Below are 162906 nucleotides of genomic sequence, written 5' to 3' on the forward strand. Positions count from 1 at the left end.
CGACCGATACCCAGCGGGAAGGTGTACACCACGTTCCGGCCTTTCGGGTAGTAGTAGAGACGGTATTCGGCGAGGTTGATCACGATGCCTTCGCGCGGACCCGGCGGCAGGATGAACCGCGTCGGCAGGACGATTTCCGTGCCGGCGCCCGGCAGCCAGGCATCGACGCCCGGGTTGGCCGCGACCATTTCCGAATAGCCCAGATCGTATTTTGTCCCCAGGTCAGCGAAGGTATCTTCGTACTTGGCCTTGATCACCTGCACCTGGCCGATGATGTCCTCACCGGGTGGTGGCAAGGGAAACTCCAATGCAGCAACGGGACCGGCCATACACAGGGCGGCAAGTGACAGGCAGCGGGTGACGGCAGGAAAGCGCGGCAACATCCGGAAAATCCTTCGCATGATCAACAAGGGTATAAGAGAGCGATTGTACACCGCGCCTCGGGAATTCGGGGAGATGCGCCGATGGGCAGACACAACTCTTCATGCAGGAGCTGCCGCAAGCTGCGATCTTTTGATCCTAGAGTTCGAAACGCAACTCGGGCCAGATCGGCGAGGTGCCGCGCTTTTGCGATTCGAGAATCGCCCGGCACAACGAACACAGGCGCTGATCCTGGAACACCCGCCGATCGACACTCGACCAGCGCGGTTGCGCCGGCAGCAGGCTGCCGCACAACGTCCGGTCTGCAGAGCCACCGAGTTCGAGCTGACGGGTCACCAGATGCACCCGCACTTCCTGGCAGGCGAACAGATCCAGCTGTTCGTCAGGCTCGATCAGTTGGTAGGCAAACAGGGACCAGGCAGGACGCGGCATCGGGGGCTCCAAATAAGGGGGCGCCACATTAGCCGAAAGCCTGCCGCTAGAAAAGCCTCATAACAGCGGTTTTAGCGTCGGCCAGACATTTTCCAGCAACTTGCCCTGAGCCCCGGCGGCCGGGTGCAGACCATCGGCCTGCATCAGCTCGGGATGACCGCCCACGCCGTCGAGGAAAAACGGTACCAGCGGGATCTTTTTATCGTCGGCGAGTTTGCCGTAGACCTCGGCAAAGGCATCGGTGTAACGCTTGCCGTAGTTGGGCGGCAGTTGCATGCCGAGCAACAGCACCTTGGCGCCGCTCTGGCGGGAGCTGTCGATCATCGCCGCAAGGTTTTGTTGCAATTGCGTTGGCGGCATTCCGCGCAAGCCGTCATTGCCGCCCAATTCGAGGATCACCAGTTCCGGCCTGTGCTCTGCAAGCAGCGCCGGCAGGCGCGCCTGGCCTCCGGCACTGGTATCGCCGCTGATGGAAGCGTTGACCACTTTGTCGTCAAAACCCTCCTGCTTGAGCCGTTGCTCGAGCAGCGATACCCACCCCAGGCGGGTATCCAGTCCGAAACCGGCGCTGATACTATCGCCAACGATCAGGACAGTACCCGCCGCTGCGTTCTGGGCCATGCACATCAAGGCCAGGCCAGCACTCAAAAACCACACACGCATCGGATTCTCCATGGGCGCAAGCATTCTCACCGCGAAGAACCTTAGCAAAGTGGTTCCCAGCGCGGAAGGTGAACTGACCATCCTGCACGAACTCAGCCTGGAACTGAACAAGGGCGACAGCCTGGCCATCGTCGGCGCGTCCGGTTCCGGCAAATCCACCCTGCTCGGCCTGCTGGCCGGCCTTGACTTGCCGAGCAGCGGCGAAGTCATTCTCGCCGGGCAGGGTCTGAGCAATCTCGACGAAGACCAGCGTGCGCGCATTCGCGCCGAACACGTGGGTTTCGTCTTTCAATCCTTCCAGTTGCTCGACAGCCTCAACGCACTGGAAAACGTCATGCTGCCGCTGGAACTCGATGGCCGCAAAGACGCCCGCGAACGCGCCACCGAATTGCTGCAACGGGTCGGCCTTGGTCAGCGCCTGACACACTCGCCGCGCCAGCTCTCCGGCGGCGAACAACAGCGCGTGGCGATTGCCCGGGCCTTCGCTGCCGAGCCGGACGTGCTGTTCGCCGACGAACCTACCGGCAACCTCGACAGCCACACCGGCGAGCGCATCAGCGACTTGCTGTTTGAACTGAACAAGGAACGCGGCACCACTCTGGTGCTGGTGACCCACGACGAACGCCTGGCCCATCGCTGCCGGCGCCTGATCCGTCTTGAAGCCGGGCTGCTGGTCGCCCCTCTGGAGCCTTGATGGCACGTCTGCCGCTGTTGCGTCTGTTCAGTCTCGCTATTCGCCAATTGTTGCGCGATGCCCGCGCCGGTGAATTGCGCGTGCTGTTCTTCGCCCTGGTCGTCGCGGTGGCGGCCAGTACCGCCATCGGCTATTTCGGCGCCCGCCTCAACGGCGCCATGATGCTGCGCGCCACCGAGTTCCTTGGCGCCGACCTGGTGCTTGAAGGTAGCTCGCCGGCACGCGACGAACAGATCCGCAGCGGCACCGAGCTGCGCTTGAATCATGCGCAGGTGGTGGAGTTTTCCAGCGTCATCGCCACCGACAACGGCATTCAGTTATCGAGCATCAAAGCGGTTGATCGCGCCTACCCGCTGCGCGGTGAACTGAAAAGCGCCCCTGCCCCGTTTTCCACTGAAACCTCTGGCGGCGAGCCGCAACCCGGCGAAGCCTGGGTCGAAGCCCGTCTGCTGACTGCACTGGATCTGAAGATCGGCGACAGCGTCGACGTCGGCATGAAGACCCTGAAGCTGACCCGCGTGCTGACCTATGAGCCGGATCGCGCCGGCAACTTCTACAGCCTCACGCCTCGGGTGATGATCAACCTCGACGACCTCGCCGCCACCGGCGTGGTGCAGCCCGGCAGCCGGGTCAGCTACCGCGAACTGTGGCGCGGCGAACCGCAGGCACTGGAAACCTATCGGCAACTGATCAAACCGGGACTGGCAGCGAATCAGCGCATTCAGGACGCCCGTGATGGCAACCGGCAAATTGGCGGCGCGCTGGGCAAGGCCGAGCGCTACCTGAACATGGCCAGTCTGGTCGCGGTGCTGTTGGCCGGCGTGGCCGTGGCGCTGTCGGCCAACCGCTTCGCCAGTCGCCGCTTCGACGCCAGTGCCCTTCTGCGCTGTCTCGGCTTGTCGCGCCGGGAAACCCTGCTGTTGTTCAGTATTCAATTGACCGTACTGGGTCTGTTCGCCGCCCTCAGCGGTGCCGTGATCGGCTGGTTGGCGCAACTGGGGCTGTTTGCCCTGCTGCATGATCTGTTGCCGACGGATGTTCCACCGGGCGGGCTGTTTCCGGCGCTGGCCGGGATCGGTACGGGGCTGGTGGCGCTCGCCGGGTTCGCCCTGCCACCGCTTGCCGCACTGGGTCGGGTGCCTCCGCTGCGGGTGCTGCGTCGCGACATGCTGCCGATTCCGTCGAGCACCTGGATGGTCTATGGCGCGGCGCTGGGTGCGCTGGGCCTGATCATGTGGCGCCTGAGTCTCGACCTGCTGTTGACCTTTGCCTTGCTCGGTGGCGGCGTCGTAGCGGCGCTCATCCTTGGCGGGCTGCTGCTGTTGCTGCTGAACAGCCTGCGTCGTCTGTTGGCGCGAGCCTCGCTGCCGTGGCGCCTGGGACTGGGTCAGTTGTTGCGCCATCCACTGGCCGCCGCCGGGCAATCACTGGCGTTCGGTTTGATCCTGCTGTCGATGGCGTTGATCGCCCTGCTGCGCGGTGAACTGCTCGACACCTGGCAAAACCAGTTGCCGAAAAACGCGCCGAACTATTTCGCCCTGAACATCCTGCCGGCGGACAAACAGGCCTTCACCGATCATTTGGTCAACGTGTCCGCGCAAGCAGCGCCCCTGTACCCGGTGGTGCCGGGGCGCCTGATCAGCATCAATGGCGAACCGGTGCAACTGATCGTCAGCAAGGATTCGGCCGGTGACCGGGCGGTTCAGCGTGACCTGAGCCTGACCTGGGCTGCCGACCTGCCGGCCGGCAACAAGCTCACGGCCGGCTCGTGGTGGACCGAACAGCCCTCGGACGATGTTCCGGGCGTGTCGGTGGAAGGCAAAGTCGCCGAAAGCCTCAAGCTCAAACTGGGCGATCACATGGTGTTCAGCGTCGGCGGGGTCAATCGTGAAGCGAAAGTCACCAGCCTGCGCGAGATCAATTGGGACAATTTTCAGCCGAATTTCTTCATGATCTTCCAGCCCGGCACCCTGAAGGATCTGCCGGCGACCTACCTGACCAGTTTTTATCTGGCACCGGGTCACGATCAGCAGATCGTCGAGTTGTCGCGGGCCTTTCCGGCCGTGACCATTCTTCAGGTCGAAGCGCTGCTGGAACAACTGCGCAGTATCCTCGCCCAGGTCACCCTGGCGGTGGAGTATGTGTTGTTGTTTGTGTTGGCCGCAGGAATGGCGGTGCTGTTCTCTGGCTTGCAGGCAACGCTGGATGAACGCATTCGCCAAGGCGCGCTGTTGCGCGCGCTGGGTGCGGAGCGGCAGCTACTGGTCAAGGCCCGGCGCATCGAGTTCGGCTTGCTCGGGGCGGTCAGCGGCTTGCTCGCAGCCATTGGTTCGGAGGTGGTGAGCCTGGTGTTGTATCGCTTTGCCTTCGACCTGCCGTGGCATCCGCATCCGTGGCTGCTGGTGCTGCCTCTGATCGGTGCGGCGCTGATTGGCGGCGCGGGTGTCTTCGGTACGCGGCGAGCGCTCAATGCAAGTCCGCTGACAGTCTTGCGCGAGGGTTGATAGACTCAAGCGGTCTTTATCACAAGAAGTTGCCATGAGCCGTTATCGCCCTCCCCGCACCGCCGGTACCGCGCTGATCACCCCGGAAGGTGAAGCGCGGATGCGCGCTGAATTCCATGAGCTGTGGCATGTACGCCGCCCGCAGGTGACGCAATCGGTCAGCGAGGCGGCGGCTCAGGGGGATCGCTCGGAAAACGCCGAGTACACCTACGGCAAAAAGATGCTGCGCGAGATCGACAGCCGCGTGCGTTTTCTCACCAAGCGCCTCGAAGCCTTGAAGGTCGTCAGCGAAAAACCCAGTGACCCGAACAAGGTCTACTTCGGTGCCTGGGTGACCATCGAAGACGAAGACGGCAAGCAATCGCGCTACCGCATCGTTGGCCCGGATGAACTGGATCTCAAACTGGGTTTGATCAGCATCGACTCGCCGCTGGCCCGCGCCTTGATCGGCAAGGCGCTGGACGCCGAAGTACGGGTGCAGACGCCGACCGGTGAGCAGTTTGTCTATATCGTGGCGATCAACTACCCGTAAACCTCAACGACGGGTGATCAGTCCCTGACGCGCAACGCGGGTCAGTTGTCTGATCATTTCCGGAGCGTCTTCAGCGCTCGGCGCCTGAATCACCGCCAGATCGAAACTGTCGCTGGCAAAGCGTGCCAGGGACTCGCCGTCTTCGACAAACTGGATCAGGAACGCGGCAGGACCGCCGCTACGACGTGGCCAACCATCGAGATAACGCAACAGCGTCGGCTGATGTTTGCCGCCAAGCAGGATTTTCGGGTTGCGCTGGGTGATATGTGCCGTGATCGGCGCGGGACGTGCTGGAGGGCGTAGTGCATTCATCGTGTCGTGTCTCTGCCTCAAAAGTCTGCATGGCAGGTGAGAGGCAACACCGAACCAGCGCTTTAGCGGTATTTCGAAGCCCTGTTCCGGCTTCTGACGGCAACTGTCTGAGTTACCTGGCGCCCCGCAAGTAGCTGTTTAAATCGGCGCATGAGCAACATCCTAGATAACGTGACCGATGAGTGTCAAGAATCAGCCACAACAAAAAAGGCCCGCACAATGCGGGCCTTTTGCTTGATCCAGAGCGCTCAACCGGCGATGGCGCGGTCCACCGACAGCTTGCCGGCGCCTTCGATCATCACCGCGAGACTGCCACCGAGCAGCGCCAGGGCGAACTCGTAACCGTTGTTGGCCATGAACAGACCGTTGCTGATGTGCACGGTGAAGATCGCCACCAGCGACAGGAAGGTCAGACCCAGCGCTGCCGGACGCACCAGCAGGCCGATGATCAACGCCAGACCGGCAAAGAACTCGGTACCGCCGGCCAGTGTCGCCATCAGGTAACCCGGGTGCAGGCCAATGCTGTCCATGTACTGCGCAGTGCCGGCCAGACCGTAACCACCGAACAGACCGAAAAGCTTCTGCGAACCGTGGGCGGCGAAGATCACGCCGACGGCGATGCGCAGAATGGTCAGGCCGTAACCGGCGCGGGTGAACAGAACCTTGTTGATCAGAGAGCTCATGGGGCATTCCTTGTTTAGCGAGAAGTGTGTTGGGATTGGTCGCTATATTAATCAGTTAAATTCATGTTAAAAGCGCAATTATTTCGCCATAACAATCAGTTTATTAGATCATTTCCGTGAGGCAACTTTCTGTCCCCGGGGCTCCAGTGACTCCCGCTCCCGGTCGAACGCCAAGTAGTACTTGTTCACGCTATTAACATAGCTGACGGCACCCATGCCCACCTGCTCCATGGCGATGCGCTCGACCTGGAAGAACCACTGGTTCGGATTCAGGCCACGTCGCCGCGCCTCGGCACGCATGCCTTGAACGCGCTCCGGACCGATGTTGTAGGCCGCCAGGGTGAACGCCATGCGCTCGCGCTCATTGAGCTTCGGACTGTTGAAAAACTTGCGGCGGATCATCGCCAGGTACTTGGCCCCGGCCTGCACATTCGCATCGAGATTCTGGATATTGTTCACGCCGACCCGCTGCGCCGCGGACGGGGTGATCTGCATCAGCCCGGTCGGGCCACTGCCGCTGCGGGCGTCAGGTTGCAGGGCCGACTCCTTGAATGCCAGCGCTGCCAGATTCAACCAGTCCATGTTTTGCGCGTCAGCGTGTTTTTGCAGGGTCGGGCGCAGTTTTTCCAGACGCTGGCGGTTAGCCTTGGCCAACGGATAATGCACTTGGTAGAGGCGCCGATAGATCCGCAGAAATTCCGCATCCTCGTTCGCCGGTTTTTTGTAGCCGACCAGAAAGCGATCGATGCTCGCCCGCAGCATCGAGGCATCGCGGCGCACAAACCAGTATTCCTCACCCGGCTCGCTGATCATCAACTGCCGGTCAGAACGCAGCTTGGGCAGGATCTTGCTCCAGCGCTCGGCGATGGGTTGCTCGACGATGGTCAGGTGAAATATCCCGCCCTGCACCATCTCCAGCACGTCTTCGACGGCCAGGGTGGGATCGACCCACTCGATCTTGATCGGCGCCAGTTTGTGCAACGCAAGTTTCTGATTGAGCTGGCTGACCGCCTCACCAGCAGCGCTGCCGGTGGGCAGCGCCAAGGTCTTGCCGGACAGCTGTTCGACCTTGGTGTAGCGGCGCTCGCCCTTGATGCCGACCAGCACCAGCGGCACGTTGCGGGCAATCGGTTCACTGCTGGCCACCGCATGGCCCGGCTGCAGATCGAGCAGCTCTCCAGGCGCTACCAGATCGCCTTCGCCGCGCTGCAAGGCGCCGAGCAGTTGATCCTTGGCTTTGGGAATTATTTTGAGGGTGACTTCCTGGCCATCGCGGGCGTGACCGTTGAGGTATTGCTCGAAGGCGCGCAGGCGGTGGTATTCGACACCGATGGCCTGGCCCTGGACTTCCCCGGAGCTGTTGCGACTCTGGTTGACCAGCACTCGCAGCACGCGGCTGCTGCGTATTTCCGACAGGTCGCGAACCTTGGCGGCCGGCACGGCTTGCAGTGGCCCGGGCAGGCGCGCAACCGCCGTTATCGGCAGCAGCAGCGACGCACACAACAGGAGCAAAACCGAGGGACGATGCATCCACTCTCCGGAAAGAATACGGGGTGTTTTTTTACCGCTGAACGGTCGCAAACACCGACGAAAACAGAGCGCCTGGAGCGCTGGCAAAGTGCGAGAGACTGGCACAGTGATGGCATTTATGCCAACCCGGGCTGCGTCACGGCATCAAGAGACAGCTATAACTCTTTGTAGTTCTTGGCTTTTCTTATAAATCTACAGCTCTGATATGCTTTCCGGCCCTTCGGCCCGAGGTAGAACCATGCAACTCATCGATATCGGCGTCAACCTGACCAACCCAAGTTTCGCCGAAAAACATCAGGCCGTGCTCGACCGCGCCTACGCCGCCGGGGTCTGCCAACTGGTGCTCACCGGCACCAGCGTCGAGGGTAGCGAGCAGGCGCTGGAACTGTGCCAGCAACTGGATGAAAGCGGGCAACGGCTGTTCGCCACTGCCGGCCTTCACCCGCATTCGGCCAGCGACTGGAACGCCGACAGCGCACGTCGTTTGCGCAGCCTGCTGCAAGAGAAAAACGTGGTCGCCGTGGGTGAATGCGGGCTGGACTTCAACCGCGATTTCTCGCCACGCCCGCAACAGGAAAAGGTCCTGGAAGAACATCTGGCGCTGGCCGCAGAGCTGCAACTGCCGGTGTTCCTGCACGAGCGTGACGCCAGCCAGCGTCTGCTGGAAATTCTCCGGGACTTCCGTGATCAATTGCCCGCCGCGGTGGTGCACTGTTTTACCGGCGAGCAGAAAGCCTTGTTCAGTTATCTGGATCTGGACCTGCACATCGGCATCACCGGCTGGATCTGCGACGAGCGCCGGGGCACGCATCTGCACCCGCTGGTCAAGGAGATCAAGCGCGGACGGCTGATGCTCGAAAGCGACGCGCCGTACCTGCTGCCGCGCACCCTGCGGCCAAAGCCGAAAAACGGTCGCAACGAGCCGGCCTACCTGACTGAAGTACTGCGCGAAGTGGCGCTGCACCGGAGCGAGAGCGAGGACGATCTGGCGGCGCACACCACCGCATGTGCCCGTGCGTTCTTCACTCTGCCGACGTTGGTGTAAGCCGCAAAAGATCGCAGCCTTCGGCAGCTCCTACAGGGTGCACAGCATCTCAATGCAGGAGCTGCCGAAGGCTGCGATCTTTTGATCTGTTGACCCACATCAAACCCGGCTTCCGACATAGCGGCACAATGCTGGCACCTTGCCAAAACTGTTTCCGCTATCAGAGAAGACCTCCATGGGTGCCTGGCTTAGCAATATCTCGCTGAAATACAAATTCTGGGCGGTCAACGCGGTCGCCTTCGTCACCACCCTGCTGCTGGTGCTGTACGCCGTGCAACTCGAGCAGCAGGCCCGCAGCCAGGCGTCCAAAACCTCCGCTCAGGCCCAGGCGCAATTGCTCAAGGCCTGGCCGACCGGGCAGGCGCTGCCCAAGGCCGACCAGGTGTTGAGCTTCAAACGCGGGGAAGCACCGCGCCTCAACGATCAACCCGTGCTGGAAATCAGCGACAGCAACGGCTGGAACGAGATCAATCACCTGCCATTGTTCGGCAACAACCCGCTGATGGGCGCCGAAGTGTTCAGCCGTGCCAACGGCGAGCAAGTCGCAGTCATCGCCTATGGCCCAAGCCTGGCGCAAGTGTTCAGCGAGCGTTTTGCCAACTACGCCGTTGCCGTGTTCATCCTGATGCTGGCAATGCTCGGCGCTTCGCAACTGCTGATCCGCTTCCTGCTCAGCCAGCTCAATACATTGAAAGACGTAATGCTGCATGTCGAGAAAAGCGGCGACCTCTCGGCCCGTGTGCCGCTGGCCTGCAAGGATGAAGTCGGGCAGATGGCCAACGCGTTCAATGCGATGCAGGCCGGTTATCAACGGGTGGTCACGACCGTTGCCAACACCGCGCGACAACTCGACGTTGGCGCTGCACGCCTGGCGGCGAGCATGAACGAGGTGCGCCACGGCATGCTCGGCCAACAGAGCGAGACCGATCAGGCCGCGACGGCGATCAATGAAATGACCGCCACGGTTTACCACATCGCCCAGCACGCCGGCGCCACCCGTGATCTGTCGCAGACCGCCGATGGCCTGGCTGGCAGCGGTCAGCAAGTGGTCAGCCGCGTGCAGCAGTCGATTGCCGGACTCTCCAGCGGTGTGCAGCAGACCGCTGAGATGATCCAGCGCCTGGCCGAAGACAGCCAGAAGATCAATGGCGTGGTCAGTGTGATTCACAGCATCGCCGAGCAAACCAACCTGCTGGCCCTCAACGCGGCCATCGAAGCCGCCCGGGCCGGTGAGATGGGCCGTGGGTTTGCCGTGGTCGCCGATGAGGTACGCAACCTGGCGAAACGCGTGCAGACCTCCACCGATGAAATCACCACCATGGTGTCGGCATTGCAGGCCGGCACCCGCGATGCGGTGGACTTCATGCAGGAGAGTTCCTACAAGGCCGACGACTGCGTGCAACAGGCGCAGGAGGCTGGCGAGGCGCTGGCGGAAATCACCGGTGCCGTGGCGCAGATGCGCGAGAGCAACACGCAGATCGCGGTGGCGGCGGAGCAGCAGAGTCAGGTGGCCGAGGAGATGAATCGGGCGGTGGTTAGTATTCGTGATGTAACCGAGAACACTGTGCAGCAGACGGTGGATTCGGCGACCACCAGTAATGAGCTGGCGACACTGGCCGGGGAGCTGAGCAAGGCCATCGGGCAGTTGAAGCTCTGAAGATCAAAAGATCAAAAGATCAAAAGATCGCAGCCTTCGGCAGCTCCTACATTGGAATGCAGGTTCCTGTAGGAGCTGCCGAAGGCTGCGATCTTTTTTGTCCATCATTACTATGATGCCAATAGCCAACCTTGATTCGCCGCCCCACCCGCCCCGGCCTATTCTTCAATCATGTGTTCAACATGGATCGAGGAGTAGCAAACATGGGCAAACGTCACCCCAATCTTCCCGCGTGGCAATGGCGCGCGTACCCGAACAATCACCAGCACCCGACCAATCTGGTGTTGCACCTGATTGCCGTGCCGTTGTTCATCGTCGCGTTTCTGCTGATCGTGTCCGGGGTGTTCAGCCTGAGCCTGGCGAGTGTCGCCATCGGCGTGATCGGGATCGTCGCGGCGCTGGGTCTGCAGCGCCACGGCCACAGCCTGGAGGCGCAAGCCTCCGAGCCGTTCAGTGATCGCCAGGATGCCGTGTCACGCCTGCTGGTCGAACAGTTTCTGACCTTTCCACGGTTTTTCCTCAGCGGCGGCTGGTGGCGCGCCTGGCGTGAGCGCCACCGTCGGCATTGATTCAGGCAAAAATCGTCACGGTCTGCCGGCTCATGGCGATCAATTCCCCTTCCGCGCTCCACAGCTTGGCGGCGACATGGCCGTAGCCGTCGGCGGCGTACTCGATGTCAGCCAGGTATTTGCACCAGTCCAGCGTGCTCAAGTCGCGTAGTGGCTGAACGAACTCAATGGTCCAGGTCAATGTGCTGCCCGGTGCCGGTTTCTTCAGGTACGGCAACAAGGCCGGCGGCCACGCATCCACCAGTGCCAGCAGATGCGCCTCATTGACCGGCTCTTCCTTGACGTCCCCACGCAAACGCACCCAGCCGCCCATCTGCCGCGAGGTGTTGCCGGTGAACGGCATGCCGCCGACACTCCAGCGCATCGACAGATGACGCATGAACTCCGGGGTCACGCCCTTGATATAAGGCAGCTCCTGGCATTCATCCCAGTGCTTCATTTCGGCTGCTGGATAGGCGGCAACTGCCACTTCCGAAGGTCGCGAGGCACCAAAGCTGCCTTGCACGATCGTCACCACCTGACCATTCTGCATCGCACGCCCCAGCACCTGGCTGACCGCTTTGCCTTCGCGCAACACATCGACTTCGAAACTCACCGGCACTTGCGGCTCGACCGGGCCGACAAAGGTGATCGCCAGCGATCGCACCGGGCGATCCGCGGGCACTTTCGCGCGCATGGCTTCGTATTGCAGCGCCGCCACCAGACCGCCAAAACTGGCCCGGCCCTGACCCCACTCGGCGGGAATGGTCAGTTCTGGTTGGCGACGGACCGCTTCGAGCAGATCGGAAAAACGCATGACAACCTCGTAAAGCCAAAGTGAATGCAGCGATCTTAACCAGCATGGCAGAGCGCCGCAGCGTCTATTCCGGTCAAATGGACTGACAGAAAGGCCTTATCCGGTTTCCTGCTCAATGAAAAACCCCTGTAGGAGCTGCCGAAGACTGCGATCTTTTGACCTTCAAAAGCCAAGATCGCAGCCTTCGCAGCTCCTACAGGGGTTCAGGTGATATCAGGATTTTTTGAAGCAGCTTGAACTGAGTTTTTCCAGCACCCGGTCCGCCTTGGCTTCAGCCTTGATCAGGCCCGCCTGCCAGGTCGCAACGCACGGTTGCAGATCGCTTTCCTGCTCGGCCCGCGCCAGCCACTGCCAGCAATCGTGCCAGTCACCCAGAGCGCCCTGCGCTGACTTCAGCCGGGCCAGCGCCGCTTCAGGCAGACGATCCAGCTCCGGGTAGGCTTCGATGCCATAGCGCACGCGCTTGATCAGCAAGCGCAGACGATGCCGGTCGTGGGCTGGATCGTGCAGCGCTTCGTCGAGTTTTTTCCATTGCTTGTGCAGGCGTTTCTCGATGCGTTTGCCCAGGCCCTTGAGCAGGCCCTGACGCTGGGAGGCGCGCAAGAATCGCGGAAAGGCGTCGAGAATGATCAGCAGCGACGCCACTTCGGCACTCGCGGCCAGTGCCGGATAGGCGTCGGCCATTTGCGCCATGCGTCGCTGCGCCGCTTGTGGCTGATCGTGCTGGAGCAGATACGCCGCCAGCACCTCGCGGTCACGCCACGGCGTGGTCAACTGCCCCACCGCCGATGCAGCCCCCTCCAATTGCTCGACACCAGGCAAGCCGCGCAATGGCCGTAGCAGGCTGCGCAAGCGTCGCACCGTGGTGCGCAAGTCGTGCAGTGCCTCGGGGTCGGTACGCGCGGTCAAGCGCGCCTGACAGGCCAGCAGCCGCACTTCCAGGCTCAGGACATGAGCCACCAACCGATCCACCAACGCCGACATCACTCGCTCCAGACTCAAATGGCTTGAAAGACAAGTCTGCCGTTGGATGGCAGGCGCATCCTTGCGTTATGTCAGCAGCTTAGCGTCCGGCGCGGGATTCGCGAATGTAGAACCGGGCTTTCTCGGCCTTTTTGCTGCAGCCCTCGAAGCCTTCGAATTGCTGTTGGGTCTTGGCGGCGGTCAGCAACGACAGCGCTTTGGAATAGCTGACCGTGCCGGCGAACCCTTCGGCCTTGGCCAGATCCAGTTCGTGCCACGCCGCATCGAGCTGACTGCCACAGCTGTCACGATAAGCAGTCTTGCCAGCGCAACCGGCCAATGCCAGCGCGATCAACGGCACACAGATCCAGGCTTTCATCACTTACACCTCAAAATAGGTCAACAGTCGTGCAGGTAAGACGCTGCGGCAAGGAAAAAGTGCCTTGGCGCCCATCAATCTACGGTGATCAAAGGATAGCGCTGCGCGGGCATCGCGTATCGAAAAAACGACGCCGTAGCCGCCCTGAACGACCCTGCCGATTGTCGCCCGCCCCCGGATGGGTGCATTGTGGAACCTTGTCGGGAGGAAGTTTGATGAAAAAGCGTGTCGCACTGGTGCTGGGCTCCGGTGGCGCCCGGGGCTATGCCCATATCGGGGTCATTGAGGAGATCGAAAGACGCGGTTACGACATTGCCTGCATTGCCGGTTGTTCGATGGGCGCGGTCGTCGGCGGGATCTATGCGGCGGGCAAGCTCGAGGAGTACCGCAACTGGATCGAAACCCTCGATTATCTGGACGTGCTGCGGCTGGTGGACGTGAGCTTCCGCCTCGGGGCAATCCGTGGCGAGAAAGTCTTCGGGCAGATCCGCAAGATCGTCGGCGAGATCAACATCGAAGACTTGCGCATCCCCTACACCGCCGTCGCCGCCGACCTCACCAATCAGCAGGAAATCTGGTTCCAGGAAGGCTGCCTGCATCAGGCGATGCGCGCCTCGGCGGCGATTCCCAGCCTGTTCACCCCGGTGATGCAAGGCAACCGGATGCTGGTGGACGGCGGCATTCTCAACCCGTTGCCGATCGTGCCGGTGGTGTCGAGCCACTGTGATCTGATCATTGCGGTCAATCTCAACGCGACCAACCAGCGGCATTACAAACTGCCGGTGATTCAGCGCCCGCCAGCCTTTCGTTCGCGCTTCGACAGCTTGCTCAGGTCGCTGGGTTCGAAGATGCCGTTCCGCCGCAAGCAGGCCGAGCAGTTGCTGTTGCTCGAGCAGGAAGCCCTGCGCACACAGGCAGCGGACATCAACCCGTGGCTGGAAGGCAGCGAACCGGAAAGCCAGCAACCGGCAGCCGCCCCCGAGCGCGAAGGCGCACCGAAATCCGCCACCGGTTCGTTCATCATCGATAACGTCGGGCCGGCGTCACTGCTGGACCTGATCAACCAGAGTTTCGAGGTGATGCAGACGTCGCTGGCGCAATACAAGATCGCCGGGTATCCGCCGGACATCCTGATCAACGTGCCGAAGCGCGTGTGCCGGTTTTTCGAGTTCTACAAGGCGCCGGAATTGATCGCGCTGGGGCGGGAGATTGCTCGGGATACGCTGGATCGGTATGAGAGTGAGCAGGGTTGAGTGCCTGAAAGGTCTCTATTGAATGCAATGCCCTCATCGCGAGCAGGCTCACTCCTACATTGAATCTGCGTCGATCACAAAACCCTTGCAGGAGCGAGCCTGCTCGCGAAGGGGGCTGAACAGACACCACAAAAACTACAGGCTGTTCTCATTCAGCAGCCGATACCCGACCCCCGCCTCCGTCACAATAAACCGGGGCCGCGTCGGGTCATCCGCCAGCTTCTGCCGCAAATGCCCGACGACGATCCGCAAATAATGACTGTCCTCGGTGTGCGTCGGGCCCCAGATGTCCTTGAGCAACTGCTGCTGGGTGATGACCCGTCCCGGATGCCGTGCCAGTTGCGCCAGCACCGCGTACTCCTTGCGGGTCAGCGCCACTTCGACACCGTCGAGCAACACCCGCCGATAAGCCAGATCCACAGTCAGCGGGCCAAACGTCAACGCCGCCTGCTGCGCCTCGCCGACCGGCGCCTGACGCAATAACGCGCGAACCCGGGCAAGAAATTCCTGGATGCCGAACGGCTTGGTCACGTAGTCATTGGCGCCGCCATCCAGCGCCTGGACTTTCTGCCCTTCGCTGGCCCGCACCGAGAGCACCAGCACCGGTGCGGTGGCCCATTCGCGAAACTCGCGCAGCACCTGCTGGCCGTCCATGTCCGGCAGGCCGAGGTCGAGCACCAGCAAGTCCGGCTTGTTCAGCGCGGCCTGGGCCAGGCCCTCGGTGCCGGTGCCGGCCTCCAGCACTTTGTAGCCTTGTGAGGCGAGGCTGATGCGCAGGAATTTGCGGATTTGCGGTTCGTCATCGATGACCAAAATGGTCGCGGTCTGGCTCATGAATTCACATCAACACAAAAGATTGGCAAGAGAGTAGCGCACCCGGACTCAGGCTTCATTGTCCATTCCCGGTTGCGTCTGCAACGGCAGGTGCAGGGTGATGCAGGTGCCGCGTCCATCGATACCGTCAGCGACGCTGATCCGCCCGCCATGCGCACCGACCATGCCCTGACAGATCGCCAGCCCCAGACCGGTGCCCTGCCCGCCGCGATCACCGCGGGCGGCGGTGTAGAACATGTCGAAAATCTTCGCCCGCTCGTCTGCGGGAATCCCCGGCCCCTCATCGCTGACCGAGAAAAAAATCTCCTCGTCATTCGCCCCGGCGCTCAGTTGCAAACGACCATGCGGCGGTGAGAACCGCGCAGCGTTTTCCAGCACATTGACCAGCGCCTGCTCGATCAGCGCCGCATGCACGAACAGCAGCGGCAATTCTTCCGGCACATCGGTGCTCACCTGCAACGGCGCCAGCACCGCACGCAGGCGATTGAGCGAACTGCCGACAATGTCGGCCGGCGCCACCCAGTCGCGCGCCAGCTTCAACGCACCGTGACCGAGGCGGGTCATGTCCAGCAGGTTCTGGATGTAGCGGTCGAGGCGTTCGGCTTCATCGCGGGTGCCTTCGAGCAACTCGCGGCGATCTTCCAGCGGGATGGCTTCGCCGAGGGCCAGCAGGCTGTCGATACTGCCGCGCATGGCGGTCAGCGGCGTGCGCAGATCGTGGGACACCGAGGCGAGCAATGCACTGCGCAATTGCTCGGTTTCACCGTGCAGGCGCGCAGCTTCCAGATCGTCCGCCAATTGCGCCCGGGCCAGTGCCTGAGCCAGTGGCTGACTCAACGCGGTGAGCAGGCGCCGACGCTGGCCACTCAAGGTCTGGCCTTCTTTGGCACAGACCCCGAGCAACGCCAGCGGCCCGTCCTCCACCGACAGCGGCCACCACCACCAGCGACCGAACGGCAGCGTGCCGGTGCCCATGCCTGCCGGTTGATCGTGCTGCCAGGCCCAGTCGGCGGCGGCACGTTCGGATTCGGTGAACTCCAGCGGCCCGCCGGTCTCGACTTTCCAGCCGCCCTGCCCGTCCCGATTGAGCAGGCACAACTGCAGATCGCTCCAGCCATTGAGGTGCTGCGCGGCGGCGCTGACCACCGCCTGACGGTCCGTCGCGGCGGTAAGTTTGCGCGACAGATCGAGCAGTTCAGTGGTCTCCTCCTGAGTGTCGCGCAGGGCCTGCAACTGGCGCCGCTGGCGGGCGGCGAGGTTGCCGGTGAGCGCCGCCATCAGCAGGAAGAACAGCAAGGTCAGGACGTCTTCTTCGCGCTGGATGGCGAAGGAAAAATTCGGCGGAATGAACAGAAAATCGTACGTCAGGAACGACAACGCCGCACAGGCCAACGCCGGCCCCAAGCTGCTGCGCACCGCCACCAGCAACACCGCCGCGAGGAATACCAGCGAGATGTTCGGCAGCGGCAACACACTCGACACCGCCCACGCCAGAGCGCTGGCCAGCACCGTGGCAACCAGCGCCAACAGATAGTCGAACCAGACCAGCGTTGGCGTCACCCGCGGGCGCGGTTGAAGGTCCTCATGGTCGTTGTCGAGGACGTTGATTTCCAGCCCGTGAGCCTGGCGCAGCAAACGTGCTGCAAGCCCGCCACCGAACAGGCGACGACGCAGACTCGGCCGCGACTGGCCGACCAGCACCAGACTCGCGCGGCGCTCAGCGGCATGCTGAATCAGGGTTTTCACCACTTCACCGGCACGCAGCAACACCACTTCGCCGCCCAGACGTTCAGCCAATTGCTGGGCATTTTGCAGGCGCAGGCGCGATTGCTCATCGCGCACCGTGCCGTTGTCGACGTGTACCAGACTCCACGGCAAATGCCGACGCTGGGCGACGCGACTGGCGTGACGCACCAGGCGTTCAGCCTGTGCATCACCGTCGATCCCCACCAGCAAACGCCCGCGCACCGCCGGGGCCGCCTGACCGAGTTGACGATAGCCTTGGGCCAGATCGTTATCGACCTGCGCAGCCGCCGTTTGCATCGCCAGTTCGCGCAGCGCGGTGAGGTTGGTCTGGGTGAAAAACGCATCGATCGCCGCCCGCGCCTGCTCCGGTACGTAGACCTTGCCTTCGCGCAGACGCTCCAGCAGTTCGCGCGATGGCAGGTCGATCAGCAGCAGTTCGTAAGCCTCCTGCAGCACCCAGTCCGGCAGGGTTTCGCGCACCTGCACGCCGGTGATGCCGCGTACCTGGTCGTTGAGGCTTTCCAGGTGCTGGACGTTGACCGTGGTGTAGACGTCGATGCCGGCGGCGAGCAGCTCCTGAATGTCCTGCCAACGTTTGGCGTGGCGACTGCCGGGGGCGTTGGTGTGCGCCAGTTCGTCCACCAGCACCAGTTTCGGTTTGGCCGCGAGCAGGCCGTCGAGGTCCATTTCTTCGAGCGTCACGCCCCGGTATTCCAAGCGCACCAGCGGTTGCTGCGGCAAGCCGCCGAGCAGCGCCTCGGTTTCGGCCCGGCCGTGGGTTTCAACGACGCCGGCAATGATTTTCACGCCTTGGCGCAATTGCGTGTGCGCGGCCTGAAGCATGGCGTAGGTCTTGCCGACACCGGGGGCGGCGCCGAGGAAGACTTTCAGCCGGCCACGGCCGTCACGGGGCAGGTCTGCTAACAGCGCGTCGGCGCGGCCGGAGTCACTCATCGGAGATTGCCTTGTTCGGTTTGAAATGAGGGTGAAATGTTAAAAGATCGCAGCCTGCGCCAGCGCCTGCAGGCCGATCCAGTGTAGGCGTAGCCGCAGGCTGCGATCTTTTGATCTACAGCTTTTCCAGCGCCATGTTCAGCTCCAGCACATTCACCACCGGCGGTCCCACCAACGGCTGTTCGATGTGCGCATCGAGCAGTTGCTGCAAGGTCGACACCGGCAGGTTACGGGCTGCCGCGACACGCGCCAGTTGATAGGCAATTGCCGCCGGTGGCAAGTGCGGATCCAGACCACTGCCGGAGGTGGTCAGCAACGCCAATGGCACCGGCCCCTGGCTTGGCACCTGCAGCTTGTTGGCGTCGTCGATCACGCGTGTGGCCAGCGCCGGATTGCTCGGTGCCAGGTTGCTGGCGCTGCTGGAAACAGTCGCAAAGGCGCCCGCCGAAGGACGCGGATGGAACCACGCATCACCGACGAAATCCTGGGCGATCAGCGACGAACCACGCACCTTGCCGTCGGCGTCGCGCACCAGGCTGCCGTTGGCTTGCTCAGGGAAGGCGACCTGCGCGACACCGGTCACCACCAGTGGATAGGCCACGCCGGTGATCAGGGTCATCAGCACCAACAGGCTCAGGGCCGGACGTATCATTGTGGACATTGCAAAATCCTCTTCCAAATATTCAACGCTGCGACATCTGTGGCGAGGGAGCTTGCTCCCGCTCGGCTGCGCAGCAGTCGTAAACCGGTAATCGCCGTGTATCTGATAAGACAGGTGACCGGGTTTGGGGCCGCTTCGCAGCCCAGCGGGAGCAAGCTCCCTCGCCACAAAAAGCCCCAAGCCCCAATAACTCCGTCAAACCAGATGCAGCGCCGTCAGCAGCATGTCGATCGCCTTGATCCCCACGAACGGCACCAGAATTCCGCCCAGTCCATAGATCAACAGGTTGCGGCGCAGCAACGCCGCAGCGCTCGCTGCCTGCACCCGCACGCCACGCAGTGCCAGCGGGATCAGCACCACGATGATCAGGGCGTTGAAGACGATGGCCGACAGGATCGCGCTCTGCGGACTGGTCAGGTGCATGATGTTCAGCACGCCCAGTTGCGGGTAGATCGCAGCGAACAGTGCCGGCAGAATCGCGAAGTATTTGGCGATGTCGTTGGCGATGGAAAAGGTCGTCAGCGCGCCACGGGTTACCAGCAACTCCTTGCCGACCTGCACCACGTCCAGCAGCTTGGTCGGGTCGCTGTCGAGGTCGACCATGTTCGCCGCTTCGCGTGCCGCCTGGGTGCCGTCGTTCATCGCCATGCCGACGTCAGCCTGGGCCAGCGCCGGGGCGTCGTTGGCGCCGTCACCGCACATGGCGACCAGACGACCGTCGTTCTGTTCGTGACGGATACGCGCCAGTTTTTTCTCCGGGGTGGCTTCGGCGAGCACGTCATCGACGCCCGCTTCAGCGGCGATGGCCGCAGCAGTCAACGGGTTGTCGCCGGTGACCATCACCGTGCGAATCCCCAGCTTGCGCAGCTCGGCAAAACGCTCGCGAATGCCTGGCTTGACCACGTCCTTGAGGTGGATCGCGCCGAGCAGTTTGCCGTCGGCACAGACCAGCAACGGAGTACCGCCGCTCTGGGCGATCTTGTCGATTTCCCGCGACAGTGCCGACGGCAGCTCGGCACGTTGTTGACCGAGGAAGGCCAGCAGCGAATCCACTGCGCCCTTGCGGTAAACACGGCCCTGATAGTCGACACCGGACAAGCGGGTTTCAGCGCTGAATGGCACGGCGGTCAGAGTGTCCAGCGCCGGCTCAGGCTGCGGGTGCAGACCGCGCAGGTATTCGACGATGGATTTGCCTTCAGCGGTTTCGTCGGCCAAGGATGCGAACAACGCGCCTTCGGCCAGTTCACGACCATTCACACCCGGAGCGGCATACACCGCGCTGCAACGACGGTTGCCGAAGGTGATGGTGCCGGTCTTGTCCAGCAGCAACACGTGCACGTCACCGGCCGCCTCTACGGCACGGCCAGACTTGGCGATGACGTTCAGACGCACCAGACGATCCATCCCGGCGATACCAATGGCCGAGAGCAGACCGCCAATGGTGGTCGGAATCAGCGTCACCAGCAGCGCCACCAGGAACACCAGAGGCAAGCTGCCGTTGGCGAAATGAGCGAACGGTTGCAGGGTCACCACCACCAGCAGGAAGATCAGGGTCAGACCGATCAGCAGAATGTCCAGGGCAACTTCGTTCGGGGTCTTCTGGCGTTTGGCGCCTTCGACCAGCGCGATCATGCGGTCGAGGGTCGATTCACCGGGGTTGGCGGTGATCTTCACCAGCAGCCAGTCAGACACCAGGCGCGTGTTGCCGGTGACCGCCGAACGATCACCGCCAGACTCGCGAATCACCGGTGCCGATTCGCCAGTGATCGCCGCTTCGTTGACCGCCGCGATACCTTCAATGACCTCGCCGTCACCGGGGATCATCTCCCCGGCTTCGACGCGCACCACATCACCTTTGCGCAGATTCGCAGCGGGCACTACCTGGAAGCTGCCATTGGCCATTTTGCGCCGCGCGCTGAGGCCTTCGCTGCCCGCCTTGAGGCTGTCGGCGCGGGCCTTGCCACGACCTTCGGCCAGGGCCTCGGCGAAGTTGGCGAACAGCACGGTGAACCACAGCCACAGGGCAATCTGCGCGGCGACGAAGGTCGGCACGACGTTGTCCGGGATGAAGCACAGCACGGTGGTGAAGATCGCGGTCAGTTCGACCACCAGCATCACGGGCGAGCGCACCAACTGACGCGGGTCGAGCTTGACGAAGGCTTGCACCAGCGCTGGCCGCCACAGGGCCGAGATCGCGGTTTTCGCTTGCTCCGGCGCCTTGGCGGCGGCGGGTTTGATTGCGGGCATATTCATCATCAGCTCCTTAGAAGCCCATGCTCAGGTGTTCGGCGATTGGGCCGAGCGCCAGGGTTGGCAGGAAGGTCAGGCCGCCCACCAGCAAAATGGTCACGGTCAACAGGGTCACGAACAGCGGGCCGTGGGTCGGAAAGCTGTTCTGGCCGATCGGTGCGGTTTTCTTCATCGCCAGACTGCCGGCCAGTGCCAGCACCGGCAGGATGTAACCGAAGCGACCGATCAACATGCCCAGACCCAGCATCAGGTTGTGGAACGGCGTGTTGGCGCTCAGGCCACCGAACGCCGAACCATTGTTGGCACTGGCCGAGGTGTAGGCGTACAGCAACTGGCTGAAACCGTGCGGGCCGGGGTTGCTGATGGTCGCCGCCGGACCTGGCAGGACAGCCGCGATCGCGCCGAGTACCAGCACGCCCACCGGCATCACCAACAGCGTGACCACCAGCAATTGCACTTCCCGCGCCTGCAGTTTCTTGCCGAGGTATTCCGGGGTGCGGCCAATCATCAGGCCGGCGAGAAACACCGCGATCAGCACGTTGAGCAACATGCCGTAGAGGCCGGCCCCGACGCCGCCGAAGATCACTTCGCCGACCATCATGTTGACCAGCGCAACCATGCCGCTGAGCGGGTTGAGGCTGTCGTGCATGCCGTTGACCGAACCGTTCGACGCCGCCGTGGTGGTCACCGACCACAGCACCGTGGCGGTGGTGCCGAAGCGTGCTTCCTTGCCTTCCAGCGGTGCGGTCTGTTCGACGGCAACGTTGTTCAGCGCCGGGTTAGGCTGATATTCGGCCCACAGCGAAGTCGCGCCACCGATCAGGAACAGCGCGAGCATGCAGGCGATAATCGCGCGGCTCTGACGCAGATCCTTGACGTAGTGGCCGAAGGTGAACACCAGCGCCGCCGGAATCAGAATGATCGAAGACACCTCGAACAGGTTGCTCCAGGCCGTCGGGTTTTCGAATGGATGCGCCGAGTTGACACCGAAGAAGCCACCGCCGTTGGTGCCCAGTTGCTTGATCGCAATCTGGCTGGCCGCCGGGCCGAGCGGGATCACTTGATCAACACCCTGCATCGTCAGCGCATTCACGTATTGCGCGAAGGTCTGTGGCACGCCCTGCCACACCAGGTACAGCGCCAGCAGCAGGCACAGTGGCAGCAAGCCGTAGAGGGTGGCGCGAGTCATGTCGACCCAGAAGTTACCGAGGGTTTTCGTCGATTTACGGCCGATGCCACGGCACAGCGCAACCAGCACGGCGAGGCCGGTGGCGGCGCTGACAAAGTTCTGCACGGTGAGGCCGACCATCTGGCTCAGGTAGCTGAGGGTCGCTTCACCGCTGTAGGACTGCCAGTTGGTGTTGGTCATGAAACTGACCGCGGTGTTGAACGCCTGGGTCCATTCCTGGCCCGGCAGGTTTTGCGGGTTCAGCGGCAGGTGATCCTGGAACAACAGGATCGTGAACAGCAGCAGGAAACCGGCGAGGTTGAACGCCAGCAAGGCCAGCGTGTATTTCTGCCAGCTCTGTTCAGCCTGCGGATCGACCCCGGCGATGCGATAGCAGCCGCGCTCGACCGGGCCGAGAACCGGCGTCAGCCAGGTGCGCTGGCCTTCCATCACTTTGTAGTAGAAGCGCCCGAGGAACGGCGCCGGCAGCAAGACCACCGCAAAAAACGCGAGGATCAGCCAATAGTCATAACTGTGCATAGCCGCTCCTAGTTCCGATCCGCGCGCAACAGCGCAACCAACAGATAAATGAACAGCCCGGCTGCCAACAGCAGGGACACCCCGTCCAGAACGCTCATGGAAGATCTCCGTGTTACGGCGTATTGCCGCGTGTGGAGGCATTGTCGGAAAGGAGGCTGTAAAGGAACGAGACCGAGGGGTGCAGCGGGGCATAAAGAAAGCGTAAAGAGTGGGTTTATGCTGGCGTTACAGCAGGATTTAGCGGCGCTTGTTCAGACCCCATCGCGAGCAGGCTCACTCCTACAGTTGGAATGCATTCAACTGTAGGAGTGAGCCTGCTCGCGATAGCGCCATAACTGGCGACAACGCACCCAACTGGCGCACAAAAAGCAGCTATCCCACCCCGAACATCCCCGATACGACAGCATTCAACTCATTACGACTTGTTTCTCGGTAATGGCACGCCCACTGCAAACGCCTTCCCCCGAGCTTTCCAAACCGTTCAGGGAGCATGCGCATGAACACACAACTCAAACCCACGCTGGGCACCTTGCACTTGTGGGGTATCGCCGTCGGGCTGGTGATTTCCGGTGAGTATTTCGGCTGGAGCTACGGCTGGGGCGTGGCCGGCACACTGGGCTTTCTGGTGACCTCATTCATGGTTGCCACCATGTACACCTGCTTCATCTTCAGCTTCACCGAACTGACCACTGCGATTCCCCATGCAGGCGGGCCGTTTGCCTACAGTCGGCGGGCGTTCGGCGAAAAAGGTGGGCTGATCGCCGGGCTGGCGACGCTGATCGAATTCGTCTTTGCACCGCCGGCAATCGCGCTGGCCATTGGCGCTTATCTGAATGTGCAGTTTCCGGCGCTCGATCCGAAACACGCCGCGGTCGGTGCGTACATCGTGTTCATGACCCTGAACATCCTCGGGGTGAAACTGGCTGCCACGTTCGAACTGATTGTCTGCGTACTGGCGGTGATCGAATTGCTGGTGTTCATGGGCGTGGTCGCGCCGGCGTTCAGCTTCAGCAGTTTTGCCCTGAATGGCTGGGCCGGGTCAGACGTTTTCGGTGCGCCGGCGATTGCCGGGATGTTCGCCGCGATTCCGTTCGCAATCTGGTTTTTCCTCGCCATCGAAGGCGCGGCGATGGCCGCCGAAGAAGCCAAGGATCCGAAACGCACAATCCCAAAGGCGTACATCAGCGGCATCCTGACCTTGGTACTGCTGGCGATGGGCGTGATGTTTTTTGCCGGCGGCGTCGGCGACTGGCGCACCCTGGCGAACATCAACGATCCCCTGCCGCAGGCGATGAAGACTGTGGTCGGTGACAACTCCGGCTGGCTGCACATGCTGGTGTGGATCGGCCTGTTCGGCCTGGTGGCGAGTTTCCACGGGATCATCCTCGGCTACTCACGTCAGTTCTTCGCCCTGGCCCGCGCCGGTTACCTGCCGGCCTCGCTGGCGAAACTGTCGCGCTTCCAGACGCCGCACCGGGCGATCATCGCCGGCGGCATCATCGGCATTGCTGCGATCTACAGCGACGGCCTGATCAACCTCGGCGGCATGACTCTCACCGCCGCGATGATCACCATGGCCGTATTCGGCGCCATCGTGATGTACATCATGAGCATGCTCAGCCTGTTCAAACTGCGTAAGTCGGAGCCGAATCTTGAGCGTACTTTCCGTGCACCGTGCTATCCGCTGGTGCCGATGATTGCGCTGGTGCTGGCCGTGGTGTGTCTGATCGCCATGGCCTGGTTCAACGCACTGATCGGGCTGATTTTCCTGGGCTTCATGGCGGTCGGCTTCGGCTACTTCCTGCTCACCGGGCAGTTGCGCGCCGACGCCCCGGCCGATGCGATGCTGACCGGTCTGTAATCCCCGCTACCTTGTAGGAGCTGTCGAGTGAAACGAGGTTGCGATCTTCGATTTTTAAAGATCAAAAGATCGCAGCCTGCGGCAGCTCCTACAGGGATTTCGGGTACACCGGGTATAACCGGCCTAGAATGGAACCACTGCGAACTCACTTCGCTCAAAGTGGTATGCAGCGTCGCTGGCGAAATCCTCGTCCGTCGAACTGCCATTAAGGAGAGCCGTTATGCCCTGGTATGCCTGGTTGATTCTGGTCGTTGCAATCGGCTCGATCGTTGGCGGATTGATGATGCTGCGCGACACCGCCAACAAGGTCGAACTGACCGATGAAGAACGCAAGCGCGTTGCACAGCGCAATGCCGAAGCGGATATCAAGGACGCGCAGGATCGCTGAACAGAAAACCCCGCCGGAACAGGCGGGGTTTGTTTTTAATGCACGGTTCGCAGCCGTTACTCGCACATAAGGATCATGTTGGACTCAGCAGCACGTTTTTAAGAAGTAGAAGTACAGTCACCCTGTCATTTACCTTGGTTAAGATGGCGGTCTTGTTGCGGAGAGTTCCTCATGCGTTACTCGCAAGATCATAAAGCTCAGACCCATCAGCGCATCATCAAGGAAGCCTCGGCACGGTTTCGCAGGGACGGCATCGGTGGCACCGGCCTGCAACCCTTGATGAAGGCACTCGGGCTGACCCATGGCGGCTTTTACTCACACTTCAAATCCAAGGACGAACTGGTCGAAAAAGCCCTGCAAGCAGCCAGCGATCAAGTCGACGGCTTGTGCGCCGAAATCTTTGCCCAGGAAAATCCGCTGCACGCCTTTATCGACACCTACCTGTCCCAATGGCATCAGACCTCCCCGCACGAAGGCTGCCCGCTGCTGACCATCTCTTCAGAACTGGGCCTGCGCGGCCAGCCAAGCCCGACCAGTGATCAGGTACTCAACAACCGACTGGCTCAGATCGCAAACACTCTGCAAGGCGACAACCGCGCCGATCAGGCCATCGTCATCATGTCGACGCTGGTCGGCGCGCTGCTGCTGTCACGCAGTGTCGCCGACGCCGAGTGTGCCCAACACCTCCTCGACGTCACCCGCAATCACCTCAAGCAGTCACAGGACTAAGCCTGCCAACGCTTGAACAGCACGCTGGCGTTCACCCCGCCAAAGCCGAAACCGTTGGACAAGGCATATTCGATCGGCATTGAACGCGCCTGGCCATGGACAATATCTACACCCGCGCTCGCTGGATCCGGGTTCTCGAAATTGAGCGTCGGCGGCACGATCTGATCGCGAATGGCCAATAGGGTGAAGATCGCTTCCAGCCCGCCCGCGGCCCCCAGCAAATGCCCCGTGGCCGACTTGGTCGACGTCACGGCGATCTTGTTCTCCGTGCCGAACAACGTCTTGATGGCGGCCAATTCGCCGAGATCACCGACCGGCGTGGAAGTCGCATGTGCATTGAGATGCTGCACCTGGTCCGGCGTGATACCACCCTGAGCCAACGCCAGTGCCATCGCCCGACGAGCACCGCTGCCATCTTCCGGCCCGGCAGTGAGGTGATACGCATCGGCAGTGGTGCCGTAACCGACCAGTTCGGCCAAGGGCTTCGCCCCCCGGGCCAGCGCATGCTCCAGTGACTCGATCACCAGCAGGCCGGCACCCTCGCCCATCACGAAACCATCGCGACCACTATCAAACGGTCGCGAAGCGCGCTCGGGGGTATCGTTGTAACCACTGGACAATGCTCGCGCCGCGGCAAAACCGGCCAGACTGACCCGATCGATGCAAGCTTCTGCCCCGCCGCAAACAGCGATATCCGCTTCACCGGCACGAATCATCCGTGCCGCATCGCCGATCGCTTGAACCCCGGCGGCGCAGGCGGTCACCGGTGCGCCCAACGGACCTTTCAACGCGTGCTGAATCGACACGTGTCCAGCCGCCAGATTGACCAGAAACGATGGAATGGTGAACGGCGACAGACGACGCGGGCCGCGACTGTCGGTGGTGCGTACCGCATCGGCTATCGCACCGAACCCGCCCACACCGGAGCCGATGATCGTCGCGGTGCGCTCCTGATCCCGCTCCTGGGACGGATGCCACCCGGCCTGCGCCAACGCCTGCCGCGCGGCCTCCATGGCGAACAGAATGAAGCGATCCATTTTCTTCTGCTCTTTGGGTGGCGTGGCAAGGTCCGGATCGAAACCGGCCTCGGCGTCCTCCGCCACGGTCGGCACGATACCGCCGACCCGGGTTGGCAGATCGGCGCTCACTGCGTCCGGCAAATTGCGCAGACCGGAGCGTCCGGCCAGCAAACGCTGCCAGACAATGTCGAGATCACTCCCCAAAGGGGAAACCAGACCCATACCCGTGACAACAATTCGACGCTGACTCATACCGCAGTTACCTCTGATCAATTTTTGTAACGTTGGGCCGCCGCGCTGCGCGACAGATTCGGTGCCATGACATGCCGTGCACGCACAAACGCCTGCCATTCGTTTTCGTCAGGCAGTGACGGGATGGTAATCAACTCGCCCTGATCCAGACCGGCCAGCGCCGCGTCGACCATTTCGCCGGCCTCCATCACCATCTCCGCCGGAATGCCGCTGGCGTCGATGCCGGAGCGCTCCCAGATTTCGGTGCGGGTAATGCCGGGCAATACCGCTTGTACCTTGACGCCGGTGCCTTCGAGCTCCGCATTCAGCGTTTGAGTAAGGCTCAGTACATAAGCCTTGCTGGCACTGTAGGCGGCATTGAAACGCTCCGGAAACAATGCGACCACGGAAGCGATGTTGATGATCGTGCCACGACCGGCCTTCGTGAAACTGGCGGCAGCCGCCGACGCCAGAAGGGTTACGGCGGTGACATTCAACTGGATCAGCCGCTCCAGTTGCTCGGCGTCGGAATTGGCCAGCAGACCATCGGCCCCCACTCCGGCGTTGTTCAGCAACAGGCTGATGCTCGAATCACTGCGCAGGCGCTGCTGGAGTTTCAGCAGATCATCCTTTTGTGTCAGATCGGCTTTGAGCACTTCAACCTGGACGCCATGGGCCTCGCGCAGCTGGCTTGCGGCGCTTTCCAGACGTTGCTGGTCACGGGCGACCAACAACAAATCAAAACCTCGCGCTGCCAACCGCTGCGCGTAAACGGCACCGATACCGGATGAAGCGCCGGTGACGAGGGCTGTACCTTGAGACTGAACCGAACTCATGAGGGCGCTCCTGAAACACATCGGGATATTGGCCTCCAACGCTCACTGACCTGGAGGCAACGGAAATTATTATAGGCATAATCCAAAGGTAATATGACACCCATAATTTTCAGCTTGCCGACAAACGCAACAAGGCTCCCTTCGCCTAATCTCTGGCACCCGAAAACAGAAAAGCCGGTCAATGACCGGCCCCTGAGTGTTGAATAATCAGCTTAGTTCACTTCCAGCTTCTCGCGATTGCGATCCAGGATCGCCTTGCCGATGCCCTTGACTTCCAGCAACTCATCCACCGAGGCAAATGGCCCATTAGCATCACGATACGCAACAATCGCTTTGGCCTTCGCCTCGCCTACTCCGGATAATTGCTTTTGCAGAGTCGCGGCATCGGCACCGTTCAGATCGACTTTTTCACTCGGAGACGTCGCCATAGCGTCGCTCACCATCGTTGCGCTCTCCGTATGAGGGACAACGGAAGGTGCCGCAATTACAGCAATTGAAGCACTGGTGAGCAGAGCAAAAACCAGAGAGTAGAAAAAACCGTTACGCATAAATGACGCTCCATGACATCGATTGAGAAAGCAGCTTTTCCAAAGCTGCTCTCCAAACTTAGGCCATGGTTGGCTGGTGTCAAAAATGCGTCTATTACAGGATGTGAAACAATCAGGGTTCGAGGCGGCGCTGCTGGTAGATCCAGTCGACGATATCGCCGTCAGGTGTGTAACCGCTGACGGTTTCGCGCAGGAGCTGGCGGACGCGGGCATAATCATCCTGCTCGACGGCAACCAGCAAATCCGTCAAACGAAGCTTGAGCAAGTCCCACGGCAAATGATCTTCGCTAGCACTCATGATCATCGGGTGCGGTGTGGCAGCCACGTTATCACCGATCAGCAACTCTTCGTACAGCTTCTCTCCCGGACGAAGCCCCGTAAAATCAATGGAGATGTCTCCTTGTGGATTACGCTCAGAACGAATGCTCAATCCCGACAGGTGAATCATTTTCTCCGCCAATTCGACGATTTTTACCGGCTCGCCCATGTCCAGGACAAATACATCCCCGCCCTGCCCCATCGAGCCTGCCTGGATGACCAGTTGCGCAGCCTCGGGAATGGTCATGAAATAGCGGGTGATCCGGGGATGAGTGACTGTCAGCGGGCCACCGGATTTGATCTGACTGTGAAACAACGGAATCACTGAGCCCGACGATCCTAGAACATTACCGAACCGAACCATGGTGAAGCGGGTTTTATTGACCCGGGAAACGTTGGCCTTGTCACCGAACATCACTGGGGCAACCTCCCGACTCAGCGCCTGGAGGATCAACTCGGCCAGACGTTTGGTGCTGCCCATGACATTCGTCGGCCGCACAGCCTTGTCTGTAGAAATCAGGACAAAATTCGAGACCCCGGACTGAAGCGCCGCCTGAGCGGTATTGAGGGTTCCGAATACGTTATTGAGGACACCCTCGGCAATGTTGTGCTCCACCATCGGCACATGCTTGTAAGCTGCCGCATGGTAGACGGTGTCAATTTTCCAGGTCTTCATCACATCGAGCAGCTTGTCCTGATGACGAATGGAGCCCAGGATCGGCAACAACCGCACAGAAACCGACTGCCGAGACCCACGCTGCTCCAACTCGGTCAAAATGCTGTAAAGGTTGAATTCGCTGTGCTCAAACAACAGTAGCGTCTTCGGTTCCAGTGAGAAAATCTGTCGGCACAACTCCGAACCGATTGAACCACCGGCACCGGTGACCATTACTGTTTTGCCTTTGATACAACGCTCCAGCAGGTCTGGCTGTGCTGGCACCGAATCTCGTCCAAGCAGATCGGCAATGTCCACTTCCTGAATATCTTCAACCTTTACTCGACCGCTAGCCAGATCCGTGAAATTGGGAACGCTGCGGATATGAAGGGGGAAGACTTCCAGCAGATTCAGAATCTCCCTGCGTCGAGCACGCGTCGAGGACGGGAGCGCGAGAAGGATTTCCTGCGCCCCGGTGGCGTCGATCATCTGCTGAATATGCTTGGGTTTGTAAACCTGCAGACCTGAAATTGAACGATCGGCAATGCTGGAGTCGTCATCTATGAACGCTACAGGGCGCATGGTGCGCCCCATGCGCAACGCGGCGACCAGTTGGTTACCCGCAACGCCGGCACCGTAGATAGCTACCTTCGTCAGACCGTCATCCCGGGACGTAAAGGGTACGTGTTGGGCCGCCGTGAACCAGTCCCCCATGAAGTACTGACGCATGCACAGGCGTAAACCACCGATGATGACAAGACTAAGCCACCAATAGTTGAAAACGATAGACCGGGGAACTACAGCCTCGTGGTTGCTATACCAATAAACCACCAGAGCCAGAAACAGAGAGGAAAGACTTACGGCCTTGATGATCGCGATGAGCGCATCGTTGCCGAAATATCGCATGACAGCACGGTACATGCCAAAACGGATAAAAAGCGGGATGGCGATGATCGGTGCGCAAGCGAAGAGCCAGAAATGAACTTTCAAGGGGTTGTACATGTCGTCTATGCCCAGACGAACGATGAACGCGAGCCAGAGCGCGCCCCACACAAGAACGACGTCGGTGGCAACCTGTATCAGGCGTTTCTTGCGCCGCGGCAACCCCAACAAAAAAGATCGAATTTTATCCATTAGCATAATGGCTTAGTGCCCACTCCTTTCACCAAGGTCAGCGTTTCACATTGTAACCGTCTACCAGGACTCTAGGTGAACTCAAATTGGTTGCCAGCCCACCACGACCGAAGACGCTCGCACCAATATTCCGCAACTCTGACAACTGAAATGTAACCTTTGATGCACAGAATGTCATATTTTGACAGGAATCAGGGCGTAAAAAAACGGAAATGAAATTGAGACACAGAGGGACATCAGCTACACTTGAGGTCATTCGAAATGCTATTCAGAATAAATGTAAGCTTTCTACAAAACATTAGTAATACATACTGTTTGATTATCAAATAAATCCGCCGCTTGTAACCAATTCGTTGTAAAAGAGATATCATGATCAGAAATCTTACCTCACCGCCTCAAGTGGTAACATCTGAAAATCGAACAGCCCTTAAAGGGCAGAGGCCTATCGTTATATGGCTGACAGGCTTGAGTGGTGCAGGCAAATCAACCATTGCCAACGCTTTGGAGCTGGCCCTATTAAACGCCGGACGACACACTTATCTTCTTGACGGAGATAACGTTAGGCTAGGTCTATGCAGTGATCTTGGATTTTCCGATCAAGACCGTGAAGAGAACATTCGAAGAATCTCGGAAGTTTCAAAACTATTTCTAGATGCCGGACTTATCGTAATAACTGCATTCATTTCACCCTTCCGGCGTGATAGAGACTTGGCCCGTAGCGTCATTGGCGATCAAAACTTCATTGAAGTCCATATCGATACACCTTTGACCGAGTGTGAGCGACGCGACCCGAAAGGCTTGTACGGAAAAGCAAGACAGGGACTGATCAAGAACTTCACTGGAATTGATTCAGCCTATGAAACTCCTCTTGCGCCCAAGATAAGAATCAACACACTTGAAGAGGACCTCGAAAATTCAGTTCAGCGCATTCTCGCTGTCCTTCAAGAAAACCTGGAAGCATGAACACATACGTCGTTGTTGGAGCAGGCTTCAGCGGAACCGTCGCTGCTATCGAATTTTTGAATCGAGTACAACACGAAGCTCAACTGCTCATCATCAACCGGTCTGGACTGATTGCTCGCGGGCTCGCTTATGGCACCAATAGTCCACTGCATCTTTTAAATGTACCAGCCGGCAATATGACAGCCCTTGCAGACGAGCCAGATTCCTTCCTGAAGTATTGCATCGAGCGCAACATGGAAGTGACGGCAGGCTCGTTTGTTTCGCGGAAAGTGTATGGCGACTATCTCGAACACTTGCTCAATCGGGCGATTGAACGTTCGTCTCCTCGCGTCAAAACAACTCAGATCAGTGCCGAAGTTGTCAGCCTGACGCCTAACGGTCAAGGGGCCACCATTGAATTAGACTCGGGAGAGATATTCAAAGCTGATCAAGTCACGTTGGCTTTCGGACATTTCCCTCCCAGCAACCCATCGGGCCTCGGGTCCGTGAGCGAAACGCACTACTATCAGCAGGATCCCTGGGAGCAGCGAGCTGACTCAAAAATCCAGAAGGATGAGCCAATACTCTTGATCGGAGGCGGACTCACGGCAATAGATGTCATCAGCAACTTGATGAAGTCAAAGCATACCGGCAAAGTCTACATGCTTTCGCGACGTGGCTTATTACCCAAATCTCATCGTGTCGCGAGAGGTCAACATACGGATCACACGCACACGCGTAATCGCCTTCTTGAGTCAAAGCCATCAATACTTGGCTATCTGAAAATCATCCGAAATGCGATAAAAACCGGACTGAATGAACAGATTGACTGGCGAGATATCATCGCATCGATTCGCCCCGTGACAGCAGAGCTCTGGAGACGTCTTCCCGACACCGAACGTCGGCGATTCCTGCGCCATCTCCAAAGCTATTGGGACGTACATCGCCACAGGGTCGCGCCGGACACGTTCCAGATATTTGAAGATGCGCTGAATCGTGGCCAACTAATCCCACTGGCCGGACGCATTGTCTCGATGGATGTCGTGAACGGTTCTGTGACTGCAGTGATAAAGGAACGACGCAAGGCATCAAATCGATTACTGACAGTCAACCTGGTTGTGAACTGCACAGGTCCCACTTCCAACCCAGAAAAAACGAAAAGCCCGCTTATCAAAAAGCTATTGAAGAAGGGATTGGTCGTTTCGGACACCTTGGGATTGGGCGTTTGTGTAAATGAGCATTACTATCTGAAGAACACTCATGGGGAGCCTAATGACTGGCTAAGCTATGTCGGCCCTATGTTAAAAGCCGATCACTGGGAGCTTACTGCGGTTCCCGAATTGCGTGTGGCTGCACGTTCGGTAGCATTGAATGTATGTCAGAAGTTTGAAAGGTAGTGCACTGGCAATAGTGCCAGCGTAGAAAAACCAGAAAAAAAGGGTGATCAGTGGATCACCCTTCATTCATATCAGACGATTTCAGGCTTGAGCGCCATCATCAATCCACTTGCAAAGGATGTGTACACCCTCTTCAACCATAATCTTTGGCGACCAGTTCAGAACTTCCTTGGTCTCCTCAATGGTGCAAGAAGCGTGACGCACATCACCATGACGATACTTGCCATTGATGTGATGCTCAGGAGCTTTGTAGTAGCGAGAAATGATATCCGCCAACTGGGCTACGCTAGTCGCTTCGCCCGAACCTACGTCATAAGGCTTGGTGGTACCGTCGGAGTGGATGGTCGCAGCAAAAATTGCGTTAGCCACATCGTCGATAAAAACGAAGTCTCGAATAATGACGCCATCTTCATAGACCGGAATGCTCTTCCCTTCCTTCGCCATACGCGCGAACAGGGAAACAATACCGGTATAAGAGTTGATCAGCGACTGACCCGGGCCGTAAACGTTTTGCAGACGCAACATTACAGGCGTCACACCCAGTGCAAGGCACCAGGAGCTGAGGATATGCTCTTGAGCAAGCTTGGTTGCACCATAAACACTTGTTGGATCAGGTGTTGTGGTATGAGAGTTAAATGGCAAAGCCTTGAGACTTGGGAAATCCCACTCAGCGCGCTCTAGCTGCTCGCGGGAACGCTGGCCCGGGTAAACGATTGCACCGTTGGCATCTTTCCATGCGCCTTCACCATAAACGGCACGGCTGGAAGTCAGAACGATGCGTTCAGGCAACGCTTCCGGATTGTTGCGCACGAGCGCATCCAGCATTTGGGTCGTACCGGTGACGTTGACATGAGCGTGGCGGCTCGCCTCCATCAACGATTGGCCGGTACCTGTTTCTGCTGCCAAATGAATAACAACGTCGGGAGCAAAGTCTTTCAAGACCCGATCCCAGTCCTCAGGACAGGTGACATCGCCCTTCACAAACTCAACACGCGAATCCAGTGCCGCCGGACGCTCTGCGCTTGGATGCACCTGAGGGTGGAGATTGTCGAAAGCAACAACTCGGCTGAATTGCCCGGCCAACAAAGGAGACAAAGCACAGCCAATAAAGCCTGCGCCACCGGTAACTAGACATGTCTTGCTCATTAACCACTCCTGATCTTGATTCAAAAAAATTACTTCGCGTCCTGCACAACCATGGAAACCTTGCCCAAGCTCACCTGAACAGAAGGATCCATATTTTCAAAACTGACTTGAGCCCCCTCAACCTCGGAGGTCAGGCTCAAAAAGAGTTCATTATCTCCCTGCGCGTAGCGCTCGGCAAACTCCACCGGTCGCCCGTCCTTCACCCCTTGAATCTTGAGTATGCCTGAGGCGCTTGCCTTCAGGGAAACCCGCACAGTGCGCAACCCTTTCGACGAATCCGCCCACGTAAGAGCGAAGGGCCCCTTCAGATCCAAATTACCGCTCGTGGTGAGGGCTGGGGATTCATTGGCCACGTTGACACGGGCGCCCTGGCTCACAGCAAGATCATAGTTATTAGCGGATAACCACAAGTAACTCTCGCTCAAAACGTTATCGAGATGACGCTCAGTCATCACGTAGAGCACAACATCCGGTTTGTACTTTTCAATCAGAGCCGGAACATTGGGAGCGAGCGACTGATTGTCGATGTTATGCCGAACTTGAATCGTTTCATAAAAAGCCGCTTGCAAATATGGCGACAGTGAGTCACCCATCGAATCCCGCAATACCAACGCTCTCAAGCGTTTTTTCGCCGATTCATTGCGAGTATTTCTCGGTAGATCCAATAGACCTGTGTGCGTACTGCCAGGCACGACCTGAGCCGAGCCGTCATCAGCCACAATCGCAAATTCAGGCAAAGGAGAAGCCAGCTTGGGCATCGTCCAAGGATTGGGTTCCGGCAGGCTGATCATTGCCTTGAATTCACTACCGTAATTAGGATTGACGACAGCACCATCAGCTGGAGGAACGTACAGATCCATAAATTTCGGATTGAGGGTGGCCAGCTTTTTGCTGATTTCCTTCCAGCCTACCCAAGCGCCAAAATCCGTCCAATGACTATTGAATGGGGAATAGGTATCTCCAATTGAGCGAGCCTGTTGCAGACTTGGACGCAGATCAATCAACGGCAGATGCTGCGGCGAACTTAGTAACTGATCGAATATGTGAGTGCCAATGCGTCCTTCGGACCACTGAGGGAGCTTGTCCGGATAAATAGACCACTTGGCTGGCGCGACAACAAACAACATCGGGATATTGCGATGAGCCAACCATTGTTCTTGGCCCCCAACCGTGCCGTTCCAGGCGCTCAGCTCAACTTCATTATAGTGACGACGTCCGAGAGCCTGTGACATGTTTTTGTTGAAGAAGTCCCCAAGAAAAACCCAACCGTCACGCCCCACAACAGCAATAGCCTTGTCATTAGTCGTCCCGAGAGCGTAAAGAAAACTCGAGTAGCCCTCGACGGCGTTGTTCCAAAGCGGTGTGGTTCTGCGAATTCCATCCCTCAGATTTGCCCATTCACCAGGATGCTTGATGATGGATTTGATCGCAGGAGCGAATTGGGGAGAAAACATCACCGCAATGCCGGGCACGCACAGGGCGAGCATGAACAACCCAATGATGACCCGTGGGGTAAATATTGATCTCATATATTAAAACCGGAAGTAGAGAAAAGGGCTGTATGCACCGGAAAGAACTTTCATGCTTGCAAGCAGGAAGAGTGAACCGAGTCCAAATACGCCAACAACAAGTCGTTGACTGGATGATAGACGATCACACAGCCATCTATAGACCGGGAAGCTGAGAATTGCCCCGGCAACCAAGGCCAATAACAATCCGTTGCTCATATACTCGGCGACTACGTAATTTTCCGGGCCGCTTCGGAGGTTCAACATCAAGGCACTCATGTGGAACGCATGCTCGAATGTTTCAGAGCGGAACAGTACCCAGCCGAAAACCACCACTGCAAGGGTATATAACCAACGCAGCACGAAAGGTATTCCGCGGCCCTCCATATTGGTGAAGCGCTCGATAACAAGGAAAAGACCATGCCATAGGCCCCAGGCAACGAAAGTCCATGAAGCGCCGTGCCATAACCCTGTCAGAATGAAAACCGCCATAAGATTTACGTAAGTTCGAGCAGCGCCAGTTCGGTTCCCGCCCAAAGGCACATAGACGTAATCGCGAAACCACCCGGACAAGGTCATATGCCAGCGGCGCCAGAAGTCGCGAATAGACGCTGCCTTATAAGGGTAGTTGAAGTTTTCCGGAAACCGGAACCCCATCATCAAACCTAATCCGATAGCCATGTCGGAATAAGCGGAAAAGTCGAAGTATATTTGCAACGTATAACTGGCAGCGCCCAACCACGCCGTGCCGAAATTCAGTTCGGACGAGGGCAGTGCGAATATCGCGTCAGCGGTAATTGCGAAGGTATCAGCCAACAACACTTTTTTTGCAAAGCCGATAACAAATCGGGTGATCCCTTCAACGACCATATCGGGGTTGACAGATCGATCCGGAAGCTCTGCTGCGATATCACGGTAACGGACAATAGGCCCGGCAATAAGTTGCGGAAACAACGACTTGAATGTACCGAAAATCAATAGACTTTTGGTTGCCTGAATGGTGCCACGGTACACATCGACCAAATAGCTGATGCCTTGAAAAACAAAAAAACTGATGCCTAGGGGGAGAAGGACGGATATGACCGGAACCGCTGACGGATGCCCAAACTTTTCAGCGATGATATTGATATTCTGGGTAATAAAACCAATGTACTTGAAGTATCCTAATACCGACAAGTTGAAAAACAGACCAAGAATAAGAAAAATCCTGGCAAGTTTATTGGCCCCTTCACTGCCACCCGGTTGTCGATATATCGCAATCAAGTAACCGAAAGCGTAGTTCCCGACAATGGCAGCCAAGAGAATCCAGACCCCTTTTGCGTCGCCCAGGTAGTAAAAAAACAGACTTGCAACCAGAATCAGAATATTTCTGAGTCGATGCCCGACTAGCTTGTAAGCTATTAAAAATGCGGGCAAAAACAGAAAAATGAATAGGTAAGAACTAAAAACCATAATCTACTTTCCAGTTGGTAACGATGGCACTGTTGCCTACGCAAGAGAGTGGCGAGATCGACACCTTCTCAGCATTATTATTTTTTCAACGCCCAACGGTAGCCACTACGTAGAAGTGGTGCAAGCCGTGGAAATCTGAACATTATAGAACGTTTCAAAGAAACTATTACTCCCCCTGCAAAGCGTGCCGTTCTGGCGATTTGCATTTGCTCACGTAGGTCTCCAGAAGGAAAGCAACTAGATAGCGCCTGCACTTTATATTCTAGCTTGACGTAATTCTTCGATGCCTGTGCGGGCGTCATTATACACCGACTTATAAAACCAGCATCTTGAGCACAATACGTAATCAGCCGCTCAAGCACATGAGGAAGATCTCCATCTCCATAGCGCTCTTCATCAAAGTCACTCCACTTCCACTCATGCTCAAACAGCTTTCTCAACGCAACCGGCCTGAACCAATACATCGAGCCATACGTTGCGATGGGTGTCTCGATGTCTAAAGGGACGTTCAAGCCAATTTTGCTGGCGACGTCCACAGCTCGTTCTCTATTGAGAAACCATCCGTGACCTAAGGTGGGATAACCAATATGCACTGCAGGCGGCATCGCAACCCCCACCCATGGCTCTGCTTCAAACATCTCAAGCACATTGGTTACATATTCATTACTGGAAAGAAGGTTCTCGAACAGATGGCGTTTGAACATTGACGCTTTGGCCCAGCCATCTTGCGGAGACTTCTTGCTATGAAGCCTGCAAATATAATCAAATCCACCTTGGAGCACGACATCGCGGCAAGTAATAAATAATGCAGATGTATCCCTGCCAAAATTGGAAGCGCAAACCAATACCGAAAAATCACAAAAACTCAAACCGGCGAGCGTATTGATGATCTGCGTTTTCTTTTCTTCGGAATCAGTAGTGATAAATAATGAACAGACCAACGGAATATTTTTTACCAAGTCCATTATCTCATCCAGCATATCGACATAATAAATATGCGCGATAACAGCGACCCTCTTCAGGGAGAGTCCAGGACTAATGGAGTTAGCATGAGAGTCCGAAAGAATGCTCAACTGCTCGATATTTGTATAAATCGTACGCAAGGGCGTGGTACGGATCAGGTTTTTCCAGATCAACCCTTCATCATAATCTGATTTCTCCCGTACAAAATCCAAGGCACGTTTGACATCAATTGCCTGGGATTCGAGAAAGACAGGATCGTGAAAAAAAGGCCGTCGCTTTAAAATCGGCGAACGTCGCTCGATGGTTAAATCAATTTCAGAAAAAACCGGATGATCGGTATTGTAGGTCGCTGGATCTAAATAAACAGCACATTGAAAACCCAAGTCTTTGAAATACTGGGTAAAACGCCCCTCATGCTTTAAAATAGACTCCTCATAAGAGTTTATCATTGGCATTTCATGCCAATATTTATAAAAGCTATCAGAGCAAAGCATTTTATTACGAACAGCGATGAAGTGCGATTGGATATGAAACGGCAAATCGCCTTTACCGGTAAATGGATTTGGCGAAATCTGATTGTGAGCAGATACCCCCCAAAAATCCACGTTCGCTTCATTCATCGAATCAAACAGTTCCGAAAAAGGAAAAATCGGAGCGTAGAATGTATAGTTTAGAAACAGCGCCTCGTCGTACTGACGCAGCTCTTCCCAGCCAAACTTCTCTATCGACTCTTTATAAGCCCAAACATCAAAACCAGTATTTTCCCGGCAGTAAACAGTATCGACTAATTGCTCAACTTTCTCTAAAGAACCCGTAGCAATTTTAGAGTTAGAAACAAAAAATATGGTATCGACGTGCGCACGAAGCTTACGAAGCTTATAGACTATATAGTCATCCACAACTCCGTCATTATCATAAAAAAGATAAAAAGCAACTCTACGCATATTCAATCTGATTCCATTAAGCTCTCAAATAAACCATATGCACTCATCACGCAAAAGCACATGCATAGACTTATGATAAATGGCGAACCGTCAGATTCGCCATTTATCATTGCTGCTTACTTACCTCTGAACAACGATGCGAGTCGATTCAATACTCGTCGTTGAACAGACAGCTTCGCTCGATCTACCCAACGCAGGCGAGTCAAAATATCCGAATCGCCCATGAAAGAGTTCAATTTATCGTTCAAGATTCGAGCCTGATCCAAAGCTCCCATCTTTTCACGAAACGTCCCACCTGGCAAGAATGTTACCAGTTTCTCATGCAGCTCTCTCGCTTGATCCAGCCACTCGACAGGAGGCACGTAAGTATTGTTCGCTGTAGAATAATGGTCTACGCGATTACAAACATCCTTGGCTTTATCCAACCATTGAATTTGATACTGTATGTTTCCGTTAGGCAACATAGAACCAAGCCGTTGAAGCTTGTATTCCAGCTTCGTATAGTTGATCGATGCCTGATATGTGTTAAGGACACATCTCAAGTGATAGCCATCACTCATCACTGAATAACCTAGCAACCTCTCTAGTACGTGAGCCAGGCCGCCGTCCATATGATTCGGCTCAGGAGCAAAGTCGGACCATTTGAACGGATAGGTTGAAATTTTCTTGATAGCCTCTGGCCGGAACCAAAACATCGTTCCATACGGCGCCATTGGTGTTGAGTCATCAAATGCAGTGGTAATGCCTAACTTTTTCGCCCACTCCGTCGCTGGCTTGCGGTTCTCGAACCAAGCGTGCCCCAATGTAGGGTAGGCAATATGAACAACAGGAGGAAAAATCATCCCCAAACTTTCATTTTTTTCAAACAACCCAAGAACGCGCTTTACATATCCTGGACTGTGCAAGAGGTTGTCAAACATATGCTGTTTGAACAGCAACGCCATATTATGACCATTTTGCGGGGATTTTTTTGAATGAACCCGGCACAGATAGTCATATTCACCTGACAACAGAACATCGCGAAGCGTCATGAACAGGGAGCCCATGTCCCTTCCACGATTCTCCTCGGTAACGCGCACCTCAAATTTATTCACATTATATTTCAGTAGAGCAAGCTCGATATTCTTTTTCTTCTGCTCATCACTAGTAGTAATATAAAGATCATATGCGTATGGAATATTAGTAATATACGACATAGCCTCTTCAAGCATGTCATCATAATACAAGTGAGCCAGCACCGCGATACGGCGCGGCTTACTATCCAATTCTTCAAAGTCCTCACCCGGAAGAACCTCGAGCAAATCCATATTGGTATGAAGCGTTCGCGGCTGGGTACTGCGGACAACATTCTTCCAAATAAGAGAAGTGTCGTAATCACTTTCCTCTTCTATTTTTTTCATTACCCCTTTCAGGGTCATCGCGTTTTGTTCTAGAAATATCGGATCATGAAAAAACGGGCGCCGCTTTAGAATTGGGCTGCGATTCTCAAACATCAACTCAATACTCTGGAACGCGGAGTATTCGGTTGGATAATCTTCTACAGGAAAGGTTACCTCGAAGCTGAATCCGCAATCACTAAAATGCTTAGTAAAGCGAGACTCATGCTGAAGAATAGAGTCCACATAGGAGTTAATCATCGGCATCTCACGCCAATATTGCTTGAACTCCGGAGATGTGAACATTTTCTTACGCACTGCAATCCAGTGCGAGTTCAAATGAAGCGGAAGCTCATCACGCCCAGTGAACGGGTTAGGCACCATAGCCTTATGCGCAGTGATCCCCCAAAAATCGCAATCCATCGCGTCCATTTTTTCAAACGTTTCAGAGAACGGAAAAATCGGACCGAAGAATGTGTAATTCATCAGAATCAGTTCATCATATTCTTCTAACTTATCGAGACCAAAGGTCTCCATCGCTTCTTTATATCCCCAAACATCAAAACCGATATTCTCACGGACATAAACGACATCAACAACATCTTCAAGCTTCTTTCTTGACTCGACTGTCAGCGCAGAGTTTGACACGACAAAAATTGTATCAATACTTTCCTTCAGCGATTTCAATTTATGAGTAACATAGTCATCAACCTGACCCTGCTCATCATAAAAAAGATAAAATAGTACGCGCTTCATATAACCACCAATTCAAATAAGGCTTATTTTTTTTCAATCGAAAATAGTTTTTTTGCCAGCCACGTCCGGCTACTTGTAAGCGCAAGGAGCTCCGTATAACTCGCTTGGGCATCACGCAACTGCTGCTGACAGCTTTCTTCTCGCGCAGCCACGATCCCAAGCTCATATGAAACTTCATTGAGTGAATTTATCAATTTAGATATCTCCACCTTGCTCTCGGAGAGCGCTTCCTCCATTTTTTTTTGCGAGTTTTTCAGCTCGATCAACTCGGCATGTTGCTTAAAAAAAACATCGTTATGATGCTGCCTCAGCCCATCGAGCTCAGCCTGCTGCAAGAATTTCTCTTCATCTCGCTGTTCAAGAGCTCTATTAACTGCCTCGCGCATTGGAGAAGAAAAAAGAGCCAGCATTTCTGAAAACTCGATCTGCGCGTTTTCGATAACCTGCCAATAATCACTCTGCATTTCATTGCACACAGAATACACACGCTCTGCAAACGTTCTCCCTTTGCGTTGTGGATCTGCGTTTGAGTTGTGATCATGATGACGATTCTCAACCCCCAGGTAAGCATCAACTTCTTGCTTCGAGTCTGCAATCGAAACGGGCCACTCAAGCTTCAGTTCGGCTGCAACCCGCTCCACACTGGCAGCCCAATCCGCCAACAATTGATCATAAGTAATTATCGATCGGGGAATTTCACGTGTGGCTTTTTCAGCTTCAAAAAAGTATTCAAGCCACAAAATTTCAGTATGTCTGGGCCCCCACTGTTCCTCACCGACCATTCGAGCGACAGAACTCGCAACCTCATCAGGATGACGGGTAACCAGTAACGCACGAGGCGCAATGTTCAGCGAACGAAGGACTCTGAGCCATAGAGGAACAATACGACACATTCTCGGCTCTTTGATAATCCAAAGCGTTTGGTCGCTATATTCACGTCGAACCAGCTCGACCAGCTCTTCATGTGCCTTCTGGGTCGCTGGATGCTCAAGCCACCCCTCAGGCATTTCACTGACATCAAACCAGGTACGCCCTAAAGCCGTTAGTAGCCGCTCATGAATGGCCAACGCATCCGCGCTTTCAAAAAAGCCTTTAGGGTTCGGTTTGGCTGCAGGCAACAAGTTTCCCGACAACGCCGCCCCGCGTAAATTGAGCACACGGGTTACTGCCGAGGTACCGCTACGTGGCATTCCCAACACCAAAATCGCTGTAGGGTTATTCATGATGAGTTACCGCCAAATCTATAGAGGAGAACCATAAATCGGGCGATTCAACCAAATCTGTCAAACCGGTAGAAAGGCGCGATGGATTAGGCAGCACCCGAAACATTCCGACATCAATTTTTCGATCCAAGAACTGCTCTTGTCCATCTAGAACAGCCAACACCCCGGCGTTCAAAAAATACATTGCAGGCATTAACTGGCAGACAAAAGGAAAAACAGCCTTGACTCGAGTACCCTTTTCTACTACATCTATCGCGTTTTGGATCGTGGAACTAACTGCACCGCTCAGTTCCAGTCCGGATGTAGTACGAATCATCATACCGAATCTTACCTTCTCGGCAGACTCTGCAAACTCTGCTTCGTACACAAAATTATAGGCCTCACCTTCCTGAATCACATTGACTCGGCGACCGTCAAGAGTTTCAATCTGAGAATTATTTATGGACACACCGTTGGACTTATAGCTTAGTGTGCTTTGCGGGACCATGCCCTCATCATAATAAGCGCCTTCTTTAGTCTCAGCATCTTTCTTAGCACTGATTACCAACTTTGAGTCGACTCTATCGGCGACCGAAACAAACTTGTCAGAATCTTGCAAGTCATCATTCACTTGCAATTTTATCTCTGCCCTCAGCGCTTCCACAGAGTCAGCAGGAGAATAGATTAATTTGTGATACTTAGAGACAACCGACTTTGGACCGCCTAGGGCGAGTAACTCCCCTTTGTCCAGAAGAACAGCTCGGTCACAAAGCTCGGTTACAATCCCGGCAGAATGAGATACGAACAGGATAGTAGAACCTTCATCCCTTAGACGCTGAATACGTGCAAAACACTTACGCTGAAAAGCTTCGTCACCAACGGCCAGCGCCTCATCTACAATGAGTAAATCCGGGCTCACATTGATAGCTACGGAGAAAGCCAAACGGACATACATTCCGCTTGAATAACTCTTTACCGGTTGCTCTATAAAATCACCGATATCGGCAAATGCTGCGATTGCCTCAAATCGTGAATCGATCTCTTCCTTGGAAAGACCAAGTACAGAACCATTCAAGTAAACATTCTCACGCCCGGTAAAGTCTGGATTGAAACCAGCACCCAACTCAAGTAATGCAGCGATTCGCCCGTTAACCTTTATCGCACCTTGACTAGGAAATAGCGTACCGCAAATTAGCTGCAGTAAAGTTGACTTACCGGAGCCGTTACGACCGACAATCCCAAACGTTTCTCCACGCTTGACTTCAAAACTGATGTTTTTTAAAGCATGAAACTCCCTGAACCAAATCTTTTTCTTACTTGCTGGAGAAAGCATCTGCAGAAGTCGATGGTGGGGTTTGTCATACACAGGAAAGCTTTTACTTAAATTGCTCACAATTACCGCAGCGTCAGAGCACATCACCAAACCCCCTTCTTGTCGCCGAAAACCACGTATATCCGACCAATGCAAACAGCGAACTGGCCAAGGCATACAGCCCTAATCCGGCCCAATCAGGCATCCCCCCCCAAAGAGAAACCTCTCGAGCCTGATCGATAATAAAGGTCAATGGATTGAGCGAAAATACAAATCGATATTGTTCTGGAATAGCATTAACCGGAACGACAGCTGAAGAAGTGAACAATAGTGCAGTGGACAACACTCCCGTAACCTGACTGATATCCCGAATATAAACACCCAGAGCTGAAAGAAACCAGCCAACCCCCAACATCAATATGACCAAGGGCAAAAACACCACCGGCAAAAGGACAATAGTCCAGGAAAATTGATGATCGACTGCCAGCCTCAGCACGATTAGGACTACAACGTTCATAAAGGTATGAAACAACGCCGAGACCACCATCGGCCAAGGAAGTATCTCAATAGGAAAAATAACTTTCTTAACGTAACTTACATTGCTGGTAATCAGCATTGGGGCACGAGTGAAACACTCCGCAAAAAAGCCATGAACGATAAGGCCAACAAAAAGAATTATCGCAAAACTGTTGACCGAACCGGCTGGTTGAGGCCAGCGGCTATTAAGAATGCTGCCGAATGCAAAAGCGTAAACACACAGCATCAAAAAAGGGCTTAATATCGACCACAACAGGCCAAAACTAGCGCCCCGATATCGCCCAAGCACTTCACGCTTGCTCAATGCAAGTATCAACGAACGATTACGCACAACCGAAATGGCCGGTGCAAGAACACTTGTTTTTAAACTTCCAACAAAACTGGCCATAGCCACTCCAAGAAGTATCGCACTATCTAATAAACAAAATAATCTCAATAATCAAAAAAACAAACTACTGACATAAATTGTAAACACCACAAACTGATACACCAGAAAAAACCTCTATATTTCCTTGAGAAACTTTTAGCCTTTCCGCTAAAAATTTAAATCTATTCACCTGCATACATAATCCTATTCAAATTCTGTTGAGCAACACGGCTACCCAAAGAGCCAAATTCCCCTGCAGTGTTTGCCTATAGACACCTGAACGCATTAAAAAAATACACCGTTTCAATAACGGCGAGCATCTAGCCCGCTCAAAATTTTCCAGGACCATCAGATTTGAGGGAGGCATACGCTCTTTTAATAAACCAACCGCTTTAAGGTTACGTCTATTCCACTCGATAAAACGACCACCAAGCATTTTCTTTAAACGCGCCAAGCCGGATATAACACCTGCATTGGCACCGATAACATTATCTGAATGTTGTCTATAGCTGACGTGCGATTCGAAATCGTAATAAACTCGACCGCCACAGGCCGTCACAAGTATGTAAAACCACCAATCATGTGAAATGACTTCTGAATTGGCAGTAGCGCTGGCTATTGCTTTCAACGCATGGTTGAACACCATCGTATTTCCGCCGGCAAGACTTTGCACCAACGCATTCTTAAAACTCGGCGGATATTTAAAGAGAGGTGAGTTACCAACTTTCACTCCCAACTCATTGACCAGCGCTGTTCGCCCACAATAAAGTGAAGGGGTCTCTACCGCGTGTTTTTTTAGCCACTGAATAGAAACGTAGAGTTTATCCTCTGACCATATATCGTCCTGATCACAGAACGCGTAATAATCCGCAACGATACTCTGATTTTTGACCAAAGAAAAAAAGTTGTTCACGTAACCTTGCTGCGGACCTGGGAGTACAAAAAATCGCTCTGTGCCTAGTTTTTTTTGATAGGCACGCAGAATCTCCAAGGTATGATCTTGCGATCCGTCATCAGACGCATATATAACCCAATTATCATAAGTTTGACTAATAATAGAGTCGATTTGCTCAGCGAGATAGCGCTCCCCCTGGTAGGTGCAAAGTAATATCGCGACCTTCCCAATCGTCTCGTTACTAACGGTCACCGCATTGCTTTCCTTGACTAAAAAAGAGTCACTCACCGTATGCAGACCGTTTTTCCGAGGTGCAACACATTTTTCGGGGGAGCATGTTCGATACCTTCGCGGCTTTGGCCAAAAACGGAGGCCACTGTCAGAAATCATTGGCTCTGAGGTCAGCAGCTTGAGGATCCTGAAATCGAAGGGGATACGAATATCAGGGTGTCTGATCTTATCAAACCCACGCAGGGATCTCAAAATATCACCGCTGGACCGTCATTCTGAGAAATCTTCTGGCCAAGGTTGCCCACCTTCACGGTAGATATCCCTCAAAAGTCATGAAAGCAAACTCCTATTGAGGTGAAGCCGATCCCGCCCCAAACCTCCAAGCGAGAACAGCGATTGGCGAATAGGCCAGCAAAATCCCTACCACGCCGTCCAGAACGTTGACGGCGACCAGTACAGCAATGGGTAGAAGCCAGAGTAGGTTAATTGCGAGCACAGCCAACGTAACAAATCTATGGCTCTTAAAGTACCTTGAAGCATTTTGATAGGCGTGACTGCAGTGAGCCTGATAAATTTTTTCGCCTCGGGCGACTCGGCGGAAAAGTGTAAATGTAGCGTCTACCACAAAGACGCCAAGCAATATCAACCAACACCATAGAAAATGAGGTGAATGCCAAGCTGAAACAAGAGAAAGTCCACCTATCGCAATCCCAAGAAAGCCGCTACCTGCATCACCCATAAATATTTTCGCAGGAGGGAAGTTCCAAAATAGAAAACCCATGACCGCCGCAGACAGTAACAACGGCGCACCGAAAAGTTCTGGCGCTCCCGCAACGTAGTAAATGATACACATGCCCAAACAAACGCAAATAGCTTCTACACTTGCAAGACCATCGATACCATCCATAAAGTTATACAGATTGAGAAGCCAGACTAGATACATCGCTCCGAATACCGGGCCAGCCCACCCTAAATCTAATACATGGGAAAAAAGCAAAATAGGCGCAAAACCGTTTAACCAGAACAAAAGCCAGGCTGCAGCGATAAAGTGCCCCAGAAGACGCCATACAGCAGCGATGTGTCCATGATCATCGGCAAAGCCTAATATGGCTACAAATAAGCCTGCGCCGCCAACGGCTGCCGCCTCAGACAGCGTTAAAGAGTCAAATCCGACAAGTATCGGAAGCACCGCAATGAAAGAGACGACAATTGCAACGCCCCCGCCTCTAGGGGTAGGTACCGTGTGGGAACTTCGCTCGTTCGGGACATCCAACATGCTTGCATTGAGCGCGTAATGGCGCAAAGCCCACGTCAAAGCGAGGGAGATGCACAGAACAACTATTGATAGCCAACAGAAAATCATACCTTCCGATTATCCTGAAAGTGGAGCGCACTACGGCGAAATGCTAAATCCCTTGTAATCGGAGGAAACCACCCCAGCAAACTACAAGTATCACTAATATCAACTTGCAGTGAACTACAAAGACGTTGAGTCACGTCCCTGCGTCCCGTCAAAAAACCAGCCAATTTCAACAGAGCTACCGGAACGGAAAGCAAGCGACTTTTTTTCCCTAAAGCTTTCGCCATTAATCCAAGCAACTGCGATGTGGATATATCTGCACCGTCACTGACCATCAATACACGCCCACTGGCGGAAGGATGGCTGATACAGGTGACAATCAAATCCACCAGATTCTCGATAAACACCAGGCTTCGCTGATTATGAATAGCACCAAGCGGAAGAGGAACTTCCTTGTCCAGCCAGTTCATCATATTAAGAAAATTTGCCTTGACGCCCGGCCCATAAACCAGCGGAGGTCGAATGACCACCAACTCCATACCCGTTTCTAAACTTATTTTTCCTAGCCCCTCTTCTGCTTCAAATTTCGATAGCCCATAAGGATCTTTCGGCACTGAGTTCAGAACAGATGTGAACGGATGACCTGGAAGAGTAGTCTCACCATTAACTTTAATTGAGCTTATATATATAAAGCGCTTTACGCCCGAGTTAGCGGCTTTTCGCGCCAGATTCAAAGTGCTGTTGACATTGATTTTCCGGAATTCCGCGATAGCATCCGGTGCAGTTTCGTCCATCACATGAACCCTGGCAGCACAGTGAACGATTGCGTGAATACCATCAAGAGCAAAACCGATATCAGGTGAATTCATATCCCAATAAACAGTTTTACACAGCCCACTGATTCTTGACTGGGAACGCACAGTAGCTAGGGGTGTAAATGCTTTATCAATAAGCAGCCTAAAAACCACTGCCTCACCTACGAACCCTGTTGCCCCCGTAACCAACACCAGCGGCTGACTCATCGTTTCTTCGTCCCTGACAGCGCTGCAATCCAGCATAAAATAAAGAAAAGCGCTTTATCGCGCTTACGTCGCCGGCACTGATATGAACTCAATGACAGAAATATTAATTCTCTGCGACTAAAGCCAATCCATTGACGAACAAATCGTTCATCAACCAGACCAACCAACTCTACAATTATTCGAACCTGTTTGAACCACCAACCGTCACGCACTGTTTTGTAGCGTGCAATTAATGTCTTGACCCCGGTATTGGCACCGACTTGATTATGTTCATGTTGTCTGTATTGCATCGTGGGCACAGGATCAATCACCCACTTGAACCCACGACTACGAGCAAACGCATAACAATACCAATCGTGCAGATCAACACACTGCAGCGCCGGCCAATTAGTAAGAAGTGAGGCTTTAAGAGCGTCTGCCAGTTTACGCCCGAACACGTAGGTACAGCCCGGCCCTGCGGCCTCGAACAAGTAGTCCCACTCGACTTGAGGTTGAGCCTTATTTAACAAGCGACACTTTCCGCCTGCCCAAAACGCAGTAACATTGCTCGAATATGCGTCAGACTGTTCATCAACCAGCGTACGGGTCGCCCGAACAAGCTTCTCTTCGTGCCAAATATCATCTTGATCGGCAAAGGCAACAAAGTCATGCCTGGAAAAGTCGACATCCCGAATCAGGCGAAAGAAATTTCGTGATGCCCCACCAAACTTGCCTTGCGGTGGCAGAACAACCACATTGGAATGACGTGCTGCATAGGCAGCACACCAAGCCTCAGTGCCATCGGTAGACGAATCGACACTGATGTAGATCGATACATCGGTCATGGATTGTGCTTGAATCGAGTCAAGTTGTTGCTCGATCCAGAGCATACCGTTGTAGGCAGCCAGCAAAACTGCAACGCTCTGATTTTCTACTGGCATGCGAATCCTGCATAGACGGTACTGGATTTACTAATCCAGAGTGTGCTTCGCTCGATTTACAGCGAGCCATGATCCAATAGTTTTTGTAGATATTGGCCGTACCCGGTTTTCTTCAGGCGTTCTGCCTGAGACCCAAGTTGCTCCGCGTCAATCCACCCATTGGTGTAGGCAATTTCTTCAAGACACGCAATCTTGAATCCTTGACGATGCTCAATGGTGTGCACAAAGTGGCTGGCTTCGAGCAAAGAATCATGAGTCCCTGTATCAAGCCATGCAAAACCACGTCCAAGCATTTGAACGCTGAGCGACTTTTGCTCAAGATAAACTCGGTTGACGTCAGTAATTTCCAACTCGCCTCGTTCCGACGGCTTGATGCTTTTGGCGATATCCACAACCTGATTGTCGTAGAAGTACAAGCCAGTTACTGCATAGCTGGATTTTGGCTGATCAGGCTTTTCCTCAATACTCAAGGCACGGCCAGAACTATCAAACTCGACGACACCAAAACGCTCTGGGTCAGAAACATGATAGCCAAAAACTGTGGCTCCACTTTCCTGATTGCTGGCAGCGCGCAGGTTGTCCGAGAAATGATGCCCGTGGAAAATATTGTCGCCAAGAATCAAACAGCAAGGGTCTTTGCCAATAAATTCCTCACCGATAATAAATGCCTGAGCCAAGCCATCAGGACTTGGTTGCTCCGCATAGGTCAACTTTATGCCATACAGGCTGCCATCACCCAGCAGCTTGCGGAAACAAGGCAGATCCTCAGGTGTAGAAATAATGAGGATCTCCCGCATGCCCGCAAGCATTAGCACCGACAGCGGATAGAAGATCATCGGCTTGTCGTAGATAGGCAGCATTTGCTTGGATACGCCAAGGGTGAGCGGGTGTAGACGCGTACCCGAACCGCCAGCGAGAATGATGCCTTTACGATTTGTAGTGATCATTTATTTAAAACTTCCATAAGCATTCGGGTGACACCACCTTGCCAATCCGGCAAGTGCAGAGAGAAATTGTCACGGATTTTTTGAGTATTCAAACGCGAATTCAATGGCCGGCGTGCAGGGGTAGGATAGGCCGTCGTTTCAATCGGATTCACCTCCTTGACTGCCAGTTCTTCACCAACCGCTCGCGCAAAGTCAATAACGTGAACCGCATAACCGTGCCAAGAAACCTCACCACCGGCAGCCAAGTGATACAGGCCGCCCAGTTCAGGCGCTTGCAGCACTTTCTGAATAGCTAAGACAGTAACATCAGCAATGAGATCTGCACCTGTCGGAGCACCAATTTGGTCAGCGATGACATTGAGACTTTCCCGGTCTTTTGCCAGACGCAACATCGTTTTGGCGAAGTTGTTACCACGCGCGCCATACACCCAGCTGGTACGGAAGATCAGGTGCTTGCAGCCGGACTCCAGAATCCCCTGCTCACCCGCAAGCTTGCTGGCTCCGTAATGATTCACCGGAGCCACGTCGTCTGCCTCCTGCCAAGGATTCACACCGAGACCGCTGAATACGTAATCGGTTGAATAGTGGACTAGCCAAGCGTCCAGAAGCGCTGCTTCTTCCGCCATCACGCGGGTCGCTTCACCGTTGACCCGATCAGCCAGTTCCTTATCCGACTCGGCCTTATCTACTGCGGTGTAAGCCGCGGCATTAACAATCACATCGGGCTTGACCTGGCGAATAGTCAAGCGCAGCGCGTCAAGGTTTGCCAAGTCACCGCACAATTCACCAACCGCATTACGGTCCAGTGCAATCAAATCACCAAGGGGTGCGAGAGCGCGTTGAAGCTCCCAGCCAACCTGGCCATTTTTGCCGAGCAACAAGATTTTCATTTTTTCACCGAACGGTCGCTGTAGTTGGCATCGATCCACTGCTGGTAGCTGCCGCTTTTCACGTGCTCCACCCATTCGGTATTAGTCAGATACCACTCGACAGTTTTACGAATTCCCGACTCGAACGTTTCTTCCGGGGTCCAGCCCAACTCTTTCTGGATCTTGCTGGCATCAATTGCATAACGCTGATCGTGGCCCGGGCGGTCCTGAACGTAAGTGATCAGGCTGGCATGCGGTCGATGGGCTGAATCAGGGCGCAACTCATCAAGCAAAGCACAAAGTGTGTGAACCACCTCGATGTTCTGCTTTTCGTTGTGTCCGCCAATGTTGTAAGTCTCGCCGATCACACCTTCAGTGACGACTTTATACAATGCGCGAGCGTGATCTTCGACATACAACCAGTCTCGAACTTGATTGCCTTTGCCGTAAACCGGCAGCGGCTTGCCTTCCAGTGCATTGAGAATGATCAACGGAATCAATTTCTCAGGGAAGTGGCAAGGACCATAGTTGTTCGAGCAATTTGTAACCAGTGTCGGCAGGCCATAAGTACGGGCCCAGGCGCGAACCAGGTGATCGGAGCTGGCCTTGCTGGCCGAATAAGGCGAACTTGGCTGATAGGGAGTGGTTTCGGTAAAGAGATCTTCTGGCCCTTCAAGATCACCGTAAACTTCGTCGGTCGAAATATGATGGAAACGGAAGTTGGCTTTACGCGCATCATCCAGTGCAGCCCAATACTGGCGTGCAGCTTCCAGCAGTGTGTAAGTTCCGATGATGTTGGTCTGGATAAATTCGGATGGGCCGGTAATCGAGCGATCAACGTGGGACTCAGCGGCCAAGTGCATGATGGCATCGGGTTGGTGTTCACGCAGGACACGGTCGATCTGATCACGATCACATATGTCGACACGCTCAAACACGTAGCGCGAATCACCGCTAACGTCTGCCAGGGACTCAAGATTACCGGCATACGTCAGTTTATCGACGTTGATCACTGCGTCGCTGGTATTGGAAATGATGTGACGGATAACTGCCGAGCCGATGAACCCGGCGCCGCCGGTAACTAGAATTTTCACGCGAAACCATACCCTTGAGCTGCGGACAGGCCACCAACGAGCACTGTCTAATCCATGAATACAAAAGCCTCAGAAGATCAGGCTTCCATCAAAGTCAGTCTGAATCGATGTGGATATGTTTCCACAATCGAACAAGGGCTGCATTTTACAGCTTAATGAACGTTTTACTAATGGATATGGACAAGCGACGTTGCAAATTCGACAGAAGTCTCGCGCCTACCGACCTCAGACAAGACGCTTGCGTGCAATCCTGGACGAGCGCCCCAGAAACCAGCCCAGAACCGGACCAATCAGCATGCCGACGAGCAATGCCATGACCACTACCAACGACACTGGCAGCTGCGGCCCAGCCAAACCCAGGAACACCAACGAAATGGATTGCTGATTCTCCAGCACAAAAGCCAGGATCACTAACACAAGCAATAAAATGAAAACGCCAAGAAGTATGCGCTTGAGGTTACGCATGAGTAACTCCTTGAGAAATAGCGACTGTCAAATCCCCTCCTCCTCTTCGTTCACCCGATCGCGCAATTCCTTGCCCGGTTTGAAATGCGGAACGAACTTGCCATCCAGGCTGACCGACTGGCCGGTCTTGGGATTGCGACCGACACGCGGCGCACGGTAGTGCAGGGAGAAGCTGCCAAATCCACGGATCTCGATGCGATCACCTGTGGCCAGACATTGGGACATTTGTTCAAGCATGGTCTTGATGGCCAGCTCCACATCCTTGGATGAGAGTAGCCCTTGATGGGTGACAATTCGTTCGATCAACTCCGACTTCGTCATATTTTTCCCTTCTTTTTCAAGCAGCTAGATCAGCGCTTGAAAGGTTTTAGCACGCCCGGAAGATTTTGAACAGCCCAGGGATTGACATATCTTCCTCGGCGTCGAAACGCCCGTTTTCAGGACACAAAAGCACCGAACCGGATCAGTGCGCACTCAGCGACACATCACCAGCATGGTTCGGGTGACGTAGCCTGCGGGATTGAAGCCAAACGGAAACTCATCCTCATCCTTTGCATCATCAGACCGGGTGATCACCCTGTAACCCGCCCCCTTGCACTCCTTCGCCGCACGCTTTTGGCACTTCTCCCACCCTGAACCCAGGCCGGAACAGTCGATCTCGATACCGCTGACACCACGCACCGCATGCGTCTTGGCACTCGTGGTACAGCCGGCCAACAGCAGCACCACCATGAAGACTATAAATCTGTTCATCCACTTCCTTATGCCAGGCAACGCCCGACTACTGCACGACTAATACCCAGCTTAGTCGCGAATAGGCGATTGATCCGATTAAAGAAACAGACAACCAGTTGAAGGGATTGGTTTCACCGCGATCCCGACACAGGCTAACCGCGCCCCATCTCACCAAATCGCAGGCACAAAAAAGGGCGACCGAAGTCGCCCTTTTTCATGATCAATCAGAACTTAGTTCTGCTTGGCCATTGCTTGCTTCAGCAGAGCAGCCATAGTGGTATCGGCTGGAGCTTCCTGAACAGAGTTCAGGCTCTGGATAGCTTCTTTCTCTTCAGCGTCGTCTTTCGACTTGATCGAGAGCTGGATTACGCGGCTCTTGCGGTCAACGCTGATGATCTTGGCTTCAACTTCCTGGCCTTCTTTCAGAACGTTGCGCGCGTCTTCAACGCGGTCACGGCTGATTTCGGAGGCTTTCAGGGTCGCTTCGATGTCGTCAGCCAGAACGATGATGGCGCCTTTGGCGTCAACTTCTTTCACGGTGCCTTTAACGATAGCGCCTTTGTCGTTAACCGAGACGTACTCGGAGAACGGATCGCTTTCCAGTTGCTTGATGCCCAGGGAGATGCGCTCGCGCTCTGGGTCAACCGACAGGATGACGGTGTCCAGCTCGTCGCCCTTCTTGAAACGACGTACGGCTTCTTCGCCCACTTCGTTCCAGGAGATGTCGGACAGGTGAACCAGACCGTCGATGCCGCCGTCCAGACCAATGAAGATACCGAAATCGGTGATCGACTTGATGGTGCCGGAGATCTTGTCGCCCTTGTTGAACTGGCCAGAGAAGTCTTCCCATGGGTTCGACTTGCACTGCTTGATGCCCAAGGAGATACGACGACGCTCTTCGTCGATGTCCAGAACCATAACTTCCACTTCGTCGCCGACTTGTACGACTTTCGAAGGGTGGATGTTCTTGTTGGTCCAGTCCATTTCCGAAACGTGTACCAGACCTTCAACGCCTTCTTCCAGCTCAGCGAAGCAGCCGTAGTCGGTCAGGTTGGTTACACGAGCGGTAACGCGAGTGCTTTCTGGGTAACGGGCTTTGATAGCAACCCATGGATCTTCGCCCAGTTGCTTCAGGCCCAGGGAAACACGGTTGCGTTCGCGATCGTATTTCAGAACCTTGACGTCGATTTCGTCACCAACGTTGACGATTTCGGAAGGATGCTTGATACGCTTCCACGCCATGTCGGTGATGTGCAGCAGGCCGTCCACGCCACCCAGATCGACGAATGCGCCGTAATCGGTGAGGTTTTTGACGATACCTTTGACTTGCTGGCCTTCCTGCAGGGATTCCAGCAGAGCTTCACGCTCGGCGGAGTTCTCGGCTTCCAGGACGCTACGACGGGAAACGACAACGTTGTTGCGCTTCTGGTCCAGCTTGATGACCTTGAATTCCAGCTCTTTGCCTTCCAGGTGCGTGGTGTCGCGCACTGGACGGACGTCAACCAGGGAACCTGGCAGGAACGCACGGATGCCGTTAACGTCGACAGTGAAGCCGCCTTTAACCTTACCGTTGATAACGCCCTTGACCACTTCCTCAGCTGCGAAGGCTGCTTCCAGAACGATCCAGCATTCAGCGCGCTTGGCTTTTTCACGGGACAGCTTGGTTTCACCGAAACCGTCTTCAACCGAATCCAGAGCAACGTGAACTTCGTCACCGACATTGATAGTCAGGTCACCAGCGTCGTTGTAGAACTGTTCCAGCGGGATGAGTGCTTCAGACTTCAGACCAGCGTGAACGGTTACCCAGCGAGCCTGGTAATCGATATCAACGATAACACCGGTGATGATGGAGCCTGCCTGAAGGTTCAGGGTCTTTAGGCTTTCTTCAAAGAGTTCCGCAAAGCTTTCGCTCATTTTAATTCCTGTAGATGAGGGCGAAGAATACGCCCATCTCCACACCCCAGACGGTGTGGGTTAGTTTCATTTAAAAGAAGCGCTGCAGGACTATGACTGGTCCCCTGCGGCCTTCTTGGTCACCCGGCGATATCGCGAATGGCGATCTCGCTCATGATGCGTTCAAGCACCTGATCGATGGACAACTCCGTGGAATCCAGCTGTATCGCGTCAGCCGCCGGCTTTAGCGGGGCTACTGCGCGCTGGGTATCACGCTCGTCGCGTGCACGGATCTCATCTAGCAGACTCGACAGACTAACACCCTCGACTTTGCCCTTCAACTGCAAATATCGGCGGCGCGCCCGTTCCTCGGCACTGGCGGTGAGGAAAATCTTCAGCGGTGCATCGGGAAACACCACCGTACCCATGTCGCGACCGTCGGCCACCAGGCCCGGCGCTTCCTGAAAAGCACGCTGGCGCTGCAGCAGCGCCTCGCGTACCGCCGGCAATGCCGCCACCTGAGAAGCGCCGGAACCGACGCTTTCAGTACGAATGACATCACTGACTTCATCACCCTCAAGAATGATGCGCTGCAGCTGACCTTCGGTCGCCGCGATGAACTGCACATCCAGATGAGCGGCCAGTTTTTTCAGCAGCTCTTCATTGGTCAGGTCGACACCATGGTTGTGCGCCGCAAACGCCAGCAGGCGATACAGCGCACCGGAATCCAGCAGATTCCAGCCCAGACGCTTGGCCAGAATCCCGGCTACCGTGCCTTTGCCTGAACCGCTTGGCCCATCGATGGTGATGACCGGTGCAATGTTCTTCACGACTGAGCCTCTTGAGCAACACGAATACCCACCTGCGCGCACAACGCGAGGAAGTTCGGGAACGACGTCGCGACGTTGGCGCAATCATGGATGCGGATCGGTGCCGTGGCGCGCAGCGACGCCACGCTGAAAGCCATGGCGATACGGTGATCACCGTGACCATGCACTTCGCCGCCACCAATCTGGCCGCCATCGATGATGATGCCGTCCGGGGTCGGCTGGCATTTGACGCCCAGCGCCAGCAAGCCGTCCGCCATGACCTGAATGCGATCCGATTCCTTGACGCGCAACTCTTCGGCGCCGGTCAGCACGGTGCGCCCTTCGGCACAGGCGGCTGCCACGAACAGCACCGGGAATTCGTCGATGGCCAGTGGCACCAGCGCTTCCGGAATCTCGATACCCTTGAGTTTAGCTGCCCGCACGCGCAAATCAGCCACTGGCTCACCACCGACTTCACGCTGGTTCTCCAGGGTGATATCCGCACCCATCAGGCGCAGGATGTCGATGACGCCGGTACGGGTCGGGTTGATGCCGACATGCTCCAGCACCAGCTCGGAACCTTCGGCAATCGACGCCGCCACGAGGAAGAACGCCGACGACGAGATATCGCCCGGCACTTCGATGTGAGTCGCGGTCAGCTTGCCACCGGACTCGACCGATGCCGTGGCGCCATCGACGCTCACCGGGTAGCCGAAACCACGCAGCATGCGCTCGGTGTGGTCACGGGTCGGCGCCGGCTCGGTCACGGTGGTTTTGCCTTCAGCGTACAGACCCGCCAGCAGCAGGCAGGACTTCACCTGCGCACTGGCCATCGGCATGGTGTAGGTCAGGCCTTTGAGCTTGTGACCGCCACGAATGGTCATCGGTGGACGACCTTCGGCAGCGGTTTCGATCACCGCGCCCATTTCACGCAGCGGATTGGCCACACGATTCATCGGCCGCTTGGACAGCGAAGCATCGCCCGTCAGGGTGCTGTCGAAACTCTGCGCAGCCAGCAGGCCGGACAGCAGACGCATCGAGGTACCGGAGTTGCCCAGATAGATCGGGCCCGGCGCAGGCTTCAGACCGTGCAGGCCGACGCCGTGAATGGTCACGCGACCGTGGTGCGGGCCTTCAATGACCACACCCATGTCACGGAACGCCTGCAAGGTCGCCAAGGCATCTTCGCCTTCAAGGAAACCTTCGACTTCGGTCACGCCTTCGGCCAGCGAGCCAAGCATGATCGAACGGTGGGAAATCGATTTGTCACCTGGTACGCGAATCCGACCGGACAGGCGGCCACCAGGTTGAGCCAGGAAAATCAGATCGTTGGAATTCATAGCGTCCACATAGGCCCTGCGGGCCAGGATTTTACTGAAATGCTCGCGGGCAACCCGGGCGCGCGTGAAGACGCCCAACAATTGGTGCCCATCCCCTGCATCGACCGCGTCGCGCAAGGCGTCGAGGTCGCTGCGAAATGTATCGAGTGTGCGCAGGACAGCCTCGCGGTTGGCGAGAAAGATGTCGTGCCACATCACCGGGTCGCTTCCGGCGATTCTTGTGAAATCGCGAAAACCGCCCGCAGCGTAACGGAAGATCTCAAGGTTTTCATTGCGTTTGGCCAACGAGTCGACCAGACCGAAGGCCAGCAAGTGCGGCAGATGACTGGTCGCAGCCAGCACTTCATCGTGACGCTCGACCTGCATGTGCTCGACGTCAGCGCCCAATTCGCGCCACAAGCGATCGACAACGGCCAGCGCTGCCGGATCGGTTTGCTCGAGCGGAGTCAGAATCACCTTGTGCCGACGGAACAGCTCGGCATTGGAAGCTTCCACCCCGCTCTGCTCGGAACCGGCAATCGGATGGCCCGGCACGAAACGCGCCGGCATGCCGCCGAACGCCTCGGTCGCCGCCCGCACCACATTGCCTTTGGCACTGCCGACATCGGTCAGAATCGCCTGCCCCAGATCAACGCTCGCCAGACGGGCCAGCACTTTCTCCATGGCCAGAATCGGCACCGCCAGTTGAATCACGTCGGCGCCCTGACAGGCAGCGACCAGGTCGTCTTCACAACGATCCACCACACCCAACTCGACCGCCAGCTTGCGCGATTGCGGGTCGAGATCGACCCCGACCACTTCGCGGCAGATACCGCTTTCACGCAAGCCTTTGGCAAACGAACCACCGATCAACCCCAGACCGACCACCACAAGGCGACCGATCATAGGTGCAGCAGATTGCAGAGCAGTGACATCACCCACGAGCCAGAACCTTACGCAGCGCTTCGAGGAAGCGACTGTTTTCCGCTGGCAGACCGATGGTCACCCGCAGGTGGTTCGGCATGCCGTAGTTGGCTACCGGACGCACGATTACGCCTTCACGCAGCAAGCCCTGGAAAATCGGCGCCGCCACCTGACCAAGATCGACACAGATGAAGTTGCCCTTGGACTCGATCCAGTTCAGGCCCAGCTCACGGAAACCTGCTTGCAGCTGCTGCATGCCGGATTCGTTGAGCTGACGGCTTTGCGCCAGATACTCTTCGTCCTTCAACGCCGCACAGGCAGCGGCCAGCGCCAGGCTGTTGACGTTGAACGGCTGGCGCACGCGGTTCAGCACGTCCGCCACGACAGCGGTGGACAGGCCATAACCCACGCGCAGCGCCGCCAGACCGTAGGCCTTGGAAAAGGTGCGCGACACCAGCAGGTTCGGATAGGCCGCGAGGAAATCCAGACCATCCGGCAGATCACTGCCTTCGGCGTACTCGATGTACGCCTCGTCCAGCACCACCAGCACGTGCTCCGGCACATCCTGCAGGAATTCGTCCAGCGCTTCGGCGCCGAACCAGGTACCGGTCGGGTTGTTCGGGTTGGCGATGAACACCACGCGGGTGTTGGCGTCGATGGCTGCAAGCATGGCCGGCAGGTCATGCCCCCAATCCTTGGCCGGAACCACTTTGGCTTCGGCGCCAACCGCCTGAGTGGCAATCGGATAGACAGCGAAAGCGTGTTCGCTGAACACCGCGTTCAGACCCGGCGCCAGATAGGCACGCGCCACCAACTCGAGAATGTCGTTGGAGCCGTTGCCCAGGGTGACCTGGTTCAGCTCGACGCGGCACTGCTCGGCCAGCAGGGATTTCAGCGCAAAGCCGTTGCCGTCCGGATAACGGGTCAGCTCGGCCAGCTCTTCGCGGATCGCGGCCAGCGCTTTCGGGCTGGCGCCCAGCGGGTTTTCGTTGCTCGCCAGCTTGACGATTTTCGCAGGATCCAGGTCCAGCTCACGCGCCAGTTCGTCCACAGGCTTGCCCGGGACGTACGGCGAAAGTTGTTGCACGCCCGGCTGTGCCAGAGCGAGGAAGTTGCCACTCATTTGCTACCGCCCTTAGAGAACTGCTTTCGGGTAGGAACCCAGCACCTTGAGTGCTACTGCTTCCTGACTGATCTTTTCCAGCACACCCTTGATCAACGGATCACGGTGGTGGCCGACGAAGTCGATGAAGAACACGTAGGTCCATTTGCCGCTGCGCGACGGACGGGTTTCGATCCGGGTCAGGTCGATCCCGTTGTCATGGAACGGCACCAGCAGCTCGTGGAGCGCGCCAGGCTTGTTGCTCATCGAAACGATGATCGAGGTCTTGTCGTCGCCGGTCGGCGGCACTTCCTGGTTACCGATCATCAGGAAGCGCGTCGAGTTGTCCGGACGGTCTTCGATCTTCTCGGCCAGACGCGTCAGCCCATACAACCCTGCCGCCATGTCGCCGGCAATCGCTGCCGAGTTCCACTCACCCTTGACCCGCTTGGCGGCTTCGGCGTTGCTCGACACCGCCACGCGCTCGACATTCGGGTAGTGTGCATCCAGCCACTTGCGGCACTGGGCCAGCGACTGGGCGTGGGAGTAGATGCGGCTGATGCTGTCGGTCTTGGTGTTTTCACCGACCAGCAGGTGATGGTGAATGCGTAGCTCGACTTCGCCGCAAATCACCATGTCGTGCTCGAGGAAGCTGTCGAGCGTGTGGTTGACCGCGCCTTCGGTAGAGTTCTCCACCGGCACCACGCCAAAATTCACTGCACCCGCCGCCACTTCACGGAACACTTCGTCGATCGCCGCCATCGGCTTGCTGATCACCGCATGACCGAAGTGCTTCATGGCCGCCGCTTGGGTGAAGGTGCCCTCAGGGCCGAGGTACGCCACTTTCAGCGGCTGCTCGAGCGCCAGGCACGAGGACATGATTTCGCGGAACAGCCGCGCCATCTCTTCGTTGCCCAACGGCCCCTGATTGCGCTCCATCACCCGCTTGAGCACCTGAGCTTCACGCTCGGGACGATAGAACACCGGCACTTCGCCTTCGGCCAGCGAGGCCATCTTTACTCGCGCGACTTCCTGGGCGCAGCGCGCACGCTCACTGATCAGCTCCAGGACTTTCTCGTCCAGAGCATCAATGCGAACGCGCAGTGCCTTGAGTTCTTGCTCGGACATCAGCCGTGTTCCTTCTCGAATTCAGCCATGTACGCCACCAGCGCGTTGACGGCGTTGATGTCGACGGCGTTGTAGATGGAGGCGCGCATGCCGCCCACGGAGCGGTGGCCCTTGAGGTTGAGCAGACCGCGCGCGTCAGCACCGGTCAGGAACGGCTTGTCCAGACGATCGTCAGCCAGACGGAACGGCACGTTCATCCACGAGCGATCCGACTTGTTGATCGGGTTGCTGTAGAGACCGCTGGCGTCGATGAAGTCGTATAGCGTGCGCTGCTTGACGTCATTGAGTCTGGCGATGGCTTCGACGCCACCCTGCTCTTTCAGCCACTGGAACACCAGACCGGACAGGTACCAGGCCAGGGTCGGCGGCGTGTTGTACATCGAGCCGTTGTCGGCCGCGACCTTGTAGTCGAGCATGGTCGGGCACAGCGCGCGGGCCTTGCCCAGCAGGTCTTCGCGGATGATGTTGACCACGATGCCGCTCGGGCCGATGTTTTTCTGCGCACCGGCGTAGATCATGCCGAAACGCGAGACATCCACCGGGCGCGAAAGAATGTCCGAGGACATGTCGGCCACCAGCGGCACATCACCGGTTTCCGGGATCCACTGGAACTCCAGACCGCCAATGGTTTCGTTCGGCGCGTAGTGAACGTAGGCGGCGTCTTTCGACAGGCTCCACTCGTTCTGGCCCGGGATGGCGAAATAGTCGTAAGGCTTGGCGGTAGCGGCAACGTTGACGTGGCCGTAACGCGAGGCTTCTTCGATGGCTTTCTGCGACCAGATACCGGTGTCGATATAGTCGGCACTGCCGCCTTCAGGCAACAGGTTCAACGGGATCTGCGCGAACTGCTGGCTCGCGCCACCCTGCAGAAACAGCACTTTATAGTTCGACGGGATATTCAGCAGGTCACGCAGATCCTGCTCGGCCTGGGTGGCAATGGACACGAACTCATCGCTGCGATGGCTCATTTCCATGACCGACAGACCTTTGCCGTGCCAATCAAGGAGTTCACCCTGGGCACGTTGCAGGACAGCTTCAGGAAGCGCCGCAGGACCGGCACAGAAGTTATAGGCTCGCTTGCTCACATCCAATCTCGCTCTGATTTGATATCACGCATTAAATCGCATTAATCGTCGACACCGGAACGGCACTGAAGCGCATCCCCTTGTAGGAGTGAGCCTGCTCGCGATTGCATCACTGCGGTATTTCAGATGCACCGCGGCGCCTGCATCGCGAGCAGGCTCACTCCTACAAGAGATCTCCGATGTTTCATACCGGACAAATAACAAGGGGGCGAATTTTCATCCGCCCCCTCGCTTGTCCGCTTATTCCTGCGGCTCTTCGTCAGCAGCGGCGTCGAGTTGCTGGTCCTCGGCAACGTCGTCGATCACGACCTCACCCTCGAACTCGGCACCCTCTTCACCTTCAAACTCGTCGCCCTCGACTTCCGATGGCTCCTGAACCCGCTCCAGACCGACCAGGGTTTCATCCTTGGCCAGCTTGATCAGGGTTACACCTTGCGTGTTACGACCCAGGCTCGACACTTCGTCGACACGGGTACGCACCAGGGTGCCCTGATCGGAAATCAGCATGATTTCTTCGCCATCGAGCACCTGAACCGCACCGACCAGACGGCCGTTACGCTCGTTGCTGACCATGGCAATAACGCCCTGGCCGCCACGCTTGTACTCAGGGAACTCGGTGATCGCGGTGCGCTTGCCATAACCACGCTCGGAAGCGGTGAGGATCTGGCTGCCTTCTTCCGGGATCAGCATCGAAATCAGCTTCTGACCTTCCGGCAGACGCATGCCGCGCACACCGCGGGCGGTACGGCCCATGGCACGAACGTCGGACTCTTTGAAGCGCGTGACCTTGCCGCCGTCGGAGAACAGCATCACTTCACGCTCGCCATCGGTGATGGCAGCGGAAATCAGCACGTCGCCTTCGTCCAGCTCCAGCGCGATCAGACCGACGCTGCGCTGACGACTGAAGGATTCCAGCGGGGTCTTCTTGACGGTGCCGTTGGCGGTCGCCATGAAGATGTAGTGACCTTCGGTGTATTCCTCGACCGGCAGCATGGTGGTGATGTATTCACCGTCATCCAGCGGCAGCAGGTTGACCAGCGGACGACCACGGGCGGCGCGGGATGCTTCCGGAATCTCGTAAGTCTTGAGCCAGTACACCTTGCCCTTGCTGGAGAACAACAGCAACGTGGTGTGACTGTTGGCAACCAGCAGGTGAGCGATGTAGTCCTCATCCTTGACGCCGGTCGCCGACTTGCCTTTGCCGCCACGACGCTGAGCCTGGTACGCAGCCAATGGCTGGGTCTTGGCGTAGCCACCGTGGGAAATGGTCACGACGCGCTCTTCTTCCGGGATCATGTCACCCAGGGTCAGGTCGAGACGCGCATCGAGAATTTCGGTGCGGCGCACGTCGCCGTATTCGGCGCGGATCACTTCCAGCTCTTCGCGGATCACTTCCATCAGGCGCACGGCGCTGTTGAGGATGCGGATCAGCTCACCAATCTGGTTGAGGATCTCTTGGTACTCGGCCAGCAGCTTCTCGTGCTCCAGACCGGTCAGACGGTGCAGACGCAGTTCCAGAATGGCTTGCGCCTGCTCTGGCGACAGGAAGTACTTGCCTTCGCGCAGACCGTATTGCGGATCGAGGTTTTCCGGGCGGCACGAATCGGCGCCGGCACGCTCAACCATCGCCACGACTGCGCTGGATTCCCAAGGGGTGCTGACCAGCGCTTCTTTCGCTTCCGACGGGGTCGGCGAAGCCTTGATCAGGGCGATCACCGGGTCGATGTTCGACAGGGCGACGGCCTGGCCTTCGAGGATGTGACCACGCTCGCGGGCCTTGCGCAGTTCGAACACGGTACGGCGGGTGACCACTTCGCGACGGTGACGAACGAAGGCTTCCAGCAGATCCTTGAGGTTAAGGATCCGCGGACGACCGTCGATCAGCGCCACGATGTTGATGCCGAATACCGATTGCAGCTGGGTCTGGGCGTAGAGATTGTTGAGGATCACCTCAGGCACTTCACCGCGACGCAGCTCGATCACGACGCGCATACCGTCCTTGTCGGACTCGTCGCGCAGTTCGGTGATGCCTTCGAGCTTCTTCTCTTTTACCAGCTCGGCGATCTTTTCGATCAGACGCGCCTTGTTCAGCTGGTAAGGCAGTTCGGTGATGACGATCTGCTGACGGCCACCGACCTTGTCGATGTCCTCGATGATCGAGCGCGCACGCATGTAAATGCGGCCGCGACCGGTACGGTAGGCTTCGATGATGCCGGCACGACCGTTGATGATCGCGGCGGTCGGGAAGTCCGGACCCGGGATGTATTGCATCAGCTCATCGACGGTCAGCTCAGGGTTGTCGATGAGGGCCAGGCAACCGTCGATGACTTCACCGAGGTTGTGCGGCGGAATGTTGGTCGCCATGCCCACGGCGATACCGCTGGAGCCGTTGACCAGCAGGTTCGGCACGCGCGTCGGCATGACCGCCGGGATCAGTTCGGTGCCGTCGTAGTTCGGCACCCAGTCCACGGTTTCCTTGTGCAGGTCGGCCAGCAGCTCGTGCGCCAGCTTGGTCATGCGCACTTCGGTGTATCGCATGGCCGCGGCGTTGTCGCCGTCGACCGAACCGAAGTTGCCCTGACCATCAACCAGCAGGTAGCGCAGGGAGAAAGGCTGAGCCATGCGGACGATGGTGTCGTACACCGCGGTATCACCGTGCGGGTGATACTTACCGATTACGTCACCGACAACACGGGCAGATTTCTTGTACGGCTTGTTGAAGTCGTTGCCCAGCTCGCTCATCGCGAACAGTACGCGACGGTGCACGGGCTTGAGGCCATCGCGCGCATCCGGCAGTGCACGGCCGACGATTACGCTCATCGCGTAGTCGAGGTAGGACTGTTTCAGCTCGTCTTCGATATTGACCGGGAGGATTTCTTTGGCCAGTTCGCCCATGAGAAGCCTGATTCCTTTTTCTGGTGAAACTTCGTCATATCCATATGGGATGAACGAAGCTCGTCGGGGCAGGCTGAGTGCCATGCGCCGACTTACGACAAATCAACAAGTTGGACCGTGGATTTGCGCAGTAAAGACAGCTCCGTGAAGCTGCCTCGGAAAACGCCGGATGTTATCACAAGAGCCGCCACGCACCTATCCCCCAGATGCGCATGGAGCATAGTTAGTTGACCGATGACAGGCGTAAAGGGGACGAGAGAGGCTCAGAGCCGCTGCGAATGCAGAATTGGGGGCTGAATTACCGATGTTTATTGACTTTTAGGGCCTCATCGCGAGCAGGCTCACTCCTACAGGGTTTGCGTTCGACACAAGACCTTGTAGGAGTGAGCCTGCTCGCGATGGCGCCCTTCCAGGCACCACAGCCAATCAATGCAGGCGTTTACGGCACATCAACTGGGCCATTTTCGCCGTATCCGGACGCTCGACGATGCCTTTCTCGGTGACAATCGCATCGATCAGATCCGCCGGGGTCACGTCAAACACCGGGTTGAACGCCTCGACATCCGCACCCACGCGCTTGCCACCCACCTCCAGCAGCTCGGCACCGTCACGCTCCTCGATCGGGATGTCGTCGCCGCTGGCCAGATTCATGTCGATGGTCGAACTCGGCGCCACCACCATGAAACGCACGCCGTGATGCATGGCGTTGACCGCCAGTTGATAGGTGCCGATCTTGTTCGCCACGTCGCCATTGGCGGTGATGCGGTCAGCGCCGACGATCACCCAGGTCACGCCTTTGGTTTTCATGATGTGCGCGGCGGCGGAATCGGCATTGAGGGTCACCGGGATGCCCTCGTTCGCCAGCTCCCACGCGGTCAGACGCGAGCCCTGCAGCCATGGCCGGGTCTCGTCGGCATAAACGCGCTCGACCATACCTTCAAGGTAAGCCGCACGAATCACCCCCAGCGCCGTACCGAAACCGCCGGTGGCCAGCGCCCCGGTGTTGCAGTGGGTCAGGATCGCCTGGGCGTTGCCCTGATGCTTGCGGATCAGATCGACACCGAGCTGGGCCATGGTCAGGTTGGCTTCGCGATCGCTTTCATGAATGGCGATGGCCTCGGCTTCCAGCGCCGCCAGCGGATCGGCATTGTCCTTCAGGCGATCGAGGCGATCGTGCATGCGGTTCAGCGCCCAGAACAGGTTGACCGCAGTCGGGCGGGAATCCGCCAACAGCGCGAAATCCTCTTCCAGCGCCGCATACCAGTCGCCGCCCTCCGCCACGCGGGCACGCGCCGCCAGTACAATGCCATAGGCCGCGCTGATACCGATGGCCGGCGCACCGCGCACCACCATCGAACGAATCGCCTCAGCCACGCCGGCGGCGCTGGTGTAGGCGATCCAGGTTTCCTCGAACGGCAAAATACGCTGATCCAGCAGGTGGAGCGCGCCATCTCGCCAATCGATGGCCTTTACTTTCTCCGCAGCCAACAGTCGATCGCGCATCCCTCACCCCGCACTCATGAACAAAAGCCGCCGATTATAGCGATCCCCCCGCGAAGACGCTCGGGTATACTTCGCCATCCTTTACAAAAGCACTGGAACCGACCCTCGATGCCGAAACCTGCCATTGCGCTCGACTTATTATTGCTGCCGACCTGGCTGGTACCCGTCGAACCTGCAGGCGTTGTGCTCAAGGAGCACGGCCTGGGCATCCGCGATGGTCGCATCGTGTTTATCGGCCCACGCGCCGAAGCACTGAAGTGTAACGCCACGCAAATCCGCGAATTACCGGACGTACTGCTCGCCCCGGGCCTGATCAACGCCCACGGCCACGCAGCGATGACGCTGTTCCGCGGCCTGGCCGATGATCTGCCGCTGATGACCTGGCTGGAAAACCACATCTGGCCGGCCGAGGCCAAATGGGTCGATGAAGATTTCGTGCGTGATGGCACCGATCTGGCCATTGCCGAGCAGATCAAAGGTGGCATCACCTGCTTCTCGGACATGTATTTCTTTCCGAAAGTCGCCAGCGAACGCGTGCACAACAGCGGCATCCGTGCGCAGATCGCGATCCCGATCCTCGATTTCCCGATTCCCGGCGCCGCCAGTGCCGATGAGGCCATTCGCCAGGGCGTCGAGCTGTTCGGCGATCTGAAACATCACGAACGGATCAAGATCACCTTCGGCCCTCATGCACCCTACACCGTGGGCGACGAGAACCTGGAAAAAATCCGCGTGATCGCTGAAGAGCTGGATGCGTCGATTCACATGCACGTCCACGAAACCGCTTTCGAAGTCCAGCAATCGCTGGAACATCGCGGCGAGCGGCCATTGGCCCGCCTCGGCCGGCTGGGCCTGCTCGGCCCGCGCTTCCAGGCCGTGCACATGACCCAGATCAGCGATGACGATCTCGCATTGCTGGTAGAAAGCAACAGCAGCGTGATCCACTGCCCGGAATCGAACCTGAAGCTGGCCAGCGGTTTCTGCCCGGTGGAGCGTCTGTGGCAGGCTGGCGTGAACGTCGCCGTCGGTACCGATGGCGCGGCAAGCAACAACGATCTCGACCTGCTGGGCGAAACCCGTACCGCCGCGTTGCTGGCCAAAGCCGTCGCCGGTTCGGCCACTGCGCTGGACGCCCATCGCGCGCTGCGCATGGCCACACTCAATGGCGCGCGAGCACTGGGGATCGAAGCGCAGGTCGGCTCGCTGGAAATTGGCAAGGCCGCCGACATCGTCGCCTTCGACCTGTCCGGCCTGGCCCAGCAACCGGTCTACGACCCGGTGTCGCAGCTTATCTATGCCACCGGTCGCGATTGCGTGAAACACCTGTGGGTCGCCGGCAAACAGTTACTCGACGACCGGTGCCTGACCCGTCTGGATGAACAACAGCTGGGCGCTACCGCCCGGGCCTGGGGCCTGCGCATCAGCGGCCACACCGAATCGTAAACACCCCGGACCAGACTCCGGGGCTACAGCCTTTTTCAAGTTTTTCGAGGAATTGATCATGAGCAACGTCGACCACGCCGAAATCGCCAAATTCGAAGCCCTGGCCCATCGCTGGTGGGACCGCGAAAGCGAGTTCAAACCGCTGCACGACATCAACCCGCTGCGCGTCAACTGGATTGACGAGCGGGTCAATCTGGCCGGCAAGAAAGTCCTCGACGTCGGTTGCGGCGGCGGCATCCTCAGCGAAGCCATGGCCCAGCGCGGCGCCACCGTGATGGGCATCGACATGGGCGAAGCGCCGCTGGCGGTCGCGCAACTGCACCAGTTGGAGTCCGGCGTCAGCGTCGAATACCGCCAGATCACCGCCGAAGCCCTGGCCGAAGAAATGCCCGAGCAGTTCGACGTCGTCACTTGCCTGGAAATGCTGGAACACGTGCCGGACCCGTCGTCGGTGATCCGCGCCTGCTACCGCATGGTCAAGCCCGGCGGCCAGGTGTTCTTCTCGACCATCAACCGCAACCCGAAGGCGTACCTGTTCGCCATCGTCGGCGCCGAATACATCATGAAGCTGCTGCCGCGCGGCACCCACGACTTCAAGAAATTCATCCGCCCGTCCGAGCTCGGCGCCTGGAGCCGCATCGCCGGCCTGACCGTCAAGGACATCATCGGCCTGACCTACAACCCGCTGACCAAGCACTACAAGCTGGCCAACGACGTTGACGTCAACTACATGATCCAGACCCTGCGCGAGGAGTAAGCCGATGGCCATCAGAGCAGTTCTTTTCGACATGGACGGCACCCTGCTCGACACCGCGCCGGACTTCATCGCCATTTGTCAGGCGATGCGCGCGGATCGTGGCTTGCCGCCGATGAATGACAAGCACATCCGCGACGAAATCTCCGGCGGCGCCAAAGCCATGGTCGCCGTGACCTTTTCAATGGACCCGGAATCGCCGGGTTTCGAGGAACTGCGCCTGGAGTTTCTGGAGCGCTATCTGGTTGGCTGCGCAGTGCATAGCAAACTGTTCGACGGCATGGGCGAACTGTTGGCAGATATCGAAAAGGCCAATCTGCTCTGGGGCGTGGTGACCAACAAGCCGCTGCGCTTTGCCGAACCGATCATGCAACAACTGGGGCTGGCCGAGCGTTCGGCGCTGCTGATCTGCCCGGATCACGTGAAAAACAGCAAGCCCGATCCGGAGCCACTGATCCTCGCGTGCAAGATGCTTGATCTGGATCCATCGACCGTTCTGTTTGTCGGCGATGATCTGCGCGATATCGAGTCAGGGCGCGATGCCGGTACGAAAACGGCTGCTGTGACATTTGGCTACATCCACCCCGACGACAACCCGCGGCACTGGGGCGCGGACGTGGTGGTGGATCATCCGCTGGAATTGCGCAAGGTGCTCGACAGCGCGCTCTGCAGCTGCTGATCAAAGTCAAAAGATCGTCCGAACACGGCCCGAACCTGCGGCAGGTCCTACAAGATTGCGATGATCTGTAGGAGCTGCCGAAGGCTGCGATCTTTTAGCGTTTAAATGGATTGTGAGGTTTTTATGTTTGATTACTCCGCTCGTCCCGAATTGCTCAAGGATCGGGTCATTCTGGTCACCGGTGCCGGCCGTGGCATTGGTGCGGCTGCCGCGAAAACCTATGCCGCCCATGGCGCCACCGTGTTGCTGCTGGGCAAGACCGAAGCCAATCTGACGCAGGTCTACGACGAGATCGAAGCGGCGGGCCATCCGCAACCGGCGGTGATCCCGTTCAACCTCGAGACCGCCCTGCCCCATCAGTACGATGAGCTGGCGGCGATGATCGAGACCGAGTTCGGCCATCTCGACGGCCTGCTGCACAACGCCTCGATCATTGGTCCGCGCACGCCGATCGAACAGCTGTCGGGCGAAAACTTCATGCGCGTCATGCAAGTCAACGTCAACGCCATGTTCATGCTGACCAGCACCCTGCTGCCGCTGCTCAAACTGTCGCAGGATGCCTCGGTGGTGTTCACCTCCAGCAGCGTCGGGCGCAAGGGCCGGGCCTACTGGGGCGCCTACGGCGTATCGAAGTTCGCTACCGAAGGCCTGATGCAAACCCTGGCCGATGAAGTCGATGGCGTGGCGCCGGTACGCTCCAACAGCATCAACCCGGGGGGCACCCGCACCAGCATGCGCGCCCAGGCTTACCCGGGAGAAAACCCGCTGAACAACCCGACCCCGGAAGAGATCATGCCGGTGTACCTGTACCTGATGGGCCCGGACAGCACCGGCATCAATGGCCAGGCCTTCAACGCGCAATAACTGCCATACGTCGCTTTTGTGGCCGTGGCGGATTACCGTCGCGGCACACATTTGCCGCTTCCCGATATCACACTCCAGTCAAATATCCGCCACTGACCCTCAAAGCAAAAAGCCATCCTGTTGATTCATAACGGTTTTAATAAACATGAACCGAATGGCATGACTTTCGCTCTAATTTTCCTCAAAGCATGCCGTGTGAAGGCACTGGGGCAAGGCCGATTTCGATAGCTGACTAATCGTCATCAGGCAGACTAAACTTACGCCAAATGTCCTACGGGACTGATGGATCAGTATGACGCGCAGCCCATAGCCGCTCTCACCCAGCCTGTAAGACAGACTTACTGCTTAGGGGCTCACGCCATATGAAATCACCCTCCCAGACCAATGCAATTGACTTTGACAGTGCCAAATTGCAACGCCTGGGCTTTGGTCAGCTGCCTCCGCTGCTGGAACGCCCGGCCAACCTGGCGCAACTGCGCCAGCAAATGAGCCTGCAACTGCAAACCAGTCTTGAGCCGCAACGAATCCTTGGTCTGTTTTTCCGCGAAGTTCAGCGCCTGGTGCCGCTGGACGCTTTGAGTTACGTGCATTCGGCCAGCGACCTGCGCCTGGAGTTCGGCGCACGCGGTCACCATTCGGTCAGCTACAGCCTCAGCCACGAAGGCGAGCATCTGGGTGAGCTGGTGTTCCGCCGCAATCAACGCTTCAGCGAGCAAGACCAGGGCAACCTCGAATCGCTGCTGTCGTCGCTGTTGTTCCCCATGCGCAACGCCCTGCTCTACCGCGCCGCAACGCAAAGCGCGCTGCGCGACCCGTTGACCGGGACCGGCAACCGGATCGCCATGGAGCAGACCCTGCAACGCGAGATCGACATGTCACGGCGGCATCTGCAACCGTTGTCGGTGCTGATGCTCGACATCGACCATTTCAAACGGGTCAACGACAGCCACGGACACAGCGCCGGGGATGACGTACTCAAAGCGGTGGCGGCGTCGATCAAGGGCCAACTGCGCAATGTCGACATGGTGTTTCGCTATGGCGGAGAAGAGTTTCTGATCCTGCTGTGCAACACCGGCCGGGAAGCGGCGGCGATGGTCGGCGAACGCCTGCGCCATGCCGCGCAGGCTGCGCAATACTTCGCTGACGGCCAGTTGATCGACCTGACCGTGAGCCTCGGCTGCTCGAGTCTGCTGCCGGGGGAATCGGCCGACAGCCTGCTGCGCCGCGCTGACAGCGCGCTGTATGTGGCCAAGCGCGAGGGGCGTAATCGCCTGGCGATGGCTGGCTGATACTTTTTTGATACCCCCAAAATCACTGTAGGAGTGAGCCTGCTCGCGATAACGGTGTGTCAGTCACCCTCTATGTTGACTGGCACACCGTTATCGCGAGCAGGCTCACTCCTACACTTTTTGCGGTGTTATGGGATATCAGCTCTCTACCAGCGCCAGACGCTCACGCCCATGGATCGCCCGCTCGGCGTTTTCCAGTTGCATGCAGCGCTCGAGGAACAGGTACATGTAGTCATAGCTCTTGCAGACTGCCTGGCGCAGCTCGGTCTGCAACGCCTTGCTCGGGTTCATCCCGGCCAGCGTGCAGATGATTTCCAGCGCCTCCCACGGATGCGCGTCGTCATACTGGGCGTGCATCTTCAGCCACTTCATGGCGCGCTTGCGCTCCTCTTCGGGGAACGCCGCGGCGTACACCCCCGTAGAGCAGACCAGCGCCGACCACTCCCCGGTCGCACCCTCGATGGCATAGTTGGTGGCGGCGATGGCGACGATCAGCGAATCCGCCGAGCTGGTGTGCCAGCACCAGTGACTCAAGGCATGCAGTTCGGGCGGCACTTGCTGGGCCTGAAGATCCTCAAGGCTGACGCCATGCGCGCGGCTCCAGTTCAGCCAGTAGTCGGCATGGTTGAGTTCGACGCGAATGTTGCGCATCAGCCAGCGGCGCGCCATGTCCTCCCCAGGATGGCGGGCAAACCTGGTCTTTGTCAGGTTCTGCGCCATATACAACGCAAACTGTTCAACGACCGGCCAGCCCCCGATCAGGTACTGGCGCATGGTCTTGGCGCTGAGCTTGTTATCGCGCAGGCGCAGGTACAGTTCATGTTCGACAACCCGGCGCTTGCTCTCGCTGCAGTCCACAATGAGCTGTTGTGCCCAGGCTGGATAACTTGCAGCTTCCATGAGTGGTCCGGTTCGGTTGAATGTGTCGATCACTGTTCGGCTCCTTTTGATTTGTGATTGTAAGGATCGGCAAGAGCTTTCAACGGAACGTGCCAGGCGCTTTGAACAACAACGGCTGCGGTCTGGCGGGCCGACTTTGCAAACTGTCGCAGGTAAACAATTGCGGGCGTTCGATGACATAACCCTGAGCGTAATCCACCCCGATTTCAAGCAGTGCCTGCTCGATCTGGGTTGTTTCAACAAACTCGGCAATTGTCTGCTTACCCATGACATGCCCGATGTGATTGATCACTTCGACCATTGCGCGGTTAATCGGGTCGTCCAGCATATCCTTTACGAAACTCCCGTCGATCTTCAGGAAGTCTACAGGCAAATGTTTCAGATAAGCGAATGAAGACATTCCGGCACAAAAGTCATCGAGGGAGAAGTAACAACCTAAGCCTTTGAGTTCATTAATAAATCTAATTGCACTACCGAGATTGGCAATTGCACTGGTTTCGGTAATTTCAAAACAAATCATTTCAGGTGGTATGGAGTAACTAACAAACTGTTCCCGCAGAAAGTGCAAGAACGCGTCATCTCCGATAGTAATGCCTGAAAGATTAATCGCACACATTGCCAACGGGCCTTCATGTTGTTCGGCAATACATTGGGCAATGACTTTAAAAACATTCTCGACTACCCAGCGGTCGAGTTGACTCATCAGGCCATAACGTTCGGCTGCCGGAATGAAACTGTCCGGCAGGATCATCCGTCCGGCCTCGTCATGCAGGCGCAAAAGGATTTCGATGTGCCCGCCACCGCCGACCGTGGTACCCAGCGGGGCAATTTCCTGGGCATACAGGCAGAAGCGGTTTTCTTCCAGCGCCATGTGCAAACGCTGCACCCAGGCCATTTCACCGAAGCGCAACGACAGCTCGGAGTCATCGGCGTGGTAGACCTGCACCCGGTTACGCCCCTTCTCCTTGGCCATGTAGCACGCCATGTCGGCTGCACGCAGCGACGCTTCAAGGGTCGTCGGGGTCTGGGCGATATGCACCAGGCCGATACTCACGGTGGTCAAAAATGGCCGGCCCTTCCACACGAAGTGCAGACTCTGCACGGTCTGGCGCAGGCTTTCGGCGATTTTCTCCGCAGCCTCCGGTGCGCAGTTCTCCAGCAGAATGCCGAACTCATCCCCGCCCAGCCGCGCCAAGGTATCGCTCTCGCGCAAGCCCGACTGCAACAGCGCGCAGATGTGGCGCAGCAGCTCGTCGCCGGCTGCGTGACCGCAGGTGTCGTTGACCAGTTTGAACTGGTCCAGATCCAGGAACATCAGCGCATGTCGACCGGACTGGCGCGTCAAATTGTGCAGCGCCTGTTCCAGGCGGTATTCGAACTCACGGCGATTGGCCAGACCGGTCAGGGCATCGTGGGTCGCTTGCCACGACAGGTTGGCGATGTACTGCCGCTCTTGAGTCATGTCATGCAATACCAGCACCGTGCCACTGATCTTTTCGGCATTGCGGATCGGCGCGCCGACCAGTGTCACCGACACCGTACTGCCGTCCAGGCGCTGAATCAGTTTGGAGTGCTCGCTGCCGCCGACCAGTTTGCCGCTGAGAATATGCTCGATCAGTGTCAGCCCTTCAGTCTGGGCGTTGTCATCCAGCAAGTTGAACAGTGCGGCCAGCGGCAGACCCGCCGCGTGCTCGGCCTTCCAGTGGGTCATGGCCTCGGCCGCCGGGTTCATGTAATCGATGGCCCCATCGACATCGGTGGTGATGACGCCGTCGCCGATCGATTGCAGGGTGATGTGCGCCCGGTCCTTCTCCAACTGCAGTGCCTGGGCAAAGGCATGGCGCTGCTTGAGCAGCTTGTGCGTACGCAGCAAGGCCAGCGCAATCAGCCCCAGCGCCGTGGCCAGGTTGGTGAACAGCAGCAGGCGCAGGATCATCCGCGAGCCCTCGCCCAAGGCATCGCTGAAGGCCTTGGCTGCCGGGGTCACGCCGTCATTGATTGCGAAAATCTGCGTTTTCCAGCGTTGAATATCAGCCGGCGTCGCAACGTTTTCACTGATGCCCTGATGCATCTCGCGCGCGACTTTGTCCAGCTGGACCAGATAGGCGTCGCCGATCGTCCAGCGGTCGATGGCGGTTTCCAGATAACTGAAATGACGAAAATTGAGGTACAGCCAGATCAGACTCGGGACGTCATCGGGGTGGTTGCCACCCTTGAGGATGCCTTCTCGTGCCGCTTGCAGATCCGGTGGCTGTCGATCCAGAGCCAGACGCAACTCGTGACCGCCCTGCGGCACGGCAATCGCGTCCTTGTACTTGAGGAAGATCGCCTCGTCGCGGCTGTCGGCGTAGAGGTTCAGATAATAGATGGCGTCCTTCTGGCCCTTGGACCAAAGACTCTCGCCGGCCACATAGCCGCGAACGGCCGACAGGACGTAAAGACTCACGCCCCCCAATAACGCCTGAAATAACACGACGGCAATAAATGGCCAGACGATGCCCAACAACCGTGGCGTTCCGAGAGTCCTTTTTTGCTTCATGAGGTCCCTTGCACAAGCACTGCCAGATGAACACCGGAAGATACCGCTTCTGACAGCTCAGCCTAGGCTATTTTCGACACATCGAAGGCAGCGCTGTGCCGTCTTGCGGGTCGATCGTACTACCGACTGGTCTGTCGCAGGGTTTCAGGTGGTTTTACTCAAAGCAATTCAAGCACTAAGCACAGAAAGTGCGACGAAACTCAAGTGCGTTGTATCTGCTGCAGATGGCCATACAGCTTGGCGTACAGGCCACCATCCGCGATCAGTTGCTGGTGATCGCCGTCCTCGGCCACTCGCCCGCCATCGAACACCAGCACGCGGTCCGCCTGCTTCACCGCTGACAGGCGATGCGCAATGATCAACGTGGTGCGGCCATTGAGGAAACGCGCCATGGCCTGATGCAGGTTGTACTCGGTGGCGGCATCGAGGGCCGAAGTGGCTTCATCGAGGATCACCACTTTCGGCTCGGCGAGGATCATCCGGGCAATCGCCAGGCGCTGACGCTGACCGCCGGACAGGCGCACGCCAGAGCGTCCGACAATGCTGTCGAGACCATCCGGCAGCGCGCGAATGCTCGCCTCCAGCTGGGCGATTTCCAGCGCCTGCCAGCAGGCTTCATCGCTGCGGGTGCGACCCATGGTCAGGTTGGCGCGTACCGTGTCGTTGAACAGCGCCGGATGCTGCAGCACCACCGCGACGTTTTCGCGAATCAGCTCCAGGCCGATTTCCTGCTGGGTCGAACCGCCGAAACGGATCGTACCGGCCAACGGCGTGTACAGCCCGAGCAGCAACTGCACCAGGGTACTCTTGCCGCCGCCACTGGCACCGACAATTGCGACTTTTTCACCGGGGGCGATGGACAGGTTCATCTGATCCACCACCAACTCATCGCCGTAACCGAAGCTCAGCCCCTGCACCTCGATGCCCACGGTTTCACGACCCTTGAACGGATCGACGCCGCCCGGGTATTGCGGTTCGTCAGCCCGAGCCAGCAGTTCGTTGATCCGCGACAGCGCGCCGCCCGCCGCGTAGTAGGCGTATTGCAGATTAAGCAGTTGTTCGACCGGGCCGATCATGAACCACAGGTAACTGAACACCGCGAGCATCTGGCCGATCGACAGGTCGGAGAACAGCACCGTAAGCATGGCCGCGGCGCGAAAGATATCGATGCCGAACTGGAACAGCAGACCGCTGGCGCGGTTCGACGCATCGGTCTTCCACTGCGAATTGACCGCGTAATTGCGCACTTCCTGCGCGCGCAATCCGAGCCGTCCGAGGAAGAAGCCCTGACGGTTGCCGGCGCGCACTTCCTGGATCGCATCGAGGGTTTCGCTCAGGGCCTGAGTGAAACGCGAGGTGCTGTCGTTCTCCAGTTTCTTCAGGTGCTTGACCCGCTTGCCCAACTGCACCGTGGCGTAGATCACCAGCGGGTTGAACAGCAGGATCAGCAGCGCCAGTTTCCAGTGCATCCACATCAGGATGCTGGCGGTGCCGACCAGGGTCAGCATCGCCACCAGAAAACGGCTGAGGGTTTCGCCGACGAACTTGTCGAGGGTGTCCAGATCAGTGACCAGGTGCGTGGTCACGGTGCCGCTGCCGAGGCTTTCGTACTCGCCGAGGGAGATACGTTTGAGGCGCTCGATCAGGCGCACGCGAATGCGGTAGACGATGTCCTTGGCCAGCCGCGCAAACAACCGCGCCTGCAGCACACCAAAGCACAGGGCGCTGCAACGCAGGGTCAGGGTGACCACCAGCATCAGGCCGATGTAACCCGCCGCCTGCTGCCACATCGACGGCAGCACGTGGTTCATGATTTTCAGCGCGGCATCGCCATGGCCGAGCAGGACTTCATCCACCAGCAACGGCAACAGCAATGGAATCGGCACGCTGCACAGCGTCGCCAGTACGGCCACGCCGTTAGCGATCCACAGGGATTTTTTGTGATGAAGCGCCAGACGCCGGACTTCTGCCCAGCTCAGCCGGTCGACACGCTTTACGGCTGGCGTGTCATCGGCCCGGTCAGGCACAGGCTGCGCGCTCCAGCCAGCGGCCGAGCAATGGCGACAGCTCACTGAGCGGTTGATAGCCGTTGGTCAGCAACGCCAGTTGGCCGTTGCGTTCGGCGAGCAGGGTCGGGAAACCGGCGATGCCCAGATCCTGCACCCAACTGAAATCGGCCTGAGTCGCCTTGTGTTGATCGGCATGATCGAACAGCGCGGCAAATTCGATACGCGGCACGCCGGCCTGTTCAGCCAGTTCCACCAGCACACTGGCCTGGGTGACATCGCGACCTTCAGCGTAAAACGCCTGCTGGATCAGGCCGACCAGTTTCCACGCGCAATCCGGCGCCAGGCTGCGCGCGGTGACGATCGCGCGGCAGGCCGGCTCGGTGTCGTAGACAAAACCGTCGGGCAACGCGCCGTCGAACTTGAACGGCTGGCCGGTGGCCTCGGTGACCGCCTGCCAGTGCTCAAGAATGTAGCGCCGCGTGGTCGGTTCCAGTGCCGCACCGCTGCCGGTGCGCAAGCCGCCGACCACCAGATGCAGTTCCACCCCCGCTGCCTGCGCCTGCTCGACCAATGCCTTGGCAACCGGAGCGAACCCCCAGCACCAGGAACACATCGGATCCATCACATAGAGCAGGCGCGCAGACATGATTAAGCCTCGGTGGATGCTTGTTTATAGTTGTAGCCGATCGGGTGCGGCATGTTGCGCGCCTTGGCCAGTTCGATCTGCTTCTGCCGATCGATGGCGCTGCGACGGGTTTTCTCGCTCAGCTTGTCCCAGCAATGCGGGCAACTGATGCCGGCCACGTAATGCTCGGAGGCACGATCTTCAACGCTGACCGGTGTGCGGCAGGCATGACATTGATCGTAGTCGCCTTCGCTGAGGTCGTGACGCACGGTCACGCGGTTGTCGAACACGAAGCAGTCGCCCTGCCATTTGGTTTCTTCCTGCGGCACCTCTTCGAGGTATTTCAGGATGCCGCCCTTGAGGTGGTAAACCTCTTCGAAACCCTCGCCCAGCATGTAGCTCGAGGCTTTCTCGCAGCGAATGCCACCGGTGCAGAACATCGCGACCTTCTTGTGCACGGCCGGGTCGAAGTGCTCTTTGATGTAATCGGGAAATTCGCGAAAACTGGTGGTTTTCGGATCGATGGCGCCTTCGAAGGTACCGATCGACACTTCGTAGTCGTTGCGGGTGTCGATCAGCAGCACTTCCGGATCGCTGATCAGCGCGTTCCAGTCTTGCGGCTCGACGTAGGTGCCGACCTTTTTGTTCGGGTCCACGCCTTCGACGCCGAGGGTGACGATCTCTTTTTTCAGTTTGACTTTGGTGCGGTAGAACGGCTGCTCGTCGCAGTACGACTCTTTGTGGTCGATGTCGATCATGCGCGGGTCGTTCTTCAGCCAGGCGAGCAGGCCATCGATGCCTTCGCGGCTGCCGGACACGGTGCCGTTGATGCCTTCTTCGGCGATCAACAGGGTGCCTTTGATGCCATTGTCGACCATCGCTTGCAGCAGTGGCTCGCGCAGGTTGACGTAATCTTCGAGGGTGACGAACTTATACAGTGCCGCCACGACAATCGGTTGTGTCATGGGTATTTCTCCAGGTGGCTACCCTCGCAAAGGGTGAACCGGATTCAAAAAAAACGCGCCGGGTGAGCGGCGCGTTGCGGATTCTAGCAAAAACATCACCCTCTGCGGCAGCCACCTGTAGGAGCTGCCGCAGGCTGCGATCTTTTGATCTTAATGTTTGCTACCGCCGGCACAGGTCGGCGACGCCGGAGCGGCGCCCACCTCTGCCCATTCCTGCGGGGTGTAGGTGTGCAGCGCCAACGCATGGAACTCGCCCATCAGCTCGCCGAGCGTGCCGTAGACTTTCTGGTGGCGCTTGACCCGGTTCAGGCCTTCGAACTGTGCGCTGACCACCACAGCCTTGAAGTGGGTCTGTAACCCGCGACTGTGCATGTGGCTTTCGTCCAGCACCTGCAGATGCTCAGGCTGAAGCAGGCTCAGCGTCGATTCGATGCGTTGTTGCATGGTCATCACGAACTCCGCTTACTTCTTCTTGGCCGGCGCAGCGCCTTTCGGTGCCAGCTCGTTGGTCATGTCGTCGAGCAGTTTGTTGACGACAGGGACGGCGCTTTCCAGCTTGGCCTGGGTCATCTGGGCCGATTGCTGGGTCAGCTGCGGCATTTTTTCCAGGACTTTCTTGCCCAGTGGCGACTGGTAGAACGCGACCAGGTCTTTCAGCTCGGATTCGCTGAAGTTGCTGGTGTAGAGCTTGACCATGTCAGGCTTGAGCTTGTTCCAGCCGATGGCCTGGTCCAGGGCAGCGTTGGCCTTGGCCTGGTAGGTTTCCAGTACGGCTTTCTTGGATTCCGGGGCTTTGGTCTGTTCAAAGCGCTGAGCAAACATTTGCTGCACTTGCATGTACACCGGAGTACCCAGTTTGTCAGCGTGCGCCAGGGTCAGGAAAGCTTCGGCACTGGCGTTGTGGCTGGCGGTATCGGCAAGCACCTGGCCGCTGGCGCAAACCAGTGCAACCGCGGTACAGATGGCACGAAGACGAGTCATCGAGTTTCCTTTTCTAGCTAGCGAGGTAAAACCCCAAGGGCGACCATTCTGCGCCTAAAAAACCTCGTGGCTCAACCCCCGGCCCTTGCCGTGCTTGATTGGCCGGGTTTTACCGGTCAACAATCGGTTCGAGGGAACCACCTGGGCCTGACCGGGCCTAAACTGCGCAAACAGACCAACAGGAGTGTGCACCATGAGCCGTATCGAAACCGACAGCCTGGGCCAGATCGAAGTCCCGGACGACGCTTACTGGGGTGCTCAGACGCAACGCTCGCTGATCAACTTCGCCATCGGTCAGGAACGCATGCCGTTGCCGGTACTGCACGCCCTGGCCCTGATCAAGAAAGCCGCCGCCCGGGTCAACGACCGCAACGGCGACCTGCCCGCCGACATCGCCCGCCTGATCGAACAAGCCGCCGACGAAGTGCTCGACGGCCAGCACGACGACCAGTTCCCGCTGGTGGTCTGGCAGACCGGCAGCGGCACCCAGAGCAACATGAACGTCAACGAAGTGATCGCCGGTCGCGCCAACGAACTGGCCGGTAACCCGCGCGGCGGCAAGACGCCGGTGCACCCCAACGATCACGTCAACCGCTCGCAAAGCTCCAACGACTGCTTCCCCACCGCCATGAGCATCGCCACCGCCAAAGCCGTGCAGGAACAACTGCTGCCGGCCATCGCCGAGCTGTCCGGCGGTCTGGCCGAATTGGCGGCACGCCATATGAAACTGGTGAAGACCGGCCGCACGCACATGATGGATGCGACGCCGATCACCTTCGGTCAGGAGCTGTCTGGATTTATAGCGCAACTGGATTACGCCGAACGAGCGCTCCGCTCAGCGCTGCCAGCCGTGTGTGAACTGGCGCAGGGCGGCACCGCGGTCGGCACCGGCCTGAATTCGCCGCACGGCTTCGGCGAAGCGATAGCCGCAGAACTCGCCGCGCTGTCCGGCCTGCCGTTCGTCACCGCGCCGAACAAGTTTGCCGCACTGGCCGGGCATGAACCGCTGACCAGCCTGTCCGGTGCCCTGAAAACCCTCGCCGTGGCGCTGATGAAAATCGCCAACGACCTGCGCCTGCTCGGCTCTGGTCCACGCGCGGGGTTTGCCGAAGTGAAGCTGCCGGCCAACGAGCCGGGCAGCTCGATCATGCCCGGCAAGGTCAACCCGACCCAGTGCGAAGCGCTGTCGATGCTCGCCTGCCAGGTGTTGGGCAATGACGTCACCATCGGCATCGCGGCCAGTCAGGGCCACCTGCAACTGAACGTGTTCAAACCGGTGATCATCCACAACCTGCTGCAATCGATCCGCCTGCTCGCCGACGGTTGCAGCAACTTCCAGCAGCACTGCATCGCAGGTCTTGAGCCGGACGCCGACGTCATGGCCAAACACCTGGAGCGCGGACTGATGCTGGTGACGGCGCTGAACCCGCACATCGGTTATGACAAGTCGGCAGAAATCGCCAAGAAGGCTTACAGCGAAGGCCTGACCTTGCGCGAGGCGGCGCTGCAGCTGGGGTATCTGACCGATGAAGAGTTCGATGCCTGGGTGCGGCCGGAGAACATGATCGAGGCTGGCGCCAAGGGCTAACAGCAAAAAAGATCGCAGCCTTCGGCAGCTCCTACAAGGGAATGCATTCCAACCTGTAGGAGCTGCCGCAGGCTGCGATCTTTTGATTTTCAGGCCATACGCATTCGCCGCGCCTTCAACCCGGCCATCAACGACGGCCCCAACGCCACCAGCACCGAACCCAGCACCACCAGCACTGCCCCGCCATAACCCAGGCCATTGATCTGCTCGGCGTGCACGTATTCCGGCCACATCCACGCCGCCAGCGCCACCGCACCAAAGGTCACCAACGGGGTGATCGCCAACGTCGCACTGACCCGCGACGCCTCCCAATGCGCCAGCGCTTCGGCAAATGCGCCATAGGCAATCAACGTATTCATGCAGCACGCCAGCAGCAGCCAGCCCTGCAACGGGCTCAGCTCCAATGCCTCGAGCGGATGCACCCACGGCGTCAGCAACAGCGCGCAGAACAGGTAGATCACCATCATCACCTGCAGCGAATTCCACACCGTGAGCAATTGCTTCTGGCCCAGCGCGTAAAAGGTCCAGACCGTCGAGGCCAACAGCACCAGCAACACGCCAGCGGTGTAGTCCGACAACGAGGTGAGCAGTTCGGCCAGACGCTGATTGAAGAACAGCACAAAGCCGATCAGCAGCACCGCCAGGCCAATGCCCTGGCCGATGCTGAAGCGCTCCTTGAACACGAACAGGCTGGCGATCAGCAACATGATCGGTCCCATCTGCACCACCAGTTGCGCGGTGCCGGGGCTGAGCAGGTTGAGGCCCATCAGGTACAGCACGTAGTTGCCGACCAGCCCGAGCACCGCCATCAACACCAGCCAGCCGCCCCGGGGTCCGAGCGCTTTACGGCTCGGCAGACGCTTGACCGACGCCAGATAAATGAACAGGCAACCGCCGGAGACCAACAGGCGAAACCAGGTCACCGTGATCGGGTCCATCACCTGCAACACCTGCTTGAGCTTGATCGGCAGGATGCCCCACAGGAAGGCCGTCAGCAGCGCCAGGAACAGACCGTAAACCCAGCGACCGGATGAAATGTGCATGCGAACCCCAATGCCTGCTGACAAGAGCAGTCATTCTAGGCGCGCACGCAGGTGCAACACAGGGACAGTTCGGGCCAGGCCGCAAATGAAACTGCGCAGGTCGCAGCATTAAATTGACGGATCGCCGTTGATCGGCTGGGCGGGCGCGCCAAGTGCTTCAGGCATAAGCTCGTTGGACCCCTTTCAGCGCATCAATCAAGGAGGCCGATCATGTACGGAATGCGCGCCCAGGACAGCGCCCCCGCCACGCACTTTCGCAGCGACCGGTTGTGTCGGGTCAATGGCGAACTGTTTTTCTGCACGCGAGAGAACACCCTTGAAGGGCCGTTCGACAATGCGCAAAAGGCTGAGCAGGAAATAAAGGCGTATATCGCGCGGATGCAGCTTCTGGATTCCAACCGGTAACCGGGTTGATCCAATCGCGAGCAGGCTCACTCCTACAGGGGACGCATTCCAAATGTAGGAGTGAGCCTGCTCGCGATAGCAACCGATCAGCCAACAAATTTATTCCTGATTCAGCGCACCGCCTCAAACAACCCCGTCGCCCCCATCCCGCCACCCACGCACATGGTGACGATGCCGTAACGCAGATCCCGCCGCTGCAACTCGCGCACCAGATGCCCGACCTGTCGTGATCCGGTCATGCCGAACGGGTGGCCAATGGAAATCGAGCCGCCGTTGACGTTGTATTTGTCGTTCTCGATTTCCAGCCGATCCCGCGCATACAGGCACTGCGAAGCGAACGCCTCGTTGAGTTCCCACAGATCGATGTCCGCCACCTGCAAGCCTTTGGCCTTGAGCAGTTTCGGCACCGAGAACACCGGGCCGATGCCCATCTCGTCCGGCTCGCAACCGGCCACGGTGAAACCGCGGAAAAATGCCTTGGGCTTGAGCCCCAGTTGCAGGGCTTTTTCCAGGCTCATCACCAGGGTCATCGATGCACCGTCAGACAACTGCGACGAGTTGCCGGCGGTTACCGAACCGTCCTCGGCAAACACCGGTTTCAATCCGGCGAGGCTTTCGTAGGTGGTGTCCGGGCGGTTGCAGTCGTCACGGTCGACGATGCCGTCGAGAATTTGCACCTCACCGCTGTGCTTGTCCTCGACCCGGTACTTGACCGCCATCGGCACGATTTCATCATCGAACAGTCCGGCGGCCTGCGCCTGGGCCGTGCGCAACTGGCTCTGCAGCGCATAGCGATCCTGCGCCTCGCGGCTGACGGCATAACGGCGCGCTACCACTTCAGCGGTCTGGCCCATCGTGTAATAGATGCCCGGTACCTGCTGCTTGAGCAACGGGTTGATCAGGTGATCGGTGTTGACGCTTTTCAGGGTCAGGCTGATCGACTCGACGCCACCGGCAACAATGATGTCGCTGCAACCGGAAGCGATCTGGTTGGCGGCAATCGCGATCGCCTGCAAACCCGAGGAGCAAAAACGATTGAGGGTCATGCCGGCCACATTGGTGCCCAGGCGCGAGAGCACTGCCACGTTACGACCGATGTTGTAACCCTGCGCGCCCTCGTTGGAGCCGGCGCCGACAATGCAATCCTCGACGCTGGCCGGGTCGATGTCGTTGCGCGACAGCAGCGCGTTGACGCAATGGGCCGCCATGTCGTCGGGACGGGTCTGGTTGAACTTGCCGCGAAAGGACTTGGCCAGGCCGGTCCGCACGCTGTCGACGATCACCACTTCACGCATGGCATACCTCAATTGTTGTTGTCGGAAGAGAGTGAACCGAGCATAAGTCCACCCCGCCGCCGACGGCGACAATCATTCACCCCGCGTATGCGTGTCCATCGGCTCAGTCCTTGTGCTTTTTCGCACGCTTGTCGGACTTTTCGAACGCCTCTTCGAGCGCCCGGTTGATCGTGCGCAGCACCTTGACCCGCGCCCAGCGCTTGTCATTGGCCTCGACCAGGGTCCACGGCGAAATCTCGGTGCTGGTGCGGTCGACCATGTCGCCTACGGCCGCGCGGTAGACGTCCCACTTGTCGCGATTGCGCCAGTCGTCTTCGGTGATCTTGAAGCGCTTGAATGGAATCTGTTCCCGGGACTGGAACCGCTCCATCTGCGTGTCCTTGTCGATCGCCAGCCAGAACTTGACGACGATGACGCCGGCATCGGCGATCTGCTCCTCGAAGTCATTGATCTCGCTGTAGGCGCGCAGCCAGTCGGCCGGGCTGCAAAAGCCCTCGACCCGCTCCACCAGGACCCGACCGTACCAAGAGCGGTCGAACACGGTGAACTTGCCCCGCGCCGGCAGGTGCCGCCAGAAACGCCACAAGTACGGCTGCGCACGCTCCTCCTCGGTCGGTGCGGCAATCGGCACGATGCTGTACTGACGCGGATCGAGCGCCGCCGCCACCCGGCGGATCGCCCCGCCCTTGCCCGCCGCATCGTTGCCTTCGAACACCGCCACCAGGGCGTGGCGGCGCATGCGTTTGTCACGCATCAACCCGGAAAAACGCGCCTGCTCGGTGATCAGTTGTTCTTCGTAGTCTTTCTTTTCCAGCTGCTGATTCAGGTCGAGGCTGTCGAGCAGGTTCAGTTGATCGACCGCCGTGCCCAGCGGTGCGGCGTTGACTTCCTCAGTGTGCACCTGTGGCCGCTTGAGCGCGGTTTGCAGGCCTTCGAGCAGGATCTTGCCGACCGCCAGGCTGCGGTAATTGGCGTCCATGCCTTCGATGACGTGCCAAGGTGAGTAGTCGCGGCTGGTGCGGCGCAGCACGCGTTCGCCGTATTTGACGAACTTGTCGTAGGTCTGCGATTGCTGCCAGTCCAGCGGGCTGATGCGCCAGCTGTGCAGCGGGTCGTCGGCCAGTGCCTTGAGCCGCGCCTTCATCTGTTTCTTGGACAGGTGGAACCAGAACTTGAAGATCAGCGCGCCTTCGTCGCACAGCATCTTTTCCAGACGCTCGGCGGCGTTGATCGCCTGATCCAGACGCGGATCCTTGAACAAACCGTGAACCCGCCCCTGGAGCATCTGGCTGTACCAGTTACCGAAGAACACCCCCATCCGCCCCTTGGCCGGGAGCATCCGCCAGTAACGCCAGGCCGGTGGCCGCGCCAGCTCTTCATCGGTCTGCTGATCGAAGGTGCGCACCTCGATCAGGCGCGGGTCCATCCATTCGTTGAGCAACTTGACGGTTTCGCCCTTGCCGGCGCCTTCGATGCCGTTGATCAAAATGATCACCGGGAAACGCTTCTGCTGCTGCAACTCAAACTGCGCTTCCAGTAATGCTTCACGCAGCGCAGGCACAGCCGCGTCGTAAGTCTCTTTGTCGATGGCGTGACCGATTTCAGCGGATTCAAACATAGGGACGGCTCCTTCCAGGATTCAGCAAGACTAGCGGATTGGGCACGGCGATGGAGGGGAAATTCCCCCACAAAGTTGGGTTAAATGATTGAAACCCTGTGGCGAGGGAGCTTGCTCCCGCTCGGCTGCGCAGCAGTCGCAAAATCTGCAACCACGGTCCTCCAGACAAATAGCGGTCGCAGGTTTTGGGGCTGCTGCGCACCCCGGCGGGAGCAAGCTCCCTCGCCACAAAAGCCGGTGATGATCCTGCATTCGACCCAAGGACCACTTGCCATGGATCAAGCACCCTCCGCGCGATCGGCTAGAATGGCCGCCTTGTCGTTGCCGAGCCTGCCATGAAACCTGTATTGCCCCACGCCCAACTCGACTGGGATGACCAGGGACGCCCGCGTTCGCGGGTGTTCGATGATGTGTATTTTTCCGACCAGTCGGGGCTGGATGAAACCCGTTATGTGTTCCTCGAACAGAACCGTCTGGCCGAGCGTTTTGCGGCGCTGCCGGCGCACGGGCGACTGGTGATCGGCGAAACCGGGTTCGGCACCGGACTGAATTTTCTCTGTGCCTGGCAGTTGTTCGAGCAACACGCGGTGGCCGGGGCGCGGCTGCATTTCGTCAGCGTCGAAAAGTACCCGCTGAGTCCGGCCGATCTGCAACGGGCCTTGGCTTTGTGGCCGGAGCTCAAGCCGCTGGCCGAGCAGTTGCTGACCCATTACGTGGCGATCCATCAGGGTTTTCAGCGGATCATTCTGGGCAATGGCCGGGTGACGCTGACGCTGCTGATCGGCGATGCGCTGGAGCAACTGCCGCAGCTCGATGCGCAGATCGACGCGTGGTTCCTCGACGGTTTCGCCCCGGCAAAAAACCCTGAGATGTGGACCGCCGAACTGTTCATCGAACTGGCACGGCTGGCCGCGCCCGGCTCGACCATCAGCACCTTCACCAGCACCGGTTGGGTGCGGCGCTTGCTCAACGCCGCCGGGTTCAAGATGAAGCGCACGCCGGGCATCGGCCACAAGTGGGAAATCCTGCGCGGCGAGTTTCTCGGCTGGCCGCAGGACGTTGCGCCACCGGCGCCGGACAAACCGTGGTTCGCCCGCCCTGCCCCGGTGACCGGTGAACGTCGAGCGCTGGTGATCGGCGCCGGGTTGGCCGGTTGCGCCAGCGCCGCCAGCCTCGCGGCGCGCGGTTGGCAGGTCAGCCTGCTGGAGCGGCATGCCGACGTGGCGCAGGAAGCGTCGGGCAATCCACAGGGCGTGCTGTACCTGAAGTTGTCGGCCCACGGCACCGCATTGTCGCAACTGATCGTCAGCGGGTTCGGCTACACCCGCCGTCTGCTGGAAACCCTGCAACGCGGCACGGACTGGGACGATTGCGGCGTGCTGCAACTGGCGTTCAATGCCAAAGAGGCCGAGCGTCAGGCGCAATTGGCCGCGGCGTTCCCGGAAGATCTGGTGCACTGGCTCGATCAGCCGCAAGCCGAAATTCAGGCCGGGATCAGTCTGGCCCACGGCGGGCTGTTCTACCCCGAAGGTGGCTGGGTGCATCCGCCGGCGCTGTGCCAGGCGCAAGCCACGCAACCGAACATCCAATTGCTCAAGCATCACCACGCGCTGGAACTGCGCCAGGTCGAGGGCCAGTGGCAGGCCCTCGACGGCGACCGCGTGCTCGCCAGCGCCCCGGTGGTGGTGCTGGCCGGCGCGGCCGAAATCAAACGTTTTGCGCAAAGTGCCGAGCTGCCGCTCAAGCGCATTCGCGGGCAGATCACGCGTCTGCCGCAAACCGTTGAGAGTCAGGCATTGAGCACCGTGGTCTGCGCCGAAGGCTACGTCGCACCGGCACGCCTTGGCGAACACACCCTCGGCGCCAGCTTCGACTTCAACAGCGATGACCTGACCCCGACCACCGCCGAACACCTGGGCAATCTGGCGATGCTCGAAGAGATTTCCGGCGATCTGGTGGCGCGTCTGCACATCCACGAACTGCCCGCGCAAACGCTAGAGGGCCGCGCTGCCTTCCGCTGCACCAGCCCCGATTATCTGCCGATTGTCGGCCCGCTCGCCGACCGCGAAACCTTCGCTCAGGCCTATGCCGCGTTGGCCAAGGATGCGCGGCAAGTGCCGGACGTTGCCTGCCCGTGGCTCGACGGTCTGTACGTCAACAGTGGCCATGGCTCACGGGGGCTGATCACCGCGCCGCTGTCCGGCGAACTGCTGGCCGCGTGGCTGGATAATGAGCCGCTGCCACTGCCCAGAAGTGTTGCCGAGGCCTGCCATCCCAACCGTTTCGCGCTGCGCCAGTTGATTCGCGGCAAGTGAAAAATCGCGACTGGCCGCCGGTCAGTCGCCACCCCTTATAACTCATCGTTCTAAAACTCCCACAACTGCACCGGGTCAGTTTCTGAGTACCGGCCATTTTGGCCGGACGCGGAATCACCTCTCCCCAACGGAAAAACCGGTAAGGACTTTATGTGCGGATTAGCTGGCGAGTTACGTTTTGATCATCAACCTGCAGACCTTGCAGCCATTGAGCGAATCACCCACCACCTGGCCCCTCGCGGCCCCGACGCGTGGGGCTTCCATGCCCAAGGGCCGATTGCCCTGGGCCATCGTCGCCTGAAAATCATGGACCTGTCGGACGGCTCGGCGCAGCCGATGATCGACAGCCAACTGGGTTTGTCCCTGGCCTTCAACGGCGCAATCTACAACTTTCCGCAATTGCGCGCCGAACTCGAAGCGCTCGGTTATGCCTTCTATTCCGGTGGCGACACCGAAGTGCTGCTCAAGGGTTACCACGCCTGGGGCGAAGCACTGCTGCCAAAACTCAACGGCATGTTTGCCTTCGCCATCTGGGAACGTGACGCCCAGCGCCTGTTCATCGCTCGCGACCGTCTCGGCGTGAAGCCTTTGTACCTGTCACGCACCGGCCAGCGTTTGCGCTTTGCCTCGGCCCTGCCGGCGTTGCTCAAGGGTGGCGACATCAACCCGATCCTCGACCCAGTGGCGCTCAATCACTATCTGAATTTCCACGCCGTGGTGCCCGCTCCACGCACCTTGCTCGCGGGCATCGAAAAGCTGCCGCCAGCGTCCTGGATGCGTGTTGAAGCCGATGGCAGCACCGAGCAGAAAACCTGGTGGACCCTGCCCTACGGCCCACACGACGACGAGAAAAACCTGACCCTTGAAGACTGGCGTGACCGCGTGCTCGACAGCACCCGCGAAGCCGTGGCGATCCGTCAACGCGCGGCGGTGGATGTTGGCGTGCTGCTCTCGGGCGGCGTCGATTCGAGCATGCTGGTCGGGCTGTTGCGTGAAGTCGGCGTGGAAAACCTGTCGACCTTTTCCATCGGTTTCCAGGACGCTGGTGGCGAGCGCGGTGACGAGTTCCAGTATTCGGACTTGATCGCCAAGCACTACGGCACTCAGCACCACCAATTGCGCATCGACGAAAAAGAAATCATCGAACAACTGCCCGCTGCGTTCCGTGCGATGAGCGAACCGATGGTCAGCCACGATTGCATCGCCTTCTATCTGTTGTCCCGCGAAGTGGCCAAGCACTGCAAGGTGGTGCAAAGCGGCCAGGGTGCCGACGAGCTGTTTGCCGGGTATCACTGGTATCCGCAGGTCGACGGTGCGGCGGATCCGTACGCGGCCTATCGCGCGGCGTTCTTCGACCGCAGTTACGACGACTACGCCGCCACCGTGCAGCCAAAATGGCTGACCGCGAATGACGCGGCCGGCGACTTCGTGAAGGCACATTTCGCCCAACCCGGCGCCGATGCTGCGGTCGATAAAGCCCTGCGTCTGGACAGTACGGTGATGCTGGTGGACGACCCGGTCAAACGCGTCGACAACATGACCATGGCCTGGGGCCTGGAAGCACGCACGCCGTTTCTCGACTATCGCCTGGTGGAACTCTCGGCGCGGATTCCCGGCCAGTTCAAGCTGCCCGATGGCGGCAAACAGGTACTCAAAGAAGCTGCACGCCTGGTGATTCCAAGCGAAGTGATCGACCGCAAGAAAGGCTACTTCCCGGTACCGGGTCTCAAGCATTTGCAGGGCGACACCCTGAACTGGGTACGTGAACTGCTGCTGGATCCGAGCCAGGATCGCGGCCTGTTCAACCCGGCCATGCTCGACAAACTGCTGACCGATCCGCAAGGCCAATTGACCCCACTGCGCGGCTCGAAACTGTGGCAACTGGCGGCCCTGAACCTGTGGCTCAGTGAACAAGGAATCTGATCGATGAAACCTCACGCCACGGCTATCAGCCAACGCCTGTTGCGCGGTCAGACACCCTCATATGAGCGCTTGCAGGCACGTCTGGCCGAAGACGGCAGCGAACTCGGCGGCGATCCCATCGCCGTGCATTGCGGTTGGGGCCGGCTACTGATCGGCCACACCTTTCCTGACCCGGCGACGCTGGCGCAGGAACTGCTCAACGAGCAGCCGGGCGAGCGCGACATCGCCCTGTACGTCGCCGCGCCGCAGCAAATTCTGGGTCTGGAACCGACTCAGCTGTTTCTCGACCCATCCGATACCTTGCGTCTGTGGTTCAGCGATTACCGCCAGGCTACGCGAGTATTTCGCGGTTTCCGGATTCGCCGGGCGCAAAGCGAAGCGGACTGGCAGGCGATCAATCAGCTGTATCTGGCGCGCGGCATGCTGCCGATCGATGCCACGCGGCTGACCCCGCACCATCAGGGCGGCCCGGTGTACTGGCTGGCCGAAGATGAAGACAGCGGCGCGGTGATCGGCAGCGTCATGGGTCTGAATCATCACAAGGCGTTCAACGACCCGGAAAACGGCAGCAGCCTGTGGTGCCTGGCGGTCGATCCGCAGTGTTCGCGCCCCGGTGTCGGCGAAGTGCTGGTGCGGCATTTGATCGAGCATTTCATGAGTCGCGGCCTGAGTTATCTGGACCTGTCGGTGCTGCACGACAACCGACAGGCGAAGAACCTCTACGCCAAGCTCGGTTTCCGCAACCTCTCGACCTTCGCCATCAAACGCAAGAACGGCATCAATCAGCCGCTGTTTCTCGGCCCGGGACCGGAGGCGCAGTTCAATCCGTATGCGCGGATCATCGTCGAAGAAGCGCATCGGCGTGGCATCGATGTGCAAGTGGATGACGCCGATGCCGGGCTGTTCACCCTCAGCCATGGCGGGCGCCGGGTGCGTTGCCGCGAATCGCTGAGCGACCTGACCAGCGCCATCAGCATGAGCCTGTGCCAGGACAAAAGCCTGACCCACAAGGTGTTGAAAGGCGCCGGCCTGAACCTGCCCTCACAGCAACTGGCAGGCAATGCCGACGACAACCTGGCGTTTCTCGACGAGCATCAGCGGGTGGTGGTCAAGCCGCTCGACGGTGAACAGGGCCAGGGCGTGGCGGTGGATCTGCAGAGCATCGAAGAGGTGCAGCAAGCCATCGACTCCGCCAAGCGTTTTGACAGCCGGGTGCTGCTCGAAAGCTTCCACGAAGGGCTGGACCTGCGGATTCTGGTGATCGGTTTTGAAGTGGTGGCGGCGGCGATTCGTCGTCCGGCAGAAGTGGTCGGTGACGGGCATCACTCGATTGGCGCCTTGATCGAGGCCCAGAGCCGGCGCCGGCAAGCTGCCACCGGCGGCGAGAGCAAGATCCCGCTGGATCACGAAACCCAGCGCACCCTGCACGCGGCCGGTTATGACTACAGCAGCATCCTGCCGGCCGGCAAGCATCTGTTCGTGCGCCGTACTGCCAATCTGCACACCGGCGGCACCCTGGAGGATGTCACCGCGATCCTGCATCCGACCCTGATCGATGCCGCTGTACGCGCGGCGCGAGCGCTGGACATTCCGATGGTCGGCCTTGATCTGATGGTGCCGGCGGCGGATCAACCGGAGTACGTGTTTATCGAAGCCAACGAACGTGCGGGCCTGGCCAATCATGAGCCGCAGCCGACGGCGGAGCGGTTTGTCGATTTGTTGTTTCCGCACAGTCAGCCTGCAGTCTGAAATTGATGTGCTGAACGTACCGCAGCCATCGCGAGCAGGCTCATTCCTACATTTAATCGCGTTCCCCTGTAGGAGTGAGCCTGCTCGCGATGCGGCCCTCAAAGGCACCACAAATCTTCCTCATCGAAACCATCGATGCGCCTCAACTCATCAGGAGTTTCCATGACCACACATATCCCCGAACCGGATCTGAACTACCTGCAAAAAGTCCTGCTGGAAATGCTCGCCATTCCCAGTCCCACCGGGTTCACCGACACCATCGTGCGCTACGTCGCCGAGCGTCTGGAAGAACTCGGCATTCCCTTTGAAATGACCCGTCGCGGCACGATTCGCGCCACCCTCAAGGGCAAGAAGAACAGCCCTGACCGCGCCGTCTCCGCACACCTCGACACCATCGGCGCGGCCGTGCGCGCAGTGAAAGACAACGGGCGTCTGACCCTGGCCCCGGTCGGCTGCTGGTCGAGCCGGTTTGCCGAAGGCAGCCGCGTCAGCCTGTTCACCGACAACGGCGTGATTCGCGGCAGCGTGTTGCCGCTGATGGCGTCCGGGCACGCGTTCAACACCGCCGTGGACGAAATGCCGATCAGTTGGGATCACGTCGAACTGCGCCTGGACGCCTACTGCGCCACCAAGGCCGACTGCGACTCACTGGGTATCAGCGTCGGCGACGTGGTGGCATTCGACCCGCTGCCGGAGTTCACTGACAGCGGCCATATCAGCGCCCGTCACCTGGATGACAAGGCCGGTGTCGCGGCGTTGCTCGCTTCGCTCAAAGCCATCGTCGACAGCGGTCAGGAGTTGATGATCGACTGTCACCCGCTATTCACCATCACCGAAGAAACCGGCAGCGGTGCGGCGGCGGCCTTGCCGTGGGATGTCAGCGAATTCGTCGGCATCGACATCGCACCGGTCGCGCCGGGCCAGCATTCCAGCGAGCACGCGGTGAGCGTGGCGATGCAGGATTCCGGCGGGCCATACGACTATCACCTGTCGCGCCATCTGCTGCGCCTGGCCAGCGAAAACGAACTGCCGGTGCGCCGTGACCTGTTTCGCTATTACTTCAGCGACGCGCATTCGGCGGTCACCGCCGGGCACGATATCCGTACTGCCCTGCTCGCCTTCGGCTGCGATGCCACGCATGGTTACGAACGCACGCACATCGACAGCCTGGCAGCGCTCAGTCGTTTGCTCGGGGCGTACATCCTGAGTCCACCAGTGTTCGCCAGCGATGCCGCGCCGGCCAATGCATCGCTCGATCGCTTCAGTCATCAGATCGAACATGAGACGCAAATGGAGAGCGATACCCGGGTGCCGTCGGTAGACAGTCTGGTGGGGCAACGTTCCGACAGTTAATTCTTTGTTCTGAACTATGGCTATCGCGAGCAGGCTCACTCCTACAGTTGGAATGCATTTCCCTGTAGGAGTGAGCCTGCTCGCGATGAGGCCGGTACCCACCACACAAAACTGGCAGGCAAACCGCAATCGCCGTAGCATCCCGACATTGATTTAGCCGAGGTGCCCATGCTGATTCCCTACGATGCTCTTGAAGTCGACACCCTCACCCGCCTGATCGAGGATTTCGTCACCCGCGATGGCACCGACAACGGTGATGACACACCGCTGGAAACCCGCGTGTTGCGTGTGCGCCAGGCGCTGACCAAAGGCCAGGCACTGATCGTGTTCGACCCGGAAAGCGAGCAATGCCAGCTGATGCTCAAACACGATGTGCCCAAGCATCTGTTCGACTAGCGGACCTTTTCGGTGGCCTGTTTGCGCTGAATCCGCGCGTAGACTTCAGAGCGGTGCACATTGACCTTCTGCGGTGCCTCGACACCAAAGCGCACACTGGAACCGTTGACTGACAAAACGCGCACGGAAATGTCGTCACCGATGGAAATCAACTCGCCCACAACACGGCTGAGTACAAGCATGGAGTTCGTCCTTCAGGGTTAGCCAGCCCTGAAGATGCGCGGTGAACGCCCGCTCGACAATGCGCGGCGAGCAATTCAGTCTTGCCCTACACCCGCAATCGCTGCGCCCGTCAGACGTTTCCTGCAAATCGCTAAACAGCCTCGTCTCAAGCAGCGGAAAAGCGTGGCCCGAACAGAATCACACTGGCCCCGATCACGCACAGCGCCACGCCGATCCAGTCCGAACCCAACGGGCGCACACGCTCGACCACCGCCAGCCAACCGATCGACGCCACGATATAGATCCCGCCATACGCGGCATAGGCGCGACCGGCGTAAGCCGCTTCGACACGGGTCAGCAACAGGGCGAACAGGGTCAGGCTGAGCAGCGCCGGGATCACCCACAGGGCACTTTTGCCTTGGCGCAACCACATGAAAAAAGCGAAACAACCGGCGATTTCAAACAGCGCCGCCAGAAAGAACCACAGGTAATTGAGCATTGATGCGTCTCGACAGGGTGACCATTGCGGCCACCCTAACGACGCGACACCCGGCGGGCAAGTTCAACCGTTGGTGGGTCTGGCCTTGGCGCGCATTTTATCGGCCATGGTGGTCATTTCGTTGTAGATCAGTTGCGGGTTCTTCTGCTTGATCGCCCAGGCCATGCGCCCCTGTTCGTGCGGCAGGATCATGAACTCGCCGGCGGCCACTTGCTGATAAATGTAGTCGGCGATGTCGGCTGCGCTGATCGGTGAACTTTCCAGCAACTTGCCGACCTGCGCTTTCATCGCCGGGGTCGGGCCACGGAACGAATCGAGCAAGTTGGTCTGGAAGAACGATGGGCAGACCACATGCACCCCGACTTCCTGCTGCGCCAGTTCCACCAGCAGGCTTTCCGACAACGCCACCACACCGGCCTTGGCCACGTTGTAGTTGCTCATCGCCGGGCCCTGCATCAACGCCGCCATCGAGGCGATGTTGATGATCTTGCCTTTGCTCTGCTCCAGCAGCGGCAGGAACGCCTTGCAGCCCTTGACCACACCCATCAGGTTGATTGCGATCTGCCAGTCCCAATCTTCCAGCGACAGTTCGCTGAAGAACCCGCCGGACGCCACACCCGCGTTGTTGACGATGACATCGATGCCGCCCAGCTTCACTTCGCAGGCCTGGGCAAACGCGGTGAGCTGGCTGTAATCGCGCACATCGCAGCGTTGGGTGAAACCGTCGCCACCGGCCTCACGCACAAGCTTCAGGGTTTCCTGCAGGCCGGGCTCGCTGACGTCGGACAAGGCCAGCTGCCAGCCTTCACGCGCCCAGCGCAGCGCGATTTCGCGACCCAAACCTGAGCCCGCACCCGTGATCATCATGCGATTTTGCATAGCAGACAGCCCTGTTGTTCCGTAGGAGATGCGCGGAGTGTAGCGAAGGTTCTGCGTGCGCCCACGCTCCATCAAGTTGCTGAATGGAGGATCAAAAGATCGCAGCCTTCGGCAGCGCCTACATGGATGGATATAGGAGCTATCGAGTGAAACGAGGCTGCGATCTTTTTGCCTTAAAGGAAATAAGCCTGAAATCTAAATACATTAAAAAAACTTTGAATCTTCTGTCATTCGCACCAGTCGGAATTTGTAAGCCGTCTGGATTTAGTTAGCCTCCAGTCGCCCTTGAATACCAAGACTTCTCGAACACTATCAACAAGGAAATCGACATGGGCACAATTCTTATCATTATCCTGATCCTGTTGCTGATCGGTGGTCTGCCGGTCTTCCCGCACTCCAGAAGTTGGGGTTACGGCCCGTCGGGCATTATCGGCGTGGTCTTGGTGGTGCTGTTGGTCTTGCTGTTACTTGGCAAGATATAAAACCCCAAGACAAAAAAAGAGGCCCTCAGGGGCCTCTTTTTTATGCAGCGGTTTTATCAGTCGGGCTTGCCATTGATCACACCGGCGGTGTTATCCATCAGGCTCTTGGTCGCGGTTTGCAGGAACGCTTCAAGCTTGAGTTTCAGTTCGGCGGTACGCGGGGCGTCCGCAATGATCTCGGCAGAAGGGTTCGCGCCCAGTTGGTACTGATAGATCTTCGGCGCCATTTCCTTCTCTTTCGGCAGCACCAGGATCTGGTCGGCGGTGACGATGGCAGTGGTCTGCTCGCTGCCCGACGGCTTGATCACACCGAAACCGGTGTCGCCTGCCGGCAGGTTGAGCAAATCACGCCCCCAGCACTGGTGACGCACTTCGCCACCGAGACGCCCCATGATGGTCGGCACGATGTCGATCTGGGTGCCCACGGTGTGGTCACGGGTACCGAACTTCTCCTGGATGCCCGGTGCGATCATCAGCATCGGCACGTTGAAGCGGCCCAGGTCCATTTCGGTGATCTGACGCTCGTTGCCGAAACCGTGGTCGCCGACGATCACGAACAGGGTTTCCTTGAAGTACGGCTCTTTGCGCGCCTTCTCGAAGAACTGACCCAACGCCCAGTCGGAGTAACGCATGGCGGTCAGGTGTTCGTTGAGCGTGCCGCGATCGGTCACGCGCTCGACCGGCAATGGCGTCGGCAAGGCGTACGGCGTGTGGTTGGACAGGGTTTGCAGCAGCGCATAGAACGGTTTGCCGTTTTCCCGCGCCTTCAGCTCCACCAGACCGCGGTCGAACATGTCCTGGTCGGACACGCCCCAGGTCGGATCGGAGAACACCGGGTTGACGAAGTCGTTGCGGCCAACGAAGTTGGTCATGCCCTGGTTGCTGAAGAAGCCCGACTGGTTGTCCCAGGCGAAGTCACCGTTGTAGACGTAGACGTCGTCATACTTGCGCGCGCTGAGCAGCTGCGGCAAGCCGGAGAGCTTGTGGCTGCCTTCCGGGGTCTGCATCAGGTATTCGAAACCCGGCAGGTTCGGGAAGCACGCCATGGTCGCAAACATGCCCTGGTGGGTATGCGTACCGTTGGAGAAGAAGCGGTCAAACAGCAGGCCTTCCTTCGACAGTTTGTCGAGGTATGGCGTGATGTTGCCCGGCGCGCCCAGGGCGCCCACGGAGTGACCGGCCATGCTTTCCATCAGGATCACGACCACGTTCTTGATCGGCAGGGTCTTGTCGGCCGGCGGCGTGTAGTCACGACGCACGGCGGCGATGTCGGCATCGACCAGTTTGTCGTCCGGCATCACCAGCATCTCGCGCACCACTTTCTGCGCCTGTTCCTGCGGCAGGGTGGCTTTCCAGATGTTGTTGCGATCCTCGCCCATGCGGTCCTTGGCAGCCGCGATCAGCGACAGCGTACCGTTGAGGCCGAGCTGGTTGGCGAAGTTCGATTCGGTGGTGTACACGTCACCCCAACGCAACGGCGGGCCCTGACGCAGGGTGCCACGGGCGGCCACCACGCAGATCAGCAGGCAGACCACGAACACCGCCAGGCGGGTGTACCACGGCGCCACCTGACGGGTGCCGACGTTGCCGCCGCTGAACGGGCCCCGTGGACGGGTTGCACGGTCGGCGCCCTTGAAGGCCAGGGTCAGGATCACGGTACCGACGGCCCACCCCAGCAGGTAGCGCACCACCGGAAAACCGTACCAGAGCATGCTCATCACGGTTTTCGGGTCTTCCTTCACGTACTGGAACACCAGGCCGTTGAGGCGCTGGTGGAACTCGCGGTAGAAGTCCATCTCCATCAGGCCGAGGAACAGCGCGATGCTGGAAGCCACGGTCAGCCACAGACGGAAGAAGCCGCGTGCCGCCATCGCCCGCGCACTGAACAGTGCCAGCAGCAGCGGAACGCAGACGTAGACCACCAGGCGCAGGTCGAAACGCAGGCCGTTGGCGAAAGCTTCGAGGAAGGTCGAAGCCGGGGTGTCGAGGATCATCTCGCGGTTGTAGACCAGCAGCGCGAGGCGCAGCACGGAAAACATCACCATCATGACCAGAGCACACAGCAGTGTGTAGGCCAGATGCGATTTGACGGTCGGTTGCAGCAGGCGAGTGGAAGATCGCTGCTGATTCAGGGCGTCCGGGTTTGCCATGTCGTTTTAGGACCCATTGGAAGTTGAAGTTGCAAAATACAGCGGCGCCATGCCCTCTATTGGCCATTCCAGGCCCCGGGGCGTGCGCGGTGCGCGGTGCGCAAATGTTGCACGATCAACGACAGCATTGCCATTGATTACTACCCCGCTGCCCGACTCTTTCATACAGGCTGCCGCAGGGAGACGAAGTGAATTGCCTGGGTGAATTGTCTGGAACGCTTTGTGAAAATTTCGTGCAGCGCATATCTGGAAACACAATATAACGACAAAACAAAAACGCCCCGAATCGATCGGGGCGTTTTGCGGTAAGCGCGCGGATTACTTCTCGGCGCGTTCTTTCAGGGCTTTAAGGGTGTTGAACGGCGCATCGACCACAAACTTGTTGGCGACCATGGCCGGCACGCTGCCGCCTGGCTCGGTGTGCACCTGATAGGTCACTTCGACCTGATCACCTTTCGGTACGAACTTCCAGAAGCCTTTGACCTGAGCGACGCGGACAAAGCCTTTCTCTTCCGGAACGTACTTCGGCACGCCTTCGAGGTTGCGGGTCAGGCTGCCATCAGCGCCTTCGACGGTGGTGATGTGCAGCACCGAATCACGCGGGGTCACTGGCCACGGCGTATTGAACTGGGTGTAGGTCCAACTCTGATCGCCCTCGTGCTTGAGCAGCTTCTGGGTTTTGCACTCGTGAATCCAGGCGCAGGCACCCGGGACGTCTTCCTGCAAGGCGCGCAGTTTGGCAATGGTGGTCTTCATCAGGGTTACACCCTGATAGGACTTGTAATCGGAGCCCGGCACTTCGGCCAGCGAGACCTTGATCCCGTCCTGCTCCTTGGCGACCTTCCAGTCCTCAGCCTGAGCAACCGAAGTAGCCAGCACGGCCGTCAAACCACACAACACAGCGATACGATGCAGCGAACCCATAGTCTTATTCCTTATTGTTGAAGTTCCGTTCGTTTGACACATCACGCCGCCGTCATCTGCTCCCACCAGCCGATCAACCTGATCGCTTCTTCCGAGCTGCTGCCACAGACTTCGACATCGGCGGCAAATCCTGAACAGACCGCCGGACGCTCCGGCTGGCCGAAAATCTTGCACAGGTTTTCGACCGACAGCTGTACGCAACGTTCGCCGGCAGGTTTGCCGTTGGGCATACCCGGAATGGCAGAACTGATGGAAGGGGCAATACAGCAAGCGCCACAGCCTTCACGGCATTTCATGACGAGCAAGTCCTCGCGACGGGCAATGTGTTAAAGAGACACGGACAGAGTAACCGCTAAAACGGTTGTTTCAAATTCCCTGAACCGGGGTTTTTACCGATAACTGAACGTGACTGACCAGTCTGCGACAAAGCGTCTGGTCTGCGGGTCACGGATCGATTGAATTTACTGTTTGAACTCGAAATCCAGCGCTGCGCCTTCGATATCGCGGCGCTCTTCGTTGCGCAGCTGCAATTGCATTTCGTTGCTGAGCAGGCGGCCGTTGAGCTGGAACCCGCTGTCCTTCTCGCCAAACATCTGCGGCAGGATTCCCTCGTGTTTGGGCATCGGCACGCTACCGGCCGGCTTGAGCTGCTGGACCATTTCCTTGGGCAGGCTCAGATCGAGCTTGGCCGGCGGCAGTCTGGTCTTTACCACCTCACTGGCTGGCTTCGATTTGGAAGCGACCGGGGGCCGTTTCTTCACCGTGGCGGCTTTCTTCTGCCGGACTTGTTTATCCTGAGTTTTTTTATCCTGGGCTTTTTTATCGGCAACGGCTTTTTTGCTGGTGGTCGATTTGCTTGCCGGTGCGGACGTTGCAGGCTTTTCCTGAACGGCGGCTGCCATGACACCGGGCGCGTGGCCCATCGTCAACACACCAAGCAAAACCCAGGCGGCAGGAAAAATCGCTTTCATGAACCCAACAACACTAACGGCAGAGGGCCATATGCTCGCCTGTTGAGCGTCACAAGACAAGCACGACGCGCCGCTCGTTCAGAAACCGCCAGCGGTTTCCTGACACAGTTGCGTCGCCAGCAAACCGAGGGTCATCAGCGCCCTCTCCGCCTCGCGATTCCACGGCGTGCCGCAATTGAGGCGGATACAGTGGTTGAACTGCTCGGTATTACTGAAGATCAGCCCCGGCGCAATACTGATGCCCTGCTGCAATGCGCGGACATGCAGTTCCTGAGTATTGACCCTGCCCGGCAGACTCACCCAGAGGATGAAACCGCCGGTGGGCCGGGTCATTTGTGTACCTTCGGGGAAGTACTGCTGAACCGCCAGCTGGAACGCGCTGAGGTTTTTTCGGTATTCCTGGCGGATGTACCGTAAATGCCGGTCATAACCGCCGTTTTCCAGATAGGCAGCAATCGCCATTTGCGTCACGCTGCACGCCGAATGCGTGGTGAACGTCTGCAGACGCTGGATTTCCTGCTGATACTTGCCGGCAATCATCCAGCCGACACGCACGCCCGGCGATAAGGTCTTGGAGAAGCTCGAACAGTAGATCACCCGATCCAGCCGGTCGTAGGCTTTCAGAGCTTTGGTGCGGCCCTGTTCGAACATCAACTCGCCATAAATGTCGTCCTCGACAATCTGGATATCGAAATCCGAAGCCAGGCGCAGCAACTGTTTCTGCCGCTCTTCCGGCATGGTGCCGCCCAGTGGATTGCTCAGGCGTGTGGTCAGGACCAAGGCCTTGATCGACCATTGGTTGGCCGCCAGTTGCAAGGCTTCAAGACTCATGCCGGTGGCCGGATCGCTGGGGATCTCGATCACTTTCAAACCCAGCAGATCAGCCAGTTGCAAAAGGCCGTAATAGGTCGGCGATTCAGCGGCGATCAGGTCGCCCGGACGGGTCAGCACACGCAGCGACATCTGCAATGCATCGACGCAACCGTGGGTGATCACCACTTCTGAAGGATCGACCACCACTCCGGCGTCGCGCATGCGGATTGCCACTTGCCGGCGCAGCGGTTCGAAACCCGGGCTGAACATATAGCTGAACGCTCGCGGGCTATGGAACCGGGTGACTTTGGCCAATTGCTGATGCAGCGCCCGCACCGGCAAATACTCGACGCTCGGCACCGCCGCGCCAAGAGGGAACACCCCTTCGCGGCGCGATTCGACCAACACTTGCTGAATGATGCTGGCGCGGGTGACCAGCCCAGGCCGTTCGACCCGGGCGATATCCGGCGTCGGTGCGGTCAGTGCCGGGGTCTGGTGCACGTAGTAACCGGACTGCGGCCGCGCGCGAATCAGGCCCTGATCCTCGAGATTGGCGTAAGCCTGCAACACCGTCGCATGGCTGACATTGAGCTGCGAGCTCATCTTGCGTACCGAAGGCACGCGCTCCCCCGGTTGATAGACGCCACGGCGGATGTCTTCAGCCAGTTGTTGAGCAATACGTTGGTAGAGCAAAAGATTGGTCATGACGCAGCACTCGATTTCACGGGCATTTTATTCTTGTGTGAAACAATACCGGAACAGTTTAGAAGTGTACTGGGACAGTTACCACTTTAGTCAACGATACAGTGCTGTGTCAGCTACAACTGTATGGATTTGCGCGCCAATCGACAGACGTAAAAAAACCCGGCGCTGCATGACAGGCCGGGCTTTTGTAGGAGCTGTCGAGTGAAACGAGGCTGCGATCTTTTGATCTTGCTTTTTAAAGATCAAAAGATCGCAGGCTTCGCCAGCTCCTACAGGGTGCGGTGACACTCAGCGGGCGGCGCCGAGCTGGCCTTTTTCGTCGGAGAACACAATTTCCACCCGACGGTTCTGTGCTCGCCCGCGCTCGGAAGCGTTGGCGTCCACCGGGTACTCGTCGCCGTAACCTTCGACCTGAATGCGTTTGTCCTCAATGCCCAGGTCCATCAGCACATCGGCCACCGCTTGGGCGCGATCACGCGACAGTTTGAGGTTTTCCTGTTTGCCACCGGTGCTGTCGGTGTAGCCCTCGATACGCACCACGCGCTTCGGGTTGAGTTGCAGGAACTGCACGATCTTCAACACCACGCGGTTGGCGGAACTCTTCAGCTCCGCTTCTCCGGTGTCGAACAATACGTCGCCGAGGGTCATGACCAGACCGCGATCGGTTTGCGTGGTGGCCAGCGCAACGATCTGTTCTTCTAGCCACTTGCCCTGCTGCTGCACGCTCAGCAGTTTGGACTCGCGCAGGGCCAGTTGCAGACGCTGGCGTTCCAACTCCAGCTTTGCCGCACGCTCTTCGTTAAGCACCAGATTGGTGTGTTCACGGGCGATTTCGCTGTAGCGCTGGCTCAGGTAGGCGTAATGCGCCACGTCCCAGCCGCTGCCCCAATAGGTCGACAGGCGATCGGCACGGGCCAGCGACTCACCGGCGCGAATCACATCCTTCGGCGCGATGCGCAGCACGTTGGAGTCTTCCTTGACCTTCTGGAAGTCGCTGCTGGCCTGCTGCAAGGCGGCTTCGCTGTGTTGACCGGCGCAACCGTAGAGGCTCGCGCAACCCGCCAGAATCAGTCCGCCGAGGGCTTTTGACTTGAGGCTCATTGGGCATCTCCCAGTTGCTTGCGCAGACGGATGATGCGGGTGTTCAGCACATTCAGCTGCTCTTCGCTCTTTTGCGTCAGCACCTTGGCTTCGGCCAGACGCGCATCCAGTTCGGCCTGTTCGGAACGCATGCGCGCGTTCTTGAACGACTCGTCAGCCATGTTGCCCTTGGCCCGGTTGAACTTGTCTTCGGCCAGTTTCATTTCCGGCATTTCATCGGCGGTCGCACCCACAGCCTTGGCCTGGGCGATGGCCTGCTCGGTCAGACGCATTTGTTCATTGGGTGCCGGATCGTTGGCGCAGCCGGCCAGGGCCAGAACGGCCATGGCCGCGAAAAGAGGTCGAATACTCACTAAGAATCCCTACTGTTTTGGGGCACTGACAGATGGCTGCGGCTGTTGCTGCTGCGCCTTCCAGCGCTCGATGTTGCGTTGCAGCGCGGCTTCGGTCAGTCCGGACGCGGGCAATTCTGTCATCTTTTTAGCGAGCTGTCCGCGCAACCACGGATCGTTGCATGCGGAGTTGTGCGAAACCGCGAGGAACAGGCCCGGCCGGTCGATCGGTTGCTCGAAGGCCAGCAGATCATTGACCATGCCCAGCGCCTGCGCGGCCGCCATACCCGAGTAGCGTCCGGCAAGTACATATTCCACTTCACCGAGAAGCAATTTCTGAAAGGCCTGAGTGATGTTGGCTGTCCGGGTCAGGGTCAGATTCTGCTCGGCGAAAGTGCCGAATGCCTGGGTCATGCGAGACTTTTCCGACAGCCCGCCGGTGTGCCCGTGCAGGTCTTTGGCTTCGCTGTAGACCAGCGCCGAGCCTTTGCGCGTCCACACCAGGTAGTCGTTTTCCAGCAACGGCGGATAGATGTAATCGAGGTTTTCCAGCTCGTTGAACATCAGCGGCGTGTCGGCCAGCATGTCCATGCGCCCGCTGCGCACCTCATCGAGGGCCTGCGCGCGTTTGCCGGCGTAAAGCAGCTCGACCTTGATGCCCAGGTCCTTGGCCACTTGCTGCAGCAGGTCAGCACTGGCGCCGATCAATTGCTTGGGATTCTGCGGGTCCTGCCACAGGTACGGCGGTGCGTCCGGGCTGCCGGTGACAACGAGGCGCTCGCACTTGCCGGCAGCCACGGCCAGCCCCGGCAAGAGGACCAATCCCAATAACAACCTGCGGTGCAGATCCATGGCAACACGCTCCACTCAAATGCGAAACAAAAAAAAGCCCGACCAGAAGGCCGGGCTCTTTATAAGTGAAGCCGCCGGATTAGACCAGCTTCTCCAGCTCAGGGACTGCTTCGAACAGATCCGCCACCAGGCCGTAATCGGCCACCTGGAAGATCGGCGCTTCTTCGTCCTTGTTGATCGCAACGATCACTTTGGAGTCTTTCATGCCGGCCAGGTGCTGGATCGCGCCGGAGATACCGACGGCGATGTACAGCTGCGGCGCAACGATCTTGCCGGTCTGACCGACCTGCATGTCGTTGGGTACGAAACCTGCGTCGACCGCGGCGCGCGAAGCACCGACGGCAGCGCCCAGCTTGTCGGCCAGGGCGTACAGGTGTTTGAAGTTGTCGCCGTTCTGCATGCCGCGGCCGCCGGAAACGACGATCTTGGCAGCGGTCAGCTCAGGACGATCGGACTTGGCCAGTTCTTCGCTGACGAAGCTGGAAGTACCGGCGTCGTGCACAGCAGCAACGGCTTCGACAGCCGCCGAACCGCCTTCAGCGGCAACCGGGTCGAAACCGGTGGCACGCACGGTGATCACTTTGATCGCGGCGGTCGATTGCACGGTGGCAATCGCGTTACCGGCGTAGATCGGGCGCTTGAAGGTATCAGCGCTTTCTACCGAGATGATCTCGGAGATCTGGTCAACGTCCAGTGCAGCGGCAACGCGCGGCAGGATGTTTTTACCGTTGGACGTGGCGGCAGCCAGAATGTGGCTGTAACCCTTGCCCAGCTCAGCCACCAGCGGCGCAACGTTTTCCGGCAGCTGATGCGCGTAAGCGGCGTTGTCAGCGTTCAGGACTTTGCTCACGCCAGCGATTTTCGCAGCGGCTTCAGCCACGGCGCCAGCGCCTTGACCTGCAACCAGCACGTGAATGTCGCCGCCGATTTTGGCAGCAGCAGCCACGGTGTTCAGTGTGGCCGGAGCCAGCACTTTGTTGTCGTGTTCGGCGATTACCAAGATAGTCATGATTAGATTACCTTCGCTTCGTTTTTCAGTTTCTCGACCAGTTCAGCCACCGACTTGACCTTGATGCCCGCGCTGCGTGCAGCCGGCGCTTCGACTTTCAGGGTCTTGTTGGTGGAGGCGGTGGAAACGCCCAAAGCGTCCGGAGTCAGCACTTCGAGAGGCTTCTTCTTGGCTTTCATGATGTTTGGCAGGGACGCGTAGCGCGGCTCGTTCAAACGCAGGTCGGTGGTGACGATGGCCGGCAGTTTCAGGGAAACGGTCTGCGCGCCGCCGTCGATTTCGCGGGTCACGGCAACGCTGTCGCCGGAGACTTCGACTTTCGAGGCGAACGTGCCCTGACCGTAGCCGCTCAGTGCAGCGAGCATCTGGCCGGTCTGGTTGTTGTCGCTGTCGATAGCCTGTTTGCCCAGGATCACCAACTGAGGTTGTTCCTTGTCGACCACAGCCTTGAGCAGCTTGGCCACGGCCAGCGAAGTCAGGTCTTCAGCGGATTCGACGAGGATGGCGCGGTCGGCACCCAGAGCCAGTGCGGTACGCAGCTGTTCCTGAGCGGTGGACGGGCCGATGGAGACGACGACGATTTCGGTCGCAACACCTTTCTCTTTCAGGCGTACGGCTTCTTCCACTGCGATTTCGCAGAACGGGTTCATCGACATCTTGACGTTGGCGAGGTCTACGCCGGAATTGTCCGCCTTGACGCGAACCTTGACGTTGTAATCCACAACGCGTTTGACAGCTACAAGAACCTTCATGGATTCCTCGTTACTCTCCGGTGAAAAGAAAGTCGCCTAGGCGAACCTGGCGGTTGATGCTCATCGGGCACAAGGGCACCTCTAAAAACGCCGGCGGGGCGCGATGACCGTTCGTCAGTGGTGACCGAGAAGTCATGCCGCGTGACGGTGTGTAAACTGCGCGCCAGACCTGCGCTGCGCATCACCTTCAACTGCCTGTGCCCTGTCTTTAGAGGTGCTCTTGAAACCGCCAGTCTGCCTACGGCGAGCGCAAAACCGCCCGTATCTTGACCGGAACGCCTATTCCGGTCAATACGGCAAAATGGTCGTTCATAAGCCGCGCTTCTTTGATTTCTCTGGGCTGGAGCCGATTCAAACAAACGTTTGTATTGGACGCTCAGAGTGGTGTAGATATAATGCGCCGCCTAGAGAGAAAGGTGGTTTGCCCATTATTACCCTTGACGTTAACGTAAAGGCAATAACGGATACGACACCGAACCTCCAAATTAGAAAAAAAACTGTTGAGCCTTGAGTAGGAGATAGCCTGTGGAACGCGAATACATGGAATTCGACGTGGTCATCGTCGGTGCCGGCCCCGCTGGCCTGTCCGCCGCCTGCCGTCTGAAGCAGAAGGCCGCCGAAGCCGGTAAGGAAATCAGCGTCTGCGTGGTCGAAAAAGGCTCCGAAGTCGGCGCACATATCCTTTCCGGTGCCGTGTTCGAACCACGCGCTCTGAACGAACTGTTCCCGGACTGGAAAGAACTCGGCGCCCCGCTGAACACCCCGGTCACCCGCGACGATATTTTCGTACTGAAAAACGCCGACAGCGCGCAGAAAGTCCCTGACTTTTTTGTGCCCAAGACCATGCACAACGAAGGCAACTACATTATTTCTCTGGGCAACCTGTGCCGCTGGCTGGCGCAGCAGGCCGAGAACCTGGGCGTGGAAATCTACCCGGGCTTCGCCGCTCAGGAAGCGCTGATCGATGACAACGGCATCGTGCGCGGGATCATCACCGGTGATCTGGGCGTCGACCGTGAAGGCAATCCGAAAGAAGGCCTGTACACCCCGGGCATGGAACTGCGTGGCAAGTACACGCTGTTCGCCGAAGGCTGCCGTGGCCACATCGGCAAGCAACTGATCAAGCGCTACAACCTCGACAGCGATGCCGACGCCCAGCATTACGGCATCGGCCTGAAGGAAATCTGGGAAATCGACCCGGCCAAACATCAGCCAGGCCTGGTAGTCCACACCGCCGGCTGGCCGCTGGACATCATGGGCACCGAAAACACCGGCGGCTCGTTCCTCTATCACCTGGAAAACAACCAGGTGGTGGTCGGTCTGATCGTTGACCTGTCCTACAGCAACACCTACCTGTCGCCGTTCGACGAGTTCCAGCGCCTCAAGCATCACCCGGTGCTGGCCCAGTATCTGGAAGGCGGCAAGCGCGTCAGCTACGGTGCTCGCGCGATCTGCAAAGGTGGCCTGAACTCGCTGCCGAAAATGGTCTTCAAGGGCGGCGCGCTGATCGGTTGCGACCTCGGCACCCTGAACTTCGCCAAAATCAAGGGCAGCCACACGGCGATGAAGTCCGGCATGCTCGCCGCTGAATCGGTGGCCGACGCACTGTTCGCCGAGAAGGATGGCACCGAAGAACTGACCGCCTACGTGGACGCGTTCAAGAAGAGCTGGCTCTACGACGAACTGTTCGCCAGCCGCAACTTCGGCCCAGCGATCCACAAGTTCGGTGCCATCGTCGGCGGTGGTTTCAACTGGCTGGACCAGAACATCTTCGGCGGCAAACTGCCGTTCACCCTGCACGACACCAAGCCGGACTACGCGTGTCTGAAGCTGGCGGCCGACTGCAAGAAGATCGACTATCCGAAGCCGGACGGCAAACTCAGCTTCGACAAACTGAGCTCGGTGTTCATCTCCGGTACCAACCACGAAGAAGAGCAGCCGTGCCACCTGAAGCTGACCGACCCGAGCATCCCGATCAGCAAGAACCTGCCGCTGTACGACGAACCGGCGCAGCGCTACTGCCCGGCCGGCGTCTACGAAGTGATCACCAAGGAAGACGGCGAGAAGCGCTTCCAGATCAACGCCCAGAACTGCGTGCACTGCAAGACCTGTGACATCAAGGACCCTTCGCAGAACATCACCTGGGTCACGCCGGAAGGCGCTGGCGGCCCGACTTACCCGAATATGTAAGTCGTATCGCTGAACAACGAGGCTCCCGAAATGGGGGCCTTTTTGTTGCCCATAATTCCTGCAACACCACAAAACCAATGCAGGAGTGAGCCTGCTCGCGATAGCGGAGTATCAGTCGACACACCTCTATCTGACACACCGCTATCGCGAGCAGGCTCACTCCTACAGGGGATCTGCGCAGGATCAGGCAACGCGTTCCTCGCCCGGGCTGCGCTCGAAGTAGCGCTTGTACTCACGACTGAACTGCGACGTGCTCTGATACCCCACCCGATGCGCCACCTGCGCCACACCCAGCCCCTCGGCGATCAACAACGTCTGCGCCTTGAGCAAACGCAAGCGCTTCAAGTACTGCACCGGCGACAAAAGGGTGCTGCGCTTGAAGTGCTCGTGAAAGGTCGACACGCTCATGTTGGCGCAACTGGCCAGGGTCTCGACGTTCAACGGCTCGGTGTAATGCGCATGCAGATGGCTGATCGACGCCGCGACCCGGGCGAACTGCCCCTGCTGCTCCACCAGCGCGCGCAACACATCGGCCTGCGGCCCGCGCAGCGCGGTGAACAACAATTCGCGCACCCGCGCCGGCCCCAAAATCTGACACGCCAGCGGATCGTGCAGGCAGCGCAGCAAGCGTTCAACACAACCGCGCATGTCATCGTCGAGCACCACCGAGGTCATCGACTCCGGCGTCTGCGCCGGAATGTGCCGCCCCGGCGCCAGCCCCATGGCCAGCACCAGCTCACCGAGCAGCACCCGGTCAATGGCCACCGACACGCCCAGCAACGGCGCATCCGGCAAGGCAAAGGTTTCGCACTCGAACGGCACCGGCAGCGCCTGAATCAGATAGTGCCCGGCGCCATACTCCATGGTGCGCGGGCCGAGAAACGCCAGTTTGCTGCCCTGGGCGATGATCATCAGGCTCGGCTCATAAATGTGCGGGCCGCGCGCGACGTCGCAACTGGCGCGCAAGACCTGCACGCCGGGCAGCCCGGTCTGACTGTAACCGTCGCGGAGCGCCAGCGGCTCGATCAACGAAACCAGCGTGGCATTGGCATCAAGGTGGCGGGTCAACTGCATCGAATGGGTCTTCAAAAAAGTCACGAAAAAAGGCATGCAAGCATCATCGCAGATCCTTTTGCCAATGCGATTGCCCAGACCCGCATGCCGGAGGATTAGGCATGAGACCCGGAGAAATCGTCATGGCCGCCGCAGCGGACGGCGCCCAGAATGCGCCACCTCACCTGTCACTGCTTCTGCGAGGTTCCTCATGTACACCGCAATCGGTTATGCCGCTCAATCGGCCACCACTCCCCTCGCCCCGATGAAATTCGAACGCCGCAGCCCTCGCGCTGACGACGTGGCGATCGAGATCCTGTACTGCGGCGTCTGCCACTCCGACATCCACCAGGCGCGCAACGAATGGGGCATCGCCGTTTATCCGTTGATGCCCGGCCACGAGATCGTCGGAAAAGTCACCGCAGTCGGTGCGAACGTCACCCAACATAAAGTAGGCGATCTGGTCGGTGTTGGCTGCATGGTCGACTCCTGCCGCACCTGCGCCGCCTGCCAGCAGAACCTCGAGCAATACTGCCTCGAAGGTCCGACCATGACCTACGCCACCCCGGACCGGGTCGACGGCAGCAACACCATGGGCGGATACTCGGACAGCATCGTCGTCAGCGAGCACTTCGTGGTGCGCATCCCGGCGAAACTCGACCTGGCCAGCGCCGCGCCGATCCTCTGCGCCGGCATCACCACCTACTCGCCGCTCAAGCACTACGGCGTCAAGGCCGGCGACAAGGTCGGGATTCTCGGCATGGGCGGCCTCGGCCACATGGGCATCAAGTTCGCCAAGGCCCTGGGCGCGCAAGTCACGCTGTTCACCCGTTCGGCGAGCAAGGCCGAGGAAGGTCGTCGTCAGGGCGCCGATCATGTGATCGTCTCCACCGATGCCGAACAGATGGCCGCCGCCGCAGGCCAGTTCGATTTCCTGCTCGACACCATTCCGGTGCAGCACGACCTCAACCCGTACCTGCAAACCCTGCGCTTTGATGGCGTGCATATTCTGGTAGGGCTGATCGAGCCGATCGACCCGCCGGTGCATGCTGCCAACCTGGTACTGGGCCGCCGGGTGCTGGCCGGTTCGTTGATCGGTGGCATCGCCGAAACCCAGGAAGTGCTGGATTTCTGCGCCGAGCACAACATCACCTGCGACATCGAAATGCTCGACATCCGCCAGATCAACGAGGCTTACGCGCGCATGATCGCCGGTGACGTGAAGTACCGCTTCGTGATCGACATGGCGACGCTCAAGGTTTAAGGCCTCAGACCTTCAAGCCAAGCTCCGCCGAGAGCCGGGCTGTGACCCCTTTGATCAGGGGGATCAGCTCGGCCATTTTTTCCAGCGGCATGTACGGCACGGTGCTGGCGATGCTGATCGCCGCCACAATGCGCTTGCTCGCATCGCGAATCGGCGCCGCCACGCAGCGGATCGACGGTTCGTTGTCTTCCAGATCGAACGCGTAGCCACCGGCCACGTACTCGGTCATGCGCTGCTCAAGCTGTTCCCACGACTGCTGGGGATGCTGCGGCCAGAACTGACTTTTCCCACCCGCCGGCAGGCTGATGTCGTACAGCCGCTGCCAATCCTGCGGCGCATCATCGAGCATCAAGGCCTTGCCGATCCCGGTGCGCGCCAGCGGCATCCGATGGCCGACCCGCGAACGCATTTCCGGGCCATTACGCCCCGGATTCTTCAGCAGGTACAGAACCTCGTCACCTTCACGAATACCCAGATGCACGGTGTCGCCGGTCAGCGCCGACAACTCGTCCAGATACGGCCCGGCCAGGCTCACCAGCGGCAACTCTTCGCGCGCCTGAAACCCCAGCTCGATCAACTTGGGCCCCAGCAGATAGCCGATTTGCGGCACCACGCGCAGGTAGCGCTCGTCCACCAGGCAACTGGCCAGCCGATGGGTGGTGCTGCGCGTGGTGCCGATCAGCCGGGCGATCTCTTTCAGATCGCGGGCGCCACTGGCCACCGCCTGCACCACACCCAGTCCGCGAAGCAGCGTCTGCGTGCCGGTGGGTGCGGCGTCCTTGGTTTTTTCCGGGGCGTCTTCCTGCATATCCAGCCTTTACCGTTGAGCGAGGGAACGGGCGGCATTATGGTCGCCCGACGCGGAGCACTACAACTCGATACGCTCGACCTTGCCCACCAGCAACACGTAGGACAATGCACCGACCAGCGCAAGCACCGCGATGTAGGTGATCGCCGGCGCGAACGAGTCACCGCTGGCGAGAAAACCGATGACGATCGGTGTGGCAATCGCCGACAGGTTGCCGATGAAGTTGAACACCCCGCCGGTCAGCCCCAACAACCGCGCCGGCGCCAGTGTCGACACCAGCGACCAGGTGATCGACGCCAGCCCGTTGCCGAAAAACGCCAGCGCCAGGAAGGCAATCACCAGCGGCGTCGACTCAACAAAATTCGCGCCGATGATCGAGGTGGAAATCAGCAGCCCGCCAATGATCGGCAACTTGCGCGCAAAGCCGACGCTGCAACCACGGCGAATCAGCAGGTCGGAAAAGAACCCCGAACACAGCACGCCAATGAACGCGGCAAGGAACGGCAGCGACGCCAGCAGGCCGGACTTGATGAAGTCCATGCCGCGATATTTCACCAGGTAGGTCGGGAACCACGTCAGAAAAAACCACAGCGTCGAGTTCAGGCAGAACTGGCCGAGGTAGATGCCCCACAACTTGCGTTTGGTCAGGACGATACCCAGGTCGGTCCAACTGAACGACGCCTTGGCCGTTTGCGCTTGAATGTCTACCAGCCCGCCACCCTCGCGGATCAGGTCGATCTCCGCATCGTTGGCGCCCTTGAAATCTCGCGGCTCGCGATACACCGCGTACCAGATCGCCGCCCAGACAATGCCCGCCGCGCCAGTGGCGACGAACACCATGTGCCAGCCGAACTCATGTTGCAGCCACGCCAGCACCGGGGTCAGAAACGCCAGCCCGACAAATTGCCCGGAGGTGTAGAAACCAATCGCCGTGGCCCGCTCGCGCTCGGGAAACCAGGTGGTCACCACGCGGCTGTTGATCGGATAGGCTGGGGCTTCCAGCGCGCCGACCGCCATGCGCAGCACGAACAGTGCAATGAAACTCGCGGCAAAACCGAGCATCACCGTGGCCAGCGACCATAGCAGCAGCGCGACGCTGTAGAGAATGCGCGGTGGCACCCGGTCCACCAGCCAGCCGCCGGGGATCTGCATCGCGGCGTAGGTCCAGCCGAACGCGGAGAAAATCAGCCCGACGTGAACCGGATCGATGCCCAGTTCGCTGGTCAGCGCGGGTGCGGCAATCGACAGGTTGCTGCGGTCGAGGTAGTTGATGACCACGGTGATGAACAACAACACCATGATGAAGAACCGCTTGCGGCTGGGCGTGACTAAAGACGCCTGCCCGGTGAGGGTTTGCGGTGGCATGAGAGATACCTCTTCTTATGTTTATTGAGGTCGGCCTGAGGCCTTGCACTAATCCCTGTAGGAGTGAGCCTGCTCGCGATAGCGTCCTGTCAGTCATAGACATGCCGGATGTAAAAACCGAATCGCGAGCAGGCTCACTCCTACATTTGAATTGTGTTGAATCAGTAAGCACTCACCACTCGGCAAAACTGCCATCGGCATGGCGCCAGATCGGGTTGCGCCAGCGGTGGCCGACGGCGGCGCGCTCGATCACGTATTCCTCGTTGATCTCGATACCCAGCCCCGGCCCGTTCGGAATCTTCACGAAGCCCTGGTCGTAGTCGAACACCCGTGGATCCTTCACGTAGTCGAGCAAATCGTTGCTCTCGTTGTAATGGATGCCCAGGCTCTGCTCCTGGATAAACGCGTTGTAACAAGCCGCGTCGAGTTGCAAACACGCCGCCAGCGCAATCGGCCCCAGTGGGCAATGCAGCGCCAGCGCCACGTCGTAGGCTTCGGCCATGTTGGCGATCTTGCGGGTTTCGGTGATGCCGCCGGCGTGGGAGGCATCCGGCTGGATGATGTCGACGTAGCCTTCGCTCAACACGCGTTTAAAGTCCCAACGCGAGAACAGCCGCTCACCGAGGGCAATCGGCGTGCTCGTCAGCGGCGCCAGCTCTTTCAGCGCTTCGTAGTTTTCACTGAGCACCGGTTCTTCGATGAACATCAGTTTGTATGGGTCGAGTTCTTTCATCAGCACCTTGGCCATCGGCTTGTGCACCCGACCATGGAAGTCGACGCCGATACCGACGTTCGGCCCGACCGCATCACGCACCGCAGCCACGTTGGCCAGGGCCAGATCGACTTTCTCAAAGGAGTCGAGGAACTGCAGCTCTTCGGTGCCGTTCATTTTCACCGCGGTAAAACCACGGCTCACCGCCTCTTTCGCCGCCCGTGCCGTATCGGCCGGACGGTCGCCACCGATCCACGAATACACACGGATCTTGTCACGCACCTGACCGCCGAGCAGATCGCTGACCGACACACCGAGGGCCTTGCCCTTGATGTCCCACAGCGCCTGATCGATACCGGCCAGCGCACTCATGTGGATCGCGCCGCCGCGGTAGAAGCCGCCGCGGTACAACACGGTCCAGATGTCCTCGATGTTGCGTGGGTCTTTGCCGATCAGGTAGTCGGACAATTCCTCGACTGCAGCGGCGACGGTGTGGGCGCGGCCTTCGACCACAGGCTCGCCCCAACCGGTGACGCCTTCGTCGGTTTCGACCTTGAGGAAACACCAGCGCGGCGGGACGATGAAGGTGGTGAGTTTGGTGATTTTCATCTCTGCTCTCTTTTTGTAAATGCAGCTCTTATTAGATGCAGCGCACGCGGCGCCAAAAAGTCTTAGCGAAGCGCTTTCCAGGCGGCCACGTAGGCCTTGGCGTTCACCGCCACTTGCTCCGGCGTCATGCCCGGCTTGAACAGACCGGAACCGAGCCCGAAACCTTTGACCCCGGCATCGATGAACACCTGCATGTTGTCCGGGGTGATGCCGCCGACCGGCGCCAGCACCGTCCCCGCTGGCAACACCGCGAGCCAGGCTTTGACGACCGCCGGGCCCATCTGCTCGGCCGGGAACAGCTTGAGAATGTCCGCGCCCTCCTCCAGCGCCGCGAAGGCTTCGGTCGGCGTGGCGACACCCGGCGACAGGTACAGCCCCGCCGCTTTCGCTGCGCGCAGCACTTTGGCGTCGCTGTGCGGCATGACAATCACCTGGCCGCCAGCCGCTTTCACCTGCTCGACCTGTTCCGGGGTCAGCACCGTGCCGGCACCGATCAGACAATCGGCGGGCAAGGTCTGGCGCAGGATGCGGATACTTTCGTACGGTGAAGGGGAATTGAGCGGTACTTCGATGACGCGAAATCCGGCGGCATACAGGACTTCTCCGATAGCGGCGGCTTCCTGCGGATGCAGGCCACGCAGAATCGCGATCAGACCGTTTTGTGCCAGTGCTTGCTTGAGCATGTCAGGCCTCCAGTCAGGGTTAACGGGATGAGGAATCGAGCAGTCCGGCGGCCAGCGCCAGTTGCCACAGGCCACGCTCGGTGGCCTGCTCGGCCAGCGTCACGTTGGCGAAACCACAGGCCTCCAGCGCGCGGCTGTAGCGGGCGCAGAGTTGCGCGTTGCCGATGAGGATGATCGAGGGCAGATGCACGCTGTGGCGCCGACGCCGCTGCACGGTGGCAAGCGCCGCCAGTTCATGGCCGATCATCAGCCCGGACAGGTAATCCGCTTGCGCCGTCGGGGCCAGTTCGCCGGTCAGGCCCAAGGTGCGCGCACTGAACAGCGTGGAAAGCACACCGAGTTCGCCGTCCGTCGACAGCGCCACTTGCACGCCACGGTCAAAGGCCAGGCCATCGAATGCCGCCCCCGGTTGCTGGGTACGCCCGAGAATGCTGTGCTCACTGAGCACGGCGAACACTTCGCCGGTCATGAAGGTATCGAAATGAGTGATGCGGCCATCGACCACTTCCACCCATTTGGAATGGCTGCCCGGCAAGCCGATCAACAGGTCGCCGTCCGTCTCGGCCGGCAGGTTCTGCAGCACGCCGAGGACCTGGGTTTCTTCACCGCGCATCACGTTCGGCAGGCGTGAACGCTGGATCACGCCCGGCACGATATGCACCCGCGTGCCGCGCAGACTGACCAGTGTTTGTAGGGAATTTCCGAGATTGGCGACGTTCGCCGGTGTTTCGCAGTAGGCCGCTTCGCGCCAGCCCTGGGCGCTGCCGACCATGCCGCAGGCGATCACCGGCAGATCCGGCTGCGCATCGAGCCAGTCGCCACACGCGTCTTCGAAGGCCAGTTCAAAACCGTCGGCGCATTCACGACCGTTGATGACTCGCGAGGTCTTGGGCAACTGCATGATCCCGGACGACAGCGCACGCTGCTCCAGCACCACCCCGCCCGCCGCGAGTTTGTAAGCACGTAATGAGGTCGTCCCCCAATCGAGCGCGATCAATTGCGCCTGCATCGCTTCACCTGTTTTGTTTTTGGCAGTGAGTGCGACGGACTATAGACCTCTCAGACCGGAAATCTCAATATGTAATTTTGCATCCCATATTTTGGGATAGAACAATCTCGCCCTACCTCGAACAGGTTCAGCCATCACCGCCATCAGAATGCCTGCTTATGCTGTATCGCCTGGATAAAAGCGCTGGCAGGAACATCCATCGACTCTGAGTAATAAGGACCATAGGAATAAGCGGCAGTCTTGAACTTACAAACGACAACTTTACGCAGCTTCAAAATGGCCAGCACTTGCTCTTTACTGATATATGTACTCAGCGTTCCACCATCCGGTGTGTACACGGCAAACACCTCGGCTGAATAAACGTGCGAGGACGCTGAACCTTCATCTTTCGCCGCTACGACTTCGCCCTCGAAATACCTGACCAGGTCCTGCTTCGTTTCGAAGACACCGGCTTCATCCAATGAACAGATCAAACTGTTACCCACCTGATTCTGACCGGCATGTATTTCAAAAAAACGCAACACGTCAGTCTTTGAACTGAATCGAACATCTAAAAAAGCGTTCTCTCCCTGTCTGGTGACGGAAACAAAATCAATCCCGGATTCCGGCAAGGGCACTCTTTTTGCGCACGAGGCACACAAAACAAGTGAAACAATTGCGAGCAAGATTCTCATCTCAAGACTCCAGATATTTGATCATTCTCTCAGCGATAAGATCACGTGCCGATTGCTCGCCAAGAGCCACTGCCTTGAACATTTTGCCTGCGTCTTCGTGATTGGCATCTACGGACAGGTTGATATCCGGACCGGAACTCATTTTCCATCGTTCGCCCATGTCGGCCACATCATCGGATTGATTGGGTTTCGAGGGAGCCGCCAGTATGTTTATCCAGTACTCCGCCCCAGGTTTAGGGGTGGTAGCGTAAATGTCAGAAATCAGCCAGACCCCCAATCCACCACCAACAGGATCAAGTGTGACCAGCGACTTTACCGTGTAACCCTGTTCCTTGAGTATGGCTGCCAGGTGGGCACCATTCCACCCACCAAGACTATGACCGACGATACTGATGTAAATTGATTTATCGCCTTTCAAGTGGCGATGTACATACTTGTCAATGTCCTTCTTGCCGCGAACATCCTTATAACTCAGATACACCGACTGCAATTTCGTTAATTGGGCGTCGCTGAATTTTTTAGGCAACAGAACCTGCGCGGCGGTCACATTATGGTGAGGCGGCTGGTCTTGGTAGTACTGCTCTTTATCCCCAGCGCCGCCAATAAAAAACACCACTATCTTTTTGACACTCACCGCAACTGTCTTGACGCTCTGATCGGATTTGCAAGTCAATTCATGACTCGCCGCCAGTTTATTGCAAGCCTGAGAAGCAGGACTTTCAGCTTCCATTTCAATCACTCTACAAACAGTTTTATGGATTCGGGTAAGTGGGAGCTGACCGTGTGGGTAAAGCCCTGTTCATTGGTAATGCCGTGCTCAAGACGTCCATCACCTCGTTCGATTGCATAAGGATGGTTCGGGACAGGCTCGCCAGTCGCTTCATTTACCACTTGCAACTTGTCCGTAAAATGCACCGGCATCGGCAACAACCCGCTAAACGCCGCGCCTCCACCACTCTGGCCGATAATCACCGTCCCCGACCCACCGACCACGACATTGCCGTGACCTCCAGTGCTGTCGAGCGTGGCGGCGTTCAGGCCGTTGATGAATACGGTGCCGGAAACGGCGCCGGTGATCGGGCTGCCACAGGCCGATTTATCGGTCATGCGCGCGGCGGCGAGGCCGTCGAAGAAGACGTCGGGCGAGCCGGAAACAATCGGGTTGGTGCCATGCCCTGGCAATGGGCAGTCGGTCGGGTCGGTGACGCGTGCAGCGGGTTTACCACTCAATTCAAAGCTCCTTGCTTCGGGCGTTCCGGGTGTGGCTGATGAATATCGATGTCGGTTGCGGCGAAGCGCCAGCGGTTGTCGACAGGGTCAAACAGGGCGTGGCAATGCTCACGGCTGTCGGGCGATGTGGCGGTTTGCAGGTGTCGCCAGGCTTCGTCGGTTTGCCACGCCAGTTCGGCCGGCGAGGCGTCGTCGAGGTCGTTGAGCCAGGCGTTGTAATTACGCAGGTGATTGCGCTCGTAGGTCGATTGCAGCAGATCGGCCATTTGCACGCCGAGGTCCAGATGATGCTCGGCAGTCCATCGGCCCACCTCGGAATAGACGTACCAGCCCATCGGGATCAGCGCGCCGTCCTTGAGCAACGAATCGCCGGCCGGGGCGACGAAACCGCAGCAGATGTGCAACGTCAGCCAGCCCTGATGCGCGTCGATAAACGCATTCGGCTCAAACTGGCGTAACGGGATCACACGGTAGTCATCAAGGCCGGCGCTGCGCGCCATGAGTTCGGCGTCAAGCCGCGACACAAACGCACGAATGGCTTTGCCGCCCGTGCGATTGACGATGCACAGGATGTCTACCGGTTGCCGCTGAGGGTTGTCAGTGGAGCCTGAGTTTTTCACCAGGCCGTACAGACGCATTGACGCCCGCAGTCCGCTCATCGCCGGTCACTCATTGACGCAGCGAAGGCTCCACGGGCGTGGAGAAATAGTGCCAGAGGCATTGCAGTTGTCGTCCGTGAGCGCGCAAAAATGGCGCGTAGAATGCCGGACTAGAGCGCTGGCGACAATCGAATTAGCATTGGATGGCCATCATTGTGATCAGCCTTCGGCAAACTCGCGTAAAACCTTGCCATCCATGCGATAGCGCACCCACTCTTCCTGCGGCTGCGCGCCGAGGGATTTGTAGAATTCGATGGCCGGGGTGTTCCAGTCCAGCACGCTCCATTCGAAGCGCCCGCAATCATTGTCACAGGCGATTTTCGCCAGATGCCGCAGCAGGGTTTTGCCGGCACCGCCACCGCGTTGCTCGGGGGTGATGTAGAGGTCTTCGAGGTACAGGCAGTTGCTGCCGAGCCATGTCGAATAGCTGAAGAAGAACACCGCAAAACCGATCGGCACACCGTCACGCAAACAGATCAGGCCGTGGGCGGTGGCGCCTTCGCTGAACAGACTGCGCTCGATGTCGGTGACGCTGGCGATAACTTCGTGGCGGGCCTTTTCGAAATCTGCCAGTTCGGTGATGAAGGCGAGGATTTGCGGAGCATCGCTGGGGGTCGCCGGGCGGATGTCGATCGTCATGGACGGGCCTTGTCGGAAAAGGGAAAGCGCCATAGTAAGGCCGGACGCGCCGCTCGTCATATGGCAACACAGAGAATATCCTGCTCCGCTCCCACAGGGAATTTCGACAGCCTGAAAGGACGCTCATGAACACTGAGATTTTTATGCCCATGGAGGCGCTCGCGGTGGTGCTGCTGCCCCACGCCCTCGAACCGTCAGACGACGGCGCTCACGACCTCGCCCACCTGCACCGGGTCTGGCACAACGTGCGCACCTTGCAGGCCGAGGAAGGTGGCGACCTTGAAGTGTTGCTCGCCGCCGTGCTGCTGCACGATTGCGTGGCTGTCGAAAAGAACTCGCCCCTGCGCTCGCAGGCCTCGCGTCTCGCGGCAGAGAAAGCCGCAAACGTGCTGGCTGAATTGGATTGGCCCGAAAGCAAAATCGCCGCCGTCACCCACGCCATCGAAGCCCACAGCTTTTCCGCCAATCTCACCCCGCTGACCCTCGAAGCGAAAATCGTCCAGGACGCCGACCGTCTCGACTCGCTGGGCATGCTCGGTGTTGCCCGCACCTTCTACGTCGCCGGGCGCATGGGCGCGGCGCTGTACGACCCGCAGGATCCCGAAGCGAAACAACGCGAGTACGACGACACACGTTTTTGCCTCGATCATTTCCAGACCAAACTGCTGCACCTCGCCGACGGTTTCCAGACCGTTGCCGGGCAAGGTCTGGCGCAGATCCGCCATCAACGCTTGAAGGGTTTCATGGAGCAGTTCAAGGAAGAAATCGGCATCGCCTGACGTTATTACTCCGGCGCGCAGCGATCCAGGCTTCGACGACGTCGCGCCGTGCAAGCAATCAGAACCGTTCGTCGATCATCAGGCACCAATCCAGTCCGGGGGCAGACCAACGACAGGTAAGGATTCCAATCACTGGAGATGCCCTATGATCCCGTCAAGGTTGACTGCCCTCGTTTTCAGCGCCCTGCTCTGCCCCGCGGTGTTCGCCGCCACCACCACTGCAGCGGGCACAGGCCCCACCGATCCGGTTCCACCGCCACGCGCGCCCGCCATCAATAGTGCGCCTGGCATGAACACCGATGGTTCCGGGGTTCCATTGATCAATCAGCCGCCCGCCACCGGCACTGATCCGCGCACCCAAGGCAGTGATCCCGGTCGCCAGGGTGGCATGAACACGCCTGACTCCCCTGCAACACCCGACAACGCCGGCCCCGGCGTTGGCTCGAAAACCACCACCGGTGGCTCGGGCTCCGAAGGTACCGGTCAGTAGTTCGCCGACGCGAGCGTCCTATTCAACCCAATGAAGAGGTAACCATGAACGTCGATAAAAACCTGGAAAAAGAAGTCCTCACCCGCCTGCTGCACGCCCATCCGAGCGGACTGGGCAAAGAGGTGCTGGACAACTATCGCGGTGAGAAAGTCGTGGCCAGCACCCTCGCCGCCCTGCAGGATCGCGGGCTGATCCACCATGGTCATGTGACCTGCAACGAGGCCGGCGAACACTCGTTGAACCTGCCGATCAAGCTTAGTGCGGCCGGCGTCGAAGCAGCGAGAAAGCTCGATAGCTGACGGTAGATCCGCAAGCAGTTGAGTCCTGTAGGAGCTGCAGCAGGCCGCGATCTTTCAAGATCAAAAGATCGCAGCCTGCGGCAACTCCTACAGGGGTTTTGTAAGCGACGCGATTCCCTTGTGGGACCCAGCCTGCTGGCGATGACGATTGTTCAGTCGCCGCGTATCAATGCATCCACTTCAGCAGCCCCCGGCGATGTCGCCGGCCCCCAGCGCGTCACTGCCAAAGCCGCTGCCGCGTTCGCTCGCCGCGCCGCCTCATGCGCATTCAAACCCTGCGCCAACCCGGCGACAAATACCCCGGCATGCGCATCACCGGCACCATTGCTGTCCACCGCCTTCACGGCAAACCCCGGCACATGCCGACGCTCGCCAGCCTGATGAATCCAGCACCCCTGTGGCCCGTCGCGCACCACGATCAGCGCGTCGTTGCGCAGATGCCCGGCGAGCCGATCCAGCGCCTCAGCGATATCCGCCGCTCCGGTAAAGCGCAACGCCTCGACGCTGTTGCTGGTCCACACATCGATGCGCGGCAGCAGGGCCTGCATCAACGCCGAGTCCGGCGACTCGACCAACGGGCCCGGATCGAACACCACGTTAATCGTATCCGGCAGCGCCAGCGTCCAGTCCAGTAGCGCCTGCGCCTTGCCTTCATGCAACAGGCTGTAACCGCTCACATAGACGTAATCGCCCGCCTCGGCGGCCACGCTGTTCAAGTCCTCCTCGGTCACCTCGCCTTCGGCGCCGATGCAGGAAATGAAACTGCGCTCGGCCGACGCATCGGTCAGCGCCACGCAAATCCCGGTGTCGGGTTGCGCAGGCGTTTTGATGCCGATACGGATGCCTTCAGCGTTCATCGCCTGACGCGCCAGATCGCCGAAGCGCCCGCTGCCGTGGCGACCGAGATAAACCACTGGCAAGCCATTGCGTACGGCAGCGGCCATCACGTTGAAACCGCCGCCGGCCTCGAAAGCGGCAGACTGCGCCAGCACATCGCCGCCGACTTGCGGCAGCTGATCCACAGCCATCACCAGGTCGATGATGACCTGGCCGGTGTGCAACATCTTAGGCATGAGCATTCTCGACTTGCGCGGCACGGCGATCTTTCGCCCCGCCGAGGACGAAGTAAATGCCACCGGCCACCACGAAGGTCACGATCCAGCCCAAACCGTTGTGGCCCAGCCACGAGTCGGACAAAAAGCCCTTGAACCAGACGTTCTCGTCGGTGGTGCCAATGGTGGTGAAACTGAAGCCGAGCACGATGGCAATCGCCCACGCGCCGAACGCGCGCCATTCGATGCCGCCGCGATACCAGTAGGCACTGCTCGGACTGACGTCAAGCAGGTCTTTGGGGCTGTAGTAGTGACGATGAATCAGGTCGACCACGAAGATCCCGACCCACGCGGTGATCGGCACCGCCAGCAGGGAAATGAAGGTGATGAACGGGCCGTAGAAGCTGTCGGCGATCAGCATGAAGTAAATCGAGCCGGCGAAGATCGCGACGATATCCACCACCACCGCGTAGACCCGTTTGACCTTCAGGCCCAAGGTCAGCGTGGTCAAACCGGCGGAGTACACCGAGAGGTTGTTCGACAGCAGCAGGCCGCCGAACGCGGTGATCAGGTAGGGCACGGCCATCCAGGTCGGCAGCATGTCGCGGATCGCCACGATCGGGTCAGTCGCCGACGCCAGATCGTTGTTGCCCACCGACAACAGACCACCGAGGGTGATCAGCAGCACCAGCGGAATCCCCGCGCCGAACGCGGCGGACGCGACCAGGCGCACGGCTTTGACGCTGCGGTGCTGGTAGCGCGACATGTCGGCACCGGCGTTGGCCCAGCCGATCCCGGTGCCGGCGGCCATGGTGCCGATGCCGATGATCATTGCGCTCAGCGGTGCGGGCGTGGCGTTGAACACGGCGCTCCAGTCGATGGTCGCGCAAAGGAAGCCGCCGACCAGAATATTCAGTGCGCCGAACACGTAGGTCGCCCACTTCTGGATCACCAGCAGGGTGGCGTGACCGAGGCCGGAGACCGACAGGGTCAGCAGAACGAAGATCGCGATGAAGATCAGCGTCAGCACCGGTGCGCTTTTCGCTTCAACCGGCGAGCCAAACAGGATCGAGCACAGCGACAGCAGCACGAATGCCGCCGTGGTGGTGTTGACGGTTTCCCAGCCCAGACGTGACATCAGCGAAACCAGGGTCGGGCCGATGTTGCCGCGTACGCCAAAAATTGCGCGCGACAAGGTCAGGCTCGGCGCACGGCCACGGCGGCCGGCAATCGAGATGATCCCCACCACCGCGAACGATCCGGCAGCACCGACAATCGCGACGATGATCGCCTGCCAGATCGCCAATCCGCGAAACGCAACCAGCGTGGCGCCCAGCGGCAGACCGAGAATGGAAATGTTGGCGGCGAACCAGACCCAGAACAGTTGCAGCGGATGACCGTTGCACTCGGCTTCCGGCACCGGCTCGATACCGCGGGTTTCCAACTGCCCGGCGCTTTGCGCGGCGTTTGATGAACTCATGAACAGTGCTCCTGTTTGCCTTTATTGTGTTTGTGGGCAATTCAATAAACTGCGCACCTCCTGTAGGAGCTGCCGCAGGCTGCGATCTTTTGATCTTGATTTTCCGGCTGCCTGAAGACTGCTGAAGATCAAAAGATCGCAGCCTTCGGCAGCTCCTACACAGGTTCCTCAGCGTAAGGTGAGGAGTCCTTTCACGAGGGGCTCAAGCTCCAGATGATTGACCGCTTTGACCGTGGCAATCATCGGCGCCGGCCAGCTCTCAAGACCCAGGCAGGCCCCGAGCATGGCGCCAAGGATGGCCGCGATGGTGTCGGTGTCACCGCCCAGGCTGGCGGCCATGCACAACGCCTCGAACGCACTCATCTCGCCGACGGCCACTTGCTGCGCCAGGGCGAACGACACCACCACCGATTCCTGCGACGCCACCGAAGTGCCGATCACGTCGTACAGCAGATCGGCCAACAGTGCCTTGTCGCTGTCGACGCTGATGCTGCGCGCCCAACTGATGCGCGAAGCGATGCGCCCACCGGCGACCCAGTGCCCGTGCGCTTCAGCCTGTTGCGCTATCTGCTGGCCGAGGTTCAGCGCCTCGCCCAGATCCATGCCATTGACCCCGGCCGAGACCACCGCCGCCACCGCTGCCGCACTGGAAATGCCCAGTGTGGTGTTGTGGGTGACCTGACAGGCCTGAACCACCGCGGCGATGAACCGCTGAGGATCGGCAACATCCGCCGCAATGCCCACCGGGGTGATGCGCATCGCCGCGCCGTTGGTGGTGCCATAACGCCCGGCCTCCTCCGGCGAGTGGCCGGCGAGGATCATCTCAATGGCGCGTTTGGTCGACGGGCCGAGCAGGTCCTGCGAACCCTTGGCCTGCATCTCGGCTTCCCACTCGATCAGCCGTTGGGCGAGCACTGCCGGCTCGATCCGGCCCTTGCCTTCAACCAGCAATTGGCCGACCAGAATTGCCTGTTCAGTGTCGTCGGTGATCGAGCCCTTGGGCATGTTGGCAGCGATCGGTTGCAGGGGACCGGCGTCCTGCAGCTCGGTGATCCGGCCGAAGCGGGTCTTGATCGTTTCGCGGTTCAGCGATTGCGTCGGCATGCCCAGCGCATCACCCAGAGCCAGGCCATAAAACGCACCCAGGGCACGGTTGAGCGCGGTCATTTCGATTCTCCAAATTGCAGGTGCAGGCGGAAATGCACCGGGTCGAGCAGGCTTTCGACCTGCTCCATGAAGCGGTTCTGCCGGTCGTAGGTGGTGCGCAGGGCCTTGAGAAAAACGCTACCCACCGGGCGGCCGAGCAGTTCGGCGTCTACGGCATTCAGCGGCTCGGCGCCGATCCACTGATCGCCGCGCTCGCCGATGTAGCCGTAGGCAGCCAGGGTGATGGTCAGCGAGTTGTCGATCAGACCGACGCGCGGCAGGCTTTCCAGGCCGCCGGTGGCCGGCATCAACGAGCGTTCGAGGGACACCAGCGTGCCGTCGTTGGCGCGCCGGCGACGGTCGAGGGTGATGAATTGGTCGGTGCCGAACCGCGAGAGCAGGTCGGGCCGGGTCACGGCTTCCAGACGCAGCACTTCGGTGTTGATCAGCGCCCCGCTGTCGGCCAGTGCCTGCGCCCAGCCGCTGCGCTGGTCGAGCGCCACGCCGTCGAACGTGACGATCGAGCCGACACCGCTTTGCGTGGCGATGTAATTGCGCCGCTTCAGTTCGGCCAGCGCTTCGCGCAACGTGCCACGGCTGACCTTGAATTCCTGAGCCAACTGATGCTCACCGGGCAACAGAAAGCCGTCCTCCATGAGGCCGCTTTCGATGCGCCGGACGAGTTCGTCGACCACCCGTTGTTTCTTGTCAAATCGTACCTGTCTAATCATGTACAAATTGATACCCGAAACGGGCGTGGGCGGGCAAGGAATATTTGGGGAAGATGACGAGAGGCCGGAGACTGGCGCGGTCTACTGTAGGAGTGAGCCTGCTCGCGATGACGTCGACACATCCAGCATCGATGTGACTGAAAGAACGCTATCGCGAGCAGGCTCACCCCTACAGGGGATGCGGGTTACCGTTGTTTCAGGCGATCGATGACCACCGCCAACAGCAGAATCGAACCACGAATCACATACTGGTAGAACGTATCGATATTCTTCAGGTTCATCGCATTCTCGATGATCGCCAGTATCAACACCCCGGCAATCACGTGCCGGATCATGCCGATCCCGCCGCTCAGCGACACCCCGCCCAGCACACACGCCGAGATCACGGTCAGTTCGAAACCCTGGCCGATCATCGGCTGCCCGGAGGTCATGCGCGAGGCGAGAATCACCCCGGCCAGTGCGCCGATCACGCCATGCACGGCGAAGATGATGATCTTGGTCCGGTCAACGTTGACCCCGGCGAGCAACGCCGCTTCCTGGTTGCCACCGATGGCCATGGTGTTGCGCCCGTAGGTGGTGTAGTTCAGCAGCCAGCCGAAGAACAGGAAACAGACGATGGTGATCAGGATCGGCACCGGCACGCCGAACAACTGGCCATTGCCAAAGACGAAGAACGATTCCTGCGACACGCCCACCGCTTTGCCGTTGGCAAAGATGTAGGCCAGGCCACGGACGATCTGCATCGTCGCCAGCGTGGTGATCAGCGCATTGACCCGCAGCTTGGCGATCACGATGCCGTTGATCAGCCCGACAATCAGGCCCATCACCAGCGCCGCGCTGACGCCGAGGAACACGCTGTTGGTGTCGCGCATCACCACCGCTGCGACCACCCCGGCGCAGGCGATCACCGAGCCCACCGACAAATCGAAATGCCCCGACGCCAGGCAGTACAACATGGTGCACGCGGCAATGCCGGTGGTGGAAATCGCCAGCCCCAACCCGCGCATGTTCAGCGGCGAAAGGAAGTTGTCGATCAGCAAGGTGCAGGCGACGAAGATGCCAATGGCCGCCAGCAGCATGACCCAGTCGTCGAGGAAGCGCCGCAGGTCCAGCGGTTTGCGGGGAGTCGGCAGCGCCTTGTTTTGGATGGTCATCATAGTCACCTCTCAGTTCGCCACGCCGTCAGCGCGATGGCGCGGCAAAGCCAGTTGCAGCAGGTTGGATTCATTGGCCTGGTCGCGGCTGACTTCGCCGCGCAGCGCGCCTTCGCAGAGCACCAGAATGCGGTCGGAAATGCCCATGACCTCCATGAGGTCGCTGGACACCACGATCACCGAAATGCCGTCGGCGGCCAGGTTATGGATGATCTGGTAGATCTCGGCCTTGGCACCGATGTCGATGCCACGGGTGGGTTCGTCGAGCAGCAGGACCTTCATCGGCATCGACAGCCAGCGACCGAGAATGGCCTTCTGCTGGTTGCCGCCGGAAAGGAATTTGATCTGTTGCCCGGCGTGCGGTGTTTTGACTTTCAGCGCCTTGATCTGCTTGTCGGCGTTGCCCTTCTCCCACAGCCCGCGCAGCAGACAACCGAAGCCGGAATGGGCGCCACGGGCACTGATGTTGATGTTTTCGGCGACGCTGGCCAGCGGAATGATCCCCTCCTTTTTGCGGTCCTCGGGGCACAGCAGAATCCCGGCGGCAATCGCGTCACGCGGTGAGCGCAACTTCAGTTCATGGCCACGCAATTCCAGGCGTCCGGCGGTGTTGCGCTCAAGCCCGCTGAGCAGCCGGAACAACTCGGTGCGCCCGGCCCCGACCAGGCCGAACAGGCCGAGAATCTCGCCCTTGTGCGCCTCGAAACTCACCGGCTCGCGCAGGCCCGGGCCGAGCAAACCGTCGACCTTCAGCGCCACCGCGCCACGTGGGCGGCTGCGGTAATCGTAGATGTCCTGGATGTCGCGCCCGACCATGCAGGTCACCAGTTGATCGTGGGTCAGTTGGCTCATGTCGTCGAAGGTGCGCACGTAACGACCATCCTTGAACACCGTCACCGCGTCGCAGATACGGAACACTTCTTCCATGCGATGGGAAACGTAGAGCACCACTTTGCCCTCATCGCGCAAGCGACTGATGATCGCCATCAAGCGGTCGATCTCGCGGGCCGAGAGGCTGCTGGTCGGCTCATCAAAGGCGATCACATGCGCGCCACGAGACAGCGCCTTGGCGATTTCCACCAGTTGCCGCTGGCCGAGTGACAGGCGCCCGACCTTGGTCTGCGGATCGATTTCATCGGCCAGACCCTTGAGGCAAGCCAAGGCGTTCTGGCGCAGGGTGCCGCGATTGATCAGGCCGAAACTGGCCGGCAGATGGCCGAGAAACAGGTTCTCGGCCACGCTCATTTCCGGCACCAGATGCAGCTCCTGGTGAATCACCGCGACGCCGCTGCCGATGCTGTCGGCCGTCGACTTGAAGGCCATGGTCTGCTCGCCGATCTGCAACTCGCCGCTGCTCGGGATGTAGGCCCCGCCAAGGATTTTCAGCAGGGTCGATTTGCCGGCGCCGTTCTCGCCCATCAGGGCGTGGACCTGCCCCGGGTGGGCGACGAAGCTGATGGCGTCCAGCGCCTTCACCCCGGGAAAGGTCTTACCGATCCCGTTGAAGCGCAGGCTGCCGCCGCTGTTTTCATGTGTCTGTACTTGCGCGTGCATCTGAGTCACCTCTTCACACCGATCGAGCAGCCATCAATTCCACAGGCCGATTTTTTCCAGCTCTTGCTTGAAGTTCTCGCGGGTGATCAGGGTGACGTCGTCCATCGCCGTGTACTTCGGCGGCTCTTTGCCGGTAGTGACCCACTCGTACATCATCTCGGCTGTCTTGTAGCCTTCGATGTGCGGGCTCGGCAGCATCGAACCGAAGAAACCGCTGTTGGGCTTTTTCAGCTCGCCGATGGCGTCGGTGCCGTTGATGCCGATGCCGATCACGTTGGCCGCCGCGAACCCGGCGGCTTCAGTGGCGCGTACGCCGCCGAGCACGGTGTTGTCGTTCATGCCGCCGATGATCAGGTTTTTCGCCGCACTCGGCAGCTTGACCAGCGCCGAGTTGGTGGCGTCCATGCTGCCCGGCACGTCCAGGGTTTTCAGTGCAGCGAAGAGGATGTGATCCTTCGGCAGGCCGGCGTCTTCCAGGGATTTGACCGAACCGTCGGTGCGCTTCTTGCCGGTGTCGAGTTCGTTGTAGGTGTTGACCACCGCGTAGGTGTCTTTCCAGTCCCAATTGCGTTTCTTCGCTTCGGCGACCATGGCGTTGCCCTGCTTCTGGCCGACTTCGAACGCAGCCATGCCGAGGTACGGCACGTCTTCCATGAACTTGCCGTTGGCGTCGACAAAGCGGTCGTCCACGGCAATCACTTTGAGGTCATTGAGTTTGGCCTTGGCCATGATGGCCGGGCCGAGGGACACGTCCGGGGGGCAGATCACGAAGCCCTTGGCACCGTTGGCGGCGAGGCTGTCGATGGCCGAGAGGGTTTTCTCCCCGTCCGGCACGGCGATCTTGATCAGTTCGAAGCCTTTGTCCTTGGCGGCTTTTTCAGCGAAAGCCCACTCGGTCTGGAACCACGGCTCTTCAGCCTGTTTGACCAGAAAACCGATTTTCACGGTGTCGGCAGCCAGCAGCGAGCTGCTCAGACTGAACGCGGTGACCGCCAGCGCGGCACTGCACAGGGTACGAATCCCGAAACGACGTTTCATAAGCTGACTCCTTGTTATTTTTCTTGAGCGTTATTTGAAAAGCGTTAAAGCGTGGTCCTGCGATCTGGAGCAAAAATAGTCATATCGTATGATGATTGGATTTCAGGCGAATTCATCCACCGCAAATCTCATCTGCTCAGTCGTGGTACATCACCGAGCGGCCACCATCGATGGTGATGCACGAGGCGTTGATGAACGGCGCTTCATCACTGGCCAGGAACACTGCGGTCATCGCCACTTCGATCGGCTGGCCGATGCGTTTTGGCGGGTGCAGGTCAAACGCGCGCTGGCGCTCGGCGTGCGGGTCGGCAAAGCCGTTCCAGTAATCGACGTTCAGCTGCGTCTCGATGTAGCCCGGAGCGATGGCGTTGACCCGAATGCCCTTGGGCGCGTACTCGATGCCCAGCGCCCGGGTCAGTCCGAGCAGGCCGTGTTTGGCCACCGGATACGGGAAGCAGCCGGGAATGATGTGGCTGGAATGGGTCGAGGCGATGTTGATGATGCTGCCGATACCTTGCTCGATCATCTGCGGCAGCACGGCTTTGCAGCCATACCAGGCGCCGTCCAGGTCGATGGCGAAGCAGCGGCGCCAATCTTCTTCGGTCATTTGCAGCGGGTCGCGGAACACGTTGACCCCCGCGCAGTTGACCAGCACGTCGATCCGCCCGTGCAACTCGATCGCCAGTTTGGCCATGGCGTGCAGGTCTTGTTGACGCGACACGTCGGCCTTGATCGCCTGTACGTCGGCGCCCTGCTCGCGCCAGTGGGCGGCGACCTTCTCGACTTTCTCCGCCTGAATATCGCTGATCACCAATTTGGCCTGCTGCGAGGCGAAGGAGGCGACGATGGCCTCGCCGATGCCCTGGGCGGCGCCGGTCAGCAGCACGACTTTGTTTTTCAGACGCTCGCCCTTCGGCGGTGCGGGCACCGGCGGCAAGGAAAGAGGTTCAGCCATGGGTCAGGACTCCTGTTCGTAAGCACAAAAAAACCGGGCATCTGACGATGTCCGGTCTGGAAGACTGTGAAAGCAAAACAGGCAGGCACGGCGAGCGACGCCGGGCCGTTGCGAGACGCTGACTCCGCTGGGGAGTGCGATAGAGATTCGCTGCATCACTTCACCTGTTTTGTTCTTTTTAAGTGTGAGTGCGTGTTACTGCTGGAGCCGACTATAAACCCGACCGCCAAATAATCTCAATATATAATTTTGCATCCCATATTTTGGGATTCAACCCGCAAACCGAGTGCAGAGCTTGCCCGGCACATCGACCCGCATCGACAGCACCGCACCATCCAGTGGATGGTGGTGCGGACTCTGCGCGCTGGTGATGTACAGGGTTTTCAAATCGTCACCGCCGAACACGCAACTGGTCGGGCGGCTGACTGGCAGATCGATCTTGCGCTCGACCTTGCCGTCCGGTGTCAGACGCAGCAGGCAACTGCCGTCCCAACGGGCGTTCCACACATAACCTTCGGCGTCCATCGCCGAACCATCAGGCCCGCCGTTCTGATCAGGGCCATACCAGGGGCTGCCCACATCAAGGTTGCCGTCGGCGTGAATAAAATAGCGATACAGCGTGTCGTCGAGACTGTCGCCGAACAGGACCGTGGTGCCGTCATCACTCCACAACAGCGTATTGGGAATCCCCAGGCCGCGCAGCAAGGGCGTGACGCGCTGGTCTGGATCAACGCGGAACAAGCCACCGGAACGGCGCACGATCGGCAGGTCTTCGCCGTTGTCGCCGATGTTGTTTTGCATGGTGCCGAGCCACAGTCGCCCTTGGACGTCGCAGCGTGCTTCGTTGGGTCGATTGCCCGGTTGCGGGTCGGCGATGCAGAACAACTTCAAACGTGGCTCAAGGCCCGGGGAATCGAGGTCCAGTCGATAGACGCCGCTGCTCAGAGTCACCAGCGCATCGCCACTGGCGCACGGAATGAACGCGGAAACGTGCTCGGGCATCTGCCAGATCTGCACGTTGTTGCCGATCAGCCGCAGTGCCTGTCTGCCGGCGATATCGACCCAATACAGCGCTTGGGTGGGGGCGTCCCAGAAAGGGCCTTCACCGAGTTTGGCGCGGTGTTGGGTTACGGCGGTCCACGTCATGTTGAATCCTTCATGTTGTTGTTTTAACTGTAGGCGTGAGCTTGCTCGCGATGGCGGTGGTTCAGTCAGCGTTGCTTTTTCCGGTACGACGCCATCGCGAGCAGGCTCACGCCTACAGGGGGATCTGTGTTGTCAGCTGGCTTTCTTGTCGGCCATCACCTGCGGGTAAAAGCGTTTGATTGCCAGGTCGGCATTGTCGATCAGGGTCACGCACGCCCACACCCCACGCGCAGCATCCCGGGCAGCGATGGCGTCGGCCATGTCTTTGTGAATCGGCAAGGTGCGGCGCAATTCGTCGGGGTCGGCGGCGGAGACTTCAAACGACACCGCGAGCAAGGCACCGAGGGCCGGGACCATTTGCTCGATGAACTGATTGTGGCTGGCCGCCAGAATGCATTCGTGGAAGGTCTGGTCGGCGCGGTTGTAATCGATGCCGCTGTCGACGGCCCGCTCCAGCGCGTTGTAGGCCAGCTGCACGGCCTCGATCTGCTCCAGGCTGGCGCGTTCGCAGGCCCAGCGCACGGCCATCGGTTCGATGGTACGCCGCAGGTCGAGCAGGTCGTCGACGAAGTTTTCCGGCAGACCGTTGCGCGACAGCCAGCCCACGACTTGCGGATCGAACAGATTCCAGCGCCGCACTGGCAACACCCGGGTACCGACTTTCGGCCCGACTTCGAGCATGCCTTTGGCGACGAGGGTCTTGATCGCTTCGCGGATCACGGTACGGCTGACGCCGAGCTGCTGGCCCAGATCCGCCTCGACCTTGATCGCCTGCCCCGGCTTGACCTGCCCGGCAGCAATCCAGCTGCCCAGCCAATCGACCGTTGACGCATGAAAGCTGCTGGACATGAAGACCTCAAAGCGGTTCGCGATGGGTGTTCACGCTAATGATCATATGATTAACAGTCAACACAAAATCAATGCAGGAGCGAGCCTGCTCGCGATAGCGGTGTGTCAGTCGACATTAATGCTACTGAACCATCGTGATCACGAGCAGCCTCACTCCTGCAGTTTTTTGTTTTGGATCAGGGTTCGAGGCCGATGCGAAAGAACTCCCCACCACTCCACACACCCAGCCAGCGCTGCCCATCGATTTCGCGGCTGACCGCCAGTTCCACCAGTTGGTAGAACACGTTGCGGTGAATCAGCGCTTCGAGGTTGGTGCGCACGTGCACATAAGGCGCGGGCTCCTGGGTCGTCGGGTCGATCTCGACGCGGATCGGATGTTCCGGCCCGGCCTCGGCCGTCTCCTCGACATTGGTGGTGAAACGCAGCACCTGCGTCTCGCCCTCGCCTTCGACTTCCACGGCAATCGCCACAAACGGCGCGTCGTCGACCTTGATCCCGACCTTTTCGACCGGGGTAATCAGGAAGTAATCATCGCCGTCGCGGCGGATGATGGTGGAGAACAGCTTGACCATCGGCTTGCGCCCGATCGGCGTGCCCAGGTAATACCAGGTGCCGTCGCGGGCGATGCGCATGTCGATATCGCCGCAGAAGTCCGGGTTCCACAAGTGCACCGGCGGCAGGCCTTTGGTTTTGGGGATCTGTCCCAACAGGTCATTGGCTTTTTGCGGGCCACTCATGGCGTACTCCTTGGTTTATTGGTCGCCGACTCCCAGCAGGCTGCGCGCGTATTGCGCCAGTGGCGGGCCGATCAGGTCTTCAGGCTTGTTGTCGTGGAACGTCAGTAAACCGCCACGACTCTTGATCCGTGCAGTATCAATCAAATACTGGGTGCTGGTCTCGATCAACATGATCTGAATCACGCCGCCGTCGATGCCCAAACGATCCACGGCTTCCTGATCGAGCCACTCGTCGGAGTTGCCGATACGGTCGTCAGCCTTGGCGAAACGCGTGTACAGCAGGTAGTGAGCGCCGGCATCGCGGGCTTCGCCCATGGCTTGATCAAGGCCTTCCGGGGCACGGGCACGGCGGACCATCGGGAAGTATTCGACAAACCCCTTGAAGGCTTCTTCGGCGACCACGTTCGGCCGTGGGTAGGAACCACCCGGCGGCGCAAATGCGCCCTGAGCGATGTAGATGAACGAGTCCGGCTGAATGCGGAAGTTGTTCACCCGGCGGCTGTCACTGTGATCCAGCAGCCCCGCGTCGCTCATCTGATCGCGAGTGCCTTCGGCCATATCGCTGACAGTCATACAGCCGCCAAGCGCCAAAACGGCCAGCAGCAAAACCAGGCTACGCATCCTCATCCTCCAGAAGCCGGTGACGGAAAACCGGCGAATGGCCGTTGAATGCAGCTTTTGCGCCAGCTCAGGATCTTTGTCGAATGATGGATTGCTTTCGCGAGCAGGCTCGCTCCCACAGGATTGCGAAAAACCATGTGGGAGCGAGCCTGCTCGCGAAAAAGAGGTATCAGCCGCCGATGATCTTCATGACCGTCGCGCCACCGGAGAACGCCACTTCCTGTTTGTCACCCAAGGCCTTGACCAGCAAGCGCTGCAACGCCGGTAGCGCTTGATGGCGCGGCTTGTCGAGCAGATCGCCGACATAGTGGCGGTTGCTCGACGACAGGCAACCATGCAGCCAACCGGTCGACGACAGGCGCAGGCGCGAGCAGGTTCTGCAGAACGGCACGCTTTCGTTGGCGATCACGCCGAAGTGACCGAGGCCCGGAATCGCATAACGTACGGCCGTGGCGTCCACCGGCGCATCGGCCTGGGCGTACTCGTAGCGCTCGCCGATCAGGCTCAGCAGTTGCTGCAGGCTGACGAACTGTTGCAGGAAGGCGTTGGAGTCGGTGGCGAGGTGGCCCATGCGCATCAGCTCGATGAAGCGCAGCTCATAACCACGCTCCAGGCAGTAATCGAGCAGCGGCATTACCTGATCCAGGTTCTGCCCGCGCAACGGCACCATGTTGACCTTGATCTTCAGCCCCGCCGCTTTCGCCTGGTCCATGCCATCGAGCACAGTCGCCAGATCGCCGCCGCGGGCGATGCTGCGGAACGCACCGGCGTCGAGGGTATCGAGGGACACGTTGATCCGGCGCAGACCGGCGTCCACCAGCAGCGGCAGTTTTTTCGCCAGGAGTTGACCGTTGGTGGTCAGGCTGATGTCGTCCAGGCCCATCTTGCCGACGGCGCTCATGAATGATTCGAGTTTGGGGCTGACCAGCGGCTCACCGCCGGTGATGCGCAAGCGTTCGATGCCAGCGGCTTCAATCAGATAAGCCACGCCGCGTGCCATGGCTTCGGCCGACAGTTCATCCTGCGCAGCCACCAGCCGCTTGCCGTTGGGCACGCAGTAGGTACAGGCGTAATTGCAGGCTGAAGTCAGGCTGATGCGCAAATTGCGAAAACGCCTGCCTTGACGGTCAACGATCATGATCACTCCGGCGATAGAATTTCGAGCCGCTAAAACTTGACTTACAAATCAAGTTTTAGCAAGCCCTATGCCTGAGTATATTCCTGCGGTACTGCGTCATGTAGCGAAATCATGGCGCAATAAAGCCGCTGAATGATTCAGCTGCTCGGAGTTTCCGGATCACGCTTGCGCTTGTTGCCCATGCGCACGCCGATGTCCATCAGGAACTGGAAGAAACCTTCCTGATCTTCCAGCACATTGCTCCAGAACGGCGAGTGATACAGCGCCACCGCGCCGTGTACCAGCGCCCAGGACGCGCAGTAGTGGAAGTACGGCGGCACGTCTTCGAGCTTGCCTTCGCTGATCCGGCCCTTGATGAGCAAGGTCAGGCGTTCGAAGTTCGAGGCACGGATCTTGTGCAGCTCCTCGACCATTTCCGGCACCTGATTGCCTTTAACAACCTTCTCTTCGAGACGGTCGAACAGGCGATAGCGCTGCGGGTCACGCATGCGGAATTCGAAGTAGGCACGGGACAGCGCTTCCTTGTCCTTGTCGACATCGGCCGAATGCAGCAGCTCGTTCAAATCGCGCTCGTAATCGAGCATCAGCCGCAGATAGATCTCGGCCTTGGATTTGAAGTGCTTGTAGATCGTGCCTTTGCCGATACCCACGGCATCAGCAATCATCTCGACGGTGACACTGTCTTCACCTTGTTCGAGGAACAGCTTGAGCGCGGTATCGAGAATTTCTTGCTCGCGGCGACGAAACTCACGGACCTTACGAGGTTCTTTGTGCATAAGAAAAGGTCTGTAGGGGTCAAAATTCGAAGCCGCGTATTATGCCTAACTTGCACAAAAATGCACGGATCATCCGACCATATCTGTGTTTCTTGTTCATTTTGCGAACGCTGGGAGTGTAATGAGAACTCAACTGAAGCGCACGTATTCCAAATTTGTTTAAAAACCCCGACCGCTCAACTGGACTGAACGCCAGACTGATCAATACTTGAACTGTCGGGCGGCATCTCCCCCAAGTGTCGCGCCGATAAAGGTACCAAGGGACCGCGTGCCTTTGTTTTACTCCTAATGGTCTTAACCCGGATTCACCCCCCAGAACCCGGGTTTTTTTTGCCTGCGATTTGACCGGTGCTCGCTGTCCTTTTGCGCACCACACACCTGCAGGAGCTGCCACAGGCTGCGATCCTTTGATTTTGATTCTTAGAAAAACAACATCAAAAGATCACAGCCTGCGGCAGCTCCTACAAGGTCAGGTTTTTACATGGGCCAACGGGAACAGACGCTTGAAGTTTTCCGTGGTCTGCTCGGCAAACCGCTCGTAGTTCTCACCCCGTAGCATCGCCAGGAACTCCGCCACTTCACGCACATATTGCGGCAGGTTCGGCTTGCCGCGATAAGGGATCGGCGCCAGGTACGGCGAGTCGGTCTCCACCAGCAGCCGGTCGGCCGGCACTTTGCTCGCCACATCGCGCAGGGCGTCGGCATTGCGGAAGGTGACGATACCCGACAGAGAAATGTAATAACCCATGTCCAGCGCGGCTTTGGCCATGTCCCAGTCTTCGGTGAAGCAATGCAGCACACCGGCCTGGGGCAGCGCAGCCTCGCGCAGCAGTTCAAGGGTGTCGGCGCGGGCGCCACGGGTATGGATGATCACCGGTTTGCCGGTCTGCTGGGCGGCTTGCAGGTGCAGACGGAACGACGCCTGCTGCAGCTCGGCGGCCTCCGGCTCGTAGTGGTAATCCAGACCGGTTTCACCGATCGCCACCACTTTCGGGTGATTGAGCTCGTGCAGCAACCAGTCCAGCGCAGGCGCGGCGCCCGGCTGCACATCCAGCGGATGCACACCGACCGAGCAATCGACGTCGGCATAACGCTCGGCGAGGGCTTTGACGTCGGCGGCGTTGTCGGCACTGACGCCGATGCACAGGAAGTGCCCTACCCCGCGTTGCCGGGCGGCATCGAGTGCAGCATCCAGCGAGCCGTCATGGGCGGCGAGGTCAAGGCGATCAAGGTGACAATGAGAATCTACGAGCATAAAAGGACTGCAACTTACATCGTATGAGTGGGACGGTCGGACTTCAGGGCTCCGACCAGATGGGTTTCGATGCGACTGCGGGCAGTGTTGTCGCCTTCATTGAATTGCACGCCGACACCGGCGGCACGATTGCCCTGCGCGCCTTTGGGGGTGATCCAGGCGACCTTGCCGGCCACCGGAATCTTCTCCGCCTCGTCCATCAGGTTCAGCAGCATGAACACCTCGTCGCCCAACTTGTAGCTCTTGTTGGTCGGGATGAACAGGCCGCCGTTCTTGATGAATGGCATATAGGCCGCGTACAGCACCGACTTGTCCTTGATGGTCAGGGACAGGATGCCGTTGCGCGGCCCCGGGCTCATGGGTTCATTCATGTTGACCTCCACTGCTGATGTTCAGAGTCTAGGCGCACACAGTCGTTTCGGGGGCAATTACCGTTGGCCCGGCAAACTCACCCATTGCACCAACAACGCCTCCAGCAGCAAGGCCGGATTGAGGTTGGCTTTGCTCAGGACTTTCTGCCGCTGAGCGAGAATCCAGTCCTGAATGTCGAGGACCTTGCCCTGCGCGCTCTTCTGCGCCAGGTATTGCACCACTTTGCGCATGTCGTTCAGACCGAGACCGTTTTCATCCTGGGTCAATTGATAACGCAGGATCAGGCTCGACCAGTCGCAGAACCAGTCGAACAGGCGCAGCATCGGAATGTTTTTCCATTCTTCGGCCAGTTGCGTCGGCGACTGCTGTTGCTTGAGCAGCTTCTTCACCCCTTCGACCACCTGCGCGCGCTGTTCGCGCACGCCCTGGGACTGCAGGCTGACCGCCGCCAGTGGCGAACCGGCCGCCAGCGTCAGCAATTCGACGCGCTCTTCTTCGGAACACTCCGGCAGCGCCTGTGCCAGCCATTGCAGGCTCATGGCCTCACCCGGCAGTGGACACGCCTGCTGCACGCAGCGGCTCTTGATCGTCGGCAGCAAACGACTCGGCTGGTGGCTGACCAGCAACAGCACGGTATCGCCGGAAGGCTCTTCGAGGCTCTTGAGCAAGGCGTTGGCGGCGTTGATGTTCATCGATTCCACCGGCTCGATCAACACCACCTTGCGCCCGCCCAGTTGCGCGGTCTGCACCACGAAACTGACCAGATCGCGCACCTGATCGACCTTGATCGCCTTGTCCGCTTCTTCCGGCTCAAGAATGTAGTTGTCCGGATGGCTGCCGGCCTTGAGCAGCAGACAGGACTTGCACTCGCCGCACGCCTCGGGCGTCGGGCGCTGACACAACAGGCTGGCCATCAACCGCTCGGCCAGCGCACGCTTGCCGATCCCGACCGGGCCGTGCAGCAAATACGCGTGAGCGTGCTGACTACGTCCGGCCAGTTGCTGCCAGAGGCTGTCCTGCCATGGATAGGCCTCAGCCACGGGTCAACTCCAGCAAACGCGGCAGCAATGTATCCAGCGAACGCTGAACGTCGACCAGTGGCTGACCGGCGTCGATCCGCACATAACGTGCAGGCTCGGCTTCAGCACGCTTGAGAAACGCACCGCGCACCGCTTCGAAGAACGCCCGGCCTTCCAGCTCGAAGCGATCCAGTCGTCCGCGAGCGCTGGCGCGGGCCAGGCCGATTTCCACCGGCAGATCGAAAATCAGCGTCAGGTCCGGGCGCAGATCGCCTTGAACGAAAGTCTCCAGCGCGGCGATGCGCTCCAGCGACAAACCGCGACCGCCGCCCTGATAGGCGTACGTCGAGTCGGTGAAGCGATCGCACAGCACCACGGCGCCACGGGCCAGTGCCGGGCGAATGACCTCGGCCAGATGCTGGGCGCGGGCGGCGAACACCAGCAACAGCTCGGTATCGGGGTTCATGACTTCGTCGGCGGGGGCCAGCAGCACATCGCGAATGCGTTCGGCCAGCGGCGTGCCGCCGGGTTCACGGGTCAGCACCACTTCGATACCTTCCGCGCGCAGACGCTCGGCGAGGTACTCGCGGTTGGTGCTCTTGCCGGCGCCTTCCGGGCCTTCCAGGGTAATAAACAAGCCAGTCACAGGCAGTCCTTAATCAAAGTCATTGCGCGTTTTGCGGTGCCGACGGCCCAGGCTCGGCAGCAGGTGCCGGGACCGGCGCAGGGTCCTGAGCTGGAACCTGCGGCAGTGCCTCAGGAGCGGTATCCGGGGATGCTGCGGGGATCGCCTCGTCAGTGACCGGAGCGGCCGGCGCATTCGCCGGGGCCGGGCTGGAGCGGTAATCGGCACGGCGCTTGAGCTGGAACTCACGCACCGCACTGTTGTGCGCCTCCAGGTCATCGGAGAACACATGGCTACCGTCGCCACGGGCGACAAAATACAGGCTGTTGCCTTCTACGGGATTGAGCGCGGCATGAATCGCCTCGCGGCCGACCATGGCAATCGGCGTTGGCGGCAATCCCGGAATCACATAGGTGTTGTACGGCGTCGGCTCTTTGAGATGCGCGCGGGTCAACTTGCCGGTGTAGCGATCACCCAGGCCGTAGATCACGGTCGGGTCGGTCTGCAACTGCATGCCCAGCGCCATGCGGCGCACGAACACGCCGGCAATCTGCCCGCGCTCCTGTGGCACGCCGGTTTCCTTCTCCACCAGCGAAGCCATGATCAGCGCCTGATAAGGCTCACTGTACGGCGCGTCGGCCGAGCGGTTTTCCCACTCTTTGGCCAGCACCTCATCGAGGCGATCGAAGGCTTTCTTCAGCAACTCGACGTCGGAGACGCCACGCACGAAGCGGTAGGTATCGGGAAAGAATCGCCCTTCCGGGAACAGTCCGCGATGGCCGATTTTCTCCATCACTTCGCTGTCGCTCAAGCCCTTGAGGGTCTGCTCGATCTTGTCATCTTTCGCCAGTGCGGCGCGGACCTGATGGAAGTTCCAGCCTTCGACCAGCGTCAGGCTGTACTGCACCACTTCGCCTCGTTTCCACAGGTCGATCAGACCGTTGACGGTCATGCCCGGCTGCATGCGGTATTCGCCGGTATGGATCGGCGTGCCGGCCAGATTGAAGCGCCAATAGATGCGCAACCAGAAGGCATCCTTGATAACCCCATCGGTTTCGAGTTCAAGGAAGGTACGGGTAGGCGTCGAGCCTTTCGGCACATCCAGCAGTTCTTCCTGCGTGATGTTCAGGGGCTGTTCCAGCGCCGAATGAATTTTCCAGGCGCTGGCGCCCATCAGCAGCCCTGCCAGAACCAGTCCGGTTTCCAGCAGCAGCAAGAGTTTACGTCTCACGAATCAGGCATCCAGTAGCGCGCGGGCAATGGTTTGCAGTTTACGGGTGAGCGGGCCAACCGGCCAGCTCAGTGCAGCGTAGGCACGTACCGGCCAGACGCCATACACGCTGTTGCAAATAAAGACTTCATCAGCCCATTGCAGCTGTTCGAGGCTGATGTCGGTGATTTGAGTGGGGATGGCCAATGACTCGGCCTGAAACAATATTTCGGCACGCATCACACCGGCCACGCCGCAGCGCTTCAGATCCGGGGTGATCAGTACCCCGTCGCGCACCAGGAACACATTGCTGAACACGCCTTCGATGACGCGCCCGGCCTGATCGAGCATCAAGCCTTCGGCATGCTCGTTGTCACGCCACTCGGCACGGGCGAGCACTTGCTCCAGACGATTCAGATGCTTGAGCCCGGCCAGCAAGGGCTGGATGGACAGTCGTGTGAGGCAGGGAAACAGGCGCACGCCTTGCTCGCCATGCGCCACAGGATACGCCGCCGCAGGATTGCCTTGCAGAATGCGCCGGCCCTGCGCCGCAGGATCCGGCGCGTAGCCACGTAAACCGTCGCCCCGGGTGAGAATGAGCTTGAGCACACCCTCGCCCATTGCCGCGGCATACGCCAGCAATTCGCTGCGAACCCGTTCGATGTCGGCCGTGATGGCCAGGCGCGCACAGCCCTCGGCCAAACGCGTCAGATGACGATCCAGCAACACGGGCTGGCCGCCGTGCACGGCAATGGTCTCGAACAGACCATCGCCGTAGGCCAGGCCGCGATCTTTCAGCGACAGAGCGTCAGCCGGCTGACCGTCGACCCAGCTGTCCATCAGCCGGCGAACCGGCGGAACGCCAACGTACCGTTGGTGCCGCCAAACCCGAAGGAGTTGGACAGTACGACGTCGATATCCATGTTGCGCGCCGTGTGCGGCACGAAATCGAGATCGCAGCCTTCGTCCGGCTCATCGAGGTTGATGGTCGGCGGTGCCACCTGGCTGTTGATCGCCAGTACGCTGAAGATCGCCTCGACCGCGCCCGCCGCACCCAACAGGTGGCCGGTCATGGACTTGGTGGAGCTGATCGCCAGGTTGTAGGCGTGATCACCGAACACGGTCTTGATCGCGTTGGCTTCGGCGAGGTCACCGGCCGGCGTCGAGGTGCCGTGGGCGTTGATGTACTGCACCTGGTCGATGTTGATTTTCGCATCGCGCAGGGTATTGGTGATGCAGCGAGCTGCACCGGCGCCATCGGCAGGTGGCGAAGTCATGTGGAACGCATCGCCGCTGGTGCCGAAGCCGATCAACTCGGCATAGATGGTCGCGCCGCGAGCCTTGGCGTGCTCGAGCTCTTCGAGTACCAGGGCACCGGCACCGTCGGACAGCACGAAGCCATCACGGCCCTTGTCCCAGGGACGACTGGCGCGGGCTGGCTCGTCGTTGCGGGTCGACAGCGCACGGGACGCGCCGAAGCCGCCCATGCCCAGGCCGCACGCGGCCATTTCAGCACCGCCGGCGATCATCACGTCGGCTTCGTCGTACATGATGTTGCGTGCCGCCATGCCAATGCAGTGCGTACCGGTGGTACAGGCCGTGGCAATGGCGTAGTTCGGTCCCTGTGCACCCAGGTGGATGGACAGAAAACCGGAAATCATATTGATGATCGAGCCTGGCACGAAGAATGGCGAGATTCGACGCGGGCCCGTCTCATGCAGAGTACGGCTGGTTTCTTCGATGTTGGTCAGACCGCCAATCCCCGAACCCATGGCCACGCCAATGCGCTCACGGTTGGCATCGGTGACTTCCAGACCTGCGTTGCGAACAGCCTGAAAACCCGCCGCCAGACCGTACTGAATGAACAGGTCGAGCTTGCGTGCTTCCTTGACCGACAGGTATTCCTCGACATTGAAGCCCTTTACCGAGCCGCCAAAACGGGTGGAATAGGCAGAAAGGTCGGTGTGTTCGATCAGACCAATGCCACTTCGGCCAGCCAGAATGCCCTGCCAACTGCTCGGCACATCCGTGCCCAGTGGCGACAACATACCCATACCGGTGACTACGACGCGTCTACGCGACACAGCACTCTCCTTTTTCAAATGACGACTTTGCATCAGGCCTAAAGAAAAAACCGCACGCCATGATGGCAGTGCGGTTTTTCCATGACAGCAGACAACGATTACAAACTATTACGCCTGGTGGCTAGTAACGTAGTCGATTGCAGCTTGTACAGTAGTGATCTTCTCAGCTTCTTCGTCAGGGATTTCGGTCTCGAATTCCTCTTCCAGAGCCATCACCAGCTCAACGGTGTCAAGGGAGTCGGCACCCAGGTCTTCAACGAAGGAAGCAGTGTTGACCACTTCTTCTTCTTTAACACCCAGTTGCTCGGCAACGATTTTCTTGACGCGCTCTTCGATGGTGCTCATACCTTGTTTTCACTCCTAATGGACAAATTCAGGCAGCTGGCCGGTGGGTAAGTGTATAGAAAGACTTTTCAGCTTTTCAACTGAAAGCTTCACTCCTCGAACCCTGCGACCCTCTGCCTATAAATAGATTGCAGCTTTATAACGGATTTTAGACAGCTCGTATGACATTTTTTTGAAGCAATCCGTCACATTTTACTTACATGTACATCCCACCGTTCACCGGGATTGTAGCCCCAGTGACGTATGCCGCACCGTCGGATGCAAGAAAAGCGACCACGGAGGCGATCTCTTGAGCTTGTCCCAGACGACCCAGCGGAATCTGCGTCTGCAAGGCTTCACGCTGTGCTTCAGGCAGTTCGCGGGTCATATCGGTGTCGATGAACCCTGGGGTTACCGAGTTGACCGTAATCGAACGCGAACCGACTTCACGCGCCATCGCACGGCTGAAACCTTCCAGACCGGCCTTGGCGGCTGCATAGTTTACTTGGCCTGCGTTGCCCATGGCACCCACCACCGAGCCAATACTGATAATTCGACCCCAGCGCGCCTTGGTCATGCCACGCAAAACGCCCTTGGACAGGCGATACAGACTGTTCAGGTTGGTATCGATCACGTCGTACCATTCATCGTCTTTCATGCGCATCATCAGGTTATCGCGGGTGATACCGGCATTATTGACCAGGATCGCCGGTGCACCGAACTGCTCCTGAATGCTCGCCAGCACTGCGCTGACCGATTCGTCGCTGGTAACGTTCAGTTCCAGACCAGTACCCTGAATCCCGTGCTCTTTCAGCGTAGCGGCAATTGCCTCGGCGCCTTTGGCGGAAGTCGCGGTGCCGATAACGATGGCGCCCTGACGACCCAGCTCCAGGGCGATAGCCTGGCCGATGCCACGGCTTGCACCGGTGACCAGTGCAACTTTACCTTGCAGACTCATGCAAGTTTCTCCTGATTCAGGCCAGCGCTGCACGGGCGGCAGCGAAAGCGTCTGGGGTATTGAGGTTGGAAGTCGAAACGCCTTCGGCGCAACGTTTGTTCAGACCGGCCAGCACCTTGCCCGGGCCGCATTCGACCAGACTGGTCGCGCCTTTGGCAGCGAGGGTCTGGACCGATTCAACCCAGCGAACTGGCTTGTACAGTTGTTCGAGCAGATCACGCTTGAGGGTTTCCAGATCGGCCGGCACTTGCGCGCTGACGTTCTGTACCACCGGGATCTGCGGCGCCTGCCAGTTGATGGCGGCGATGGATTCGGCAAAGCGCTCGGCAGCCGGACGCATCAGCTCGCAGTGCGACGGCACGCTCACCGGCAACGGCATGGCGCGCTTGGCACCACGGGCCTTGCAGCCTTCGATGGCGCGCTCGACGGCAGCCTTGGCACCGGCAATGACCACCTGACCTGGCGAGTTGAAGTTGACGGCGCTGACCACTTCGCCCTGCGCCGCTTCAGCACAGGCTGCCAGCACATCAGCGTCTTCCAGACCGAGGATTGCAGCCATGCCGCCCTGCCCGGCCGGAACAGCTTCCTGCATCAGCTGCCCACGGCGCTCGACGAGCTTCACCGCGTCAGCCAGGCTCAGACTGCCAGCAGCAACCAGTGCGCTGTATTCACCCAGGCTGTGACCGGCAACGAATGCCGGACGCGCGCCGCCTTCAGCCAGCCACAGACGCCACAGGGCGATCGAAGCGGTCAGAATGGCCGGTTGAGTCTTGTCGGTTTGATTGAGCAGCTCTTCCGGACCCTGCTGGGTCAGTGCCCACAGGTCGTAGCCCAGAGCCGCGGAGGCTTCTTTGAATGTTTCGAGGATCAGCGGATGTTCCGCGCCCAGCTCGGCCAGCATGCCGAGGGACTGCGAACCCTGTCCTGGAAAGACGAATGCGAGGGAAGCAGACATGTAACAAGCCCCTAATGATCTTGTCGTCGAAAAATGACGCCCCACCAGGGGACGCAAGAAACTGACAGTTGGATGGCCCTTTGAACCGGGCGGTCACATTTAAGCATTGTCCGACGAAAACGCCTAAGACAACAAATCCTCCAGACGACCGTGGAGACGCTCGGGCAGATTCTCCTGAATCTCGATCAGCGCGCGCTGAATCGCACTCTGAAAGCCCTGAACCCCGGCCGAACCGTGACTTTTCACGACAATACCCTGCAAACCGAGAAAGCTTGCGCCGTTATGTCGCGCCGGCGCCAGATCAGCCTGCAAACGCTTCATCAATGGCAACGCCAACGCCCCCACAGCACGGGACGCAAGGTTTTTCTTGAACAAGGCCTCGATGCGCGCCGCGATCATCGTCGCCAGACCTTCGCTGGACTTGAGCAGGATATTGCCGACAAAACCGTCACACACCACCACGTCCGCTTCGCCGCGATACAGACCATCGCCTTCGACGAAGCCGATGTAGTTGATACCGCGCGCCGCCTGCAGCAAGGTCGCCGCCAGCTTGACCTGCTGATTACCCTTGATGTCTTCGGTGCCGATATTGAGCAACGCCACCCGTGGCCGGGCGATGCCCAGCGTCTGTGCGGCCACCGACCCCATCACCGCGAACTGCAACAGATGCTCGGCACTGCAATCGACGTTGGCGCCCAGGTCGAGCAACTGGCAATAGCCCTTCTGCGTCGGGATCGCCGCCACCATTGCCGGCCGATCAATGCCCGGCAACGTCTTGAGCACGAATCGCGACAGCGCCATCAGCGCACCGGTATTGCCGGCACTGACACAGGCCTGGGCCTTGCCGTCACGCACCAGCTCAAGGGCGACACGCATCGACGAATCCGGCTTGCCACGCAAGGCCTGGGTCGGCTTTTCGTCCATGGTGATGACTTCAGACGCCGGGACAATCGTCAGGCGCGCACGATCGGCAGCCGATTGGCCGTTGATCAATTCTTCAAGAAGGGAGGGTTGACCGACGAGGGTCAGGTGCAGCGAGGGCGTAGCAGAAAGGCAAGCAAGGCTGGCCTGAACAATGCTGCGGGGACCGAAGTCCCCGCCCATTGCGTCAATCGCGATGACTTGAGCGGACAAGTGATTACTCGTCAGCGCCCTTGTCGATCACTTTACGGCCACGGTATACGCCTTCTGGCGATACGTGGTGACGCAGGTGAACTTCACCAGTGGTTTTTTCTACAGACAGGGTGCTAGCCTCGAGAGCGTCGTGCGAACGGCGCATGTCACGGGCAGAGCGGGATTTTTTGTTCTGCTGAACAGCCATAATTGATTAACTCCTAAACGTTTGGGTCACGCTTTAACTGCGCCAATACACTGAACGGGTTGGACCGCGTTACCTCGTCCTCGCTCGGTTCGGGTTCATCTGCTCCCGCCGGCTGCTGGCATTCTTCCGGATGATGAGCAGGCACAATGGGCAAGGCGAGCAGAAGCTCCTCCTCGATCAGTGACTGCAGATCCAATGGATCTTCGCCCAGTTCCAGCACGTCATAACCTTTCGGTAACGACTGGGTATTCGCACCCTCCTTCACTACAGCGTAACTGCATTCGCTGTGGATCGGCAGGGTGACCAGCTCAAGACAACGCTGGCAAACCATTTTGACTTCGGTGTCGATAAAGCTGTGGATCACCACAGATTTACGTTCATCTCGTTCAAAAACGAATTTGGCCTGCACCGTACCGACATCGTCGGAAAGCGGGTCGCAGAGTCTCTTCAAATCGGCCAGCAGCAGTTCACCTTGAAGGGTGGTGCCACGGTCAGCCAATTTGCGCGGGTCAACGTGAGGTGGAATCGGGTCATTCAACATAGGCGCAGCATTATAGGGATGCCCCCACCCATGTCAAAGGAAATTGTGCCCTGTCCGTCACTTGCGTGCCTCCGCTAGAATTCGCACCAGCCTCAGGAGACGCCAATGCTGCCTTTATTACTTGCTTCCAGCTCGACTTATCGTCGGGAATTGCTCGCCCGCCTGCACCTGCCGTTCGTCTGCAGCTCGCCGGATATCGACGAAAGCCACCAACCGGGTGAGTCAGCCATCGAACTGGTCAAGCGCCTCGCCGAACAGAAAGCCCGGGCACTGGCCGCCAGCCACCCGGCTCATCTGATTATCGGCTCGGACCAGGTTGCCGTGCTCGGCGAGCGCATCATCGGCAAACCACACACCTTCGACAAGGCCCGCGAGCAGCTGCTGGCCGCCAGCGGCGCCAGTGTGACATTCCTTACCGGCCTGGCGCTGCTCAACAGCCAGACCGGTCACTGTCAGGTCGACTGCGTGCCGTTCACCGTGCACATGCGCCAACTCGACGAGGCGCGCATCGAGCGCTACCTGCGCCTGGAGCAGCCCTACGACTGCGCCGGCAGCTTCAAGGCCGAAGGCTTGGGCGTGAGCCTGTTTCAGTCCACCGAAGGACCTGACGCCACCAGCCTGATCGGCCTGCCGCTGATTCGCCTGATCGACATGCTGCTGGCCGAAGGCGTACAGATCCCTTAAAGCAAAAGATCGCAGCCTGCGGCAACTCCTACACCGATCTCTGTAGGAGCTGCCGCAGGCTGCGATCTTTTGACTTGAAACGAATTAACGCAACGAAGGCCCGTGGAAACCCATCCACATCGCCAACTGCTCAGCCACACTGGCGCCGAGCTTCTTCGAGAAGCGATCAAACGGCGATTCCTGAACGGTGAAGTCCACCAGTTCTTTCTCGCCGATCACATCACGCGCCACCGAACTGGCGTTACCCAGACCATCGATCAGCCCCAGCGGCAGCGCCTGCTCGCCGGACCAGACCAGCCCGGAGTACAGCTCTGGATGCTCCTTGTCCTTCAGGCGATCGCCACGACCCTGCTTGACGCTGTTGATGAACTGCTTGTGCGTGGTGTCCAGCACGGTCTGCCAGAACGCGGTTTCGTCAGGCTTCTGCGGCTGGAACGGATCCAGGAACGACTTGTGCTCACCCGAAGTGTAAGTGCGACGCTCGACACCCAGCTTGTCCATGGTGCCGACAAAACCGTAACCCGCCGCCGTTACACCGATGGAGCCGACCAGACTGGCCTTGTCGGCATAGATCTGATCCGCCGCACTGGCGATGTAATAGGCACCGGACGCGCCGAGATCAGAGATCACTGCGTACACCTTGGTATCCGGATGCAGACCACGCAGACGCTTGATCTCGTCATACACGTAACCCGACTGCACCGGACTGCCGCCCGGGCTGTTGATCCGCAGGATCACGCCCTTGACCTTCTTGTCTTCGAAGGCCGCTCGCAGACTGCCCACAATATTGTCGGCGCTGGCAGGCTCCTTGTCGGCGATCACGCCGGTGACATCGATCAGCGCGGTGTAATTCGGACCCCGGGTGGCGCTCTTTTCCATGTCCATCAACGGAGTGAACAGAATCAGCGCAACAAACAGATAAACAAACGTCAGCAGCTTGAAGAAAATCCCCCAACGCCGCGAGCGACGCTGTTCCTGCACACTGGCCAGCAACGTCTTTTCCAACAGCTTCCAGCTTTTCTCGTCACCGTCGTCGGCACTTGCCTTGGCCGGTGCTTTCCATTCGTCGGTCATGCGCTGTACCCCAGCAAAAACGTATTAAGCCTGCTGTCCCAGCCAGGCATGCAATTCACTAAACCGGTCGATCGACAGGCGCGGCTCGAACTGCTGCAGCGATTCAATGGACTGCGCGCCATAACTGACCGCCACAGACGCCATGCCTGCATTGCGCGCCATCAGCAGATCGAAGGACGAATCCCCCACCATCAACGCCTGCTCGGGCCGAACACCGCAATGCGCGAGAATCTGCTCCAGCATCAGCGGATGCGGCTTGCTCGCGGTCTCGTCGGCGGCGCGAGTGATATCGAAGTAATCTTCCCAGCCATTGGCTTTGAGCACCCGATCCAGTCCGCGACGATTCTTGCCGGTTGCCACCGCCAGGTGATAACCCTGCTCGCGAAAAGACGCCATCGACTCGACTACACCCTCGAACAGCGGCGAAGGTACGGTTTCTGCCGCAATGTAGTGATCGGCGTAATACTCGCGAAACAAGGTCATCTCGGCATCACTGATTTCCGGATACAAAGTGCGGATCGCCTCGGGCAAGCCCAGGCCGATGATGCCTTTGACGGCAAAATCATCACGCAATTCGAAACCGGAACGCCCGGACGCAGAATGCATCGCCTCGACAATCCGACCAATGGAATCGGCGAGGGTGCCGTCCCAATCGAAAATCAGCAGCTTGTAATCAGATGGGCGCACTCAATCGCTCCACGGTCTTGGCCCACATTTCGTCGACCGGCGCCTGCAGCTTGAGCTCACCGCCATCGGGCAGCGGCACGGTCAGCATGTAGGCGTGGAGGAACAGGCGCTTGCCGCCCAGATCACGGATTTCCTTACTGAAACCGTCATCGCCGTACTTGGTGTCGCCGGCAATGCAGTGCCCGGCGTGCAACGTGTGGACGCGGATCTGGTGGGTGCGACCGGTGATCGGCTTGGCTTCGATCAGGGTGGCAAAGTCGCCAAAGCGACGCAGGACCTTGAACACGGTCACAGACTCCTTGCCCTCCTCCTCGTCGACCTCGACCATGCGCTCGCCGGAGCGCAGATTGCTCTTGCCGAGCGCCGCACGGACTTGCTTGATCGAGGTCGCCCAGTTGCCGCGAACCAGCGCCATGTAACGCTTGTCGACACCGTCACCGCGCAATGCGGCGTGCAAGTGACGCAACATGCTGCGCTTCTTGGCGATCATCAGCAGACCGGAGGTATCACGATCGAGACGGTGAACCAGCTCCAGCTCCTTGGTATCGGGACGCAACTGACGAAAGGCTTCGATGACGCCGTAATTCAAGCCGCTGCCACCGTGAACCGCAATGCCGGCGGGCTTGTTGATCACGATCAGGGCTTTGTCTTCGTAGACAATCGAGGCTTCCAGACGCTGCAACAACCCTTGAGCCAGAGGCACAGGTTCGTCGCGCTCAGGCACACGAACGGGCGGCACGCGCACGATATCGCCGGCCTGCAGCTTGTATTCGGGCTTGATCCGCCCCTTGTTCACACGCACTTCGCCTTTACGCAAAATGCGGTAAATCAAGGTCTTGGGCACGCCTTTGAGCCGGGCAAGCAGGAAATTGTCGATTCGTTGGCCGGCATACTCCGGCGAGACTTCAAGCAGTTGAACGCCTGGAGTCGAAGGGGCAGTAGTTGTCATGCCGCGGATGATAACAATTTTTATGGAATTGAAGCACTTAATCATTGCTGCTATAGTCGCGAACGCCGCCAAAAGCGGCCTGGACAGCGGAACCACGGTCAAAAACCGGCCCTGACCAACGCAATTCACCAGGACGCGAGGCCGTCCTACGGGGCTTTCGCTACGTAACGGTGGAGTTTGCAGTTGTAACAAGCGCAGGTGACATGAGGCCTGAATTACACCGTCGAGCAGAGTTTTCACTCGCCTGACAGGCAAATATTCGAGGCCAGTTCACAAAGTGCAGTCAGCTGCAGATGACCCCGAGCGAAAGCTTCGGAAACATCGCCTGAATTAGCCATGATGCGTGACCTCCCCTTTCGGAGCTCACGGTAAATGCCAACCCGCTGCGGATTCTGCGCGCGGCAGCACCCGAATTATCAGGGATACGTGTAGGGTGGAGATGCACAACCGCTGGACTGTGTAGCAATAGGCTTTATCAAGACGCTTCATCTCGTCCACAGCCGCTGGTTGATTCCTCCTCCTGACTGAGTGCTTAAGTAGCCACAGCAAGCAGGACGCGTACGTCGCGATATCGGCCCAATTGGCCTGACATCGCTGGACACGGGAATGGCCAACCACTCCCGACGCACCTGACACCGACCGTGAGAAGTCGTGTGTGCCGAACGCCGTTTCCGGCAGCCCGGAAACCGACGGTACTACATGAAAAGAATGCTGATTAACGCAACTCAACCCGAAGAGTTGCGTGTTGCACTGGTAGATGGCCAACGCCTCTACGACCTGGACATCGAATCCGGTGCACGCGAGCAGAAAAAGGCCAACATCTACAAAGGCCGTATCACTCGCATCGAACCAAGCCTTGAGGCTGCCTTTGTCGATTTCGGCTCCGAGCGCCACGGCTTCCTGCCCCTCAAAGAAATCTCCCGCGAATACTTCAAGAAAGCCCCTGAAGGCCGCGTCAACATCAAGGACGTCCTGAGCGAAGGCCAGGAAGTCATCGTTCAGGTCGAAAAAGAAGAACGTGGCAACAAGGGCGCCGCCCTGACCACCTTCATCAGCCTGGCCGGTCGTTACCTCGTGCTGATGCCGAACAACCCGCGTGCCGGCGGCATCTCCCGTCGCATCGAAGGCGAAGAGCGCAACGAACTGCGTGAAGCGCTGAACGGCCTGGTTGCACCGGCCGACATGGGTCTGATCGTGCGCACTGCCGGCCTGGGCCGCAGCAGCGAAGAAATGCAGTGGGACCTCGACTACCTGCTGCAACTGTGGACCGCCATCAAAGAAGCCTCGCTGGATCGCTCCGCACCCTTCCTGATCTATCAGGAAAGCAACGTGATCATCCGCGCCATCCGCGATTACCTGCGCCAGGACATCGGCGAAGTGCTGATCGACAGCGTTGAAGCCCAGGACGAAGCCCTGACTTTCATCCGCCAGGTGATGCCGCAGTACGCCAGCAAGATCAAGCTGTACGAAGACAGCGTTCCGCTGTTCAACCGTTTCCAGATCGAAAGCCAGATCGAGACCGCTTTCCAGCGCGTCGTTGAACTGCCTTCCGGCGGCTCCATCGTCATCGATCCGACCGAAGCCCTGGTGTCCATCGACATCAACTCGGCGCGCGCCACCAAAGGCAGCGACATCGAAGAAACCGCTCTGCAGACCAACCTTGAAGCTGCCGAAGAAATCGCCCGTCAGTTGCGCCTGCGCGACATCGGCGGCCTGATCGTCATCGACTTCATCGACATGACCCCTGCCAAGAACCAGCGCGCCGTGGAAGAGAAAGTCCGCGAATGCCTGGAAGCCGACCGCGCTCGCGTGCAGATCGGCCGCATCTCGCGCTTCGGCCTGCTGGAAATGTCCCGTCAGCGCCTGCGTCCATCTCTGGGCGAAAGCAGCGGCATCGTCTGCCCACGCTGCAACGGCACCGGCATCATCCGTGACGTTGAATCGCTGTCGCTGGCGATCCTGCGCCTGATCGAAGAAGAAGCCCTGAAAGACCGCACTGCCGAAGTGCGCGCTCAGGTGCCGATCCCGGTCGCCGCGTTCCTGCTCAACGAAAAACGCAACTCGATCACCAAGATCGAACTGCGCACCCGTGCCCGTATCGTCATTCTGCCGAACGATCACCTCGAAACCCCGCATTTCGAAGTTCAGCGTCTGCGTGACGACAGCCCGGAAGCTGCGACCAACCAGTCCAGCTACGAAATCGCTGCTGCCGCTGCCGAAGTCGAAGAAGTCCAGCCAGCCGCCGCGACCCGCACCCTGGTTCGCCAGGAGGCAGCCGTTAAAACTGCACCGGCCCGTGCCAACGCTCCGGTTCCGACCGAAGTCGCCGCGCCTGCCGCTCCAGCACCGGCTCCGGTTGCCGCGCCAGAACCGAGCCTGTTCAAGGGTCTGGTGAAATCGCTGGTCAGCCTGTTCGCCACCAAAGAAGAGCCAGTCGCTCCGGTCGTGGTTGAAAAACCGGCCACCGAGCGCCCAGCCCGCAACGAAGAGCGTCGCAACGGTCGTCAGCAGAGCCGCAACCGTAACGGTCGCCGCGATGAAGAACGCAAGCCGCGCGAAGAACGTGCACCGCGTGAAGAGCGCGCCCCACGCGAGCCGCGTGAAGAGCGTCAGCCACGCGAAGCCCGTGAAGTTCGCGAGCCTCGTGAAGTCCGCACCGAAGCGCCAGCCGCCCGCGAAGAACGCGCTCCACGCGCTCCGCGTGAAGAACGTGCACCGCGTGCTCCACGCGAAGAACGCAAGCCACGTGGCGAGCGCGAAGAGCGTGTACGTGAACTGCGCGAACCTCTGGACGCTGCCCCGGCCGCTCCAGTTGCTGCCGCAGCTGCTGTGGTTGCCGAAGAACGTCCGGCTCGTCAGCCACGCGAAGAACGCGCACCGCGTCCGCCGCGTGAAGAGCGTCAACCGCGCGCCGAACAGGCCGCTGCTGCCGTCGCTGAGGAAGAAGTCAACACTAACGAAGAGCAACTGCCGGAAGACGGTCAGGACAACGCCGAAGGCGATCGTCCACGTCGTCGCTCCCGTGGTCAGCGTCGTCGCAGCAACCGTCGCGAGCGTCAGCGTGATGCCAACGGCAACGTGATCGAAGGTTCGGAAGAATCCGAGTCCGGCGAAAACGCTGCACCGAGCGCTACCGATCTGGCTGCCGGCCTGGCCGTGACCGCCGCTGTTGCCAGCAGCGTGATCAGCGCGCCAGCCGAAGCACAGGCGCACGAGCAAGCCGAACGCGCCACCGCTGCCACCCTGGAAACTACTCCAGTGGAAGCGCCGGTTGTCGAAGCAACTACCCCAGTGGAAGTTGTTGCTGCTCCGGAAGTCGAAGTCGCCCCGGTTCGCGAAGCTCAGCCTCAGGTTGAAGCGGCTGCAGAACCTGTAGTCGAAGCGCCCGTCGTGGCCGCAGAGCCGGTTGTTGAAACCGTCGCTGAAACCGTGACCGAAACCGTGCGTGAAGTTCGCGAAGAACAGACCGCTTTCAACTGGGTTGCCGAGCCTGCCGTCGCTGAAACTCCAGCGCCAGTCGTTGAGGCCCCGGTGGTTGAAGAAGCCAAGGCTGCCGAGCCAGTGGTTGAAGCAGTTGAACCTGCTCCAGCACCAGTGGTTGAAGCACCGGTCGTCGAAGCGCCAGTGGTTGCCGAAGAGCCTGCTCCAGTGGTTGAAGCCACTCCGGTCAGCGCCCTGACGCCAAACGGCCGTGCACCGAACGACCCACGTGAAGTGCGTCGCCGCAAGCGTGAAGCCGAGCGCCTGCAGAAGGAAGCCGAACTGGCTGCCGCTGCTGCTCCGGCGGCTGAAGTGGTCGAGGTTGCTTCCGCGACTGAAGAAGCCGTGGTTGAGTCGGTCATCGCCGAAGCACCACGCTCCGTTCAGGACGCGGTCGAACATCACCAAGAGGCCGAGGAAAAAGAACACGAGCCTAAACCGCTCGTGTAATTCCCGAAGCCGTTAAAAAGCCCCGCCCGGTGAAAACCTGGCGGGGCTTTTTTATTCCATTCAGAAGATCAAAAGATCGCTGCCTGCGGCGATCCCCTGTAGGAGCTGCCGCAGGCTGCGATCTTTTAATTCCCGGTAAACACCAACGCTTCAGGCACATCGATATCCCACACCACCCCGGGATCATCCACCGCCACCTCCACTACCCGCCCCTGCTTGAACAACAGCCTGGCGCCACGATCACCGCTCAAGGCCTGCAGCCCCGGTCCGAACGAACGCCCGAACCCCACCGGATGCCCGAACTCGCCCTCCTGTACCGGCACACTCACGGCGTCCTCAGCCATCGCCGTCACTACCCGTTCAATACTCGACGGCAAGATAAACGGCATATCGCCCAGCACAATCAACCAGCCATCCGCCTCCGGGCACGCCGCAACGCCAGCCGCGATGCTGTCGCCCATCCCGGTCGATTCAATCGACACCACGTCACAGCCATAAGCCTGCGCCATACGCATCACCTGCGGTCGCGCTTCTGTGGTCACCAGCACCCGCTTGTCGAGATTGGCCGGAAGGTTCAGCAACACCTGCTCGATCGCCGAACGCACCGCGCCATCGCGCCCGGTGCAATCGGCCAGCAGCTTATCTTTATCGGCACCGGCAACCTGGCGAAAACGACTGCCCTCGCCCGCCGCCAGTACAATCACTGCGATGGATCGACTCATGCTCCCTCCACGGCTTTCTTCTGTTTCAACTCGACGCCGTTCTTGATCGCGACAATCTCCGCCAACAACGACAGGGCAATCTCCGCCGGCGAATGGCTGCCGATGTGCAAGCCTATCGGCCCGTGCAGACGGTTGATCGCCTCAGGTGACAAGCCTAGCTGAGCCAGATTGTTCCGGCGCTTCTGGCTGTTGACCCGCGACCCGAGCGCACCGACATAGAACGCCGGCGAATCGAGTGCGGTGAGCAACGCCATGTCGTCCAGGCGTGGATCGTGGGTCAGCGCGACGATGGCCGTGCGCTCGTCGGTCTGAATGCTCAACACGGCATCATCCGGCATGCCCGGGACAAAACGGCCGTGGTGCTCTTCCCAGCCGTAAACGAACTCCGTGCGCGGATCGCAGATCAGCACTTCGAAATCCAGCAGCCGGGCCATGTCGGCCACGTAACGCGACAGCTGTCCGGCGCCGATCAACAGCAGACGCCAGCGCGGGCCATAAATGGCGCGCAGGGTTTTGCCGTCGAATGCCAGCGCATCGGATTTGCTCGCCGCCGACAGCAGCACCCCACCGGTTTCGATGTTCAGCTCACGCGCAACAATCTCATGGGCCTCACAACGGGCGAGCAACTCGGCAACCCACGCTGGATCACCGACCCGCTCTTCGGTCAGGCGCAACGTGCCGCCACAGGGCAAGCCGAACCGCGCGGCCTCCTCCCGGGTGACGCCGTAGGTAATCAGCTGCACCGGTGGCCCGTCGCTGGCGATGCGCCCGTCGTGCAGACGCGCGATCAGGTCATCCTCGACGCAGCCGCCCGACACCGAGCCGATCACCACGCCATCCTCGCGCAATGCCAGCATCGCCCCCGGCGCCCGCGGCGCTGTGCCCCAGGTCTGCACCACGCTGAACAGCACCACCCGCTGCCCGGCACGGCGCCATTCGAGCACGCTGCGCAGGACGTTGAGATCGGCGCTGTCCATTACGCCTGCGCCTTCTGCCAGCCCTGCAACTGATAGCGCACCGGCAGGTTGCGGATGCGCTGGCCGGTGGCGGCGAAGATCGCATTGCACAGCGCTGGCGCAATCGGTGGCACGCCCGGCTCACCGACGCCGCCCAACGGCACGTCGCCCGGCGGCGTCACCAGATGCACGGCGACTTCCTTCGGCGCCAGCGACATGCGCGCCACTTCGTACATATGGAAGTTGTCCTGCTGGACCTTGCCATCCTTGAAGCTGATTTCACCCAGTACCGCGTTGCCCAGCCCCATCACACAGGCGCCTTCGAACTGCGAGCGGATGCGCTCAGGGTTGATCTGCGGCCCGCAATCGACGGCGATGTCAGCCTTGTGCACGATCAGCGTGCCGTCGTCCTTGACCTCGACTTCGATCACCGCTGCCACATAAGTGACGAAACTGTAGTGCACCGCCAGCCCCAAGCCTCGACCCTTGGGCAATGTCCGCCCCCAACCGGCAGCCTTGGCTGCGGTTTCCAGCACGGTGCGCATGCGCCCAGTGTCGATCGGATAGCGCTCGGGGGACTCTCCGTAGTTCCACTCCTCGCTCAGGGTGCGCGGATCGATCTGCCGATCGGGGCCGAGCAACTTGATCTGATACTTGAGCGGATCCACACCCGCCTTGTGCGCCAGTTCATCGACGAAGCTCTGGATCGCGAAACCGTGCGGAATGTTCGACACCGAGCGATACCAGCCGACGCGGGTGTGCACCGCGGCTTCAGGGTTTTCCAGACGCACATTGGGAATCGCGTAGGCCATGTTGGTGAAGCCCATGCCCAGTTCGAAGGCTGCTTCATGGTTCATGCCCGGCGCGAACAGCGCGGTGATGCTCGGCGCCACGGTGCGATGCAACCAGCCGGACGGCATGCCGTCCTTGCCGACAGCGGCCTTCAGGTACTCGGCAGACACCGTGTGGAAATACGAGTTGTGGATGTCATCCTCGCGCGTCCATTGCACCCGCACGGCTTTGCCGGGGAACTCCTTGGCGAGGATCGCGGCTTCGACGACGAAATCCGGTTTCGATTTGCGGCCGAAACCACCACCCAGCAGCGTGACGTTGAAGGTAACGTTATCGAACGGCAGCCCCAGGCGTTCGGCGATGCGTTCGCGGGTCACCTGTGGCGCCTGACTCGGCGCCCAGGCCTCACACACGCCGTCGTTGTAGCGGGCGATGGCGACCATCGGCTCCATCGGCGCCTGAGCCAGATGCGGCAAATAGTAGGAGGCTTCGAGGCTGCTGGCGGCGCCGCTCAAGGCCTTGTCGATATCGCCGGTGTTGCGCACCACTTTGCCGGGTTTACGCGACGCGGCTTCCAGTTTCTGGCGGTAAGCGACCGAGTCGTAACTGGCATTCGGGCCGTCGTCCCATTCGATTTTCAGCGCCTCGCGGCCCTTGATCGCCGCCCAGGTATTGCTGGCCACCACCGCCACGCCGCCCAGCGGCTGGAATTCCGAAGGCAGTGGACGGCTTTCGATCTGCAGCACTTTGAGCACGCCCGGAACCTTCAGCGCCGCGCTGTCATCCAGCGACTTGACCTTGCCGCCGTACACCGCCGGACGGGCGATGGTGGCGTAGAGCATGCCGTCAAAATGCACGTCAGCACCGTACACCGCGCGGCCATTGACGATGTCGGCACCGTCGATAGCCTTGGTGCCTTCCTTGCCGATGTAGCGGAATTCCGACGGCTGCTTGAGGCGCAGGCTGTCACGCGCCGGCACCGCCAGCGCACTGGCGGCAGCGGCGAGTTCGCCATAGCCCAGCTCACGGCCGGACGGTTTGTGAATGACCTTGTGCAACTGCGCCTGGCACTCGCCCGCCGGCACCTTCCACTGCGCGGCGGCGGCTTGCTCCAGCATGGTCCGGGCGGCTGCGCCGCAACGGCGCATCGGTTCATACCAGTGGCGCATGCTGCGCGAACCGTCGGTGTCCTGGTTGCCGAACCGCACTTCATCGCCCGGTGCCTGTTGCACTTTGACCTTGGCCCAATCGGCGTCCAGTTCGTCGGCGACCACCATGGTCAGGCTGGTGCGCACACCCTGGCCCATTTCCGAGCGGTTGCAGACCACGGTGACCGTACCGTCCGCGGCAATGCTGACGTAGACCTTCGGATCGTCGATCCAGCCGTTGGGCATGCCGTCGGCGCCAAATTTCTTCGGTGCGTCTTCAGCCAACGCGTCCTGCCAGCCCCAACTGGCAGCCAGCACCAACGCACCGGTCGCGCCGACGCCTTTGAGAAAGCCACGGCGGCTGAGGTTGCTCAGGGCGAAATCATTCGGCAAGCGGCTCATGCCTTGGCCTCCTTGAGGTGAGTGGAGGCCTGGCGGATAGCGGTCTTGATCCGGTTATAGGTACCGCAACGGCAAATGTTGCCGACCATCGCCTCTTCAATCTGCTCGTCGCTCGGATTGGGGTTGGTCTTGAGCAACGCGGTGGCAGACATGATCTGCCCACCCTGACAGAAACCGCACTGCGCCACGGCGCTGTCGAGCCAGGCTTGCTGCACGACCTGGCCAACCGGATCGGCATGCAGGTTGTCGATGGTGCTGACGTTCTGCCCGATCACCGAGCCGATCGGCGTGATGCAGCTACGAGCCGGCAAGCCGTCGATATGAATGGTGCAGGCGCCGCACAGGCCCATGCCGCAGCCGAATTTGGTGCCGTTGTAACCGGCGACATCACGGATAGCCCACAGCAGCGGCATGTCTTCGGTGACATCCAGTTGGTGATCCTGGCCATTGAGTTTCAGGGTAATCATGGGCACGCCCGCATATTTTTGGTGGTTATGGGGTCGAGCAATCTGCCGCCAGAGGCTGGCACTGGTTCACGCAGATCGACTCAGGCTAATCGGCTCTCTTGTGCCGACGCGAACGTCTGCACCGGGCCTTTGGTGAAGCAAATGACGGTTATCGTTAGCTGGCTAAGTTAACCCACCGTTAACAAAAAAGCCCTGCTGAGACAGGGCTTTTCAGTTGCAAGTTTCTAGCTACAAGCTGCAAGCAAAAGCAGGAGCTGGCTCACGATCAAGATTGTAGCTCGCCGCTAAAAACTTGAGGCTCGTAGCTGCATTAATAGCGGTTGGGCTCCATTTCCAGCTCGACATTGAAACGTTCGGCAATATCTTTCTGGATGCGTTGCGCCAGATCCAGCAGTTGTAGGCCGGTGGCCGCGCCGTAGTTGACCAGCACCAGCGCCTGCAATTTATGCACACCGGCATCGGCCTCGCGAAAGCCCTTCCAGCCAGCGCGCTCGATCAGCCAGCCGGCGGCCAGCTTCATCTGCCCGTCCGGCTGCGCATAGGCCACCAGATCCGGGTGCTGCTGCTTGATCTGCGCCACCAGCGCCGCCGAGACCAGCGGGTTCTTGAAGAAGCTGCCGGCATTGCCGAGCACCGCCGGGTCCGGCAGTTTTTCGCTACGGATGCTGCAGATCGCGCGGCTGACGTCGGTAGGCGTCGGTTGCTCGATGCCCTGCTCGGTCAGGCACTGACGCACCGGGCCGTACTCCAGATGCAGGTGGGCGATGCGATCGAGCTTGAAGCGCACACGCAGGATCAGCCAGCGCCCCGGCTGCTGCTTGAACAGGCTGTCGCGGTAGGCGAAGTTGCATTCTTCCAGGCTGAAGTCGCGCAGCTCGCCGGTCTGGCGATCCAGCGCGGTGAGGCCGGCGAACACGTCCTTGATCTCGACACCGTAGGCTCCGATGTTCTGCATCGGCGCAGCGCCCACGGTGCCGGGGATCAGGCTGAGGTTTTCCAGACCGGAAAAACCCTGCGCCAGCGTGTGCTGCACGAACGGATGCCACGGTTCGCCGGCTTCGGCCTCGATCACCACGCGGCTGCCGTCATCGCTGATCAGCCGAATGCCACGGGTGCCCATGCGCAGCACCAGCGCCGGGATATCAGCGGTCAGCAACAGATTGCTGCCGCCACCGATCACCAGCAACGGCAGATCATGGGCAGTCGCATAGGCCAGCGCCTCGCGGACATCGTTGTCGCTGTGGGCCTCGGCAAACAACTGCGCGCGAACGTCCACGCCAAAACTGTTGAACGGTTTCAGCGAAACCTGTGGTTGCAACTGCAAACTCATAACCGGCCCTTCACTTCGATCAACAGTTGGTCACACGCCGCCTCGATCAGATCCAGTACCTGCTCGAAGCCTTGATCGCCGTCGTAATACGGATCCGGCACTTCATCGACCACACCGGCATAACGGCGCAGGAACAGGTCCAGCTCGGCTTTGCCGGTGGACGGTCGCAGCGCCTTGAGGTTGCGCAGGTTGCTGTTGTCCATGGCCAGAATCAGGTCATAACTGGCGAAATCGGCGCGGCTGACCTGCTGCGCGCGCTGCGCCGACAGGTCATACCCACGCACCTTGGCCGCCGCCTGACTGCGCTTGTCCGGCGGGTTGCCGACGTGCCAGTCACCGGTTCCGGCAGAGGCCACTTCGACCTGATCGGCCAGCCCGGCTTCGCGCAGTTTGTGGCGCAACACGCCTTCAGCGGTGGGCGAACGGCAGATGTTCCCCAGGCACACGAACAGAACGCGCATCAGGCCCCCAGCAGGCGACGAACGCGCTCGAGGTCTTCAACGGTGTCGACGCCGGTTGGCGGCGCGATCAGCGCATCGGCCACATGAATCCGCACGCCATGCCACAGCGCACGCAGTTGCTCGAGGGATTCGGTGTTTTCCAGCCAGCACGGGCCCCAGTTCACGAAATCCTGGAGGAACCCGGCGCGGTAGGCATAAATGCCGATGTGCCGACGGTATGGCACGCCTTCAGGCAACTGCTCGCGGCTCTTGGCGAAGGCATCGCGCGCCCACGGCAAGGTTGCGCGACTGAAGGTCAGCGCCAGACCGTTGATGTCGCTGACGACCTTGACCACGTTCGGGTTGAACAAGGTGTCCACGTCTTCGATCGGCTCGGCCAGCGTGGCCATGCGCGCTTCGGTGTGGGCCGCGAGGTTGGCCGCGACCTGATCGATCACGCTCGGCGGGATCAACGGTTCGTCACCCTGCACGTTGACCACGATCGCGTCAGGCGCCAGGCCCAGTTTTGCCGCGACCTCAGCCAGACGGTCGGTCCCGGAATTGTGATCTTCACGGGTCAGCACCACTTCAGCGCCGAACCCCTGGCACGCCTCGACGATGCGCGCATCGTCAGTCGCCACCACCACACGGGTGGCGCTGCTTTTACTCGCCTGTTCCCAGACATGCTGGATCATCGGCTTGCCGGCGATGTCCAGCAGCGGCTTGCCCGGCAGGCGGGTCGAGGCGTAGCGCGACGGGATGACAACGGTGAAAGCAGTGGTCATTTATCCAGACGCTCGTCAGTGGTCAGGGTGCGCGCTTCGCTTTCGAGCATCACCGGGATGCCGTCGCGAATCGGATAGGCCAGACCTGCGCCCTTGCTGATCAGTTCGGTCTTGTCGGCGCTGAGCTTGAGCGGGCCTTTGCAGATCGGGCACGCGAGGATGTCGAGCAATTTGGTGTCCATGAACATTCCCTGGATAAAGAGTTAAGGCAAAAGACGATCGGGCAACAGGCGCATCAGTTGGGTGTCGAACCAGGCCACGAAGGCCGGTGACGGCTCGGCATCGACCGCCAGATACCACCAGTCGTCAGCCGCGAAGGCACGGCACTTCACCGCGTCCTTTTCGGTCATCACCAATGGCAATGACGGTGTGAAATTCAAGGCCTGCACGCTGTATTCGGCGTGGTCGGCAAACGCATGGGGGATTGCCCGCCAGTCTAGCGCTTCGAGGGTATTGAAGAAACGTTGCGGATTGCCGATCCCGGCCACCGCGTGTACAGATTGACCGGGCGCAAAATGATCCAGCGGCTTGCGCTCGCCGCTGCGCAGATTGACCAGCGCTGTCGGTTGCAGGCGAAACGCGAAGCCATCGTCGCGGTCGGCCGTGGCGCCGTTGAACAGCACGCCGTCGACGCTTTGCAGGCGTTCGATCGGCTCGCGCAACGGACCGGCCGGCAGGCAACGCTTGTTACCGAGACCACGGGCGGCATCAATCAGCACCAGTTCCAGATCCCGGGCCAGACGATAATGCTGCATGCCGTCATCGGACAGGATCAGATCCAGCGGTTCACTGGCGAGCAAGGCTTTGACTGCTGCGCTGCGATCGGGGTCGATCATCAGTGGCACGCCGGTACGCTGCACGATCAACAGCGGTTCGTCGCCCGCGATATCGGCGCCTTGATCAGCCTCGACCCGCCACGGCAGCTGCGGCGGTTTGGCGCCATAACCACGGCTGACCACGCCGACGCGCAAACCGCTGCGCCGGCAGTGTTCGATCAGCCACAGGATCATCGGCGTCTTGCCGGTGCCGCCGACGGTGATGTTACCGACCACGATCAGCGGCACCGATGGCTGGTAGATCTGGCCTTCGCCGTCGAGAAAGCGCTGGCGCTTGTTGATCACCACGCGGCGATAGAGCATTTCCAGCGGCCGCAGCAGCGTCAGGGCCGGATGCCCCTGATACCACGCGGCGAGCAAACGATCGGACAGGCTCATCAGGATTTGGGCGCCGCCTCGACCGTGGTCATGCGCAGATGGCTGAAACCGAGCTTGCCGGCCGCGTCCATGGCGGTGATCACCGATTGGTGCTGAGTCTTGCCGTCGGCACTGATCGACAACGGCATGTTGGTGTCACCGTTGGCTTCTTTCTGCATGGCTTCCATCAGCGTCGCCAGGTCGTTCTTCGGCAGAATCTTGTTGTTCACCGAGAACACGCCTTCGGCGCTGATCGCGACATCCAGTTGCTTGAGCTGCTGGTCTTCGGCGGGCGACCCGCTGACTGACTCTGGCAGATCGACACGCAACTGGGTCTCGCGGGTGAAGGTGGTGGTCACAACGAAAAACAGCAGCAGGATGAACACCACGTCAATCAGCGACGCGAGGTTGATGTCCACCGTTTCCCGAGGTTTGCGACGGAATTTCACGCTTTGCCTCCGGCCAGATCGACATCACGGTCGCCCTGCACCACTTCGACCAGTTTGATCGCTTCCTGCTCCATGCCCACCACCAACTCGTCGATGCGGCGTTGCAGGAAACGGTGGAAGAACACCGACGGAATACCGACCATCAGGCCCGCCGCCGTGGTGATCAGCGCCTTGGAAATACCGCCGGCCAGCACCGATGCATTGGTGGTCATACCGGAGCCGGTGAAGGCACTGAAAATGTCGATCATGCCCAGCACCGTACCCAGCAGGCCGAGCAGCGGCGCCATGGCAGCAATGGTGCCCAGCGCGTTGACGTAGCGTTCCAGCTCGTGGATCACCCGCCCGGCGGCTTCTTCGATGCATTCCTTCATGATCTCGCGACCATGTTTGGAATTGGCCAGGCCCGCGGCGAGGATTTCACCCAGCGGCGAATTGGCGCGCAGCTCCTTGAGTTTTTCTTTATTGAGCTGCTTGTCCTTGATCCAGACCCAGACCTGGCCCAGCAGATGCTCGGGGGTGACGCGACTGGCGCGCAGGGTCCACAGGCGCTCGGCGACAATCGCCATGGCCGCGATGGAACTCAGAATGATCGGCAACATCATCCAGCCGCCGGATTTGACCAATTCCCACACAGTGACAGTCCCCTCGAAAAAGTGCGCCACTTTACCATACCGGTTCGCGATTAAGACCCGCTGCCCCGACGACCGTGATGTCGCAACCGTGCCTGTGCCGATCAACGGGCCGACGCGGGTGGATCACGCCAGAAACGCCGCTGCTGGCGCATTGTCCATGGCGCGCTGAAGGTCCCCAGTTGCAGATGAATGGCGCCGTGCTCGGCGCTGTCGTAAATGCGCAGCCGCTGTTTGCGATAACGCGCAAGTACGGTGGGGTGCGGGTGGCCGAATGAATTGCCCTGGCCTCGGGAAATCAGCACCGCCTGGGGCTGCAGCGTTTTGAGCAACGCCATGGACGAGGAACTGCGGCTGCCATGATGCGGCGCCTGCAGCCATTGCGTGGGAACCGCCAGCGGGCTGTCGAGCAGGACCTGCTCGGCGTGGGTGTCGATATCTCCCGTAAGTAGCAGGCGCTCGCCATTGGCCTCGATCTGCAATACACAGGAACGCTGGTTGCTGTCGTGGGCGGCCGACCACTGCCAGAGCTGGAACCGCACGCCGTCCCATTGCCATTGCCGGCCACTGTCACACGTCCCGGCGTTCAGCGCGGCGGGCAATCCCGGCGGGTCGCCGCTGATGACCTGCGCGACCGGCAAGCGACGCGCCACCGCCAAAGCGCCACCGGCATGATCGGCATCGGCATGGCTGAGCAACATCAGATCCAGATGTTCGACGCCGAGCTTGCGCAGCGCCGGCAACACCACCCGCTCGCCGAGATCGAAATCGCCGAAACGCGGCCCGGCGTCGTACAGCACGGCGTGATTGCGGGTGCGGATCAGAATCGCCAGGCCCTGGCCAACATCGAGTTGCCAGATATCGGCCACACGCTCCGGCAGTCGCTCACGGGGTGGCACCACCAGCATCAAAAGCAACGGCCAGCCCAACGGCCGCATCGGCACGCCACGTGGCAACAGCAACAGCAGCGCGCCGAGGCTGCCCAGTGTCCAGACCCACCACGAAACCGCGGCTGGAATCCACGCCGGCCATTGTCCGGCAATCAGCGCCAGCCCGCGAAACAGCGCATCGATCATTCCACCCGCCAGCCACAGCAGACCTTCGCCGACATAGGGCACCGGCAACAACGCAGTGCCGAGCAGCGCCGGTGGCAACACTACGAAGCTGACCCACGGCACCGCCAGCAAATTCGCCAGCGGGCCGCTGAGGCTGATCGGCAGGTTCAGCGCCAGCAACACCGGGCACAGGCCAAGCGCAATCAGCCATTGCGCGCGGGTCCAGGTCTGCCACCAGCGCCACGCGCCGAGGCGGCTGCCGAAGGTGAAAATCAACACCGCCACCGCCGCGAAAGACAGCCAGAAACCCGGGCGCAGACTGGCCAGCGGGTCAAGCAACAGCACCGCATTGAACGCCAGCAACAGCGGCCACCACGCGCCGAGATGACGCAAACGCAGACGCCACAGCAGCACCAGCCCGACCATCACGCAGGCCCGTTGCACCGGCACCTCAAATCCGGCCAGCAACCCGTAACCGACTGCCGCCGCAAACGCCAGACCGCAGGCCCAAGGCAGCCATGGCCAGCGCAACGGCCACAACCCAAAACGCGCCAGCCCGGCGACCAACAGATACATCACCGCCGCCAACAGTCCGATGTGCTGGCCGGAAATCACCAGCAAATGCACGGTGCCGGTGTCCTGCAGCGTCTGCCAATCCTCACGGCTGAGCCCGGAACCGTCACCCAGCACCAGCGCCGCCAATGCACCGCTCCGACCTTGGGCGTCCACCTCAAGCAAGCGCTGACGAATGTGGTCGCGCCATGCCCAACTCGCCTCGGCCAGGCGCTGACCGTCCTTGACCGTGCCGGTCGCGCCGATGCGTTGCGCCAGCAGCCAGGCTTCGTAATCGAAGGCATCGGGATTGAGCAAACCGCCGGGACGCTTGAGCTTCACCGCCAGGCGCCAGCGCTCGCCGCTGTTGACCGGCGGCCCGGCATACCACGCCAGACGCATCAACGACGGCAGTTTCTCGTGCCGCGAGCGGGCATCGGCCAACTCGAAACGCACCACCCCGTCGCTGGACTGCGGCAAGCCCACCACCCGCCCCTCGACCCAGCGTGTTTCGCCATCAAGTTGCCTGGGCAGCCGATCGTTCAGCGCCCACTGCGCGCTGACGCACGCCCAGGTGAAACCGAACAGGCAAAACGCCAGCGGGTAGCTGCGAAACGGCAGCAACATCAGCCCCACCACGGGCAACAACATCAGCAACCCGACCGGTGGTAAAACCGGCAAGAAAACCACCACCAGCAGACCGGCTGCCAGCGCCATCATCCCTGTGCGCATACGCCCGTCCTTGAGAGTCCCTCCTTAGGCGTAGCTGGCGCGGCGCATGCTCGTCGTCAACAATTGTCACAAAGTCTGAATGGGCGCTTCGTAGAATCCAGACATACTTGCCGCCTTAACCGACCGAGAAGCCTTATGCCCCGGCGCTTATTCAAACGTTACATGCCCGATCCGACGAGCATCAGGGAACACAAATCCTTACGCTTTCTCGGCAAGTTGCTGCATGACCCGAACCTCTGGCACCTCAATCGTCACTCGGTGGCCCGGGCGATGGCGGTCGGTCTGTTCGCCGCGTTCCTGCCGATTCCGGCGCAGATGCTGGTGGCGGCCGCGCTGGCGATCACCGTGCGGGGCAACATGCCGATTGCCGTGAGCCTGGTGTGGCTGACCAATCCGATCACCATGCCGGCGGTGTTCTTCTGCACTTATCAGGCCGGGGCCTGGTTGATGGACGTCCCCGCCCGCACCTTGCCTGACTCGTTGACCTGGGAATGGATCAGCGGCGAACTCTCGACGTTGTGGCAGCCGTTCTTGCTCGGTTCGGTGGTGTGCGGCCTGGTGCTCGGCGCCCTCGCCTACTTCGTGGTGATGCTGTACTGGCGCTGGTGGGTGGCCCGGCAATGGGCGCGGCGCAAGAAAAACCGCAAGGCATAAATGCAAAACGGCCTCCGCAAGGGAGGCCGTTTGGCTGTGTGCTGTCTGGTCTGACACGATCGCTTGCAGACAAGCTCCCACAGGAAGATCGGTTTCACCTGTAGG

At 59.2% G+C, this 162906-nt stretch carries 154 protein-coding genes (1 of these 154 cut by a window edge); 33 read left to right on the forward strand and 121 right to left on the reverse strand.

Annotated elements, in window-relative coordinates:
• From NN484_RS16425 to NN484_RS16435, 3 genes are all read right to left on the reverse strand, one after another.
• Positions 1-383, reverse strand: partial view of a L,D-transpeptidase family protein gene (locus NN484_RS16425; protein WP_215501988.1) — the 5' end (the start) only. The gene continues 589 nt to the left of window position 1, outside the view; the window shows 383 of its 972 coding nt (coding positions 1-383); it begins with the start codon at positions 381-383; its stop codon lies beyond the left edge, outside the window.
• A 136-nt stretch (positions 384-519) separates the two neighbouring features.
• Positions 520-813 carry a hypothetical protein gene (locus NN484_RS16430; protein WP_003226812.1) on the reverse strand — a complete coding sequence of 98 codons (294 nt, stop codon included), beginning with the start codon at positions 811-813 and terminating at the stop codon, positions 520-522.
• Positions 814-870: 57 nt separating this feature from the next.
• A complete protein-coding gene (locus NN484_RS16435) occupies positions 871-1476 on the reverse strand; it encodes an arylesterase (RefSeq protein ID WP_215501989.1) in 606 nt (201 codons plus the stop codon).
• Positions 1477-1486: 10 nt separating this feature from the next.
• Here NN484_RS16435 and NN484_RS16440 point away from each other — a divergent pair, with 10 nt between their 5' ends.
• From NN484_RS16440 to greB, 3 genes are read left to right on the forward strand one after another with little or no spacing between them, the layout of a single operon-like run.
• A complete protein-coding gene (locus NN484_RS16440) occupies positions 1487-2170 on the forward strand; it encodes an ABC transporter ATP-binding protein (RefSeq protein ID WP_007908572.1) in 684 nt (227 codons plus the stop codon).
• Positions 2170-4674: an ABC transporter permease gene (locus NN484_RS16445; protein ID WP_274657486.1), complete on the forward strand. Its 2505-nt coding sequence runs from the start codon at positions 2170-2172 to the stop codon at positions 4672-4674. Before NN484_RS16440 ends, NN484_RS16445 begins: the two co-directional genes overlap by 1 nt.
• A 34-nt stretch (positions 4675-4708) precedes the next feature.
• Entirely contained in the window at positions 4709-5206 is a 498-nt protein-coding gene (greB, locus tag NN484_RS16450; RefSeq protein ID WP_274657487.1) for a transcription elongation factor GreB, read from the forward strand.
• A gap of 3 nt (positions 5207-5209) precedes the next feature.
• Here the strand turns inward: greB and NN484_RS16455 are convergent, their stop codons facing one another.
• The 3 genes from NN484_RS16455 to NN484_RS16465 form a co-directional block, all read right to left on the reverse strand.
• On the reverse strand, positions 5210-5518 hold the full coding sequence (locus NN484_RS16455) for a class I SAM-dependent methyltransferase (protein WP_123587445.1): 309 nt from the start codon (positions 5516-5518) through the stop codon (positions 5210-5212).
• Between the two features lie 248 nt (positions 5519-5766).
• Positions 5767-6201, reverse strand: a complete 435-nt coding sequence (locus NN484_RS16460) for a DoxX family protein (protein ID WP_007964771.1) — start codon at positions 6199-6201, stop codon at positions 5767-5769.
• Positions 6202-6309: 108 nt separating this feature from the next.
• Positions 6310-7731: an MltF family protein gene (locus tag NN484_RS16465; protein WP_127648782.1), complete on the reverse strand. Its 1422-nt coding sequence runs from the start codon at positions 7729-7731 to the stop codon at positions 6310-6312.
• 238 nt (positions 7732-7969) lie between these two features.
• Here NN484_RS16465 and NN484_RS16470 point away from each other — a divergent pair, with 238 nt between their 5' ends.
• The 3 genes from NN484_RS16470 (at position 7970) to NN484_RS16480 (ending at position 11002) form a co-directional block, all read left to right on the forward strand.
• The gene (locus NN484_RS16470) at positions 7970-8776 is read left to right on the forward strand and encodes a TatD family hydrolase (protein ID WP_215501992.1); all 807 of its coding nucleotides are present in this window, start codon (positions 7970-7972) and stop codon (positions 8774-8776) included.
• A gap of 175 nt (positions 8777-8951) precedes the next feature.
• On the forward strand, positions 8952-10433 hold the full coding sequence (locus NN484_RS16475) for a methyl-accepting chemotaxis protein (protein ID WP_274657488.1): 1482 nt from the start codon (positions 8952-8954) through the stop codon (positions 10431-10433).
• 203 nt (positions 10434-10636) lie between these two features.
• A complete protein-coding gene (locus tag NN484_RS16480) occupies positions 10637-11002 on the forward strand; it encodes an Mpo1-like protein (protein ID WP_041069479.1) in 366 nt (121 codons plus the stop codon).
• Position 11003: 1 nt separating this feature from the next.
• On the opposite strand, the gene NN484_RS16485 is transcribed toward NN484_RS16480, so the two are convergent.
• The 3 genes from NN484_RS16485 to NN484_RS16495 form a co-directional block, all read right to left on the reverse strand.
• Complete coding sequence (locus tag NN484_RS16485; protein ID WP_127648785.1) at positions 11004-11798, reverse strand: acyl-CoA thioesterase; 795 nt, start codon at positions 11796-11798, stop codon at positions 11004-11006.
• Between the two features lie 213 nt (positions 11799-12011).
• Positions 12012-12782 carry a CHAD domain-containing protein gene (locus tag NN484_RS16490; protein ID WP_215501994.1) on the reverse strand — a complete coding sequence of 257 codons (771 nt, stop codon included), beginning with the start codon at positions 12780-12782 and terminating at the stop codon, positions 12012-12014.
• Between the two features lie 79 nt (positions 12783-12861).
• Complete coding sequence (locus tag NN484_RS16495) at positions 12862-13140, reverse strand: hypothetical protein (RefSeq protein WP_041069470.1); 279 nt, start codon at positions 13138-13140, stop codon at positions 12862-12864.
• Positions 13141-13355: 215 nt separating this feature from the next.
• On the opposite strand from NN484_RS16495, the gene NN484_RS16500 reads away from it, so the two are divergent.
• Positions 13356-14393, forward strand: a complete 1038-nt coding sequence (locus NN484_RS16500) for a patatin-like phospholipase family protein (protein WP_127648787.1) — start codon at positions 13356-13358, stop codon at positions 14391-14393.
• Positions 14394-14528: 135 nt separating this feature from the next.
• On the opposite strand, the gene NN484_RS16505 is transcribed toward NN484_RS16500, so the two are convergent.
• The 6 genes from NN484_RS16505 to kdpF all read right to left on the reverse strand — a co-directional run bounded on the left by NN484_RS16505 (position 14529) and on the right by kdpF (position 22644).
• Positions 14529-15227, reverse strand: coding sequence for a response regulator (locus tag NN484_RS16505; protein ID WP_127648788.1), 699 nt, complete (start codon positions 15225-15227; stop codon positions 14529-14531).
• A gap of 48 nt (positions 15228-15275) precedes the next feature.
• On the reverse strand, positions 15276-17927 hold the full coding sequence (locus NN484_RS16510) for a sensor histidine kinase (RefSeq protein WP_274657489.1): 2652 nt from the start codon (positions 17925-17927) through the stop codon (positions 15276-15278).
• Positions 17928-18042: 115 nt separating this feature from the next.
• Positions 18043-18588: a potassium-transporting ATPase subunit KdpC gene (kdpC, locus tag NN484_RS16515; protein WP_127648790.1), complete on the reverse strand. Its 546-nt coding sequence runs from the start codon at positions 18586-18588 to the stop codon at positions 18043-18045.
• Between the two features lie 195 nt (positions 18589-18783).
• On the reverse strand, positions 18784-20847 hold the full coding sequence (gene kdpB / locus NN484_RS16520) for a potassium-transporting ATPase subunit KdpB (protein ID WP_414892887.1): 2064 nt from the start codon (positions 20845-20847) through the stop codon (positions 18784-18786).
• Between the two features lie 4 nt (positions 20848-20851).
• Positions 20852-22546: a potassium-transporting ATPase subunit KdpA gene (kdpA, locus tag NN484_RS16525; RefSeq protein ID WP_274657490.1), complete on the reverse strand. Its 1695-nt coding sequence runs from the start codon at positions 22544-22546 to the stop codon at positions 20852-20854.
• Between the two features lie 8 nt (positions 22547-22554).
• Positions 22555-22644: a K(+)-transporting ATPase subunit F gene (kdpF, locus tag NN484_RS16530; RefSeq protein WP_007963673.1), complete on the reverse strand. Its 90-nt coding sequence runs from the start codon at positions 22642-22644 to the stop codon at positions 22555-22557.
• 398 nt (positions 22645-23042) lie between these two features.
• Between kdpF and eat the strand changes: the two genes are divergently transcribed.
• The 3 genes from eat (at position 23043) to NN484_RS16545 (ending at position 25524) form a co-directional block, all read left to right on the forward strand.
• Entirely contained in the window at positions 23043-24407 is a 1365-nt protein-coding gene (eat, locus tag NN484_RS16535; protein ID WP_127648792.1) for an ethanolamine permease, read from the forward strand.
• A 220-nt stretch (positions 24408-24627) separates the two neighbouring features.
• Positions 24628-24795, forward strand: coding sequence for a DUF2897 family protein (locus NN484_RS16540; protein WP_003226857.1), 168 nt, complete (start codon positions 24628-24630; stop codon positions 24793-24795).
• A 171-nt stretch (positions 24796-24966) separates the two neighbouring features.
• Positions 24967-25524, forward strand: coding sequence for a TetR/AcrR family transcriptional regulator (locus NN484_RS16545; RefSeq protein WP_274657491.1), 558 nt, complete (start codon positions 24967-24969; stop codon positions 25522-25524).
• Here the strand turns inward: NN484_RS16545 and fabF (NN484_RS16550) are convergent.
• From fabF (NN484_RS16550) to NN484_RS16565, 4 genes are all read right to left on the reverse strand, one after another.
• Positions 25521-26795 carry a beta-ketoacyl-ACP synthase II gene (gene fabF, locus NN484_RS16550; protein WP_274657492.1) on the reverse strand — a complete coding sequence of 425 codons (1275 nt, stop codon included), beginning with the start codon at positions 26793-26795 and terminating at the stop codon, positions 25521-25523. The two genes, NN484_RS16545 and fabF (NN484_RS16550), sit on opposite strands and share 4 nt — an antisense overlap.
• Positions 26796-26812: 17 nt before the next feature.
• A complete protein-coding gene (locus tag NN484_RS16555; RefSeq protein WP_215502001.1) occupies positions 26813-27610 on the reverse strand; it encodes an SDR family NAD(P)-dependent oxidoreductase in 798 nt (265 codons plus the stop codon).
• Between the two features lie 212 nt (positions 27611-27822).
• Positions 27823-28158: a ComEA family DNA-binding protein gene (locus tag NN484_RS16560; RefSeq protein WP_215502002.1), complete on the reverse strand. Its 336-nt coding sequence runs from the start codon at positions 28156-28158 to the stop codon at positions 27823-27825.
• A gap of 112 nt (positions 28159-28270) precedes the next feature.
• Positions 28271-30265, reverse strand: a complete 1995-nt coding sequence (locus NN484_RS16565) for a polysaccharide biosynthesis protein (RefSeq protein ID WP_425518788.1) — start codon at positions 30263-30265, stop codon at positions 28271-28273.
• Positions 30266-30634: 369 nt separating this feature from the next.
• On the opposite strand from NN484_RS16565, the gene cysC reads away from it, so the two are divergent.
• On the forward strand, positions 30635-31228 hold the full coding sequence (gene cysC / locus NN484_RS16570) for an adenylyl-sulfate kinase (RefSeq protein ID WP_215502004.1): 594 nt from the start codon (positions 30635-30637) through the stop codon (positions 31226-31228).
• The gene (locus NN484_RS16575) at positions 31225-32604 is read left to right on the forward strand and encodes an FAD/NAD(P)-binding protein (protein WP_274657493.1); all 1380 of its coding nucleotides are present in this window, start codon (positions 31225-31227) and stop codon (positions 32602-32604) included. Before cysC ends, NN484_RS16575 begins: the two co-directional genes overlap by 4 nt.
• An 81-nt stretch (positions 32605-32685) precedes the next feature.
• Here the strand turns inward: NN484_RS16575 and NN484_RS16580 are convergent, their stop codons facing one another.
• The 26 genes from NN484_RS16580 to mtnA all read right to left on the reverse strand — a co-directional run bounded on the left by NN484_RS16580 (position 32686) and on the right by mtnA (position 65303).
• Entirely contained in the window at positions 32686-33750 is a 1065-nt protein-coding gene (locus NN484_RS16580) for an NAD-dependent epimerase/dehydratase family protein (RefSeq protein ID WP_215502006.1), read from the reverse strand.
• Between the two features lie 29 nt (positions 33751-33779).
• The gene (locus NN484_RS16585) at positions 33780-35237 is read right to left on the reverse strand and encodes an alginate O-acetyltransferase AlgX-related protein (RefSeq protein WP_215502007.1); all 1458 of its coding nucleotides are present in this window, start codon (positions 35235-35237) and stop codon (positions 33780-33782) included.
• Positions 35238-35282: 45 nt separating this feature from the next.
• Positions 35283-36710 carry an MBOAT family O-acyltransferase gene (locus tag NN484_RS16590; protein ID WP_215502008.1) on the reverse strand — a complete coding sequence of 476 codons (1428 nt, stop codon included), beginning with the start codon at positions 36708-36710 and terminating at the stop codon, positions 35283-35285.
• Between the two features lie 77 nt (positions 36711-36787).
• A complete protein-coding gene (locus NN484_RS16595; protein WP_215502114.1) occupies positions 36788-38617 on the reverse strand; it encodes a rhamnan synthesis F family protein in 1830 nt (609 codons plus the stop codon).
• A 116-nt stretch (positions 38618-38733) separates the two neighbouring features.
• Positions 38734-40749 (reverse strand): rhamnan synthesis F family protein, encoded by a 2016-nt coding sequence (locus NN484_RS16600; protein ID WP_215502009.1) that lies wholly within the window; start codon positions 40747-40749, stop codon positions 38734-38736.
• A gap of 23 nt (positions 40750-40772) precedes the next feature.
• Complete coding sequence (locus NN484_RS16605) at positions 40773-41972, reverse strand: sulfotransferase (RefSeq protein ID WP_215502010.1); 1200 nt, start codon at positions 41970-41972, stop codon at positions 40773-40775.
• Positions 41965-43368 carry an ABC transporter ATP-binding protein gene (locus NN484_RS16610; protein ID WP_274657494.1) on the reverse strand — a complete coding sequence of 468 codons (1404 nt, stop codon included), beginning with the start codon at positions 43366-43368 and terminating at the stop codon, positions 41965-41967. The genes NN484_RS16605 and NN484_RS16610 overlap by 8 nt, the downstream gene beginning before the upstream one ends.
• Positions 43358-44188, reverse strand: coding sequence for an ABC transporter permease (locus NN484_RS16615; RefSeq protein ID WP_215502012.1), 831 nt, complete (start codon positions 44186-44188; stop codon positions 43358-43360). Before NN484_RS16615 ends, NN484_RS16610 begins: the two co-directional genes overlap by 11 nt.
• Positions 44189-44375: 187 nt before the next feature.
• A complete protein-coding gene (locus NN484_RS16620; protein WP_274657495.1) occupies positions 44376-45350 on the reverse strand; it encodes a glycosyltransferase family 2 protein in 975 nt (324 codons plus the stop codon).
• A 289-nt stretch (positions 45351-45639) separates the two neighbouring features.
• Complete coding sequence (locus tag NN484_RS16625; RefSeq protein ID WP_274657496.1) at positions 45640-46656, reverse strand: MraY family glycosyltransferase; 1017 nt, start codon at positions 46654-46656, stop codon at positions 45640-45642.
• Positions 46653-47615 carry a UDP-glucose 4-epimerase family protein gene (locus NN484_RS16630; RefSeq protein ID WP_274657497.1) on the reverse strand — a complete coding sequence of 321 codons (963 nt, stop codon included), beginning with the start codon at positions 47613-47615 and terminating at the stop codon, positions 46653-46655. Before NN484_RS16630 ends, NN484_RS16625 begins: the two co-directional genes overlap by 4 nt.
• A complete protein-coding gene (locus NN484_RS16635; protein WP_215502014.1) occupies positions 47612-48535 on the reverse strand; it encodes a glycosyltransferase in 924 nt (307 codons plus the stop codon). The genes NN484_RS16630 and NN484_RS16635 overlap by 4 nt, the downstream gene beginning before the upstream one ends.
• Positions 48536-48591: 56 nt before the next feature.
• Positions 48592-49482 (reverse strand): glucose-1-phosphate thymidylyltransferase RfbA, encoded by an 891-nt coding sequence (gene rfbA / locus NN484_RS16640; RefSeq protein WP_215502015.1) that lies wholly within the window; start codon positions 49480-49482, stop codon positions 48592-48594.
• Positions 49479-50372: a dTDP-4-dehydrorhamnose reductase gene (gene rfbD, locus NN484_RS16645; RefSeq protein ID WP_215502016.1), complete on the reverse strand. Its 894-nt coding sequence runs from the start codon at positions 50370-50372 to the stop codon at positions 49479-49481. Before rfbD ends, rfbA begins: the two co-directional genes overlap by 4 nt.
• Positions 50369-51445: a dTDP-glucose 4,6-dehydratase gene (gene rfbB, locus NN484_RS16650; protein ID WP_215502017.1), complete on the reverse strand. Its 1077-nt coding sequence runs from the start codon at positions 51443-51445 to the stop codon at positions 50369-50371. The genes rfbD and rfbB overlap by 4 nt, the downstream gene beginning before the upstream one ends.
• A 225-nt stretch (positions 51446-51670) precedes the next feature.
• Entirely contained in the window at positions 51671-51910 is a 240-nt protein-coding gene (locus NN484_RS16655; RefSeq protein WP_215502018.1) for a LapA family protein, read from the reverse strand.
• 27 nt (positions 51911-51937) lie between these two features.
• On the reverse strand, positions 51938-52231 hold the full coding sequence (gene ihfB, locus NN484_RS16660; RefSeq protein WP_038858476.1) for an integration host factor subunit beta: 294 nt from the start codon (positions 52229-52231) through the stop codon (positions 51938-51940).
• A 153-nt stretch (positions 52232-52384) separates the two neighbouring features.
• Positions 52385-52663, reverse strand: a complete 279-nt coding sequence (locus NN484_RS16665; protein WP_274657498.1) for a hypothetical protein — start codon at positions 52661-52663, stop codon at positions 52385-52387.
• Positions 52664-52876: 213 nt separating this feature from the next.
• Positions 52877-54559 (reverse strand): 30S ribosomal protein S1, encoded by a 1683-nt coding sequence (rpsA, locus tag NN484_RS16670; protein ID WP_041069380.1) that lies wholly within the window; start codon positions 54557-54559, stop codon positions 52877-52879.
• A 119-nt stretch (positions 54560-54678) separates the two neighbouring features.
• A complete protein-coding gene (cmk, locus tag NN484_RS16675; protein ID WP_064391442.1) occupies positions 54679-55368 on the reverse strand; it encodes a (d)CMP kinase in 690 nt (229 codons plus the stop codon).
• Positions 55365-57572 carry a bifunctional prephenate dehydrogenase/3-phosphoshikimate 1-carboxyvinyltransferase gene (locus NN484_RS16680; protein WP_274657499.1) on the reverse strand — a complete coding sequence of 736 codons (2208 nt, stop codon included), beginning with the start codon at positions 57570-57572 and terminating at the stop codon, positions 55365-55367. Before NN484_RS16680 ends, cmk begins: the two co-directional genes overlap by 4 nt.
• A gap of 28 nt (positions 57573-57600) precedes the next feature.
• Positions 57601-58713 (reverse strand): histidinol-phosphate transaminase, encoded by a 1113-nt coding sequence (hisC, locus tag NN484_RS16685; RefSeq protein ID WP_274657500.1) that lies wholly within the window; start codon positions 58711-58713, stop codon positions 57601-57603.
• A gap of 12 nt (positions 58714-58725) precedes the next feature.
• Positions 58726-59820: a prephenate dehydratase gene (gene pheA, locus NN484_RS16690; protein ID WP_127648817.1), complete on the reverse strand. Its 1095-nt coding sequence runs from the start codon at positions 59818-59820 to the stop codon at positions 58726-58728.
• Positions 59820-60905: a 3-phosphoserine/phosphohydroxythreonine transaminase gene (serC, locus tag NN484_RS16695; RefSeq protein ID WP_274657501.1), complete on the reverse strand. Its 1086-nt coding sequence runs from the start codon at positions 60903-60905 to the stop codon at positions 59820-59822. The genes pheA and serC overlap by 1 nt, the downstream gene beginning before the upstream one ends.
• A gap of 240 nt (positions 60906-61145) precedes the next feature.
• Positions 61146-63800: a DNA gyrase subunit A gene (gene gyrA, locus NN484_RS16700; protein ID WP_274657502.1), complete on the reverse strand. Its 2655-nt coding sequence runs from the start codon at positions 63798-63800 to the stop codon at positions 61146-61148.
• A 426-nt stretch (positions 63801-64226) separates the two neighbouring features.
• Complete coding sequence (gene mtnA / locus NN484_RS16705; RefSeq protein WP_127648821.1) at positions 64227-65303, reverse strand: S-methyl-5-thioribose-1-phosphate isomerase; 1077 nt, start codon at positions 65301-65303, stop codon at positions 64227-64229.
• Positions 65304-65411: 108 nt separating this feature from the next.
• On the opposite strand from mtnA, the gene NN484_RS16710 reads away from it, so the two are divergent.
• From NN484_RS16710 to NN484_RS16730, 5 genes are all read left to right on the forward strand, one after another.
• Positions 65412-66746 (forward strand): TRZ/ATZ family hydrolase, encoded by a 1335-nt coding sequence (locus NN484_RS16710; RefSeq protein ID WP_274657503.1) that lies wholly within the window; start codon positions 65412-65414, stop codon positions 66744-66746.
• A gap of 58 nt (positions 66747-66804) precedes the next feature.
• Positions 66805-67503, forward strand: a complete 699-nt coding sequence (gene ubiG / locus NN484_RS16715) for a bifunctional 2-polyprenyl-6-hydroxyphenol methylase/3-demethylubiquinol 3-O-methyltransferase UbiG (RefSeq protein WP_108183445.1) — start codon at positions 66805-66807, stop codon at positions 67501-67503.
• A gap of 4 nt (positions 67504-67507) precedes the next feature.
• On the forward strand, positions 67508-68179 hold the full coding sequence (mupP, locus tag NN484_RS16720) for an N-acetylmuramic acid 6-phosphate phosphatase MupP (protein WP_215502023.1): 672 nt from the start codon (positions 67508-67510) through the stop codon (positions 68177-68179).
• A 123-nt stretch (positions 68180-68302) separates the two neighbouring features.
• Positions 68303-69043: a YciK family oxidoreductase gene (locus NN484_RS16725; RefSeq protein WP_025113079.1), complete on the forward strand. Its 741-nt coding sequence runs from the start codon at positions 68303-68305 to the stop codon at positions 69041-69043.
• 362 nt (positions 69044-69405) lie between these two features.
• On the forward strand, positions 69406-70332 hold the full coding sequence (locus NN484_RS16730) for a GGDEF domain-containing protein (RefSeq protein WP_127648824.1): 927 nt from the start codon (positions 69406-69408) through the stop codon (positions 70330-70332).
• Between the two features lie 138 nt (positions 70333-70470).
• Here NN484_RS16730 and NN484_RS16735 read toward each other — a convergent pair whose 3' ends face one another.
• The 7 genes from NN484_RS16735 to NN484_RS16765 form a co-directional block, all read right to left on the reverse strand.
• A complete protein-coding gene (locus NN484_RS16735; RefSeq protein WP_252191672.1) occupies positions 70471-71232 on the reverse strand; it encodes an iron-containing redox enzyme family protein in 762 nt (253 codons plus the stop codon).
• 79 nt (positions 71233-71311) lie between these two features.
• Entirely contained in the window at positions 71312-73771 is a 2460-nt protein-coding gene (locus tag NN484_RS16740; RefSeq protein ID WP_274657504.1) for an EAL domain-containing protein, read from the reverse strand.
• Positions 73772-73971: 200 nt separating this feature from the next.
• A complete protein-coding gene (locus NN484_RS16745; protein ID WP_127648827.1) occupies positions 73972-75798 on the reverse strand; it encodes an ABC transporter ATP-binding protein in 1827 nt (608 codons plus the stop codon).
• Positions 75791-76393 carry a DsbA family protein gene (locus tag NN484_RS16750; RefSeq protein WP_174823774.1) on the reverse strand — a complete coding sequence of 201 codons (603 nt, stop codon included), beginning with the start codon at positions 76391-76393 and terminating at the stop codon, positions 75791-75793. Before NN484_RS16750 ends, NN484_RS16745 begins: the two co-directional genes overlap by 8 nt.
• Positions 76394-76428: 35 nt before the next feature.
• Positions 76429-77370: an oxygen-dependent tRNA uridine(34) hydroxylase TrhO gene (trhO, locus tag NN484_RS16755; protein ID WP_108592511.1), complete on the reverse strand. Its 942-nt coding sequence runs from the start codon at positions 77368-77370 to the stop codon at positions 76429-76431.
• Positions 77371-77520: 150 nt separating this feature from the next.
• Positions 77521-77820: a BolA family protein gene (locus NN484_RS16760; protein WP_127648829.1), complete on the reverse strand. Its 300-nt coding sequence runs from the start codon at positions 77818-77820 to the stop codon at positions 77521-77523.
• Between the two features lie 12 nt (positions 77821-77832).
• A complete protein-coding gene (locus NN484_RS16765; RefSeq protein ID WP_003226938.1) occupies positions 77833-78351 on the reverse strand; it encodes a DUF2059 domain-containing protein in 519 nt (172 codons plus the stop codon).
• 193 nt (positions 78352-78544) lie between these two features.
• Here NN484_RS16765 and NN484_RS16770 point away from each other — a divergent pair, with 193 nt between their 5' ends.
• On the forward strand, positions 78545-79939 hold the full coding sequence (locus NN484_RS16770) for a class II fumarate hydratase (RefSeq protein ID WP_127648830.1): 1395 nt from the start codon (positions 78545-78547) through the stop codon (positions 79937-79939).
• Between the two features lie 89 nt (positions 79940-80028).
• Here NN484_RS16770 and NN484_RS16775 read toward each other — a convergent pair whose 3' ends face one another.
• The gene (locus NN484_RS16775; protein ID WP_215502027.1) at positions 80029-80982 is read right to left on the reverse strand and encodes a DMT family transporter; all 954 of its coding nucleotides are present in this window, start codon (positions 80980-80982) and stop codon (positions 80029-80031) included.
• A gap of 210 nt (positions 80983-81192) precedes the next feature.
• Here NN484_RS16775 and NN484_RS16780 point away from each other — a divergent pair, with 210 nt between their 5' ends.
• Positions 81193-81387, forward strand: coding sequence for a DUF6316 family protein (locus NN484_RS16780; protein ID WP_127648832.1), 195 nt, complete (start codon positions 81193-81195; stop codon positions 81385-81387).
• 110 nt (positions 81388-81497) lie between these two features.
• On the opposite strand, the gene NN484_RS16785 is transcribed toward NN484_RS16780, so the two are convergent.
• Positions 81498-82682: a thiolase family protein gene (locus NN484_RS16785; protein WP_274657505.1), complete on the reverse strand. Its 1185-nt coding sequence runs from the start codon at positions 82680-82682 to the stop codon at positions 81498-81500.
• A gap of 103 nt (positions 82683-82785) precedes the next feature.
• Entirely contained in the window at positions 82786-84300 is a 1515-nt protein-coding gene (pap, locus tag NN484_RS16790) for a polyphosphate:AMP phosphotransferase (RefSeq protein WP_274657506.1), read from the reverse strand.
• A 335-nt stretch (positions 84301-84635) separates the two neighbouring features.
• On the opposite strand from pap, the gene mnmC reads away from it, so the two are divergent.
• The 5 genes from mnmC to NN484_RS16815 all read left to right on the forward strand — a co-directional run bounded on the left by mnmC (position 84636) and on the right by NN484_RS16815 (position 92036).
• The gene (gene mnmC / locus NN484_RS16795) at positions 84636-86615 is read left to right on the forward strand and encodes a bifunctional tRNA (5-methylaminomethyl-2-thiouridine)(34)-methyltransferase MnmC2/FAD-dependent 5-carboxymethylaminomethyl-2-thiouridine(34) oxidoreductase MnmC1 (RefSeq protein WP_215502030.1); all 1980 of its coding nucleotides are present in this window, start codon (positions 84636-84638) and stop codon (positions 86613-86615) included.
• A gap of 150 nt (positions 86616-86765) precedes the next feature.
• Complete coding sequence (locus NN484_RS16800) at positions 86766-88538, forward strand: N-acetylglutaminylglutamine amidotransferase (RefSeq protein WP_127648888.1); 1773 nt, start codon at positions 86766-86768, stop codon at positions 88536-88538.
• Positions 88539-88541: 3 nt separating this feature from the next.
• A complete protein-coding gene (gene ngg / locus NN484_RS16805) occupies positions 88542-90287 on the forward strand; it encodes an N-acetylglutaminylglutamine synthetase (protein ID WP_215502031.1) in 1746 nt (581 codons plus the stop codon).
• A 162-nt stretch (positions 90288-90449) separates the two neighbouring features.
• Positions 90450-91640, forward strand: coding sequence for an osmoprotectant NAGGN system M42 family peptidase (locus NN484_RS16810; protein ID WP_215502032.1), 1191 nt, complete (start codon positions 90450-90452; stop codon positions 91638-91640).
• A gap of 168 nt (positions 91641-91808) precedes the next feature.
• Positions 91809-92036, forward strand: coding sequence for a YheU family protein (locus tag NN484_RS16815; RefSeq protein ID WP_003192759.1), 228 nt, complete (start codon positions 91809-91811; stop codon positions 92034-92036).
• On the opposite strand, the gene csrA is transcribed toward NN484_RS16815, so the two are convergent.
• The 3 genes from csrA to NN484_RS16830 form a co-directional block, all read right to left on the reverse strand.
• Complete coding sequence (gene csrA / locus NN484_RS16820) at positions 92033-92218, reverse strand: carbon storage regulator CsrA (protein WP_127648892.1); 186 nt, start codon at positions 92216-92218, stop codon at positions 92033-92035. The two genes, NN484_RS16815 and csrA, sit on opposite strands and share 4 nt — an antisense overlap.
• A gap of 146 nt (positions 92219-92364) precedes the next feature.
• Positions 92365-92697 carry a YnfA family protein gene (locus NN484_RS16825; protein ID WP_003226957.1) on the reverse strand — a complete coding sequence of 111 codons (333 nt, stop codon included), beginning with the start codon at positions 92695-92697 and terminating at the stop codon, positions 92365-92367.
• A gap of 63 nt (positions 92698-92760) precedes the next feature.
• Positions 92761-93576 (reverse strand): SDR family oxidoreductase, encoded by an 816-nt coding sequence (locus NN484_RS16830; RefSeq protein ID WP_274657507.1) that lies wholly within the window; start codon positions 93574-93576, stop codon positions 92761-92763.
• 323 nt (positions 93577-93899) lie between these two features.
• Here NN484_RS16830 and NN484_RS16835 point away from each other — a divergent pair, with 323 nt between their 5' ends.
• Entirely contained in the window at positions 93900-94058 is a 159-nt protein-coding gene (locus NN484_RS16835) for a DUF3309 family protein (protein ID WP_172833327.1), read from the forward strand.
• Between the two features lie 56 nt (positions 94059-94114).
• Here the strand turns inward: NN484_RS16835 and NN484_RS16840 are convergent, their stop codons facing one another.
• The 10 genes from NN484_RS16840 to NN484_RS16885 all read right to left on the reverse strand — a co-directional run bounded on the left by NN484_RS16840 (position 94115) and on the right by NN484_RS16885 (position 103667).
• Complete coding sequence (locus NN484_RS16840; RefSeq protein WP_274657508.1) at positions 94115-96208, reverse strand: LTA synthase family protein; 2094 nt, start codon at positions 96206-96208, stop codon at positions 94115-94117.
• A 318-nt stretch (positions 96209-96526) separates the two neighbouring features.
• The gene (locus tag NN484_RS16845) at positions 96527-97132 is read right to left on the reverse strand and encodes an START domain-containing protein (protein WP_127648895.1); all 606 of its coding nucleotides are present in this window, start codon (positions 97130-97132) and stop codon (positions 96527-96529) included.
• Positions 97133-97173: 41 nt separating this feature from the next.
• Positions 97174-97428, reverse strand: a complete 255-nt coding sequence (locus NN484_RS16850) for a YkgJ family cysteine cluster protein (RefSeq protein WP_127648896.1) — start codon at positions 97426-97428, stop codon at positions 97174-97176.
• Between the two features lie 165 nt (positions 97429-97593).
• Positions 97594-98103 carry a translation initiation factor 2 gene (locus NN484_RS16855; RefSeq protein WP_215502035.1) on the reverse strand — a complete coding sequence of 170 codons (510 nt, stop codon included), beginning with the start codon at positions 98101-98103 and terminating at the stop codon, positions 97594-97596.
• Between the two features lie 78 nt (positions 98104-98181).
• A complete protein-coding gene (locus tag NN484_RS16860) occupies positions 98182-99621 on the reverse strand; it encodes an aminotransferase-like domain-containing protein (RefSeq protein WP_064588649.1) in 1440 nt (479 codons plus the stop codon).
• 288 nt (positions 99622-99909) lie between these two features.
• On the reverse strand, positions 99910-100722 hold the full coding sequence (locus NN484_RS16865) for an OmpA family protein (protein WP_215502036.1): 813 nt from the start codon (positions 100720-100722) through the stop codon (positions 99910-99912).
• The gene (locus tag NN484_RS16870) at positions 100719-101075 is read right to left on the reverse strand and encodes a DUF4398 domain-containing protein (RefSeq protein ID WP_174823771.1); all 357 of its coding nucleotides are present in this window, start codon (positions 101073-101075) and stop codon (positions 100719-100721) included. Before NN484_RS16870 ends, NN484_RS16865 begins: the two co-directional genes overlap by 4 nt.
• A gap of 9 nt (positions 101076-101084) precedes the next feature.
• A complete protein-coding gene (locus NN484_RS16875) occupies positions 101085-101906 on the reverse strand; it encodes a substrate-binding periplasmic protein (RefSeq protein WP_274657509.1) in 822 nt (273 codons plus the stop codon).
• 79 nt (positions 101907-101985) lie between these two features.
• Complete coding sequence (locus NN484_RS16880) at positions 101986-102915, reverse strand: electron transfer flavoprotein subunit alpha/FixB family protein (protein WP_215502039.1); 930 nt, start codon at positions 102913-102915, stop codon at positions 101986-101988.
• A gap of 2 nt (positions 102916-102917) precedes the next feature.
• Positions 102918-103667, reverse strand: a complete 750-nt coding sequence (locus NN484_RS16885; protein ID WP_003226982.1) for an electron transfer flavoprotein subunit beta/FixA family protein — start codon at positions 103665-103667, stop codon at positions 102918-102920.
• A 525-nt stretch (positions 103668-104192) separates the two neighbouring features.
• On the opposite strand from NN484_RS16885, the gene NN484_RS16890 reads away from it, so the two are divergent.
• Positions 104193-105857 (forward strand): electron transfer flavoprotein-ubiquinone oxidoreductase, encoded by a 1665-nt coding sequence (locus NN484_RS16890; RefSeq protein ID WP_215502040.1) that lies wholly within the window; start codon positions 104193-104195, stop codon positions 105855-105857.
• A gap of 183 nt (positions 105858-106040) precedes the next feature.
• On the opposite strand, the gene NN484_RS16895 is transcribed toward NN484_RS16890, so the two are convergent.
• The gene (locus NN484_RS16895; protein ID WP_127648903.1) at positions 106041-106931 is read right to left on the reverse strand and encodes an AraC family transcriptional regulator; all 891 of its coding nucleotides are present in this window, start codon (positions 106929-106931) and stop codon (positions 106041-106043) included.
• A gap of 190 nt (positions 106932-107121) precedes the next feature.
• Between NN484_RS16895 and NN484_RS16900 the strand changes: the two genes are divergently transcribed.
• Positions 107122-108174, forward strand: coding sequence for an NAD(P)-dependent alcohol dehydrogenase (locus NN484_RS16900; protein ID WP_127648904.1), 1053 nt, complete (start codon positions 107122-107124; stop codon positions 108172-108174).
• 4 nt (positions 108175-108178) lie between these two features.
• Here NN484_RS16900 and NN484_RS16905 read toward each other — a convergent pair whose 3' ends face one another.
• From NN484_RS16905 to NN484_RS16950, 10 genes are all read right to left on the reverse strand, one after another.
• Positions 108179-108982, reverse strand: coding sequence for an IclR family transcriptional regulator (locus NN484_RS16905; RefSeq protein WP_096794901.1), 804 nt, complete (start codon positions 108980-108982; stop codon positions 108179-108181).
• A 60-nt stretch (positions 108983-109042) separates the two neighbouring features.
• Positions 109043-110347, reverse strand: a complete 1305-nt coding sequence (locus NN484_RS16910) for an MFS transporter (protein WP_127648905.1) — start codon at positions 110345-110347, stop codon at positions 109043-109045.
• Between the two features lie 172 nt (positions 110348-110519).
• On the reverse strand, positions 110520-111668 hold the full coding sequence (gene dgoD, locus NN484_RS16915; protein ID WP_007961968.1) for a galactonate dehydratase: 1149 nt from the start codon (positions 111666-111668) through the stop codon (positions 110520-110522).
• Between the two features lie 62 nt (positions 111669-111730).
• A complete protein-coding gene (locus NN484_RS16920) occupies positions 111731-112351 on the reverse strand; it encodes a 2-dehydro-3-deoxy-6-phosphogalactonate aldolase (protein ID WP_215502042.1) in 621 nt (206 codons plus the stop codon).
• Between the two features lie 19 nt (positions 112352-112370).
• Entirely contained in the window at positions 112371-113360 is a 990-nt protein-coding gene (locus tag NN484_RS16925) for a 2-dehydro-3-deoxygalactonokinase (RefSeq protein ID WP_274657510.1), read from the reverse strand.
• A gap of 143 nt (positions 113361-113503) precedes the next feature.
• Entirely contained in the window at positions 113504-114034 is a 531-nt protein-coding gene (locus NN484_RS16930; RefSeq protein ID WP_127648909.1) for a hypothetical protein, read from the reverse strand.
• Between the two features lies 1 nt (position 114035).
• Complete coding sequence (locus NN484_RS16935; RefSeq protein WP_127648910.1) at positions 114036-114764, reverse strand: alpha/beta hydrolase family protein; 729 nt, start codon at positions 114762-114764, stop codon at positions 114036-114038.
• Between the two features lie 5 nt (positions 114765-114769).
• Positions 114770-115264: a PAAR domain-containing protein gene (locus tag NN484_RS16940; RefSeq protein ID WP_274657511.1), complete on the reverse strand. Its 495-nt coding sequence runs from the start codon at positions 115262-115264 to the stop codon at positions 114770-114772.
• Positions 115261-115923: a hypothetical protein gene (locus NN484_RS16945; RefSeq protein WP_274657512.1), complete on the reverse strand. Its 663-nt coding sequence runs from the start codon at positions 115921-115923 to the stop codon at positions 115261-115263. Before NN484_RS16945 ends, NN484_RS16940 begins: the two co-directional genes overlap by 4 nt.
• Before the next feature lie 159 nt (positions 115924-116082).
• Complete coding sequence (locus tag NN484_RS16950; RefSeq protein ID WP_127648913.1) at positions 116083-116562, reverse strand: GNAT family N-acetyltransferase; 480 nt, start codon at positions 116560-116562, stop codon at positions 116083-116085.
• 125 nt (positions 116563-116687) lie between these two features.
• Here NN484_RS16950 and NN484_RS16955 point away from each other — a divergent pair, with 125 nt between their 5' ends.
• The 3 genes from NN484_RS16955 to NN484_RS16965 all read left to right on the forward strand — a co-directional run bounded on the left by NN484_RS16955 (position 116688) and on the right by NN484_RS16965 (position 118130).
• Complete coding sequence (locus NN484_RS16955; RefSeq protein WP_274657513.1) at positions 116688-117341, forward strand: HD domain-containing protein; 654 nt, start codon at positions 116688-116690, stop codon at positions 117339-117341.
• Between the two features lie 145 nt (positions 117342-117486).
• Positions 117487-117831, forward strand: coding sequence for a hypothetical protein (locus NN484_RS16960; protein WP_127648915.1), 345 nt, complete (start codon positions 117487-117489; stop codon positions 117829-117831).
• A gap of 44 nt (positions 117832-117875) precedes the next feature.
• Positions 117876-118130, forward strand: a complete 255-nt coding sequence (locus tag NN484_RS16965; protein ID WP_127648916.1) for a hypothetical protein — start codon at positions 117876-117878, stop codon at positions 118128-118130.
• A 152-nt stretch (positions 118131-118282) separates the two neighbouring features.
• Here the strand turns inward: NN484_RS16965 and NN484_RS16970 are convergent, their stop codons facing one another.
• The 27 genes from NN484_RS16970 to NN484_RS17100 all read right to left on the reverse strand — a co-directional run bounded on the left by NN484_RS16970 (position 118283) and on the right by NN484_RS17100 (position 143171).
• Positions 118283-119203 carry a PfkB family carbohydrate kinase gene (locus tag NN484_RS16970; RefSeq protein ID WP_274657514.1) on the reverse strand — a complete coding sequence of 307 codons (921 nt, stop codon included), beginning with the start codon at positions 119201-119203 and terminating at the stop codon, positions 118283-118285.
• Positions 119196-120662, reverse strand: a complete 1467-nt coding sequence (locus tag NN484_RS16975) for a purine-cytosine permease family protein (RefSeq protein WP_215502049.1) — start codon at positions 120660-120662, stop codon at positions 119196-119198. The genes NN484_RS16970 and NN484_RS16975 overlap by 8 nt, the downstream gene beginning before the upstream one ends.
• 168 nt (positions 120663-120830) lie before the next feature.
• Complete coding sequence (locus NN484_RS16980; RefSeq protein ID WP_215502050.1) at positions 120831-121829, reverse strand: ADP-ribosylglycohydrolase family protein; 999 nt, start codon at positions 121827-121829, stop codon at positions 120831-120833.
• The gene (locus NN484_RS16985) at positions 121826-122539 is read right to left on the reverse strand and encodes a GntR family transcriptional regulator (protein ID WP_215502051.1); all 714 of its coding nucleotides are present in this window, start codon (positions 122537-122539) and stop codon (positions 121826-121828) included. The genes NN484_RS16980 and NN484_RS16985 overlap by 4 nt, the downstream gene beginning before the upstream one ends.
• 185 nt (positions 122540-122724) lie before the next feature.
• A complete protein-coding gene (araH, locus tag NN484_RS16990) occupies positions 122725-123693 on the reverse strand; it encodes an L-arabinose ABC transporter permease AraH (RefSeq protein ID WP_027612371.1) in 969 nt (322 codons plus the stop codon).
• 12 nt (positions 123694-123705) lie between these two features.
• On the reverse strand, positions 123706-125247 hold the full coding sequence (gene araG, locus NN484_RS16995; protein WP_127648921.1) for an L-arabinose ABC transporter ATP-binding protein AraG: 1542 nt from the start codon (positions 125245-125247) through the stop codon (positions 123706-123708).
• A gap of 33 nt (positions 125248-125280) precedes the next feature.
• Positions 125281-126285 carry a substrate-binding domain-containing protein gene (locus tag NN484_RS17000; protein ID WP_025113028.1) on the reverse strand — a complete coding sequence of 335 codons (1005 nt, stop codon included), beginning with the start codon at positions 126283-126285 and terminating at the stop codon, positions 125281-125283.
• A 136-nt stretch (positions 126286-126421) separates the two neighbouring features.
• Positions 126422-127240: an SDR family oxidoreductase gene (locus NN484_RS17005; protein ID WP_127648922.1), complete on the reverse strand. Its 819-nt coding sequence runs from the start codon at positions 127238-127240 to the stop codon at positions 126422-126424.
• 270 nt (positions 127241-127510) lie between these two features.
• Positions 127511-128386, reverse strand: a complete 876-nt coding sequence (locus NN484_RS17010) for an SMP-30/gluconolactonase/LRE family protein (RefSeq protein WP_274657515.1) — start codon at positions 128384-128386, stop codon at positions 127511-127513.
• Positions 128387-128518: 132 nt separating this feature from the next.
• The gene (locus tag NN484_RS17015; protein ID WP_127648924.1) at positions 128519-129235 is read right to left on the reverse strand and encodes a FadR/GntR family transcriptional regulator; all 717 of its coding nucleotides are present in this window, start codon (positions 129233-129235) and stop codon (positions 128519-128521) included.
• Between the two features lie 176 nt (positions 129236-129411).
• A complete protein-coding gene (locus tag NN484_RS17020) occupies positions 129412-129972 on the reverse strand; it encodes a DUF1285 domain-containing protein (RefSeq protein ID WP_127648925.1) in 561 nt (186 codons plus the stop codon).
• A 15-nt stretch (positions 129973-129987) separates the two neighbouring features.
• A complete protein-coding gene (locus NN484_RS17025; RefSeq protein ID WP_127648926.1) occupies positions 129988-130593 on the reverse strand; it encodes a DUF4823 domain-containing protein in 606 nt (201 codons plus the stop codon).
• A gap of 169 nt (positions 130594-130762) precedes the next feature.
• Positions 130763-131731 (reverse strand): GTP 3',8-cyclase MoaA, encoded by a 969-nt coding sequence (locus tag NN484_RS17030; protein ID WP_127648927.1) that lies wholly within the window; start codon positions 131729-131731, stop codon positions 130763-130765.
• 137 nt (positions 131732-131868) lie between these two features.
• Positions 131869-132507 carry a TetR/AcrR family transcriptional regulator gene (locus NN484_RS17035; RefSeq protein ID WP_007950805.1) on the reverse strand — a complete coding sequence of 213 codons (639 nt, stop codon included), beginning with the start codon at positions 132505-132507 and terminating at the stop codon, positions 131869-131871.
• Positions 132508-132976: 469 nt separating this feature from the next.
• Positions 132977-133762 (reverse strand): TatD family hydrolase, encoded by a 786-nt coding sequence (locus NN484_RS17040; RefSeq protein WP_215502054.1) that lies wholly within the window; start codon positions 133760-133762, stop codon positions 132977-132979.
• A 14-nt stretch (positions 133763-133776) separates the two neighbouring features.
• Positions 133777-134133 carry a PilZ domain-containing protein gene (locus NN484_RS17045; RefSeq protein WP_127648929.1) on the reverse strand — a complete coding sequence of 119 codons (357 nt, stop codon included), beginning with the start codon at positions 134131-134133 and terminating at the stop codon, positions 133777-133779.
• Positions 134134-134190: 57 nt separating this feature from the next.
• Positions 134191-135174 carry a DNA polymerase III subunit delta' gene (locus tag NN484_RS17050; protein WP_274657516.1) on the reverse strand — a complete coding sequence of 328 codons (984 nt, stop codon included), beginning with the start codon at positions 135172-135174 and terminating at the stop codon, positions 134191-134193.
• Positions 135167-135799 carry a dTMP kinase gene (gene tmk, locus NN484_RS17055; RefSeq protein WP_127648931.1) on the reverse strand — a complete coding sequence of 211 codons (633 nt, stop codon included), beginning with the start codon at positions 135797-135799 and terminating at the stop codon, positions 135167-135169. Before tmk ends, NN484_RS17050 begins: the two co-directional genes overlap by 8 nt.
• 19 nt (positions 135800-135818) lie before the next feature.
• Complete coding sequence (mltG, locus tag NN484_RS17060) at positions 135819-137009, reverse strand: endolytic transglycosylase MltG (protein ID WP_274657517.1); 1191 nt, start codon at positions 137007-137009, stop codon at positions 135819-135821.
• 3 nt (positions 137010-137012) lie between these two features.
• Complete coding sequence (pabC, locus tag NN484_RS17065; protein ID WP_274657518.1) at positions 137013-137828, reverse strand: aminodeoxychorismate lyase; 816 nt, start codon at positions 137826-137828, stop codon at positions 137013-137015.
• Positions 137828-139072, reverse strand: a complete 1245-nt coding sequence (fabF, locus tag NN484_RS17070) for a beta-ketoacyl-ACP synthase II (protein WP_127648934.1) — start codon at positions 139070-139072, stop codon at positions 137828-137830. The genes pabC and fabF (NN484_RS17070) overlap by 1 nt, the downstream gene beginning before the upstream one ends.
• A gap of 108 nt (positions 139073-139180) precedes the next feature.
• Positions 139181-139417, reverse strand: a complete 237-nt coding sequence (gene acpP, locus NN484_RS17075; RefSeq protein WP_003175607.1) for an acyl carrier protein — start codon at positions 139415-139417, stop codon at positions 139181-139183.
• Between the two features lie 196 nt (positions 139418-139613).
• Positions 139614-140354 (reverse strand): 3-oxoacyl-ACP reductase FabG, encoded by a 741-nt coding sequence (gene fabG, locus NN484_RS17080; protein ID WP_127648935.1) that lies wholly within the window; start codon positions 140352-140354, stop codon positions 139614-139616.
• Between the two features lie 16 nt (positions 140355-140370).
• Complete coding sequence (fabD, locus tag NN484_RS17085) at positions 140371-141309, reverse strand: ACP S-malonyltransferase (protein WP_127648936.1); 939 nt, start codon at positions 141307-141309, stop codon at positions 140371-140373.
• Positions 141310-141432: 123 nt separating this feature from the next.
• Positions 141433-142443, reverse strand: a complete 1011-nt coding sequence (plsX, locus tag NN484_RS17090) for a phosphate acyltransferase PlsX (RefSeq protein WP_274657519.1) — start codon at positions 142441-142443, stop codon at positions 141433-141435.
• 4 nt (positions 142444-142447) lie between these two features.
• Positions 142448-142630 carry a 50S ribosomal protein L32 gene (gene rpmF, locus NN484_RS17095; protein ID WP_003179396.1) on the reverse strand — a complete coding sequence of 61 codons (183 nt, stop codon included), beginning with the start codon at positions 142628-142630 and terminating at the stop codon, positions 142448-142450.
• A 13-nt stretch (positions 142631-142643) separates the two neighbouring features.
• Positions 142644-143171 carry a YceD family protein gene (locus tag NN484_RS17100; RefSeq protein WP_003204262.1) on the reverse strand — a complete coding sequence of 176 codons (528 nt, stop codon included), beginning with the start codon at positions 143169-143171 and terminating at the stop codon, positions 142644-142646.
• Between the two features lie 105 nt (positions 143172-143276).
• Here NN484_RS17100 and NN484_RS17105 point away from each other — a divergent pair, with 105 nt between their 5' ends.
• A complete protein-coding gene (locus NN484_RS17105; protein WP_115984122.1) occupies positions 143277-143855 on the forward strand; it encodes a Maf family protein in 579 nt (192 codons plus the stop codon).
• A gap of 84 nt (positions 143856-143939) precedes the next feature.
• Here NN484_RS17105 and sppA read toward each other — a convergent pair whose 3' ends face one another.
• From sppA to rluC, 3 genes are read right to left on the reverse strand one after another with little or no spacing between them, the layout of a single operon-like run.
• Positions 143940-144929 carry a signal peptide peptidase SppA gene (gene sppA, locus NN484_RS17110; RefSeq protein WP_215502060.1) on the reverse strand — a complete coding sequence of 330 codons (990 nt, stop codon included), beginning with the start codon at positions 144927-144929 and terminating at the stop codon, positions 143940-143942.
• Between the two features lie 24 nt (positions 144930-144953).
• Complete coding sequence (locus NN484_RS17115) at positions 144954-145616, reverse strand: HAD-IA family hydrolase (RefSeq protein ID WP_274657520.1); 663 nt, start codon at positions 145614-145616, stop codon at positions 144954-144956.
• Entirely contained in the window at positions 145603-146565 is a 963-nt protein-coding gene (rluC, locus tag NN484_RS17120; protein ID WP_127648940.1) for a 23S rRNA pseudouridine(955/2504/2580) synthase RluC, read from the reverse strand. The genes NN484_RS17115 and rluC overlap by 14 nt, the downstream gene beginning before the upstream one ends.
• A 699-nt stretch (positions 146566-147264) precedes the next feature.
• Between rluC and rne the strand changes: the two genes are divergently transcribed.
• The gene (rne, locus tag NN484_RS17125; protein ID WP_274657521.1) at positions 147265-150495 is read left to right on the forward strand and encodes a ribonuclease E; all 3231 of its coding nucleotides are present in this window, start codon (positions 147265-147267) and stop codon (positions 150493-150495) included.
• 125 nt (positions 150496-150620) lie between these two features.
• On the opposite strand, the gene NN484_RS17130 is transcribed toward rne, so the two are convergent.
• The 12 genes from NN484_RS17130 to NN484_RS17185 all read right to left on the reverse strand — a co-directional run bounded on the left by NN484_RS17130 (position 150621) and on the right by NN484_RS17185 (position 162147).
• Positions 150621-151217: a nucleotidyltransferase family protein gene (locus NN484_RS17130; RefSeq protein ID WP_274657522.1), complete on the reverse strand. Its 597-nt coding sequence runs from the start codon at positions 151215-151217 to the stop codon at positions 150621-150623.
• The gene (locus tag NN484_RS17135; protein WP_127648943.1) at positions 151214-152194 is read right to left on the reverse strand and encodes an XdhC family protein; all 981 of its coding nucleotides are present in this window, start codon (positions 152192-152194) and stop codon (positions 151214-151216) included. Before NN484_RS17135 ends, NN484_RS17130 begins: the two co-directional genes overlap by 4 nt.
• Positions 152194-154515, reverse strand: a complete 2322-nt coding sequence (locus tag NN484_RS17140; RefSeq protein ID WP_274657523.1) for a xanthine dehydrogenase family protein molybdopterin-binding subunit — start codon at positions 154513-154515, stop codon at positions 152194-152196. The genes NN484_RS17135 and NN484_RS17140 overlap by 1 nt, the downstream gene beginning before the upstream one ends.
• Complete coding sequence (locus NN484_RS17145; RefSeq protein ID WP_127648945.1) at positions 154512-154982, reverse strand: (2Fe-2S)-binding protein; 471 nt, start codon at positions 154980-154982, stop codon at positions 154512-154514. The genes NN484_RS17140 and NN484_RS17145 overlap by 4 nt, the downstream gene beginning before the upstream one ends.
• A 310-nt stretch (positions 154983-155292) precedes the next feature.
• Positions 155293-156312 carry a UDP-N-acetylmuramate dehydrogenase gene (gene murB, locus NN484_RS17150; RefSeq protein WP_274657524.1) on the reverse strand — a complete coding sequence of 340 codons (1020 nt, stop codon included), beginning with the start codon at positions 156310-156312 and terminating at the stop codon, positions 155293-155295.
• The gene (locus NN484_RS17155) at positions 156309-156773 is read right to left on the reverse strand and encodes a low molecular weight protein-tyrosine-phosphatase (RefSeq protein ID WP_127648947.1); all 465 of its coding nucleotides are present in this window, start codon (positions 156771-156773) and stop codon (positions 156309-156311) included. Before NN484_RS17155 ends, murB begins: the two co-directional genes overlap by 4 nt.
• Positions 156773-157537, reverse strand: coding sequence for a 3-deoxy-manno-octulosonate cytidylyltransferase (gene kdsB, locus NN484_RS17160; protein ID WP_127648948.1), 765 nt, complete (start codon positions 157535-157537; stop codon positions 156773-156775). Before kdsB ends, NN484_RS17155 begins: the two co-directional genes overlap by 1 nt.
• Positions 157534-157719, reverse strand: a complete 186-nt coding sequence (locus NN484_RS17165; protein WP_003174668.1) for a Trm112 family protein — start codon at positions 157717-157719, stop codon at positions 157534-157536. Before NN484_RS17165 ends, kdsB begins: the two co-directional genes overlap by 4 nt.
• A gap of 21 nt (positions 157720-157740) precedes the next feature.
• Positions 157741-158751, reverse strand: a complete 1011-nt coding sequence (gene lpxK, locus NN484_RS17170; RefSeq protein WP_274657525.1) for a tetraacyldisaccharide 4'-kinase — start codon at positions 158749-158751, stop codon at positions 157741-157743.
• Positions 158751-159179, reverse strand: coding sequence for an ExbD/TolR family protein (locus NN484_RS17175; RefSeq protein ID WP_123466824.1), 429 nt, complete (start codon positions 159177-159179; stop codon positions 158751-158753). Before NN484_RS17175 ends, lpxK begins: the two co-directional genes overlap by 1 nt.
• Complete coding sequence (locus NN484_RS17180) at positions 159176-159811, reverse strand: MotA/TolQ/ExbB proton channel family protein (RefSeq protein WP_164747844.1); 636 nt, start codon at positions 159809-159811, stop codon at positions 159176-159178. Before NN484_RS17180 ends, NN484_RS17175 begins: the two co-directional genes overlap by 4 nt.
• A 101-nt stretch (positions 159812-159912) precedes the next feature.
• Positions 159913-162147, reverse strand: a complete 2235-nt coding sequence (locus tag NN484_RS17185; RefSeq protein WP_274657526.1) for a DNA internalization-related competence protein ComEC/Rec2 — start codon at positions 162145-162147, stop codon at positions 159913-159915.
• 135 nt (positions 162148-162282) lie between these two features.
• Here NN484_RS17185 and NN484_RS17190 point away from each other — a divergent pair, with 135 nt between their 5' ends.
• On the forward strand, positions 162283-162801 hold the full coding sequence (locus tag NN484_RS17190) for a DUF2062 domain-containing protein (RefSeq protein ID WP_274657527.1): 519 nt from the start codon (positions 162283-162285) through the stop codon (positions 162799-162801).
• Positions 162802-162906 lie beyond the last annotated feature (105 nt).

The organism is Pseudomonas serboccidentalis, assembly GCF_028830055.1.
Taxonomy (GTDB): Bacteria; Pseudomonadota; Gammaproteobacteria; order Pseudomonadales; family Pseudomonadaceae; genus Aquipseudomonas; species Aquipseudomonas serboccidentalis.

What these genes read in the sequence shown, in the direction of transcription:
- NN484_RS17015 (WP_127648924.1), bottom strand. Translation starts at nt 129,235, where the DNA reads ATGTCCAGCAGCTTTCATGCGTCAACGGTCGATTGGCTGGGCAGCTGG.
- NN484_RS16630 (WP_274657497.1), bottom strand. Translation starts at nt 47,615, where the DNA reads ATGAGTCAGCCGCTGGTGTTGGTTACGGGGGCAACAGGGTTCGTAGGT.
- araG (WP_127648921.1), bottom strand. Translation starts at nt 125,247, where the DNA reads ATGCACGCGCAAGTACAGACACATGAAAACAGCGGCGGCAGCCTGCGC.
- lpxK (WP_274657525.1), bottom strand. Translation starts at nt 158,751, where the DNA reads ATGAGCCTGTCCGATCGTTTGCTCGCCGCGTGGTATCAGGGGCATCCG.
- NN484_RS16800 (WP_127648888.1), top strand. Translation starts at nt 86,766, where the DNA reads ATGTGCGGATTAGCTGGCGAGTTACGTTTTGATCATCAACCTGCAGAC.
- NN484_RS16765 (WP_003226938.1), bottom strand. Translation starts at nt 78,351, where the DNA reads ATGACTCGTCTTCGTGCCATCTGTACCGCGGTTGCACTGGTTTGCGCC.
- dgoD (WP_007961968.1), bottom strand. Translation starts at nt 111,668, where the DNA reads ATGAAAATCACCAAACTCACCACCTTCATCGTCCCGCCGCGCTGGTGT.
- pabC (WP_274657518.1), bottom strand. Translation starts at nt 137,828, where the DNA reads ATGGACAGCTGGGTCGACGGTCAGCCGGCTGACGCTCTGTCGCTGAAA.
- NN484_RS16510 (WP_274657489.1), bottom strand. Translation starts at nt 17,927, where the DNA reads ATGAGTGACTCCGGCCGCGCCGACGCGCTGTTAGCAGACCTGCCCCGT.
- NN484_RS16555 (WP_215502001.1), bottom strand. Translation starts at nt 27,610, where the DNA reads ATGAGTTCGGTTCAGTCTCAAGGTACAGCCCTCGTCACCGGCGCTTCA.
- NN484_RS16770 (WP_127648830.1), top strand. Translation starts at nt 78,545, where the DNA reads ATGAGCCGTATCGAAACCGACAGCCTGGGCCAGATCGAAGTCCCGGAC.
- NN484_RS17010 (WP_274657515.1), bottom strand. Translation starts at nt 128,386, where the DNA reads ATGACGTGGACCGCCGTAACCCAACACCGCGCCAAACTCGGTGAAGGC.
- NN484_RS16910 (WP_127648905.1), bottom strand. Translation starts at nt 110,347, where the DNA reads ATGCCACCGCAAACCCTCACCGGGCAGGCGTCTTTAGTCACGCCCAGC.
- NN484_RS16505 (WP_127648788.1), bottom strand. Translation starts at nt 15,227, where the DNA reads ATGAGCCAGACCGCGACCATTTTGGTCATCGATGACGAACCGCAAATC.
- NN484_RS16955 (WP_274657513.1), top strand. Translation starts at nt 116,688, where the DNA reads ATGAACACTGAGATTTTTATGCCCATGGAGGCGCTCGCGGTGGTGCTG.
- NN484_RS17155 (WP_127648947.1), bottom strand. Translation starts at nt 156,773, where the DNA reads ATGCGCGTTCTGTTCGTGTGCCTGGGGAACATCTGCCGTTCGCCCACC.
- NN484_RS16575 (WP_274657493.1), top strand. Translation starts at nt 31,225, where the DNA reads ATGAACACATACGTCGTTGTTGGAGCAGGCTTCAGCGGAACCGTCGCT.
- rluC (WP_127648940.1), bottom strand. Translation starts at nt 146,565, where the DNA reads ATGACAACTACTGCCCCTTCGACTCCAGGCGTTCAACTGCTTGAAGTC.
- NN484_RS16605 (WP_215502010.1), bottom strand. Translation starts at nt 41,972, where the DNA reads ATGAATAACCCTACAGCGATTTTGGTGTTGGGAATGCCACGTAGCGGT.
- NN484_RS17040 (WP_215502054.1), bottom strand. Translation starts at nt 133,762, where the DNA reads ATGCTCGTAGATTCTCATTGTCACCTTGATCGCCTTGACCTCGCCGCC.
- eat (WP_127648792.1), top strand. Translation starts at nt 23,043, where the DNA reads ATGAACACACAACTCAAACCCACGCTGGGCACCTTGCACTTGTGGGGT.
- NN484_RS17140 (WP_274657523.1), bottom strand. Translation starts at nt 154,515, where the DNA reads ATGAGCCGCTTGCCGAATGATTTCGCCCTGAGCAACCTCAGCCGCCGT.
- NN484_RS16985 (WP_215502051.1), bottom strand. Translation starts at nt 122,539, where the DNA reads ATGATTAGACAGGTACGATTTGACAAGAAACAACGGGTGGTCGACGAA.
- NN484_RS16950 (WP_127648913.1), bottom strand. Translation starts at nt 116,562, where the DNA reads ATGACGATCGACATCCGCCCGGCGACCCCCAGCGATGCTCCGCAAATC.
- NN484_RS16680 (WP_274657499.1), bottom strand. Translation starts at nt 57,572, where the DNA reads ATGATCGGTCGCCTTGTGGTGGTCGGTCTGGGGTTGATCGGTGGTTCG.
- NN484_RS17000 (WP_025113028.1), bottom strand. Translation starts at nt 126,285, where the DNA reads ATGAAACGTCGTTTCGGGATTCGTACCCTGTGCAGTGCCGCGCTGGCG.
- araH (WP_027612371.1), bottom strand. Translation starts at nt 123,693, where the DNA reads ATGACCATCCAAAACAAGGCGCTGCCGACTCCCCGCAAACCGCTGGAC.
- NN484_RS16445 (WP_274657486.1), top strand. Translation starts at nt 2,170, where the DNA reads ATGGCACGTCTGCCGCTGTTGCGTCTGTTCAGTCTCGCTATTCGCCAA.
- NN484_RS16590 (WP_215502008.1), bottom strand. Translation starts at nt 36,710, where the DNA reads ATGGTTTTTAGTTCTTACCTATTCATTTTTCTGTTTTTGCCCGCATTT.
- murB (WP_274657524.1), bottom strand. Translation starts at nt 156,312, where the DNA reads ATGAGTTTGCAGTTGCAACCACAGGTTTCGCTGAAACCGTTCAACAGT.
- NN484_RS16895 (WP_127648903.1), bottom strand. Translation starts at nt 106,931, where the DNA reads ATGCAGTTGACCCGCCACCTTGATGCCAATGCCACGCTGGTTTCGTTG.
- NN484_RS16430 (WP_003226812.1), bottom strand. Translation starts at nt 813, where the DNA reads ATGCCGCGTCCTGCCTGGTCCCTGTTTGCCTACCAACTGATCGAGCCT.
- pap (WP_274657506.1), bottom strand. Translation starts at nt 84,300, where the DNA reads ATGTTTGAATCCGCTGAAATCGGTCACGCCATCGACAAAGAGACTTAC.
- NN484_RS17105 (WP_115984122.1), top strand. Translation starts at nt 143,277, where the DNA reads ATGCTGCCTTTATTACTTGCTTCCAGCTCGACTTATCGTCGGGAATTG.
- NN484_RS16900 (WP_127648904.1), top strand. Translation starts at nt 107,122, where the DNA reads ATGTACACCGCAATCGGTTATGCCGCTCAATCGGCCACCACTCCCCTC.
- NN484_RS16850 (WP_127648896.1), bottom strand. Translation starts at nt 97,428, where the DNA reads ATGAAATGCCGTGAAGGCTGTGGCGCTTGCTGTATTGCCCCTTCCATC.
- NN484_RS16470 (WP_215501992.1), top strand. Translation starts at nt 7,970, where the DNA reads ATGCAACTCATCGATATCGGCGTCAACCTGACCAACCCAAGTTTCGCC.
- NN484_RS16855 (WP_215502035.1), bottom strand. Translation starts at nt 98,103, where the DNA reads ATGAAAGCGATTTTTCCTGCCGCCTGGGTTTTGCTTGGTGTGTTGACG.
- kdsB (WP_127648948.1), bottom strand. Translation starts at nt 157,537, where the DNA reads ATGACCACTGCTTTCACCGTTGTCATCCCGTCGCGCTACGCCTCGACC.
- NN484_RS16435 (WP_215501989.1), bottom strand. Translation starts at nt 1,476, where the DNA reads ATGCGTGTGTGGTTTTTGAGTGCTGGCCTGGCCTTGATGTGCATGGCC.
- NN484_RS16740 (WP_274657504.1), bottom strand. Translation starts at nt 73,771, where the DNA reads ATGAAGCAAAAAAGGACTCTCGGAACGCCACGGTTGTTGGGCATCGTC.
- NN484_RS16865 (WP_215502036.1), bottom strand. Translation starts at nt 100,722, where the DNA reads ATGAGCCTCAAGTCAAAAGCCCTCGGCGGACTGATTCTGGCGGGTTGC.
- NN484_RS16885 (WP_003226982.1), bottom strand. Translation starts at nt 103,667, where the DNA reads ATGAAGGTTCTTGTAGCTGTCAAACGCGTTGTGGATTACAACGTCAAG.
- ubiG (WP_108183445.1), top strand. Translation starts at nt 66,805, where the DNA reads ATGAGCAACGTCGACCACGCCGAAATCGCCAAATTCGAAGCCCTGGCC.
- NN484_RS16875 (WP_274657509.1), bottom strand. Translation starts at nt 101,906, where the DNA reads ATGGATCTGCACCGCAGGTTGTTATTGGGATTGGTCCTCTTGCCGGGG.
- rfbA (WP_215502015.1), bottom strand. Translation starts at nt 49,482, where the DNA reads ATGATCACTACAAATCGTAAAGGCATCATTCTCGCTGGCGGTTCGGGT.
- NN484_RS16490 (WP_215501994.1), bottom strand. Translation starts at nt 12,782, where the DNA reads ATGTCGGCGTTGGTGGATCGGTTGGTGGCTCATGTCCTGAGCCTGGAA.
- NN484_RS16465 (WP_127648782.1), bottom strand. Translation starts at nt 7,731, where the DNA reads ATGCATCGTCCCTCGGTTTTGCTCCTGTTGTGTGCGTCGCTGCTGCTG.
- rne (WP_274657521.1), top strand. Translation starts at nt 147,265, where the DNA reads ATGAAAAGAATGCTGATTAACGCAACTCAACCCGAAGAGTTGCGTGTT.
- NN484_RS16750 (WP_174823774.1), bottom strand. Translation starts at nt 76,393, where the DNA reads ATGTGTTCCTGGTGCTGGGGGTTCGCTCCGGTTGCCAAGGCATTGGTC.
- NN484_RS16830 (WP_274657507.1), bottom strand. Translation starts at nt 93,576, where the DNA reads ATGCAAAATCGCATGATGATCACGGGTGCGGGCTCAGGTTTGGGTCGC.
- NN484_RS17145 (WP_127648945.1), bottom strand. Translation starts at nt 154,982, where the DNA reads ATGATTACCCTGAAACTCAATGGCCAGGATCACCAACTGGATGTCACC.
- NN484_RS17020 (WP_127648925.1), bottom strand. Translation starts at nt 129,972, where the DNA reads ATGAGTGGCCCGCAAAAAGCCAATGACCTGTTGGGACAGATCCCCAAA.
- NN484_RS16775 (WP_215502027.1), bottom strand. Translation starts at nt 80,982, where the DNA reads ATGCACATTTCATCCGGTCGCTGGGTTTACGGTCTGTTCCTGGCGCTG.
- NN484_RS17130 (WP_274657522.1), bottom strand. Translation starts at nt 151,217, where the DNA reads ATGAGTCGATCCATCGCAGTGATTGTACTGGCGGCGGGCGAGGGCAGT.
- mupP (WP_215502023.1), top strand. Translation starts at nt 67,508, where the DNA reads ATGGCCATCAGAGCAGTTCTTTTCGACATGGACGGCACCCTGCTCGAC.
- NN484_RS16935 (WP_127648910.1), bottom strand. Translation starts at nt 114,764, where the DNA reads ATGGAAGCTGAAAGTCCTGCTTCTCAGGCTTGCAATAAACTGGCGGCG.
- NN484_RS16540 (WP_003226857.1), top strand. Translation starts at nt 24,628, where the DNA reads ATGCCCTGGTATGCCTGGTTGATTCTGGTCGTTGCAATCGGCTCGATC.
- NN484_RS16930 (WP_127648909.1), bottom strand. Translation starts at nt 114,034, where the DNA reads ATGAGAATCTTGCTCGCAATTGTTTCACTTGTTTTGTGTGCCTCGTGC.
- NN484_RS17165 (WP_003174668.1), bottom strand. Translation starts at nt 157,719, where the DNA reads ATGGACACCAAATTGCTCGACATCCTCGCGTGCCCGATCTGCAAAGGC.
- NN484_RS16545 (WP_274657491.1), top strand. Translation starts at nt 24,967, where the DNA reads ATGCGTTACTCGCAAGATCATAAAGCTCAGACCCATCAGCGCATCATC.
- NN484_RS16960 (WP_127648915.1), top strand. Translation starts at nt 117,487, where the DNA reads ATGATCCCGTCAAGGTTGACTGCCCTCGTTTTCAGCGCCCTGCTCTGC.
- NN484_RS17100 (WP_003204262.1), bottom strand. Translation starts at nt 143,171, where the DNA reads ATGTTGAATGACCCGATTCCACCTCACGTTGACCCGCGCAAATTGGCT.
- NN484_RS16760 (WP_127648829.1), bottom strand. Translation starts at nt 77,820, where the DNA reads ATGACCATGCAACAACGCATCGAATCGACGCTGAGCCTGCTTCAGCCT.
- sppA (WP_215502060.1), bottom strand. Translation starts at nt 144,929, where the DNA reads ATGACCGACGAATGGAAAGCACCGGCCAAGGCAAGTGCCGACGACGGT.
- NN484_RS16485 (WP_127648785.1), bottom strand. Translation starts at nt 11,798, where the DNA reads ATGCGTTTTTCCGATCTGCTCGAAGCGGTCCGTCGCCAACCAGAACTG.
- rpmF (WP_003179396.1), bottom strand. Translation starts at nt 142,630, where the DNA reads ATGGCTGTTCAGCAGAACAAAAAATCCCGCTCTGCCCGTGACATGCGC.
- NN484_RS16625 (WP_274657496.1), bottom strand. Translation starts at nt 46,656, where the DNA reads ATGATTTTCTGTTGGCTATCAATAGTTGTTCTGTGCATCTCCCTCGCT.
- NN484_RS16475 (WP_274657488.1), top strand. Translation starts at nt 8,952, where the DNA reads ATGGGTGCCTGGCTTAGCAATATCTCGCTGAAATACAAATTCTGGGCG.
- NN484_RS16970 (WP_274657514.1), bottom strand. Translation starts at nt 119,203, where the DNA reads ATGCCTAAGATGTTGCACACCGGCCAGGTCATCATCGACCTGGTGATG.
- kdpA (WP_274657490.1), bottom strand. Translation starts at nt 22,546, where the DNA reads ATGCACAGTTATGACTATTGGCTGATCCTCGCGTTTTTTGCGGTGGTC.
- NN484_RS16980 (WP_215502050.1), bottom strand. Translation starts at nt 121,829, where the DNA reads ATGACCGCGCTCAACCGTGCCCTGGGTGCGTTTTATGGCCTGGCTCTG.
- kdpF (WP_007963673.1), bottom strand. Translation starts at nt 22,644, where the DNA reads ATGAGCGTTCTGGACGGGGTGTCCCTGCTGTTGGCAGCCGGGCTGTTC.
- fabD (WP_127648936.1), bottom strand. Translation starts at nt 141,309, where the DNA reads ATGTCTGCTTCCCTCGCATTCGTCTTTCCAGGACAGGGTTCGCAGTCC.
- gyrA (WP_274657502.1), bottom strand. Translation starts at nt 63,800, where the DNA reads ATGGGCGAACTGGCCAAAGAAATCCTCCCGGTCAATATCGAAGACGAG.
- NN484_RS17185 (WP_274657526.1), bottom strand. Translation starts at nt 162,147, where the DNA reads ATGCGCACAGGGATGATGGCGCTGGCAGCCGGTCTGCTGGTGGTGGTT.
- cysC (WP_215502004.1), top strand. Translation starts at nt 30,635, where the DNA reads ATGATCAGAAATCTTACCTCACCGCCTCAAGTGGTAACATCTGAAAAT.
- ngg (WP_215502031.1), top strand. Translation starts at nt 88,542, where the DNA reads ATGAAACCTCACGCCACGGCTATCAGCCAACGCCTGTTGCGCGGTCAG.
- NN484_RS16455 (WP_123587445.1), bottom strand. Translation starts at nt 5,518, where the DNA reads ATGAATGCACTACGCCCTCCAGCACGTCCCGCGCCGATCACGGCACAT.
- NN484_RS16610 (WP_274657494.1), bottom strand. Translation starts at nt 43,368, where the DNA reads ATGTGCTCTGACGCTGCGGTAATTGTGAGCAATTTAAGTAAAAGCTTT.
- NN484_RS16735 (WP_252191672.1), bottom strand. Translation starts at nt 71,232, where the DNA reads ATGGAAGCTGCAAGTTATCCAGCCTGGGCACAACAGCTCATTGTGGAC.
- NN484_RS16560 (WP_215502002.1), bottom strand. Translation starts at nt 28,158, where the DNA reads ATGCGTAACGGTTTTTTCTACTCTCTGGTTTTTGCTCTGCTCACCAGT.
- NN484_RS16495 (WP_041069470.1), bottom strand. Translation starts at nt 13,140, where the DNA reads ATGAAAGCCTGGATCTGTGTGCCGTTGATCGCGCTGGCATTGGCCGGT.
- NN484_RS16925 (WP_274657510.1), bottom strand. Translation starts at nt 113,360, where the DNA reads ATGCAGGCGCAATTGATCGCGCTCGATTGGGGGACGACCTCATTACGT.
- ihfB (WP_038858476.1), bottom strand. Translation starts at nt 52,231, where the DNA reads ATGACGAAGTCGGAGTTGATCGAACGAATTGTCACCCATCAAGGGCTA.
- NN484_RS17025 (WP_127648926.1), bottom strand. Translation starts at nt 130,593, where the DNA reads ATGCGTAGCCTGGTTTTGCTGCTGGCCGTTTTGGCGCTTGGCGGCTGT.
- NN484_RS17190 (WP_274657527.1), top strand. Translation starts at nt 162,283, where the DNA reads ATGCCCCGGCGCTTATTCAAACGTTACATGCCCGATCCGACGAGCATC.
- NN484_RS17135 (WP_127648943.1), bottom strand. Translation starts at nt 152,194, where the DNA reads ATGGACAGCGCCGATCTCAACGTCCTGCGCAGCGTGCTCGAATGGCGC.
- NN484_RS16665 (WP_274657498.1), bottom strand. Translation starts at nt 52,663, where the DNA reads ATGAACAGATTTATAGTCTTCATGGTGGTGCTGCTGTTGGCCGGCTGT.
- NN484_RS16565 (WP_425518788.1), bottom strand. Translation starts at nt 30,265, where the DNA reads ATGGATAAAATTCGATCTTTTTTGTTGGGGTTGCCGCGGCGCAAGAAA.
- NN484_RS16500 (WP_127648787.1), top strand. Translation starts at nt 13,356, where the DNA reads ATGAAAAAGCGTGTCGCACTGGTGCTGGGCTCCGGTGGCGCCCGGGGC.
- NN484_RS17030 (WP_127648927.1), bottom strand. Translation starts at nt 131,731, where the DNA reads ATGATCGTTGACCGTCAAGGCAGGCGTTTTCGCAATTTGCGCATCAGC.
- NN484_RS16845 (WP_127648895.1), bottom strand. Translation starts at nt 97,132, where the DNA reads ATGGGTTCGCTGCATCGTATCGCTGTGTTGTGTGGTTTGACGGCCGTG.
- rpsA (WP_041069380.1), bottom strand. Translation starts at nt 54,559, where the DNA reads ATGAGCGAAAGCTTTGCGGAACTCTTTGAAGAAAGCCTAAAGACCCTG.
- fabG (WP_127648935.1), bottom strand. Translation starts at nt 140,354, where the DNA reads ATGAGTCTGCAAGGTAAAGTTGCACTGGTCACCGGTGCAAGCCGTGGC.
- NN484_RS16945 (WP_274657512.1), bottom strand. Translation starts at nt 115,923, where the DNA reads ATGAGCGGACTGCGGGCGTCAATGCGTCTGTACGGCCTGGTGAAAAAC.
- mnmC (WP_215502030.1), top strand. Translation starts at nt 84,636, where the DNA reads ATGAAACCTGTATTGCCCCACGCCCAACTCGACTGGGATGACCAGGGA.
- mtnA (WP_127648821.1), bottom strand. Translation starts at nt 65,303, where the DNA reads ATGCGCGATCGACTGTTGGCTGCGGAGAAAGTAAAGGCCATCGATTGG.
- NN484_RS16815 (WP_003192759.1), top strand. Translation starts at nt 91,809, where the DNA reads ATGCTGATTCCCTACGATGCTCTTGAAGTCGACACCCTCACCCGCCTG.
- NN484_RS16460 (WP_007964771.1), bottom strand. Translation starts at nt 6,201, where the DNA reads ATGAGCTCTCTGATCAACAAGGTTCTGTTCACCCGCGCCGGTTACGGC.
- NN484_RS16840 (WP_274657508.1), bottom strand. Translation starts at nt 96,208, where the DNA reads ATGGCAAACCCGGACGCCCTGAATCAGCAGCGATCTTCCACTCGCCTG.
- trhO (WP_108592511.1), bottom strand. Translation starts at nt 77,370, where the DNA reads ATGACACAACCGATTGTCGTGGCGGCACTGTATAAGTTCGTCACCCTC.
- NN484_RS17005 (WP_127648922.1), bottom strand. Translation starts at nt 127,240, where the DNA reads ATGGCTGAACCTCTTTCCTTGCCGCCGGTGCCCGCACCGCCGAAGGGC.
- NN484_RS16440 (WP_007908572.1), top strand. Translation starts at nt 1,487, where the DNA reads ATGGGCGCAAGCATTCTCACCGCGAAGAACCTTAGCAAAGTGGTTCCC.
- NN484_RS16780 (WP_127648832.1), top strand. Translation starts at nt 81,193, where the DNA reads ATGTACGGAATGCGCGCCCAGGACAGCGCCCCCGCCACGCACTTTCGC.
- NN484_RS16785 (WP_274657505.1), bottom strand. Translation starts at nt 82,682, where the DNA reads ATGCGTGAAGTGGTGATCGTCGACAGCGTGCGGACCGGCCTGGCCAAG.
- NN484_RS16580 (WP_215502006.1), bottom strand. Translation starts at nt 33,750, where the DNA reads ATGAGCAAGACATGTCTAGTTACCGGTGGCGCAGGCTTTATTGGCTGT.
- NN484_RS16920 (WP_215502042.1), bottom strand. Translation starts at nt 112,351, where the DNA reads ATGCTCAAGCAAGCACTGGCACAAAACGGTCTGATCGCGATTCTGCGT.
- rfbD (WP_215502016.1), bottom strand. Translation starts at nt 50,372, where the DNA reads ATGAAAATCTTGTTGCTCGGCAAAAATGGCCAGGTTGGCTGGGAGCTT.
- NN484_RS17045 (WP_127648929.1), bottom strand. Translation starts at nt 134,133, where the DNA reads ATGAATGAACCCATGAGCCCGGGGCCGCGCAACGGCATCCTGTCCCTG.
- NN484_RS17035 (WP_007950805.1), bottom strand. Translation starts at nt 132,507, where the DNA reads ATGCACAAAGAACCTCGTAAGGTCCGTGAGTTTCGTCGCCGCGAGCAA.
- acpP (WP_003175607.1), bottom strand. Translation starts at nt 139,417, where the DNA reads ATGAGCACCATCGAAGAGCGCGTCAAGAAAATCGTTGCCGAGCAACTG.
- NN484_RS16710 (WP_274657503.1), top strand. Translation starts at nt 65,412, where the DNA reads ATGCCGAAACCTGCCATTGCGCTCGACTTATTATTGCTGCCGACCTGG.
- NN484_RS16905 (WP_096794901.1), bottom strand. Translation starts at nt 108,982, where the DNA reads ATGCAGGAAGACGCCCCGGAAAAAACCAAGGACGCCGCACCCACCGGC.
- pheA (WP_127648817.1), bottom strand. Translation starts at nt 59,820, where the DNA reads ATGTCCGAGCAAGAACTCAAGGCACTGCGCGTTCGCATTGATGCTCTG.
- NN484_RS16860 (WP_064588649.1), bottom strand. Translation starts at nt 99,621, where the DNA reads ATGACCAATCTTTTGCTCTACCAACGTATTGCTCAACAACTGGCTGAA.
- NN484_RS16825 (WP_003226957.1), bottom strand. Translation starts at nt 92,697, where the DNA reads ATGCTCAATTACCTGTGGTTCTTTCTGGCGGCGCTGTTTGAAATCGCC.
- hisC (WP_274657500.1), bottom strand. Translation starts at nt 58,713, where the DNA reads ATGAGTGGCAACTTCCTCGCTCTGGCACAGCCGGGCGTGCAACAACTT.
- NN484_RS16595 (WP_215502114.1), bottom strand. Translation starts at nt 38,617, where the DNA reads ATGCGTAGAGTTGCTTTTTATCTTTTTTATGATAATGACGGAGTTGTG.
- fabF (WP_274657492.1), bottom strand. Translation starts at nt 26,795, where the DNA reads ATGAGTCAGCGTCGAATTGTTGTCACGGGTATGGGTCTGGTTTCCCCT.
- csrA (WP_127648892.1), bottom strand. Translation starts at nt 92,218, where the DNA reads ATGCTTGTACTCAGCCGTGTTGTGGGCGAGTTGATTTCCATCGGTGAC.
- NN484_RS16965 (WP_127648916.1), top strand. Translation starts at nt 117,876, where the DNA reads ATGAACGTCGATAAAAACCTGGAAAAAGAAGTCCTCACCCGCCTGCTG.
- NN484_RS16480 (WP_041069479.1), top strand. Translation starts at nt 10,637, where the DNA reads ATGGGCAAACGTCACCCCAATCTTCCCGCGTGGCAATGGCGCGCGTAC.
- NN484_RS16810 (WP_215502032.1), top strand. Translation starts at nt 90,450, where the DNA reads ATGACCACACATATCCCCGAACCGGATCTGAACTACCTGCAAAAAGTC.
- NN484_RS16615 (WP_215502012.1), bottom strand. Translation starts at nt 44,188, where the DNA reads ATGGCCAGTTTTGTTGGAAGTTTAAAAACAAGTGTTCTTGCACCGGCC.
- NN484_RS16730 (WP_127648824.1), top strand. Translation starts at nt 69,406, where the DNA reads ATGAAATCACCCTCCCAGACCAATGCAATTGACTTTGACAGTGCCAAA.
- NN484_RS16600 (WP_215502009.1), bottom strand. Translation starts at nt 40,749, where the DNA reads ATGAAGCGCGTACTATTTTATCTTTTTTATGATGAGCAGGGTCAGGTT.
- NN484_RS16655 (WP_215502018.1), bottom strand. Translation starts at nt 51,910, where the DNA reads ATGCGTAACCTCAAGCGCATACTTCTTGGCGTTTTCATTTTATTGCTT.
- NN484_RS16975 (WP_215502049.1), bottom strand. Translation starts at nt 120,662, where the DNA reads ATGAGTTCATCAAACGCCGCGCAAAGCGCCGGGCAGTTGGAAACCCGC.
- NN484_RS16585 (WP_215502007.1), bottom strand. Translation starts at nt 35,237, where the DNA reads ATGCTCGCCCTGTGCGTGCCCGGCATTGCGGTGATGTTTTCTCCCCAA.
- greB (WP_274657487.1), top strand. Translation starts at nt 4,709, where the DNA reads ATGAGCCGTTATCGCCCTCCCCGCACCGCCGGTACCGCGCTGATCACC.
- kdpC (WP_127648790.1), bottom strand. Translation starts at nt 18,588, where the DNA reads ATGTCCACAATGATACGTCCGGCCCTGAGCCTGTTGGTGCTGATGACC.
- NN484_RS16635 (WP_215502014.1), bottom strand. Translation starts at nt 48,535, where the DNA reads ATGCCAGTAGAAAATCAGAGCGTTGCAGTTTTGCTGGCTGCCTACAAC.
- NN484_RS16880 (WP_215502039.1), bottom strand. Translation starts at nt 102,915, where the DNA reads ATGACTATCTTGGTAATCGCCGAACACGACAACAAAGTGCTGGCTCCG.
- NN484_RS16725 (WP_025113079.1), top strand. Translation starts at nt 68,303, where the DNA reads ATGTTTGATTACTCCGCTCGTCCCGAATTGCTCAAGGATCGGGTCATT.